200 protein-coding genes and 1 tRNA gene (2 of these 201 only partly in view) are annotated in these 230,686 nt (G+C 48.7%); 110 read left to right on the top strand and 91 right to left on the bottom strand.

Going from position 1 to position 230,686, the window contains the following annotated elements:
* On the bottom strand, positions 1-406 hold the 5' portion of the coding sequence (locus WBJ53_RS17145) for an AAA family ATPase (RefSeq protein WP_338868290.1). 1,085 nt of this gene lie to the left of the window's left edge; only the first 406 of its 1,491 coding nucleotides appear in the window; the start codon lies at positions 404-406; its stop codon lies beyond the left edge, outside the window.
* Between the two features lie 163 nt (positions 407-569).
* Here WBJ53_RS17145 and WBJ53_RS17140 point away from each other — a divergent pair, with 163 nt between their 5' ends.
* The 4 genes from WBJ53_RS17140 to coaD all read left to right on the top strand — a co-directional run bounded on the left by WBJ53_RS17140 (position 570) and on the right by coaD (position 3,155).
* Positions 570-1,004 (top strand): CBS domain-containing protein, encoded by a 435-nt coding sequence (locus WBJ53_RS17140; RefSeq protein ID WP_338868288.1) that lies wholly within the window; start codon positions 570-572, stop codon positions 1,002-1,004.
* A gap of 126 nt (positions 1,005-1,130) precedes the next feature.
* A complete protein-coding gene (locus tag WBJ53_RS17135) occupies positions 1,131-1,616 on the top strand; it encodes an NUDIX hydrolase (protein ID WP_338868286.1) in 486 nt (161 codons plus the stop codon).
* A 123-nt stretch (positions 1,617-1,739) separates the two neighbouring features.
* Positions 1,740-2,618: a DUF3822 family protein gene (locus WBJ53_RS17130; RefSeq protein ID WP_338868284.1), complete on the top strand. Its 879-nt coding sequence runs from the start codon at positions 1,740-1,742 to the stop codon at positions 2,616-2,618.
* A gap of 66 nt (positions 2,619-2,684) precedes the next feature.
* The gene (gene coaD / locus WBJ53_RS17125) at positions 2,685-3,155 is read left to right on the top strand and encodes a pantetheine-phosphate adenylyltransferase (protein ID WP_338868282.1); all 471 of its coding nucleotides are present in this window, start codon (positions 2,685-2,687) and stop codon (positions 3,153-3,155) included.
* Positions 3,156-3,213: 58 nt separating this feature from the next.
* On the opposite strand, the gene WBJ53_RS17120 is transcribed toward coaD, so the two are convergent.
* Positions 3,214-3,927, bottom strand: a complete 714-nt coding sequence (locus WBJ53_RS17120; protein ID WP_338868280.1) for an NUDIX hydrolase — start codon at positions 3,925-3,927, stop codon at positions 3,214-3,216.
* Between the two features lie 117 nt (positions 3,928-4,044).
* Between WBJ53_RS17120 and WBJ53_RS17115 the strand changes: the two genes are divergently transcribed.
* Positions 4,045-5,334, top strand: coding sequence for a hemolysin family protein (locus tag WBJ53_RS17115; protein WP_338868278.1), 1,290 nt, complete (start codon positions 4,045-4,047; stop codon positions 5,332-5,334).
* A 63-nt stretch (positions 5,335-5,397) separates the two neighbouring features.
* On the top strand, positions 5,398-5,730 hold the full coding sequence (locus tag WBJ53_RS17110; RefSeq protein WP_338868276.1) for a hypothetical protein: 333 nt from the start codon (positions 5,398-5,400) through the stop codon (positions 5,728-5,730).
* Positions 5,731-5,805: 75 nt separating this feature from the next.
* Here the strand turns inward: WBJ53_RS17110 and WBJ53_RS17105 are convergent, their stop codons facing one another.
* Positions 5,806-7,581 carry an ABC transporter ATP-binding protein gene (locus WBJ53_RS17105; protein ID WP_338868274.1) on the bottom strand — a complete coding sequence of 592 codons (1,776 nt, stop codon included), beginning with the start codon at positions 7,579-7,581 and terminating at the stop codon, positions 5,806-5,808.
* 223 nt (positions 7,582-7,804) lie between these two features.
* Here WBJ53_RS17105 and WBJ53_RS17100 point away from each other — a divergent pair, with 223 nt between their 5' ends.
* Positions 7,805-9,055: a DUF2264 domain-containing protein gene (locus WBJ53_RS17100; RefSeq protein WP_338868272.1), complete on the top strand. Its 1,251-nt coding sequence runs from the start codon at positions 7,805-7,807 to the stop codon at positions 9,053-9,055.
* Between the two features lie 76 nt (positions 9,056-9,131).
* Here the strand turns inward: WBJ53_RS17100 and metG are convergent, their stop codons facing one another.
* Entirely contained in the window at positions 9,132-11,183 is a 2,052-nt protein-coding gene (metG, locus tag WBJ53_RS17095; RefSeq protein ID WP_338868270.1) for a methionine--tRNA ligase, read from the bottom strand.
* A 225-nt stretch (positions 11,184-11,408) separates the two neighbouring features.
* On the opposite strand from metG, the gene WBJ53_RS17090 reads away from it, so the two are divergent.
* The 4 genes from WBJ53_RS17090 (at position 11,409) to WBJ53_RS17075 (ending at position 16,281) form a co-directional block, all read left to right on the top strand.
* A complete protein-coding gene (locus tag WBJ53_RS17090) occupies positions 11,409-12,437 on the top strand; it encodes an SDR family NAD(P)-dependent oxidoreductase (RefSeq protein ID WP_338868268.1) in 1,029 nt (342 codons plus the stop codon).
* A 159-nt stretch (positions 12,438-12,596) separates the two neighbouring features.
* A complete protein-coding gene (locus WBJ53_RS17085) occupies positions 12,597-13,997 on the top strand; it encodes a tetratricopeptide repeat protein (protein ID WP_338868266.1) in 1,401 nt (466 codons plus the stop codon).
* Positions 13,998-14,191: 194 nt separating this feature from the next.
* Positions 14,192-14,932 (top strand): hypothetical protein, encoded by a 741-nt coding sequence (locus WBJ53_RS17080; protein WP_338868264.1) that lies wholly within the window; start codon positions 14,192-14,194, stop codon positions 14,930-14,932.
* Positions 14,933-15,108: 176 nt separating this feature from the next.
* Entirely contained in the window at positions 15,109-16,281 is a 1,173-nt protein-coding gene (locus WBJ53_RS17075; RefSeq protein WP_338868262.1) for a BamA/TamA family outer membrane protein, read from the top strand.
* 8 nt (positions 16,282-16,289) lie between these two features.
* On the opposite strand, the gene WBJ53_RS17070 is transcribed toward WBJ53_RS17075, so the two are convergent.
* Positions 16,290-17,168 (bottom strand): mechanosensitive ion channel family protein, encoded by an 879-nt coding sequence (locus WBJ53_RS17070; RefSeq protein ID WP_338868261.1) that lies wholly within the window; start codon positions 17,166-17,168, stop codon positions 16,290-16,292.
* A 114-nt stretch (positions 17,169-17,282) separates the two neighbouring features.
* On the opposite strand from WBJ53_RS17070, the gene WBJ53_RS17065 reads away from it, so the two are divergent.
* Positions 17,283-18,461, top strand: coding sequence for a cysteine desulfurase family protein (locus tag WBJ53_RS17065; RefSeq protein WP_338868260.1), 1,179 nt, complete (start codon positions 17,283-17,285; stop codon positions 18,459-18,461).
* 226 nt (positions 18,462-18,687) lie between these two features.
* Here the strand turns inward: WBJ53_RS17065 and WBJ53_RS17060 are convergent, their stop codons facing one another.
* Complete coding sequence (locus WBJ53_RS17060) at positions 18,688-19,281, bottom strand: NAD(P)H-dependent oxidoreductase (RefSeq protein WP_338868258.1); 594 nt, start codon at positions 19,279-19,281, stop codon at positions 18,688-18,690.
* 200 nt (positions 19,282-19,481) lie between these two features.
* On the opposite strand from WBJ53_RS17060, the gene WBJ53_RS17055 reads away from it, so the two are divergent.
* Positions 19,482-19,796: a hypothetical protein gene (locus tag WBJ53_RS17055; RefSeq protein WP_338868256.1), complete on the top strand. Its 315-nt coding sequence runs from the start codon at positions 19,482-19,484 to the stop codon at positions 19,794-19,796.
* Positions 19,797-19,805: 9 nt separating this feature from the next.
* Here the strand turns inward: WBJ53_RS17055 and WBJ53_RS17050 are convergent, their stop codons facing one another.
* Both WBJ53_RS17050 and WBJ53_RS17045 read right to left on the bottom strand, forming a co-directional pair.
* A complete protein-coding gene (locus WBJ53_RS17050) occupies positions 19,806-20,414 on the bottom strand; it encodes a redoxin domain-containing protein (protein WP_338868254.1) in 609 nt (202 codons plus the stop codon).
* 71 nt (positions 20,415-20,485) lie between these two features.
* The gene (locus WBJ53_RS17045) at positions 20,486-21,025 is read right to left on the bottom strand and encodes a sigma-70 family RNA polymerase sigma factor (RefSeq protein ID WP_338868252.1); all 540 of its coding nucleotides are present in this window, start codon (positions 21,023-21,025) and stop codon (positions 20,486-20,488) included.
* Here WBJ53_RS17045 and WBJ53_RS17040 point away from each other — a divergent pair.
* Complete coding sequence (locus WBJ53_RS17040) at positions 21,024-21,197, top strand: hypothetical protein (RefSeq protein WP_338868250.1); 174 nt, start codon at positions 21,024-21,026, stop codon at positions 21,195-21,197. The two genes, WBJ53_RS17045 and WBJ53_RS17040, sit on opposite strands and share 2 nt — an antisense overlap.
* On the opposite strand, the gene WBJ53_RS17035 is transcribed toward WBJ53_RS17040, so the two are convergent.
* The 3 genes from WBJ53_RS17035 to WBJ53_RS17025 form a co-directional block, all read right to left on the bottom strand.
* Positions 21,194-22,321 (bottom strand): aminotransferase class V-fold PLP-dependent enzyme, encoded by a 1,128-nt coding sequence (locus WBJ53_RS17035; protein ID WP_338877199.1) that lies wholly within the window; start codon positions 22,319-22,321, stop codon positions 21,194-21,196. The genes WBJ53_RS17040 and WBJ53_RS17035 overlap by 4 nt on opposite strands.
* A gap of 141 nt (positions 22,322-22,462) precedes the next feature.
* Complete coding sequence (locus tag WBJ53_RS17030; protein WP_338868248.1) at positions 22,463-25,096, bottom strand: ABC transporter permease; 2,634 nt, start codon at positions 25,094-25,096, stop codon at positions 22,463-22,465.
* Entirely contained in the window at positions 25,093-25,428 is a 336-nt protein-coding gene (locus WBJ53_RS17025) for a helix-turn-helix transcriptional regulator (protein ID WP_338868246.1), read from the bottom strand. The genes WBJ53_RS17030 and WBJ53_RS17025 overlap by 4 nt, the downstream gene beginning before the upstream one ends.
* A gap of 194 nt (positions 25,429-25,622) precedes the next feature.
* Between WBJ53_RS17025 and WBJ53_RS17020 the strand changes: the two genes are divergently transcribed.
* Together WBJ53_RS17020 and WBJ53_RS17015 are read left to right on the top strand one after the other, a co-directional pair.
* On the top strand, positions 25,623-26,462 hold the full coding sequence (locus tag WBJ53_RS17020) for a crotonase/enoyl-CoA hydratase family protein (RefSeq protein ID WP_338877198.1): 840 nt from the start codon (positions 25,623-25,625) through the stop codon (positions 26,460-26,462).
* Between the two features lie 69 nt (positions 26,463-26,531).
* The gene (locus tag WBJ53_RS17015; protein WP_338868244.1) at positions 26,532-27,425 is read left to right on the top strand and encodes an SDR family oxidoreductase; all 894 of its coding nucleotides are present in this window, start codon (positions 26,532-26,534) and stop codon (positions 27,423-27,425) included.
* 26 nt (positions 27,426-27,451) lie between these two features.
* Here the strand turns inward: WBJ53_RS17015 and WBJ53_RS17010 are convergent, their stop codons facing one another.
* The 4 genes from WBJ53_RS17010 to WBJ53_RS16995 all read right to left on the bottom strand — a co-directional run bounded on the left by WBJ53_RS17010 (position 27,452) and on the right by WBJ53_RS16995 (position 31,828).
* The gene (locus WBJ53_RS17010; RefSeq protein WP_338868242.1) at positions 27,452-27,952 is read right to left on the bottom strand and encodes a GNAT family N-acetyltransferase; all 501 of its coding nucleotides are present in this window, start codon (positions 27,950-27,952) and stop codon (positions 27,452-27,454) included.
* Positions 27,953-28,044: 92 nt separating this feature from the next.
* Positions 28,045-28,404: a cupin domain-containing protein gene (locus WBJ53_RS17005; protein ID WP_338868240.1), complete on the bottom strand. Its 360-nt coding sequence runs from the start codon at positions 28,402-28,404 to the stop codon at positions 28,045-28,047.
* 47 nt (positions 28,405-28,451) lie between these two features.
* Positions 28,452-30,347, bottom strand: coding sequence for a TlpA disulfide reductase family protein (locus WBJ53_RS17000; RefSeq protein WP_338868238.1), 1,896 nt, complete (start codon positions 30,345-30,347; stop codon positions 28,452-28,454).
* A 17-nt stretch (positions 30,348-30,364) separates the two neighbouring features.
* On the bottom strand, positions 30,365-31,828 hold the full coding sequence (locus WBJ53_RS16995; RefSeq protein WP_338868236.1) for a sodium:solute symporter: 1,464 nt from the start codon (positions 31,826-31,828) through the stop codon (positions 30,365-30,367).
* A 113-nt stretch (positions 31,829-31,941) separates the two neighbouring features.
* On the opposite strand from WBJ53_RS16995, the gene WBJ53_RS16990 reads away from it, so the two are divergent.
* From WBJ53_RS16990 to WBJ53_RS16975, 4 genes are all read left to right on the top strand, one after another.
* Positions 31,942-32,232, top strand: a complete 291-nt coding sequence (locus WBJ53_RS16990) for an ATP-dependent Clp protease adaptor ClpS (protein ID WP_338868234.1) — start codon at positions 31,942-31,944, stop codon at positions 32,230-32,232.
* Positions 32,233-32,315: 83 nt separating this feature from the next.
* The gene (gene recR, locus WBJ53_RS16985) at positions 32,316-32,927 is read left to right on the top strand and encodes a recombination mediator RecR (RefSeq protein WP_338868232.1); all 612 of its coding nucleotides are present in this window, start codon (positions 32,316-32,318) and stop codon (positions 32,925-32,927) included.
* 109 nt (positions 32,928-33,036) lie between these two features.
* Positions 33,037-33,474, top strand: a complete 438-nt coding sequence (locus WBJ53_RS16980) for a hypothetical protein (RefSeq protein WP_338868230.1) — start codon at positions 33,037-33,039, stop codon at positions 33,472-33,474.
* Positions 33,475-33,597: 123 nt separating this feature from the next.
* The gene (locus WBJ53_RS16975; RefSeq protein WP_338868228.1) at positions 33,598-34,302 is read left to right on the top strand and encodes a superoxide dismutase; all 705 of its coding nucleotides are present in this window, start codon (positions 33,598-33,600) and stop codon (positions 34,300-34,302) included.
* Positions 34,303-34,378: 76 nt separating this feature from the next.
* Here WBJ53_RS16975 and WBJ53_RS16970 read toward each other — a convergent pair whose 3' ends face one another.
* Positions 34,379-35,950 carry an ATP-binding protein gene (locus WBJ53_RS16970; RefSeq protein WP_338868226.1) on the bottom strand — a complete coding sequence of 524 codons (1,572 nt, stop codon included), beginning with the start codon at positions 35,948-35,950 and terminating at the stop codon, positions 34,379-34,381.
* A gap of 205 nt (positions 35,951-36,155) precedes the next feature.
* Here WBJ53_RS16970 and WBJ53_RS16965 point away from each other — a divergent pair, with 205 nt between their 5' ends.
* From WBJ53_RS16965 to WBJ53_RS16955, 3 genes are all read left to right on the top strand, one after another.
* Positions 36,156-37,115, top strand: a complete 960-nt coding sequence (locus tag WBJ53_RS16965) for a 2-oxoglutarate and iron-dependent oxygenase domain-containing protein (protein ID WP_338868224.1) — start codon at positions 36,156-36,158, stop codon at positions 37,113-37,115.
* 154 nt (positions 37,116-37,269) lie between these two features.
* Positions 37,270-38,472 (top strand): chromate efflux transporter, encoded by a 1,203-nt coding sequence (gene chrA, locus WBJ53_RS16960; protein WP_338877197.1) that lies wholly within the window; start codon positions 37,270-37,272, stop codon positions 38,470-38,472.
* A 182-nt stretch (positions 38,473-38,654) separates the two neighbouring features.
* Entirely contained in the window at positions 38,655-39,311 is a 657-nt protein-coding gene (locus tag WBJ53_RS16955) for a GDSL-type esterase/lipase family protein (RefSeq protein WP_338868222.1), read from the top strand.
* 24 nt (positions 39,312-39,335) lie between these two features.
* Here WBJ53_RS16955 and WBJ53_RS16950 read toward each other — a convergent pair whose 3' ends face one another.
* The gene (locus WBJ53_RS16950; protein WP_338868220.1) at positions 39,336-39,632 is read right to left on the bottom strand and encodes a hypothetical protein; all 297 of its coding nucleotides are present in this window, start codon (positions 39,630-39,632) and stop codon (positions 39,336-39,338) included.
* A gap of 379 nt (positions 39,633-40,011) precedes the next feature.
* Here WBJ53_RS16950 and WBJ53_RS16945 point away from each other — a divergent pair.
* From WBJ53_RS16945 to WBJ53_RS16915, 7 genes are all read left to right on the top strand, one after another.
* Positions 40,012-40,098: transfer RNA gene (locus WBJ53_RS16945), tRNA-Ser, on the top strand.
* A gap of 288 nt (positions 40,099-40,386) precedes the next feature.
* A complete protein-coding gene (locus WBJ53_RS16940; RefSeq protein ID WP_338868218.1) occupies positions 40,387-40,806 on the top strand; it encodes a DUF1080 domain-containing protein in 420 nt (139 codons plus the stop codon).
* Positions 40,803-42,515, top strand: a complete 1,713-nt coding sequence (locus tag WBJ53_RS16935) for a hypothetical protein (protein ID WP_338868216.1) — start codon at positions 40,803-40,805, stop codon at positions 42,513-42,515. The genes WBJ53_RS16940 and WBJ53_RS16935 overlap by 4 nt, the downstream gene beginning before the upstream one ends.
* Before the next feature lie 315 nt (positions 42,516-42,830).
* On the top strand, positions 42,831-44,420 hold the full coding sequence (locus WBJ53_RS16930; RefSeq protein ID WP_338868214.1) for an arylsulfatase: 1,590 nt from the start codon (positions 42,831-42,833) through the stop codon (positions 44,418-44,420).
* Between the two features lie 4 nt (positions 44,421-44,424).
* Entirely contained in the window at positions 44,425-44,718 is a 294-nt protein-coding gene (locus WBJ53_RS16925; protein ID WP_338868212.1) for an NPCBM/NEW2 domain-containing protein, read from the top strand.
* A complete protein-coding gene (locus WBJ53_RS16920) occupies positions 44,693-44,791 on the top strand; it encodes a hypothetical protein (protein WP_338868210.1) in 99 nt (32 codons plus the stop codon). Before WBJ53_RS16925 ends, WBJ53_RS16920 begins: the two co-directional genes overlap by 26 nt.
* 14 nt (positions 44,792-44,805) lie before the next feature.
* The gene (locus tag WBJ53_RS16915) at positions 44,806-47,055 is read left to right on the top strand and encodes a c-type cytochrome (RefSeq protein ID WP_338868208.1); all 2,250 of its coding nucleotides are present in this window, start codon (positions 44,806-44,808) and stop codon (positions 47,053-47,055) included.
* Positions 47,056-47,229: 174 nt separating this feature from the next.
* Here WBJ53_RS16915 and WBJ53_RS16910 read toward each other — a convergent pair whose 3' ends face one another.
* Positions 47,230-48,723 (bottom strand): hypothetical protein, encoded by a 1,494-nt coding sequence (locus WBJ53_RS16910; protein ID WP_338868206.1) that lies wholly within the window; start codon positions 48,721-48,723, stop codon positions 47,230-47,232.
* Positions 48,724-49,136: 413 nt separating this feature from the next.
* On the opposite strand from WBJ53_RS16910, the gene WBJ53_RS16905 reads away from it, so the two are divergent.
* The 5 genes from WBJ53_RS16905 (at position 49,137) to WBJ53_RS16885 (ending at position 54,237) form a co-directional block, all read left to right on the top strand.
* On the top strand, positions 49,137-49,382 hold the full coding sequence (locus WBJ53_RS16905; protein WP_338868204.1) for a hypothetical protein: 246 nt from the start codon (positions 49,137-49,139) through the stop codon (positions 49,380-49,382).
* A 14-nt stretch (positions 49,383-49,396) separates the two neighbouring features.
* Entirely contained in the window at positions 49,397-49,645 is a 249-nt protein-coding gene (locus tag WBJ53_RS16900) for a hypothetical protein (protein WP_338868202.1), read from the top strand.
* A 449-nt stretch (positions 49,646-50,094) separates the two neighbouring features.
* Positions 50,095-51,414 (top strand): Gfo/Idh/MocA family oxidoreductase, encoded by a 1,320-nt coding sequence (locus WBJ53_RS16895; RefSeq protein WP_338868199.1) that lies wholly within the window; start codon positions 50,095-50,097, stop codon positions 51,412-51,414.
* A gap of 123 nt (positions 51,415-51,537) precedes the next feature.
* Positions 51,538-53,076, top strand: coding sequence for an arylsulfatase (locus WBJ53_RS16890; protein ID WP_338868197.1), 1,539 nt, complete (start codon positions 51,538-51,540; stop codon positions 53,074-53,076).
* A gap of 189 nt (positions 53,077-53,265) precedes the next feature.
* Positions 53,266-54,237, top strand: a complete 972-nt coding sequence (locus WBJ53_RS16885; RefSeq protein WP_338868195.1) for a DUF4886 domain-containing protein — start codon at positions 53,266-53,268, stop codon at positions 54,235-54,237.
* Positions 54,238-54,322: 85 nt separating this feature from the next.
* On the opposite strand, the gene WBJ53_RS16880 is transcribed toward WBJ53_RS16885, so the two are convergent.
* A complete protein-coding gene (locus WBJ53_RS16880) occupies positions 54,323-55,255 on the bottom strand; it encodes an RraA family protein (RefSeq protein WP_338868193.1) in 933 nt (310 codons plus the stop codon).
* 71 nt (positions 55,256-55,326) lie between these two features.
* Complete coding sequence (locus WBJ53_RS16875) at positions 55,327-56,259, bottom strand: RraA family protein (protein WP_338868191.1); 933 nt, start codon at positions 56,257-56,259, stop codon at positions 55,327-55,329.
* Between the two features lie 246 nt (positions 56,260-56,505).
* Here WBJ53_RS16875 and WBJ53_RS16870 point away from each other — a divergent pair, with 246 nt between their 5' ends.
* Positions 56,506-57,930, top strand: a complete 1,425-nt coding sequence (locus tag WBJ53_RS16870) for a mandelate racemase/muconate lactonizing enzyme family protein (RefSeq protein ID WP_338868189.1) — start codon at positions 56,506-56,508, stop codon at positions 57,928-57,930.
* A gap of 67 nt (positions 57,931-57,997) precedes the next feature.
* On the opposite strand, the gene WBJ53_RS16865 is transcribed toward WBJ53_RS16870, so the two are convergent.
* Positions 57,998-58,909 (bottom strand): TIGR01777 family oxidoreductase, encoded by a 912-nt coding sequence (locus tag WBJ53_RS16865; protein ID WP_338868187.1) that lies wholly within the window; start codon positions 58,907-58,909, stop codon positions 57,998-58,000.
* Between the two features lie 263 nt (positions 58,910-59,172).
* Here WBJ53_RS16865 and WBJ53_RS16860 point away from each other — a divergent pair, with 263 nt between their 5' ends.
* Together WBJ53_RS16860 and WBJ53_RS16855 are read left to right on the top strand one after the other, a co-directional pair.
* The gene (locus WBJ53_RS16860; RefSeq protein ID WP_338868185.1) at positions 59,173-61,470 is read left to right on the top strand and encodes an ATP-binding protein; all 2,298 of its coding nucleotides are present in this window, start codon (positions 59,173-59,175) and stop codon (positions 61,468-61,470) included.
* Positions 61,471-61,550: 80 nt separating this feature from the next.
* On the top strand, positions 61,551-62,168 hold the full coding sequence (locus WBJ53_RS16855; RefSeq protein ID WP_338868183.1) for a response regulator transcription factor: 618 nt from the start codon (positions 61,551-61,553) through the stop codon (positions 62,166-62,168).
* Between the two features lie 29 nt (positions 62,169-62,197).
* On the opposite strand, the gene WBJ53_RS16850 is transcribed toward WBJ53_RS16855, so the two are convergent.
* The 5 genes from WBJ53_RS16850 to WBJ53_RS16830 all read right to left on the bottom strand — a co-directional run bounded on the left by WBJ53_RS16850 (position 62,198) and on the right by WBJ53_RS16830 (position 66,785).
* Positions 62,198-62,752, bottom strand: coding sequence for a hypothetical protein (locus WBJ53_RS16850; RefSeq protein WP_338868181.1), 555 nt, complete (start codon positions 62,750-62,752; stop codon positions 62,198-62,200).
* Between the two features lie 72 nt (positions 62,753-62,824).
* The gene (gene rimK / locus WBJ53_RS16845) at positions 62,825-63,733 is read right to left on the bottom strand and encodes a 30S ribosomal protein S6--L-glutamate ligase (protein ID WP_338868179.1); all 909 of its coding nucleotides are present in this window, start codon (positions 63,731-63,733) and stop codon (positions 62,825-62,827) included.
* A gap of 66 nt (positions 63,734-63,799) precedes the next feature.
* Entirely contained in the window at positions 63,800-64,300 is a 501-nt protein-coding gene (locus WBJ53_RS16840) for a RimK/LysX family protein (protein WP_338868177.1), read from the bottom strand.
* Positions 64,301-64,385: 85 nt separating this feature from the next.
* Positions 64,386-65,513 (bottom strand): DNA polymerase III subunit delta, encoded by a 1,128-nt coding sequence (locus WBJ53_RS16835; RefSeq protein WP_338868175.1) that lies wholly within the window; start codon positions 65,511-65,513, stop codon positions 64,386-64,388.
* Between the two features lie 45 nt (positions 65,514-65,558).
* Positions 65,559-66,785, bottom strand: a complete 1,227-nt coding sequence (locus tag WBJ53_RS16830; protein WP_338868173.1) for a putative sugar nucleotidyl transferase — start codon at positions 66,783-66,785, stop codon at positions 65,559-65,561.
* A gap of 141 nt (positions 66,786-66,926) precedes the next feature.
* On the opposite strand from WBJ53_RS16830, the gene WBJ53_RS16825 reads away from it, so the two are divergent.
* On the top strand, positions 66,927-68,012 hold the full coding sequence (locus WBJ53_RS16825) for a hypothetical protein (RefSeq protein WP_338868171.1): 1,086 nt from the start codon (positions 66,927-66,929) through the stop codon (positions 68,010-68,012).
* Between the two features lie 47 nt (positions 68,013-68,059).
* On the opposite strand, the gene WBJ53_RS16820 is transcribed toward WBJ53_RS16825, so the two are convergent.
* Positions 68,060-68,980: a ChaN family lipoprotein gene (locus WBJ53_RS16820; RefSeq protein ID WP_338868169.1), complete on the bottom strand. Its 921-nt coding sequence runs from the start codon at positions 68,978-68,980 to the stop codon at positions 68,060-68,062.
* Positions 68,981-69,293: 313 nt separating this feature from the next.
* Between WBJ53_RS16820 and WBJ53_RS16815 the strand changes: the two genes are divergently transcribed.
* The 8 genes from WBJ53_RS16815 (at position 69,294) to WBJ53_RS16780 (ending at position 76,827) form a co-directional block, all read left to right on the top strand.
* On the top strand, positions 69,294-70,691 hold the full coding sequence (locus WBJ53_RS16815; RefSeq protein WP_338868167.1) for an ATP-binding protein: 1,398 nt from the start codon (positions 69,294-69,296) through the stop codon (positions 70,689-70,691).
* A 99-nt stretch (positions 70,692-70,790) separates the two neighbouring features.
* Positions 70,791-72,452, top strand: coding sequence for an FAD-dependent oxidoreductase (locus WBJ53_RS16810; protein ID WP_338868165.1), 1,662 nt, complete (start codon positions 70,791-70,793; stop codon positions 72,450-72,452).
* 77 nt (positions 72,453-72,529) lie between these two features.
* Positions 72,530-72,802, top strand: coding sequence for a UBP-type zinc finger domain-containing protein (locus WBJ53_RS16805; protein ID WP_338868163.1), 273 nt, complete (start codon positions 72,530-72,532; stop codon positions 72,800-72,802).
* 89 nt (positions 72,803-72,891) lie between these two features.
* Entirely contained in the window at positions 72,892-74,058 is a 1,167-nt protein-coding gene (gene egtB, locus WBJ53_RS16800) for an ergothioneine biosynthesis protein EgtB (protein WP_338868161.1), read from the top strand.
* An 80-nt stretch (positions 74,059-74,138) separates the two neighbouring features.
* Complete coding sequence (gene egtD, locus WBJ53_RS16795) at positions 74,139-75,104, top strand: L-histidine N(alpha)-methyltransferase (protein WP_338868159.1); 966 nt, start codon at positions 74,139-74,141, stop codon at positions 75,102-75,104.
* 191 nt (positions 75,105-75,295) lie between these two features.
* On the top strand, positions 75,296-75,916 hold the full coding sequence (locus WBJ53_RS16790) for a sigma-70 family RNA polymerase sigma factor (protein WP_338868157.1): 621 nt from the start codon (positions 75,296-75,298) through the stop codon (positions 75,914-75,916).
* Positions 75,917-76,032: 116 nt separating this feature from the next.
* On the top strand, positions 76,033-76,377 hold the full coding sequence (locus WBJ53_RS16785) for a hypothetical protein (RefSeq protein ID WP_338868155.1): 345 nt from the start codon (positions 76,033-76,035) through the stop codon (positions 76,375-76,377).
* Between the two features lie 24 nt (positions 76,378-76,401).
* Positions 76,402-76,827: a hypothetical protein gene (locus WBJ53_RS16780; protein ID WP_338868153.1), complete on the top strand. Its 426-nt coding sequence runs from the start codon at positions 76,402-76,404 to the stop codon at positions 76,825-76,827.
* Positions 76,828-76,907: 80 nt separating this feature from the next.
* On the opposite strand, the gene WBJ53_RS16775 is transcribed toward WBJ53_RS16780, so the two are convergent.
* Positions 76,908-78,440, bottom strand: coding sequence for a SusD/RagB family nutrient-binding outer membrane lipoprotein (locus WBJ53_RS16775; RefSeq protein ID WP_338868151.1), 1,533 nt, complete (start codon positions 78,438-78,440; stop codon positions 76,908-76,910).
* Between the two features lie 97 nt (positions 78,441-78,537).
* On the bottom strand, positions 78,538-81,762 hold the full coding sequence (locus tag WBJ53_RS16770; RefSeq protein ID WP_338868149.1) for a SusC/RagA family TonB-linked outer membrane protein: 3,225 nt from the start codon (positions 81,760-81,762) through the stop codon (positions 78,538-78,540).
* Between the two features lie 284 nt (positions 81,763-82,046).
* Here WBJ53_RS16770 and WBJ53_RS16765 point away from each other — a divergent pair, with 284 nt between their 5' ends.
* Entirely contained in the window at positions 82,047-82,490 is a 444-nt protein-coding gene (locus WBJ53_RS16765) for a TonB family protein (RefSeq protein WP_338868147.1), read from the top strand.
* Between the two features lie 68 nt (positions 82,491-82,558).
* Here the strand turns inward: WBJ53_RS16765 and WBJ53_RS16760 are convergent, their stop codons facing one another.
* Positions 82,559-84,559, bottom strand: a complete 2,001-nt coding sequence (locus tag WBJ53_RS16760; RefSeq protein WP_338868146.1) for a c-type cytochrome — start codon at positions 84,557-84,559, stop codon at positions 82,559-82,561.
* A 70-nt stretch (positions 84,560-84,629) separates the two neighbouring features.
* On the bottom strand, positions 84,630-86,531 hold the full coding sequence (locus tag WBJ53_RS16755) for a family 16 glycoside hydrolase (RefSeq protein ID WP_338868144.1): 1,902 nt from the start codon (positions 86,529-86,531) through the stop codon (positions 84,630-84,632).
* A 119-nt stretch (positions 86,532-86,650) separates the two neighbouring features.
* Between WBJ53_RS16755 and WBJ53_RS16750 the strand changes: the two genes are divergently transcribed.
* The 8 genes from WBJ53_RS16750 to WBJ53_RS16715 all read left to right on the top strand — a co-directional run bounded on the left by WBJ53_RS16750 (position 86,651) and on the right by WBJ53_RS16715 (position 92,966).
* The gene (locus WBJ53_RS16750) at positions 86,651-87,457 is read left to right on the top strand and encodes a DUF1080 domain-containing protein (RefSeq protein ID WP_338868142.1); all 807 of its coding nucleotides are present in this window, start codon (positions 86,651-86,653) and stop codon (positions 87,455-87,457) included.
* Positions 87,458-87,971: 514 nt separating this feature from the next.
* A complete protein-coding gene (locus WBJ53_RS16745; RefSeq protein WP_338868141.1) occupies positions 87,972-88,511 on the top strand; it encodes a hypothetical protein in 540 nt (179 codons plus the stop codon).
* A gap of 147 nt (positions 88,512-88,658) precedes the next feature.
* A complete protein-coding gene (locus WBJ53_RS16740; RefSeq protein ID WP_338868140.1) occupies positions 88,659-88,847 on the top strand; it encodes a hypothetical protein in 189 nt (62 codons plus the stop codon).
* A gap of 206 nt (positions 88,848-89,053) precedes the next feature.
* Positions 89,054-89,830 (top strand): MerR family transcriptional regulator, encoded by a 777-nt coding sequence (locus WBJ53_RS16735; protein WP_338868138.1) that lies wholly within the window; start codon positions 89,054-89,056, stop codon positions 89,828-89,830.
* Positions 89,831-90,040: 210 nt separating this feature from the next.
* Complete coding sequence (locus WBJ53_RS16730; protein WP_338868136.1) at positions 90,041-90,910, top strand: helix-turn-helix transcriptional regulator; 870 nt, start codon at positions 90,041-90,043, stop codon at positions 90,908-90,910.
* Positions 90,911-91,146: 236 nt separating this feature from the next.
* Positions 91,147-91,434, top strand: a complete 288-nt coding sequence (locus tag WBJ53_RS16725) for a DUF983 domain-containing protein (RefSeq protein WP_338868134.1) — start codon at positions 91,147-91,149, stop codon at positions 91,432-91,434.
* Between the two features lie 585 nt (positions 91,435-92,019).
* A complete protein-coding gene (locus tag WBJ53_RS16720) occupies positions 92,020-92,217 on the top strand; it encodes a hypothetical protein (RefSeq protein WP_338868132.1) in 198 nt (65 codons plus the stop codon).
* Between the two features lie 461 nt (positions 92,218-92,678).
* The gene (locus WBJ53_RS16715) at positions 92,679-92,966 is read left to right on the top strand and encodes a hypothetical protein (protein WP_338868130.1); all 288 of its coding nucleotides are present in this window, start codon (positions 92,679-92,681) and stop codon (positions 92,964-92,966) included.
* Here WBJ53_RS16715 and WBJ53_RS16710 read toward each other — a convergent pair.
* Positions 92,942-95,743 (bottom strand): M14 metallopeptidase family protein, encoded by a 2,802-nt coding sequence (locus WBJ53_RS16710; RefSeq protein ID WP_338868128.1) that lies wholly within the window; start codon positions 95,741-95,743, stop codon positions 92,942-92,944. The genes WBJ53_RS16715 and WBJ53_RS16710 overlap by 25 nt on opposite strands.
* Before the next feature lie 463 nt (positions 95,744-96,206).
* Between WBJ53_RS16710 and WBJ53_RS16705 the strand changes: the two genes are divergently transcribed.
* From WBJ53_RS16705 to WBJ53_RS16650, 12 genes are all read left to right on the top strand, one after another.
* Positions 96,207-97,865: a TldD/PmbA family protein gene (locus WBJ53_RS16705; RefSeq protein WP_338868126.1), complete on the top strand. Its 1,659-nt coding sequence runs from the start codon at positions 96,207-96,209 to the stop codon at positions 97,863-97,865.
* A gap of 62 nt (positions 97,866-97,927) precedes the next feature.
* Complete coding sequence (locus WBJ53_RS16700) at positions 97,928-99,289, top strand: TldD/PmbA family protein (protein ID WP_338868124.1); 1,362 nt, start codon at positions 97,928-97,930, stop codon at positions 99,287-99,289.
* Between the two features lie 384 nt (positions 99,290-99,673).
* On the top strand, positions 99,674-101,314 hold the full coding sequence (locus WBJ53_RS16695) for a TldD/PmbA family protein (protein WP_338868122.1): 1,641 nt from the start codon (positions 99,674-99,676) through the stop codon (positions 101,312-101,314).
* Positions 101,315-101,409: 95 nt separating this feature from the next.
* Complete coding sequence (locus WBJ53_RS16690) at positions 101,410-102,753, top strand: TldD/PmbA family protein (RefSeq protein WP_338868120.1); 1,344 nt, start codon at positions 101,410-101,412, stop codon at positions 102,751-102,753.
* A gap of 105 nt (positions 102,754-102,858) precedes the next feature.
* Positions 102,859-103,545 (top strand): Uma2 family endonuclease, encoded by a 687-nt coding sequence (locus tag WBJ53_RS16685; RefSeq protein ID WP_338868118.1) that lies wholly within the window; start codon positions 102,859-102,861, stop codon positions 103,543-103,545.
* Positions 103,546-103,584: 39 nt separating this feature from the next.
* On the top strand, positions 103,585-104,202 hold the full coding sequence (locus WBJ53_RS16680; protein ID WP_338868116.1) for a DUF4159 domain-containing protein: 618 nt from the start codon (positions 103,585-103,587) through the stop codon (positions 104,200-104,202).
* Positions 104,203-104,312: 110 nt separating this feature from the next.
* On the top strand, positions 104,313-105,296 hold the full coding sequence (locus WBJ53_RS16675) for a MoxR family ATPase (RefSeq protein WP_338868114.1): 984 nt from the start codon (positions 104,313-104,315) through the stop codon (positions 105,294-105,296).
* 4 nt (positions 105,297-105,300) lie between these two features.
* Positions 105,301-106,161 carry a DUF58 domain-containing protein gene (locus WBJ53_RS16670; RefSeq protein ID WP_338868112.1) on the top strand — a complete coding sequence of 287 codons (861 nt, stop codon included), beginning with the start codon at positions 105,301-105,303 and terminating at the stop codon, positions 106,159-106,161.
* 88 nt (positions 106,162-106,249) lie between these two features.
* Positions 106,250-107,440 carry a BatA domain-containing protein gene (locus WBJ53_RS16665; RefSeq protein WP_338868111.1) on the top strand — a complete coding sequence of 397 codons (1,191 nt, stop codon included), beginning with the start codon at positions 106,250-106,252 and terminating at the stop codon, positions 107,438-107,440.
* On the top strand, positions 107,437-109,677 hold the full coding sequence (locus WBJ53_RS16660; RefSeq protein ID WP_338868110.1) for a hypothetical protein: 2,241 nt from the start codon (positions 107,437-107,439) through the stop codon (positions 109,675-109,677). Before WBJ53_RS16665 ends, WBJ53_RS16660 begins: the two co-directional genes overlap by 4 nt.
* Positions 109,674-111,305: a hypothetical protein gene (locus tag WBJ53_RS16655; RefSeq protein ID WP_338868109.1), complete on the top strand. Its 1,632-nt coding sequence runs from the start codon at positions 109,674-109,676 to the stop codon at positions 111,303-111,305. The genes WBJ53_RS16660 and WBJ53_RS16655 overlap by 4 nt, the downstream gene beginning before the upstream one ends.
* A gap of 91 nt (positions 111,306-111,396) precedes the next feature.
* Positions 111,397-111,633 carry a 4a-hydroxytetrahydrobiopterin dehydratase gene (locus tag WBJ53_RS16650; RefSeq protein WP_338868108.1) on the top strand — a complete coding sequence of 79 codons (237 nt, stop codon included), beginning with the start codon at positions 111,397-111,399 and terminating at the stop codon, positions 111,631-111,633.
* A gap of 41 nt (positions 111,634-111,674) precedes the next feature.
* Here the strand turns inward: WBJ53_RS16650 and WBJ53_RS16645 are convergent, their stop codons facing one another.
* From WBJ53_RS16645 to WBJ53_RS16590, 12 genes are all read right to left on the bottom strand, one after another.
* Complete coding sequence (locus tag WBJ53_RS16645) at positions 111,675-111,950, bottom strand: hypothetical protein (protein ID WP_338868106.1); 276 nt, start codon at positions 111,948-111,950, stop codon at positions 111,675-111,677.
* A gap of 78 nt (positions 111,951-112,028) precedes the next feature.
* Entirely contained in the window at positions 112,029-113,075 is a 1,047-nt protein-coding gene (locus WBJ53_RS16640; protein WP_338868104.1) for a glycoside hydrolase family 43 protein, read from the bottom strand.
* 132 nt (positions 113,076-113,207) lie between these two features.
* The gene (locus WBJ53_RS16635; RefSeq protein ID WP_338868102.1) at positions 113,208-114,731 is read right to left on the bottom strand and encodes a RagB/SusD family nutrient uptake outer membrane protein; all 1,524 of its coding nucleotides are present in this window, start codon (positions 114,729-114,731) and stop codon (positions 113,208-113,210) included.
* Positions 114,732-114,818: 87 nt separating this feature from the next.
* Positions 114,819-118,313, bottom strand: coding sequence for a SusC/RagA family TonB-linked outer membrane protein (locus WBJ53_RS16630; protein ID WP_338868100.1), 3,495 nt, complete (start codon positions 118,311-118,313; stop codon positions 114,819-114,821).
* An 80-nt stretch (positions 118,314-118,393) separates the two neighbouring features.
* On the bottom strand, positions 118,394-119,464 hold the full coding sequence (locus tag WBJ53_RS16625) for a FecR domain-containing protein (RefSeq protein WP_338868098.1): 1,071 nt from the start codon (positions 119,462-119,464) through the stop codon (positions 118,394-118,396).
* Positions 119,465-119,548: 84 nt separating this feature from the next.
* Positions 119,549-120,142: a sigma-70 family RNA polymerase sigma factor gene (locus WBJ53_RS16620; protein WP_338868096.1), complete on the bottom strand. Its 594-nt coding sequence runs from the start codon at positions 120,140-120,142 to the stop codon at positions 119,549-119,551.
* A 162-nt stretch (positions 120,143-120,304) separates the two neighbouring features.
* Positions 120,305-120,913: a tetratricopeptide repeat protein gene (locus tag WBJ53_RS16615; protein ID WP_338868094.1), complete on the bottom strand. Its 609-nt coding sequence runs from the start codon at positions 120,911-120,913 to the stop codon at positions 120,305-120,307.
* A gap of 26 nt (positions 120,914-120,939) precedes the next feature.
* Positions 120,940-122,166: a hypothetical protein gene (locus WBJ53_RS16610; RefSeq protein ID WP_338868092.1), complete on the bottom strand. Its 1,227-nt coding sequence runs from the start codon at positions 122,164-122,166 to the stop codon at positions 120,940-120,942.
* Positions 122,163-124,373, bottom strand: coding sequence for an urea transporter (locus WBJ53_RS16605; RefSeq protein WP_338868090.1), 2,211 nt, complete (start codon positions 124,371-124,373; stop codon positions 122,163-122,165). The genes WBJ53_RS16610 and WBJ53_RS16605 overlap by 4 nt, the downstream gene beginning before the upstream one ends.
* Positions 124,374-124,510: 137 nt before the next feature.
* Positions 124,511-125,878, bottom strand: coding sequence for a diaminopimelate decarboxylase (locus WBJ53_RS16600; RefSeq protein ID WP_338868088.1), 1,368 nt, complete (start codon positions 125,876-125,878; stop codon positions 124,511-124,513).
* A 34-nt stretch (positions 125,879-125,912) separates the two neighbouring features.
* Positions 125,913-126,995, bottom strand: coding sequence for an ATP-grasp domain-containing protein (locus WBJ53_RS16595; protein WP_338868086.1), 1,083 nt, complete (start codon positions 126,993-126,995; stop codon positions 125,913-125,915).
* 4 nt (positions 126,996-126,999) lie between these two features.
* Positions 127,000-127,242, bottom strand: coding sequence for a PqqD family protein (locus WBJ53_RS16590; protein WP_338868084.1), 243 nt, complete (start codon positions 127,240-127,242; stop codon positions 127,000-127,002).
* Between the two features lie 136 nt (positions 127,243-127,378).
* On the opposite strand from WBJ53_RS16590, the gene WBJ53_RS16585 reads away from it, so the two are divergent.
* Positions 127,379-128,113 (top strand): LytTR family transcriptional regulator DNA-binding domain-containing protein, encoded by a 735-nt coding sequence (locus WBJ53_RS16585; protein WP_338868082.1) that lies wholly within the window; start codon positions 127,379-127,381, stop codon positions 128,111-128,113.
* 86 nt (positions 128,114-128,199) lie between these two features.
* Here the strand turns inward: WBJ53_RS16585 and WBJ53_RS16580 are convergent, their stop codons facing one another.
* From WBJ53_RS16580 to WBJ53_RS16550, 7 genes are all read right to left on the bottom strand, one after another.
* Positions 128,200-129,216, bottom strand: coding sequence for a methyltransferase (locus tag WBJ53_RS16580; protein WP_338868080.1), 1,017 nt, complete (start codon positions 129,214-129,216; stop codon positions 128,200-128,202).
* 51 nt (positions 129,217-129,267) lie between these two features.
* Positions 129,268-130,137, bottom strand: coding sequence for a nuclear transport factor 2 family protein (locus tag WBJ53_RS16575; RefSeq protein ID WP_338868078.1), 870 nt, complete (start codon positions 130,135-130,137; stop codon positions 129,268-129,270).
* A gap of 59 nt (positions 130,138-130,196) precedes the next feature.
* Complete coding sequence (locus WBJ53_RS16570) at positions 130,197-131,534, bottom strand: FAD-dependent monooxygenase (protein ID WP_338868076.1); 1,338 nt, start codon at positions 131,532-131,534, stop codon at positions 130,197-130,199.
* 20 nt (positions 131,535-131,554) lie between these two features.
* Complete coding sequence (locus WBJ53_RS16565; protein ID WP_338868074.1) at positions 131,555-131,977, bottom strand: nuclear transport factor 2 family protein; 423 nt, start codon at positions 131,975-131,977, stop codon at positions 131,555-131,557.
* 370 nt (positions 131,978-132,347) lie between these two features.
* Positions 132,348-133,337, bottom strand: coding sequence for a c-type cytochrome (locus tag WBJ53_RS16560; protein ID WP_338868072.1), 990 nt, complete (start codon positions 133,335-133,337; stop codon positions 132,348-132,350).
* 371 nt (positions 133,338-133,708) lie between these two features.
* Entirely contained in the window at positions 133,709-135,739 is a 2,031-nt protein-coding gene (locus WBJ53_RS16555) for a beta-L-arabinofuranosidase domain-containing protein (RefSeq protein ID WP_338868070.1), read from the bottom strand.
* Positions 135,740-135,770: 31 nt separating this feature from the next.
* Positions 135,771-136,838 carry a cellulase family glycosylhydrolase gene (locus WBJ53_RS16550; protein WP_338868068.1) on the bottom strand — a complete coding sequence of 356 codons (1,068 nt, stop codon included), beginning with the start codon at positions 136,836-136,838 and terminating at the stop codon, positions 135,771-135,773.
* 103 nt (positions 136,839-136,941) lie between these two features.
* On the opposite strand from WBJ53_RS16550, the gene rsmI reads away from it, so the two are divergent.
* Together rsmI and WBJ53_RS16540 are read left to right on the top strand one after the other, a co-directional pair.
* Positions 136,942-137,667: a 16S rRNA (cytidine(1402)-2'-O)-methyltransferase gene (gene rsmI / locus WBJ53_RS16545; protein WP_338868066.1), complete on the top strand. Its 726-nt coding sequence runs from the start codon at positions 136,942-136,944 to the stop codon at positions 137,665-137,667.
* Positions 137,645-138,913 carry a DUF4105 domain-containing protein gene (locus tag WBJ53_RS16540; RefSeq protein ID WP_338868064.1) on the top strand — a complete coding sequence of 423 codons (1,269 nt, stop codon included), beginning with the start codon at positions 137,645-137,647 and terminating at the stop codon, positions 138,911-138,913. The genes rsmI and WBJ53_RS16540 overlap by 23 nt, the downstream gene beginning before the upstream one ends.
* 46 nt (positions 138,914-138,959) lie before the next feature.
* Here WBJ53_RS16540 and WBJ53_RS16535 read toward each other — a convergent pair whose 3' ends face one another.
* The 4 genes from WBJ53_RS16535 to WBJ53_RS16520 are packed head-to-tail and all read right to left on the bottom strand — an operon-like array spanning position 138,960 to position 142,833.
* Complete coding sequence (locus WBJ53_RS16535) at positions 138,960-140,549, bottom strand: FAD-dependent monooxygenase (RefSeq protein WP_338868062.1); 1,590 nt, start codon at positions 140,547-140,549, stop codon at positions 138,960-138,962.
* A gap of 33 nt (positions 140,550-140,582) precedes the next feature.
* A complete protein-coding gene (locus tag WBJ53_RS16530; RefSeq protein ID WP_338868060.1) occupies positions 140,583-141,410 on the bottom strand; it encodes an ABC transporter permease in 828 nt (275 codons plus the stop codon).
* Positions 141,329-142,168 (bottom strand): TolC family protein, encoded by an 840-nt coding sequence (locus WBJ53_RS16525; RefSeq protein WP_338868058.1) that lies wholly within the window; start codon positions 142,166-142,168, stop codon positions 141,329-141,331. The genes WBJ53_RS16530 and WBJ53_RS16525 overlap by 82 nt, the downstream gene beginning before the upstream one ends.
* Positions 142,169-142,209: 41 nt before the next feature.
* Positions 142,210-142,833, bottom strand: coding sequence for a TetR/AcrR family transcriptional regulator (locus tag WBJ53_RS16520; protein ID WP_338868056.1), 624 nt, complete (start codon positions 142,831-142,833; stop codon positions 142,210-142,212).
* 190 nt (positions 142,834-143,023) lie between these two features.
* Here WBJ53_RS16520 and WBJ53_RS16515 point away from each other — a divergent pair, with 190 nt between their 5' ends.
* The 5 genes from WBJ53_RS16515 to WBJ53_RS16495 all read left to right on the top strand — a co-directional run bounded on the left by WBJ53_RS16515 (position 143,024) and on the right by WBJ53_RS16495 (position 149,367).
* Positions 143,024-144,319 carry an acetylxylan esterase gene (locus WBJ53_RS16515; protein WP_338868053.1) on the top strand — a complete coding sequence of 432 codons (1,296 nt, stop codon included), beginning with the start codon at positions 143,024-143,026 and terminating at the stop codon, positions 144,317-144,319.
* 104 nt (positions 144,320-144,423) lie between these two features.
* On the top strand, positions 144,424-145,356 hold the full coding sequence (locus tag WBJ53_RS16510) for a D-2-hydroxyacid dehydrogenase (RefSeq protein WP_338868051.1): 933 nt from the start codon (positions 144,424-144,426) through the stop codon (positions 145,354-145,356).
* A 157-nt stretch (positions 145,357-145,513) separates the two neighbouring features.
* Complete coding sequence (locus WBJ53_RS16505; protein ID WP_338868049.1) at positions 145,514-148,240, top strand: DNA gyrase/topoisomerase IV subunit A; 2,727 nt, start codon at positions 145,514-145,516, stop codon at positions 148,238-148,240.
* A gap of 55 nt (positions 148,241-148,295) precedes the next feature.
* The gene (locus tag WBJ53_RS16500) at positions 148,296-148,661 is read left to right on the top strand and encodes a VOC family protein (RefSeq protein ID WP_338868047.1); all 366 of its coding nucleotides are present in this window, start codon (positions 148,296-148,298) and stop codon (positions 148,659-148,661) included.
* Between the two features lies 1 nt (position 148,662).
* Complete coding sequence (locus tag WBJ53_RS16495; RefSeq protein ID WP_338868046.1) at positions 148,663-149,367, top strand: ElyC/SanA/YdcF family protein; 705 nt, start codon at positions 148,663-148,665, stop codon at positions 149,365-149,367.
* A 6-nt stretch (positions 149,368-149,373) separates the two neighbouring features.
* Here the strand turns inward: WBJ53_RS16495 and WBJ53_RS16490 are convergent, their stop codons facing one another.
* The 5 genes from WBJ53_RS16490 to msrA form a co-directional block, all read right to left on the bottom strand.
* A complete protein-coding gene (locus WBJ53_RS16490) occupies positions 149,374-150,519 on the bottom strand; it encodes an acyltransferase (RefSeq protein ID WP_338868044.1) in 1,146 nt (381 codons plus the stop codon).
* A 271-nt stretch (positions 150,520-150,790) separates the two neighbouring features.
* Positions 150,791-151,846 (bottom strand): hypothetical protein, encoded by a 1,056-nt coding sequence (locus WBJ53_RS16485; RefSeq protein ID WP_338868043.1) that lies wholly within the window; start codon positions 151,844-151,846, stop codon positions 150,791-150,793.
* 147 nt (positions 151,847-151,993) lie between these two features.
* Positions 151,994-153,007 carry a hypothetical protein gene (locus tag WBJ53_RS16480; RefSeq protein ID WP_338877196.1) on the bottom strand — a complete coding sequence of 338 codons (1,014 nt, stop codon included), beginning with the start codon at positions 153,005-153,007 and terminating at the stop codon, positions 151,994-151,996.
* A gap of 104 nt (positions 153,008-153,111) precedes the next feature.
* Positions 153,112-153,813 carry a hypothetical protein gene (locus tag WBJ53_RS16475; protein ID WP_338868041.1) on the bottom strand — a complete coding sequence of 234 codons (702 nt, stop codon included), beginning with the start codon at positions 153,811-153,813 and terminating at the stop codon, positions 153,112-153,114.
* Between the two features lie 216 nt (positions 153,814-154,029).
* On the bottom strand, positions 154,030-154,704 hold the full coding sequence (gene msrA / locus WBJ53_RS16470; RefSeq protein WP_338868040.1) for a peptide-methionine (S)-S-oxide reductase MsrA: 675 nt from the start codon (positions 154,702-154,704) through the stop codon (positions 154,030-154,032).
* A 164-nt stretch (positions 154,705-154,868) separates the two neighbouring features.
* Between msrA and WBJ53_RS16465 the strand changes: the two genes are divergently transcribed.
* The 4 genes from WBJ53_RS16465 (at position 154,869) to WBJ53_RS16450 (ending at position 159,878) form a co-directional block, all read left to right on the top strand.
* Positions 154,869-155,465, top strand: a complete 597-nt coding sequence (locus WBJ53_RS16465) for a tRNA-(ms[2]io[6]A)-hydroxylase (RefSeq protein ID WP_338868038.1) — start codon at positions 154,869-154,871, stop codon at positions 155,463-155,465.
* A 53-nt stretch (positions 155,466-155,518) separates the two neighbouring features.
* Positions 155,519-155,827 (top strand): hypothetical protein, encoded by a 309-nt coding sequence (locus WBJ53_RS16460; RefSeq protein WP_338868037.1) that lies wholly within the window; start codon positions 155,519-155,521, stop codon positions 155,825-155,827.
* Positions 155,828-155,858: 31 nt separating this feature from the next.
* Entirely contained in the window at positions 155,859-156,698 is an 840-nt protein-coding gene (locus WBJ53_RS16455; RefSeq protein WP_338868035.1) for a zeta toxin family protein, read from the top strand.
* A 72-nt stretch (positions 156,699-156,770) separates the two neighbouring features.
* Positions 156,771-159,878 carry a PD-(D/E)XK nuclease family protein gene (locus tag WBJ53_RS16450; RefSeq protein WP_338868034.1) on the top strand — a complete coding sequence of 1,036 codons (3,108 nt, stop codon included), beginning with the start codon at positions 156,771-156,773 and terminating at the stop codon, positions 159,876-159,878.
* An 86-nt stretch (positions 159,879-159,964) separates the two neighbouring features.
* Here WBJ53_RS16450 and WBJ53_RS16445 read toward each other — a convergent pair whose 3' ends face one another.
* Complete coding sequence (locus WBJ53_RS16445; protein WP_338868032.1) at positions 159,965-161,704, bottom strand: alpha-amylase family protein; 1,740 nt, start codon at positions 161,702-161,704, stop codon at positions 159,965-159,967.
* 176 nt (positions 161,705-161,880) lie between these two features.
* Between WBJ53_RS16445 and WBJ53_RS16440 the strand changes: the two genes are divergently transcribed.
* Both WBJ53_RS16440 and WBJ53_RS16435 read left to right on the top strand, forming a co-directional pair.
* Positions 161,881-162,585 (top strand): YetF domain-containing protein, encoded by a 705-nt coding sequence (locus tag WBJ53_RS16440; protein WP_338868031.1) that lies wholly within the window; start codon positions 161,881-161,883, stop codon positions 162,583-162,585.
* Positions 162,578-163,288 (top strand): YetF domain-containing protein, encoded by a 711-nt coding sequence (locus WBJ53_RS16435; RefSeq protein WP_338868029.1) that lies wholly within the window; start codon positions 162,578-162,580, stop codon positions 163,286-163,288. The genes WBJ53_RS16440 and WBJ53_RS16435 overlap by 8 nt, the downstream gene beginning before the upstream one ends.
* 110 nt (positions 163,289-163,398) lie before the next feature.
* On the opposite strand, the gene treZ is transcribed toward WBJ53_RS16435, so the two are convergent.
* From treZ to WBJ53_RS16420, 3 genes are all read right to left on the bottom strand, one after another.
* Positions 163,399-165,252: a malto-oligosyltrehalose trehalohydrolase gene (gene treZ / locus WBJ53_RS16430; protein ID WP_338868028.1), complete on the bottom strand. Its 1,854-nt coding sequence runs from the start codon at positions 165,250-165,252 to the stop codon at positions 163,399-163,401.
* A gap of 17 nt (positions 165,253-165,269) precedes the next feature.
* Entirely contained in the window at positions 165,270-166,877 is a 1,608-nt protein-coding gene (locus WBJ53_RS16425) for an alpha-amylase family glycosyl hydrolase (protein WP_338868025.1), read from the bottom strand.
* A gap of 347 nt (positions 166,878-167,224) precedes the next feature.
* Positions 167,225-167,797 (bottom strand): cupin, encoded by a 573-nt coding sequence (locus tag WBJ53_RS16420; protein WP_338868024.1) that lies wholly within the window; start codon positions 167,795-167,797, stop codon positions 167,225-167,227.
* Positions 167,798-168,316: 519 nt separating this feature from the next.
* On the opposite strand from WBJ53_RS16420, the gene WBJ53_RS16415 reads away from it, so the two are divergent.
* Together WBJ53_RS16415 and WBJ53_RS16410 are read left to right on the top strand one after the other, a co-directional pair.
* Positions 168,317-168,673, top strand: a complete 357-nt coding sequence (locus WBJ53_RS16415; protein WP_338868022.1) for a helix-turn-helix domain-containing protein — start codon at positions 168,317-168,319, stop codon at positions 168,671-168,673.
* Between the two features lie 163 nt (positions 168,674-168,836).
* Positions 168,837-169,631: an NIPSNAP family protein gene (locus WBJ53_RS16410; RefSeq protein WP_338868020.1), complete on the top strand. Its 795-nt coding sequence runs from the start codon at positions 168,837-168,839 to the stop codon at positions 169,629-169,631.
* 51 nt (positions 169,632-169,682) lie between these two features.
* On the opposite strand, the gene WBJ53_RS16405 is transcribed toward WBJ53_RS16410, so the two are convergent.
* From WBJ53_RS16405 to WBJ53_RS16380, 6 genes are all read right to left on the bottom strand, one after another.
* The gene (locus WBJ53_RS16405; protein WP_338868018.1) at positions 169,683-170,558 is read right to left on the bottom strand and encodes an alpha/beta hydrolase; all 876 of its coding nucleotides are present in this window, start codon (positions 170,556-170,558) and stop codon (positions 169,683-169,685) included.
* Positions 170,559-170,596: 38 nt separating this feature from the next.
* Complete coding sequence (locus tag WBJ53_RS16400) at positions 170,597-171,433, bottom strand: TIM barrel protein (RefSeq protein ID WP_338868016.1); 837 nt, start codon at positions 171,431-171,433, stop codon at positions 170,597-170,599.
* Between the two features lie 67 nt (positions 171,434-171,500).
* Positions 171,501-173,048 carry a biopolymer transporter TolR gene (locus tag WBJ53_RS16395; protein ID WP_338868014.1) on the bottom strand — a complete coding sequence of 516 codons (1,548 nt, stop codon included), beginning with the start codon at positions 173,046-173,048 and terminating at the stop codon, positions 171,501-171,503.
* A gap of 19 nt (positions 173,049-173,067) precedes the next feature.
* Entirely contained in the window at positions 173,068-173,910 is an 843-nt protein-coding gene (locus tag WBJ53_RS16390; protein ID WP_338868012.1) for a DUF1080 domain-containing protein, read from the bottom strand.
* 237 nt (positions 173,911-174,147) lie between these two features.
* Positions 174,148-176,664, bottom strand: coding sequence for an ABC transporter permease (locus WBJ53_RS16385; protein ID WP_338868010.1), 2,517 nt, complete (start codon positions 176,662-176,664; stop codon positions 174,148-174,150).
* Positions 176,665-176,909: 245 nt separating this feature from the next.
* A complete protein-coding gene (locus WBJ53_RS16380) occupies positions 176,910-177,857 on the bottom strand; it encodes a 1-phosphofructokinase family hexose kinase (protein ID WP_338868008.1) in 948 nt (315 codons plus the stop codon).
* 234 nt (positions 177,858-178,091) lie between these two features.
* Here WBJ53_RS16380 and WBJ53_RS16375 point away from each other — a divergent pair, with 234 nt between their 5' ends.
* The 5 genes from WBJ53_RS16375 to WBJ53_RS16355 all read left to right on the top strand — a co-directional run bounded on the left by WBJ53_RS16375 (position 178,092) and on the right by WBJ53_RS16355 (position 185,332).
* Complete coding sequence (locus WBJ53_RS16375) at positions 178,092-179,375, top strand: MFS transporter (protein WP_338868007.1); 1,284 nt, start codon at positions 178,092-178,094, stop codon at positions 179,373-179,375.
* Positions 179,376-179,810: 435 nt separating this feature from the next.
* Positions 179,811-181,124: a hypothetical protein gene (locus tag WBJ53_RS16370; RefSeq protein ID WP_338868006.1), complete on the top strand. Its 1,314-nt coding sequence runs from the start codon at positions 179,811-179,813 to the stop codon at positions 181,122-181,124.
* Between the two features lie 3 nt (positions 181,125-181,127).
* Positions 181,128-182,201, top strand: a complete 1,074-nt coding sequence (locus WBJ53_RS16365; RefSeq protein WP_338868004.1) for a DUF4249 domain-containing protein — start codon at positions 181,128-181,130, stop codon at positions 182,199-182,201.
* 23 nt (positions 182,202-182,224) lie between these two features.
* Positions 182,225-184,597 carry a TonB-dependent receptor gene (locus WBJ53_RS16360; protein ID WP_338868002.1) on the top strand — a complete coding sequence of 791 codons (2,373 nt, stop codon included), beginning with the start codon at positions 182,225-182,227 and terminating at the stop codon, positions 184,595-184,597.
* A gap of 69 nt (positions 184,598-184,666) precedes the next feature.
* Entirely contained in the window at positions 184,667-185,332 is a 666-nt protein-coding gene (locus WBJ53_RS16355; protein ID WP_338868000.1) for a Uma2 family endonuclease, read from the top strand.
* Between the two features lie 55 nt (positions 185,333-185,387).
* On the opposite strand, the gene WBJ53_RS16350 is transcribed toward WBJ53_RS16355, so the two are convergent.
* The 5 genes from WBJ53_RS16350 to WBJ53_RS16330 form a co-directional block, all read right to left on the bottom strand.
* On the bottom strand, positions 185,388-186,131 hold the full coding sequence (locus WBJ53_RS16350) for an SIMPL domain-containing protein (RefSeq protein WP_338867998.1): 744 nt from the start codon (positions 186,129-186,131) through the stop codon (positions 185,388-185,390).
* A gap of 11 nt (positions 186,132-186,142) precedes the next feature.
* Complete coding sequence (locus tag WBJ53_RS16345) at positions 186,143-187,150, bottom strand: cation diffusion facilitator family transporter (protein ID WP_338867997.1); 1,008 nt, start codon at positions 187,148-187,150, stop codon at positions 186,143-186,145.
* Between the two features lie 51 nt (positions 187,151-187,201).
* A complete protein-coding gene (locus WBJ53_RS16340) occupies positions 187,202-189,022 on the bottom strand; it encodes a PDZ domain-containing protein (RefSeq protein ID WP_338867996.1) in 1,821 nt (606 codons plus the stop codon).
* A gap of 41 nt (positions 189,023-189,063) precedes the next feature.
* Positions 189,064-192,342 carry a two-component regulator propeller domain-containing protein gene (locus WBJ53_RS16335; RefSeq protein ID WP_338867994.1) on the bottom strand — a complete coding sequence of 1,093 codons (3,279 nt, stop codon included), beginning with the start codon at positions 192,340-192,342 and terminating at the stop codon, positions 189,064-189,066.
* Positions 192,343-192,596: 254 nt separating this feature from the next.
* Complete coding sequence (locus tag WBJ53_RS16330; protein ID WP_338867992.1) at positions 192,597-194,156, bottom strand: M20/M25/M40 family metallo-hydrolase; 1,560 nt, start codon at positions 194,154-194,156, stop codon at positions 192,597-192,599.
* Positions 194,157-194,406: 250 nt separating this feature from the next.
* Between WBJ53_RS16330 and WBJ53_RS16325 the strand changes: the two genes are divergently transcribed.
* Together WBJ53_RS16325 and WBJ53_RS16320 are read left to right on the top strand one after the other, a co-directional pair.
* Positions 194,407-194,955, top strand: a complete 549-nt coding sequence (locus WBJ53_RS16325; RefSeq protein WP_338867990.1) for an NUDIX hydrolase — start codon at positions 194,407-194,409, stop codon at positions 194,953-194,955.
* Between the two features lie 148 nt (positions 194,956-195,103).
* Complete coding sequence (locus tag WBJ53_RS16320; RefSeq protein ID WP_338867987.1) at positions 195,104-195,739, top strand: LysE family transporter; 636 nt, start codon at positions 195,104-195,106, stop codon at positions 195,737-195,739.
* A gap of 68 nt (positions 195,740-195,807) precedes the next feature.
* Here the strand turns inward: WBJ53_RS16320 and WBJ53_RS16315 are convergent, their stop codons facing one another.
* Together WBJ53_RS16315 and surE are read right to left on the bottom strand one after the other, a co-directional pair.
* Positions 195,808-197,349: a GH3 auxin-responsive promoter family protein gene (locus WBJ53_RS16315; RefSeq protein WP_338867985.1), complete on the bottom strand. Its 1,542-nt coding sequence runs from the start codon at positions 197,347-197,349 to the stop codon at positions 195,808-195,810.
* A 6-nt stretch (positions 197,350-197,355) separates the two neighbouring features.
* The gene (surE, locus tag WBJ53_RS16310) at positions 197,356-198,132 is read right to left on the bottom strand and encodes a 5'/3'-nucleotidase SurE (protein ID WP_338867983.1); all 777 of its coding nucleotides are present in this window, start codon (positions 198,130-198,132) and stop codon (positions 197,356-197,358) included.
* A gap of 105 nt (positions 198,133-198,237) precedes the next feature.
* Here surE and WBJ53_RS16305 point away from each other — a divergent pair, with 105 nt between their 5' ends.
* Positions 198,238-198,777, top strand: a complete 540-nt coding sequence (locus tag WBJ53_RS16305) for a GNAT family N-acetyltransferase (RefSeq protein ID WP_338867981.1) — start codon at positions 198,238-198,240, stop codon at positions 198,775-198,777.
* Positions 198,774-199,703: a glycosyltransferase family 2 protein gene (locus tag WBJ53_RS16300; RefSeq protein ID WP_338867979.1), complete on the top strand. Its 930-nt coding sequence runs from the start codon at positions 198,774-198,776 to the stop codon at positions 199,701-199,703. The genes WBJ53_RS16305 and WBJ53_RS16300 overlap by 4 nt, the downstream gene beginning before the upstream one ends.
* Positions 199,704-199,790: 87 nt before the next feature.
* On the opposite strand, the gene WBJ53_RS16295 is transcribed toward WBJ53_RS16300, so the two are convergent.
* A complete protein-coding gene (locus tag WBJ53_RS16295; protein ID WP_338867978.1) occupies positions 199,791-200,765 on the bottom strand; it encodes a rhodanese-related sulfurtransferase in 975 nt (324 codons plus the stop codon).
* A gap of 140 nt (positions 200,766-200,905) precedes the next feature.
* Here WBJ53_RS16295 and WBJ53_RS16290 point away from each other — a divergent pair, with 140 nt between their 5' ends.
* Positions 200,906-201,538, top strand: a complete 633-nt coding sequence (locus tag WBJ53_RS16290) for a deoxynucleoside kinase (RefSeq protein ID WP_338867977.1) — start codon at positions 200,906-200,908, stop codon at positions 201,536-201,538.
* 208 nt (positions 201,539-201,746) lie between these two features.
* On the opposite strand, the gene WBJ53_RS16285 is transcribed toward WBJ53_RS16290, so the two are convergent.
* Positions 201,747-204,122 carry a TonB-dependent receptor gene (locus WBJ53_RS16285; protein WP_338867975.1) on the bottom strand — a complete coding sequence of 792 codons (2,376 nt, stop codon included), beginning with the start codon at positions 204,120-204,122 and terminating at the stop codon, positions 201,747-201,749.
* Positions 204,123-204,514: 392 nt separating this feature from the next.
* Between WBJ53_RS16285 and WBJ53_RS16280 the strand changes: the two genes are divergently transcribed.
* Positions 204,515-204,850: a hypothetical protein gene (locus tag WBJ53_RS16280; RefSeq protein WP_338877195.1), complete on the top strand. Its 336-nt coding sequence runs from the start codon at positions 204,515-204,517 to the stop codon at positions 204,848-204,850.
* Between the two features lie 29 nt (positions 204,851-204,879).
* Here the strand turns inward: WBJ53_RS16280 and WBJ53_RS16275 are convergent, their stop codons facing one another.
* From WBJ53_RS16275 to WBJ53_RS16265, 3 genes are all read right to left on the bottom strand, one after another.
* Positions 204,880-205,974 carry an SO2930 family diheme c-type cytochrome gene (locus WBJ53_RS16275; RefSeq protein ID WP_338867973.1) on the bottom strand — a complete coding sequence of 365 codons (1,095 nt, stop codon included), beginning with the start codon at positions 205,972-205,974 and terminating at the stop codon, positions 204,880-204,882.
* Positions 205,975-206,054: 80 nt separating this feature from the next.
* Entirely contained in the window at positions 206,055-207,335 is a 1,281-nt protein-coding gene (locus tag WBJ53_RS16270; RefSeq protein ID WP_338867971.1) for a parallel beta-helix domain-containing protein, read from the bottom strand.
* Between the two features lie 466 nt (positions 207,336-207,801).
* The gene (locus WBJ53_RS16265) at positions 207,802-208,377 is read right to left on the bottom strand and encodes a Crp/Fnr family transcriptional regulator (RefSeq protein WP_338867970.1); all 576 of its coding nucleotides are present in this window, start codon (positions 208,375-208,377) and stop codon (positions 207,802-207,804) included.
* Between the two features lie 628 nt (positions 208,378-209,005).
* Between WBJ53_RS16265 and WBJ53_RS16260 the strand changes: the two genes are divergently transcribed.
* The 4 genes from WBJ53_RS16260 to WBJ53_RS16245 all read left to right on the top strand — a co-directional run bounded on the left by WBJ53_RS16260 (position 209,006) and on the right by WBJ53_RS16245 (position 211,415).
* Complete coding sequence (locus WBJ53_RS16260) at positions 209,006-209,602, top strand: hypothetical protein (RefSeq protein ID WP_338867968.1); 597 nt, start codon at positions 209,006-209,008, stop codon at positions 209,600-209,602.
* Between the two features lie 59 nt (positions 209,603-209,661).
* Complete coding sequence (locus WBJ53_RS16255; protein WP_338867966.1) at positions 209,662-209,958, top strand: hypothetical protein; 297 nt, start codon at positions 209,662-209,664, stop codon at positions 209,956-209,958.
* A 207-nt stretch (positions 209,959-210,165) separates the two neighbouring features.
* On the top strand, positions 210,166-210,783 hold the full coding sequence (locus tag WBJ53_RS16250; protein WP_338867964.1) for a hypothetical protein: 618 nt from the start codon (positions 210,166-210,168) through the stop codon (positions 210,781-210,783).
* Between the two features lie 38 nt (positions 210,784-210,821).
* The gene (locus WBJ53_RS16245; protein WP_338867962.1) at positions 210,822-211,415 is read left to right on the top strand and encodes an IS5 family transposase; all 594 of its coding nucleotides are present in this window, start codon (positions 210,822-210,824) and stop codon (positions 211,413-211,415) included.
* 693 nt (positions 211,416-212,108) lie between these two features.
* On the opposite strand, the gene WBJ53_RS16240 is transcribed toward WBJ53_RS16245, so the two are convergent.
* Positions 212,109-213,230, bottom strand: coding sequence for an IS110 family transposase (locus tag WBJ53_RS16240; RefSeq protein WP_338867960.1), 1,122 nt, complete (start codon positions 213,228-213,230; stop codon positions 212,109-212,111).
* Positions 213,231-213,780: 550 nt separating this feature from the next.
* Between WBJ53_RS16240 and WBJ53_RS16235 the strand changes: the two genes are divergently transcribed.
* The 10 genes from WBJ53_RS16235 (at position 213,781) to WBJ53_RS16190 (ending at position 223,571) form a co-directional block, all read left to right on the top strand.
* On the top strand, positions 213,781-214,059 hold the full coding sequence (locus WBJ53_RS16235; RefSeq protein ID WP_338867958.1) for a type II toxin-antitoxin system RelE/ParE family toxin: 279 nt from the start codon (positions 213,781-213,783) through the stop codon (positions 214,057-214,059).
* 2 nt (positions 214,060-214,061) lie between these two features.
* Positions 214,062-214,370, top strand: coding sequence for a HigA family addiction module antitoxin (locus WBJ53_RS16230; protein ID WP_338867956.1), 309 nt, complete (start codon positions 214,062-214,064; stop codon positions 214,368-214,370).
* Positions 214,371-214,773: 403 nt separating this feature from the next.
* On the top strand, positions 214,774-215,034 hold the full coding sequence (locus tag WBJ53_RS16225) for a hypothetical protein (RefSeq protein ID WP_338867954.1): 261 nt from the start codon (positions 214,774-214,776) through the stop codon (positions 215,032-215,034).
* 96 nt (positions 215,035-215,130) lie between these two features.
* The gene (locus tag WBJ53_RS16220; protein ID WP_338867952.1) at positions 215,131-215,838 is read left to right on the top strand and encodes an RNA polymerase sigma-70 factor; all 708 of its coding nucleotides are present in this window, start codon (positions 215,131-215,133) and stop codon (positions 215,836-215,838) included.
* A 3-nt stretch (positions 215,839-215,841) separates the two neighbouring features.
* Positions 215,842-216,927, top strand: a complete 1,086-nt coding sequence (locus WBJ53_RS16215; RefSeq protein WP_338867950.1) for a FecR domain-containing protein — start codon at positions 215,842-215,844, stop codon at positions 216,925-216,927.
* 163 nt (positions 216,928-217,090) lie between these two features.
* A complete protein-coding gene (locus tag WBJ53_RS16210) occupies positions 217,091-219,004 on the top strand; it encodes an STN and carboxypeptidase regulatory-like domain-containing protein (RefSeq protein ID WP_338867948.1) in 1,914 nt (637 codons plus the stop codon).
* Positions 219,005-219,251: 247 nt separating this feature from the next.
* Positions 219,252-219,968, top strand: coding sequence for a head GIN domain-containing protein (locus WBJ53_RS16205; RefSeq protein WP_338867946.1), 717 nt, complete (start codon positions 219,252-219,254; stop codon positions 219,966-219,968).
* 182 nt (positions 219,969-220,150) lie between these two features.
* On the top strand, positions 220,151-221,197 hold the full coding sequence (locus WBJ53_RS16200; RefSeq protein ID WP_338867944.1) for a histidine kinase: 1,047 nt from the start codon (positions 220,151-220,153) through the stop codon (positions 221,195-221,197).
* Positions 221,178-222,017, top strand: a complete 840-nt coding sequence (locus tag WBJ53_RS16195) for a LytTR family DNA-binding domain-containing protein (RefSeq protein ID WP_338867943.1) — start codon at positions 221,178-221,180, stop codon at positions 222,015-222,017. Before WBJ53_RS16200 ends, WBJ53_RS16195 begins: the two co-directional genes overlap by 20 nt.
* A 102-nt stretch (positions 222,018-222,119) precedes the next feature.
* Positions 222,120-223,571 carry a S41 family peptidase gene (locus tag WBJ53_RS16190; protein WP_338867941.1) on the top strand — a complete coding sequence of 484 codons (1,452 nt, stop codon included), beginning with the start codon at positions 222,120-222,122 and terminating at the stop codon, positions 223,569-223,571.
* Here the strand turns inward: WBJ53_RS16190 and WBJ53_RS16185 are convergent.
* The 4 genes from WBJ53_RS16185 to WBJ53_RS16170 all read right to left on the bottom strand — a co-directional run bounded on the left by WBJ53_RS16185 (position 223,564) and on the right by WBJ53_RS16170 (position 227,038).
* Entirely contained in the window at positions 223,564-223,965 is a 402-nt protein-coding gene (locus tag WBJ53_RS16185; protein ID WP_338867939.1) for a hypothetical protein, read from the bottom strand. The genes WBJ53_RS16190 and WBJ53_RS16185 overlap by 8 nt on opposite strands.
* A gap of 131 nt (positions 223,966-224,096) precedes the next feature.
* Positions 224,097-224,732: a phosphoribosyltransferase gene (locus WBJ53_RS16180; RefSeq protein WP_338867937.1), complete on the bottom strand. Its 636-nt coding sequence runs from the start codon at positions 224,730-224,732 to the stop codon at positions 224,097-224,099.
* A gap of 24 nt (positions 224,733-224,756) precedes the next feature.
* Positions 224,757-225,980, bottom strand: coding sequence for a sialidase family protein (locus WBJ53_RS16175; protein WP_338867935.1), 1,224 nt, complete (start codon positions 225,978-225,980; stop codon positions 224,757-224,759).
* Positions 225,981-226,162: 182 nt separating this feature from the next.
* A complete protein-coding gene (locus tag WBJ53_RS16170; RefSeq protein ID WP_338867933.1) occupies positions 226,163-227,038 on the bottom strand; it encodes a PE-PGRS family protein in 876 nt (291 codons plus the stop codon).
* A gap of 320 nt (positions 227,039-227,358) precedes the next feature.
* Between WBJ53_RS16170 and WBJ53_RS16165 the strand changes: the two genes are divergently transcribed.
* A complete protein-coding gene (locus tag WBJ53_RS16165; protein WP_338867931.1) occupies positions 227,359-228,045 on the top strand; it encodes a CAP domain-containing protein in 687 nt (228 codons plus the stop codon).
* A gap of 49 nt (positions 228,046-228,094) precedes the next feature.
* Here WBJ53_RS16165 and WBJ53_RS16160 read toward each other — a convergent pair whose 3' ends face one another.
* The 4 genes from WBJ53_RS16160 to WBJ53_RS16145 all read right to left on the bottom strand — a co-directional run.
* Complete coding sequence (locus WBJ53_RS16160) at positions 228,095-228,610, bottom strand: hypothetical protein (RefSeq protein ID WP_338867929.1); 516 nt, start codon at positions 228,608-228,610, stop codon at positions 228,095-228,097.
* Between the two features lie 241 nt (positions 228,611-228,851).
* Positions 228,852-229,226 (bottom strand): SMR family transporter, encoded by a 375-nt coding sequence (locus WBJ53_RS16155; RefSeq protein ID WP_338867927.1) that lies wholly within the window; start codon positions 229,224-229,226, stop codon positions 228,852-228,854.
* Positions 229,227-229,228: 2 nt separating this feature from the next.
* A complete protein-coding gene (locus WBJ53_RS16150) occupies positions 229,229-230,140 on the bottom strand; it encodes a sterol desaturase family protein (RefSeq protein ID WP_338867925.1) in 912 nt (303 codons plus the stop codon).
* A gap of 98 nt (positions 230,141-230,238) precedes the next feature.
* On the bottom strand, positions 230,239-230,686 hold the end of the coding sequence (locus WBJ53_RS16145) for an N-acetylneuraminate synthase family protein (protein WP_338867923.1). The gene runs 458 nt beyond the window's last position; only the last 448 of its 906 coding nucleotides appear in the window; its start codon lies beyond the right edge, outside the window — the gene reads right to left on this strand; the stop codon is at positions 230,239-230,241.

The following is a 230,686-nucleotide window of genomic DNA, read 5'->3' as shown; positions in this document are numbered from 1 at the left end:
TCATGGAGGCTTCATCGACAATAAAGAGGGTATCTTCGTGGTAATTTTTCTGTCGTTGGAAAGCCAGCAGGCTCGACCCCGGCTCGGCTACCTGACGATAAATTTTACGGTGAATGGTTTGCGCTGGTTTTTTGGCGTAGTTGGCCATTACTTTGGCTGCCCGGCCCGTAGGAGCCAGCAGTACCGATTTATACCCAAATCGGGGAAGAACTTTAATGAGAGTGCCAACAAGAGTAGTTTTTCCTGTACCGGCATACCCTCTGAGCAAAAAACAGTCGCGATAGTGTTCAACTTCTTCCTGAACGATGAATTTACCAATCTGCTCAAAAAATTGCTGTTGCCCAAGTGTAGGTTTGTAGGGGAAGCGTTTGGCGAGTAATTGGGCCGCCGTTTGGGTTTCATTCATGCTTCTAAGATACAAAAAAAGCCGCAAAAGTGAATGTTGTGTAAACGGTTGATTTAGGCTGAAAAAAAATATTTTCTACTATTTTTTATTTCTTTATCCATACTTTCTTTCCTGCTTCTCGCTTTTTTTTTAACTTCACAGCTGCACTAACTCCTTCACCCACATGAAAATACGTCAAATTCTTCAAGGAAAAGCGATTAATGCGCTCTATTCTGTCAACTCGGACGAAACAGTACTGGGAGCGCTCCGACTCATGGCCGATAAGAATATCGGAGCAGTATTGGTTGTGGATGATGGGAAACTATCGGGTATATTTTCGGAGCGCGACTATGCCCGCAAAATCATCCTGAAAGATCGTCATTCAAACGATACGCGGGTTGCCGATGTAATGACTGCCCATGTGATTACGATCGAACCTGAGCAAAGCCTGGATGAGTGTATGAAAATTATGTCGGAACGCCACATTCGGCACCTGCCGGTAATGGACAATGGTGTTCTGACCGGCATTATTTCAATTAACGACGTTGTAACGGCCATTATTCGGGATCAGAAAACCCGAATCGACTCCCTGGAAAGTTACATTACGGGAACGTATTGATGGTAGTATGAGGAGATAGACACGAGAATACTGGCCTTTTATTCCTGCTGCTATCTCCTCATTTCTAATACTTAAAAATTCCCTACCTTTGCCTCCCTCAATGGCTATTCCTACGCTCTCAGAACAGTGAATCCGCTTCATAACGAGGTACTGACAAAATTTGGAAATCAGTTGCGGGTTCGCGTGTGTGGACTCTGTCGGCAGCAAGATCAGTTGCTGATGGTTCGGCATCGGGGGCTAAGCGAAACCAATACGTTCTGGAGCCCGCCTGGCGGAGGTGTCCGGTTTGGAGAAACATCGGCGCAGGCATTAATACGGGAATTTTCTGAAGAAACTGGCTTGGTTATTGATGTTGGAGAGCTGTTATTTGTAAATGAGTTTATTGCCCCTCCTTTACATGCTGTAGAATTGTTTTTTCGGGTGACAATAACCGGGGGGAAACAGCAGTTGGGAACAGACCCTGAGCTGGAGGCTGATAACCAGCTTATTGACGAAATGAAGTTTATGAGTTTTGAGGAAATTAAACACTATTTGCCCCAGGAGGTTCATTCTATATTTCAACAATGCCAATCACTCAATGATTTGTTTCGATTACGGGGGTATTTGAACTGATCTGTTTTAAGTTATTTTGTTAGCATTAATCTTTGCTTATTCGATTAAATGTTAATAGTATCGAAATCTGTTTTACTTAATAGTGCTCAATCATAAGTTGCCTCTGAACCCGTGCAAATAACTGTGACCCTCTCGCCAACCGTAACCATTCGCTCCAATTCATTTGATCTGGCTAAAACAGACAAATCTGTGTTATGCCTCGAAGTGGGGCGCGATCGGTTCCGGTTCATGGTTCAGGATGCACGCCGACGGGGAAGTTATCTGGAAGACTATACATTTCCATCGTTGCTTACGGAACGACCGCTTACCGAGGTCTTACCCGATGTATTCCGGAATCATCCGGTACTTTCGGCCGGAAACTGGCAGGAAATTCGAATAGGGGTTAATTCTCCGTCGTTTACGCTTGTGCCACAGCCGCTTTTTCGGAAAGAGTATGCCAGTAGTTATCTGGCGCTCATGCGGGGTACGGCCTTACCTGCTCACGAGTTTGCGCAGTCTTATATGCATGATGGCGAAGGATTTCTGTCGATCTTTAACCTCGAGCATCCATTGGTCGACTATTTTTCGGGAGCTTATCCATTGCAGCCCTCCCTATTTGTGCATCAGACAGCCTCACTGATTCAGGCTACTGCCGATCTGGACCGGCATATGCTGACTACGCATAATATCTGGTTATACTTTGAGGACGAATTTGTGTCAATTCTGTACCGTAAAGAACACCAACTGCGATACTGCAATCGGTTTGGATACAAAAATGTTCAGGATCTGGCCTACTATGTATTGTATGTTCTGGACGAACTAGAGCTCGATCCGGGGCAAATTGCGGCTTTTCTTTATGGCGAAATTACCCCCTTTGCCGAGTCATATACCGAATTGAGCCGCTTTCTACCTAATCTGTCATTTGGTCATACGCCTTCAGGGCTGAAACTGGCCAATGAATTCGACGACCTGCCCGAACACCGATATTTGAGCCTTTACGGACTTTCTTTACTAAGTGAGTAACGAGTAAGCAACTGAGTGTATAACTTTACCCTGCCAATCCGTTCACTCAATCGTTTGCCATTACTTATGAAGCGAATTGCTTTGTTTCCCGGTTCGTTCGATCCGTTCACCAAAGGTCACGAGGATATTGTATTACGAGGCCTTCGTTTGTTCGACGAAATCGTTATTGGCGTTGGGCGTAATGCCCGTAAGGAACGTTATTTTCCGCTGGAGCAGATGATTCATCTGATTGAACTGGCCTTTCGCGACTACCCCGACGTGCGGGTAATCCATTACGACGATCTGACGGCGAATGTTGCCCGAAATGAAGGGGCCCGTTTTCTGTTAAGAGGCTTACGAAACACAACCGATTTTGAGTACGAGAATGGTATCTCGCAGGTAAACCGCCATATCTACGATGAGATCGAGACGGTTTTCCTGATTACATCGCCCCATCTGGCCCCGATCAGTTCGAGTATCATTCGGGAACTGCACCGCTATGGCCAGCAGGTAGATGACTATTTACCCTACAAACTCGTTGCCCAACCTGTTCGTTAGTAGGCATAATGAGTGATCGGAATAGTGTTGATCTAATTACTCAATATAAACACCCCTGCTACTTATCAATGGATTGATTCGCTATTTCACTGACAGAGTCGACTACATAACGAATTGAGCTAAACGAGTTGGCCAGATTGAGTTTGATCTGACGCTGATCAAACCAGCCAATTTTTTCAATATCTTCTTCTTCCTGCGGAGCCATTCGACTATCGTCGAGGGCATTCATCCGATACCATTTGGTACGTTTCAGAATGCGACTACCATTCAGGGCATAGGTATGCCAGGTAGTACACACACGCTCGTTCACACTAACCCGAACACCGGTTTCCTCTTCAACCTCCCGAGCTGCCGCCTGCCGCGATGATTCGCCATCGTCGAGTTTCCCTTTAGGAAGATCCCAGACACCCCGGCGGAATATCATCAGCATTTTATTGCCTTTAAAAACGACTCCTCCGGCTGCTTTAATAATTTTAAACGGCTTTTTTATCGCCGTTTCGCAGGCATCCTTATCGAGACAACCCAGCGTAATGGAGAGTAGGTGCGAAGCCTTCGTTTTCTGAAGCAACAGCAAGATTTTATCGATGGTGGCAGGTGTTGTGTTCAGAATCAGAAGATGGCCCTGGAGGGCATCTTCTTTCAATATACCTAAACGAGCATCAAGGATTCGGTCAAAATCGGTGAAGGCTTGCTGGTGCAACGAACTAGTTAGGTGCGAAGCCGCTTTGGGGCCAACGAGCCGGATTGGGTGGTCGTTTATGAAAACAATCATCGGGATGTTTGCGATTCGGGGTGTAAAAATAGCAAAAACCAGCGGTCTGACGTATCATTAAACCACCAGAAACAATTTCCGTTTACTATTTTTGCGACGAGCCAACCATATCCCTTCGTGGAACTTCTTATTATTTTATTCCTGACGATTCTGAATGGAGTATTTTCCATGTCAGAAATTGCCCTTGTTTCATCCCGAAAATCCAAGCTGGAAACTGCGGCCAAAAACGGCGATCGGCGGGCGCAGGTAGCCCTCGACCTATCTAATGCGCCCAATCGTTTTTTATCGACCGTTCAGATTGGTATTACCCTGATTGGTATTTTGTTGGGTATTTTCTCCGGCGATAAACTGACCACTGATGTTCAGAACTATATTGTTCAGGTTGAGTTTGTGGCGCCTTATGCACATTCGATAGCTGTTGTACTGGTTCTGTTACTGCTGACCTATCTGTCGCTGGTGTTGGGCGAGCTGGTTCCCAAGCGAATAGGGCTCTCTAATCCGGAGGGTATTGCCAAAACGATGGCAGCACCGATGATATTTTTGTCGAAGGTTACATCGCCTTTTATTTCGCTGCTTACTTTCTCAAGCGACCTGCTGCTGAAAATTCTTAATATAAAACCCAACGAAAGTGCCGTAACTGAAGAGGAAATTAAAAGCCTGATTCAGGAAGGAACCACGGGCGGAGCTATCGAAGAAATTGAGCAGGAGATTGTGCAGAACGTTTTTCAACTGGGCGATCGCCGGATTACATCCCTAATGACCAACCGCCAGGAAATCGTTTACCTCGATCTGGACGATGATGTGGAAGAGAACAAAGCGAAAATTCTGGAATATAAGCACTCCGTGTTCCCGCTCTGTAAAGATGGTGTCGATGATGTTGTTGGACTGATTTATACCAAAGATTTTCTGGGAAAGGATCTGGATACGGAACTGGAGCGGTTGATGGAAATTAAACGCGATGCCTTATTTATTCCCGAAAATAACCGAGCCTATCAGGTGCTGGAGCGTTTCCGGGAGCGTCGGCAGTATGTCGGCATTATAGTCGATGAATACGGAGGCATACTGGGTATCGTTACCCTGAACGACATTCTGGATGTGCTGGTGGGTGATATTAACGACGATACGTATCCAGATTACGAGATTCGTGAGCGTGAAGACGGAAGTTATCTGATCGATGCTCAGATCCCATTTGAAGATTTTCTCTCGTTTTTTGAGATTACCATGACGGCCCAGGCCAAACGAGACCTGACAGGTTTTGATACTCTGGGTGGTTTTGCGCTGCATATTCTGAAAGATATACCCCAAACAGGCGAGTCTTTTGTCTGGCAGCGCTATCAGTTTGAAATTATTGATATGGATAAAAGCCGTATCGATAAGATTCTTGTCAGGAAACTGGAAGGAGAATAATCAGATTTAAAAACAGCAAGGCTCGTTTCCGGGTTATAGATGAGAACAAAGTCATCAATAGCCATGAGACAGTTGATCCCGGATTCTATTGATTCTGCCGGCCAAAGGTCAAGTCCGCAGCCCGTCGACACGGTGCCCTCGGTTATGGACAATGACCCCAATGCCGACGAAGAAATTATTGATCAGCAAGCGGGTGAACAATATCCTAAACCCGTTGAGCAGGCTGGCTCCGGGAAAATAACACCCGATGACCTGGCCGATTCAATTGCCTATGCAATTGATGGAAGCGGGCCTGGACCCATGAACGAAACCCCGAACGTAGCGCCCCATAAAGTAATTACCGAAGGAATAACGGGCGCTGGCCCTGAAGAGGAAGAGAAAAATTTGGGTTCTTAACTCCTGATAATAGTACAACTAAATAGCTCATCATGTCGACATGATGAGCTATTTAGTTGTACTGAATTACGAAGGCTATACCACCTCTTTATATTGCATCCGGTATAGATTGGCGTAGAAACCTTCCTGCTGAAGCAATGCTTCATGGTTGCCCTGTTCTACAATTTGGCCTTTGTCGACCACAATAATTTTATCGGCTTTCTGGATAGTCGACAGGCGGTGGGCAATCACAATGGCAGTGCGACCTTTCATCAGCTTTCCAATGGCGTTCTGAATCATCTCTTCCGTTTCGGTATCGACCGAGGAGGTAGCTTCGTCGAGAACAATAATTTTGGGGTCCTGAACCATGGCCCGCACAAAGGAAATAAGTTGTCGTTGCCCAACCGAAAGTGTTGAGCCCCGTTCCATAACATTGTATTCGTAGCCGCCCGGTAGTCGTTCAATAAAATCATGAACACCAACCAGTTTGGCAGCCTCTATCATTTTTTCCCGACTAATTCCCTTATCGCCCAGTGTGATGTTATTTTCAATGGTATCCGAGAATAGAAATACGTCCTGCAAAACAACCCCTATATTTCGGCGGAGGTGCCCTAATTCATAATCGTGAACGTCGATACCATCGATTTTGATATCGCCTTTATTAATGTCGTAGAATCGACTGAGCAGGTTGATAATCGACGATTTTCCGGCACCCGTTGCGCCCACAAAGGCAATGGTTTCGCCCGCATTTACGTGAAACGAAATGTCGCGAAGAACCCAGTCTTCGTTATTATAGGCAAACCAGACATTCTCAAATTCTACTTCGCCTTTGATTGTTGCCGGAGCATATGTGCCATTGTTGAGTGTAAACTCATCGCTATCCAGCAATTTAATGATCCGATCGGTACTAACAATCCCCATTTGGAGGGTATTGAATCGGTCGGCCAGCATTCGGATGGGCCGGAAAAAAAGATTGATAAACATGACGAAAGCCGTCACGGTCCCGAATGTTACATCTGAATGAATGATTTGCGTACCACCATACCAGACTACTAACCCTACTGCTACGGCTGAAATGATATCGGCCACAGGGTAATAAACCGAATAGTACCAGATCGATCGGATGTTGGCAGCGCGATGTTCGGCATTGATTGCCCGGAATTTTTCGGCTTCAATATTTTCACTGCCGAAAATCTGAACAATGTTCATGCCTGTTATGTGTTCCTGCACAAAGGAATTTAGGTTAGCAACGGCCGTGCGAACTTCGTTAAACGATTTTTTTATCTTTTCTTTGAAGACATACGTGCTAAACAACATCAGAGGAATGGTCGACAAACTGATGGCCGCCAGCCGCCAGTCCGTGTAAAACATAACGCCAATTACCAGCACGAGTTGCAGAATGTCGCCTGCAATGGCGGCCATGCCTTCGCTGAAGACATCTGCCAGGGTTTCGACGTCTGAGATTGACCGCGTTACGAGCCGCCCAATGGGGGTATTGTCAAAGAATTTTAACCGGAGGTGAAGAATTTTACGGTACAACTGCACCCGAATATCGCGAATGATATATTGCCCAAGCCAACCCGACAGATAGGTATTGGAGAACTGCACTATGGCCTGAGCGACCAGTACGCCAATCATTACCATCAACATAACGGTCAATTGCTGGTAATTTCCGGCAGAAATGACATTGTCGATGGTATAGCGGATCAGCAGTGGCGTAAGTGGAGCCAGACAAGCCGACAGCATAATAACGCCAACAAGCAGATAGAAACGGGATTGGTATGGCTTTACGAAAGAGTATAGCCGCCGGAGAATGGCCCAGTCGAAAATTCGGCCGACCGACGAATCGGCGCTTTTCTGTTGTTCGTTCACGGAAAGAAAAAATGGCGATTTTTAGAAGGTAACAGCGTTTTAGGCTCGAACGTTTCAGTCGAAACCAGATTCTCTCGTCAGCGAAAAAAGCCGGAAAGAGTAAAAACAAGTGCTGGCTGCTTTATCAGGAAAATGGCAATAAAGGGGCGTTTATGGCTAACAACGAGTGTCAGAATAGAAACATTTAACGATAAAAAGCTGCCTGTCAGCAAAAAATATGAACATGAATCGGCGAACTTTCGCCCGGATGGCAGCCGTTTTACCCGCCAGTCTGCACATTAGCGAACGAGTTTCAGATCAATCGGTAGGAGCGGGTGGATACGGAATAAATAATGACGATCGGGCATACTGGCTTCAAACGTTAGTGAAAGTGGCCGAACCCGTGGTGCTTGCCCTGTCGGAAAATCGCTTGAAAGCAACTATGCCCGTTGAGTCGGCACCAGGGCAGGAAGCAGGCCGTAAGGTCGTGTCGCATCTGGAAGCAATTGGGCGGACGGTAGCCGGGCTGGCTCCCTGGCTTCAGCTAGACATTGATGATTCGCCGGAAGGGAGAATCCGGCAGCGGCTTTTCGACCTTACCTGGAAAGCAATTGCCAACGGGGTTGATCCGAAGTCGCCCGATTATCTGAATTTTACAAAAGGCGGGCAACCTCTGGTTGATGCCGCTTTTCTGGCGCACGGGCTCCTTCGGGCACCAAAGTTATGGAGTGCATTGAGTGCTGATGAACAGTCAAATCTGGTGCAGGCATTGCAGGCGAGTCGAGTAATAAAACCTGGCTATAATAACTGGCTGTTGTTTAGTGCCATGGTAGAAGCGGCCTTATTGAAATTTACGGGTTGGGGCGATGAACTGCGAATGGATTATGCAATTCGTCAGCATCTGGCCTGGTATAAAGGCGACGGCGTTTATGGCGACGGCCCCGATTTCCACTGGGATTACTACAACAGTTATGTGATTCAGCCAATGCTGCTCGATGTAGTCAAAACATTGACTGATGCCGGAAAAGCTGAGAAAGGGCTCTATGATAGCCTGCTCGCTCGTGCTCAGCGGTATGCCATTGTTCAGGAGCGATTGATTGGCCCCGATGGATCATTCGCTGCGTTTGGGCGTTCGCTGGCCTATCGGTGTGGGGCTTTCCAGTTGTTGTCGCAGGTTGTCTTACAAAAAAACTTACCAGAAGAGTTGTCGGCTGCTCAGGTTCGGTCGGCGCTGACAGCCGTAATTCGCCGGACGATGGATGCACCCGGCACGTTTGATGCGAAAGGCTGGCTACAGATTGGTTTGTGTGGCCATCAGCCATCCATCGGCGAAACCTATATTTCTACGGGCAGTCTATACTTATGCTCTGTAGCGTTTCTAGCGTTGGGACTACCCGCGTCGGACCCGTTCTGGACTGACCCGGCTACCGACTGGACGTCGAAAAAAATATGGTCGGGACAGGACGTCAAGACCGATCATGCCATTAAGGGATAAGTAAATGCGGGGCATTGGATAGTTTTGCTTATTTGACATCTACTATCCAATGTCCCGCATCCAGCATCTGGGTTACTTATGAAACTGTTCCGCCGTTCCAGACCGAATCGGGCGGAGCAATAAGGGCTAACTTACCGTCGCGGTCTTCGGCCATCAGAATCATTCCCTGCGATTCCAGACCCATCATTTTCCGGGGAGCCAGGTTGGCCAGAAACGTTACCTGTTTGCCAATGACGTCTTCGGGCGAAAAATGTTTGGCAATACCGCTCAGGATTTGCCGTCCTCCCAAGCCATCGTCGACTTTCAGTTTCAGGAGTTTATCGCTTTTCGGTACGCGTTCGGCTTCGGTGATGGTACCAATCCGAATATCCATTTTGGCAAAATCGTCGTAGGTGATTTCCGGACGAAGAGCGGGTACGGTTTTTGTTTCTAGTTCGTTCATGCGCTTGGCATTCAGTAACTTCTGAATTTGTTTGTTGATTTCGTCATCTTCAATTTTCGCGAATAACAGTTCGCCTTTACCCAATTCGTGCCCTTCGGTTAGGAGGTCGGCCCGACCAGCATTTGTCCAGTTGAAATGCTGGGTTATATTGAGCTGGCTGCGGAGTTTGTCGGTCGTGAACGGTAGAAATGGTTCGCAGACGATACTCAGATTCGCCGAAATCTGGAGCGCAATATTCAGAATCGTATTGGTTCGCAGGGCATCGGTTTTAACAACTTTCCAGGGCTCGGTTTCGGCCAGGTATTTATTTCCCAGTCGGGCCAGATCCATCAGATGCCCTAGTGCTTCCCGGAATTTATACTGTTCAATGGCCTGGCCAATACGATCAGGGAAAAGCGCCAGTTCGTTCAGCGTTTGCTGATCATAGTCCGTTAATCCGCAAACAGGAGGTACTTTGCCCTCGCAGAATTTCTGCGTCAGCACAATAGCCCGGTTCACGAAATTGCCGAAGACGGCAACCAGCTCGTTGTTGTTTCGAGCCTGAAAATCTTTCCAGGTAAACTCACTGTCTTTGGTTTCGGGTGCATTGGCTGCCAGCACATAGCGCAGCACATCCTGTTTGCCGGGCAGTTCGTCCAGATACTCATGCAGCCAAACAGCCCAATTTCGCGAGGTGCTAATTTTGTCGCCTTCGAGGTTCATAAACTCGTTGGCTGGCACATTGTCGGCCAGAATGAAACTGCCTTCGGCCATCAGCATGGCAGGAAAAATAATACAGTGGAAAACGATATTATCCTTACCAATAAAATGCACCAGTTTGGTTTGATTGTTGCGCCAGTAAAGCTCCCAGTCGCGACCTTGCTGGGCAGCCCATTCTTTGGTCATCGAAATGTAGCCAATAGGCGCGTCGAACCACACATAGAGTACTTTGCCATCGGCATCGGGCAGTGGTACTTTAATGCCCCAGTCGAGATCGCGGGTCATGGCGCGGGGGCGCAAACCTTCTTTCAGCCACGACTGACATTGCCCAAAGACATTGGTTTTCCACTCGGTATGGCTGTTAACATACTCCTCAATTTTGGGTTGCATCCGGTCGAGTGGCAGAAACCAGTTTTTTGTCGATCGCATAACTGGCTTCGAACCTGACAGGGTCGAGTGGGGTTCAATAAGTTCGGTAGGGCTGAGGGCCGTTCCGCAACGTTCGCACTGGTCACCATAGGCATTTGGGTTTCCGCAAACCGGGCAGGTACCTACAATATACCGATCGGCCAGAAACTGCCCGGCCACTTCGTCGTAGTATTGTTCGGTAACTTCTTCGTCGAAATCGCCATTGTCGTAGAGTTTTTTGAAAAACTCCTGCGACGTGTCGTGATGGACCTGATTCGAGGTGCGAGAATAGATATCGAACGAAATACCAAAGTCGCTGAACGCCTGTTTGATCTGGACGTAATACTTATCGACAACCTGCTGGGGCGTAATGCCTTCTTTTTTAGCTTTGATTGTAATAGGTACGCCATGTTCGTCGGTGCCGCTGATGAAGGCAACATCCCGTCCCGTAGAGCGGAGGTAGCGTACATAAATATCGGCAGGCAGGTAACAACCGGCCAGGTGTCCGATATGAATCGGTCCGTTGGCGTAAATCAGGGCCGCCGTAACGGTATAGCGTTGTGGGTTTTCGAGGGACATAAGCTAGTAATCGGTTTGCGGTATTCGGTTTACGGTAGCCGACGCATGAGTGCGAACACGTCGGCCACCGTAAACCGAATACCGCAAACCTTATTTGTGGGCAAAATTAGCAATTCAGGCCCGAACGTTGTTATGTTTACGCAACGAGTTAACGTCGGGTACTATGGAGAACAAAACACCGGATACGAATAATTTCCTAAACTGGCTCGAAATCAGAAACTTCAATTGACCTCATCACTACCTAACACAGTTTTTATTACGGGAGCCACCGGTTTTGTTGGCTCATACATTGCCCGGCGCTATCTGGCCGATGGCTATTCGGTGTCGGCATTGAAGCGAGCCGGAAGTAACTACGGAATGCTTACCGACGTGGCCGACAAGATTACCTGGTATGAAGGCGATGTGCTGGACATTCCATCGCTCGAAACAGCTATCCAGACCGAACAAAGGACTGGCGAAATCGACGTTGTTCATGCCGCGGCAATGGTGTCGTTTATACCGAAAGATCGGGATCTAATGGAGCACGTTAACGTGGAAGGCACAGCCAATGTCGTTAATGTATGCCTCAACATGGGCGTCCGAAAACTGGGTTATGTAAGCTCAGTAGCTGCCATTGGCCGCCCTGTACCGAAAGGAGGGAAGACGAATAAGACTATTGTTGTGAATGAAAACCAGAAATGGGAAGAATCACCTAATAACTCGACCTATGCAAAGTCTAAATACCGGGCCGAACTGGAAGTATGGCGGGCAATAGCCGAAGGGTTGAATGCCGTACTGGTGAACCCTGGATTTGTACTTGGTACCGGTGACTGGAGCCGAAGCAGTCTGCAACTAATTAAATACGTAAACGACGAACGGCGCTTTTACCCAGTAGGGCAGATTAATTACGTTGATGTGCTCGATGTGGCCGATGCGTTGATTGAACTCATGCAATCGTCTATCAGCGCCGAGCGCTTTATCCTGAGTGGGGGCACCATTCCCTACCGTTCCTTGTTAGAACAGATAGCAGTGGTCCTGAACAAACGTCCGCCCACAATGCGCGTATTGCCTATCTTAACTCGCCTGCTTTGGCCATTAGAAGCTGTTCGGGCCTGGGTTTTAGGGAAGCAGCCGCTCATTACGCGGGAAACCGCCCGTTCGTCAAGTCAGTCGTATGGCTACGATGGGCGCAGGATTGAGCAGGCACTTGGGTTTGAGTATAGGTCCCTAAACGAGACGTTGAAACGCATTGCCAGCGTACTGACCGACAAATAAACATCGCCTAATGCCTGGGTTAAGGCAGTAAAAAGCGCTTTGTAAATTTTCGGTTCGGGGGTTGGAGTTTCGCTTTTTTGGATTTATATTACACTGCCAAAGGATAAATCGCGCCGATGGCGCGGCCCCTATCCGCCCTCACATTTTTAAGGCATTAGCATGGAGCAAGAGTTCGAAGAACGAGAAGGCGATATCAAAGAAAACATCCGGCGTTTTGAGCAGATGCTGGACCAGAAGCAAAGCCAGTTTTTCGACCTGGACGTCTATGAACAGATGGTTGAACACTACCTCAACCATGGCGATTTAGATAAGGCGTTTAAAGCCGCTGAGGCTGGTCTGGAAAACTTCCCGTATGCACTGGAGCTTATGCTCGACAAAGCCCAGATTCTCGCTAACTTCCAACGATTTGACGAATCGCTGGATTTGCTGGAACGGGCTTCGCTGTTTAATCCCGGAGATCTTGATGTGCCATTTATGCAGGGATCGGTTCTAAATATGGCCGGTCGCTACGAAGAATCAATTCAGGTGCTGGAAGAACTGCTCGACCGCGCCGAAGACAAAGACGATATTCTGTTTCAGCTTGGACAGAGTTATCAGAACTGGGGCAAGTATGACGAAGCCATTACCCAGTATAAAAAGTCTATAGCGCTCAATATCAACAACGAGAACGCGCTCTATGAACTGGCGTTTTGTCTGGACGTTACGGGTGAGCTGGAAAACAGCCTGACCTACTATCAGCAACTGATCGATAAAGACCCCTATTCGTATAATGCCTGGTACAATATTGGTATTGCCTATAGTAAACTGGGACGCTATGCCGAAGCCGCCGAAGCGTATGATTACGCCGTAATTATTAAGGAAGATTTTTCGTCGGCCCATTTCAATCTGGGTAATACCTATATGAATCTGGGACTGTTTGAGAAAGCTGAAATCTGCTATCGGGAAACACTAAAATACGAAGAAGCAACCGCCGATACATATTGCCATCTGGGCGCCAGCCTGGAAAAACAGGATCGGCTTACCGATGCTGTGAAGGAATACCGCGAGGCCATCAAGCTCGATACTATGTGGGATGAGGCCTGGTTTGGCATCGGTGTTTGCCTAAGTGAATCGGGCAAATGGTACGAAGCCCTTCCATTTTTGCAGAAAGCGGTGAAACTGAATGATCAGAACGGTGAGTATTATCTGGCACTGGCCGAAACAGAATATAAAATTGGCAATGTGCTTTCAAGCATTGAAGCGTTTGAGAAAGCTGCAGAAGTTGATTCTGAAAACCCGGACGTATACCTGACCTGGTCGCTGGTTCCATTTGATCAGGGCGATTTTTTGAAGGCCAACGAAATTATTCAGGCTGGAATCGACGATATGCCGAAAGAGGCTGATTTGTACTACCGGTCTGCTGTGTATCTGATTCATGCAGGCTATTATCGGGAGTCGCTGTTACAACTCGAAGCGGCTTTGTCGCTCGATTACGACGCCCATGTACAATTGTTTGAATTCTTCCCCGAATTGGAAAAACAGAAGGCACTCTATAAAATCATTCAACAATACAAAAAGTAGTCCTCTGTTACTTTATTTCAGAGCCACTCCACGGAAACGGGAGTGGCTTTTTTGTAGCATGTAACCCAACTCCTGTCATAAAAAGTTATCTGACAGGAAAAGGGAAGAGCCGCTTTTTATGGCTCGAATTTTGATTGATGCTCGAAAACCCCGCTGCGAATGTCGATAAACGGAGCAATGGACCAAACCAAGTTATGATACCTTATCAAAGAGCTATTTTTACGGCTTTCATGGTTATAGTAGCCCTGCAGATGCATTGTCTGGCGCAGGTAGGCGTTCAAAAAGTGGCAGTTCGGCAAAATCGACGGACAAAGGAAAACGCTCCTGCCATTATCGACCAGACTACCGGAAAGCGTATAACGATGGCGCAGTATAACCAGCTCATAAACGAAAATCCATACGCTTACCACCTTGTTCCGGACTATGACGAATTCGGGCAGCCATCTTCCTATACCCTGCGCGTCAGTACGGATGAAGAACGGGAAACGCATCAGTTTCGGGATCGAGACCCAGCCAGGCAGCCTAAAGCGGGGCAACTCATTGCCCCATTTCGAATGGCAGGGATCAATGGAAAAACATACCGATCTGCTGATCTAGTTGGTCAGTTAACCATCCTGAGTTTCTGGATTAGTCTGGACAAACCTTTCTGGACAGAAAAGCAGGCCAACGACTTAGCGGATGCATTACAGGCGTATCATTCCGATAAGCCGCCAGTGGTACTGGGTGTGTTAAACAGCGAACCACCGAAGGTAAATCTGGATGGGCTTTTGCCGTTTGTTGCAATTCCGAATGCCTATGGGTTTCATAGTAAATACCACATTACGAGTATTCCGACCTTTATTGTTATTGATTCGGCAGGTCGTGTGATGGCCACCATACAAGGGGCGAACAGTTTCGGTAGGCTAAAATCGGTTCTCGCAACAGCATCACAATAAGAAGTTATGAAGCGAACGAGCCACAAATTGGTTACTTATGGCTAATTTAGCCAACTAATTACGATCAACTGTTGCCCATTCTTCGTATGCCTAAGCCGAATTTCGGCCTTTTCAGAGCGCAAAGACTTTTTTTCGGTCTGATTGTCCTTCAATTATTGAGTATAGTGTTGCCTTCAATGGCTCAAACAGATTCGGTAGCAGAAGTTTCACCTGTGATTCGACAGGCAGAAAACTATGTTCCCGATTCGCTGGCCGATATTTGGGACGTTTATTACCGATTTGTAAATAAAAAAGGTCATCGACCAACCGAGCGTGTACAGGCTGGATTTCATCCGTCGGTATTTCCTGAACTGGCCTATGCGTTGCAAACGGGATTTGCGGTGGGCTTAAATGCCAATGTCTCGTTCACAAGCCCCGATCCGGCTCAGAATATCTCGGTTATTATCACTACGCCCCAATACACGCAATATCATCAGGTAATTATACCCGTTGTGGCGAATTTATGGACAAAAGGGAATCGGTATAATATTCTGACCGACTGGCGCTATTATAATTACTCTGCCGATAATTTTGGTTTGGGAGGCTATTCGCCCGCCCAGGCCGACGACCGCCTTTCGTATGCCTATCTGCGGTTATACCAGACCGTGATGCGGCAAGTTATCCCAAATTTATCGGTCGGGCTGGGCTATGCACTCGATTATCATTGGCGGATTCGGGATGAGAACAACACCCCGCAGTTGAATGACGATTTTGCGCATTATAATGCAACAACCCAAACCGTATCGTCGGGGCCAACGTTTAGCGTACAATACACCACCCGGCGCAATCCAAACAACCCGCAGAAAGGGTTTTTCGGAAGCATAACTGTTCGTCCCAGTCTACGGGCGTTAGGTAGCAGTCAGAACTGGCAATCGGTTCTGGCCGATTTTCGGACTTATATTCCATTTCCCCGAAACTCCCGAAATATTCTGGCCTTCTGGAATATGAACTGGCTAAGTCTGGGCGGCCAGGTGCCTTATCTGGATCTGCCAAGTACAGGCTGGGATACGCATTCCAATATGGGCCGTGGCTATACGCAAGGGCGTTTTCGCGGACGAAATCTGATTTATCTGGAAACTGAATACCGGGTACCATTGCTTAATAATGGGTTACTTGGGGGCGTAGTATTTGCCAACGTACAGGCGCTGAGCGATTGGCCAACGAATACATTCGACAGGCTTCTTCCCGCTGGTGGGCTGGGTCTTCGCATCAAAGTGAACAAACACTCGAATTTGAACTTTGCCTTCGACTATGCGGTCGGTATCGACGGCTCGCGGGGGGTGTTTTTAAACCTGGGTGAAGTATTCTGAATCTGGTGTCAGGAGGCTGGATTCTCGGTATGTAAGTCAATTAGTTTTTGCTTTAAATCGAATGTTTGCCACGCAAAAACAGTCAGAATCCTGTGCTCGTCAAAGGCTTTCTTGATAGCTATAATCGCTTCACTAAGCGCAACAGGCGGACTGCCTCCGGCCGATTTGATCCAGAACCAAAGTACAAACTGGATGTTGGCATCGCCAAAATTCCGGTAATGTAATTCAATTGGCTGATCTTGTAACACAAAAGGTAGCCCCCGTACGGCCTCAATGGCGATCTGCTGAGCTTTGGATAAATCATCGATATAGGAAATACCCGCTGTCACTTCAATGCGTCGGTGACCGATTCGCGAATAATTAATGATTGGTTTCTGGAACACATCTTTGCTGGGCAATTCAACCGTTTGGCCTTTTCCATTATCAATCACAATAGACCGTAGTTTTATGTCGAGCACTTTACCCGTAAATCCGTTGGTTTCGACAATGTCGCCAACCTGCACCGGACGGGCAAAGGCAATCATAGCGCCCGAAATAAAGTTGGTAGTAAGGTCCTGAAAGGCAAAACCAATTGCCAGGGCGAGTACACCGGCACCGGCCAGCAACGACGTAACGGTTTTATCGAGACCCAATACGCTCAACGCTACAAACATCCCAACGGCCATTGTAAACACGCGCATGACAGCCCCCGTTAAATTGATCAGCGAGATATTAGTGCTGAAACGGTTCAGGCCCCGGATAACCCAACGGCTTAGCCAGCGCGAGAGTAATGTGAAAAGAACGAGTACGAGAACCGCTACAGCTACCTTTGGAATATATCGGATTGCATTACGAATCCAGAGCGAGAGTTCGGCATAAATAAGTTCGGGGGCTTGTGAAAAATCCATTGTTTGTGTAGTTATGGTAATAAGAGAACGACCAAGTTTCGGTTTGTGTTTCATCGGTATCGGGCTTCACTGTACCTTTGCAGGATTAAGATTTGCCTATACGATCGACAAACAATGACACCTACCGCTGCCGTATACCTTGATAATGCCGCTACTACCCGGCTCGATCCTGAAGTGCTGGACGCCATGTTACCGCTTATGACTGAGCAATTTGGTAATCCGTCGTCCATTCATAGTCATGGCCGAACCGTTCGGACCGCCCTTGAAAAAGCACGCAAGACCGTTGCTGGTTTATTGAATACATCGCCTGCCGAAATTTTTTTTACATCGGGTGGCACCGAAGCCGATAACACCGCCATTCGGGGAAGTATCGAAACCTATGCGTTGAAACATGCGATTACCTCACCCCTGGAACACCATGCGGTGTTGCATACTCTCGAATACCTGGCCAAACAGGGAACCATTCAACTGAGTCTGGTCAACATCGACTCGAAAGGCCATATCGACCTCGATCATCTTGAATCATTGCTAAAGAAAAACCAGACAGATGGCGCTGAGCGGTCGCTGGTTTCGCTGATGCATGGCAACAATGAGATCGGCAATTTGCTCGATCTGAATCGGGCCGGTGAAATCTGCCGCGCTTATAAAGCGGTCTTTCATTCCGATACGGTCCAGACTATGGGGCATTTTCGCCATAATTTACAGCAACTCCCCGTCGATTTTATCGTTGGGGCCGGACATAAATTTCACGGGCCTAAAGGTGTCGGGTTTCTGTATGTCAATGCTGAGCATGTGAAAATTCACCCGTTCATTCACGGAGGAGCCCAGGAACGGAATATGCGGGGAGGAACCGAGAATGTTTACGGAATTGTCGGATTGGCTAAAGCACTTGAAATTGCTTATCGCGATATGGCAGCGCATAAGCAGCATATTCTGTCACTGAAGCGCCGGATGGTTGAACAACTCCTGGAAAAAATGCCTGATGTGCGCTTCAATGGCGATTCGGCCGATCTGGAAAACAGTTTGTATACGGTGCTGAATGTGAGCCTGCCTGCATCCGACATCAACGATATGTTGTTGTTCAGCCTGGATATTGCCCGGATTTCGGCATCGGGCGGTTCGGCCTGTTCGAGTGGTTCAAACGTGGGGTCGCACGTGCTGGCAGCCCTGCCCAACCTCGACCCTGAGCGGGGCTATGTCCGGTTCTCGTTTGGTAAGTACAACACGCAGGAAGAAATTGACTACGCCGTTGATACGCTGGTAGGATTGTATCAGAAAGAACTGGCGAATTGATTTTCTGTTATTGAGGCTGTTTAAACGTTCTGGAATAATCGCCAAATGCGTTCTTTTTACCGAAGAGAACGCAACGATTATACCCAAAGCCCGCTAAGCAGAGGTGCTCTGTGTTCTCTGCGGTAAAAAGGCAAAGGGTTAAACAGGGTCATTAAAAAAACAGTCATTTATCATTGGTACTTTTTATCATTCCCCAATGAAAAATGACTGTTTTACACAAACCGGCTTATACTGCCGGTTCAGTCACGATCCACCGTTGTGCCACACTGAGTGTATAGTGTAGAAAAGCACGGGCCGTTCGTTCGTAGACTTCGTGTCCGATAAACTGGCCGGTTTCATCCAGATTCTTATCCGTTTCGTGCGATTCATAGAGTTTCGGCGACACAATAGAATAGCTATTTGTGAAGCTAATAGTCTTGTTAACAACCGTTGTCATATCCAGCGCTGGCTGACGCCCCCCCCGCCCGTTCGAAATGCCAACCATAGTAAACACCTTATTATTGAACAGGTGTTTGAACGAGGGAACGCCCAATTGATGAATGGTATTGGTTGCCTGTGGTGGTGCCGCCCAGTTGTATTCGGGCATGGCAAACAACACCAGATCCGCAGGCTCCCAGGCGTTAATTAATTCCTGCTGGAACGAGGTAAGCTCTTCGTGCTTCACCGACCCCTGACCTACAAATGGAATGTCGTAGTGCTCGAAGCTTACGACTGTAACATCGTGCTGACCATCTTCGGCCAGTAGGTGTTTTATATAAGTGACGAAGCGCAAAGAATTGCTGTTTTTACGCGACGAGGTAGAAATTAAAGCGATTTTCATTGATTAGGTTGCTTCTTCTGTTTGAGAAACCAAGGCTTTTGGGGTTTAGTTTCGTTGTGATTTTCTTCGGGTTTGCAACCTATGTAGTTGAGAATGGGTCTTTTGGTAATACTGCCATGTGTCAATCCTCATTAACTATTAGCTGCTGGTTCGTTACTTCAGGCAGTCTCATTTTAATGACTAATTGCTAAACCAAGACCATGAAACAATCTATACTTTTCCTGTTCCTGATTTCAGGATATGCCTACGCACAAAGGCCTGTAACGATAAGTCGTCGCGATTCGATTCCTGCCGATGTGCCGATGGACCGAATGCCAAACTCGCGTCCGGGAAACTCATTTTACCGTGACTCCCGCGATCCCCAAAATGTTGTACGGGCAACGCTTGATAACATGCCCGTATCGGTACCGGACACGTTAGCGTATTATACCATGAAAGTGCATGGCCAGCAAGGTCCGAAACGGCGGCCACCACGCTATTGGAAATCTGTGCCGCTCACCCCTCCCAGGCACTAGATTGATTGATCAGTTCAAAAACTGCTCAATACTTTCCATTGGGAGCTCATCGCCCAAATACTGGCCATAGTAAGCGGTTGCAATGTTGCCTTGTTCGTCGATGAGAAATTCCGCGCTGATGCGATCTTTATGCCCGTCCATCGTTACCTTACGCGTATATAAAGAATTGCCTTTTAGCGCCTTACCTACCGCGCCTTTTACTATTCCTTTTATTGTTTTTCCCACCGACCGTTCAACTTGATAAAGTTTGTAGAGACTTTCGTCGGGATTGGGTACCAAACGGGAATAGTACGATTGGCCATCTATATAGTCTTTCATAACTGTAGCCGACGACTCATAGATTGTAATGACTGCTAAGCCTTTAACTTTAAATTCGGACGAGCGGGCTTCCAACTGATGAAAGCGAAGATTACAGACAGGACAACCAGCAAATCGGGCAAAAACGAGTAACACTTTTTGGCCCTGATAATGAGCTAACGAAATTGGTTGACCGTATACATCAGGCACCGAAAAAGAAGGCGCCTGTTGTTTGGGCACTAATGGCTGCTGGTTTTTTTCGGATTGGGCTAGTGCTGCTGTGGCAAGAACACTCGTTGAGGCCAGTGAAACAAGATCCATAATCATGGTATTAACAGGTTTTATTTCCTGTTAATACCCGTTAAGTAGTATCAATCACCTCGACTATGACCTTATGAATACACAGTGGCTACTTTTCGAATCTGCTGGACACATTTATATTTCTGATTATCAGCCGTATGCTTATTCTTCCAGCCCATACGGAGCATTAGCTGGGCTATGGGCTGATTTTCGTAGAATAATGCTTTCAGGAGCAGACGACACATAGGGCTTACTTTCGATAGCCAGTTTGTGAGAAGACCTTCCCGCGAATCGTTCGGGAGGGTATCCGTTAGCGATTCGAATGGTGAAAAATCATCGATCAGATCTGGTTGTTGCTGGCGTAAACGCTTCAGCCAAAGGTTGCGGGCAATGGAAAATAGATACGTTTTGAGCGACGAGCGAAGCTGAAAACCGGGCTGTTTTACATTTTCTACCAACGCCAGCAGTGTTTCCTGGAAAAGGTCTTCAGCATCGGCCCGGTTTCCATTATTTTTCTGGACATAACGGGCGATGGACGGGTATATGTACCGGTACAGAAATTCGTAGGCGACCCGTTCGCGCAATTGAATGTTTACTAATAAAGTTGAGTCATCGGGGTGTCTGTTTTTCATGAGCATTCCTGCTAACTATGGCTATGAGAAATTAGTTAAAGCGATCGCCTTGCTCAAGCCCAAAGGTCTGGCTAAAAACTCCGTCGCTGGCGAAAGTCCTAGCATTAATACCCATTTTGCGCCGGATATCACCTATGCCTATATAGAAATTTGCTGTCTGTTGAAAAATTAGCCGATAGCATCCAGCGCCTGAGCCAGATCGGCAATGAGGTCTTCGGCATGTTCCAGACCAATCGAAATACGTACTAGATTTTGGGGTGTTGTTGTGTTGGGGCCTTCTACACTAGCGCGATGCTCGATCAGGCTTTCTACACCCCCCAGACTGGTGGCTCGGGTTATCAACTTCAGTTTTCCGATAAACTGAAGTGCTTCCTGGGCTCCGCCTTTTACCTGAACCGACAGCATCGCACCGGGCGCGTTCATTTGCTGGTGAATAATTGCGCGGTCGGGGTGATTGGCTAGTCCAGGATAATGCACTTTTTCAACTGCATAATGCCCATCCAGAAATTCAGCCACAGCTTGTGCGGTAACAGTTTGTGCTCGTATGCGTACACCAAGCGTTTTAATGCCCCGACTTATCAGCCAGCAATCAAACGGCGATGGAACAGCCCCCGACAAACTTTGCAGGTTGCGAATGCGCTGCGTAAACTCATCATCGCGTCTGAAAATCAATGCACCACCCAATACGTCGCTATGACCGCTGAGGTATTTGGTCGTTGAGTGCATTACTACATCGCAATTGAAATCGAATGGGCGCTGAAGAGCAGGAGTAGCCCAGGTATTGTCGCAAACGCAGATAGCGCCCGCGTCGTGGGCCATACTGCTGATGGTGAGCAGATCCGTAATTGCCAGCATTGGATTGGAGGGCGTTTCGCACCAGACTACGCGGGTATTTTCGTGGATCGACTGCTGCACAGCTGCCAGATCGCTCATATCGACCCGCGTATAGGTAAGCCCCCAGGGATGAAAAACCTGTTCGAGCAGCGCAGGTGTACCATAATAGGCATCAGCAGCCAACACCACATGATCGCCCGGACGCAGGGCCTGAAAGAGAGTCATGGTTGCTGCCTGTCCCGATCCAAAGGCCATACCAACGGTGCCCCCTTCCAGAGCGGCCAGGGCTTTTTCCAGGGCTTCCCGCGTTGGGTTATTGGGTCGTGTATAGATGTATTGACTGGGCAGTTCATTGGCCTCGTCGCGGGCAAAAGTTGTAGACAGGTAGAGCGGGGAGACAACAGCGCCGGTAATAGGGTCGGATTGATGGGTAGCGCGGAGGGCCAGGGTATCGAAATGGATCATAGTTGTATGGAGTAGGGTTGCTTACGCATATAGCATCAACCATTTATCCATCACAATCATTCCGGGTGGGTAGTCATTGGTCAGTTGTCAGTAGTTAGTTGCCATTCGTAATTTAACTAATAACAACTGACCAATCTCTCATTCACTCTTCAGTACATTCGCCGGATTGATGCGGGCTGCTTTCAGGGTTTGCGAGCCGATCAGTAGCATGGCAATAAGCGCAACAAGCAGACTGCCAATCAGCAAGTCGCTAAGGCCAATGGGCTGGTGGTAAGCAAAATTTGTGAGCACTACGTTGTCGAAAAACAAGTAGGTGATCGGTAACGCAGCTAAAGCCGACACCGCCAGTAACCCCAATAAGCCTTTGCTTAAGGTGAATACTAAATTTTCTTCGCTGGCTCCCAGAACTTTACGAATACTAATTTCCTTCAGTTTCGTTTCGGTCGTGAACACAACCATACCGAACAGACCCAACGAGGCAATACAAATAGCCAGAAAAGCAATGAAACCAATCACTTTCAGCATTACCGAAAACTGACGGTAGGCTTCCTCAATCTGATCGTCGTAGAATTTGGCTTCCATCGGGTGAACCTTGTCGATTTTATTCCAGACCTTTTCTATCTGTGCCATCGTTACAGGCAAATCGGTCGAGCTAATTTTAATATTCAGATAGCCACCCGGATCGGCCGAGTACCGAAACATAACGGGTTTGATTTGGCTCTGGATCGTTTCGTAATGAAAATCTTTCAGTACGCCGACAATAGCCAGCTTTTTACCATCGACGGTAATGATTTCGCCCAGCGCTTTCTGTGGGTTTCGGTGGGCAATGTTGAAGCGCTTCAGCACCTGCTCATTCACAATAATTTCGCTTTCCTCGCCATGCTTTGGTCGTAGACTGAAGTTTTTTCCGGCCAGTAGCTTGTGTTTATGAATGGGTAAATAATGCTCGTCTACCATGTTGAGCCACACCAGCGCCGAGTCCTGCGGGTTTTTGTATTTTATGGTTGTACCACCTACGCTCCCTAAACTGGTGACCATTTGCGATTTGGCTACTTCACTGACAGTGGGTATACTGGCGAGTTCTTTGGCCAACACATCGCCCTTATTACCCAGAAGCTTAATATTTAAAATGTTTTCGGTACTGAAACCTAAATCGAAGGTAAGAAAACTGCGGTACTGCGAGTAGCCAATGATGGTAGTCGTGATGAAGATCAGAGAAATCGTATACTGCACAACAATCAGTACCTTACGCATCGTCACGCGCCGGAACACTCTCAGAACGGATACGTCTTTAATGACCTGGATTGGATTGATACGGGCGAAGAAGATGGCGGGTAAGAACCCCGCAACCAGTCCGACCACAATGGCCAGTGTTACGAAATAAAGAACAACCCGGAACGATAAATTGAGCGAAACCAGGTTACTGACAAATTGATCGAGACCCAGAAACTGTGTGCGCAGGAACAGAAACAATCCGAACGAGAATACCAGTGCAAGCAGCGCAATAAGGACAGATTCGGTCATGAACTGGCCTAGTACGTGCATTTTTAGGGCACCAATTACCTTCCGAATACCCACTTCGCGGGAACGCCGAAGGGAACGGGCAATGGACAGATTTGTGTAGTTGAAACAGGCCGATAGCATAATCACAAAAGCCAGACCGACCAGTATCCAGACAACCAGAGGAATCATGGTAGGGCCGATGGCATTTTGGAGCCTACGACCTAGAGCAATTTCATCGAACGGCTGAAGTGATACCGTAAAACTCTTATGTTTAAATGCAGCATTTTCCTGCTTATTCAGTGTGGCGAGTGTAGTTTGCACAGGGGTAATATCTCCCTGTTTGGGTAGGGAGATATAGACGTAATTTTGCCAGATGTTATCCCATCCGTAAAAATTAGGGTCATTGCGGGCCAGATGAATGTCGGCGGTGGCAAACGATACCAGTGCTTCGAACCGCAGGTGCGACAAATGAGGAACGTCTTTGGCAAGGCCCGTTACTGTATAGTCAAGGGTGTCGATATGGACTGTTTTGCCCAATGGATCGACATCGCCGAATAGCTTTTTGGCCATTTTTTCAGTCAATACCAGTGAATAGGGATCTTTCAGCGCTGTTGCCGAATCGCCTTCCAGGAGCGGAAACGTAAAGACGTTGAAGAAAGACGCATCTGCCCATAACGCATCGAAAGGAATGGTTTTTTCGCCAACCGTGGCATTGCCGCCAAACCCGTTTCGAAGAATTGTGACATCTTCGACGCCCGCAACGGTTTTCCGAATGATCTGACCCACTTTTATCGATGTCGATGCCAGATCCACTTGAGGCTGTTCGGGTGTTTGAAATGTGCTAATAACCCGGTAAATGCGGTCTTTTTTCTTCTGAAAGTTATCAAAAGAGAGCAGGTCGTTGATAAACGAAATAACCAGCAGCCCAACCGACATACTCACTGCCAGACCGAAGATGTTGATGAACGAAAACAGTTTGTTGCGGACGAGGCTCCGCCGGGAGGTTTTGAGGTAGCTGCCAAGCATAATCCAGTGAATGAAAAGATTGATAAAGTCGGGTTTACGGATGGTGTAGAGCCTGAAAAACTTCAATACATCGAGCGCGTAGATGAGTCGTGCGCGGTGAGCACCTTTGCTCATTAGGTTTCGTTCGAAGTATTCGTTCAGGTCGCCCTGAAGGTCTTCGAGCAGGTCGGGGCGGCAGTACCAGCTCAGCAGGCGTTTTGCCCACATCGGCGGCTCTAACGGTTTGTTGTCTGTCGTTTTCATATAGAGCCTCCAAGGTTAAAACCAGGAATAACGCGCCAGAGCGATTCGCGTACTTCTTTGGCTTTCAATAAGCCAACTTTACCAGCATGTGTTACTTCGTAGAAGCGTTTGCGTTTGCCCCCACGGGCACTGGTGGCTTCGCCAAGGCTGCTTTTTACAAGCCCTTTTTCTTCCAGTCGATTCAAAACGGCATGAACAACCCCCAGCTTGGCGGCCCGTCCAGTGTGTTTTTCCAGTTCATCGCAGATGGCAACGCTATAGGCATCGTTGACCAGTGCCGCAATAGTTAAGAGTACCAGTTCCTCAAATTCACCCAGATTTGTCCCTTTCATCGACGCTGACAATCGTGTATAGTTCAATTAACTCCCTAAATGTATGTAAAATAAATTAGTTAATTCAGTATTTGTATGTAATATATATTTTTTGATGCTCTTAAATCCCTTAGGTTGATGGATGGGAGTAGAAGTTGCATTGCAGCCAGAAATTATATTACCTTTACAAAAACTGTATGCATGCATACTATTTTATGAGCCCTACCTATCAATCGTTATCATTAGTTGCAGCCGACGGTGTTATGACCGTTACGTTGCTTGGGCCCGGCAAAGGCAATGCGATGGGCCCTGAGTTTTGGGAGGAATTGCCCAGGGCGATGGAGGCAATTAATCAGATGCCCGATATTCGATGTGTGCTGTTTCGGGGCAGTGGCGACCATTTTAGCTACGGTCTGAACATTCCGCAGATGATGCCCCGGCTGGCCAGTATGACAACCGGAACCGTGGTTGCTCACCAGCGAGTCGATCTGATGGCACAGATTCGGCAGATGCAGTCTGGTTTTCTGAAAATGCACGAATCGCCAAAGCCTGTTATTGCCGCTATTCATGGCTGGTGTATTGGGGGCGCACTCAACATGATTGCGGCTGCTGATATTCGCCTGTGTTCGCGCGAGGCAAAATTTAGTTTGCGGGAGGCTAAGCTTGCCATCACACCCGATGTGGGCGGATTGCAGTTTCTGCCACTGATTGTTGGGCAGGGAATCACGCGTGAAATGGCCTTTACGGGCGCAGACTATGATGCAGCTTTTGCCGAACGCACGGGGCTGGTCAATCACGTATACGACACCCCCGATCAATTGTTTGAAGCTGCTCAGGCGCTGGCTCATCAGATTGCCAGCAATCCGGCAACCGCCGTTCAGGGGGCTAAACGTGTACTGAACTATAGCCTGAATAAATCCATTGAAGATGGCTTGCAGTACGTAGCCGTCTGGAACTCATCTCAGCTACAATCCGACGATTTTGGTGAGGCCATTCAGGCATCGCTGGAAAAGCGTCAGGCCGAGTTCAATAAAAAAGCAAATCGAGGTTATTAAAAAGATTGAATGATTGACTTACCGTCCGCAAGCCAATCATTCAACAATTCAGTCATTCAATCATTACCCATGAACACCACAGGAATGCTCCGGGATGGAGCCATGCAGGGAAAAACGATTATTGTAACCGGCGGAGGAACAGGACTTGGTAAATCCATTAGCCGCTATTTAGTGGAGTTGGGAGCAAACGTTACAATCTGTAGCCGTCGGCAGGCAGTTATTGATGAAACGGCTCAGGAACTAATGAACGAAACTGGCGGACAGGTGCTGGCAGTGCCGTGCGATGTTCGGAATCCGGCCGAAATTGAAAACGTAATCAGTCAGACAATTGAGCGGTTTGGCAAAGTCGACGGGCTTCTGAATAATTCGGCGGGTAACTTCATCAGTCCAACCGAACGGTTGTCGTATAAGGCGTTCGATACCATTGTCGACATTGTGTTGCGGGGCACGTATTATTTTACGCTGGCCATCGGTAAATACTGGATAGAGAACAAAATCCCCGGCGTTGTGCTAAATATTTCCACGACCTATGCTACCACCGGATCGGGCTATGTTGTTCCATCGGCTGTAGCTAAAGGCGGAGCACTTATCATGACGAAATCATTGGCCGCCGAGTGGGGGAAATACGGTATCCGTCTCAATGCCATTGCTCCCGGTCCATTCCCGACCAAAGGTGCCTGGGATCGGTTATTTCCAGAACCTATGGCTAAACTCATCGACCCAACCAGTCGAATTCCCTTGAAACGGGTAGGAGAGCATGGCGAACTGGCCAATCTGGCGGCTTACTTATTGTCCGATTATTCGGCCTACATTACCGGCGAAACCATAACAATCGATGGGGGCGAAGTGCTGGCTGCCGGAGAGTTTAATCACCTCGAACAGGTAACGACGGAACAGTGGGATATGATTGAGCAAAGTATTAAGCAGGCCAACCGGGCCAGTAAAAAAGAAGGACAGGGATAAGACATACGTAGCCGCAGAGGAGTCGTTTATAGCTGTTTTTCGTAAGCCAGAAACCGTAGACCTGGCCGAAAGCTGAGGGTGATTTCTCCGGCAAACTGATAGCCCATTTTAGGGAATAATTTCTGCGTGACCTGGTTTTCGGAATTGGTATCGATCCGCAGAAACTGAACCCCGCGATCCCGCGCAAGTTGTTCGGCCTGAGTTAATAAAGCAGCCGCAATTCCCCGGCCCTGAAAAGATGGATCGACGGCCAACCGGTGGGTAACAACAGCCCGCTGATTCAGATCGAAGCCAACCTGAGCATATTCGGGCTCCTGGTCTTCGGTCATTGCCGCTACACCCGCCAGGTGCCCGTCGATGTCGGCAACCCACAGTTGTGCTTTGGCAATATCCTGACTAAACACCGTTTCATTCGGATACTGAGTATCCCACTGAAAATTTCCGGATTGGTGCATCAAGGGGACCACCCGTTTCACAAGGTTTAGCAGTGCGGGCAAATCGGTAATGGTAGCGAGACGGATGGTCATCGATGAATATGAATTAATCGTGGATATAGTAGCAACGTTAGCTGGATTTTATGACGCTTCAACACCAGGGGAGCTTCCTGAGTCCGGGAGAGTTATCCGACAACAATCCGGTCGCCATGACTTTTAGGGGTTGATGTTACGATAAATAGTACATCGGCTGCCGAGTCGTTGCGCATCTGGTGAGCTACCCGTGGTGGAATCTCGATGCCTTCATGGGTTTTCAGGACGACTTTCTCATTTCCAATCTCCATTGTTGCTTCTCCGGAAAGCACGAAGAAAAACTGCCGTGCTTGCTGGTGATAATGTTTTATTTCTGATGTGCCAGGGAGCATTCGCTCCTGAATGATACTCAGAGAATCGGATTTAATTAAATGCCAGCCATCGCACTGATTGCCCCAGTTGTAGTGTTCGGCGTTCTGGGCGCTGATTATGATTGGTCGTTCATCTGCCATAATGAATGCTTAAGAACGGGTGGGGTACAGATCCTGGTAGCACATACTTATTTCTCTTCCTTCAGCATTTCTACAACGAGTGTTAGCTCATTAACAGTAGCTTCCGGGTTGCCCGAATAGCCAATCTGACGATAGCGTACACGCCCTTTAGGATCGATCACCACTTTTGTTGGAATTCCGAGCACCTTGTAGGCTTTTGACACACGTTGACTACCATCTACCGGAACCGTGAAATTATATGAGTGCTTGTTCATGAACGAATGAACACGTTGAATAGGGCCACCTTCGCGGGTATTGACGAAGAGGAATTTGACGTTAGGGTCGTTCTGGAAACGCGTCTGAGCCTGTTGCATGGCCGGAAAAGAAGCAATGCAGGGGCCACACCAGGTAGCCCAGAAGTCGAGCACAACGACTTTGCCGCGAAGCGAAGCCGACGAAATGGTATGACCATTCAAATCCGTCATGGAGAAGGTGGGTGCCGGTTCGTTGATCAGGATTTGCGCCAGCTCATCGCGCTGGTCGGCTCGTAGATCAGCTTCCAGATCGGCCAGGTAAGCATCGGCTTTCGCTGGCGTATTGCCAGGTAATTTAGCATACCAGTCATGAAAAACGGTTTTTAGCCGGGTTGTTGCCCGGCCAGTCTGAATAGCCGATTCAGTTACAGGCTGTGCATCGGTGGCGTGGTTGGCCGCAATGGCGCACAGGAAATAGCGTTCGTTGGTGCGTGGATCGCTATTTTCGATGTCGTCGGGCAGAATAACGTCCTGATAAACGGTATAAGCTTCGGCATATCTGCCCTGTTGTTCGAGCGACCGTGCAAGGGTGTTCATCAACTGGCGTTGCCGATGCTGTTTTTCGATCTCCCAGTTGCCCGTTACGTTAGCTGGTTTGGGCTGGGTCTTTAAAATAGTCATCGCCCGTTTTGTCAATTGTTCGGCTTCGGGCAGCGACCGGCGTTCGTCGGCCAGTTGAAACGCAATGGTATTGAGCATCAGTACATCCGTATGCGTAGTGGGCTGTTGCTCAACAAAACGTACCAGTTCCTGAATATCGTTATTTTTGAAATAGCCATCGGTCATCATAACCGTTAGCGCTGGGAGATAAGATGAGTTCGGGAACTCTTTTTGGTATGCCTGATAGGCCAATTTTTTACGTCCCCAGTTCGATTCATTGCGGATAGCCGTTGCCCGATCTTTCTGGACCAGCGATCCGGTTGGTTCGAGCGTTTTCATGCGTTCGCGCAGGGCATTGGCTTTCGGAAAATCGCCTATGCTTTCGTAGAGCCGCGCACCTGCCATCAGCTCTTCGGCCGTAGGCGAGGGCTGAAAAGCCAGATACGTTTCAATACCCGATTTTACTTTTGGCCCATAGCCAGGCTTTTTTTGCTTGATCTGGGCTGCCAGGTAATCGGACCAGTACATGGGATACAACGACGGATTTTGCTGAAGCTCCTGATTGTATAGTAAAACCACGTAGTTGGGGTCGGGTCGACTGCCCAGTTCGTAAAGAAACTGACTGCGGGTGAACACCGAAGCCTGTCCGGCAATGGCATGTGGAACGGTTTGTCCATCGGCATCGTAAACCGGAATAATGTACAGCGTTCCTTTATTCAGATCGGTGTGGGTTGGCTGTTTGCTGTTTCGGAAAGCCAGCATGGTACCCATCACATTCTTGGTTGGAATATAAATCTGGCCAACAAACGCGTTTCCCTGCCGAACGACCGTAGCTGTGGTTGGGCGACTGAGGTGCATGGTGGTTGGCGTGCCGTAATGCACATAACGCCCTTCAACGGTGCTGTCGGTTGCGAGTGGCGTGCCCTGCGGTGTATAGGTGAACGAAACGGTTTGTCCGACCTGAGGTTTTTCGGGCAAAAAGCGAAATTGGGCTTCTGTTGAAAAATGAATACCCGTTAATAAAAGAAGGAGAGCCAGGAGCAATTTCATAACGTAATTCACTAGAGTTAAACGGCTACTGGTTCCGTTTTCTTTATGGGTTTGGAAACGGCCCACAAACCCAGGAACGTAATGAATCCATTGAGCAGTAGCCGTTCAAATCCAAATTTATAGCCGCCAAACCAGTCTGCCGAGTTTTCGTTAACGATGTAGGTCAGGATAGGCGAAGCTACACAAATAAACGGTACGAACCAGTCGACAACGGGTCGTTTATTGAAGATGCCGAAAGCAAACAAACCCAGCAGAGGGCCGTAGGTGTACCCGGCAATATCGAATACGGCCGTAATGACCTCCTTGCTATTGAGTTTCTGGAAAATAATAATTACCACATAAAACAGCAGCGAAAAACCAATGTGTACAATCTGTTTAATACGCGAACGCTCGGCTTCGGGCCGTTTCTCTACATTCATAAAATCGACACAGAAAGCAGTGGTTAACGCTGTTAAGGCCGAGTCGGCGCTGGCATAGGTAGCCGCCGTGATGCCCAGCAAAAAAGTGATGCCAACCACCAGTCCCAAACGATTCAGAGCAAGCGTAGGATAGAGATCGTCGGTGCGGTCGGGAATTGTGATGCCTTCTTTTTGAGCAAACTGATAAAGCAGAACGCCCAGGCTCAGGAACAGTAAGTTCACAATCACCATTGTGAAGGTAAACCAGAACATATTTTTCTGCGCTTCGCCGATGTTTTTGCAGGTCAGGTTTTTTTGCATCAGGTCCTGATCCAGCCCAGTCATCACAATCGCGATAAAAGCACCCGAAATAAACTGCTTGTAAAAATTTTTCGGATCGTTGCCGTCCCAATAAAAAATCTGCGACATCGGACTGCTTTTCACGGTTTGTACCATGTCGCCAAACGAGAGCCCAAGTTCTTTTGAGATCAGGATAATGGTAAGAATGACGGCCGTGACCAGAAATACCGTCTGAAGCGTATCGGTAACGATAATTGTTTTAACACCCCCTTTAAAGGTATAAATCCAGATCAGTGCAATCGTAATCAGGACTGATACTTCGAAAGGAACACCCAGCGAACCGAATAAGGCAATCTGGAGTACTTCGGCAGCCACATAAAGCCGAACGGCCGAGCCCACTGTTCTGGACAGTAAAAAAAAAGCGGAACCGGCCTTGTACGACCAGAACCCGAATCGTTTTTCCAGATAGCCATATATCGAAATCAGATTCAGCCGATAATAAAGAGGCATCAGCACTGTACCGATAACAATATAGCCGATAATATACCCCAGAACGACCTGGAAATAGGAAAAGCCAATTTTGCCGACAGCGCCAGGAACCGAGATAAAGGTGACCCCCGACAGCGAGGTGCCAATCATTCCGAACGCCACTAACCACCATGGAGACTGCCGGTTAGCAGTAAAAAACATGTTAGTGTCGGCTCCTCGGGCGGTGTAGAATGAAACGGCAATCAACATCCCGAAATAAGCAATCAGGATCACTAACGCAAGGGTGGTATTCATGCTGAGATAGGCAACTTTTTAGGCTAAAACGAGGTTCTTTTAAAGCAGTATGATGGCTTTTAAAAGAGGTCTTTTTCTCGTAAATTTGCTAAATAAATATCATTTTCGCTCCCATGCAACCTTTTGAAGAAACCGATTGGTCCACTTCGGTAGATGTGCTCGATGAAGTCATTGAAACCGACGTTCATAACCTCGTAGTCTTCAATGACGATGTGAATACATTCGATCATGTCATCGATACCCTGATCGACGTGTGTCACCATACCCCCGAACAGGCCGAGCAATGCACGTTGCTGATCCATTACAAAGGAAAATGCACCGTTAAGAATGGCTCGTGGGAAGAACTGGTGCCTATGCGGAATGAAATCTGCCGCCGGGGTATTTCGGCTGAAGTCCTGAATTAATTAAGAATGATGAGTGAAGAATGAAGAATAATTACTGGTATCCATTATTCTGCACTCTTTACTCTTAACTCATCACTAACCTCTTGGAGTATCCATCCAAATTAATAGAAGACGCGGTTAACGAAGTGTCGAAACTGCCGGGGATTGGGAAGAAAACGGCCCTCCGGTTGGTTTTACACCTACTTAAACGCGATGAAGAACAAACCGAAGCGCTGGCCCAGAGTTTGACAGCCATGCGTACGCAGGTCAAACACTGCCGGAAGTGCCATAACCTGTCGGATCATGATCTGTGCACGATTTGTGCCAGCATGAAGCGCGATCAGTCGCTGATCTGCGTTGTAGAAGACACCCGCGATGTGCTTGCTATCGAAAATACGGCACAGTATAAAGGATTGTATCACGTATTGGGCGGCATTATTTCGCCCGTTGAAGGAATAGGGCCCAGCGATCTGCAAATCGATTCGCTGATCGAGCGGCTGAATGGTGCCGAAGGCGAACAGGTAAAAGAGATTATTCTGGCAATCAGCCCAACGATGGAAGGCGACACGACCGCGTTTTATCTGCAAAAGAAACTCCGTCCGTTTAAGTTGAAAATTTCCACTATTGCGCGTGGCGTTCCAATTGGCGGAGACCTCGAATATGCCGATGAGGTTACACTTGGGCGAAGTATTTTGAGCCGTATCGCATACGATTAATAGAAAAAGCACCGATAATTGGTGCTTTTTTCGTTGTTGGGTTAACCTTATCATTTATCTGTTGGTTTTTGGCATACTCGGCCTTATTCATCAAACACGTGGTAGAGTTATGGTGCTGGAGAATCCTCAGAAACGATTGATCATCAGTATATTGGATTATCAGGAATCAGGAGCCCGCAACGAAGATGAACGAAATGTTCTGTTGACAAGTATCGAGCTTAGTCACGATGGCAGATCATCGATCGCTACGGTTCCCATCATTTCGACTTACGAGCTATCGGCGCTGGCCGACTGGTTTGAAGCTGTAGCTAACTACACAAAACCCAAACCGGTTGTGTTGCAGGAACCCTGTCTGTTTTTTGATTGCGAACAATCGACAGATCGGGCATTTCAGGTTCTGGTTCGGATGGAGGCCGAAGCCTCGCCAAGCTGGACAGCCTATCGGGCCGAACCGTTTTCTATCGAGTTCTGGTTGTCGCATGAGCAAATGATTGGCGCTGCCCAATCGCTCCGACGGCTGCACGAGAAATTTCCGACGCAGTCCTGAAAACCATATTTTCCCCGAAATATTTCGTTCTTTGCTATTATAAGCTTAGGTTCGCTGAACATCCGCCATGGTTGCGGGTTTTATCTGCAAAACGTTATTAGTTTTCTACAAACCAACATTCGCATGAATCGCTCCGAGTTTTTGAAATTGGCCTTTAGCGCTTCGGCTGGTTTAGTTACCTTCCGTTCATTTGGATTTGCTGCCGCGCAGGCCGAAGGCCCCTTCAAATTACCGCCATTGCCTTACGATACGGGTGCGCTTGAACCCTATATCGACAAAATGACCATGGAAATTCACCATGGGAAGCACCATAAAGCTTATGTTGACAATCTGAATAAAGCCGTAGCCGGAACGGCTATGGCAAAGTATAACGACAGCTCGTTAACGGATTTGATCAAGAGCATTAATGCCAGTACACCGGCTGCAATTCGCAACAATGCAGGAGGGCATTGGAACCATACATTCTTCTGGAATATTCTGGGGCCAAAAGCAGGAGGAGCTCCTAAAGGCGCACTGGCCGATGCCATCAACAAGAAATTTGGTTCGTTCGATGCCTTTAAGGCCGATTTTGCAAAAGCGGCTGGCGGTCGGTTCGGTTCGGGCTGGGCCTGGCTTATTAAAAATGGTAACGATCTTGAAATTATTTCGACACCCAATCAGGATAATCCGCTGATGGCACTGGCCGAGAAAAAAGGCACACCGATTATGGGGCTCGATGTATGGGAACATGCCTACTACCTGAAATACCAAAACCGGCGTGCTGAATACGTAGCTGCTGCCTGGAATGTATTCGACTGGGATAAAATCGGTAAGAATTTCGCAGGGTAAACTCGGTTTACGGTTTATGGTTTACCGTTGCGCTGCATTAATAAGCGGAGCATCGATAACCATAAACCATAAACGATTATCTCACCTCCTGCGCGGGTACGTGTAAGGGCAGGTAAACATAAAACGTAGTACCGTAGCCGAGCTTACTTTCTACAGTAATTGTTCCGCCATGATTTTCGGCTACTCGCTTGCAGGTTGCTAACCCAATGCCCGAGCCCGCAAACTGCTGTCGGCCGTGTAGACGAGTAAACAGGCCAAAGATCGTTTTGAAATGCTCAGGTGCTATTCCAATTCCATTGTCCTGCACTGCAATCACCGCATATTCCTGAAAAGGATCGAGATTAGGGAAGTCGGGCACCTCAATTCCCCGAATAAGCCGTCCCGTTATACTCACTTCCGGTCGTTGATTGGGCCGGGTAAATTTCATTGCATTCGTCAACAAATTCTGGAACAACTGGCGTAGCTGAGTCTTGTCGCCCGGCACCGCAGGCAGGTTCAACCCAGTCTTAATAACGGCTCCCCGTTCCTGAATAACGATTTCGAGGTCGTTCTGAATCTCATTCAAGAGCCCTTCAACAGTAACCAGATCCTGTTTCTGATGCTCAGACAATCCTTTGGGAGTTGTAATGCGAGCGTAGGACAACAGGCTCTTAATCAGTTCGTTCATGCGGTCGGCGGCCGATTGCATACGCTGAACGATGTCCTGGCCTGCGTTATCTAGCTGAGGGGCATACCGTTCATTGAGCAGATCGCCAAACGATTTAATTTTTCGAAGGGGTTCCTGCAAATCATGGCTGGCCACATACGCAAATTGTTCGAGGCTATGATTCGACTGCTTGAGGTCGTTATTCATCCGTTGCAGCGTCTGCTGCTGACGAAACTGCTCCGAAATATCGCGAAAGACGCAGATGCCCATTGCAATGTCGCCCCGTTCGTTGCGGACCGGCCCTGCGTAAACCTCACATCGCCAGCCACCCCAATGATCACTGAACGAATGATGCTCGCCCATGAGCGCCGTACTGACATAGCGTTTCCAGTCATTTTGATACTCTGGTAAAATGGTATCGGCAATCCGTTTCCCAACAATGTCATCGGCTTTCCGGCTCTTGAAAAGGCCCGGTAGCTCGCCGTTGGCAAAAAGAATTTTTTGAAAATAATTTACGACCACAACGCTCATTCCCGGAACGCTCGACGATAGCGTATTAAAGAGCATCGACTCACCGATTAATGTCTGGGATGCTTTCTTTAATTCGGTGATGTCGGTAAAGGATACTACTGCGCAACTACCATCGCCCATTGGCTCGATACATAAATCAAACCAGTGTTCCTGCTGCGTACGGCTGATTTGGGCAAAAAACTCCCTATGTTGTGGCGTATTCGAATCAATAACATCGACAATATCGTCCCAGAAGGAATTGGAATTTTGGGTAGGGAAAAGATCGGTAGCTGTTTGTCCAAGCACGTCGTTGCGATTGAACCCCAGCAGGTGCTCGGCCCGACTATTTATCAGCCGTATGTTAAACGATTCTATGTCTCCGTCGTTATTACGTACAGATTCATAGACAATTATGCCAGTGGCCGATTTGTCCAATGCCTTTTGCCAAAGCGAGCTAGTCATTTGTACAGGGTCGGCGATATTAACTTTCATAACGTTTTCATAACGATAAACGACATCTGTCCAGAAGCGGTAAGACAGAAGTAGAAAATACCAAATACAAATTAACGGCCAGTTTAACGAAGCTGCCCGAAAATTTATTGTATAGCCCTCATCTGACGGGCCTCAGCGGTTGGTATGATGATGCTCATGGATAGATTTGGTAAACTTTTGTATTTTTGGCGAAACAGTTTTTAGTATGTCATCACAAGAATTATATGACGAAATTCCGTCGCTGGATTTAGCTGATTTTACGGCGGGCGATCCTGAGCGTAAGGCTCGTTTTGTGCAGGATCTGGGCCGGGCGTTCAATCAGATTGGCTTTGTGGCTATTCGAAATCATGGACTTACCGATGAGCTAACCCAAAAGCTTTATCATGCGACAAAGCAATTTTTCTCGGCTCCCGACGAGGTGAAGCGGAAATACGAACGGCCCGATCTGAACGGACAGCGAGGATACATCGCAAAAGGAAAAGAAACGGCCAAAGGGTTTAAGGTGGCCGACCTGAAAGAGTTTTATCATATTGGGCAACCCGAGCCCGTGAGCAATATGCCTGCTAACGTATTGCCCGACGAATATCCGGAGTTTAGTGAAGCTACACTGAAAACCTATCAGACGCTCGAAAATACGGGAAAACAACTGCTTCGGGCCATTGCACTTTATCTGGAATTGCCCGAAACCTATTTCGATGATAAGGTGAAAAATGGCGATAGTATTCTGCGGGCCCTGCATTATTTTCCGCTTGACCCCAACACCACTCCGGAAGGAGCGGTACGTGCAGCAGCACACGGCGATATTAACCTCATTACCTTGCTGATGGGCGCATCGGCCGATGGGCTGGAAGTGCTTCGTCGCGATGGCAAGTGGATCGCCATTACGGCTTTGCCCGACCAGATTGTCGTTAATGTGGGGGATATGCTCGACCGGCTCACCAACCATAAGCTCAAATCGACCATACATCAGGTCGTGAATCCACCCCGCGAAAAAATGAATCAGTCTCGGTATTCGATTCCGTTTTTTATGCACCCACGGGGCGATATGGACCTGACTAGCCTGGCGAGCTGTATCGATTTGGAGCATCCTAAGTTATATACGGATATGACAGCGGGCGAATTTCTGAATGAACGATTAATTGAACTGGGCCTCAAAAAAGCCTGACGGTTTCCAGTAAAGTTGACTTTGTTTTGCCGGATATGTAGGTATCCGCAAGTATGCCAGGAATTACACATTGCCCGGTTGCATAGCGGCCAGTATACCCAAAAGCGGCCGGGCAATGAATACCTGGATCGTCTCTGTCCTGTTTTCGGTTATTATGTTGCCACATTTGACTCCTGTTCAGCCCGTTCGACGAATCCGCTATATCATCTTTCTGAAAGATGTGCTGATTTTGGCGCTAACGACCTTTGGTGGGCCGCAGGTGCATCTGGCAATGTTTTATGAACGATTTGTGCAGAAACGACGGTATTTGACCGAAGCCGAACTGATGGAGTTAAACGCGCTTTGTCAGATATTGCCAGGACCTACTTCTACCCAGACAATTACTGCGCTGGGGTTTAAAATTGGTGGCCCTAATCTGGCTTACCTCACCCTGCTAATCTGGATATTGCCAGCGGTAAGTATTATGACCATCGTTGGGATTGGAATGTACTATCTCGAACGGCATAATCTCTCATTACGGTTTAGTCGATTTATTCAGCCAATGGCCGTTGGGTTTCTGATCGTGGCTGGCTATCGTATTGGTCAGAAGGTGATTAAGGATAAGATCAGCCTGGCTCTGGCCATAACCAGTGCGCTGTTTGCCTATATATTTCGTTCGCCAGTGATGACTCCCATTGTAATCGTTACGGGGGGGCTGATTACGGCGCTGACTTATGAAAAGCAGGAACGAATGGAAAAAAAGCCCTTGAAAATTCAATGGGCTAATTTTTTTCTATGGATTGGTGTACTGATTGGTGCGGCAGGTTTGGGAGCCATCACGCAGTTGTTGCCAGTTCGGTTGTTCGAAAATTTTTACCGCAATGGCAGTCTGGTATTTGGTGGGGGGCAAGTGTTGACCCCGATGCTCTACAACGAGTTTGTTGCCTTCAAGCATTACCTGACCCGCGAGGAGTTTCTCTCCGGTTTGGGTTTAGTGCAGGCATTGCCGGGGCCTGTGTTTGCCTTTTCATCGTACATTGGTGCGTTATCGATGCGGAATGAAGGGCTGAGTGGTCAATTGTTGGGTGGATGCGTATCAACTGCCGGAATTTTTCTGCCAGGTACATTCCTTATCTTCTTTGTTTACCGATTCTGGGAGCAACTTAAACGCTATCGGGTGGTACGGGCATCGCTCGATGGAGTTAATGCGGCCAGCACGGGTTTAACGGCAGCCGCTGCTATTGTACTCTTTCAGCCAATGGGGCCTCATTGGACCTCGGTTGCAGTTGTCCTGATCACAATAGGAATATTATTGTATACCCGAATCCCGCCATTTATTATTGTGCTGGGTGGTTTATTGGCTGGCATTATATTGTAAATCCGTATGGATGGGCAACTATGCTGCTATGGGAGCGTCCGGTAAATTCAGACGGATAAATTAGCTAAAGGCCTCTTTCTGTACTAACCCATATAGCGATTCCCGATTCGTCCGACCGTATCTTTGCCCGGCTGTATGGGCACAGTATAGACTCAGTTTGAGTTTGTTGGAAAAGCAAAAGAATGAACGTTCGACGCATAGGTTACCTCACAATTCTTATTTTCGTCTTGCTCAGTGGATGCGGAGCCGATACATTATTTCCGCAGAGTAAACGAATTGCCTGTATTGGAACCAGTATTACGGAAGGATATTCGCTTCCGGTTGAGCAAACATATCCATATCAGTTGCAAACCCTAATCGGGTCGCCCGATAAAGTACTGAATTATGGCGTTGGCGGAACTACGGTATTGAAAAGCGGAGATAGCCCCTACTGGAATGCTCAAAAATATCAGTATGCGCTCGACTGGAAGCCAACAATTGTGATTATTGAATTTGGCACAAATGATTCTAAACAACAGAACTGGCAGCACAAAAGCGACTTTAAAGCCGATTACCTGGCCATGATTCGATCGTTCCAGAATTTATCCAGCTCACCCAGAGTTTATGTTTGTATTCCACCACCCGCCTTTAGTCAGAATTTTGACGTAGATCCCGATGTGGTCAAAAATGAGATCGTGCCACTGGTGAATGAAATCGCAAACGAAACAAACGTAACGATCATAGATCTGTATACGCTGATGCTACCCCATAGTACTCAGTTCATTGATGGCATTCATCCAACGGCTGAAGGGGCAGCTACGATAGCTAAAGAAGTGTACAAAGTCATTACAACAGAATAACTCCCTACACTTCTCTAGAGTCCATTATTGATTCTCAACAAAATCGACAAGTTGTGAAATAACGGCCTGTTGGTCGGGTTTGCTTAATTCCGAAAGCGAAGCAAGCTTTGTTTTAACTTCCTGCCATTGTGGCGCTGATAGCAAAATAGCCTCGGCCAGAAAATCAACTGAATCGCCCAGGTCAATTTGCTCAACGGGCAGCGGCTCCAGAAGTGTTTTGGCAAATTCGGCCCGGAGCCGATCCTTGGCATATGGAACGGGGTCCAGATTCGCATTTTTTAGAATCTGTTTTGAATAATTTTTTGTTTTCCTCCACCACATAATACGTTGCGAATTTAAATAGCACTACTGCGTTTTGTTGTACGATTTTTTTCTAAACCGATCTGACACTGCTTTCTGGATATAAGGAACGAACATCGTAGTCAGTTCAAAATGAATTATTTCGCTAGCTGAGGCAGACAGGTTTAGAGCTGCAAGTTATGGTTCTCAATTAAATTATGTTGGTAAAAGTGGGTCCCAATAGCCAGCAAGAGGCTTCTTTAGTCTGCTTATCAGACAAAAACATTTCTGTCTTAATCGGAAGGCAGGGCTGATTGTTTACCAAAAATCACTACTTTTGTGGCCTGTTCGACCAGAAAGGGGAATAAGGATTGATTCTTTATGCTTCTTTTGAGAATTGAATTGCCTGGAGTAGACACACAGAGAGGTGTCCGAGTGGTTGAAGGAGCACGCCTGGAAAGTGTGTATGCGGGCAACCGTATCGAGGGTTCGAATCCCTTCCTCTCTGCAACGAATTGAAATTCTAGCCTTGGTGCCCGATATGAATCCCATGTCGGGCTTTTTTTATGCCCTTTTTTCGGGATCAAGGGATCCGTTTCAAAAATTGTGGAGGGCTTTGGATTTGTCTAGGTTTGTGTGGTTTCACCAAGTCTAGCTCGCTCTGGAAAGTTACCTACCGCTGATCAAATTATTTATACCTGACTGCTTGCTGGAGCATTTTGACTTAACCGCAGTCGATGAGCGTGATCCGTGGTCATCGGGCTTTCGTTCCTATTAAACACCGACGTTGACCACTATGCGCGGCTCAACATCGGTCGAACGGCCCGGTACTGGCTTAGGTCCCGAATTTCAGATTCTGGACGATAACCTACATCCCGATGCCAGCGAAGGCGTCAACGGAAACCGAACTACCGCTTCGCTCTACGACCTGATCACAGCCGAAAATCTTTCGGAAGGTGACGCCCACAGGCGGATGAGACCACCTGGGCAATGGAACAGGTTACAGATTGTTGTTCAGGGTGGTCATGTCGAGCATTGGCTCAATAACCCCAAAATGATGGAGTATGATCGGCATTCGCAGATCTTTCATAATCTGGTTGCCAAAAGTAAATACAACACCTACACCAATTTTGCACAGGCTCCGGCTGGCCATATCCTGCTTCAGGACCACGGCAATGAGGTGCATTTTCGGAGTATCAAGATTAGAGCGTTATGAACCGAAGAAATTTTATGGCCGGTAGTGCTGTTTCGCTTGGCCTGTTGCCGATGCTGGGATTTAAAGGCTTCTGCCTCGGGGCTACAATTGTGGCTCCTGCTAAACCTGCCTGGCTCCTCAACTGGATTACCATCAATGACCAGCAACTGGCGAATTACAAACCGCTGAAGGTTACCGACCCGGCAAACCAGTTTGTGGGTGGGTATATGAATGACTACGAAATGCCCAATCCACATACCACCTGCGGCTTTCTGATGAGAGCCAGTATGTTGTATGTTACTCCCGAATCGGCTCATTATCAGGCGAAAGAGTTACTATCGGAAATCGAAGCTGCCGCCCGTGCAATGCTGAAAATGCAGCACAACGATGGAACCATCGATTTGCTGGATACCAACTTTCATTCGACGCCCGACACGGCCTTTGTGCTGGAGAATATGGTGCCTGCCTACAAGTTTCTGAAGCAATTGAAGGGCACGACGTCCGCGCTTGAGCCCATCAGTCAATTTCTGAAAAAAGCGGGAGAAGCACTTATTGTGGGTGGGATTCACACACCCAATCATCGCTGGGTGGTATCGGCAGCCCTGACCAAACTCAACGAACTCTTTCCTGACCCGCGCTATATCGACCGTATTGACCAGTGGCTGGCCGAGCACATCGATCTCGACCCCGATGGACAGTTCAACGAAAAAAGTACAAATACCTACTCGCCCATTGTCGACCGGTCGTTGATTATCATGGCACGTGGTCTGAACAAACCCGAATTATTGGAACCCGTCCGCCGAAACCTGATGATGACGCTTTATTACGTCCATCCCAACGGCGAAGTCGTTACCGAAGCCTCGAATCGGCAGGACAAAGGCACGATCGGCAGTATGTCGCGCTATTATTACTGTTATCGATACATGGCCCTTCGCGACAACAACGGCGAAATGGCTGCCATGTGCCGACGCATCGAAGAGAGCAGCCCAAAGGAACAGTTGGCCGGATACCTCGACTATTTTCTGGAAGACCCAACCCTATGGAAAGAGCTACCCGCCAGCAAACCCATGCCTGTCAGCTATGCCAAAGCGTTTCCGTATTCGGGCGTAGTACGCATCCGGCGTGGCAACTGGGATAGTACATTAGTGTCGAACAATGCAACCTGGCTCACTTTTCATAAGGGCAATGCCGTATTACAAAGTATGCGAGTGGCGGCTTCGTTCTTCGGTAAAGGGCAATTCCAGACCGAAAAAATTGAACAGGAAGGTAATGCCTGGGTTATGCGTCGGACGTTAGAGGGGCCGTACTTTCAACCGCATTCTGCCGATAAAATTGCTCCTGATGGCGATTGGAATAAAATGCCCAGAGAGGGTCGGCAGCAAAGCGAAGTACAAAAACTCGACACCGTTGTGAAAGTAACGGAGGTCAAAAACGGTCTGGCAATTGACATCAGCCTTAGCGGTACTGAAGGGGTTCCGGTTGCCGTAGAGCTTATTTTTCGACCTGGCGGTACGCTATCGGGTGTTGAGAAGTACGCAAAAAAAGACAATGCTTATCTGCTTTCGGGCGATTTGGGCACATATGCTGTTGGAACCGATAGCATTCAGTTTGGGCCAGGAAAAGCTGAACATAAAGGCATTCAGTTACGCGGGGCTTTGCCAGCGATGGATGCTCCGACGGTTTACCTGACGGGTTATACGCCCTTTAATCACCTTATTCACCTGGGCTAGTTTGGTATGAAAACGAATAGTTTTCTGGCGGTTGCTATGTTATTCGTTGCTGCCAACGGCTTTGGTCTGTGCAACCATTACCGGATAATAGACTATGAGACTACAACCGACGTTGACACGGGTAATGCTGCCAGTATTCAAAAAAACTGTTTGATAACGTATCGGCTGTGGAAGGGGAGTTCCTTAGCTACGGCATTAACCCATCATTGGGCCGGGGATTAAGCAGGAAATGGGCTCAATGAGGAGCCATCTTCCACTTGAAACCCGAGGGAATCATTACTCGTAGTAGACATTGTTCTTATATTCAGAACCAGCATGAAACAGTTCACAGCCATGGGCCTGCTTGCCAGCACTGTACTAGTTGGCAGTTTTCTTTCACTTCGAAATCCTGATGCGGCTCCTCAACGGCCTAACATAGTCTTTATTCTGGCCGATGATATGGGTTTTTCTGATATTGGTTGCTATGGTAGTGAGATCAATACGCCTACTATCGATCAGTTGGCAGCTAATGGCATCAAGTTGCGTAGTTTTTACAACAATGCCCGCTGCTGCCCCACCCGTGCTTCATTGCTGACAGGGCAATACCCACATACGGTTGGCATGGGACAGATGGTAACGATGCCCAGTGCAGCCATTCGGCCGGGCAGTTATCAGGGGTTTCTCGACGATCGTTATCCTACTATTGCCGAACGCCTGAAGCAGGCTGGCTATAGGACATATATGGTAGGAAAATGGCATGTTGGCGAACGACCCCAGCATTGGCCCCGAAAGCGCGGCTTCGATCATTATTTTGGCTTAATATCCGGGGCATCAAGTTATTACGAGATCATTCCGGCCGAAAATGGGAAGCGGGTTATTGTTGAAGACGACAGTGAGTTTACTCCGCCCGCCGAAGGTTTCTATATGACTGATGCCTTTACCGATCATGCGGTCCAGTATCTGAATGATCAACAGCAAAAACAGACCAGCAACCCCTTTTTTCTATACGTAGCCTATACGGCTCCTCATTTTCCGCTTCATGCTTACGAATCGGACATTGCCAAATACGAAAAGCTGTATTCTCAGGGCTGGGATGTGACCCGGGCTAACCGCTACCAGAAAATGAAAAAGCTGGGGTTTGTCGACAACCGTTACCCACTTACACCACGTCCCGCTACTATTCCTGCCTGGAATACCACTACCGACAAAGCCCGGTGGGTGCGAAAAATGGCCGTCTATGCCGCTATGATCGACCGAATGGACCAGAATATTGGCCGACTCATCAAAACCCTGAAAGCCAACGGCCAGCATGAGAATACGCTGATTGTATTTCTGTCGGACAATGGCAGTTCCAACGAAAACGTGGAAGGGCGAAAACTGAATGATCCGGGTAAAAAAATAGGCGAACGGGGTTCTTATGTTACCTACGACACGCCCTGGGCTAACGTCTCCAATACGCCCTTTCGGAAATATAAGCGCTTTATACATGAAGGCGGCCTGATTACTCCATGCATCCTGCAATGGCCGCGCGGCATTCGGCCACAAACCGGCTTTGTTGATGAGATTGGGCATGTCATGGATTTAGTACCTACCGCTCTCGAATTAGCCGGGCAAAGCCTTGCCGGGCAACCCAGCAAGGCTTTGCCCGGAAAAAGTTTATCGTACCTCTGGGGTACAAACCGGGCCATTTCCCGTACCTACTGTTGGGAACATGAAGGTAATAAAGCCATTCGGAAAGCCGACTGGAAGCTGGAGAAAGATACTGAAGATGCCGACTGGGAGCTGTACGACCTGAAAACCGACCCCTGCGAAATGAACAATCTGGCTCAAAAACAACCCCAGCGTGTGGCCAGTCTACGAGCCGAATATGATGCCTGGGCTCAAGGAGTAGGGGTTCAGGAACGCCTTGCCGGAAAATCGGAATAATGCGATGGTACGCTTGATACCTATAACGTTTTTATGGATGTATGGCTTAGTCAATATCTTACAAGCCCAGTCGACCCGTACGGTATGGCTCAATGAACTGGCCATCAAATCGTTCTCGGAGGGTATTCTGGCGATGTTGGGCAAGACCAACGCGGCTGGCAATTTCATGCACATCAACGGTACGTATTTCAGCCACGGTGTGGGTGTTACCGCGACGAGTAACATTAAACTTTACAAAAATTGGAATAAAGGGCATCTATCGTCTTCGGAATGTGTGGAGACAAAAAGACCTTGGTAATTTTACCGGAACATTTAAGACCACTATTCGACACCACAGTGTTGTGTTGATACGAATGGTTCCAGGAAACTAAACTCAGCAAGAAGCATGGCCACAAAAAGACCAGTCAAATTAGCAGTTATTGTATTAGTAGTGGTTTCGGCCGTCATGGCAGGATTCCGAATTACCTCGTTTAATGAGCCTCGCTTTTCGCTTGCCGATTATAGAATAGAAGAGGGCTTTAACCTGAGCCTGATCGCTTCCGAGCCATTTCTGAAAGCCCCCGTAACTCTGGACTTCGACAATAAGGGCCGAATGTGGGTAGTCGAAATGGTTGGCTATATGCCTAATCTCGAAGGCATCGGTGAGGAAGAACCCAATGGGAGAATCTCGATTCTGGAAGATCTGAACAAAGATGGTGTGGTCGATCATGCCAAAGTTTTTCTGGATGGCCTCGTTCTGCCCAGAGCAGTGGCGCATGTATATGGTGGCTTATTGTACGTTGATGGCCCCAAACTCTGGTTTGTCGAGATAAAAAATGATAAGCCCGGCAAAAAAACGCTGGTCGATCCGGTCTATGCCGAAGGGGGTAATGTAGAACATTCGTCCAATGGCCTGATGATGAACATCGACAACTGGATTTATAACGCTAATTATCATTTCAGGTATCGGCTCAAAAATGGTAAATGGCTGAAAGAACCCACTTCGGACCGGGGCCAGTGGGGCATAACAAAAGACAATTTTGGCCGACTGTATTATAACAACAATTCTGTCAACATACAGGGTGATTTTGTGCTGCCAAACACCATAATCAGAAACAAATATTTTAGGCCATCCATTGCCGAACATCAACGATTAGCCAGTAATCGAGTGTATCCTATCCACCAAACTTCTGTCAATCGGGGCTATCAACCGGGCGTTCTGGACGAAAAAGGCTATTTAAAAGACGTTACGGCCGCGTGTGGCCCTTTGGTTTATCGAGGTGGCGCTTTCCCCGAAGCCTACAATCTAAACGCGTTTGTCTGCGTTCCCGAGGCCAACCTGATCAAACGAAATGTCCTGGATTTTAAAACACTGCAAACAACTGGCCACCAGGCTGTTGAGGGTGAAGAGTTTATCGCATCGACCGACGAAGGGTTCCGTCCGGTAAATCTGTTTACCGGCCCAGATGGGGCTATGTATGTGGTTGATATGCACCGGGGGATCATTCAGCACAAGGCCTATATTTCGCAATACCTAACCGAACAGCTTGCTATTAAAAAACTGGATACGCTCCAGAATGCCGGACGCATTCTGAAAGTGACCAGCAGTACCGTAAAAACAAACCCGGTTCCCGATCTGTCAAAAACAACCAGCAGCCAGTTGATTGCCTTGCTGAGCCATCCGAATGGCTGGTTACGAGATCGTTCGCAACAATTGCTGATTCAGAAGAAAGACCTCTCGGTGGTAAATCAATTGCTTGCTTTAGCCAAAAGCAGGAATGAATTTCTGACGGCGGTTCATGCGCTCTACGTACTCGAAGGCCTTAATGTGCTAACCTTTGACAACCTCAGTGGCATCATCGCCCAATCGAAACAACCCGAAACCATTGCCCATGCGGTAGGGCTTCTGGAGCGGTTTGCTACCAAAGAACGAGTAGCCAAAATGAAGGTAATCAGTAACGGTTTGCTGGCACAGAACAATGAAACGATCGATTTTTATCTGGCGGCTTCATTGAATGGCTGGCTTAACCTGTCAGACGCTACTTTTTTCCCCATCCTCTCGCAAATTGAGAAAAAATACGCGACACAGCGCATTATGCAGGAGGCAATTACCAGCGCGCTCGCCGGTAAAGAAGAACAGTATCTGGCAGCCATGAACCCTACCGATTTGTTGAAGAACAATTTATCTCTGACCATTGGCAAGCGGCAGAAGAAAGAAATGAATTCCATTTATGTAGCCGAAACTAATGTTGTTGATAACCGAACCAAAGGGCTAAAACTGTTCCGAAGTATTTGCGCTACTTGTCATGGGGCCGACGGAAAGGGTATTCAGGACCTGGCACCTCCACTCAAAGGGTCCGAATACATTGACGGTTCCATGAAACGACTGGCTGCCATTATTCTGCACGGGGTAAGCGGGCCCATTCATGTTGATGGGAAATTGTATCAGCTCAACAATGAAATGCCCGCGCTAATCAATAACAAGGATATCAGCGACCAGGACATTACCGACATCATTCTTTTTACGCAGAATGCCTTTGCGAAACAGGGGAAAGGAATTTCGGCCAATGACGTAAAAAAAATGCGTGCTAAAAAACCGGAAGGCACCGGCGTTTTCACCGAAAAACAATTGCTGGAGACAGACTTTGAGAAGTAAGCATAGCCCGCGAGCGATAACCCACGTTTATCCGCGATTGCATCGGGGATGCGCGAAGTCCACGTCTGTGACGTGAAAGAAAATAACCGAGTTAACTTCCTGCGATTGCGTCGCAACCGCGGCCTTCATTCATCCGCGATGCAATCGCAGACGAGCATCAACGTGGATGGGCGGTTAATTTCCGCCCTCTCCGCGGGATGCATTGCCATGCAGCATCTTCCGCAGGAATTTTCGGGATTGAGCATTCGTCTCACTGGTTGCTGCTGGTGGCGAATCGGCCCGGCCCAGGACACTTGTGGGCTGTGACAACTTTTCGGGTACGTACCAGAATGGAATACTGACTAGTTCCTCGGGCTCCTGGTGCTTTGGTCGGTTAATGCCGATACGAAGCAGGTTGTACCCGATGCGCAGATTGCCCGGCACCAGCACCGTTTGCCAGCCTTTCTGCTCCAAAGGCCCGGCCTGTGTAAAGAAAAGCCCCGGTTGCGCCATCACCGAATCATTGACCGTAATCTGCACCAGTTTATTGACCTGCTGACTGCTCCAGACAGCATATTGTTGCCGTCTGGCTGGCCTGCTAAGCGAATCTGGCCATTCGGGTTCCTTCGCCATCTTTGTCAGCAGCGTATCGAGTGCCTTCGGATACGCAATAAACAGCTTGAGATAGGGTTCCCGAATAATATCGGCCTGAATCGAAGCCGCGTCGACATAACTATCTGCCGGGCGCTGGTTATCGTAGTTAGCGGGGTTGATATACAGGCTATCCACGCGGGCAGTAAAGAGATGCCGTCTGTTGAGAAAAGAAGTGCGATTCTGGCCTTGCAATTGATCGTGAGTAAACTCAATCATAAATATCACCATAAACAACCCATAAAAAACCAGGTAGGTACGGGTCAGCTTCTTCCGGGGAATATTGCTGAGAAATGTGTTCGTGATATACGACATTGGCCGGTAAACGCCCATATACACGTTCTGAAAGATTTTGGTAAGCCGGTAATGCAGGAGGCTGGCTTTGGGATTGTCCCGGAATCGTTCGAGGGATAAAATGGGAAGCAATAACGAACCGCCGAAGAAAAAGACATTAATGACAGTATTCAGGATCAGCCAGACCGGACCGGGAACATTGGGCTGGATAAACACATACAGGCCAAGGGCCAGTATGTACATGATTGCCACCGTAAACATGATAATGGCTACCTGGAAGGCCAGCGCAAACAGTACATTGCTCCGTTTGTCGAGCCAGAGAATATACCGGTCAATCGGACCAAGTTCTTCGGCCAGGCGTTTTTGTGTGTAGCCCGTCGACATCGGCAGGCGGTCGTACTGAATACCGGCCGGAAACACGGCCTGCAGGCCGACCAGCCCTATCCAAAATGCCCGCATGATGAAGTTGGCCAGAAAGGCAGCAAATAGTACATAAGTGGCCGCCTTGAACATGCTGTAGGCCATAGCAGGTATGCGCCCGACAAAATCTTCTCTACCGCTCAAAAAGTTGTATTGTATGTACGAAAAGGCGGAGTCGAGCGCATCGGGCCACTGAAGTATGGCAAACATGGCAACCCCTGAAATGGCTAATTCAAGGTTCCAGCTTTGATTGGTGAGTTCACGTAATTTGGTCTGCTCGTCGGGGGTAAGTGATGAAGGTGAAGGTGACGTTTCGTCGGTCATAATTCAACTTAAGTGGCTTGCTCAATCATCGGAAAAGAGTCGGTAATGTGCATCGTTGTGATAGACTGAATCTTGCCAGAATGCCTTTATACGACTCTTTCGCAGGTCCAAGATAGTGCCTTTTAGGCGTTTCTTCCAACTTACGAATGTAGACTTACGCGATCTTGTATGCATATCGAACGATGAAAACCATCGCCTTACTCTTCCTCCTAACCAGTTGCGCAAGTCTTTTGCTGGCTTAACAGCCAGAAACGATTTGTAGCCAAAAATGTACATACGAAATCCGGTCGCCTTACTAGAAAGGGCTGGTTGAGAACTTTCTGGCCGATGAAATTCCGGCTCGCAAACCCGTAACTGATGTCCTGACCAATACCACAAGCCTTCGAACTAAAACCTGGCTGGCCGAAGCGCTTTTGTTTCGCAACAAACCCGGCGATAAGGAGAAAACCACCGAAATTCTGATCTGGATTCTGAAAAATCAGCATCAGGACCCAAACGCGAAGATTTACGGCATCTGGAAAACGTCCATCGCCGAAGATAAGGTTGACCAGAACAGGCGGGAGTTCATCGACTGTGACCTTAGTGTTATTTGCAAAATAATCAGCTACCTGTTACCCCAAAGCATTATTGGTCTGATGCACGCGGCAAAGGGGCCTTAAAGCGCGTAAGAGCCATGATCAACTGGATGATGGGTGGAGTCTGGGGCATCTGGCGGGTCTGGAGCCAGATAAAAACCGGCACCATCCGTTGGGAAACCGCCGATGGCGACATTGGCTGGCTGCTCATTCCGGGCAATGGTAACACGAATGTAAATGTCAGCACAACTACTATGAGCGTCTACCGCGCCAATTTCAAAGCCTATATTCGCCCAACGCAACAACAGCATCTTTTTTCGATATATCCTGGATACTCTCATCCGTGAAACTGCGTATCCAACCTTCACTGAAACAAATCGTAACAAAACAGGTGGAGCCACTGCTCATGGAAAAAGATTGGCTATTGCACAAACTCACCCGACTATTATAAAAATAGTGTATGAATTACCGGTAGACTGGGACAAGGCAACGCCTTTACTAGACATAACACCTACCCATTTCTAATACCCGATGCTAACCGTAGCGTTCTCATTCGATGTGTTTTGAGGAAGTTCGGGTTGGGGCCGCTGAGTCAATAAAATAGAATGAAGTGTGGATGGTTCGCCATCCATTTGCATGCTAACGGAGGCCGGAAAGGTAGGCTGTTTTGGGCTGGGAAACCCGGTGGGAAACAAATCGGAAATTTCGTCTTTTCGGACAGAAATGAACCGGCCAGTAAACAAATCAGTGAACAGAAGTGAACCCTGGTAAAACCAACTAATCAATCGTGCATACAATGATAGAGAAACAATCTCTTTCCCGTCGGGGCTTTATCGGTAAGGCAGCTACTGCGGCTGCTGGCTTTATGATTGTTCCCCGTTTTGTTCTTGGCGGCAAACGTCCTGATGGCACCAGATACCTTGCTCCAAGCGATATTATTTCATTAGGCTTTATTGGTACCGGAAAGCAGGGCCGTGGCCTGACCAGTTCGTTTTTGAGCACAAATGAAGCCCGTATTATTGCCATTAGTGAGGTTTATAAAGCTAAAGCGCAACTGACACTCGATCGTATTAAAGCCCACTATGAAAAAAATCCGGAGTCGGGCAAGTACGCCGATATTCCGGTCTATAACGATTTTCGGGAGCTACTGAACCGGAAGGATATCGATGCCGTTGTCATTGCTACCCCCGACCACTGGCATGCCGCCGTAGCCGTTCGGGCTGCCGAAGCGGGTAAGGATATTTACTGCGAAAAACCCCTTTCGCTTACGGTTAAAGAAGGTCGGGCAATGGTCAATGCGACCCGCAAATATAACCGTGTTTTCCAGACCGGTAGTATGCAACGGTCGTGGCCCGAATTTCGGCAAACGGCTGAGCTGGTTCGCAACGGCTACATTGGTCAGGTCAAAAGTATTAAGGTTAACGTTGGGCCACCCCCGAAGCCCTACGACCTCCCTGCCGAAACCATTCCGGAAGGACTCGACTGGCCATTGTGGCTAGGTCCTAACCAACCGGTTGTGTTCAACGCCGAGCTGGCACCGCCAACTTCGAAAGATGTGTTTCCAAACTGGCGGAATTACCGGGAGTTTGGCGGGGGTATGGTAACGGACTGGGGCGCTCACATGTTCGACATTGTGCAGTGGGCACTGGATATGGACAATAGTGGCCCTGTTGAGGTAATCGCTCCCGATGGTAGGGAATACCCCTTCCTGACCTACAAATACGACAATGGCATTGTGATGACCCACGAAAAATGGGACTGGAACAATGCCATTCTGTTCACTGGCACTGAGGGCGAAATTCGGGTTCAGCGCCGAAAAATTGAAACAACACCTGCCTCACTGGCAACAAAGGTCATTGGCGATACCGAGAAGCATGTATACAAAAGCGAAAACCACTACAAGGATTTTCTGGATGCCATGCGGAAACGCAGCAAGCCGGTTTGCGACGTCGAAATAGGCCATCGAACCGCTACTGTCTGCAACATTGGTAATATCGCGTATCGCTTAAATCGTTCGCTGCAATGGAATCCGAAAAAAGAGCAGTTTAAAAACGACGCCGAAGCGAATGCACTACTCGGTCGCCAGATGAATAGCGATTGGGGTATTCGCCTGTAATTCTTATTGAGTATACGACTTTCGGCAAAGGCCGTGCCAGCGTACGACGCACCGTGGCACGGCCTTTGCCGAACAGGGTTCTGGTTTCAATGTCTGTAGTATTGCTTCTTTAACCAGTATTCAATGGACAGATTAACTAAATTGGGTGGCGCGGTTGCTGTGTTTATTGGCCTCATAACTGGCATTGGCTTTATTTCTAAACCCGAACAGGCACAGCGGCCCAATATCCTTTATATTCTGGCCGACGATTTGGGATATGGTGATGTTTCGGTATATAACCCCGGCGGACAAATTTCAACGCCAGCTATCGACAAACTAGCTGCTGAAGGGATGCGTTTTACAGACGCTCATTCGCCATCATCGGTTTGCACGCCTACACGGTATGCGCTGCTCACCGGGCGGTATCCCTGGCGAAGTCGCCTACCTGTTGGTGTGTTGCGTGGGTATAGCCGTACATTAATTGAACGAGACCGTCCAACGGTGGCATCGTTATTAAAACAGAATGGCTATCGAACGGCCGTTATTGGCAAATGGCACCTTGGGTTGGACTGGGTTCTGAAGAGAGGAAACGAGCAGTTGCTGGCAACTGAAAACTATGGCATTAAAACGGAGATGGATACCGCTTTGATCGACTTCTCGAAAAACCCGGCACAAGGGCCTGCTACGGCTGGTTTCGACTATTCATACATCCTGCCCGCATCGCTCGATATGCCGCCTTATTGCTACCTCGAAAACCAAAAACTGACCCAGCAGCCTACTGCCTATACCAAAGGCAATAAGTTGGAGTCGGGCTATACGGGGCCGTTCTGGCGCGAGGGAAAAATGGCTCCTTCGTTCGATTTTTATGACGTATTGCCAACATTTATACAAAAAGCCAACGCCTTTTTAAAACAGCAAAAGGCCGATAAGCCTTTTTTTCTGTATCTGCCCCTTGCTGCTCCGCATACCCCCTGGGTACCCAAAAAAGAATATACAGGAAAATCGAAGGCGGGTGAATATGGCGATTTTGTGCAACAGGTCGACGCTGCTGTTGGCGAAGTACTCCGAACACTTGAGTCATCGGGTCTGGCCGATAATACCGTCGTTATGTTTGCAAGTGACAACGGCCCCTACTGGCGCGAAAACTTCGTTAAACAGTTTAACCACAAAGCGGCCGGAGGCTTTCGGGGGATGAAAGGCGACGCTTTTGAGGGAGGCCATCGCATTCCGCTGATTGTTCGCTGGCCTGGTAAAGTGAAAGCGGGAAGTGTCAGTAACGCAACAACTACGCTGGCTAATCTGATGGCTACCTGTAAGGATATTCTGGGTAGCCCAAACGGTATCTATACTCCGGAAGATAGCTATAGTATTTTGCCCGTATTGCTGGGGGAAACAGAACAGGTAGCCAATCAGCCTGCCGTTGTACACAGTTCGTCGATTGGTTTTTATGCTATCCGAAAAGGAGACTGGAAACTGATCGAAGGGCTTGGGTCGGGCGGCTTCACCGAACCCAAAGAGCTTAAACCTCAGGTAGGCGACCCCATTGGGCAATTGTATAATCTGGCCACAGATCCTGCCGAAAGCCAAAATTTGTATGTACAGAATCCCGAAAAAGTGAACGAACTAACCCGCTTATTGACCGCCATAAAACAAAGTAAAACCAGACTGACCAGGGATCATTAATTCTGGCATATCCACGGTTATTTCTGACGAAAGATGTTTCTCGGGCCTGGCACCGGCAAACTATTGGCCGGGAGAAAACTCAGTACCTTAGTCTGGATATAGCCTCTACCCTCTAAATTCAACGTATCATTTTTAATCGCCTGTGCAGTTTATGCCTGCCTTCAGGTTCTTTTTTTCAGCGTAGCCCCTATGATTTATCTCCGTCGCGTAAGCCTACGAATTATCTTTTCTCTTTGGTTTGTTTGCGGATACTTACCCGCTTTTACACAACCCGCTTCGTCCAATACCGCTAGTCAGAAACCTGCCTTACGACTATTTATGATTGGAAATAGTTTCTCGCAAAACGCGTCGAAATACCTGCCCCAGTTGAGTCGGGAGGGTGGGCATGAACTCCAGATTGGCCGGGCAGAAATTGGCGGCAGTTCATTACAACGGCATTGGGAGCATGTAGAAGCCGCAGAACAAAACCCTGACGACCCCAAAGGGAAACCTTACGGTGGAAAATCACTGAAAATGCTTTTGTCGGAAGGGGAGTGGGATATCATTACTATTCAACAGGTGTCCATTCTGTCGGGCGATGTAGAAACCTACCGGCCCTATGCCCGCAAGCTGTATGACTATGTGAAAAAACTTCAGCCGAAAGCCCAGGTGGTGTTGCATCAGACGTGGGCCTACCGCTCAGACTCAAACGATTTTAGCCGAATTGCAGCGGGTGATTCGGCGAAAAATGCCCGCCAGATGTGGGAGAAGTCGAGAGCTGCCTATCACACGATCGCTAATGAGCTTCAAATTCCTATAATTCCGGACGGAGATGCCTTCTGGCGAATAAATTCAAGTTCGCGCTGGGGTTATCATAAAGACAATCATGTTGATTTTAGTCATCTAAAGCCTCCTTCGTTGCCAGATCAAACACACTCATTGCATGTAGGGTACAGATGGAACAATGATAAATTGGCCTTTGACTCTCATCATGCCAATGATGCAGGCTGTTATCTTGGCGGATTGGTCTGGTATAGCTTTCTGTTTGGCGAATCACCCCAGAAACTAACCTTCCGGCCAGAAGATGTTAATGATGCGTTTGCCCGACAACTGCGCAAAACAGCCTGGAAAACGGTTAAAAAAGAGCAAAAGACAGCCGCCTATCATTGGGTTGCACCCTAACTGAATTCTGGCCGATTGGGCCACAAATAAAAGCGCAACCATCTGATTTTCTGAATGGTTGCGCTTTTGCTTGTGGGGTGCGGGCTTACCAGGTTCGTTTGCTCATAACTTTATCTAATTCAGCTCTTGTCATGGTGCCTAATTCGGGATGCTGGCCAAGCCATTTCAGAAACTCGGCTTTAAGGTCGTCGGTCCACTGGCTGTCGATCTGGCCGGTTGTATAGCGACCTGATTTCACCATTTCGAACCCAAACTGATCTTTGCGGGCAACAAACTCACAGGTCGTGATCACCTGTTCGGCCATATGGGCTGGTACGAAAAGAACACCTTCGCGCTGGGCTATTACCAGATCGCCGGGCAGCACCATGGCACCACCAATACGAATTGGCGTGTTTAGGCCCATCAGCACCATCTCTTCGAGAAAGGAAGGGTGAAAATCGCGGACAAAAGCGTTGAATCCCTGTAAGTTTTGCAGTTCCTGAAGATCGCGGGCGGCTCCGTTAAATACTACACCATTACGGGTTTTGCTGAAAATGGCGTTGCCCAGGGTTGCTCCCATCAGTGTACCTCCATTGATTTTGCCATAAGCATCGGCTACATAAACATCGCCTTTGGTGAGGGTTTCTATTGGCCAGGCATTCGTATTGCCCTTGCGCCCCTGTTTGCTGATTCCCCGATCCTTAATATGTTTTTCTACATCGGGCCGGCTGGGCATAAACATGGCCGTTACTGCCCGCCCAACCACCGGAACATCGTCTTTAATCAGCTTCCAGTTGCCTTCAAACTGGTTGGTATAGCCTTCGTTTTTCAACACCGTCCAGGCATCATCAATTCCAATTTTTTTAGCTCGTTCCAGTAAGTTATCCGGTACTTTCGGCCGTCCATCGGCAAATCGTTCGCCTTTCCATTCCGAAGTTAAAAACAGCAACTCCTCTTTAGGAATGGTTTGGGCAAACAAAAAGCCAGTGCTGAAACAACAAACAATAAGAACCAGTAAGCAGCGAATAGGAAATTTCATCAGGGAATTCGGTTTCAGAAAGACAAAAGCCAAAAATAAGCGAATTTATGGTACGCCCACAGGTGGCCGAATTAATGACCTTTGGCCAGATACGCTTCGATATCCTTTGAGGTGATCGCGAGTTTTTTAGGATATTTAGCAATCCAGGCTCTGAATTCATCCTTGATTTTGTCGGACCAGTCGCCATGAATTTCGCCGGATGGGTATTTGCTCTGCTGAAGGAGTACACGCTCAAATTCGTCGCGCAGGGCTGTCATTTCAGAAGCCGAAACCAACCCTTCGACCAGGTGAGCCGGAATGAAAACGACACCATATTCATTGGCAAACACAACATCGCCGGGCAATACCGTTACCTCGCCAATACGGATGGGGGCATTGATTGAGGTAGGGGTCATATCTTTAATATACGACGGATCGTGACCTTTTACCCAGGCATTGAACCCTTTTGTGTCTTTCAACTCCTGCATATCCCGAACCGATCCGTAGAAGATGACTCCTTTGCCCGTTTTGCCATAAATGGCGTTGCCCAGACTGGAGCCAATCAGGGTGCCATCTTTAATCTTGCCGTAGCCATCGGCTACATAAATATCGCCTTTGGTCAATATATCAATGGGCCAGATATTGATTCCCCCTTTCTGCGACCGTCCTTCGGCTTTTCCCTGCGCCCGCACCAGACTGTCCAGATCGGGTCGGGTCGGCATAAACTGTGCGGTTACTACACGTCCGGTCATGGTTTCGCCGGGTTTTAGTATGATCCAGTTTTTTTCGACCTGATTTCGATAGCCTTTATTGCCCAGATAACCCCAGATTTGCTCCAATGTGCAATTCTGTAAGCGTTCCAGCACAATATCGGGTACTTTCGGTCGCCCGTCCGCGAACCGTTCGCCTTTCCAGTTTGCAGTCAGAGCGGTTACGTATTCGGGAGTCGAACCGATGCGCTGGGCAAAGGCTGACGAAACACCGAAAAGGCTAATGGCTAACGCAAGTAAGCTCTTCTTAATCATTTGTTGTGTTGTTAATGTGGTTATGGGAATAGGAACAACCAATTTTCAGGGTATGTCGGAGATGTTCAGCCCGTTTACTGCTCGAATTGGTGCGATAGGGGAGAAATCGGAACAGCCCGGCTATACCATCAAAACTGTGATTTTTACTTTTGGATAATTTGTACAAAAAGACGATTGAATAAGTAAAATACTGGCATTAGGGCATTTTATAGTTGATTATTCGAAAACCCAGAGAATACCTTAACCATGAAGAACCTTTTATCTAAATTATCGCCACCCGAGAATTCCTCTGATCGTCGTAATTTCCTGCGCAAAGCGGGGCTGGGCGGGCTTTCTCTTGGTATGCTTTTCGATAAGCATCCAGACCAGGAACTGGAATTTATTACCCAGAAAGTGAGCCGGGACTCGAAGCCTTCTGAGCTGAAAATAACAGACATGCGTGTGGCAATTCTGACGGGTGTGCCCTTTTCCAGTCCTATTATTCGGATCGACACCAATCAGGGAATTGTTGGTTGGGGCGAAGTTCGTGATGGTGCCAGTGCCAATTATGCACTCATGCTGAAAAGTCGGCTGTTAGGCAAAAACCCCTGCAACGTTGAGCAGCTATTTAAGCAGATTAAACAGTTTGGCGGGCACAGCCGGGCCGCTGGTGGTGTTTGTGGCGTTGAAATGGCACTTTGGGATCTGGCCGGTAAAGCCTATAATGTTCCTGCCTACCAGTTGCTGGGTGGCAAATACCGCGATTTTATCCGGCTCTATGCCGATACGCCCGAAGCCGACAACTACGAAGATTTTGCCAAGAACATGCAAAAACGTCGGGATCAGGGCTACACCTTCCTGAAAATGGATTTTGGTATTGGTATGCTGGCCGATCAGCCTGGTATGCTTGTCAACGCAAACAACTGGAGTGTGAAGCAACAATGGAACGATCGGGAATCGGGAAAGTTGGGTAATTACGCTAATACCAAGCATCCGTTTACACGAATTCAGGTGACGAAGAAAGGGCTTGACCGGCTGGCCGAGCACGTCGGAAAAGTACGGGAAATTGTGGGGTACGATACGCCACTGGCTGCCGATCACTTTGGCCATTTCGACGTCAATACGGCTATCCAGATCGGTAAAGCAATGGAGCCATTCCGGCTGGCCTGGCTGGAAGATCTGGTGCCCTGGTTCTATACCGATCAGTGGAAACAAATTTCGGATGCAATCGACACACCTACACTGACGGGCGAAGATATTTATCTGAAAGAAGGGTTTATGAAGCTGATCGATGCCAAAGCTATCGATATGATTCACCCCGATCTGGCGACCTCCGGCGGTTTGCTGGAAACCAAAAAAATCGGTGATTATGCCGAAGAGAATGGAATACCAATGGCCATGCACTTTGCGGGCTCACCCATTTCCATGATGGCGAATGTTCACTGTGCGGCTGCAACCGAAAACTTTGTAGCGCTGGAACATCATGGGGTAGACGTTGCCGGTTGGGAGGATCTGGTAACGGGCATCAAACCAATTGTTGAAAAAGGCTTTGTTCGTGTTCCCGAAAAGCCAGGCTTAGGTGTAGAGCTTAATGAAGAAGCAGCTAAAAAACACCTCAAAAAAGGCGGAACCTGGTTTGCTCCCACCGACATGTGGAACACCCGCGACTCTGCCGATCGCGAATGGAGCTAGCGGGGGAAAAAATTGAATGATTGAATTGTTGAATGCTGGTTTTTTGTATCATTCAACAATTCAACATTCATCGTAAAAGATTTTCGAGGGCGGTTGTCAGGTCGCTGTAGTTGTAGTGAAAACGGGTTTCATCGGCTATACGCTTATTAAGTACATAATTACCGCCGATAACGGTTATGGCCAGTTCGCCAAACATCATTCTGATTATAAACGCCGGAATGTTGGGCAACAGCATCGGACGATGCAAGATCTTGGCTATGGCTCTGGTTAGGGTTTCGTTGGTAACAGGAGTGGGGGCCACTGCATTATAAACTCCCTGCCACGATTCGTCGATGAGTGCCTGACAGTACATTCGACACAGGTCGTCGATATGAATCCAGGAAATATATTGCTGTCCTGACCCAATGGGGGCTCCGGCTCCCAATCGGACAGGTTGTGCCAGTTTAGGCAAGGCACCTCCATCCATCGTTAGCACTACCCCTGTCCGAAGCTTAACGGTTCGTATACCGAGTGCAGCAACTTTATCTTCAGATCGTTCCCAGGCTCGCACAACCTGCGCCAAAAAATCAGAGCCACCCTCACTGGTTTCGTTCAGGGGCCTGTCGCCCGTATCGCCACCATAGTACCCAATCGCCGACGAAGCAACAAACGACTTAATTTTATGTGGGTTGTGGGCTAATGCCTGGGCCAATAATTCGGTAGAGTGGGTACGGCTGTTGAGAATGATCTCTTTACGGCTATCGCTCCATCGTTCGTCGGCAATACCGGCACCCGCGAGGTGGATGATATGATCGGCCGTTTGAATGGCTTTGGGGTCAATATGGCCTTTCTTTATGTCCCACTGATATACGGTTACACCGGGAATGGGGTTCGTTTCGCGGCTAAGTAAGGTTACCCGAAAACCCTGTTGCAAAAGTAATTGGGTTAGCCGACGGCCAATAGTGCCGGTGCCTCCCGTAATTAGAATAGTTTGACTCATTGGTGGGAGAATGGAGTTTTACACCCTATAACCTGTTGTGCTGCGGGGAGGTTTTGGATTTTTGCTTACGGAGTAAGTAACTACCTGTGACTCTGTTGTGTATAACTGAACTATTTTATAGATAGCTACCCCAACCTTCGGTCTAAATGCTCAATACCGATAAATAATTCCGTTTTGTGGAGACCGTTTCCGCTCTACTTTTGTGATTCTTCATAAATGCGTCAGTGCCTGTAGATTATGTATGGATCTGTATCGACTAAACGATGAAAGGCTGGCTGTTGATTGGGATAGGAGTATGTTGGCTGCTCGGTGTCGGCGCCTGGGCGCGTACCTATACAGATGCAGAAGCGAAGGTGGCCTGGGCACAACTTCAGCGCCAATCACTGACTGAAACAACATTTCGTGAAACCTGCGATCTGATTCAGGACGTAGGACAAACGAATTTACCATTGGCTTATGAGTGGCTGGAAAAATACCAGCGCCGAGTTCAGAAAACAGGAAATCGGCGCTGGATGCATGTGTTGCTGATTAATTGGGGAAAAGGCTACGAATCGCTGAATCATTATGATGAGGCCGAACCAATATTCAGGCGGGCTCGTCTGAATGCAAAAACAATACCACTACTCTATTGCCAGGCGCTTACCTACACGGTTCAGCTTTATTTTGATTGGGGTAAACCCGATTCGTTGTCTCATTATCTGGAGCTGGGCGAACAGGTTGCGCGGAGCGTTAATGACCGGGAAACACTATCGTTATTACGAACCTTTCGGGGGGCTTCTCGTAGTCGGGAGGGGCAACAGGAAGCGATGTGTGCCGATTTTAATGAAGGAATACGGTTAGCAGCGGGCCTTTCAAATAAAAACGCTTTGTTTATGGCTCGACATAGTCGGGCTTCTTATTGCCTGACAGATCTGCAACAACAGGTAATGGCCTTTGATAGTCTCCTGACTTTAGCTACGGACAGTACACTGGCTCACAGTCCTCGTTTTTACCAACGAACAACGGTCTATTTTAGGAGTCCCCGCCCAACTGTGTTGTTTAAACTGGCTCAGTTGAATATGCTGCTGACAGACTACGATAATGCGGGTAAGTTTGCCGATATGGTTTATGATGCATTGGTTCGTCCAAATCCTAAAGCACCGATGGTTCCTTACTTCAATGCAGAGATGGCAATTGTTAGGCTGTATCAGGGAAACAGCAAACAGGCACGTGCTTTTCTTGACTCTAGTCGGCGGCAGTTTGGCGGAACTGAAGGTAAGATTCCGTATTTGAGCTATTTTCTGGCAGCAGGGCTGTTGGCTGAACAGGATGGACAATTAGCGAAAGCGGCCGATTACTATAAACAATCATTGACAAAGGGAACAACAGCCGCTTCGTTTTCCCGGATTCCTCCCGAACTTTTTTATGTTGGTGTTTTGGTTCGAATGGGTCAGTATGAAAAAGCCCAGACTATGCTTAACGCGTTAGCAACGGCTGCAACGACCAATCGTTATTCGGCAATTGGTTTATATTACTACCAGTCTTTAGCCAGTTTGAATAAAGCTCAGGGAAATTATGGTCAGTATGGAAATGCCCTGGACACATATTATGCCATTCGGGATTCGCTGACTAGCTTAAACCAATATCGTGCTGTACAGCAGATCCTGGCTCGTGTCCGGATCAGCGATAAAGAACAGCAGATTCAACGATTAAATAATGAAAAAGAGACCCGTGAGAAACAACTGCAACGGGAGCGATTATTTTATGGCGTCATTATTGGGTTGGCCTTGCTGATTATTGGACTACTGACATTATACGTACGTAATCGTCAGGTACGGGCTCGCCAGCGTGAAGCCCTGCATCAAAGCAAACTCGAACAGCTTGAGCAGCAACGGCAGATTGAACTGATGCAACGGGTAATGGAAGCCGAAGAAAACGAACGTCGATCGATTGCCGATCAGCTTCATAATGAGGTAAACCCATTGCTGGCGGTTGCTACCCTCAACGTATCGTCGGCGCTGGAATCGGTAAGCCCTGAAATGTCGGTTGTGCCAAAATTGAATAAGGCGCAATACATGCTGGAGTCGGTGAGCAGTACTGTGCGCGGCATAAGCCATCGACTGACTCCTTTGCTTATTGAGCAGCTTGGTTTTCGAATGGCTATTGACGATCTGGCCATAAGCGTCAATATGTCTGATAAAGTAAGGCTTACTACTATTGTGGTTGGGTTTGAAAAAGCCCTACCACTACCATTTCTGAGCGATCTTTACCGGATTGTTCAGGAATTAGTGCAAAACATACTTCGGCACGCTCAGGCCACCGAAGCTACGGTTGAAATTATTGAGCACGATCGTCATGTAACAATTATGGTTGATGATAATGGCCTGGGAATCGGAGCCGACGCTGCGAACGATGGACACGGTTTACAAATGATACGGGCTAAAGTAGCTTTGCGAAATGGGCAACTGGACGTTCAGCGTAAAGCAGAAGGTGGCACGCTGGTTGTGATCGATAACCTTGAGATGCCTGAAGCTATGGATTCGGGTAGTTTTCCGGAAAACCAAAGCCAGTCAATTAGTTAACAGTAACTATTTCAGGCAACGGGCCTGTACCGGAACTTTGTTTGGCAAGCGTTGACGACCCTGCGTTTGGAACAGACCCTATGAGACTTCTACTCGCCGATGATCACCCCCTGTTGCTCGACGGACTGCGTAATGTGCTGTCCGACCTGCCCGATGTGGAGCTGCTGCCGTCCGTGAATAATGGGCATCAGTTGCTTGATGTGTTGTATCGGCACCCGGTCGATATGGTATTGCTGGATCTGAATATGCCTAAAACCGACGGTCTGACAGCGCTCAAACAAATTCGTCGTGATTTTCCATCGGTAAAAGTTATTGTTTTTACGAGCTACAACCAGCCGCAGCATATGCGAGAGGTACAGGCATTGGGCGCAATGGGGTATCTGCTGAAAACAACCGATGCTCCTACACTCAAAGCGGCTGTTCGGCAGGTGTGGGAAGGGAAGCCCTGGTTTTCGTATTTACCAACTTCTTCGGCAGCTTCGCCAATCGATACGTTCATGCAAAAACATCAGTTAACGAAGCGCGAGATCGAAATTATTCAGCAGATTGTTGGCGGACGAACAACCCGGCAAATTGCCGATTTGCTGTGTGTGAGTGAGTTTACGGTCAATGCGCATCGTCGGAACATTGCCCGCAAACTCGGCATCGATACGCCCGTTGGCCTGGCTAATTTTGCTCGTGAACAGGGCCTGATATAGCTAAAAATCTACTAGAAAAAATTGTGATGTCAAACCTCCCACTCCTTCGGCAGTCCCAACTGGCGGGCATAATGGGCTGGTGCTGCATAATGTACCCAGGTAAGAAGTTTATTGATATCGTCGGCAAACTCGATGTGATAATCCGGGTCGAGCTTTTCCACTTTTTTCAGTACCTGCTCTGTTCGTTTGGCGATGTATTCGGCTGCTTTGTCGGTGCGGGAATTGTATTTCTGAAGTAAATGGGCGTTGTGCTCATAAAAGGTATTGAGCATATACAGCATCAGTTCAACTTCGCCATATTTGTCTTTTGTAACCTTTAGATGGCGGCTGATGTAGCCACTTACCGTACGCATATCCATCATGACCCAGCCCGCCGAGTCCTGATGAAGCTTTGCCGTTCGGCTAATAAACTGACGGATTATATCCCGCCGATCGTCGAGCGTGGCACTGTGTTCAACGAGTTCAAACTGGAGCCGCTCGGTCAGGACAGTGTCTTTAGCGATCAGCCGCAGGAGTAACTTATCTTTCTCCACACCCGGCATACGGATAATGGCTTTCTTTAAATCGGGGTCAAGAGCTGGCACGAATGACGAATTATAAATGATGAATGCAGTTTCCTGCAGCTAAATTAATTCATCATTTATAATTCATCATTGTCAAACCCCCACCATATCGCCTTCGTCGGCGCGGATTTTTTCTTCGATATAGGTAATGATTTCTGCGGCAACATCAACGCCAGTGGCTTTTTCGATGCCTTCCAGCCCTGGCGACGAGTTTACTTCCAAAACCAGCGGCCCCCGGTCGGAGGGGAGCATATCGACACCGGCTACTTTCAGCCCAAGGGCGCGGGCTGCTTCGATGGCTGTTTGCTCTTCATCGGGAGTGAGCTGTATGGCAACGGCATTGCCCCCCCGGTGAATATTAGACCGGAATTCGCCCTCCAGCCCCTGCCGTTTCATGGCGCCCACCACTCGGCCTCCCACCACCAGTGCCCGTATGTCGGAGCCTTTGGCTTCGGCAACGAACTCCTGCACTAACACATGTTTCTTCAACCCATAGAATGCTTCGATCGTTGATTTGGCCGCTTTAGTAGTTTCGGCCAGCACAACACCAATGCCCTGTGTGCCTTCGAGCAGTTTTATTACTACCGGCGGACCGCCAACGAGTTCGATGAGTTGGGTAACGTTGCCGTTTTTCGGATGGTTGGCAAAAACGGTTTTAGGCAAGCCAACCCCGGCTTTGGAAAGAACCTGCAAACTGCGGAGTTTATTTCGGGAGCGGCTTATGGCCTGCGACTTGGCAGTTGTAAAGACCTTCATCATCTCAAATTGTCGGACAATGGCACAACCGTAATCCGTTACGGATGCGCCAATTCGGGGTACAATCGCATCGAATGGATCGAGTTCGTGCCCTTCGTAGAGAACCGAGGGCTTGCCCCCTTCAATCATGACCTGACAGTTCAGATGGTTAACCACAACACCCTCATGGCCACGCTCGCAGGCGGCTTCAAGAAGTCGTTGGGTCGAATATAGATTCGGATTAGCCGATAAAATGGCAATACGCATGGGAACGTAGTCTTTTGGGTTGGTTTTTTTGCTGAGTTGATTAGGTGCTGAAAACCTGCTGGTTTCTTAGCGAGCGGCAACCGTTTCGGCAACTGGCCGACGACTGTTGAGTTTAGCTTGATAGGAGAGATTTTTCTGCGCGACGTCGACAACGAAACGGTTGCGAAGTAGTTTGCGGCCAATTAGAACCGGGTTTTTAAGGTTTTCGCGGTCTGCAAGCGTAAATTCTGTTCGGATAATTCGCCCAAACAATATGATTCGGGTCTTGATAACGTATCGTTTTTCAGCTACACCAAATGAATTGCGGATCATTCGCTGGCTGAATTCATCAGTATAAAACCGGCGGGTCGACTCATCGGTTTTGCCTAACAGCCAGAAGCTTAATTTAGTTTTCGATCCTGACTTTACCAAACGCACATCTTTGCAATGCAAAGACGATGTATAGGCTCCTGTATCAACTTTTACCTGCACGTCGGTGAGCGCCAAATCCGGAAAATCGACAAGGTCAGTCATGCCAATTGTCTGTAAGGGCCTGGGCGTCTTTGGTTTCGACGGGCGGGGTTTCATAAGGGGTGGGGTTATAGTTTTTAGGGCACTGTATTAGGAGGAACAGGCAAATTGGCAGCGCATCCATAAACCATAAACCATATGCCTACGACCGTATTAACCGACTAAAGGTGAGTGATATGTCCAGCATAATCATTTTGGCGCGGGCATTTCGTTCGAGATGATAAGCCGCTTCATTTAAGTCGTTTACAATCCGCTCAATATGGGTACTAGTCAGAACTTTAGAGAAATTTTTTACGAACGCCATTTCATCATCGGGCAAACGGAGGAGCGCACCAGCCCCTTGTTGCCACAGAAACAAATCGCGGTATAATCGGATACTGTATTCAAGTAATCCTTTTTGCTTGTCTTTGCTGAAACCATCAAACTGGTCGGCCTGTTTTACCAGGGAGATTAAATCTTGCCGATAGCAGGTACGCATCCATTCGGCAAACCAGTTGTGGCGATCTGTTTCGGCTCCTTGTCCGGTTTCGCTACGGTTCAGTTGCAGCGCTACCGATAGGTTACCATCAGCCAGATAGGCAATGCGCCGGGCCGTTGTTTCATCCAGATTACTGTATTGCCGCAGGTGAGTGGCCACTTCTTCGTCGGTGAAAGCCCGAACGGCTATGCGCTGCGTACGCGACAGAATCGTAATCAGCAGTTTATCGGACTGATTGGTCACCAGCAGAAACAGCGTTTGAGCTGGTGGTTCTTCCAGTACTTTTAGCAGCGCATTGGCAGAGGTCACGTTCATGAGCTCCGGTAGCCAGATGAGCATGATCTTATAAGCTCCTTCATACGATTTAAGCGAGAGCTTCTGCAAAATACTGCGCGCTTCTTCGGCCGAGATATTTCCCTGTTTATTGTCGGCACCAACTGTTTCCAGCCATTCCGACAGTGTGCGATATGGCTGATCGATCAGAAATTTACGCCAGTCGGCAAGGTAGGCTTCCGACGTTTTCCCTTTGGCCATATTGGCCACCGGAAAAACCATGTGCAGATCGGGATGAACGAGTTTCTGAATTTTTATGCACGAAGCGCATCGGCCACAGGCATCCTGTTCCTGTTTGTCTTCGCAGTTGACATACTGAGCCAGTGCCAGTGCCAGTGCCAGATTCGCACTGCCCACTCCGCCGTCGAAGAGCAAGGCATGAGCCAGGTGGTTGGTTTGAACCGCCTGGAGCAATAACTGCTTGGTTTCTGTATGGCCAACGATTTCGTTAAAGAGCATAACTGGAGAAACAGACGCTAAGAACAAATAGCTAGGGTTGGGGCACTACAAGTCATTTAGTGAACTAAACGGATGATTGTCGGGGGTGGGTCTTCGTTCAATATTGAAAATTTCCCGCAAAATTGCTTCCTCCTGGTCATTCAGATCCATATCGCGCCGTTTGAGTGCTTCCGAAGCTACATACAGGGCTTTGTCGAGTCGGTAGGTAGCAAACCCATCGATTGCTCCTCCCCACGAAAACGATGGGATGAATTTGGGCTGGAAACCGCTGCCAAATACGTTGACACTGACACCGACGACCGTTCCGGTGTTGAACATGGTGCTGATGCCGGCTTTGGTGAAGTCGCCCATCATCAGCCCGCAGAAAATCCGACCCGTATCCTGGAGTTTACCGGCAGCATAGGAGTAGAGCCTAACGTTGCTATAGTCGTTTTTTAGATTCGAGTTGTTGACGTTGGCACCCAGATTACACCATTCGCCGATGACCGAATTTCCCAGAAAACCGTCGTGTGCTTTGTTGCTATAACCAAAAAAAACGGAGTTGCCAACTTCGCCACCAACTTTGCAGTAGGGCCCAATTGTGGTGTTGCTCCGCATCTTGCCTCCCCAATTTACGGTCGATCCTTCGCCGAGAGAAAACGGGCCAATCACTACCGATCCTTCACTGATAGTAGCATTTCGGCCAATGTAAATAGGGCCACCTTCTGCGTTTAAGACAGAAGCCCGAATGGTAGCGCCGTCTTCAACAAAGATATTTTCGGAGGCATAACAGCGGGTAAATGGATCTGTAATAGGTGCCGACTGCCGCCCGGCCGTAAGGCGGGCAAAATCAGAACGGATCTGATCACCATTTTCCACGAAAATAGACCACAGGTTACTGATGATGGTCAGTGGCTGGGCGAAAGTATAGAACGTGTAGGCATCATTAACCGCCGGTGAACGGTCGAGTGGCTGATCTGTTCTGACGGCTAAAACCAGGCCATCAGCCGTAATGAGTCCTTCGTCAATTGCCAGGCTGGCAATCGAATGCTGCAAGGCGTCGGTTGGGCACACGGCACCATTGACGTAGAGGTTATCGTCGCCCGCGTTTTGCGGAAATTTGATCTGTAAATAAGACTCTGTTAAAAACGATGGAACCAGGCTTAACGCGGCTGCCCATTTTTGGGCAAGCGTTTGAATGCCAATGCGAATTCCGGCCACAGGACGCGTAAACGTAAAGGGTAGAAGCGCTGGCCTAATTGCCGGGTCGTCGAATAAAATCAGATTGGGCATGCGTTTAGAGCAATTGCGGGCGCAAATATTCAACCTTAATTTGAAAAAGAGAACGACTGGTCGTTGGCTTTTCCGTTAAATCTGCTTCAAATGATGAGTAATGGCTCTAGTGAAGCAGGAAACAGTACATTTGTTGATCGTATGACAGCACTGAATTTAGATGATATTATTCTGCGGATTGCCAGTTTGCAGGAAGAAACGGGGCTTTTTCCTTCGTTTCGCAGCAACCCGCTTATTTTTTATCGTCGCGCGGATACCAATGTTTTTTTTACGGCCATTACTGTTTTTACCCTGCAATCGTTGCGACATGAGGTGTCGCCGGTAAGTCGGCAACGAATCGACCAGATCACAGAGCGGGCCAGAGCGGCTTATTCGCTGTTTCGGAACAAAGACGGTTTGGATACCTATAACTTCTGGCCAACCCGGCCTTCCCGCCATTTCCCGAATGGCTATATCTTTCGTCATTTCGAACATTTTCGGATTCCCGATGACATCGACGATACGGCAATGGTTTATCTGACAACCAATCCATCGGCCGACGTTCTCCTCTGGCTAAAAACGAAACTGGCCCAACATGCCAACGGCAGTCAGCGGCAGCGCATTCGAAACACGTTTCCAGCCTATCGACACCTGACGGCCTATTCGACCTGGTTTGGTAAACATATGGGTGTCGATTTCGATGCCTGTGCGCTGAGCAACATCCTCTACTGCATCTTTACCTACAATTTGCCCCATAATCAGCACGATACCGATTCCCTCTTTTATCTGCGATCAATTGTTGAATCCGGACAGTATAGACGTGAACCTTTTCGGTGTGCACCTCATTATGCCCGTCCATCGCTGATTGTTTATCACCTGGCCCGGCTGATGAGTCGGTTTCAAATCGAAGCCTTAGAGCCGATAAAAGCCATATTGCTCGCAGATGCCCGCGACTTGATTGCAACGATTTCTAACCGGGTTGAGCAGATTCTGCTGGCTACCGCCCTGGGTTGGTTAGGAGCGCCAATGCCAGCAATCGACATTGACAACATTGAACAGGATTTTAGCACGTTCCACTTTTTCATTGCAGGCTTATTAACGGCCTACGAACACCCTGTTCTTCGCCAATTTGCCGATAAACCGCTCGTTCATATGCGCTGGCAATGCGAAGCTCACTGCTGGGCGCTGGTAGCAGAATACGGTCAGTTACTGAAGAGTGAAGAATGTAGAGTGAAAAGTGAAGAATAGCTTCGCATCTGTCAAAACTATTCTTTACTCTTTACTCTTCCATACTTTTAATAAGTCTTGGTCATATCGCTGGGAATGGCCAGAACAAAGTCGGCCAGATTCTGATTGTCGGCCGATGGATGATCGGGGTCAGGGATTTCGACCGACGAGATCGTTAGAATCGTGAGCGGCCGGGATGGATTGCCGGGTTGCTGCTGACGCAAATACCAGACGATACCCTCGAAGTTTTTTGAATGATAGTCGCCGTTGAAATGCAATAGAGTTTGCCCAGGGTTTAGGTTCTGGCGAATAAAATAAGCCATAGTGGCATCTTTAATGGCCTGTGCCCTGGCAAAGTTGGCGGCACTATCGTTGTTACTGCCATGCGGATTGTTCTGCGCGGATTTACTGTCGTGGCCGCTTCCCGATCCCATCATGTCGAGCATTGCTTTATAGCCGGGCAGAGTCAGGTCAACGACCAGTGGGAGCGGGGCAATCTGGCGTTTGGCTTCGGAGGGTAGCGTATCGAGAGCCGTCAATCCGTTTCGGGCAACGAGGCTGGCATATCGACGCGGAATATTGGTGGCGATAAATGGTATTTTATGCTCGCGGGCAAAATTGGCAATCGGTTTGTAATCTGTATCGAAATTGGGCCATAGCCGGGCCTGTGCTGCCAGTTCTTTATCGGTAGTTCGACCGTCAATAAAATTGGTCAGAGCCGTTTGGTTGTCGGTTTCAAACATTTCGGCCCCCAGCACCAGCGATCCTTTTTTAGCTGCTTCCAGATCTTTAGTTAATTGTAGCTCAAGCCAGTGACAGATTGGATTGTTATGAAGTTCGCCAAAGAGAACAACATCGGCTTCTGCGGCATCGTGGAGCAGTTTTGCATAGGTAGTGGCTTTAAGTTTGGACCCATATAGCCGGTAGGCAGGCTTGTCGGGGCGAAAAGCAAAGGCAAACAGGCAGAGCAGAAGCAGAGCGAAACGCATAACGAAGGAAAAGACGTGTATTAAAGTAAATACCTAAAAGTAAAGCCCAAACAGTTAAGGTAAAGGATTATTCGATTTATTTGTTCGTTTTAGGAGATAATCAATGGATGGCGAAAGCTAAATATCGTGTAATTTTATAGCTCGCCTACCGTATACAAGCTTCTGAGAACTTCGTGTAACTAATTGACCAAACATTTGGTTACGCCTGCGTATAACCATTAACTGGGTTATTGGTCACGGGGCATTAGTCATGCATAGGCTATGATCCCAATGACTGATGACCCCTGACCAGCAACGTTACCTGCCCTTATACATGACTCTTTTTGAAACGTTACGTGATTTTTCCCTTTTCGATTCTGTTCCCGACGAACAGCTACAATGGTTAATCGATAAGGCAGATGAGAAGACTTATCCAGACGAATATACCATCTATAGCCAGGGCGATACCGTCGACCACATGATTGTACTGATTGACGGGCGTATCCGAATCGATAGTGTTACGAAAGGGAAAGAAGGCGAGGAGCTAATTTATGACCCGTGTTCGGTGCTGGGTTTGCTGCCCTACTCCCGTATGAAAACAACGCCGGGGCGAATTGTGTCCATAAAGCCTTCCCGTGTTTTGCTGCTTCACCGCGATTATTTGCGGGAGTTATCGCAAAGCCAGTATGAGCTAACGGCTGTTTGCGTGCAACGGATGATTACGCGCATCAAAGATTTTACGGTACTCAGCCAGCAAACCGAGAAAATGGCGTCGTTAGGGCGCCTTTCGGCTGGTTTGGCCCATGAGCTGAATAATCCGGTAGCGGCTGTTGTTCGCTCGGCCGATACGTTGAAATCGCATTTGCGGGCAACTCCCGAAGCCTTCAAAACGGTTATGAACCTCCATCTGAACGATGAACAGGTCGATACGGTAGGTGCCGTATTTTTTAGAAAAATTGATGTGCCTCAACCAGCGTTGTCGTTGCTGGAGCGTAGCAGCCGGGAAGATGAACTAACCGATTGGCTCGATGATCATGGCATTGACGATAGCATGGACCTGGCGGGCCCGTTAGTTGAGTTTAACGTTATGGTCGATGAGCTGGACTGGTTGCTGGAAAAGATCGGCGATGAAAATCTGGGGGGCGTTGTTAACTGGATTGTAAATAATCTGGTAACCGAAAAGCTGGTTCGGGAGATCAGCGAGGCATCCAAACGGATTTCGACACTGATCAATTCGATCAAAAACTACACTCATATGGACCGTGGGGCTGGCAAAGAGCAGATTCATCTGGCCGAAGGCATCCGCAGTACCTTAACCCTGCTGGAACACAAAGTAAAAAGTAAACACATTGCCATCTCCCTCAACCTGGCCGACGATCTGCCAACGGTTTGTGGCTGGCCGGGTGAGCTGAATCAGGTATGGACCAACCTCATCGACAATGCCATCGATGCACTGCCCGATGGTGGAAAACTGCAGATTTCGAGTGAACCCGACCGGCGATCTGATGGAACCGAGTTCGTACTGACAAAGGTGGTTGATAATGGATCGGGTATTCCGGCCGACATTCGCGATAAAATATTTGAACCCTTTTTTACGACCAAAGAAATCGGGAAGGGCACTGGACTCGGGCTCGATATTGTGCAGGGAATTGTGAAGCACCATAACGGTTCTATAAAAGTGCAGTCCGAACCGGGCCACACCGAATTCAGCATTTGCCTTCCCGTTCAATAAATTTAATGAGTGAATTAGCGATTGAGTGAATTGTAAAAGCGATGACTCATTTGCTGATTCACTCAATTACTCAATCGCTAATTCGCACAATATAAACCTATGCGCCTTCCTATTATTTTTTCCGTTGACGACGATCAGCAGGTATTGCAGGCTATTCAGTATGACCTGCGAAAACAATACCGGAAACAATACCGGATTTTATCGACCAGTTCGGCACACGAAGCCCTCGATTCGTTAACCGAATTGAAAAAAAAAGGCGAAGAAATTGCCCTGTTTCTGTCGGATCAGCGAATGCCCGAAATGACCGGGGTGGAGTTTCTGGCCCAGGCCCGCAAGGTGTTTCCTAATGCCAAAAGGGCGTTGTTAACAGCCTATTCGGATATTGATGCGGCAGTACGGGCCATCAATGAAGTGCAACTGGACTACTACATTGCCAAACCCTGGGACCCGCCGGAAGAAAAACTGTATCCGGTGCTTGATGATCTGCTTGGCGATTGGATGTCTGATTATCGACCCGCTTTTGAAGGACTAAAATTGGTGGGATATCAATTTTCGCCTGAGTCGCATAAACTGAAGGATTTTATGGCGGGTAACCTGTTTCCCTACCAGTGGCTCGACATTGAAAGCGACCCGCAGGCTCAGGAACTGCTCAACCTGCACGGAGTAGACCGTAGCAATTTGCCCGTTATTGTGCTCGAAGATGGCTCGGTACTGACCCAGCCAACAATTGCAACATTGGGCGAAAAACTGGGCTTACAACCCAAAGCGTCACAAAGTTTATATGATCTGGCCATTGTTGGTGCCGGACCGGCTGGTTTGGCGGCTGCGGTATATGGCGGATCGGAAGGGCTCCGAACCATTCTGATCGATAAGCGGGCTCCTGGCGGACAGGCTGGCACCAGTTCACGGATCGAAAATTACCTCGGTTTCCCGAATGGATTGAGTGGTGCCGATCTGACTCGGCGGGCCATCAGTCAGGCACAACGGTTTGGTGTTGAGTTTCTGGCTCCCCAGGAGGTGGTAGCCATCAAATCGCAGGGGCAGTACAAACACATTGCCATGTCGGATGGGAGCGAAGTAGTAACGCGGTCCATTCTGTTAAGTACGGGCGTGTCGTATCATAAACTGGAAAACCCTAGTCTCGACAAATTCACCGGTGCGGGTGTTTACTATGGCGCAGCCACTACCGAAGCCTATGCCTTTAAAGATCAGCCTGTTTATATTGTTGGTGGTGGAAACTCTGCAGGGCAGGGAGCCATGTACCTCTCGCGAATGGCTTCGGAGGTATACATTTGCGTTCGTCGGCCCGATTTAGTCGAAACCATGTCGCAATACCTGATCGATCAAATTGACCGGACGCCAAATATTACCGTATTGGGCTGTACCGAAGTGGTTGAAGCACTGGGCAATGAGCGAATGGAATGTCTCACGCTCGAAGATATGAATACCAGAGAGCGCCGGACAGTGAAAGCGGCTGGTCTGTTTATTTTTATCGGTACCAAACCCCTCACCGACTGGATTTCAATGAATATTATCAAGGATTCCAAAGGCTTTATCGCTACCGGACGCGACCTGACCAAGTTTACCGATTTTAAGGAGGTATGGAAGCATGACCGGGAACCCTATCTGCTCGAAACCTGTAGCCCCGGCATTTTTGCGGCTGGCGATGTGCGGTCGGGGGCTATGAACCGGGTCGCATCGGCCGTGGGCGAAGGTGCCATGGCTGTTAGCTTCGTTCATAAATACCTGGCCGAAAACTAATTTGTTGGTCAATAGTCATTTGGACAGGAACAATCACCAATGACTATTGGCCAATAACAAATTTTCAACCTGTTTACATGGAACAACAACCAATTTGTGAGCATCTGAATGCGCTTACCGAAGTGCTTACTCCACAGGAATATGTCTGTGAGGAGTGTATAAAAACGGGTAGTATCTGGGTTCACCTGCGCACTTGCCAAACCTGCGGTAAAACCCATTGCTGCGATTCGTCGCCCAATAAACATGCCACCAAACATTTTCATCGGACCGGACATCCCGTAGTGGCCTCGGGCGAACCGGGCGAACGGTGGCTGTGGTGCTATGCCGACGAACAAATTGTGGGATATTGAACAAGGAAACCCGTATTTGGTTTATAAATAAAGCAACCATCCCCCGATTGTTGTGACTAAAAGCCGTAAACCAAATACTGTAAACCTGAATGATTGCAGAACAGACACTTACTGAACAATACCTACGTGTCCGCACTCACTCCGAAGCAATTTGCCGGGGATTGGAAACCGAAGATTACGTAGTTCAACCGATTGTCGATAGTAGCCCTCCAAAGTGGCACCTGGGGCATACGACCTGGTTCTGGGAAACATTTATACTGGTGCCAAACCTCCCCGGCTACCGCATCTTTCACGATGATTTTAGCTTTGTTTTTAACAGCTATTACGAATCGGTAGGCAAGCGCGTTTTGCGCACTGACCGGGGCAATCTGAGCCGACCGACCGTGGCGGCCATTTACGCATATCGCGCTTATGTCGACGAGCAAATGGGCCGTTTTCTGGATACGTCCGACATTTCTTCCGAGCTATTGGCGTTGATACAACTGGGGCTGAATCACGAGCAGCAGCATCAGGAACTGCTCATTACCGACATCAAATATATTTTAGGGCACAATCCCTTGTTTCCGGCTATTGAAATACCTCTTCACGTACATGAGCATATAGCAGGGCGGGAAAACATCCGTATCAACGAAGGGGTATATCCCATCGGATATGCCGGAACCGGATTCTGCTTCGATAATGAGCTAAACCCACACAACGTCTATCTGAACGATACCCTGTTGGCAGGCAACCTGGTAACCAATGGCGACTATATGGCGTTTATAGATGCGGGCGGTTATCGGCAGTTCAGGCACTGGCTGTCCGATGGCTGGGCGTGGGTGAAGGCGAACCAGATTCAGGCTCCACTCTACTGGCATCAGATCGATGGACAGTGGTGGCACTACACCTTTGATGGTCTCCAGCCTGTTGCGGCCGACGAACCGGTTTGCCACATCAGCCACTACGAAGCCGATGCCTATGCCCGCTGGAGAGGGCAGCGCCTGCCCACCGAGTTTGAGTGGGAAGCTGCGGCCAGCCAGTGTAACTGGGGGCAACGGTGGGAATGGACCAATTCGGCTTACCTGCCTTATCCGGGTTTTATAACCGCCGAAGGGGCCGTTGGCGAATACAATGGCAAATTCATGAGCGGTCAGATGGTGCTGCGGGGCGCGTCGGTTGCTACGCCCGACGGGCATTCGCGCCTAACGTATCGCAATTTTTTTCAACCTGACAAACGATGGCAATTTACGGGAATACGACTAGCGATGAGTGTGTAGTGCAAAGGGCAGAGGGATTAGGGCGTGGGGCTGAGGGCCTGGGAGATAAGCCCGCGAAATTACCCCCAACCCCCAGCTCGATGCTCCACGTTTCGAGCCCGTCGCCCCTGGCGCAGGAAGTGCAGGCTGGACTGGCAAAAATGCCCAAACGATTATCGTCGCGTTTTTTTTATGATGCCGAAGGAAGCCGGATTTTCCAGGAGATAATGCACTCGCCGGAGTATTATCTGACTCGGTCGGAATTCGAAATCCTGGAGACCTATAAGGCCAATTTACTGCGAATGTTTACTCAGTCGGAGCATCGCTCTTTCGACCTGGTTGAACTGGGAGCGGGCGATGGCCTGAAAACCAAAATTCTGCTGGGCTTCTTTGTCGATCAACGGGTTGACTTTGCCTATGCCCCGATCGATATTTCGGCCGATGCGCTCGACGGCCTGATTGCCGATGTATCGGAGCAATGGCCTCACTTGCAGCTAAAACCACAACACGACGACTATTTTAATTCGCTTCAGCAGTTATCGGCCAATGCCAAGAGCCGCCGGATTGTGCTGTTTCTGGGTTCGAACATCGGTAATTTTACTCCCGACGAAGCCCTCGATTTTTACCGGCAACTTCACGATCGACTCTTGCCCGGCGATCTGGTGCTGACAGGGTTTGATTTGCAGAAACACCCGGCCGTCATTCATGCGGCTTATAATGATCAGCAAGGATTAACCAAAGCATTTAACCTGAACCTGCTCCGACGAATCAATCGGGAGCTGGATGCTAATTTCAATCTGGATGCTTTTGATCATTACGAAACCTACAGTCCCGAAACGGGCGAAGCTCGTTCGTATCTGGTTAGTCAAAAACAGCAGGTAGTCAGCATTGGGGCCTTAGACCTGATTGTGTCGTTTCAGGAGGGAGAAATTATTCATACCGAAATTTCCCGCAAATTTACCCGGTCACAAATAGAACAATTAGCTACCCAGGCTGGCTTTACCCTCAACGGCTGGTTCATGGACTCTAAAGGGTATTTTGCCGACGTTGTATTTACCCGAAACTAAGAAATGTAGTCATTTGGCATTGACTAATTAGCCATTGGACTAAAGGCTAATGACAAATAAGCCAATGCCAAATGACTAATCGCCATTCGTCTAGTAGCTTCTCCGTTCATCCCTTATCCGGGCGTTTTTGCACTTCTCATAAAATATTTTCTTTCTAATTCCGACTACCTTTCTGTAAAGGAAATTAGAAAGTGATTACCATACCCGGAAATACGCTGGCTATCGACGCTACATCATCCACCGAAAAGCCCACTGCCAATCAACTTGGCGAGACGGTTCGTAAAGAACGGGGCCGGTTGCTGGCGTTTATCCGTCGTCGGTTGCCCGACCCCGACGAGGCCGAAGATGTGTTGCAGGATGTGTTTGTTGAACTGACAGAGGCCTACCGTCTGGCAAAACCGATCGAGCGGGTGGCGTCGTGGCTGTTTTCGGTAGCGCGCAATAAAATCAGCGACTGGTACCGCAAAAGTCAGCCAACTGGAGCACGAACCATTTCCATCAATTCGCCGAATGGAGACGATGACGACGATGCGCCCATCCTGGGCGAATGGCTGGCCGTAGCCGACGATTCGGGGCCGGAAAGCGAGTTTTTTCGTGAATCGTTTATGGATGCCCTAACCGATGCCCTTGCCGAACTCCCTGCCGATCAGCGCGATGTATTTGTACAGCATGAACTGGAAGGGCGGAGCTTTAAAGAAATGGCCGACGAATGGGGCGTGTCGGTCAATACGTTACTGTCGCGCAAGCGATACGCGGTTCTACACCTGCGTGAGCGGCTTCAGGATTTTTACGACGAGCTATTAAATGATTAAATTGTTGAATGATTGAATTGGTAAGGTAGAGTTCATGTGTTTTAAATCGCAACGGCGGGCCGTCATTCAACCGCACGGCGGACCGTCATTCAATCATTCCCAAACTCCTGTTAACCATGATGATTTTAAAAATAATTGGCTTTGCCATCGTTGGGATTGGCTTATTTTTGTTAGCTACTTATGTAGTAATGCGGCTCTGGAACTGGCTGATTCCAGCGCTCTTCAACGGTCCTCGTCTGCGGTTTGTGCAGGCATTAGGTGTGTTTTTGCTAGCGCGGCTGCTAGTTGGTTTTGGTGGCTTTGGCCCCCGTGGATACGGCCCCCGTGGATACGGCCATTTTAATCACTACGGCTATGGTAGGCCATATTGGCACGACCATCAAAACCGCGTCGATAAAGACCATCAGCAACACGGTCGGTTAAGACCTGCTCCGCAGGATTCTGATGCCGATCGGCAATAAGTAACTAGTTTAGATTAACCGACAATGAAACGATTCAGGTTTCGCCACGGAATACGCTTCCTTGGCTTCGCAATACTCTTCCTTAGCCTGGTTGGCTGGATAGTGATGGCCCTTTGGAATGCCCTCTTACCGTCAATTCTGGGGGTATCGGCAATCAGTTGGGTCCAGGCACTGGGCTTATTATTGCTGAGCCGTATTCTGTTTGGCGGATTTGGTGGCCGTGGGTTTGGCTCCCGTGGATTTGGTGGCCAGCGATATGGCTCCGGAAGTCGTGGACGATTTGGTTCGGCTCGTTATGAGTGGAAGCAGAAAATGGCCGAACGCTGGTCGCAGATGACGCCCGAGCAGCGGCAACAGATGCGGCAGCAATGGCGCGACCGTTGCCGCCAGTGGGGGCGGGGGCGACGAGATGAGCCCAAAGCTGACGATGCTGATAAATCGGAATACTAATCAACCGCTAGGTGAAATAGTAGAAACGGGTCATTCATTATTAAGGAATTTACCAATGACGAATGACCCGTTTCTAATCACTACTGTTTATCCCACCACACGCGGGTGTCCAGATTATCGGGCCCCTGCCGGGAGATAGCTTCATTGACTTTGGTTTGATTCACCGAAATTTCGGAATCGGGATAACTGAGTCGGTTTATAAAATTACCTTTTATCTCTTTACCCGGATACGGGTTTGGTGTGAGGGTAGGGTAGCCGCTTCGGCGGAAATTGGCGAAGGCTTCGGGGCCATTGAGGAACGAAGCTACCCAATACTGGGTGTTGATTAGTTCGAGGCCGCGAGCCGGGTCATACGGGTTTTTCTGCAAATAAGCGGCAATATTGGCATCCGAAACCAGCGATGTTGCATCATAATCGCCCAGTTGCTTCATGTGGGCCGTTACACCAGCATTATAAAAATCTGCCGCATTGCCGGTTGTCCAGCCGCGTTGGGCCGCTTCGGCCAGCAGGAGCTGGGTTTGGGCATATGTTACCAGAAAACAGGGTGCCGTGAAAGCGCCCATGCGGGTCCGGTCCAGTTGCGAATAATCGTAAAAACTGGCCAGCCCATCCGTCGTCGCCCGTGCCGGAATGGTACCGTTATCGTATCCCAGCGGCATACCGATCTGAACCGACGGGTCGCGGTTGGCTTTGGCGGCTGTTTGCTCCGGCCCACTTTTTGCACCAACGTACCGAACCGCAATCGATGCCAGCCGAGGGTCGGAGGTTGATTTGAGGTAATCGACAAACGTTTTGGTCAGATAAAAATTAGCCGCTTCGGTTGAGTTGAGCGTTGTGCCCACCGGATTCTGGTAATTGGCGTTGTTCCGAACAGCGGAGTTATCGGCGTTTGATTGCATCACACCCCCCGCCACCGCTTTCTGAACCGTCGATTGGGCCAGCGTTGGATTGACTTTCGAGAGCCGCATACCAGCCCTCAGCATTACCGAATAGCCCAGGCGTTTCCACTTCGTAATGTCGCCACCGAACATGATTTCGCCCGCTTCGGTCGGTTTGCTGGCGTCCAGAGCGGCCGTTGCTTCCGAAAGTTCTTTCAAAATATCGGTATAGATGCTTTCCTGCGTGTCATACTTAGGGCTGACATTGCCCGAAAGGTAACCCAACCCGGCTTCAGAATAGGGAATATCGCCATACGAATCGGTTAAGGTCATCGATGCCAGCGCTTTCCAGATGCGGGCCATGTTGTAGAGATTACTCCGGTTGGCATCGGTTTTCGTTTTGGCAATAATATCGACCAGATACCGGATATTATCGCGGAAGTACCGCTGCCAGAGTTGTGCGTTTGCACCCGACGACCCCCTGTTGTCGATATTAAAATTGCCCCCGGATATAATTCCTGAGTTGGGAGAAAACATTTGCTGAACGATTGGCTCTTCAAAAATCAGCATACTTCCCGGAAACGAAGTATTGACAATCGCATTGTTAAATGTAAAAACAGGGTTTAAGGCAGTAGCCGCCGTTGGGTTGGTGTTGAGGTCATCAAAGCCCTTGTCGCAACTGCTCGCGCCAGCCAGTAAGGCAATCAGAGTTATATAGATGCTTGTCTTTTTCATGGTCAAAACTTTTGGAGTTTATGGGTTTTAGTTCTTGTTTACGGTTGCTCCGCTTGTCTGCTTATATCGTTGTCAGGCAGCGCAACCAAAAACATGTCTAAAACCGAACATTCAGGTTGAAGCCAATACTGCGGGTGGTGGGCAAACCTGTCGACTCGAGTCCAACCAGATTGTCGGAGCTGAAACCGAACTGTTCAGGATCAATGTTGGGTACCCACTTTTTCAGGATAGCAACGTTGTTGGCTACGGCACTCAGGCGAATCCCCTTGATAAAGAGTGATTTGGGTAGGAATCTGGTGAAGTCGTAACCCAGGCTGATCTGACGGAGTTTCCAGAAACCTGCATCGTAGATAACCTGCTCGCCCAGACTCTTCGACCGGCCAACGGAGTAATAGTCCTGCACAAAAGCACGAACAGCGTTGGTTTCACCTTTGTCGTTGACACCTACTCCCACCATTTTGTTATCGGGATCACCGCGCCCGACCAGCGTTTCTTTATGCAGTCCATGTCGGTATACGTTCAGGTTTGTTCCCGAAATCATTTTGCCGCCCAACTTGAAATCGATAAGAACCGACAGATTGACGCCTTTGTAATTGAACGTGTTGGTAATGCCACCAATGTATTTAGGAAGGGCAGACCCTAGCGAAATTGGCGTTGCCGTACGGTTGGGAATACCATCACTACCATGGATAATACGTCCCTGGGCATCTCGTGCATAGCCATAGGTATACAATTGACCCAATTCCTGACCAACCACCTGCCGGAGTTCACCGACGTAGATACCGGTGCCAACCACAATCTGTTCGGCTCGTCCATCTTTATTATAGTCTTTTTCAGGAGTGCCGTCGTCGTCGGTCAGCAGCCGCAACAGTTTGGTTTTGTTATACGAACCGTTTAGGGTAACATCCCAGGAGAAATCTTTTGTTCGAATCGGGGCCAGGTTCAGCAATACTTCAATACCCCGGTTACGGCTTTGTCCGCTGTTGATCAGAGAACTTGTGTAGCCCGAGGCATCAGAAACCTGCACCGACACAATCTGATCGCTGGTCACCTTGTTATAATAAGCCAGATCTAACCCAACGCGGTTGTTAAACAGTTTCAACTCCAGCCCCAATTCGGTTTCGGCTACCCGGCTGGGGCGTAGCGTATTGCTGGGAACGGTGCTGGAGGTAATGTTGCCTACGGGTTGCCCCTGGCCAGCCGGATTGGGGAACAGGTTGGCTCCAACGGAATAGAACAGGTTGTTAGAGTAGGGCGCTACGTCGCCATCGCTACCAACCTGCGCATAGGCCGCTCGCAGTTTACCGAAGTTGAGCCATTCGGGTAGGTTGTTGAACGCTTGCGAGAACACAAAGCTGCCGGTTATGGACGGATATAGAATGCTTCGATTGGCCGCTGCCAGTGTCGAGAACCAGTCGTTACGAACGGTTCCGTTCAGGAATAAAACATCCTTATACGATAGCTCTGCAGCGCCATATAGCGAATTGACCCGACGCTCGCTCAAACCATAGGTTGGATCTTTTACCCGGCCATTCTGCGGAACATACAGTCCCCGAACAATGAAATCGGTAACCTGCACAGAGTTCAGATCGCTTCGGCGGTAGAGCTGGTTGCCCCCCAGTGTAAGGTCGACCCCAATGGCACCGAATTTACGATTAGCCCCGATCAGGAAGTCGGTGTTGATTTCCCGGAACCGACGAACTTCCTGCACATAAGCTCCATTGACAAAACCCGCCGGAGCGGCTGCCAGCGATGCCTGGCCAGTAGGGAAGTTATAGTCCTGATCGCGCGACCAGTAGTCCTGACCAGCCCGTACCTGAAAATAAAGCCAGTCGGTGAAGTTATACCGGGCGGCAACGTTACCAAACAGGCGGTCGCGCCGGATGTTTTCGAACTTGTAATTTAGCGTAAAGTACGGATTGGTGCGGTTCATGAACCGGGAATACACAAACTCATTACCCGTTGCCGGATTGATCTGATTGGCCTCCAGTACATCGAGCGGCATCGAATTCGCCAGGGTGTAAATAACCGTTGGTGTACTGTTGTCCTGTTGGGCAATCTGGGGCGGGTTTTTGTTGTACTCATTCGAGTAGTTCATTGTGCCCGTTACGGTCAGCTTGGACGATAGGTTATAGCTAAAACCCAGATTGATCGTTTTCCGATTAAACGTGTTATTAGGCGTGATGCCTTTATTGTCGGTGTTCGACACGGAGAGGTTGAACCCGCCCTTTTCGGTGCCCGACGAGACAGAAATCGAATTGGTCCAGGTTGAGCCATTCCGATAGAATTTGTTGATGCGGTTGCGAACTGGCTCGTATGGTACCGTAACGCCACCGAACAATACCTGCGTCATGCCGGGCTGAAATTTTTCGCCAAAGCTCCATACGCCCGATGTGGGGTTAGCCGACGTTGGCCGAACACCATATTCGCCCTGCCCGTATTCGTACTGAAAGTCCGTATAATCGAGTGGGTGGTCGGTGGTGAAGTTTGTATTATAGGTAACGCCAATGCCCTGGCCGGTGCCACGGGTTTTTGTCGTAATCAGAATAGCACCATCTTTAGCGCGTGAACCATACAGGGCCGCGGCCGTACCTCCTTTCAGCACCGTCATCCCTTCGATATCGTCGGGATTGATCGACGACAAGCCATCGCCACCGTCGGAGTAGTTGCGGTCGCGGTTGCTAATGGAGTTGTCGCTACCGGCGTTGCCGTTGTTCTGGCCAAAGTTGGTATTATCGATCGGAACACCGTTAACAACAATCAGCGGGCTGTTTTGCCCCGAAAACGATGATTGACCCCGAATCCTGATTTTACTGGTGCCAGCAGCTCCCGTGCCCAAGCTCGAAATATTGACCCCGGCGATCTTGCCCTGTAGCGCATTCATAAAGTTGACCGTTCGGTTCGTAGCCACCTGTTCGGGCGATACGGTAGCGGTAGCATAGCCGAGCCGTTTGGCTTCTTTTTTGATACCCAGTGCCGTCACCACCACCTCGTTTAGGTTCTGTTCGGTTTCCTGAAGGGTAACCGTTAGCTGCGTTTGGTTCCCCACAGCAACATCGCGACCCGTGAACCCAATAGCACTGAACACTAGGGTTGAATTGGGCGGTACAGTCAACGAAAAATTCCCGTCGGCGTCAGTTGTCGTTCCCTGTTGGGAGTTCTTGATCAAAATGTTTACACCCGGAATTGCCTGCTGATCCTTGCCGGAAATAACCCGACCCGTAACCCGGCGCTCCTGCGCCCAGGTTGCCTGATTAAGAAGGCATAGCGCCCACAGCAAAATGCCAAGAGCAAAGCCTCTTTTTTGTAGATTTTTTTTCATTGAGGGTAGGAATTGATAGACGGTTATTTGTTTAAATAAGGCAAATAAATCTTGATTAGTTGCTAAAGTGTCTAAAGTACACTTAATCTTGCATCTACTATTGGAAATGAGTATTTATCCTTATTTTTTTATGGCCTTTTAGGGAGCGGTCGGGTTTATTTGTAATCTGATATATAAATATGATCTATGGTAGAGTGTTTTTTATGTAAATTTCTGTAAATCAGGTAGTATAAAATAAGCTTGTATAATCTTTAATAGTCTTGAACTGCAACTGTTCGTTTGCTATGAAAACAATGATTTTCTGCTTCCTGCTGTCGTTGGGTACAGCAATTACTTTGTTGGGACAAAATACTCCAGCGGACTTAAAAAGTGAGGCCGACTTCATGACGGCTTTGATGAAAATGGCTCGTTATCCTAGGTCGGCACAACAGGCCGGAAAAGTAGCGAAAGTGTATGTTAATTTCAGCGTTGAAACAAATGGCCACATCGGCAATGTCAATGTCCTGAATGAAAACGCTGTTGATCCGGCGTTTTCGGTTGCTGTTAAGCAATTGATGAGTAAACTGCCCGATCAAAAACCGGCTTATGCCGGAGCGTATGTGCTTCCAATCATATTTGAGCTGGAGGGACAGAATGGAAAAACAGAGCAGCCTAAGGAAGGTCAACCACTAGACGTGCCGTCGGGTCAGACGCTGTTAAATGAATTAGTGGTGGTTGCTTATAAATAGAGAGCGGTATAGAACAAAAAAACGCCCGACCTGGCCAGGTCGGGCGTTTTTATATGATGAAAAGAGCATTAAGGCTTAGGTTCGCCGGTAGCGGTACTTTTCGTCGAACTACCCAGCGAATTAATCCAGGCGGCTATTTTCAGCGCGTCGGCTTTGGGAACCTGGGCCATTGGTGGCATTTCGGTGGCATAATCCGGCCAGTTTTTAGGCTTGGGATTATAGATCAGCTCAACTATCTGATCGTTGGTGTAGTTGCGCCTGGCAACATCGGCAAAGGCCGGGCCAACCTGCCGCTTATCCGTCTGATGGCAGGCTACGCATGTATGGCGTGTCAACAGCCCTCTGACTTCCTCATACGTTGGGGCTTTAGCCATCGTAACGGCCTGCCCTTCTATGATTTTTGCCTTGCCGCCTGTGGTTCCTTTTTTGGCAGGAGCGGCTTTTTTCTCAGCAGCCGGTGGTGTAGCAGGGGCCGGAGCGACTGCCGAATTTTTAGTGCTAACCTCGCTTAATGACAGTTTCTGCCCATCAGGAATGTTGTTGAGCGTATAGTAAGCAATCGGATGAACCAGCGAATACGATCCTTCCTGACCCCGAACGCCTTCGAGCGTCAACTGATGAATGTAGTATTTCCGCAGATTATCCACGATGATTCGGGCTTTTAGCCCATCGGTCGATACTTTAACGCCTTTGATTGGCAGCGCTTCCTTATTGACTGTTGGGCTACCATATACCGAGTGATATTTATACAAAAAGCTTTCGACCCGGTACGATGCCAGATCTTCGGCCGATTTACGATCGACAGGTTTCGTGAATTCAACCTCAAAGCCATCGGGCATAGCCTTTACGGTACGCATTTCAAACGGAATCGCACCATTCCAGGCTAGTCGTTGTAGCCCTTCGTTGGCTTCGCCGGCCGAGCCCCAGCCCCGGTTGGTTTCGCCAACAAACAGGGAGCCATCTTTGCCCCAGGCCATCCGTAACACGCCCGAGCGGAAGCCATTCCGAAACTCAATGGCACCACCCTGGTATTCGCCGTTTACTTTTTCCATGAATACCCTTGAGATTTTGCTCATGCCCTGATCGCCCACCAGCAACTGACCAGCAAATGGACCAAATGCACCTTCTGGAATTTCTACGATTTCGGAATTGGAAATGCCCAGAATACCATGCGGCAACCAAACGGCCGGTGTCTGAAAATCGGCGTTCGGGAACTGATCTTTCATGGTATAGAGTAATGTTGGGGTTTCGTTGGCAATATTTTCGGGTTTTATGGCCCGGCCATTTTCGTCCCGACGACGGCGTTCATCGATTTTGGCATTAAACTGCTCCGCGGTGAGTTTAACGGGCGAGTTTGGCATACTACTCCAGCGCAAACCAGCCGGATGCCCCACAAACGCTCCTTTTTTGACATGCACAATACCGCCCGATCCCATCCAGTCGCCCTGGTTATCGGCATAAAACAATTCACCATCGTAAATACCCAGGCCGCATGGCGAGCGCATACCGGTTGCCCAGGGCTGCATGGTGCCATTTTCGGTGATATTCATGGTCCAGCCGCGCCAGGGCACCCGGCTTTCGCCCCGCCACCATTCTTCATCACCAAAGGCCACATTACCGGTCACGAAAAACGAACCATCAGGGGCAATTTTTGGACCAAAGCTGTATTCATGATAGTGTCCCGACAAAGGCCATGCGTAAATCGTTTCGAACAAATCAGCCTTCCCGTCTTTGTTGGTATCGACCAGTTTGGTTAGTTCGCCACGCTGAGCGCAATAGAGTGCACCATCTTTATAAGCAAGCCCCAGAATCTCGTGCAAACCAGAGGCAAACTTGCGGAAAAACGGTTTACGACTGGTTGGATTTTCAACAATCCAGATGTCGCCCCGGCGGGTAGCTACCCCCAGGCTCCCATTGGGCAATGTTGTAAGGCCACCCACTTCGAGCAAGGTGCCCTCGGGAGCCGTTACTTTCAGAATTTTGAAGAAGTCTTCCTCTTTTGGTGACTCCTGCGCCAGAGAAGCTGTCAGACTGGCTGCTGCCAGGAGGGTTACAAATAGTTTTTTCATAAGGCAAGGCCATGTATTCGAGCGTAGATGTTTAGTTGGTAGATGCATCTACTGAATACCATAAAACCAATTAAAACAGGATCGAATAGGTCAGTTTTCCCTTAACAGGCACAAGTAATTCTTTCTGGTCTCCCGCATCACGAATAATGGGTTTAGCACCGCCAGCATCGTCGATTCGGACGTATTCCTGTCCATCGACCATATACATCCCGTTTTCCAGGGAGCTAATGGCATTACCGCTGGCAATTCGGGCATATAGGTTACTGGCTGGATTCGTTACAGTTACTTCGCGTTTGATACCCTGACCAGCTTCCAGCACCCGAATCTGGTCTTCTACGGGGCTGCCAAAGCTCTGGTAGCGAAATGTTGGGCGGTCGCTGCCATCCAGCATATATCCTTTCGGACGATATTCTGAACCTGTTGTGTCGGTTGGCCAGTTGCCCTGCGGAGACGCTAGCTTAGCCAGAAACAGCACAGGCGTACCCAGGCGCTGCACCATACCCATCGGGCGGGAAGAACCATCGCCCCGGTCGTGCCACATCGGCGTAGCATCCAGAAACTGGCCACGCCATACCTGTACCAGAGCGCCTTTATCGAGATCGTATGTATAATGGATCTGTTCGGGACTGCCGACCGAAATGGCATGTGTAACGCGCACCCGCTTGCCCTGCGTGTTTTTATCGCCGGGCAGGTCCATAAAGCTCCGCAGAATGGTATTGGTCGATGCATCGACCAGAATCGGATCGACATCGTCGACATTGATGCCCGTAGGATCGCTGATCAGAAACTCACGGATACCGGGTCCGGCAACGGTAAGAGAAAGAGCTGGCTGGAACCAGCCTACATGTTTGGAATAAAACAATTCGAGTGGAAGGTTGCCTTTAGGCAGCGTAATTTTTCCTTTGCTGCTACGGTCGGTAGGGGCAATAACCGACTGATTGTTGATTTTGAGCATTCCGCTACCACCCGGAACTCCTAAATTGAACGTGTACTCGCCAGGTTCGTTGACTTGCAGGGTACCCGTATAGCGAATCAGAAATTCGTTGGAGATACGGCTGACCATAGCAGTTAACAAAGGGCTGGTGCCTTCCGATTCGGGTGCTATTTTATCATATTCCGGCTCTTTTTCGTATTTGCCTTTGTAAATGGTATACTTGAGGCTGACCAGCTCGGGCCGGGGTTTATCGTAAGAAGTATAGCGAATATTTCGGAACGCTACGGGGCCATGATCGCCCTGGAGCATGAGTGGGCCCATCGCTTTTTCGTCGTCGAAACCAGCCGCGCGGGTTGGACCCGTAAGTTCGACATCTTCATGAATAACAACCCCGTTCAGCTCAACCCGTAGCATTCGGGCATTGGCGGTTTTTTGACCGTTGGCATTGAAGCGGGGAGCCTGAAACGAGATTTTCAGATGTTGCCACAGACCCGGTGCCCGACTGGCATTCTGACGGGCCGGGTGACCGTCGTAGCCGTTCTGACCTTCGGGGCGTTTCGAATCCCAGCGTTCGTAGATAGAGCCATTGTCGACAACACGAGGACTGTGGAGGTCCCAGCCCGTATTATCCCAGCTATCGAACAACTGGATTTCATAACGACCCTGTAGAAATAGGCCCGAGTTCGATTTTGGGGCAATCATATAGTCGAGTTCAAGATCGAGATCGCCGTGCTGGAAAGTTGTGAAGAGATTGTACTTCGAGGGATTTTTGGGATCTTCGGGCATTTTGGCGAGCGGCACATTGGCCAGCACACCAGTTCCTTTTTCGGTAGTAATTGCGTTAGGTTTGCCAAGTTCGGCGCGGACATTACCAACAATTTGCCAGTTGGGAGTGGCTGATTGAAACGCGCTCAGATCATTGAGTAAAACAGGAGTACCAGGGGCAGGGGCGGGTTGGGCTATTGAGAACCCAGCGCCAACGATCCAGCCGATGCCCAACAGCCAGCGAAAGCGTGCTGTAATAGTTGGTTTTGACATGTAGGATTTGAAATTTTGGACCCGAAATTTACCATTTTTTCACCACAAACGGATGAGATTCGGCATTTACCCTATCTTTGGGGGTTTACTTGCCAATTCATTAACCCGTTTACATTTCCATGAAAAATGCTCCGTTATCGCTCGCGTTCTGCGTTGGTATCGTTGGCTTAGCCCTAACCTATTCGGCCACAGCTCAAAACCAAACCCCCAAGAAAACCCCGGAATCGACAGAAATCTGGGAACCCGTTCCGCCGGTTATCACTCCAGGAACCAATTCGGCTGCTACCAGTGGCACCACAGCGCCATCTGATGCGGTTATCTTATTCGATGGCAAAAACACCGACGAGTGGGTGGCCATTAAAGGATATTCGCCTGCCGACTGGGAAAAAACCAACGAAGGACCGCTGAAATGGCCGGTTCAGGATGGTGTGATGTATTCTACGAAAGGCTTCTCAGCCCGCTCGAAAAAAGAGTTTACCGATTTTCAGCTTCACCTTGAGTTTAAAACGCCCGAAAAAGTAGAAGGCAATGGCCAGGGCCGGGGTAACAGTGGCGTGTTTTTACAGGGTCGCTATGAGTTGCAGGTGCTGGATAACTACAACAACCCCACCTACGTGAATGGCATGGTTGGTTCGATTTACAAACAGGCTATTCCGTTGGTTAACCCAAGTCGTAAACCCGGCGAATGGCAAACCTACGATGTCGTTTATCAGGCTCCCCGTTTCGATAAAAACGGTATGATGATCGACTATGCGTATGTAACGGTATTCCTCAACGGTGTGCTGGTTCAGAACCATGCCGCCATCCGGGGCACAACCGAATACATTGGATATCCGAAAGTGCAGGCACACGGTGCCGGCCCAATTCTGCTGCAGGACCACGGCAATCCGGTAGGTTTTCGCAACATCTGGGTTCGTGATCTGTAAGAACTCATTGGCCTGAAGTCTTTCAGGTATTCTTGCTAAAGTACAAATAGAGCTGTTTATTGGCGCTCTGTTTGTACTTTTAGTGTTTTATGGGGAGTCGACATGCTGCTTTTCTGGCAGGAGCGGCTTCAAATCTGAAAATAAGGAGGAGAGAAAAACGGCGATAAAGACTATATGCCTGCCCAAAAGAAACCATCCAAAGCTCCCTACGACCCCATTAAAATTATTGCCTGGCTACTCGTCCTGATCATTACCCTGCTTTATACCCTGGCAATCGTCAACTGGCTCTTTTAGCAGAAAAGCTCTTATGGCCTGCCGTTGCTTATAAATCCAGAAAAACACAGCCCATATAACAGAATATTTATGCCCGTTAACGTACTGCTGTACTTTTTGGCATAGAATATGTTTAGAAACCTAATGATTTATATCATTAAGGTGGATAAACAATCAATAGAATTAACATCCGGAGAATCTCTTTTGAATCGGCCAGTCAATTTTTGATAGACAAATAATTATGCAGAGAGACGTTTTGAGCCTACAGCTAATGCCTGGTGTATGCCCGGAAAGACTTACGGATAGCTCACACTTCACTAGAAAACTGGTTACTGCGTTGCTGATGCTCTCAGCGGTGCTGGTTGGTTTTGCGAGTCAGGCCCAGTCTGATCCCGTAACGCCGGGCGAAGCGAATAGTGCGATGGTGAGCCCTACACGCCTTAAGGCCGGATACCAGACACCTATTAAAGGCTGGGTTATTCATGAAGGCGATACGCTGCTGGTAGGCAAAGCCAGTGGGCCCGCTCAACGGTTTGCCTTCATTTATGAAATTCCGACCGAATCAACGACCGAATATGTCAATGGTCAGGCTTTTTATAAGTATATGGGAACAACAAATGGCGGAAAACAGGCTGTAGTTGGAAGTTTGTCGCAAAGTGGTCAGCGACGATACATTTTTAAGATGTGTGCGGCCCTGGCGCTGGGCGGAACAACATACTGCGCTGATCTGGACAATGCAATTATCTCGGGTGAAATTTTGCCACCGGCGCAATACCGATAAAAAATGATTGTAATGATTCTCCCTTTCGTTTGCTTTATAAAAAGAAAATCGACGCTGGCAGTTGATTATTGGGGGAAGTCAGGCACGATTTATACCCTGTCGTTGTTGGAATCATTGTGTATATTGTACATAAAGGATTTCAGTAGTATGCCAGCTCAACGAAAATTTCCTATCCGTATTCTGGTTGATGGAAAACCAGTACAGGTGCGGTCCATAGGCGGTGATTTTTTCTGCTCAAAACGATTTATCTATCAGGCGGCCTATGATCCATCTGGCCATTTAGTCGGTCGATTTATACGACACCTCCCGCAGGTCGATCAACCCATCTCTTCATGAATAGCAGGCAGCTTATTCAACGACAAAGCCCGGTAAGCGATATACCGGGCTTTGTCGTTAATTACTTTAACAACAAGGTGCAGATACTGTTGAAATCAGGTAACAGCCCTTGCATAAACGTTTCAGAAAAAAAGTGAAAATTTTTCTTGACTCTCCCCTTACGTCATAGTGTAGCTTTGCTTCGTCAATCAAACGTAGCAAATTCAATGAACTTGTATTCAGTTCATAAGCTTGCCAAACTGGCTGGAATCAGTGTGCGCACACTGCATTATTATGACCGGTTGGGGCTCCTCAAGCCATCTGTTCGTACCGAGGCCAGGTACCGATTATATGGCGACCAGGAATTGATCCGATTGCAGCAAATCCTGTTTTATAAGGAACTGGATTTTTCACTGGATGAAATCCGTCGGATTCTGGAGGCTCCCGATTTCGATGTTCTTCAGGCAATGCAACACCATAAACGGGCTCTGGAAGCCCGGCGGGATCGACTTGCTGCGCTGTTAACTACGATTGACAAAACCATGTCTAAATTGAAAGGAGAAAAAACTATGTTGACAGACGAAGAATTGTATGAAGGTTTTCCGAACGGCAAAGCCGAAGCCTATCGACGTGAGGCCGTAGAGAATTATGGTGCTGAGGTCGTAGATGAAAGTGAGCACAGGCTGCGCCAGTTGAGTAAAGCTGATTTTGGACAGCTCAAAGCCGCCCAGCAGGACATTACCCGACAACTGCTTTCGTTGATGAATTTGCCACCTGAGTCGGAGCAGGTTCAGACGGAAATTGTTCGCCATTTTGCCAATATTCAGGCTTTTTGGGGGCCGTCGGTAGGTAAAGGAAACCAACTCGGAGCTTACAAAGGGTTAGCACAACTATACGTAACCGACCTGCGATATACCAGCCAGAATGGTCAGGAAAATCTCGAATTTGCCTCCTTTATGAGTAAGGCAATGATATATTTTGTCGAAACACAGTTGAAAAGATAGGTAAGCCGGAATTCTTTCGGCTGGTATCTTCTTGCTGATTATAAACCGCAGGAGCGCCATGAATATACTTGTATCTTTGGCTCCTGCGGTTTCGAAACGACTACTTTTCTATAGTAAGGTTTTATTTATCAGGTAGTTGATTTATTGAAGCCGTGTGTAGCATACGCTATCGAAGACTCGGTAGTTTTGGTCGAAAAATAATTTCCTGAAATGGCTGCTCCTGTTCCCATATTTAAACTTGAATCATTTCCTCGCCATGAGCCCTATACGCTTTTTTATATGGCCCGGCTGGAAAAACTTGTTGAAGAAGTAAAAGGAATCGACGATCCACACGCGCACACGTTTTATTTGCTCATGTGGATTTTTCAGGGAAGTGGCACCCACACAATTGACTTTAAAACCTATACTGTAGAAGCCAACCAGTTGTATTTTCTGACACCTGGCCAGATTCATAGCTGGCAATTATCATCCGATATTCGTGGCTATAACCTGTTTTTTGATGCTAATTTTTTTCTGAGCCGGTTTGGAAACCGGTTTTATCAATATCCATTCTACCATTCAAATCAGCAACAACCCCTGGTGTCGGGAGCAGATCGGCAGGAGTTGTTTAGCAGTGTTTTCAAACAGGCCTATTTAGAGTATGAACAGCAGCAACCAAACCGGGCGGAGGTCTTTTTGTCGTTTCTACACATAATTCTCGAAACGGCTAACCGACTCTATCATCAGCAATGGCCGGGTGTCGATACGCAGCTTTATGATCGGATTCGGCAATATGAAGAATTACTGGAGCGTCAGTTTCTGACAGTTAGGGAAGTGAGCCGTTATGCCGAACAGATGAATCTTACGCCAAATTATCTTAATCACATTTGTAAGAAGATTGTTGGCAAAACCGCAAGTCAGCTTTTGCACGAACGTTTGGTTGTTGAAGCAAAGCGTCTGCTAACGCACACAGCGCAATCGGTGAAAGAAGTAGCTTATTACCTGGGCTTTGACGACCCCTCTTACTTCGTTCGATTTTTCCGGAAACAGACAACGCAAACGCCCGCCGAGTTTCGGCAGAGTCTGTTCGTAAATCGTTGATTTGTACCATACAATGGTTTGTATGTCTTTGCGGTTGAGTTAGGCCTGGTATACCTTTGTGACAGCCATACCGATTAACGGTTATACCTTAATAAGTGACTGTTAATCAGTAGTAAAATTATGAAATTATGTCAGCTAACAGTCGGTTCCATAGTATTGTTTTTAATAAATGCCCTCAGTGCGGACAGGGCGATTTTTTCGTTACAAACAGTGCGTTTAGTCGTCATTTTGACCGTATGCATGATCATTGTCCAGCCTGTGGGCAAAATTTCATGCCCGAGCCTGGTTTCTATTGGGCGTCTATGTTTGTCAGCTATGCTTTTTTTACAATCTGGATATTGATAACCTTTTTCCTGGTTGTGGTTTGGCTGGGCGTAGATCTGGATTATTACCTGATTGGATTAGTCCCTAGCCTGTTTCTACTAACTCCTTATTTTTTTCGGATGGCACGCAGAACCTGGCTTTCGATTTTTGTTAGTCCCAAGCCACAGCAGCCTTCTGTACTACAGCAAAAAATAAAGTAACATTCGTTGGTAGACCCATTTAACTCATAAAAAAAGAGTAGCTAAAGTGGCTGCTCTTTTTTTATGAGAACGACCTGCCGACAGGGGGTAGCCAACTCTTGAAAACCGACCATTGATGGCATGAATCGGCCTTTCATAAAAAATAATGGTATTTCCCCGCTAATAAATATTCCTTTGTCTACCAGAAGAAAATTGGTGTACTGGGCCAGAATGAATGAACAAATCTTCGTAGTAGAAGTGGCTGATGCGCAAAATGAGCGGTGCTCTTTTCCGATTATTGCGAATAGGTAATACTGAAGTTTGTAAGCGATTATACTTTTTCTGGTTATGATGAATGCTGATTCAGTGCTAACGAATGCATAAAGCAAGTCTGCTCTTTCAGGTAGTACGGTTCACAGATTTATCTACTCTCATCAATAAGCTTACCTTTTTTGGGGTCTCGAATTACTAAAGCAATCAATAGGTCTAAAGAAAGTGACCCTTGGTATATCCAAATTTTGGTTATTTATTGAATGGTAATTTTGGTGGCAAAATACTACGATATGTTTTTCAAAAGTAGTATTTTATACTGAGTAATTATTAATCATGAATTATATTTTACTTGTACTGGGAGTTTTTGGTCAGTTATTCATGATGGTTACTTATGCGCTTAGCGCTATGGACAAGAAAATAAAGGCTGGCGAGCGAATACAATACATCTTATTCGCATCGGTTTGCTGTGCTATGGTTGTCGCACTTATGATTGGCTTACTAAAATTTAACCTGCTTACAGGCAAAAAGTGAAATAAAATTTATGATACTCGCAGAGAAGAACAGGCATGGCAGGACTAAACTTTACCTGCGATTCTGCTTCTGAAAATGAATGTCGGTTTTTGAGGTAATTTATTTATAATTGACAAAATCAGTAGATTTACCTATATTTGTAGGCTAACTTATAAGGCGCCTGATTCTCGGATTTATTGCGGACCATTCAATTGGTTTTAGCACCTGGCTAATTCTGCTTATTTTTATATAATATTCTGATTGTTAGTTAGTTGTATTTTGTTTGTTATACTTTCTGCATAATAGTGCTTAGACGCGTGCATAGTGTAAATCCGTTTTGTGTAGTTACATTAGTTGCTCCAACTCCAATCTCACCTGATCGATCCCCTTTGTTATTATTGCTTAGACAATTAGGTTTTATGTGTCTGATTAAGGCATGGATGATTATGAACTGAACGGAACGCCTTGCCCAAACTGTGGGTATGAGGAAACCCGTTGGCGCTATTGTTCGAATTTTTGTAATGACGGTTACCTGGATGAATTCGGTGATACATCGGAGCCGAATCGGTGGCTCATTGCCACACCATGTCCGCAGTGTCGGGGAACCAGTATTGAAGTGTGGTGCCCCTGTTGTGGAGCCAATGTCTCCGGCCTGCGAGTTCCTGAAGATTATCTATATGAAAAAGCCTGACCAGAGCGATCAGGCTTTTTTATTAATTCCCTTTAGCCGGGAAATAGGTTCCTATTATTGGCTTACGGAAGCGCCATAAAGCTGATTGAAGAGGAGCTTAAACGTTCCCTGCGCTTGTGCCCGGAAGGTGATTTCGGGGCCGAAGGCAAGTAATTTTCCCGCGCCTACCGGTGCCATAAAAGCAGCTACGCCGTCGCGGAGGTAGGATTGTCCCCAGGCCCAGCCGCTGCGCAGGGGCTTGTCGGTTGCAAACCAGGCCAACGGTTTAACCGTTCCTTTCGCAATTGCATCGGGAGCAATTTTAAAGACCGGACTGGCATCAAAATATACATCCGTTTGAGTGGGCATACCCCAGGTAGCCTGCTGAGTCGAATCGAGGGTTACACGCAAAACACTGCCCGGAATGTAATATTTTTCGTTTGGTAGTGGACGCTCCTGACCTGAACTCGTCATTTCGACCAGCGCGCTTTTCACGGGAAGGCCCAGGTGATAGGCCAGATTTGTGCTGCTGCCAATGGTGACAACACTACCGCCCGCTTCCATAAACTTCTTCAACTGAGGAATTGATTTGTCGGGAGTAATTTTGCCGACCCACATACGATATTCGGCGGGTAGTTCTTCGGCTTTCGGTTCGCGACCCTGAAAATAATTGAATTCACCATCGCCACGGCCATTGCCGGTACTGGGCGCTGGTATGGCACGGGTTACGAAAACAATAACGTCGTATTGCTTCCGCAAATCGCCCGCGTCAATATCCTGCGCATAAATCAGCTTCATGGGGAAATGGTATTGCTCCATCAGCCAGCGTACCCAACCCGACGGCATTGAACCGCCGTAGGTATCCCAGAGCGCAATACGTTGGGGGGCTACCTTAACCAGCGATGTTGGCCGTTTCGCGATGCTTTTAATGTCAAGACCCAGATCTTTGGCCGATTTATCTAACGCAGTCTTGGCTTTGGCCGATGCGGGAACGAAAAACGCACCCGATTCGATAGCCGAATTGCCTGAAACTCCTACGGGCATCCGATAGACATCGACACCGGAACTGAGCAGGTCATTGACAGCAATGAATGAATTATTGGCTTTGGCACTCAGTACATAACCAGCACCCGATGCCGCATCGATATGACCTTTGGGCGACTGAAGTTCACCTAACGGTAATTTCTTGAATGGGCCATCGAAAGCATCCAGAACGCGGTCAAATTGCACATTCATCTGGTAGGCTAATGTCCAGCCAGCCGCATCGTATGGGCGTACCGGAGGGCCGCCCGGATACTGGAAATCGTTGGGGTGATCCTGTGGTTCAAACATATCCAGAATGTGGGGCCGGAACGACTGATCGGTTTTAACGATATAAGAACCTGCCGGATATTTTTTGCCTGCTACCGTGAAATCGCTCGTAGCTTCCTGAATCTGAATACCCGTTTTAACAAGCGCATTGATGAAGCGAACGGTTGTCCCTAAATCCGATTGATTCGCCGTAATGATATAACCACGTGGGTCGCGTTCGGCGGGGGCTTTCATGATTGAGTCGTAGTATTTTACCGGCAAACCGCCCCCACGAGGCAGTAATCCGTATTGGTCGGGGGTTGCGGTGGATGAAGAACCACTTTTTTTCTGATCGGCCTGATAGGCGCGGGTAATTTCATCGACGCGTTTGGGCGAGAGTGTCCAGTAATCCTGACTACCCCGGTCGATGGAGTTTTTGCCCATCCGATAGATGTTATACAGCAACTCGTCGCGCTGGCGGGCCGCATAATCCAGAACCGAATAGTTTAACGATAGCGAGTAATCGATCGATTGTTTGAAATGCCATTTCTGAGGAGTTACGGGAAACGGTGTATTTCCGTTTGGGATCAGCCGTTGCGGTACCAGCGGAATATCTTCTGGAGTTGGCCCACCAATGATTTCGGTCAGCAAACCAATCATATTATGGAAGTGGGTTGTTGTACGAAGACCACCATTATACCAAGTCGAAAAAACGGACCCTCCCAGGCGGGTAAAACCAGGCTTGTTCTCCGAATTTAACCGATTCACCATAGCAGCACCCAACGCATCGATCCCCGTAATCATGAGTGGGTCGAACACGTAGTTGAACGGATCGCGGTAGGGCGGACCCGCCAGCACCGATCCGGCCGGACCGCGCTGGTGGTGATTGTACATGATTTGCGGAATCCACTCAATAAACAACTGGCGCCCCATATTCTGCGTCTCTTTCATATTCATGATGAAAAAGTCGCGGTTATTGTCATGACCAACGTATTTCTGATACAGGCGGGGGAGGTGGTCCAGAGCCCGTTTTTCGGCTTTCGGTTCACGCATATACCAGTTACTGACAATCTCCTGCCCATCGGGGTTGGCGTGGGTCAGCAGAATAACCACATTGTCGAGTATCCGCAATGTTTCGGGATCTTTACGACTTACGAGTTCCCAGGCTGTTTCGATGAGCTGGTGCGTACCAACGGTTTCCGTTGCGTGCAAACCACCGTCGATCCAGACAATGGCTTTTCCTTCGGCAGCCAGTGCGCGTGCCTGTTCTTCCGAAAGACCTTCAGCACGGGCTAACTTTTGAGAAATCTCTTTGTACCGATCCAGTTTTTTAATGTTTTCTGGCGACGACACAATTAGCATATACTGATGCCGTCCTTCTTCGGTCATACCAATATCGACCAGTTTGGTGCGATCCGAGGTTGCCAGTTTTTTAAAATAGGCTTCGGTTTGCGTGTACGTAGCAAGTTGGTAATCGTCGCCGATATTGAAACCAAAATGCTCTTTGGGTGATGGAAGTGTCTGCGACCATCCGCTGGTTTGAACCACAAGCAGAAGAATAGCCGCTAATCGGAAAACTTTGAACATGATAAATTGAGTTAGTTTAGGGTAATGCGTTGATGGAGATTACTGATGTTTGGTCGGATTCAATAAGAGCGTAATTATCTCCGGAACTGGGTTATATTACGTCGTATATATTCTCCCGAAAGTCCAAGAATCAGTAGTTTTTGCAAAATCCCCTATAAACTTAAGTAAGAAAGCCGCAGATATTTCATTAAAAGAGCGATAAGATGCAGAAAAAAAAATAGTGGATAGCCTCTTGCATTTACACTACTTTTTTCAGGGTATAGTAAATATGGGTAGAAATAATGCAATTTTGTTATTATGTGTACTTGTTCCAATGAATATTTGGTAAAGCGCTTGCCACTCATCATAAAAGTTTTGTTATCTGTTGTTATGCAAGCCATTTTTAACCATATTCGCGTTTCTCATAAGCGATAATTTTGACCTTATAAGACTTAATAACTAAGTAAAATACTTAATTCATCACATGAAGAGAAGAGATTTCATCCACTTGTCCGGGATGGGAATGGGGGCCTTTCTAACGGCCGGCATTCCGGCATCCGGCATTCCAGTTCTGGGAAGCTCGGTTGCTCCCGAACACCTCCTGGAGCCCGGTGTGGATGTTGCCACCAAAAAACGCTTCGCCGACATTGCGCTCAATGCGGCAAAAAGCAAAGGAGCCTCGTATACCGATGTGCGCATTGGCCGATACCTGCAGCAGTATACGTTCACGCGTGAGAAAAGAGTTCAGAACGTTGTTAACGCCGAATCCTATGGCATCGGTATTCGCGTCATTGCGAATGGCACCTGGGGGTTCGCTGCCACCAGCAACGTTACGCCCGATTCCATTGCCCGTTGTGCCGAAACAGCCGTTGCCATTGCCAAAGCCAATTCCAAATTCCAGACAGAGCCGGTTGTGCTGGCACCGCAGAAAGGCGTTGGCGAAGTGAGCTGGAAAACGCCCATTACTAAAAATGCGTTCGAAGTACCCATTCAGCAGAAAATCGACCTGCTGATGAATGTGAATAACGAGGCCATGAAAAACGGAGCGGCCTTTGTTACGTCAAATCTCTTTTTCGTCAACGAACAAAAATATTTTGCCTCCACCGATGGGTCCTATATCGATCAGGATGTTCATCGTGTCTGGCCAACGTTTACCGTAACGGCTGTCGATAAAGCGGCAGGGAAGTTTAAAACCCGTGATGCCATCAGCGCGCCAATGGGCATGGGCTATGAATACCTCGATGGGCTGGCATCCGAAAAAATCGCGGGCCCGAATGGCCTGATCGGCTACCGAAACTCCTACGATATGATCGAAGATGCCATTCTGGCGTCGAAACAGGCTAAAGAAAAACTAACGGCCAAATCAGTGCAACCGGGCAAATATGATCTGGTTCTTGATCCAAACCACCTGGGTCTAACCATTCATGAATCGGTTGGCCACCCCACCGAACTCGACCGCGTACTGGGCTACGAAGCCAATTATGCCGGTACCTCGTTTGCTACGCTCGATAAGTGGAAAACCAAGAGCTTTAATTACGGTAGTAAACTGGTCAATATCGTTGCCGATAAAACCCAGCCTAATTCATTGGGAAAAGTGGGTTACGACGACGAAGGGGTTCCCTGTAAAGAATGGGATCTGATTAAAGACGGTATTCTGGTCAACTACCAGGCCATTCGCGATCAGGCGGCTATTCTGGGCGAAAATGAATCCAATGGCTGCTGCTATGCCGATAACTGGAATTCGGTTCAGTTTCAGCGGATGCCTAACGTATCGCTGAAATATGGAAGCGAAAAACGCTCAGTGCAGGATATGATCAAGGGTGTCGACAAAGGCATTTATATTATTGGCCGGGGCTCATACTCGATTGACCAGCAGCGGTATAACTTCCAGTTTGGCGGTCAGTTGTTCTATGAAATCAAGAATGGTGAAATTGCCGGTATGCTCAACGACGTTGCCTATCAGTCGAACACGCAGGAATTCTGGAATTCGTGCGCCCAGCTTTGCGATAAGGACGACTACCGAATGTTTGGTTCGTTCTTCGACGGTAAAGGGCAACCCTCGCAGGTGAGTGCCGTATCGCACGGGTGCCCTACCACGCGCTTCAACAACGTAAACGTAATTAACACAGGTCGTAATATTTAAAAAACGCCGGTTTCTCCGGCACCATCATCAGCATAGTAACCTGAAACTGAAAACTAATCAATATGGCAATTTTGACCCGAGACGAGGCAAAAAAAATTGTGGATAAGGTTCTTTCCTTTTCCAAAGCCGATGAGATGAGTGTTAATCTTAGTGGCAGCCGGGTGGGTAATATCCGGTATGCCCGTAACACCGTATCGACCAGTGGAGAAACGGATAATCTTGAACTGGCCATAACATCCGTATTTGGCAAACGGGTTGGCTCGGCAACCATCAACGAGTTTGACGATCAATCGCTGGAAAAAACCGTTCGGCGGGCCGAAGAAATTGCTCGGCTGGCACCCGAAAACCCGGAGTATATGCCTATGCTGGGGCCACAGACCTATCTGGATACGCCCAGCTACATTGAAAAAACGGCAAAAATAAATCCCGATTTCCGGGCTCAGGCGGCATTCGACAGCATCGACCCCTGCGCGAAAAAAAATCTGACTGCGGCTGGTTATCTGGAAGATACGACTGGTTTTAGCGCCATTGCCACCAGCAAAGGGCTGTTTGGTTATAACCGGGCTACATCGGTCGAATTCTCGATTACTACACGCACATCGGACGGAACGGGTTCTGGCTATGTTTCGCGTGATTACAACGACGTTAGCAAGTTAAATACCAGATCGTCGACCGAAATAGCCATGCAAAAAGCACTGGCGTCGACGAATGCCCGTGCCCTGGAGCCAGGTAAATATACCGTCATTCTGGAGCCAACAGCCGCTGGCGATTTGTTGCGGTTCAATATGGATGCTCGGATGGCCGATGAAGGACGGAGTTTCTTGTCGAAAAAAGGGGGAGGCACCCGACTGGGTGAAAAACTCTTCGACGAACGGGTTACAATCTATTCCGATCCCATGAATCCTGATGCCCCTGGTTCGCCCTTTGTTGGTGGGGGTGGTGGTCGAGGTGGTGGCGGTGGTGGCTTTGGCGGTGGAGCCGGAGTCGATGGACGCCCAACCGAAAAAATAATCTGGGTCGAAAACGGTATCGTTAAAAATATGAGCTACTCGCGATACTGGGCCGATAAGAAGGGAGTAAAAGCTACACCCCCTTCATTCGGTATCGTTATCCAGGGGGGCAATCAATCGCTGGCCGATCTGATTAAAAGTACGGATAAAGGTATTCTGGTCACTCGCTTCTGGTATATCCGGATGGTTGATCCGCAAACGCTGGTCCAGACGGGCCTCACCCGCGACGGAACGTTCTACATCGAAAACGGTCAGATCAAGTTTCCGGTGAAAAATTTCCGCTTCAACGAAAGTCCGGTTATTATGCTCAACAACGTTGAAGCAATGGGAACACCAATGCGGGTCAATAACAGCATGATTCCACCAATGAAAATCCGGGACTTTACGTTTACCAGTCTTTCCGATGCGGTTTAGGATCGGGTAATTCCTTATTTAGTTTAGAGCCATCGTCTGGGAAGGCGGTGGCTCTTTTTATACGCTTACCAATTTTTTCGGCGCAGACCGACAGAGTGACCAATGTTATTTAAAAATGCATTTGTATCCTGAATATAAAAAATAGTTCAGCCCCTGAATTCGGCCCGAAAAAACAAGGCATTTGTGATAAATGGAGATAATGTACTATTTTGTTTTAAACGAATAAATTGTTAGTTTTTGTTAATAATTCTGTAACAAAGATTGGTATAAAGATGGATTTCTGCCAATAAATTCTAAATTTTAGGGCTTGATTCCATTTGCCTTTAATCGGTAGAATTTTTTTAGTTTACCCTACATTTCATTTAACTATAGGAGGACCAAATCTTGAATCGTCGGGATTTTATTCAATTAACAGGATTAGGAGCAGGTGCCCTTATGCTCCCTTCCCTTTCAGGCTTTGGCCGGTCGGTTAGTTCTGAAGCGTTGTTAGAACCGGGCCTGGACGTATCCGTTAAGAAACGGCTGGCCGATGCGGCTCTCAATGCGGCCAAATCCAAAGGAGCTACCTATGCCGATGTACGCATCGGCCGCTACCTGCGGCAGTTTGTAATCACCCGCGAAGACAAAGTGCAGAACATTGTCAATACGGAGTCGTTCGGGGTGGGCGTGCGCGTCATTGCCGATGGCTGCTGGGGATTTGCGGCTGTTGTCGATGCCAAAAATGAAGGCGACATGGCGAAGGCGGCCGAAACGGCTGTGGCCATTGCCAAAGCGAATGCCAAAATTCAGAAAGAACCCGTACAACTGGCACCCCAGAAAGGTTTTGGCGAAGTAAGCTGGAAAGCGCCGATCAAGAAAAACGGCTTTGAAGTGCCCATTAAAGAAAAAGTAGATCTGTTGATGTCCGTGAATGGAGCAGCAATGGCCAACGGTGCCAATTTTGTTAACTCCGTTCTGTTCATGGTAAACGAGCAGAAATATTTTGCCTCCACCGACGGATCTTATATCGATCAGGACATTCACCGTATCTGGCCAACGTTTACCGTAACGGCCATTGACCGGCAAACCGGGCTGTTCCAGACCCGGAATTCATTAAGCGCCCCGGTTGGTATGAGTTACGACTACCTGCAAACCAATCCGAGCGATAAAATAACCGGTGTGACCACCCGCTACAACCAGGGCTACGACATGCTCGAAGATGTGACGGCTGCTGCCAAACAGGCCAAACAGAAACTATCGGCCAAATCGGTCGAAGCAGGTAAGTACGATCTGATTCTGGACCCCTCGCACACCTGGCTTACCATTCACGAATCGGTTGGGCACCCCCTGGAACTCGACCGCGTATTGGGCTACGAAGCCAACTTTGCCGGTACTTCGTTTGCTACGCTCGATAAGTGGCAGTCGAAGAAGTTCAACTACGGTAGTCCGCAGGTGAATTTCTTTGCCGACAAGATTCAGCCGGGATCGCTGGGCGCAGTTGGCTGGGACGACGAAGGCGTTAAAACCAAGAAGTGGGATTTGGTGAAAGATGGTATTCTGGTCAACTATCAGGCTATTCGGGATCAGGTTCACATCATTGGCGAGAATGAATCGCAGGGCTGCTGCTATGCCGATAGCTGGGGTTCGGTTCAGTTCCAGCGGATGGCGAACGTGTCGCTGGCACCGGGCAAAGAGCAGGTATCGGTCGATGAACTAATCAAGGATGTCAAGAAAGGCATTTACATCATTGGCGATGGGTCGTTCTCCATCGATCAGCAGCGGTATAACTTCCAGTTTGGCGGTCAGTTGTTCTACGAAATCAAAGATGGCCAGATAGGGGGCATGCTGCGGGATGTGGCTTACCAGTCCAACACCCAGGAGTTCTGGAATTCGTGCGTGAAAATTTGCGATGATCGCGATTATCGAATGGGTGGTTCGTTCTTCGATGGTAAAGGGCAGCCCTCTCAATCCAGTGCCGTATCGCATGGTAGCTCCACGGCGCGCTTCAATAGCGTCAATGTGATAAACACGGCCCGGAAAATCTAATTTAGTTACGGTCGGGGAAACAATGTGGTGTTGAGTTTTTTAGCTTTGTAACTAATGTAACTACTTGATGCCACAAACCCGAAATTTAAAAACATATGGCCGTTATTTTGTCCGAATCAGAGGCAAAAGCTCTGATGCAGAAAGTATTAAGTTATTCGAAGGCAGACGAATGTGAAGTGAATCTTCTGGGCGAAGAGCGCGGCAACATTCGGTATGCCCGCAATGCCGTATCGACCAGCGGTTCGGTTATCAATAAAAATCTGGTAGTTCAGTCGGCCTATGGTAAAAAAGTGGGCGTTGCCACTATCGACGAATTCGACGATGCCTCGCTGGAAAAAGTGGTTCGGCGTTCGGAAGAACTAGCGCAACTGGCTCCCGAAAACCCGGAGCACGTGGGCGTTCTGGGGCCGCAGCAGTACCTGAAAAGTAATGGTTTTTTTGACTCGACAGCCAGAATTACCCCGGCCGATCGAGCCAATGCCGTGGCAAAGAGCCTGCAATTAACCGCAGGAAGCGGGACCAAAATTCAGGGGGCGGGCTTTTTAGAGGACTATCGGGGCTACTCGGCCATGATGAACTCCAAAGGGCTATTTGCCTATTATCCCAGCACGAACGTGAATTTCTCGCTCACCGTCCGCACCGACGATGGTAAAGGATCGGGCTATGTGGCACGTGGATACAGCGACTTTTCGAAACTGGATACACTGGCTTCTACCAAAACGGCCATTCAGAAATGTCTGGGATCAGTAGAAGCCCGTGCGCTGGAACCGGGCAAATACACCGTCATTCTGGAACCAACGGCAGGGGCCGTATTGATGGAAAACATCTATTTCAATATGGACGCCCGCTCGGCCGACGAAGGACGCTCTTATTTCAGCAAATCGGGTGGTAAGTCGCGCCTTGGCGACAAGATTGTCGATGAACGGGTAACAATTTATTCGGACCCGACCAATGCCGAACTGCCCGCATCGCCCTGGTCGGGCGATGGGCGCCCGCAGGAAAAAGTGATGTGGATTGAGAAAGGGGTTGTTAAAAACCTGAGCTATTCACGTTTCTGGGCGCAGAAAATGGGTAAAAAAGCTGTTCCTGGCCCAACCAACGTGATTATGATGGGGGGCAATGCGTCGCTCGAAGAAATGATCCGAACAACGCAGCGGGGGATTCTGGTAACAAAACTTTGGTACATCCGGGAAGTTGATCCGCAAACGATTCTGCTAACGGGCCTTACCCGCGACGGAACGTTCTACATCGAAAACGGAAAGATCAAACACCCGGTCAAGAACTTTCGCTTCAACGAAAGTCCGATCATTATGCTCAATAACCTCGAGTCGCTCGGCGTTCCTGAACGAGTGGTTAGTACCGAGTCGGACCAGAACTACCTGATTCCGCCCATGAAAATTCGGGAGTTTACGTTTACCAGTCTGTCTGATGCCGTATAAATTGGGGTGACTTTTTTCGACAGGATTTACAGGATGAACAGGATTTTCCCAATACTATCGTGTTTATCCTGTAAATCCTGTCGAAAGAAACTAGCTTGTTCGATTATGTTGGAAAACCGCGTTGCTGATCTTCTGGAAGCTCCTGATGCCAAATTGGTGATCGAACGGGCGCAGGCAATCCTGGCCGATGAAGCCGTCCGTTGTCGGTCGTTTCGGGAATGGCTCCGGGACGATGTCAAGGCCGAATTTATCAATGGCGAAGTCATCATGCACTCGCCCGTGAAGCGTCGGCATCTGGATGCGACGCAAAACCTGCTGACATTACTTCGGGTGTATGTTCATTTACACGATTTGGGTGCAGTTGATTCCGAAAAGGCGCTTGTGGGGCTTACCCGAAATGATTATGAGCCGGATATTTGCTATTGGAACCACGAAACGGCCAGTTCGTTTGAAGATGACCAGATGGAGCATCCCGCTCCCGATTTAATTGCGGAGGTGCTTTCGGAAACTACGACCGGCCGCGACCGAGCCACCTCCGTTGGGGACATCAAATTTGAAGACTACGCTGCTCATGGCGTTCGCGAATACTGGATCATCGACCCCGTTCGAAAATCGGTAGAGCAATATAGCCTCGATGAAGCAACGATGGCGTTTGCTTCGGTAGCCACGCTCTATATCGATGACACACTGGCGGCATTGACCGTTACAGGCTTTCAGATTCCGGTTCGGGCCATTTTCGACAAGCAATGCACTATGGAAACACTCAAAGAACTGATGGCCCGCACTGCCTAACACGGTTAATGGCTTTAAACACTTCTCAACGAATCTCTTTTGAAACCGTTTATTTTCACTCGAATTCAATATACCTCCGGCGACTGGGACACCGATCAGCGAATGCCTTCCAATTTGCTGCATTCATTGGTTGAATACACAACAATTCCGGTCGATCAGAAAGAACGGGTAGTTCAACTGAGCAGCCCGGATATTTTTAAAAGCCCGTTCTGCTACCTGAGTGGCCACAAACTGGTTGAGTTTTCGACGCAGGAACGAGAGCATTTCAAACGCTATGTTCAGAATGGCGGATTCGTTTTTGTCGACGATTGCAATCATGATATCGATGCGTTGTTTGCCCGTTCATTTGAACAGGAAATGGCCCGAACCTTCGGCCCAAAGGCATTGCAGAAGATCCCGAATACCCACCCAATCTACACCTGTTTCTTTAAATTTGAAGAAGGACCACCCACAACATCCTTTGAACTGAATGGCTGGGGCGACGATCTGGTACATGATTATCTGAAGGCCATTACCATAAACGGTCGAATCGGTGTTCTGTATAGCAACAAAGATTATGGTTGTGAGTGGGATTACGACTTTCGAAACAAGCGGTTTCTGGCCGAAGACAATACCAAATTCGGCGTCAATATTATCACATACGCCTTAACAGCCTGATTGACAATGATGAGTTATGAGTGATCTGGATGTAAAACTTCACTACAATGCATTCATCATTCATCATTCATCATTATAAAAGCCTCTCTTATACAACCTGATATACAGTTTTGGAATCAACAGACTTAACTCACTACAAAGCGCTGGTGGCTCGATTGCCCCAGCTACGAAACGAAATTGGCAAAATCATCATTGGGCAGCAGGAAGTGATCAGCGAAGTGCTGATTTCGCTGCTGGCGGGTGGTCACTGTCTGCTGGAAGGGGTGCCCGGCCTTGCCAAGACACTGATGGTGAAGACCATGTCGGATGCACTGGCCATGCGGTTTAAACGAATCCAGTTTACTCCTGACCTGATGCCGGGCGACATTGTTGGAACGGAAATTCTGGAAGAAGACCACGAAACTGGTAAGAAATTCTTCCAGTTCAACAAAGGGCCGATCTTCGCCAATGTGGTGCTGGCCGACGAAATTAACCGGACACCGCCCAAAACCCAGGCGGCTATGCTGGAGGCCATGCAGGAATATAAGGTCACGTATGGTGGTACTGATTATGCATTGCCCCGGCCGTTTCTGATCATTGCTACCCAGAATCCTATCGAACAGGCGGGTACGTACCCACTTCCCGAAGCCCAGCTCGACCGTTTTCTGCTCTACATTAAGCTGAGCTATCCATCGGAGAATGAAGAATTAACCGTATTGAAAAGCACAACGGGTACCGGGCGGCCAACGTTGCAAACCATTCTTTCTGACGACGATATTCTGGAACTCCAGAATCTGACCCGGCAGGTGCATATCAGCGACGAGTTGATTTCCTACATTAACCGGCTTGTGCGGGCAACACGCCCGCAGGATACGCCATCGGCTTTTGTGAAGCAGTGGTGCGAGTGGGGGGCCGGGCCACGGGCTGGTCAGGCACTGGTCCTGTGTTCAAAGGCACGTGCAGTGCTTAATGGGCGGTTTTCGGTGATTCCAGACGATATTCAAATGCTGGCGTATCCGGTTCTTCGCCATCGCGTTGCGCTGAACTTCCGCGCCGATGCCGAAGGTATTACCACCGACCGGGTTATTAAAGAATTGCTGGCCAGTATAAAGTAGGTTTATGCTTGCTACAGATCTTATCCGACTGAATAATCTGCAACTGGCCAGTAAACTCGTCAGCGACGAACTGATGCTGGGCATTCAGGCTAGCCGTCGGTCGGGTGTGGGTACAGAATTTGAACAGTATCGACACTACGAACCGGGCGACGATCCGAAACGCATCGACTGGAAGTTATTTGCCCGGAGTGGTCATCATCTGGTTCGGGAATCGGCTACGGAGAGTAATCAGCAAATCCGGCTTTTGCTCGATTTGTCGGGTTCCATGAACTACGAAGAAGCCGGAGTGAGCCGGTTGAACTACGCCCGGATTCTGCTGGCTTCACTGGCGTATCTGGCCTATCGGCAAAACGATTTGTTAAGCCTTTATGGATTGCAGAACGGCGATGTAGAGACACTGGTACCGGCCGGTAAACAGGCATTTCTGAAGATTTTAGGGACGCTGGAAACGGTTCAGGCATCGGGAGCGTGGGTGATTAAACAACCGTCGTTCCCAGAGTTTAGCCGAAAGCAAAGCGAACTACTAATCATTGCGTCTGACTTTTTGCAGGTCAACGATGAGTGGCTGAAACTAATCCAGAGTGTGGCGGGGCCGCGTCGGGAGATTGTTATTTTTCAGATCCTGGGCGACAACGAAATCGATTTCAATCTGAACGGTTTCTATCTGTTTCGCGATCTGGAAACGGGGCGGGAAATTGAGCTTCAGGCCGATGCCGTTCGGGATACCGTACGGCAGGCTGCTTTGGATTACCTGAAAACGCTGGAAGAAACCTTGCAGATTCCGCACGTTCGGCTCATTCGGGTTCGGTTAAGCGATCCAATGGCCCGAGTATTAAGTGCGTTTCTGACTGGAAAGAAATTATAGTAAGGGTATTGGACGGTAGCTATTGGACATTGGACTCCTGGCAGAACCAATATCCAGCACCTATGTCTAACATCCGGCATCGAACAATATGGCATTCTTACAACCGTATTTGCTGTGGGGAGCATTGGCCGTGATTATTCCGGTCGTGATTCACTTCTGGCATCAGAAAAAAGGCAAACTACTGGCCTGGGCGGCAACACAATGGCTAGTTGAAAAAAATCAGCAGCAACAGCGAGGACTAAAACTCGATAATGTGTTGCTGCTTGTTTTGCGATGCCTGTTGCTGATTGTGCTGGTCGTATTACTGAGCCAACTGGTTCTGAATAATGGAGATAACAAGATAGAGGCTCAGACTATTCACCTGGTGCAGCCCAATGCGCTGGTAACAACCAATTTCCGGTTTGAACTGGAAGAAGCCGAAAAACGGGGCGATAAACTGTATTGGATCAACGAACGGGCAGAACCTGTACAAACCCCAGACCAGCTTCCCGAAACGAAACTCTTTACGCCGTTGGTGCTTCAGGCCGTTATCGACAAACTTCGTCAGGGCAATGCCGAGATGCATCTGTATCTGCTGAATAATGAAGCCCTGGCCGACGTACCGGCCATTTATGTGCCTGCTACATACCGTTTGCATCTGTTAGCCGATTCGAGTCGTAAGCCACAATCGTATCTGGTAACCCGCAATAATCAGAAGCTGTTCGTGAATCAAGAGGGTCGGTTAACAAATACTACTACGCTGGCCCCAACGGTGCAGTACACACCGGCGTCGGTTCATTCGGGTGCCTTGAAGGTATTGCTCGATTACCGCAACAAAACAGAGCAGCATACCGTAGCTGCAGCATTGGATGCACTGGAAGATGTGTATGGACTAAATCTGTCAGTTGATCGGGAACCCGCTTCGGCAACAGCATACGATTGGGTTCTTACCGACCATACAATTGCCCGTCCTATGCCCCAAACGCTCTACATAATTTCGGGGAAGATGGGATATCCGACCGTTTCCAATGTCGTATACAGCGAGCACGCCTTTACACCACAGACCAATGAGCGGGTGGCTGCCGGGCAGTTGCCAGAATGGCTGGGTGAGCAATTGATTCGGTATTATGGCCTGCAATCTCAGGCATTGCCACTTAGCGAACACGAAGTAAAAAAGTTGTTTGTAGTGGCGAACCGACTCGATCAAAAACCGCAAACACTGGTTCATAACGCTTTATTACTGCTTTTTATCGTTTTGCTGATTGTTGAACGGTGGATTGCATTAACCCGAAACGCATGATGAATCCCAAACAAATTCTAACGTCGGTGAGCAATCAGCTATACGCCAATGCGCTGTTGCGGTGCGTATTGCTGGCAGCATCGGCCTTTATCCTTGTCGCTACGTTTGCGAGTTCACTGCTGTTGTCGGCACTGGCGGGGCTGCTAGCGTTGCTGGCGGGTATATTCCTGGAAAAGCTTTACGAGAGCAAAAAGCCTCACGCCATTCGACTAATTCACCAGACCGTTGGCGATGCCGAATACAGTCTGCCGCTGTTGGATAAGCCCCAATTGAATGTGGCCGAACAGCTTCAACTGGAACGTTTGAGCGAACGCATACGGGATGCCCGGATTCCGACGGTGATTTTCTCGCAACTCTGGATCTATGCACTGGTGTTGCTGGTTGCTCTTGGCGTTCATTTTGGCTATCCGATGATGCAGCATTCGGCCGTTGGCATACCCCAAGGGGAGCGCGAAGACGCCAGCGTGGCTGTTGATACCGAAAAACCGGTTGCGCCATCGTTTCGGTCTGCCCAGCTACAGATACAGCCCCCAGCCTACACAAACCTGCCAGAGCGAAAATCGGCCGATTTGAATGCATCGGCAATCAATGGATCGGTTTTGAACTGGCGATTAACCTTTAGCCATAACCGAAAACTGTCGGTTCGGCTGGTGAATAATCGGGGAGTAGAGGTGCCGTTTAAGTCGGATGGCCCTGCTTTTGTTTATCAGGATCGGTTGATCAATTCGGGATTGTATGCCATAAAAGCGTATTGGTCGGGCTATGGTGGCCACGATTCGCTGGTCTATCAGTCCGATTTTTACCGGCTGGAATCGCTGCCTGATCTGGCACCGAAAATTGTTCCCGAATCGAAAGAACTCTATAAATTTCACTTCCTGAAAGACCCCAAAACCATTGCTCTGTCGGCTACCATTTCCGATGATTTCAGCGTGTCGAATGCGTTTATTGTAGCGACCGTAGCGCGGGGTTCGGGCGAAAATGTGAAGTTTCGTGAGGTGAAAATGCCGCTCGACAAGGCGAATTTCAAAGAAGCCAAACTGACCAGACAAATCGACCTTAAGGCACTGAATTTTGCGCCGGGCGACGAGCTGTACTACTACTGGGCCGCTTTCGATAACCGCCGACCGGAGCCTAATTTTACAAAGTCAGACACGTATTTTCTGGTTTATAAGGATACGACACGGATGGAAGAAGGCGAACTGGCAACGATGGCTGTCAATATCATGCCCGATTATTTCAGGAGCCAACGCCAAATCATTATCGATACCGAAAAACTAATCGCTAAACGAAAGGCGGTTAGTGAAAAAACCTTTAAAAGTACATCGAACGAAATCGGTTTCGATCAGAAAGCCCTTCGGCTGCGTTACGGCCAATTTCTTGGCGAAGAGTTTGAAAAGTCGATTGGTGGTAGTGGCGAACCACCCATTCCAACCAACAGTGATGGGGCCGTGGTAGCCGGAATGGCCACGATTCAGGCCTATATGCACAAACACGATGAGGGCGAAGGCGAGCATACGCCCGTTGCACCACACGAGACCCATTCGGCCGACGATGGCCATAACCACGGCGGTGGCGGTGGAAACGACGAGGGCAAAGATCCGCTGGCCGCGCTGATGGAGCAGTATGTTCACTCGCACGATGATGGAGAAGCCAATACGTTTCATGAACAGTCGACGCGGGCATTGCTGAAAATGTCGCTGGAGCAGATGTGGCAATCTGAGTTGCATCTGCGCTTGTTTGAGCCCGAAAAAGCACTGCCATACGAGAAAAAAGCGCTGGAATACCTGAAAATGTCGCAGCAGAAAGCGCGGTCGTTTGTGAAGAAAACCGGGTTCGATCCGCCACCGATCAAAGAGAAAGAACTACGGCTAACCGGCGAACTGAAAAACGTGAATGCCACTACGAGTCAACAGCGTGTTTACGACCAAACCCGGATTGAAGCATTGGTCAGCGAAGTATTGGGGTATCTGTCGCTGGAAAAGCTCAGTGCTGGTCAACGACGCACCGTTCAGGAATTGGGCAGTGCCCTGACCGATCGGGTTATGAACAGCGGCCTGGCCAACTGGTCGGTCCTGGCGAGCTTACAAAAACTGGCTGCGGGTAAATGGCTCGCAGATTCGGAGAAAAAACAACTAAAGACAAAGCTGTATGATCTGGCCGGAACTGCTGAGCAGACTACCCGTTCATACACCAGTGAACGAAAACTTGAACGGTCGTTCTGGCGGCATTTGCAATGATTTCTTTTGATTTTGATCGATCTGGACTACTGGGCTGGCTAATTATAGTTAGCGCTCTGGCGTTGCTTAGTATACAAGCCTGGCTTGTTTTTCGTAACGATTCCCTGACTCCGCAACGAAAAACGATTCGTTTTCTGCTGAATCTGTTGCTTTGGCTGGTCGTAGTCGGCTATGGGGTAGAGCCAAACTGGACCGTTACGGCCAATACCACTCATGCGCTGTTGGTTAGCGATGATGTACCGACCGACTATCGCCAGAAAGTCAGCGATAGCCTGCATATTCGGGAGGTGGTAACAGCCCGTACGTTCAAAAGCAACCGATTCGATTCGGTAACGGTGCTGGGACAGGACTTTTCGCCCGAGTTGCTGAGCCGACTAAGTCGGCAAACGGTTCGGTGGTTACCCTATTATGCACCCGATCAGATTCAGACAATTAGCTGGAAAGGCATTGTGCAAAAAGGCGAGATGCAACAGGTGACGGGCACACTTGAGTCGTCGCGTAAACAACGGATTAAGCTGACTTACGGTGGCCGAACGCTCGACAGTCTTGATTTGCCCGTTGGGTTAACCTCATTTACATTGCAGTTTCCTGCCTTTACGGTTGGCCGTACGGAAACCGAACTGGTGCTGGACCGTACACTGCTGGATACCATACGTTTTTTTGCGCAGCCGCTGAAACCACTCACGTTTCAGTTTATTCTGGATACGCCCGATTTTGAAAGCCGCACGCTTGCCGACTGGCTGGGGAAAAATGGCCATTCGGTTCAGGTAACGACTACACTGTCGAAAGATGTCAGCAACCGGCTGACGATAAACAAAGCATCGGCAAAGCCCGATGTGATCGTTACGGACCCGTCAAATGCGGCAAATGTGGCCGTAAAACGGGCCGTTGCCGACGGGAAGGCCGTACTTTTTATCAACCTGACAAATCCAGATGCCGATTGCCGTCTGATTAATCAGGCATTAGGAAGTCGGTGGCAGGTGCGTAAAATTTCGAACGAATCGCTGGTGCCAGTAGGTACGGGTTTACAGGCATTGCCTTACGTTTTTACGGCAAATGTGGCCCAAACCAACATTCCCGGTTATCCGGCAGCCGTTCAGCAAACGTCCGGCAAAGTTGGTGTTAGCCTGCTGAATGAAACATTTCCGCTCAAATTAAGCGGTGATAGTCTTGCCTATAATCGAATCTGGAATGCAATGCTGGCTCAACTCCGACCGGCCTCCCTAAACAGTAGCTATCTGGAAGCGCCAGTACTGAAAGGCTTGCGGGAAGCGATTTACGTGAACAATCCATCGATGCGTAAAACAATGATACAGATCGGCAATGACACGGTTAAGATTGCCTATTCGCCCATAAATCCATTGTCGGCGGAGGGTAAATGGCTAGTTGACGATTCCGGTTGGTTATCTGTTCAGGATTCATTGGCCATCTATTCCGAATCGACCGGATTTCCGACTGTAGCAAAAAGCCGGTTAGTACAGCAGTACATGCTGGCTCATCATACTGACCAAAGCAATCGGCCCGTGGCTGAACGCGTAACAACCATTACACTCCCCAATTGGGTCTGGCTTACCCTTTTCCTGTTCTGCCTGACCGCCCTCTGGCTCGAACCAAAACTTGGAGGGTAAGTTTAGGGTTTATAGTTTATAGTTGCTCCGCCTGTTAGCTTGCTTTAATGCGAAGTAGCCGTAAGTTATAAACCGTAAACCGACAAACATTATGTGGCAGGAACAGGATAATCAACTCACACGCGAGTTTACGTTCGCGGATTTTTCGGAAGCCTTCGCGTTTATGACGCGGGTGGCGCTGCTGGCCGAGAAAATGGATCATCATCCGTGGTGGTCGAATGTCTATAACAAGGTGACAATCAAACTGTCGACCCACGATGCGGGTAATGTAGTGACCGGAAAAGACCGGAAACTAGCCGAGGCCATCGGCCAATTGATTGCGGGCTAAACGACTACGTAAGTGCAGAACGGCAAACTGAACTGCTTATTTTAAGGATAATAGCCCCAAACTTCCCTGCTGACTACCAGCGGTTTGGAAACCACAATAGGGATCACAAATTCCTCTAATAACTTACGACCCGCTAAATGCTCTGTCGGTAATTGGCTGGTTGTCCAGTGTGCGCCCGTATGCTCCTTTGAATTGGTGAAGGTAAAACTAACCGGTAAAACATACGTGCCACTAAAACTCGGGTTCAGAGCGGGCATCTTTTCCAGCCCGTTTCGGACAGCTTCAACGAAGCCCATATCTATATTGGTGGGACTCAAAATGACAATGTTCTTTAGTTGGCCTTGCTGATTAATCTCGAAGCCTGCATAAACCCGGGCATAAATGCCTTGTGTCCATTACTCGCCACTGGGGCGTTTGAGCCAGTCGGTTAACGAAGCAGGTGTGCCAAAATCGGGGGAGCCATCGGCTTTCCAGCCGAACGGTTGCATCCGTAGAGACCGCTTGTCGCCACAACCCTGCCCCGATGCAGGGTTGGCATGATACACCAGCCAGTTCTGGTTGCCATCGGGCGTTGTGAAAAAACTATTATGGCCAACGCTAAAGGTGCCGTCGCCTGCTTTGGGGCCAAAAACCGGGTTTTGCGATTTGGTCCAGGAGGCTGAATTGAGTAAGTCGCTGTTAGTGGCCGCCGAGAGTTGGCCAAGTGCGTAAAGGTCGGTGCCGCAAAAACTGGCCGAATAAATCAGAAAAACCTTATTGTTGTGGACCAGGAACTCCGGTCCCTCGTTGACCCCAAATCCGTTCTTTTCCCAGGCCAGTTCGGGCGTCGATAAACGAACGCGTGGTCCTTCGGGCGTATACGGATTCGTCAGCTTGCAGATATAAATATTCTGCTGACCGCCCAGATCCGTTTCCCAGCCCGACCACGCAAAATAGAGCTGACCGTTAAGCTGGAGTGCGGTGCCATCGATTGCCCATTTGTTGTCGGGAAGAGTAAGCTGGCCTTTGTCGATCCAGGTACCCTGCGTTGGGTCGGCGGCTTCGTTTTCGAGTACAAACATCCGATGGGTGGCATCGACGCCATTATTGTCGGCTGCGTAGTAGATATACCACTTATTGTTCAGATATACCAGTTCGGGAGCCCAGATGTCGCGGGAGTTAGGACCGGTTGCGGGGGGCGTCCAGACGGTAACGGCCCTGGCCTGACTGAGCCGACTCATGGCGGTTGTTTTATAAATGCGCAGGCTATTGCCCGTTGTGTGCATTACGTAGTAAACCCCATCTTTATAGGTAACCCAGGGATCGGGGGCGGGGGATAGAAGCGGATTCTGGAACTTTCCAGTCGTATCGACCGACGTAACCGGGGGCGTTGGATCTGGTTTTTCCGGCGATTGACAGCCATACAGGACGATAAGAAGAAGAAACAGCGTAGTTTTCATCATTGAGTGAAAATGAGAACAGATGCCCAAAGATTGCTCTCTGAGGGGTATATCTTTTTTGAACCGCGAGAACACAAAGGCGCAAGATGTGCCTGGCACTTTGCACCTTCGCGTCCTCGCGGTTCAAGTAAACGATCAATAATTCGGGTTCTGAACCAAATTCGGGTTTAGATCCCGATCGAGTTGCGGGATGGGCAGTAGCTCACTTTTGCCTTTAACAAAGGTCGAAAAAGCCGCATCCCGACTTGCCAGTTGCGGTCCCAGATCGCCCCAGCGGGCCAGATCGTTCCAGCGGATGCCTTCGCCCGACAGTTCGGTAATCCGCTCATGTTTCAACTGATTCAGAAACTGATCCTGCGACAAACCGGGTTTCACTACCGACAGTTTTTCCAGACCTGCCCGCTGCCGAACCTGATCGACGTAGGGGTAAGCCTGCGCCGTTTTGCCGGTTGCGTTGAGGGCTTCGGCATACATAAGCAACACATCGGCATAGCGGATGTAGCGCCAGTTGTTGGGCGAACGGTAGCCTTCTTCGTTTTTGGTGGCGTCGTTCTGAAACTTACGGAACCATACGCGCTTGTTGTCTTTGCCATAGCGCTGGGTGAAGGTTTGCCCGTAGATCATCGTAAAGTCGGGGCCGCGCACATCGGTCGAGTCGAACAGGAAAGAAGCTTCCAGGCGCGGGTCGCGGTTTCCGGTTGTCGTTTTCTCGTAGAACTCGCGGGTTGGCCAGCGCTGGGCTTCACCATCCGACCAGCCTATACCGCTTGGTCCGAAAAACTGGGCTAACGACGTGCCGTAGTTCTGGTTGGGCGTTTCGGTGTCGTCGTCGGTATACTCCGAAGGATTCGTTTGAAATTGCCACTCAAATATCGATTCCTTATTGTTCTCGGTTGTCGACAGGAAATTATCGCGGTAGTTGGGCATCAGCGCATAGATGCTTTTTCCGTCGCCTTCAACGAGCCATTGCAGCGGAGTCAGCGCTTCGGTGTATTTGCGTTGCTGCATCTGAGCGCGGGCCAGTAGGGCATAGGCCGCCCCTTTGGTTGCCCGGCCCAGGTCGGCTGAGCCGTATGACGCAGGTAGCAGTGAAGTGGCCTCGGTCAGGTCTTTTTCGATTTGCGCCCATACCTCGGCTATTGTTGCCGAGTTGGGTTTATCGCCCACGACCGGTGTTTTCAGTAACAGCGGAACATTTCCCCACAACGTAACCAGGTGGTAGTAATACATCGCCCTTAGGAATTTGGCTTCGCCCAGAAAACGATTCCTGAGCGTAGCATCCATCTGGATGTTCGGCACATTGTCGATTACCTGATTCGCCCGGTTTATGCCGATGTAATTATCGTTCCAGACGGCATAAGCGTTGCCATAATTGTAGTCGGTAACCAGAAACTGATCCATATTATTGACAATATCCGTTGCCGGGCTCTGGCTGCGGCCTTCGTCGGAGTGGATAATGTAATAGAAGGGCATCCAGCGCGAAATGCCGCCCCGGTGCATGGTACTATAGACGGCATTAACACCCGCCAGAGCATCGTCGGCTGTTTTCCAGAACGACTGAGTGGTTACCTGATTCGGGTTGACGATGTCGAGGCTTCGGTTGCAGCCCGTCAGAAACGTGATGGCGGCAACGGTTAGCGAAATAACTATTTTTTTCATGATTAATGGCTCAGAAAGAATGAGTTGGATTGCTGGTCGGTCATTCGTTAGTAGTCATTGGCTGGCTATAACTATGGAAACGTACGTTTAAAAATCGCAGTTGACACCCACCGAAATGACCCGTGGCGAAGGCCAGTGTCCATTGTCGACACCGCGCTCCTGAATATTGGCACCCGTAACATCGGGATCAAGACCACTGTATTTGGTTATGGTAAACAAGTTCTGACCGCTGATAAACACACGGGCATTGCGCACGTTCAGGCGGTTGAGGAGCACACTTGGGAGCGAGTAGCCCAACTCGATATTACGCATCCGCACATAGGAGGCATTTTCCAGCCAGCGATCCGTATAAGCAAAATTGTTGGACACAATACCCTGATCGCCCGCTTCGAGACTGATGCGTGGGTCGCTGGTGTTCGTATTGCTGGACGACCAGGGACTGACATCCCGCCGGAAATTGGTGAGCTGGTAGGTATCCAGACTGCGCCGTACATCGTTATACACCGTATAACCAAACACGCCGGTTAACTGAACATTCAGGCTAAACTGGCCATAGGACGCGTTAAATTGCGCACCCGCCTGCACTTTCGGCCAGGGCGACGACACAAACTGCCGGTCGTCGTTTTGCGTAATCTGGCCATCGCCATTGGTGTCGACATACTTAATATCGCCGGGTTTGGCATAGGGTTGAATGGGCGTGCCATTGGGGCCCTTGTAGTTGTTGATTTCTTCCTGACTCTGGAAAATTCCCGCCGTTTTCAGCACATACCACTGACCAACGGGCAGGCCAACCTGCGAGCGTGTGTTGCCACTCTGGATGTAGTTGATATTCTGCCCCTGATTGCCAACGTTTTCGACCCGGTTTTTAATGGTAGTGAAGTTGCCCGATACATCCCATTTCAACGCATGTTCTTTATTTCGATAGGTGGCCGAGAATTCGACACCCCGGTTGCGGATAGAGGCAGTGTTGACATAGGGATTGCCACGCAGATTACCCAGATAGCCCGGTACGGTCAGGTTCAGAATGGCATCGTTCGATAACGAGTTATAAACGTTGATTTCGGTGCTGATGCGGTTGTTCAGGAAACTGGCCGATACGCCGTAGTTCTGCTGAATCCGTTCTTCCCAGCGCAAATCGGGGTTTGCCAACTGTGCCTGGTAAGCGCCTACATTGGGGGTTTGATCGACACCGAAGATAGCTCTGGGGTTGCTGTTGATAAAAGCGGTGTACGGGAACGACCCAAGCGTCGGCACAACAATGCCCAATTTTCCGTAGGAAGCATTCAGTTTCAGATCCGTAATCCAGTTTACGTGGAAGAACGACTCTTTGCTGATGCGCCAGGCACCCGCCACCGATGGGAAGAAGCCCGTACGATAGTTACTCCCAAACCGCGAATCCTGATCGACCCGGCCCGTAAGCGTGAGCAGATATTTGTCGTTATAAGCGTAGTTGATCCGGCCAATATACCCCAGAATCCGGTAGTCGTCGGGCGTGCTGCCGGCCGAATTCGAGATACCCGTGGCGGCATTGATCGTAGTGAAATACTGTCCACCCGCGTAGCCGAGATTGGTTCGCGACCCCGACGTAATATCCCGGCGGGTTGTTTGCTGGCTAATCCCCAACACTCCATTGACGCTATGCGCCCCCAACGTTTTGTTGAAGTTCAGCGTATGTTCGAACAGCAGGCTCAGGTAGCGGGACCGATCTTCGCTAACCGAACTGGGCACGGGCGAAGCACTATACTGATAGGTACCCAACTTCCGCAGGTTCTGTGTGTAATCGAAACTCACTTCCAGACCGGCGTTGGCGCGGTAGGTTAACCAGTCGGTTAGCTTGATGTCGAGATAAGCATTGCCAACCATTTTGGCAAAATTGCTCTTGTTACTGGCCAGATCGCGAACGGCTACCGGGTTGTAGTAGTACGTGACGGCATCGGGGTTAGTGCCGATACCGTAGCCGCCCGGATTGCTGGCATTTACATAGCGGGGGTCCTGTACCGGAATAACGGGCAGCATACCGGCCATGTCATAGATCGGGTTACCCGCCGGAAAATTCTGCACATTAGAGTTCGTCAGTACCGCATTTTCGCCGAACGTAAACCGGCCGATCTGACTACGGGTGTTTATGCGCAGGCTGGCCCGGTCGAAGCTGCTGCCAGTGACGTAGCCCGTGTTGTTAAAATAGCTGCCCGAAATCAGATAGGTTCCGGTTTTTGTTCCGCCCGATAGCGTTAGGTTATAGTCCTGAAGATTGCCCGTTCGCAACACCTGATCCTGCCAGTCGGTATTGATAGTGGGATTGAAGGTACCCGTAGCAACGCTGGCTGGTGGGGTTTGGCCCGCGTTCTGATACTGTTGCCGTTGAAGGGCCGCAAAACCGGAGGCATCCGTAAGGTTCCAGCGTTTGTAAACCTGCTGGATGCCATATTTTCCTGAAAACGAAACCTTTATCGGTCCTTCCTTACCCTGTTTGGTTGTAATGATAACGACGCCATTGGCGGCCCGCGAACCATAAATAGCGGCTGCCGACGCATCTTTCAGAATCTGGATCGACTCGATATCATCGGTATTGACCGTAGGGTTAGCGTCGGCAATCATGCCGTCGATGATATACAATGGATCGGTATTCAGGAAACTGGCTACCCCCCGAATCTGAATGGATGCCTGTTGCCCCGGTACGCCCGAATTGCGGACCGTTACACCCGGCGACAGCCCCTGAATCGACTCGGCGAGCGAATTGGCCGTTACCTTGCTGGATTGGGTTACGCTGACGACATCGTTGGCCCCGGTTAGGTCGCGTTTGCGAACGGTCTGATACCCAATCACCACTACTTCGTCGAGCGTACGGTCGTCGGGAGTCAGCTTAACCGTAATTGTGTTGTCTGTGCCGAGCGGAACCTCCTGATTTTTGTAGCCAACACTCGATACCACCAGCGTAGTAGCCGCATCGCTCACCGTCAGCGTAAAATTACCGTTGGCGTCGGTTGTTGTGCCGTTGTTTGTTCCTTTTTCCAGAATGCTGGCTCCCGGTAAACCCGCGTTCGTTTCGTCGGTGATCTGCCCCGTTATGCGCCGGACTACGGTGGGTTCGCTGTAGGTTACCGGGCGGGTTTCGTCGGGCGCTACCGGAGGGTTTATGGGTGTCGGTTCTTTACGGGGCGCAGGCTGAATGACGTACAGATTCTCCTTTATTTTCTGATACCGTAATCCCTGTTCGGCCAGTAGTTGAGTCAGTATCTGATCCAGCGTGCTGCCGTCGGGCTCGGTTTCGGTCAGGCGGCCCGATAGGAGCGACTCGTCGTAGGCAAAATTGACTTTATACCGTTTTTCGAGGTCGTTCAATACTTTTTTCAGCGTTCGGGCGCGGCCGGGCCGAACGTCGGGTACACTATGCTCAGGACGACTTTGGGCCCGACTCAACAGCTGGGCGGCCGTAACCGTTGGTAAGCTAAATGCCGCCGTTCCTGCCATCCAGAGCGAAAGGGGTATAAACATTTTTTTCATCTGAATAGAAAGCCCCCAACCCCCGAAGGGGGCGTTTAGAAACAGTGTATTCATGCCTTGGGGTGCTTGTGCGAGCATGAACGTTTCGTACCAGGAATAGTTAGATGATGTCAATGGGTTTGTTTACGGAAAAAATTGCTGATGAATCCGATCAGGAATTAGTGCCGACGCAGGTAGATGTTGTTTTCGTTGCGGGTAACCTCTAAATCGAACGTAGCGGCCAGCGTCGCCAGCAGTGTTTCCAGGTCCTGACTGGTCAGGTTACCCGTAAAGCGTCGCTCGGCCAGATCGTTATCTTCAAAAACAAGCGTAACGCCCCAGGTATCGTTGAGCTGCTGGGCAATGTCGCGCAGGGGCGTATTGTCGAAGGCAAACTCCTGTCGGGTCCAGGCAGTATAGCGTTGTGGTTTCTCCGGCTTAACAGTAACCTGTTCGATGCCGGTCTGAGCAACGGCCAGTTCGCCGGGTTTCATCAGAATAACCGGTGCTTTCTTGTTGTCGGGCTGGGAGAGCTGAATTTTTCCTTCCGATAAAACGACCACCGTATTGCCGCGACGGGTGTTGACGTTGAACTGGGTGCCAAGCACCGAAATGTCGAGATTGGGCGTATGCGTAATGAACTTCAGACGGCCCGATGCGGTCTGTTGCTTCGTTACCTTGAAGAAGGCTTCACCGTCGAGCCATACTTCCCGGTCGGCATCGTTGTCCCAGTTGGGTCGGTAGCTAAGGGTCGAATTGGCGTTCAGTTGCACGCGCGACCCGTCGGGTAGGGTTACGGTTTGTGTTTCGCCGTAGCGGGTGTGGATTTGCTGGCGGTACCAGTTTGTGCGGTAAAACCAGCCGCCGATGGCCAGTATCAGCACGCCCGCCAGCGATGCGGCAACCTGCCAGCGACGGAACGGGTGTCCGACCAACCGTCTGATAATGGGCTCTTTAGCCGACGATTGCTCATCGTGGGTTTGCCGGTAATTGTCGTAAGCCAGGTCCAGAACCTGCCAGATTCGTTCCTGACTGGCAGTGGTCAGATCGTCGTAGCGAACGCGCAGGTGGAGTAGAATGGCACTGGCCTCGTCGATGGCCGCCTGTTGCTCAGGGTGATTGAGCATAAACGTATGCCAGAACGACATCGTTGGTTCGTCGGGTTGCAGAATCCATCGGCGAAAGGATTCATCGAGAACGAAATCCTGAACAGAAAACTGACTGAAATCGGGTAAATCGGGCGCATTCATACGAGAAATTGCTGGCGGATGATATACGGTAAAGACGTATATCGGCCAGATTATCCCTCGCAGATCGTGATTTTTTTCTAACTATTATCGGATGAGTGATAGAATCAGGATTACCACATGCGGAGCCATCCGTTTTTGAAGTGACGCAATGGCTTTATAGACAATTTTATAAACGGAGCTTTGTTCGATACCCATCACCCCGGCAATTTCTTCATAACTGAGGTTATCGAAATACTTCAGAAAAAGGGCCTCTTTCTGCCGGGCTGGCAGGCTGTTTAGCTCATGAAGCAAAAGTGTCGACTGCTCCTGCGAAATCTGGGCGTCGAGCCAGGTCGGTTCGTAATAAAATTCAATCCTGAAATCAATCGCATCGAGCTCGTGGTCGAAGCGTTGCTCCCGATTGAGCCGCCGAACGATTTCCCGGCGCAGGGCCCGCATGAGATAAAACTTGATCGAATCGGTGCGGCCGAGCCGTTCGCGGGTTTCCAGAATGGCCAGAAAAAGATCCTGCAGGCAGTCTTCAGTCAGTTCCCGATTCTGGGCAATCTTATAGCCATAGTTATAGAGCGTTCGGGCATATTTATCATACAAATAGGCATACGCGGTCTTACTACCGCTCAGGAAGTCGTCCCAAAGCGCAGCATCTGTCGTGTACGAATAACCCGATGAACTCTCCAACTTACATACGATTTGTTCGGTTAAAGGTATAATATTACGCAGGATAGTACCAATTGTTCGAAAGAAAAGGTGTTTTTATGGTTTACGGTCTACGGTTTACGGTTGCACTGCCAATTAGCATAATTCCTTCTTAAGCAGAGCAACCATAAACCATAAGCAATCTTACTTCAACGCGGCCAGCCCTTTGGTAGCCGACGAATCGGTAGGCGTATTCAGAAGGGCTCGGTTGAAGAACGTTCGGGCCTCGTTGGTCTGACCAAGCATATACTTGGTCCAGCCGAGCATGAGCAGGCTGTCATGATCGAAGGGATAGAGTTTCAGCACTTTCTGGAAAAAAGCTTCTGCCGTTTTGTAATCTTTCTGATAATAATGCATTAGCCCCATCCGGTAGTTGGTGACAGAATTATTTGGGTCGAGACGCAGAATGGTCTGGTATTGTTCTGTAACCTTATTCCAATGGTTGAGCGTTGACGCGGGAAGCGCGTACCCTAATCGGGCTTCAATGGAGGTTGGTCGCTGAGCAATGGCCTTCTCATAATAATCGAGGGATTCGGTCAACTGCCCTGCCAGATAGTGTAGCCAGCCTAGCCGTAAATTTACTTCATAGGAGTCGTCGCTCGCTTTCTTCAGGGTAGAAATGGCTTTTTTGTATTCTTTTTTGCTTTCCTGTACATAGCTTTCTTTGAAGGCTGTTAACGGTTGAGCATAGCCAATCGATACCGAAATTGTAGTAAACAGAAAAGCGAAAGCAAGTTGGCGCATGGTTTTCATAAGCTTTAAAATAGGTTGTGAATGAATTAGAATGAAAGAGTTAAACCACCCGAAAAGGTGATGTAATGGTAATTTTGGCTGAGTATCAACGAACGTTTACGTTCATACTGACTCAGCAAAAACAAGGAAGCCCAACGGCTGGCACCCACATTGATCTGTAGGGTGGTTTTGTCGAAAGTGGGGTCGGGAACGTTATTGAAAATGCCCGTATTCGATTCCAGAAAATTGGTTGTGTTGTAGTAGCCATAGCCTGCCCGCAGGCTGAAACGGGGAGAGGGTGTAAAAAAAGCATTGAGGTTCCAGATCGTATGCCAGCCGGTGGTTTGACCGGTTTGCTGCTGCCATTCGTAACTTCCCGAAACCCGCACCCGATTCAGCGTATATTCACCCCCAAATCCGAGTTGCCATTGTTTGTCGGCACCGCTGCCCGTTGGATTTGCTCCAACCGATTCGGTTGTGCTGATGGAATTAGTTACCCGCGAGTAGGTGATCAGGGGAGACACTTTCCAGCCCAGGCCGCTGCGGGTGAGGTTAAGATGAAAAGCTGTCCCTTTCTGGCGCAGGTCGGTTATAGTTGTGCCGGAGCCTTTTACGCTGAATACCGTCAGACTCGGCGATAAAAGCCAGCCCGCGTCGAGCAGCAGGTCGGAGCGAAGCTGATATTGCCACTGATTCAGATGGAGATCATTGCCGTAGGTTTGGGTTAGTTGGGTCAGCGAATGATAGATCTGCACCGCCGGATTGAGCCGTTGACCGAGCCCCAGCGTCGTGAACCATGCATTGCCCACTTCGGCTGGAATGGAACTGGTCTTAATGCCTGTTTCCAGACTGACCGACGTAAGCAACTGTCGATACCGAATGCCCAATTGCCGACGAACTACATCCGGAAACAAATAGCCCTGACTGATGGCTTCGGCTGGCTGACCACCTAACAGAAGGCTGTAGTAGAGATAGGTCAGCGTAGTTGAATCGCTCGGGTAAAAAGCCTGGGCGGCATACAGATGTTCGGCGCTCTGTTTAAACCGGCCCCGCTCGAAACTGGCAATGCCAGCCCGTTGCCGCAACGCCAGATAGTCGATGTTATGGTTGAGGGCTAAGCGACTTATTTTTAAAACCTCCGACCAGTTGCGTTGGCTAAAGGAGAGCTGTAAGCTACCTTCCACGCTCATGTAGTCGGGGGTTGTCTGGGCAAGAGTTTTCCCGCTGCCACACAAAACGATGGCCACTGTCAGTTGTAATAGGGTCTCTTTCATACCAGTTCTTCGGTTAATGCAAGACTTGACTCATGGCAGACCGGCTGTTCTGAATTATCCAGAACTTGCCGGATATTGATGATCCGATGCGCATGCCAAACCGTAAACTGGCTGATGGTTTGGTGTTCAAGGCGTATCTCAAACCGATATAAGGTTTGTGATCGATCCAATACTTCTCGGTTTACCGACGACTGCAGGAACATGACCGTAGGCCGAATTGGATTGTCCATAAAATCGTAGTTCAGTTGATAGCGGTAGCGTCGATAAATAAAAAAGGGAGCCGCAAAATCCTGTAGAAATCGGCCAGGGCCCCGGTCTAGCTGATGCAGCGGAACCAGATCCGTAATGGACGTATTGCGGTAAAAACCCAGCATAACTTTATAGGCTGCCAGATAAAAGTAGTGCAGTAGTGTATGACGGGGCCCTATATACGCCGAGCAGTAGAACATTGTACCGTCGTTTACGAAATAGACGGTTGAGGCAGTTGCTGCACAGTGCAGATATGGTTCGTTAAGGCTGGTTGTGCCAACAGACCATTCTTCTTCGATTCGCTGCTGGTCAATTTCGGCCTCGAAGCGTATAAGCTGTCCTGGCATGAACCCGAAGGCATCGCGCAGCAGAGCGGAGGTTTTGATGTTGGTAATTGTTTCGTTTTCCTGCGGAACATCATAGCAGTTCAATGCTACTTCCTGCTCGTTTTTAAGCAGGTAATAGGCAATCGGATACTGGATCGTTGGGGCTTCTACTTCTGGCGTAGCCTGTAGCTGAAAATGGATGTGTGGTTCCGGCGAACGTCCTGAATTGCCCAGCGCACCCACCACATCGCCTTTACGAACATAATCGCCTACCCGAACCGTAAACATATCTTTTTTCAGATGAGCGATCTTCGAATACAGATAGTCGGTATGCTTAATGACGATCACATTACCCCAGTTTTCCTTAATGTTCATGTTGCCAATAGGATTATCCTCAATACCGTCGACAATGCCGACCACATAGCCAGCGGCTGGTGCTACTACAGGCATACCGTAACCATAATAATCATCGGCCGTATGGCCACTACTTCGGAAACTTTTTTGGGTGGCATCACGAATCACAAAATCCCAGGCAAATCGGTAGGCATCTTTATGCGTATACTGACCGTTATATCCCTGATAAACAACCCATTCGCCAAAAAACGGGAGCCCAATCTGAACGTATGTTGACTTGCCGAACCGCTGCTGATAATTGCTGAACGAGTACAGGTTTTTTTCGGGTGAATGCTGCTGATGAACCACTTCCATCAATCCACGTGGTTCCTGCCTCATGCGCATCACATACAGTGTTAGCGGCACGATCATTACAAACGGCAGCGATAGAATGGGTAAATTGAGGCCTTCGAACAGCGTCAGTTCTGCTGTTGCCAGCAAAATCATTACTGCTATGGCGAGCAAAGCTAAGCCGTAGGTTCGCCAGTTTGGGATGTAAAAAAAGCCCCCCAGTGCCATTGCTGTCAGAATGAAGTTAAACCCGATATAGTGATGGCTGATCTGGATTGGGTTTCCTCCCAGTGCAATAAACAGAAGATAGCCCACGCCAAAGCCCAGTAGAGAGAGGGTAAGCTGAATGCGCGAGGCCCACAAAAGACCAGTTACGGCCAGCAAACCAGCTATCAGATTACTTTGAAACAAAATACTGCCCAGCGAAGTCAGGTAATGATATAGCCAAACGGGAAACCAGGCAGGAGCTTCAATATTGTACCAGTGTGTGAGTTGCACCCGAGAAAGACTATTGACCTTGATGGCCGGAAAGTTGTCCAGCGACAGGGCAACGGCCCAGTAAACGATTAGAAAAGCAAAGCTTAACGAAGGCAGATTGAGCCGTCTCATTAACTGGAATGAACCTGCCGATAGAAAAACAGTAGAAAGACAGGCCAGGCCAAACAGGCAAAAAAAACGTTCACTTACTGGCAGCATCGAGGCTAATCCCAGCGAAACCAGAATGCTGTTGTAGCCGATTACGCCCTGTTGTACCAGACTTGGACTCATGCCGAAACCCAGGGCAATCGCATTGCAAACCACAACACCCAGCAGACCCCAGATACCCGTTTGTGGGTCTACCATAGAGGCTGCCAGCAGTAGCATACCCGTGATTTTGTTTTGTGTGAAAAACAATTGGGCATAGCTGTTTAAGCCACCAACGACGATGGTTTTAATTAGTTCTTTCATTCGAGTGTGAGAAATGCCCCGTTGTCTATAGCAGGTCATTGGATGCTTACCAATTATCATTGATATAAGCCTATGCCGTATACCAATGTCTGATGACAACTAACTATGTAAAAGGCGGGGACGTGAATGGGTACTGCCTATAGGTCGAACGATTGCAGATGGACTGGAGTGGTTTCCAGAGCCGTCAGGTATTCAATGTTTTCGCTTTTCCGAATGAGATGGGGCTGGCAGTCCGTGTCAATAAGCACAATGTTAGGGCGGAGGGCAATAAATTGCATCCACTGGGTCATGTTGTATGCGCCTACCCGATGCACCACCACCTGATCGCCTTTGTTTAGGGGTGGGAGCTTCACGCTTTCGCGAATAACATCGATATTCATACAGAGGGGACCATACAGAACGGCATCTTCGGCATACTGGCTGCATTCCTGAGCGGGCGAAATGGCATGTTCGTACCAGAAGGAAGTAAACAGCAAATTGACCCCAAAATCCATAATCGTAGCCCGTCGACCGTCTGACAGTCGTTTGTTTGCCAGCACCGACCCCAGCAAATAACCCGCATCATCAATCAGTGCCCGACCCGTTTCGAGGATCAGTAACGGTAGCTCCTCAGACCGAAACCCCGCTTTAATCAGTGTTGTGCAGATCTGTTCGGCATAATCATGAAAAGAGGGTGTAATATCCGTACCGTTCAGGTAAGCACCTTTCAGGGTGTTTTTGGAGGCAAAACCACCCCCCATGTCGAGGTACTGAATATCGAGACCAAACTGCCGTTTAATGGTTAGGGCGAGATCTGCCATTTTAGAGGCAGCAATGGCGTAGGCATTGGTCGAGAGCATAAAGGTTCCAATGTGGCAGTGAAGGCCAACCAGATCCATTTTGTCGGTCTGAATAATTTTGGTGATAGCATCCCAGGCCTGGCCACTTTCGTAATTGAAACCGAAGCGATCCCACATGGGTTGCACACCCGTATCCATATTGACGCGGATAGCTACTTTAGGTCGTTTACCGAGTTTCTGACTAACTTCCATCAGACCATATAGTTCGTCGAAATGGTCGATATGAATAGGGGAGTTGTTCAGAACCGCAACCCGATGATCGTCGCTGGTTTTGTCGGGGCCGTTGAAAATAATTTTGTCGCCCGGTACTCCATTGGCCAGTGCTTTTTCGTATTCGAACCGCGATACAACTTCGGCCCATGAGCCTTCCTGATGAAAAATGCTACAGACGGCATTCATGTAATTGGTTTTATACGACCAGGCAAACTGCACATTCGGATAGCGGTTGGCAAAGGCGTTATAGGCTTCCTGATAGGTTTGCCGGATCGTACGTTCTGAAATAACAAACAACGGAGATCCATACTTATGAATCAGATCACTTACGGCTATACCGTCGATATGAGTATGGGGAACAAAACCGGTTTGTGCGCCAAATTTATTGGTAATGCCCGTGTTGAGCTGCTTAATGACCGGGCGTTCATACTTTACTTTTTGCAAAACTGTCATGATGAAAATGTGTTTAGAGACTTACTACCTGATGTTACGCCAGAACTGATAGCTCGGCTGGGTACTGGATGCTTTCGCCTGTAGTGGCTATTTGCTGAAAACGGCTCATGTCGCAGATCATATCCCACGAATACCGGACAAACATTTTACCGACATCGTAGTGGTCAAGGGGAGCAATTGTTTCGCCCAGTGCGAGCTGTACCAGCATTTCGGGGTGGTTTTGCCCGCAGGCGGTTGCCAGATATACCCAGGCCGGAAATCGTGGATTGATCTCAATCAGATAGACCTCGCCAGTGCTATCGTCTTTCATCAGTTCAAGCTCCAGACCGCCACCCCAGCGCGTTTGGGTAACAATTTGTCGAGCCATACCCAGCAATTGCTCATCGTCAATTGAAACCCCAGCCCAGCCTTTGCCATTGTCCGTAATGTAGGTTTTGCGCATCGCAACGGCTCCCATGAGTTGGCCATTTCCATCGCCCAGAGCCGTTACGTTGAACTCCTGACCTTTAATGAATTGCTGCAGAATAACAGGCATTCCCCACTTGGCTGCCAGTTTATAAAAATAGCTATGGGCCTGTTCGGCGTTCATGGCGATATAGGCTTCATAAAATTTGCCTTTAACCACTACCGGAAAACTGAATTCGTGGAGCGACTGCGATAGTTCGCCAATGTTGAAGACGGTTATACTTTTCGGAACACGAATGCCGAATTGCTGACCAAATTCAACCAGTTTCCCTTTGAGCCGGGCGTCGAACTGCCCGTGTGTGGGCAGAAGCATTCGAATACCCATACTGCTGAGGAGATCGCTGATCTTAATAAAACTATACAGCTCAGCATCGAAATTGGGGATGAGCACATCCAGATTTTCCTGTTCGTGGATGTATGCCAGCCTTGCCAGTAGTGTTTCGTGCCCCAGCGAAGGATAAGGGAGCGTATACACCGCATCCACCATATCGTCCATATAAATGCCCGGCTCCAGGTTTTCGTAGGCAAGCCCAACAATCCGAATAGCGAAGTGTTCACTTTGGCGCAGGCTACGGATAACCGGCATGCCAGGACCCGGATTGTCAGCATTGTTGAGGCCTGTAATGGCAACGGTGATTTGTGTCTTTTGCATTCGATCAGGCGTCTAATAGGTTATGTTGCTTCAGCATTTTAAGGAAATCGTAAAGATCTTTCTCGCAGGTTGCCTCCCCAATGTCGTAGTGGTTAAGCAACTGGGTCTTGATTTCGGTGTCCGACTGGCCATTTCGCAACCAGTCGAGAATCTGAGTGCCAGTTGGGTTAGTCGAGAAGGAGTCGCCCCGCGACGCGTTGAAAACAAAGCCATTTTCACTGATGGCTACACTCTTTTTTAGCTTCATGGCAGAATTAATTGTAAGATTTCAGGTTATGTTTGTGTTTGGCCGGATAGACGCCTGTTCTCTCAATGTCCTGCGGACGATTCAGTCAATGGATAGAATTATTCAATAAACTGCCTGGAAATTTCAGTAAACGAACATGATTACCGATTCGACGGACTCGCTTAGTTGCCTTATTTATGAAGCTATAACCGGCGGAAGTCAACCGCTGCGTCAACAGTTGCAGACACTACTCGCAGGGCAGCTTGTACGGGTTGTGGACGAGATAAAGCAGGTAGAAGCCAAACTTCGGGAAGACGATTTTAGTCTGCTATTTTTAGTCGTAGAGCAGCTCGATGTAGATGCCTTCCGGTTTCTGAATCAACTGGATTATTGCCCACCGGTGCTGGTTGTTAGTGCCGATCGAACAGTGGCGGCCGATGCTTATGCCATAAAAGCCGCTGGATTTATTCCGGCGGCAACGGAAACCGAATTCATGATCCGGCAAGTCAGGGAGGTATTGTCGCAAAACCGCGCTGGCAACCCGGCGGTAGCTATGGCAACAGCGCGGTCTCTGCCTTTCTTTTTTGTAAAATCCGACTATAAAGTTATTCGGCTGAATTTCGACGATATTCTGTTTGTAGAAGGGTTGGGGGAGTACCTTCGGATTTATACAGAAGCTAATAAATACATTGTTCTACAGTCGTTTACGCGGCTTATGGACGTACTCCCTCCGCATCAGTTTCTGCGTATTCATCGATCGTATATGATCAATCTGTATAAAATCAATTTCGTGCAGAACAACGTTGTTTCCATCGGGAATCACCAGCTTCCAATTAGCAAAAGTCAGAAAAAAGCGTTTCTGGAACTGGTCGAACAGGTAGGCTTGTTGTGACGAATCGGGTGCTCAAACGCCCAACAGCGTTGCCGAGCCAGAAACTGACTTCGCCGACGCTGTTGGGCGCTGACCCTACTGGTAGTTTAGTTTTTACTGCACTCTATGATCTGGAGTGGCGAGGGGGTTGGAATGATTTGCCGGATATGGAATCCAGCCTTTGTCAGTAACTGACCATACTGATCGGCATCGCGTTCCATACCGCCGGTCATAACCAGCATGTTAATATCGAGGAGCTTGCCAAAGTTGGGTTCATTGCTGTTCGGAATAACACTTTCAATCAGTAGTAGCCGGGCATGATCGGGCATTGCCTGGTAGCAGTTTTTGAGGATGTTTACTGCCTGTTCGTCGTTCCAGTCATGAATAATGAATTTCAACAGGTAGGCATCCCCATCGGTTGGAATGCGGTCGAAAAAATCGCCAGGCAATATGCGGCAACGGTCAGATAACCCCTGTTCCTGAATGTAGGTTGTGGCATGGTCAACTACATGGGGTAGGTCGAACACGACTCCTTTCGTCGCCGGATTATCCCGAAGAATTCCGCAGAGTAAGGTGCCTCCCGCGCCACCCACATCAACAACTGTATCGAATTGTGAGAAATCGTAACTGTGGGTAATGGCCGGGTTGAAACTGTTCGACAGATTCGACATAGCCATTATGAATCGCTGGCCATCGTTGGGGTGATCTTTGTAGTAGTCCCACACATTTTGCCCCGAAAGAGCCTGAAACGCAACCGTTCCGGTTTGAATACTATACGCAAGATTTCCCCAGCCCTGATAGTGTTCCTGGCCTAATTCTGCAATAGCAAAGTCGCGGTGCGAGCCAGGGCTATCGGTCATAAGTGTTTTTCCTAAGCCAGTGATAGTAAACGTTTTGTTCTGATTGCCAACAAATAGTCCTATACTGGTTGCTGCCCGCAGTAAACGATAAATGGATGGCCCATGCGTATTTGTCTGTAACGCTACGGTTTCTGCTGTTTGCGGCCCTTCTCTGAAAACATCGGCAATGCCCAATCGGGCAATGACATAAATAATCTGTGAGCTCCAGAAGCCAGCTATAAGGTGGAGCATCTGAACGGGGGGCGGAAGTTCCAGTGTTTCCATAATTGCTTATTGGTTAAAAGGTTTAAGGGAACTAGGTTAGATACCAGAGGCTTATTTGGTTGCCATAGTAATAGGCTTTGGCGCGTCGGTCAGGCCTTTAAGCCAGACAATCTTGCCGTTTATGACCTTAACCTGATGGACGATAGTAGCTTTCGACATCTTACCCGTTTTATTGTCTTTGTATTCGCCATTAATAAAAACTACCACATCATCGCCATCCGCCAGGTAACGGTAAGGCTCAAACCGAGTGAACGTAATGCTTTTCGTTAAAGTCTTAAAGAAATTGACTACCTCGGCTGGTCCTTTGTAGATCATGCCATTCGGAAGAAATACCCGATCCGTAATGTCAAAAACAATATCGGGTGAGCAGCCCGCCAGGATACCGGCGATGTCGCCTTTGCCGAACAGGTAATAGGCTTCCATTACCACCGCCGTGTTCGGATTCGTCAGGGAATGATAACCTAGCTGATCGAATGGGGCATTGGGATTCATAGCCCAGTGAGCCGCTATTTTACCTTGCTGATTAAACTCCAGTACATCAACATCGCGCCACTCGATGGTTTTGCCCGTTGGCGGAATCATATTGAACAGTTTCTCCTTCTGGGTGCCCTTAAAGGTATTTTGCACATACACTCTGTTGCCATCAACGGCTATACCATCAACGGTTAATGTATAGCCCTGAAAGGCCTTGAAAAAACCCTTTAGTCCGGTTGCAATAGCCATTTTTCCGTTAACGGGCATTGCTCCCTGACCATAGTCGACTGCATCGTCGGCAATGTAGGTCAGAAAGGTATCGAAGTCATATTTTGCGAGGGCCTGATAAGCTTCGTGGGTTGATCGCTTGTTCTGCTCCGGTGTTTGTGCTATAGCACTTTCTGCCAGCACTCCCGCCAGCAGGATAATTGAAATCAGCTTTTTCATTGGTTTGAGTTTCTGCTTTATTGGTGTTGAGAATCGATGATCAGACAACGGATTACCGTTTAATTAGCGGTCATTACCCGCCAGAAAATGCGCGGATGAAATAACGACGTGGGTGGTTTGAGCAGACTCATCACGCGTAAGAAGGCCGCGCATACCACTTCGTCGTGTAGGGTAGCGCGTTGTACGCGGGATATATACTTGTTGATCAAATCGACACCGGCTGGTTTAGGGCCAATCGTTTCGCTGTACCTGAAATCTTCGCCTACTGCGAGTTGCCAGGGAGTGTCAATAATGTGGGCGACGCGCTGAAAAAATGTTTTGGCCAATTTCTGTTCGTCGACAGGGTCGGCCAGCAACTTGTCCAGCGCAAGGGCCTGCATGCAGGCCGATGTCATACCCTGACCATAGGTAGGGTTGAAACTGGAAATGGCGTCGCCCAGAACCAGATAGCCTACCGGAAAACGATTCAACGATTCGTAATGGCGACGCAGGCTTGCCGGAAACCGATAGGCATAGGGTTCGGTCAGTGGCTCGTTGTTGCTGATAATGTCAAACAATTCGGGCATAGGCAAACTACGTACGAAGTTCGTAAAGCCTGCTTCATCGATTGGTGCACTGTCGCCGTGCCAGCCGCCAACGGATATGACCCAGCGATTGCCTTCAACGGGAAAAGCGCCCCCAAAGCGTTTTTCAGTAGGTGCATTAGGAGTATACAAAAACCAGCAGTTCGTCCGGGAATCGTTGGGGTCTCGTTTGTAGATACGGGTAGCATACCCCACTTTTACAGTTACTTCGCTGGTCTTTGGGGCTTCATAGCCTAATTCGTGGAGCCACTGCGGACTATGCGATCCTCGCCCGGTAGCATCAACAACCAGATCGGCGGTTATTGTTTTTTCCAGACCCGTTGCCGTTTGACGAATAACCACCCCCGTTATACGTTGGCCGTTGTCGGTAGTTGTCAGATGCTGAACCGTACTTGTGTCAATCAATTCAACAGTGGGGAGGGCCAGCACGCGCTCGCGGATGAGGTGTTCCAGCAGAGGGCGGCTCATGGTTACGGCGGGTAGGTGCATATCGAACCGGCGACGGTAACCGCCGTGGGTATACCAGATCATGTTTTCGGCAAAATCGGCGACGTTGGCTCCCGCGTCAATCAAGGCTTGCCGCAGATCAGGGAAATAGGTAAGCATGATCTGAAAGCCTCCCGGTAAGAGCCCGTGCAAATGGCGGGTTTGCGGTTGTCCATGCCGCGATTCGGGTTGACGATTGACCGGGTCGCGTTCAATGAGAGTAACTTTCTGAAAATGGCTACTCAACGCTCGGGCGGTCATGAGGCCACCCAGGCTGGCTCCAAGTACCAGCGCATGGTTACGTTTTGATGTGTTTGTTCCATTCATAGCCGTTAAGGGTTAGACGTTTATTGCTTGGTAAGCATTGTAGGGAGCGGCTGGAATGCATTGACAAAACAGGCTGTATCGTAATATGACCGCCCACTTATTAGTGCTCCATCCTGAAAATGCCAGATCATTACCCAATCATTTTCTGCGTGTTTTCCGGTGGCGTTTACCCGTATGTTGTGTTTCCCGGTGGCCACAACGGTGTTGCCTCCGGCAACGTATTCATCGACCTGCCACAGCGTTGTTTCGGTACTTAAGCCTAACTGCTGAAAGAAAGTTAAAAGGCCAGGGCGACCGATATGGGTACCCCCGTAAGGCACGATGGCTGGATTGCAGGGATCGGTCCAGGTAAACTGTTCTGAAACAGTTTCCAGAATAAAGGGTACATTCCCCTGGCCAAAGGCAGCATAAATGGCTTCAATGATTTGTTGATTCGTTTTCATGCCTGAACGGATTTAAGATGAAATTTGAGCAAATAGAACCCGGTCGGGGATTTGCTTCCCCTGGCGAATTGGATACGCTCCGGCAATCAAAATGTAGTTGATCTTCAGGTGTATATAACCTGCTCTGTTAGGCCTGACCCTGTCTGTACAGGTTCGTTTTCGTCAATACCTACACGGGGTTTGGCTAAATGGATTTCTAGTTCTGCTTTTTATGCCCTTGTTGACGAATAAATCAGGGGGGCGGGTAAAAAAAGGCTTAGGGGGATGAGACAGCCGTAAAAAAAAACCGATAGCTTACTGGCTTTTAACGCTCAATAAGCTATCGGTTGGAGAGTATAGCAGCAGTGGGGCAAACAGGGTAAGCCGGTGTTTAACGGATGGCTACCTCGGGCTTAAATTTCTCGGCGACTTTGTTCTGAACGGGTTGTAGCGACATGAGGTAGGTGTAAATAGCGCTGAGGTCCTGGTCTTTCATCCCTCCATACATTGTCCAGGGCATAATTGTCTGAAATTCATTCGGGCCAACTTTATGTGCTGTATAACTGCTATCGGCATAGGATTTGAATCGGGCAATAAAGGCTTCTTTGGTCCAGTTGCCAATGCCTGTCTCTTTGTCGGGGGTGATGTTCGACGAATAAAGCGTTCCTGAGGCCAGTTTGAAATCGCGCCCGCCAGAAAAGGCTTTTTCTGGAATAATCTGCCCTTGTTTTACCTGGGTATGACATTCAATACATCCGGCAATTGTTACCAGATATTTGCCGGTTGCCAACTCATCATTCGGATCTGGCTTAGGCATCGGTTCTGCTTTTTTCGGGATGGTATTGATAATGAAGTTGAAGGGGAAATCGGCTTTCGATTCGGCGGGTTTATTCTCAACGGGGGGCAGCGTTCGCAGGTAGGCAATGATACTCTGAACGTCATCGTCGTTCATTTTACCGTAATAAGGATAGGGCATAACCGGGAAAAAGGCGTGTCCATCGCGGCTAACTCCCGTTGTAATGGCGCGGTATATTTCACCATCGGTCCAGTTGCCTATCCCAAAGGGGGTAATATTTTTGGCTGTGAACGAACCAGGGAAGCCCTGACTCTGATTGAAAAGTTCACCTCCTTTGCCATGTGATCCGGGCACAATTGGGCCCGAAAACAGACTGTAGTCGCGGGCACTGTGGCAGTCGATACATACCGTAACATGATTGGCAAGGTACTTTCCGCGTTCAATTCGTTCCGGTGTTCTGGCTACCTGAAGTGTTGGCGCATCGCCAACATTGGGCAATGCAAATTTAACGTAGGTTAGTAAACCCACCAGGCCTACTAATAGAATGCCAACAACGATACCAATCCATTTAAAAATCGTTTTCATGGATAGTCTGATTAAAGATTGATGGAATAGGGTTTTAGAAAAAAGAACTTGTCTTTGGACATTTCATTAGAATCAGCAACAAGTCAGGGACTATTATAATGAATTTAGAAGCTAATCGTTGAGGCTGTTACTAAACGGTAGTGATTTTTCCTGCATAGCATAGCTGAGTTTCAATAAATCATAGTCAACCGCGTCCCGACCTGGTTTATTTTATTCCAGTATTACTTGAGGTGGTATTATGTAATAAACTATAAGCCAGTAGATTAAATATTTAGTTGGCGTTATGTGTATTATCACGTATTAGGTAGGTGAAGCAAAGGTCTCGCCTGCGATTGGCTATTGCTCAGGCGAGACCAGTAATCGACGCACATTCATGGTACCACTGGAAAAGCGACCACCCGTAGTTTAGTACAACCATAGGGAATGAGTGTGATTGTTTCGGGTTTATTGTCAACTTCTCCCTGATAAACACCTTCGCGAGTGGTTACAGGCTGTCGGGCAACACCCTCTACAAGTTTCCAGTTTGGAATCTGTTTGCCCGTCGTTTTTAGTTCGATAGGCGCATTGGCTTCGTTCCAGACAAACGTTTCCGAAACGGGTTTCTGGCTCACCATTATGTTTTTGGCTGGATCTTCGATTACAGCTTTGGGAATACCGTAGTTCCAGGGTGTTTTAGGCTGGTATTCATAGTATTTTCCTTCTTCCCTGATTTCTTTTTCGGTAATCTCAGATTCGACTTTCAGGGCATATACCAGTGGCCCCCGTTCGAGAGCGCGGGAGTTTTTGGCCCAGTTACTGGTTGTTACTTCCATCGGCAAGTGAAGTGTTACCTTATCGCCATTTTTCCAGGTTCGATTCAGACGGATAATTTGCCCTCCTTTGTCCGAACGAATTTTCTGGCCATTGATCAATACGGTGGCTGCTTTACACCAGCCCGGTATCCGCAGATCGAACGGAAACGAGGTGGTTTTGTCGAGTTGGATTGTAAACTTAATCTGTTCATCGAATGGGTAGTTGGTGGCTTCCTGAATCGTCACAGTTGTGCCATTGCCAACCACCGACTTAACAGTGTTAGGTGCGTATTCCAGGGCAGCAAGGCCCTTTCCTGAATCAGTAGCATACCAGAGATGTGTTGCAAATTTAGTCCACCCCTGGTGCATATTTGCCGTACAGCAGGTATACCCCGCATAGGGCCCGAACACGTTGTTCATACCACGTCCGAAGGGTAACGAAAAGTCAAAAACCCCACGCGATACCTGTACCTGATTGGCAATCTGAAAATATTGTCGGGAGTGATAATCGTCGGTGGTTTGGGTAGGCAGGGCATTGAACGTGATTCGTTCCAGTGCGTCCATATAAGCCGGATCGCCCGAAATGCCAATGATTTCTTCCAGCGAAAACATAGTTTCTACAACAGCGCAGAGTTCAACGCCCTGGGTTGGTTCGTTGCCGTGCAGATCTTCATCGCCCGAAAACATGCCGTGTGGTAAACCATGTAGCGACATCAGGTCGCTAAAACCGGTTTTCACGGCAGTCAGGTATTTCTTATCATTTTTACCCCGATAATACTCCGCTGGCATTTTTAACCCCATTCCAACATTCACCGCATGACGGTCCATCCATTTCTGGCCAGTCTGGTTCACGGCAGCGCCAATAGCCCAGTTTCTACCACCCAGCAGATCGGTCCAGTTGGTCGTTTGCTTATACAACTTGTCGGCCAGGTCGAGCAGAAATGGATCACCCGTCTGGTTGTAGAGCCAATAAACCGACATCATGTTGTCGCCCCCGCGCGATTCGGCCCATTCACTCCATTTGTTGAGTGGACAGTTTTTCAGGTTTTCGTACTGGTATTTGAAATAGTTTGTCATAAACGGAATCACCCGCTTGTCGCCCGTTGCGGCATAGTATTGCTGGATCACTTTAAGCATCACCATACGCGGCCACCAGTCGGCTCCGTCGGCGCAGGATTCAAGCGGTCGACCAGCCAGTTCTTTTTGGGTGAGTGGCCCAAAAAAACCATTTGACCGCTGATGGTCGAGATTCCAGTCGATATATTTCTGTACTTTTTCTTTCAGGTTTTTATCATCGAGCAGATATGCCAGCGGAACAGCTCCGTCGAGCCAGTAGGGTGTTTCTTCCCAGCCATCGCCCTTGCCACCCAACCAGCCGTTATCATTTTTAATTTTGGGGTAATAGTCATCCAGATGCCCGGTTGGTCCATCGCGCATGATTGTGAGTTGGTGACGAAGCCAGCCATCGGGTCTGATTGCACCCAGCGGCAGCTCATAATAAGGCTGCGGAGCCAGAGGAGCCCGGTTCGTGTTTCGATTGGCTGGTTGGCTGTATGCGTTGAGGCCGATTAATGTTATGGATGCGGTCAGTGTCAGAAAAAGACGGTTCATGAGAAAGAGTGAAAGAATGGGGCGAAGCATTTTACTCGTTCGCTAGTTTTTTAATAATCGCCGTTTCCTTTGGATCGAATACCGACCCGTCGGGCCGGAAAATATCATGAAACCAGACCCTGGGTTCTTCACCACTAGGCATGGGAGCGTCCCAGGCATAAATCGTGTTGGTTTTCCCTTTCACCAGGCCCCAGTTAATGGCACCTACGTTGTATTGTTTGAATACCGGCAAACAGGTTTCGAAGGTGCTGTTGCGCGTACGGGCCATGTATTCCGTACAGATCAGTGGGCGGCCGAGCTTTCTCAGTTCCAGAATCTGCGCTTCCAGTTTTGGCGCTTCGGCATAGTTATGAAACGTAATGATGTCCGACTGGCTGAGCATCAGCTCATTCGATAAGGGATGGTCGTTCCACCAGCCTGCTGTAATGGGTTGCGAGGGTCGAACCGATTGCGCCCAGGCAAATGTTTTCGTTAACAGAGGCATAACCGCATCGTTGTAGCCGTTGTTGGATGGTTCGTTGAACAGATCCCAGACCAGCACCCGATTGTCTTTACCGAAAGCGGTAAGAACACCTTTGGTATACTGTTCCAGTCCACTCCAGGTTCTGGAGTCGAACATTCGTTTGGTGCCGGGACCACGCACCCAGCCAGAATTATGTTTTCCCGGAATTGGAGCGGGTTGTGTACCCAGTTTAGGATCATCATTCCAGCAGGAGTCGAAGAGCACAAACATGATTTTGATATGGTGCTTATCGGCAATTTGCAGAAACTGATCAATTCGTTTTCTGAAGCCCTCGGCATCCTGCTCCCAGACCAGATTATGCAGAAATACCCGCATGATGTTCATGCCGATACGCTCGGCATAGCCTAATTCGCGGTCGATTGTTGCCGGATCGAATGTTTCGGCCTGCCACATTTCGAGTTGATTGATGGCCGTGCTGGGAATGAAATTGGCACCGACCAGAAAAGGCTGTTTTTTATACCAGTCGTTGGCCTGCCGGGCTGTCCAGCGCTGAGCCAGCGCGATCTGAACAGACAGGCTTGCCAGCAAGAACAGGGAACAGAAACGGACGAACGCACGAACGCGGACTGTTTTCATGGATTAGAATAAGGTTTGTCTGCTATACAAAGACAAATTTGCCGTAATCTATCCTTTTGGGAAGTTTTTGTAATTGACCCGCTGTTGGCTGTTACTTTGCAGTATGAAACTGTACCTCGTGCCGACACCCATCGGCAACCTCGACGACATCACCCTGCGCGCCATTAAAGTGTTGCAAAGCGTCGATGCGATTCTGGCCGAAGATACCCGTACGTCGGGTGTGCTGCTTCGGCACCTGACCATCAGCAAACCGCTCCATAGCTACCATATTTTCAACGAGCATCAAACCGTTCAGCGATTGGTTAACCAGCTCAAGGAGGGTAAAACCCTGGCCTTAGTGTCTGATGCGGGAACGCCCGGAATCTCGGACCCCGGTTTTTTGCTGGTTCGCGAATGTATCAAAAATGAAATTCCAGTAGAGTGTTTGCCGGGGCCTACGGCTTTTGTGCCAGCCCTTGTTAATTCGGGGCTACCCAACGATCGATTTACCTTCGAGGGGTTTTTGCCGCACAAAAAAGGGCGTCAGACCCGGCTTTCTGAACTGGCTGGCGAAGAGCGAACGATGGTTTTCTACGAATCGCCCCACCGATTACTGAAAACACTGCAACAGTTTGCCGATCTCTTCGGATCGGATCGGCCCGCCAGCGTTTCGCGCGAGTTAACAAAGATGTTTGAAGAAACACAGCGCGGTTCGTTGTCCGAACTAATTGCGTATTTTGCCCAAAAAACGATAAAAGGTGAGATTGTTATTTGCGTTCAGGGCCGCAAAGGCGGAAAAGGAAAAGATGCGGGGAAGGCTTTTGAAAATGAAGACGACGATGACGAGTAAGGCAGGGGGCTTAGGGCAGGGGGCCTGGGGATGGCTCTGGTTGCAGGTATGTGGTCTGATTCTGTTAGCAAACAATTCGTTTGCTCAATATACGCCACCCATTCCTCAATTATCGCCCGCGTCGCAGGTTAGTTTGATCACCTATGGCCCTGGCGACGACGATATATCATCTGCATTCGGGCATACCGAAATTCGTATTGTTGACCCCGCAATCGGTCTCGATCGCGATTATAGTTACGGCGGATTCGACTACAGGGCCGACTATTTTATCCTTAAATTTTTGCGGGGAACACTGCCCTACTTTTTGTCGGTTCACAATTTGTATCAGGTAATGTACTATTACCAGCAGACAAACCGTAGCATACGGGAACAAAAGTTAGCCCTTTCGCTCAATCAACGGCAACAACTGTTTACGGCGCTGGAAAAGAATTATCTGCCCCAAAACCGTGAGTACCGATATAAATTCTATTACGATAACTGCGCAACCCGGCCCCGCGATATGATTGTTGAAGCCTGTAGCGATAGTCTTTTCATTCCATCGCGTTCGCGCATGACCGGTAAGTCGTACCGGGATTGGATGAATGACTATTTAAATGAGCGGCCCTGGTATCAATTGGGGATGAATCTGGCCATTGGCTGGCCGGCTAATGAGCCGACGGATGGCTGGCGGGCTATGTATCTGCCCAATCAGGTACATGATCAATTTGCTAAAGCTACTATAAAGCTGGCCAATGGGCAGGTTGTGCCTTTTGTACAGGGTGAGCAAACCTTATTTGCCGCCCAGAATGTTTTTCGTCAGCAGGTTCCTATCTTTCTCGATCCTGATGTTGTATTTACTATCCTGGGGGTATTAATTGCCATTTTTACCATCCGACGATACAAAATAGCTGGTAAGGTGGATCGTTGGCTGGATCGGTTATTGTTTGGTGTCGCCGGGTTTCTGGGATGGTTTTTACTCATTCTGTGGATGATACGGGATGATGGCGTTACGGGTTGGAACCCTACCTTATTGTATCTCATGCCACTCCACTTGCCGCTCATCTATTGGGCAACAGGCAGGAATGCAACCGCCCGCCGACGGACGATCTATTTCGCAACGACAGCCCTACTGATTATTTTAGGGATCTTTCTGTCGAATATTCCGGGGGGATTCGACGTGATATTTCCGCTAACGCTGCTCATTCGTTGCGTGGCCAATATTCAGATTGTCCGGAAAGGGTATCAGCTCCCGGCGCGGGTGGCCTGAATGGATGGCCACCGAGAAAAAATACGACCTGATTTTGATCGATTGCTTAGCGATTGCTCTGGATTTTCATCGTTTCGATCAGGTAGTTGAAAATTCGCTCCGACGATAACTCGGTTGTAATGAGCCCAATGTAGTTGTCTGGGCGCAGCAGCACCAAAAAGGGTTTTTGGGTATCGAAAATGGCAACTACCGACGGATAGAGCGGAATGATGTTAATGTCAATTAATGTGGCATATCGGGAAAGAATAGCCTCCTGAAGCTCCTTAAATGGGTTCTGGCCATCAGAGAAGATAAGTAGGTGAAATAGGGGAGCCTTTAATTTTTCATAAAGACTGGTTCCTTCTATCCGAAAATATGGCATTCGGTCTCCCGCTTTTATAGCCAGCCGATTGGCGGTTTGATTGTCACTCAGTGAATTTTCCCGGTAATTGATGGCAATCATGGAAATCGTTGGGAAAATGAATTCGCGGGTTACGTCAAAACGGGTAGCCAGACCCGCCAGCTCGGGGAAAATAGAATCTCTGAAAAACCGGGTATACCAATTGTCGGCTGTAGCAATTTCAAAGAACTGGTCCGTAGTTTTCAGCAGATGTTGGGCGTTGGCCAGTCGTTCTTCGTTGTAGGTTTCAAGGAGAGCGGGCGCTGCCTGTCCAGTTACTACAAAGGCTAGTTTCCAGGCCAGATTATAGGCGTCCTGAATACCGGTATTCATACCCTGTCCGCCCGCAGGCGTGTGAATGTGTGCTGCGTCGCCCGCCAGAAAACAACGCCCTGCCGAAAAACGCTCCGCACGACGCGTATGTACTTTGTAGGTCGAAAACCAGCGTACGTTACTGATTTCCAGTGGGCGCTTCACCAGTGTTTTAACCTTTGTTTCAATTTCGTTATAGGGAATGTCTGTGTCTGGTTTTTCGTCGTATTCCGGAAGGTTTCCAATGAGCCGCCAGTGGCGATGACCTGCCATCGGAAACAGTAACACAAACGCGTGTTCGCCAAACGTAGCAAAAAAACTAGCCTGTTCATCTGCGTGGTGGCTTAGCCCGAAATCCATATCGACATCGGCCACATAGAATAAGCGCGGATCAGTTGAGCCTTCAAAGCCAAGACCGGCCAGGTGTCGGGTGAGACTACCAGCGCCATCGCATCCAACAACATAGCGGGCGCTAATGGTTATGGGTTCTCCATTTTTGCTCTCCAATTCGGCTAATACGCGGTCGGGCTCTTGCGTCAGTTGTTGAAGTTCGGTTTGCCAGCGAACCTCTTTTTCGTTTTGTTGCAGATAATCATATAATAGGTGTTCGGTTTTACATTGCTCGAAGACCAGTATGAATGGAAAAGGGCTGAGCTGGCCACCAATATCCGAAAAGTCGAGCTGAGCACTTACTTCCCCTTTATGTAGAAATGTGCCTTTTTGAACCGGAGCACCGTCGTAAACGGCTTTTTGGGCTAGGCCCAACTGATCGAAAATTTCCAGCGTACGGGCGTGAACCACCATCGCTTTCGACAATTCAGTGACGGACTCTTTGCCATCGACAAGTATAAAATCGATACCAAACCGAATCAGTTGGGCGGCAAGCGATAGACCGGTTGGCCCAGCGCCTATAATCAGTACATCAGTTTGAAGGAATGTTTTCATAAGGTTGAGTTTTAGATTGACCAATGGTCAGTTCTAGGCTGTTTTCCGATAGCGCCAGGATGCCAGGCCAATGAGCGCCAGGGCCATCAGCAGGAGGGCGATAAACTGCGGCTGCATATCGCGGAGTGTACTGCCTTTCAGCATAATGTTGCGCCCCGCTTCAATAATATAACGCAATGGATTGAAGATGTTCACATACTGTGCCCATTGAGGCATATTATCGGTAGAGGAAAATAGCCCACTCAGCAGAATAAACAGAACCAGGCAGAAAAATACGGCAAACATGGCCTGTTGCTGCGTTTCCGACATGGTTGAAATCAACAGCCCTAGCCCAACACTCAGCAGCAAAAACAAAAAAGCAAAGCCGTACATAAGTACTATGCTGCCTTCAATAGGAATCTTGAACAGGAGTTTTCCGACCAGCAACCCTGCCGTAAACTGAATCATTCCAATAATGACGAAAGGTGTAAGTTTGCCCAGAATAAATTCATGCTTTTTAATAGGAGTTACATTCAGTTGTTCCTGCGTGCCGATTTCTTTTTCGCGCACAATATTGAGGGCGGCAATCATTCCGCCCACCAGCAGCAGTAATTCAAACAGAATCCCCGGCACCATGAAGGTTTTGTATTCGAGACGGGGATTATACCAATACTGATTTTCAATGTCCAGTAAAGGCCGATCGTTAGCCTGAACGGCCATGGTTTCGGTTCGGATTTCGTCGTTGAAATCGCGGATAATGGTCTGCGCATAGCCCGACGCAATGCCCGCCTTAGAGCCATCTATGGCATTGACCAGTAGTTGCAGCGAAGCCGAATTGGTAGTGCCAAGGTCGCGTTCGAAATGGGGTGGAATAACAAGCACCAGATCGACCCGGCCAGCAAGCAGTTCGCTATAAGCCGATTTGAAAGCTGGCAGATAACCCTGAAAATGGCCAGATCGGTCAGGATATGAAGGGCATCCCGTAGCCCTCGTCGTGTTGCATTCAGTTCGGCCAGTCGTTGTTCTGAACGCAGTGCTTCCGCTTTCAGAACATCGAGGTTCATAGGCGATGCGGTGCCAAACCGTACACTCGCCGAGAGCTTATCAATCCGATTGCGCAGATCGGTCAGCATGGTCTGAGTCAGACGAAGGTTTTCGTCGGTGAGTAATGCATTCAGAAAAAAAGCATTAACCTGGTCGTTTAGCCGGTTTAATTCCACCTCAACCTGTTGCTGAGCAGTGGCCGTGCTGGCCCGTTGCACGTCGGATTGCAGGCGGGTCAGGCCGCCATCGTAGAGTGCATAGCTCACATCGGCGGTGAGTTTATACTGATCCTTACTGAGCGTTGGTATCGACAGATTCGGAAGCTCAATGGGTAGTTTAGTTACTTCCGATTGCCAGGTTGCCTGCCCGTTTACCGAGAGTTGCGGGAGCCTTCGGTTCGTGTACAGGCTCGCCACGGCCACATCGCCCGTTTGCTGCAAGAGGGCCTGCTGCCTGAGTAATGGATAGCTCGTTCGGGCTGCTTCATAGCATTGCCTGAGTGTTACTTCCGGCAATGCTATGCCAGCTGGCTGTGCAAACAGGGGAAATCCCCAAATGATCCATATTCCGGTTAGATAATGTTTTATTACTGACAAACGATTGTTTTAAACATCTGTTTGATTGGTGGGTAAAAAAATTAAACCTGACGTAAATAGGTCATGATCATTTCGGGAACAATCTGTTTACGCGATTCCATAAACTGCCGAAAGCCAGCATCATCGAGGGTGCCGACATACGAGAGAATAGGTTTGGCCATAACCGGAAAAACAATACTGCTCAGCATCGTAATGATTACCTGTAGTGGATGAATGGGCCTGATGTTGCCTTTTTCGGCTTCCTGAATCAGTTGCTTTCGGAACAGCGAATTTTCGATCAGTCCTTTGATATTCATTTCCCTGAAAAAAGCGGCACCATTTTTTCGTTGCTCAGAGAGTATGAAGTTCGGAATCAGTGGATTGTCCATAATAAAATCGGTATATCGGTCAACTGCTTTCCAGATTTTCACTTCCAGGGGTGTTTCTTCGTTGAGCAGAATGGCCATTCGGCCCAGAAATTCCCGGAAGGTTTCGAGGTAGATGCTTTTGAACAACTCATCTTTGCTCCGGAAATAATAATTGACCATTGCCAGGTTTACACCCGCTTCGTCGGCAATCTGACGAATTGTTGCCCCTTCAAACCCTTTTTCTAGGAAGACCCGCCGGGCTGCTTCCTTAATCTTCGTTTCAGCATCTAATGCTGCCTCTCCCGCACCTTCGTTCATGCAACAAAGGTAACAAAAAAGAAATTTATTAAACAAATGTTTAGTTTTCTTTTCTCTAATGGAAAGGTCCGTAGGGGGGCTGGCCAATTGCTGACGGCAGAAAAGCCTCTAGTCAGGATTTTTAAGGGTAAGTTCCTGCCCAGACAGCCTTTATATTACACACGAATCCTCCATTTTCTTACTCTGTTCCATGAAACGACTACTCCTGATTCTTTGCCTCTTCCGATTTGTAGATCTGGCAGCCCAGCCTTCCGAACGTTTTGTTAAAATCCTGGTAACCCCCGATCATGCCGATTGGCTCTATAAACCTGGCGAACCCGTAAAGTTCATGATATCGGTATATCGGAACAATGTGTTGCTCAAAGGGGCCAAACTGCATTATGAAATTGGGCCCGAGAAAATGGAACCCACAAAAAAAGAAACCACGACCCTGAAAGACGGAACGCTGGCGGTGGATGGTGGTACCATGAAAACGGCTGGTTTTCTGCGTTGCATTGCTACGGCCGACGTTGACGGGAAAGAGTATCGGGGCCTGACAACAGCGGGGTTTGCTCCGGACCAAATCAAGCCAACGGTCGAAAACCCGGCCGATTTTCAGGCTTTCTGGGACAAAGCCAAAGCCGATCTGGCCAAAATACCCATCGATGCCCGCATGACGCTGCTACCTGAGCGTTGTACCGAACTAACGAATGTGTACCAGTTGAATCTGCAAAACATCAATGGCTCGCGGTTTTACGGCATCTTGTGCATTCCTAAAAAAGAAGGGAAATATCCGGCTATTCTGCGTGTGCCGGGGGCCGGAGTTCGGCCATACAATGGTATGATTGCCGAGGCCGATAAAGGGTTCATTACCCTTGAGGTCGGTATCCATGGCATTCCCGTAACGATGGAACCTGTTGTATACGATAACCTGGCGCGGGGCGCGCTCAATGGCTATCCAATGGCAAATCTCGACGATCGGGATCGGTACTACTACAAACGGGTTTATCTGGGGTGCGTTCGGGCTGTCGATTTTCTGGTTGGTATGCCCCAGTTTGACGGGCAGAATCTGGGCGTAACGGGTGGAAGCCAGGGCGGAGCCCTATCGATCATTACGACTGGACTCGATTCGCGCATCAAATGGTTAGCGGCCTATTATCCGGCGTTGAGCGATGTGACGGGCTATTTGCACGGACGCGCGGGCGGCTGGCCACATATGTTTACTGGTGATAATCTGGCCTATAACAATAAGCCTGATCGAATCAAAACAACCGGTTACTACGATGTCGTTAATTTTGCCCGGCTTGTGAAGGTGCCAGGGCGCTATTCGTGGGGGTATAATGACGAAGTTTGTCCGCCTACGTCGATGTATGCAGCCTACAATGTTATTCCTGGCCCTAAAGAATTGGATACAGCTTATCTCGATACAGGCCACTGGACATATCCCGAGCAAACCGAAAAAATGATGAACTGGTTGATGACTCAGTTGAAAGGAGGAGGGAAATAAGTGTTATTTTGCTTTCTGGCAGAATTTTCGGGTTAGGCTTGAAAACCTAGTCCGAAAATTCTGCCAGAAAGCAACTAAAACAACCTGAATTTCGTACCTTTTTTATGCAGCTATTTGTCAATTCCGCTCTCGACGATTCCCTTAAATTATTACTTATCCAGCAGCTCCCGGTCGATATAACGGTGGTTTTTCGGCGTGATCTGCCAACCGATGAGCAGCAGCAGGCTTTTATGGCGGCTGATCTCGTTTTGGGAAATCCTCCAGCGGCCTGGTTTTCGGAACCAGTGCCAAAGCTGAAGTTCTGGCAGCTCGATTCGGCCGGGTTTGATGGCTACCGGAATGCACAGATCAATGCCCGCATCGCAAATATGGGCGATTATTTTGCCTGGCCCTGTGCCGAAACGATGATGGCCGGTATTCTGGCGTTCTATCGGCGAATTCCTGAACTGGTAACCTTGCAGAACCGGTCCGAATGGATTGGAGCCCCTATTCGTTCTCGAACCGGGTTGCTACGGAACAAAACGGTTGTCATTCTGGGGACTGGCACAATAGGGCAGGCCATGCGCCAGATGCTGACGGGTTTTCATTGCGCCATAACGATGCTGGCCCGTACCGACCCGAAAGCCGATCTGCATTCAGCAGAAGAGCTCAGGGCCGTGTTGCCACAAACCGATATTGTAATCAACTGTTTGCCCGGAACAGCACGCGGGTTTTATTCGGCTGAGCTGCTGGCTGCTATGAAGCCCGACAGTATCTATGCCAACGTTGGCCGGGGGAGCACCACCGATGAGCAGGCATTGATCGAGGCTTTGCAGGCTGGCCGGATAGGGGGCGCTGTACTCGACGTGACCGAAACCGAACCATTGCCCGCCGATAACCCGTTATGGACGCTGCCAAACGTCATATTGACCCAGCATACGGGTGGTGGACAGCCCAACGAAGATACCGGAAAAGTGACACTGTTTCTGGAAAACCTGATGCGTTTCCGAACGGGCGAAGCCCTGGCAAATGAGGTCGAATTAGGACGGGGCTATTAGAAAAAAGAAGTCGTGAGAATTAGCATTTTTTATCGCTTTTTGGCCCCTAAAGGCTGATTTTTAAACTTTTTTTTGTATATTTAAGGAGTCGAACCCTGGTTTGTTGGTTCGGCTGTTCCCACCTAATTATCCACGGAAATAGTACCTATACCAATTCATGATGAACGAAGAAAATCAGGAACCATTAGACGACGATCAAGCACCGCCAAAGGCCGACCACCTGGCCGACGAGGCCGAACCGACCGACGCTATGGGGCCGGATGGACAACCTACTGATACCAAAAGCGATGTCCTGCACGACCAGACGGTTGTTTCGGGGCTCTATGAAAATTATTTTCTCGATTATGCCTCGTATGTGATTCTGGAGCGGGCCGTTCCGGCCGTTGAAGATGGGTTAAAACCCGTTCAGCGACGAATTTTGCACGCGCTCAAAGAAATGGACGACGGCCGCTTCAACAAGGTAGCGAACGTTATTGGGCAAACGATGCAGTTTCACCCACATGGCGACGCATCAATTGGGGAAGCGCTGGTTAACATCGGTCAGAAAGAATTATTGTTCGATACGCAGGGAAGCTGGGGCGATGTTCGTACGGGCGATGGAGCCGCGGCACCCCGGTATATCGAAGTTCGGCTGTCTAAATTTGCCCTCGATGCCATCTATAATGATAAAACAACGGAATGGCAACTATCGTATGACGGGCGTAAACGGGAACCCGTAACGCTACCCGTCAAATTTCCGCTGTTGCTGGCTCAGGGCGTCGAAGGAATTGCCGTTGGGCTGTCGACCAAAATTCTGCCCCACAACTTTAATGAACTGATTGAAGCCTCGATTCAGATACTGAAAGATAAGCCTGTTTCGCTTTTTCCTGATTTTCAGACGGGTGGCCTAATCGACGTTAGTAACTACAACGATGGGTTGCGGGGTGGCAAAGTGCGGGTACGGGCTCATATCGAAGAAATTGATAAGAAAACGCTGGCCATTCGCGATGTTCCTTATGGCGTTACAACCTCGCAGCTGATCGATTCCATCGTAAAAGCAGCCGAACTGGGTAAAATCCGGATCAAAGCGCCCAGCCGAAATGTAGCTGCCGTGGTCGATAATACGGCCAAAGACGTCGAAATTCTGGTGCATCTTCAACCCGGAGTATCGCCCGATGTGACAATTGATGCGCTCTATGCCTTTACGGATTGCGAGGTTTCTATTTCGCCCAATGCCTGTGTGATCATTGGCGATAAACCGCATTTTGTTAGCGTTACCGATATCCTGCGGGTCAACACACATCAGACCGTTCACCTGCTGCAACGCGAACTGGAAATCCGACGGGGCGAACTGATGGAGCGACTACTCTATAGTTCGCTGGAGAAGATTTTCATCGAAAACCGGATTTACCGTAAAATCGAGGAGTGCGAAACCTTCGAGGCCGTTCTGATAACGATCGATAAGGCACTCAAGCCATTTAAAAAACAGTTCTATCGCGAAATAACGGAGGATGATATAATTCGGCTAACCGAAATCAAAATCAAGCGAATTTCGAAGTACGACGGTTTTAAGGCCGAAGAGCTGATGCGAAAGCTGGAACAGGACCTGGCCGAAACGGAAGACAATCTGGCAAACATTACCCGTTACGCCATTGCCTACTACAAAGAGCTGCAAAAGAAATACGGCAAAGGGCGTGAGCGCAAAACCGAAATTCGGGCGTTTAACACCATTGCGGCCAATGTAGTTGCCGCTGCCAACCAGAAACTGTATGTCGATCGCGAAGGTGGCTTTATTGGCTATGGACTGAAAAAAGACGAGTATGTCAGCGACTGTTCTGACATTGACGACATCATCGTGTTCCGGCGCGATGGCAAATGTCTGGTCACGAAAGTTCAGGATAAAATATTTGTCGGCAAAGATCTGTTGTACGTTTCTGTTTTCAAGAAAAACGACGAACGGAAAATTTACAATCTGATCTATCTGGATGGCAAGTCGGGAATTTCGATGGTGAAACGGTTTCCGGTCACGGGGGTTACCCGCGATCGCGAGTATGACCTGACCATGGGCAATCCTAAGTCGAAAATTACGTATTTCAGTGCAAACGATAATGGCGAAGCCGAAGTCGTAACAATTAACCTGACGGCTCAGTCTTCGGCAAAAATCAAGCAATTCGATTTCGACTTTGCTACTGTAAGCATCAAAAACCGGGGCGCTCAGGGTAATATTCTGACGAAATATCCGGTTCGTAAAATTACCCAGAAAACCGGTGGTGTATCCACACTGGGTGGGGTCGACATTTGGTACGACGATCACCTTGGTCGCCTGAACCGCGACGAACGGGGGCGGCTATTGGGTAATTTTGATGCAAAAGATAGCATTCTGGTTGTTTATAAAGACGGGCAGTATGAGCTGACGAACTTTGATTTAACCAACCGCTATGAGCCGAACGACGTGGTGGTGCTGGAGAAGTTCGATCCGGAAGTGGTTTTGTCGGCCATATATTACGAAGCCAATCAGAAAGCATGGTATGTGAAACGATTTAAGGTTGAGACCACATCGCTCGATAAAAAGTTTAGTTTCATCGGTGATGGGAAAGGATCGAAAAGCCTGGCCGTAACGGCCGACCGTTACCCACGTATCGAGATCATACACCAGGTAAAAGACCGGGGCCCTGTTGAAAAAATGGTGCTGGAGCCAGAAGGGTTTATTGAAGTTCGGGGTTGGAAAGCGCTGGGCAATAAGTTGCCGTTTGCAAAAGTCAAAGAAGTAAAACTTTTGCCGCCCAAAGTGGTTCCTGTGCCTACCGGAGGTGGCATTGGCAAGCCCGAAAAAGCAGCCATTGCCGCAACTGATACAACGGAATCTGAAGAAAAAGAATCTGTTCAGTTAGGCTTATTTTCATAGAAAAAAAACCTTACAGAACCTGCCAACGTATGTTCTGTAAGGTTTTTCTGACCCGATGGAAGAAAAACCATTTTTAGGCTTACGTACCGTAATCTATGCGGCACCCAGGCTCGAAGAAACCAAAGAGTGGTATGCAAAAGCGCTGGCCATTGCGCCTTATTTTGATGAGCCATTTTACGTGGGCTTCAATGTTGGCGGCTATGAACTGGGGCTGATTCCTGATGCGCCCATTGTAGAAGGTAGTACGATAACCTATTGGGGTGTTGCCAATATTGCTGAAGTAAAAGAAAGATTGCTTAATTTAGGTGCAACACTACATACAGATATTGACGATGTAGGCGACGGCATTAAAACCGCAGCCCTGAAAGATCCATTTGGTAATGTTGTTGGATTAATTGAAAATCCGCATTTTAAGCAATGAAATGAATACGACGTTAACCACCGATTATAGTGACGACATGCCCCATGAAGCAGTAAGCGTTCGGGTGGTCAAATGGACCATTAAAACGACAATTGCACTTTCGTTTGTGGGGGCTATGATTGTGCTCATTAGTAATTGGTGGGTCGTCTATAACACGCAGGACCAAATCTATTTCGACATCAACGAACTCCCAGCCAACGATGTTGGGTTAGTGCTCGGTACGAGTAAGTTTGTGCGCTCGGGCAAGGAAAACCTGTTTTTCCGGTACCGCATGGAAGCTACGGCCCGGCTCTGGAAAGAAGGGAAAGTGAAGTACCTGATTCTGAGTGGCAATAATGACTCTGAGTATTACAATGAACCCGTCGATATGCAGCGGGCTTTAGTAAAGCTGGGCGTTCCGGCTTCGGTTATGACCCTCGATTATGCTGGCTACCGTACATTCGATTCGGTCGTTCGCTGCAAAGACGTTTTCAATCAGGAAAAAATCACGATCATCTCTCAAAACTTCCATAATGCCCGTGCGCTCTACATTGGCAATCATGAAGGAATGGAAGCCATTGCATTTGCCGCACAGGATGTTCCCGACGGTTATTCTCTTCGTACACTCGTCCGTGAGTATCTGGCCCGCCCATACGCGCTGCTCGATGTATATGTACTTCGGCCCCAACCCGAAAAAGGCAATTGGGAGCGAAAACCCAGTCGCTAAGCTTGCCTACCGTTCAGCGTATAGAACTCGTCTTTTTAGCTGATCCAACTGAGGCATAACCTGCCGTTGGGCCCAGGTTTCGATGGCCTGTCTGCGATCCAGAATTGGCTTTTCAATCAGGCGGTAAGACAGATAAGCTACTCCAGCCACCACAATAAAATTCTGCGGAAATTTGGTTGCCCAACCATCGAGCTGGTAGGTCAGAAACAATTGCTGCCAGATGTAGATGGAATAAGACATCATACCCAGCCTAACCAGCCATCGGTTATTTAAGAACGTGGCTACAACTGAAGATACATGAACGCTCCACAGCAGCAGGATTAAAATGAGTGCGTTGTCGAGGCTCATGCCAATGGTCATTCCATACGAGCCTTTGTACATGATGGCGAGTTTGGGCGAGATAAAAAAGAGCATCACAACGCATAAGCCGACGAAAACCGGGTTTTTTAGCAGCCACTGAGTTAATCGATGCTGTAGAAGCTTTGTTTCGAGCAGTGCGCCCAGGCAGCCCATCAGAATGGCATCTCCTCCGGTATGAAGCATCATTCGAAGCTGCAAATGCATACCAGGATAAACAACATAGTATGCAGCCCGGAGCAGTGGCATACCTATAATCAGAACCAGACAAATTTTACTAACGGTGCTGCGACTGTAGCGGCTCATAATAAACGGCCAAAGCAGATAAAACTGCTCTTCCATCGATAACGACCAGCAATGACCAAAAAACCAGTAGCCCTTATCGGTTGGAATAATCGGGTAGTTGAAAAAGTCCTGATAGTTCCACAGATATAAACCGGCAAACAGGGGCGGGTAGTAACTACTGAGGATATCGGGAATGAAAAACCACTTCAAAATCAGGACGACCGCTATGTAGCAGTAAAAGACCGGGAATATGCGTAGAAACCGACGCAGATAAAACTTCCTGATATGGATATACCCTGTTCTATCCGCTTCCGCCAATAAAAGCCGGGTGATGAGGTAACCACTGATTACGAAGAAAATTTTTACGCCCAGTGCTCCGTTTGAAGCACCGACATAAATCGGGCTATTGCTAATAAAACCGGGCATGGTATAGCTGCCGTGCGCCAGCAATACCATCGAAATCGATAACGCCCGAAGCCCGTCTAAACTGATGATTCTAGACGTTTTCAAGGTATGTTGTCTTTAGAATGGTCGTGGATATTATAAGACTCCAAAGAAATAAAGAGTGTTCTTAATATGATAGTTTATTTATTAATCGTTATCTAAGTTTTCTATTCGGCTAGATTGGTCTTGGTTTTTGCCGAATCGGCGTCACTAAAGCAAAAAATGGCATTAGTATGCAAAGGGCTACGGATATTGAAGTCTAGAATATAACGAAGGGCCTGCGGCAACTGCCGCAGGCCCTTCGTTATATTCTAGAAAATGAATTCCCCTACAAGAATTATTTCGATAAATTCAGCAGGAAGCCGATGGTGAAGTTAGCGTCCCAGTCGAAAACGAACTGATCGCATCCGGTGGCATCTGCTACCGCTTTATAAATGTTTAAACCCGCTTTTGATTTGGCATTGTCGAGTTTGTAGGCCGATGGCGCATCGAGAACGGTATACCGTTCTTTTCCATTCCGAACAGCTTTGGCCAGTTCGAACGGAACCCCGCCAATGATGAAACAGGTTTTGCGGTGATCTTCCGGAATCTGCTTGGCTTTTGCTTTGACTTCAGACGTAACGGTTTCGTCGCTGGTTCCGTTCTGGTAATATTTAGCTCCATAGGTTTCCAGCGATTTGGTCGAACTACCATCTTTCCACGAAATCTTCGTATTTCCCGAACCAATGTCTACAACAAATGAATTGCTGTAATAATCGGCCGGTAATACCGAGCGTAAGCCCAGCGACCCTTCCTGTTCGGGCGTTACCGTATTGACAAAGTAATTCAGTGATTTCAGTGCTTTGATGATCTTCTGAGTACCTTCTGCCTTTACGGCACCCGAACTGACGACAAAGTGAATGTCGCGGCTACCGACTCCATAATCGAGCATTTTGCCAATATAACTTTTCAGCCCCGACCGGATGTCTTCGTCCGATGCCATGTTTTCAATTACCAGGCTATTGCCGAACTCTGCTTTTTCGAGCTTCCAGTTCTTCTGTTCATCGATTCGAACAATAAACGAATTGAAACCACTGGCTCCCAGCTCTACAACACCCTTCAACTTTCCGCCGTTTGGAGCAGGCGGAGTATAAGTGAACGACCGGCGAGACTCCGTGGTGGTTGCTTCATCAGAAGCGCCCGACGATGAACTGTTGTCGGAAGCTGATGTTTCCTGCGTTAAAGCAGACGATTCCTGGTCGTCTGTTTTGGGCATCGATGCCGATTCTTCAGACTGTTTGGGAGCTAGCTTGCGGAGGGCCTCATTACCACCAAAATAACGGAACCCAAAGTAAAGGCCAGCCAGAATCAGGGCTGTGATGAGTAGCCGACCGGCTACGGTTAGACGTTGCATGGAAGTAGGAATAATTGAATTGTTGAATGATAGAGTTATTGAATGATTGACTGGATGAGTGATTGACTTGTTGACGTATGGTCTGCTGTGGCAGTTAAATGATTTATGTAGCGAAGTTCAATCATTCAACAAGTCAATCATTCAAGCTTAATCAAGCAGGTTTTTGTATCCGGCGTCTTTTTGCGGAGCGGGCCCCAGGTTTATTGGTTGGGCAGGGGCATCTAACTGTACCATCTTAAATTCCCCTTTGTTATAGGCTTCCAGCAACGCCTGCCCTTTGTCGGACAAGAGGCCGTTTTGAATATCAACTCCATTAATAAAATCCATCGACAGGTCCATGGCCCGTTTCATTTCCCCAAGTTTCTGACTCATATCGTCCTGTATGTATTCCATCGACTGGTCGAAATAAAACTTCTTATCAGGATCGCCTTTGAAGATGCTGACAGCCGTTTTAAGGGCGTTGGAGCTTTCTTTTACGATCTTATATTCGGTTTCTTTCAGGCGAACTTTAATTTCAGTTTCCTTGATAATATAGTCGGCGCTCTGATTTACCTTCTCCATAAAAGCCAGTACCTGCTTTATGTTGCGCTGAAGGGGCAGCAGCTTTTCATTCATTTCCTGTAAGCCAGCTCCTTCAATGGTTGCCAGTTGAGCCGTTTCGCGCATACCGGGCTTATCGCTCATCGAATTGGCTTTATTGGCTTCGGCAAACTTTTGTTTGATGGACTCGTTGTTTTCGTTGATCCGTTTGTTGAGCTTAACAAGCTGCCCGGCCAGCGTATCGATTTGTCCCTGCATTTTCTGCCGTTTATCTTTCAGATCATCGATATAGATCTTCATGATGGCAATTGGATTCAACTGGATAACGGTACCCGTTATGCTTCGCATCATCGACTTGAACAGGAAGAAAACAGCCGTGCGTACATCTTTGCTAGTGAACAGGAAAATCAGAACGCCCAGCGCACCCAGCAGTAGCGACAATTCCAGAATATTCGATGTGGCCCGGATCAGAAATTCCAGGATGTCGTTCAGGTGGAACAGACCGAAACCCGCAATCGCAGCCAGTACGATCGTGCCAAATATACCTTCGGGGCGGCTCCAGAACGAGCGTTTGTCTTTATCCGTACCGCCACCAAGTTGTGAAAAATCAGGAGTAGCCATGTTATGTGTTCGGTTTATGGTTTTCGGTTTATGATTTACGGTTGCTTCGCCTGGTTGCACACATTTCATTGAGGCAGCGCAACCGTAAACCATAAACCGGGTATCTATTTCAGGTATTGGGAAATTTTGTTGATGTCGCCTTTGATTTGCTCCGAAAAGTGGGCAAATGTTACATCATAGCTCTGGCGATTCTGCGTAATTTTCGTGCTTTGTTCGGCAATGTCGCCCCCAATTGCACTCAGCCGATCGTTGTTGGTACTTATTTTCTGCTGAATCTCTACCAATTGTCTGGCCAGCGCTTCGTTTTCGGTCTGTAACCGTTTCTGCTCATTCTGCAAACCGCCAACCCGTTCGGCCAGTGCTGCTTCAACACTTTTTGTAAAGGCCTCCCGGTCTGTGTTCAACGCTGCAATATACTGATTTGCCGTTTTGGTCAGAGTCGAAATATCGGTTGAGCCACCAAGTGCTTTAAAACTCGCCCAGGCTGCCTGAAACTGCTTGTCCTCGGGCAGTCCCAGATTAGAAAGGCTACGCAGGGTTTCGCGAAACTCGAAATAATCGGGACCGGGCGGATTGTTCTGGGCAAGCACATTGGCCAGGTGCTCTGCGAATTTCGGGTCAATCTCGCCCGTTTGAACAGCAGGGGCCGGTTGCGGCTGCGGTTGACCAGGGGTTGGAGCACTGGCAACCGGACGAGGTTGGGTGGGTGCTGCGGTTGGCGGTGTGCCTGTTGCAACGTTGGGGCCTTCTTCCTTAATGAAGAAATTCAGGATTTTCTGACCAAGCGATTTGTCGGGTTCTGGCATAGTTGGTATGTCATGACGGGGACACCCCGAGGTGAAATACTGAACAATGTTACGAGGTTCGTCGCAATCCCGCAATATCAGATTAGGCCGAACGGTTCCGGGGCCTGACAAAATGTCCTGGGACAGGCCGAACGTAATGCCGGTTTTCAGTTGCTCCGCTCATTTAGCGCACCAACTGGCGAAGCACCGAAAACGGAAAACCGTAAACCAACTACCCTAGTTTTCTCCCAACCAGCCTTCCATCCGGTTGCGGAATTTAGTTACCTTGGGTTTGGAAACAAGCTGAATATAGAGGCTATACGGATGAAGTTTGTAATAGTTCTGATGATATCGTTCAGCGGGATAGAAAGCCGGGAACGGAACTACCTGCGTTACGATGGGCGCTTTATGCTTTGCCGATTCGCGTCTAATGGCGGCTTCAATGTCCGCTTTTTCGGCCGGGGTCCGGTAGAAGACCACAGACCGATAGTGCCTGCCGATGTCGGGCCCCTGTCGGTTGAGTTCGGTGGCGTCGTGTCCGGCAAAGAAGGCATCCAGCAATACGGCATAGGGAATAATTTTTGGATTATAATAAACCTGTACCGACTCAGCATGGCCAGTCTGATCGGTTCCAACCTGTTCGTAGGTCGGAAAGTCGAGGTCGCCACCGGCATAGCCCGAAACCACGGCCCGTACGCCTTTCAGCGACTTCATTTCGGCTTCAACGGCCCAGAAACATCCCCCGCCAAAGGTTGCCACAGCTTCGCCCGGCTGTAGCGATGGCATAGTAGCCAGCCGGGTATCAATAGGATTCGTTGCTTCAGACGATGCGGTGGTAGGCGACTGTTGACAACTGTTGAGGGGTTGAGTACCTAAAAACAGGCCCGAAATCAGGATCAGTTTCTGTGTCATTTGCAAAAACGGCGTTCAATAACACAACAACAGATTAATTTTATGGATTCCCTCTGGTTCTTGGCAACCTTAAATTCGGGCCTGGGCCGCCACGAAAATGCCGGAATGCATTCGCCATCCGTTTGGAAGCGTTACCTTTGTTGCCGACGATTTTCTCAGTTTGTATGACGCTCACAACCCTTGGCCTCGAATTGCCGACTGATCCGCGTTGGGTCAACATTGCCGAAATGAATATCGGCGACATTCTGATCGATCACGCCTATTGTGAACAGAAAGCTGCGTCTTCCTGTATTTCGCTCATTGTTCAATATTCGGACAAGGAAGAACTGGTAGAAGTGCTGACTCCGGTTGTTGCCGAAGAATGGGGGCATTTTCAACGGGTGTTGAAAGAGCTGCGAAAGCGGAATATCCCGCTTGGCCGCCAGCGGAAAGATGAGTATGTGAATCAGCTGCGTAGTCGGCTGCGTCGGTCCATTGGCGATCCGAAAGAACAGCTAATGGACAACCTATTGATGAATGCGCTTATAGAAGCACGTAGTTGCGAACGCTTTAAGCTGCTATCGGAACATATTGCCGACGAAAGTCTCCAGAAATTCTACCGCGAGTTGATGATTTCAGAAGCTGGACATTACCGCAACTTTATTGAACTGGCTGAAACCTACCTGCCCGCTGACCGCGTACGGGAACGATGGAAAGAATTTCTGGCCGTTGAAGCTGATATTATGGCGAATCTGGAAGTTCGGGGCGACCGAATGCACTGAACGTTGCCAAATCTTTTGCTTATATTAGGTTGTTGTTAAAAGAAACGGACAAAATGGAGATGCAACTTTTTCCCTGGATCAGGGACGATATAGCAGTCGAAATTATCGGTAAGATGATTGCTGAACAAACGGAGCAGCTGTATGATTTGCTCAGAGAATTTGATTGGGCAGGATTTGAGCGTGATGATCCAGAAGTATTGAGCCATCCAAAGTATCAGGAAATAATGAAAAATATAAGGCAGTTTAAATCTGAAATAGATGATATATATACGGGCATACGACTGGAAGCATTATATAAAAAAATAGAGACTGTATATGTACCTTATCTAAATTATAAAAGTGGTGATTTGATCGTTAAATGAAGTATGCGTCATTTAATTATTGGCTCTAGAAATGCTACTAGATTTATACACAGAAGAAGAACTCTTTATTGCTAAGGACCTAATCCTTACTCTAAATATTGGAGCCTATGATCAGTATCAATCTGAAACGCCTAGAGGGATTTTATTGGGAGGACAGCCTGCTTCAGGTAAAACAGCGTTGATGCGTAACATAAGGCAGGAATTTAATGAAGTTAAATTTATTGTTATCAATGGCGATGAATATCGTCAGTTTCATCCAAGAGCCAAAAAAATTAGTGAAACATTTGGGCAGGATGCTCCTAAATACACCCAGGCTTTTTCAAACGCATTAGTTGAACATCTGAAAGCTGAGTGCCTGCGGTCACGTTGTAATTTTATTATCGAAGGAACAATGCGTTCCTTCGATGTTATCCAAAAAACAGCACAACAAATAAAGCAGGCGGGTTTTTATTGCGAAGCTCACGTATTAGCTATTCATCGAAACGATAGCTGGCTGGGCATATTCCAGCGATTTGAAGGAGATAAACAAAGAACAGGAATCGGGCGTTTTTCTCCTGTCGAAGTTCATGATGAAGCTTACAGGCAGATTCCGGTTAATCTTAATCGAGCCCAAAAAGAAGGCCTTTTTGATCGGATTGCAATTTATACCCGGCTACTTACTGATGGTTTGACGCTTACCGTAAATTGGCTCGCTCATTATAAACCAGAAATTGATTTTATATCTGAATTTAATCGATTACGAGTCCCTTTGTTGCATAACGATTTTTATCGACAACAGTGGCTTGCTATCAAATTGTTAGCCGAAAAACGGGGCGAGACCAATGCGGGTTATCTCCGGTTAATTGACGAATTTATGGCGCTGTACAGCTAATCTTGAACACGAAGAAGCTAATAGTCTGTTCGCAATACGTTAATTTTGACTACTAATTACTGAATAGAACTATTGACTTTTCTTCAACAAACGGCTCAACGAATTTTCGACACGCATGGCCCTAGCCTCAGCGATGTCTGGGTGATTTTGCCAACCCGCCGGGCCGTCTCTGTTTTTCTGGATGAACTGGCCAAACAGTCCGACCGGCCATTTCTGGCTCCGCATACTCTGGCCGTCGACGATTTTATTACGCATGCCGCGGGCGTGCAATTAATTGATACGGTTAGTTTACTGTTTGAACTTTACGAAGTATTCCGGGAAATTGACCCGCAGGTTGAGTTTGAGCAATTTATTGGCTGGGCTTCGGTATTGCTGGCCGACTTCGACCGAATCGACCAGTATCTGGTTAGTCCACACGAGTTGTTTAGTTACCTGACCGCAGCCAAAGCCCTCGAACGCTGGCAGGTCGATGCTCCATCGTCGGCAAAACCCATTGTCGAAACGCCTGGCACCAAACGTTATTTTAAACTTTTCGAAAACCTCAACACGGCCTATCACGCACTACACACCCGCCTGGCCGAGCAGGGGCTGGCCTATCGGGGCATGGCCTATCGGTTACTGGCACAAAATGTTGAAACCTTAATTCGCGATAATCTGGCTTATGAACGCATCTACTTTGTTGGATTCAATGCGCTCAGCCGGGCCGAAGAACATATTATCCGGGTATTAGTGGATGCCCAAAAAGCCGAAATGATCTGGGATGTTGATCAATACTACATCCGGGATCGGGAGCAGGAGTCGGGCGAATTTTTGCGACGCTACCTGAACGATGGCTGGCTATTTTCGAAACAGAACCGTGAGGATTTGAATCAGTTATCCAATCATCTGCTCGGTAGCGAAAAAAATATTCGGGTCATCGGTGTGCCCAACGCCAGTATGCAGGCAAAAGTGGCAGGCAAGCTGTATGCGGATTGGGGGGCTGAGGGCCTGGGGCTTGGGGCTTGGGGCAGGGAGCGGGGTGTTTCACGCGGAGGGCTGGTTAAGGATGAAGGCGATTCTGATACCTCCGCACAGAATCCCCCACCATCCCCGCACGAAGTACCCCGCACGGAGTACCCCGCACGAAGTACCACCGCCATCGTACTGGCCGACGAAACGCTGTTGATGCCAGTGCTATACGCCCTCGACGAAAGCGTAACCGACCTGAACGTGACAATGGGGCTTTCATTACGAAGTTCATTGCTGTTTACACTGGTCGATACGTTATTTGAAATGCAACGGACCGTTCATGAATTTCGGGCGAAAGACGGGCGCCATCTGCGGATTCCAAAGTATCACCATCGGCATGTTGTGAAAGTATTGAATCACCCGTTTGTGAGGCAGTATGAACGGATCAAAGCACTGCAATGGCCCGGAGAAACACTGGAATCGGGCGAGGTTATGCCGCCAGAGCCGTTGTTTCAGTGGATAGCCAAAGTGATTGTCAAAGATCAGCGGGTATACCTGACCGAGTCAGAACTGAACGAACTGGGGCAGAACGATCCGCTGGTTCAGGTATTGTTTGCCCGTTGGCCGAATGAGGAGCCCCTGAAAGCTATTCAGACACTATACGATCTGATCGACCTCCTCCGGGATGTATATCGTGCCAGTCAGGATGCCGTTGAAATAGAATACCTGTATCTGTTTTTTACATTAGTCAAACAACTGGAGGCTACCCTGGAGCGACAGGCCGAAACGGCCATTGAAGCAACACCGGTTACGGTGAAGAGCTTTCGGCAGTTTCTCTACGAACTGATTCGACAAACCAGTATTCCGTTTACGAGCGAAGGTAAAAGTCAGCTTCAGATTATGGGTATGCTCGAAACGCGGGCACTGGATTTCGACCGGGTTATTATTCTGTCGGTCAATGAAGGCAGTCTGCCCCAGTCGCGCAAACTGAACTCATTGATACCGTTCGATATCGCATCGGAACTGCATTTGCCAACCTATCGGGAGCAGGAGGCCGTTATGGCATACCACTTCTATCGATTGCTACAGCGGGCGAGCGATATAACCCTGCTCTATACCACATCGACCGATGCGTATGGCAACAGTAAAGGCGAACCCAGCCGTTTTATCCGGCAAATAGAACATGAACTGGTTCCTCGCTCCAATGGGCTGATTCGGATTAGCTATCCGACGGTTCGGTTTGGCCGTTCGGGCATGAGCCAGGTAGCTGATCTGACCGATCTGCGCGTTCCTAAAACAGAAAGCATTCGCACCGAACTGATTCAGTTGCTGACAACAAAGGGTTTATATCCGTCATATCTGAACCAGTTTATCAGTTGCTCGATGCGCTTTTATTTCAGCCGGATTGTTAAAATAGCGGAAGAAGAAGAAATCGAGGAGAAAATGGGCGTGGCTGAGTTCGGAAGCTGGCTGCATAAGGTGATGGAGCGGCTCGATCTGGACTACCGGCTTAAAAATCTGCCGGTTGATGAGGACATTGTAAAGAAACTGCTGGAGGATGAGTTTACTGCGTCCATGAAAGGGCGCGTGATCGAATCGGGAATGAATCTGCTGCTATACGATCTGGCCCGTAAACTGATGCTCGATTTCCACCGTCAGCAAAATGCACTGGCTGGGCTGACGGTTATTGGTACGGAGCAAACGCTCGAAACCTATCTGCTGGTTCCGCTCGATAATGGGGAGTCGATACGGGTGCGTATTGCCGGTAAAATTGACCGAATCGAACGGTTAGATGATCGAATTCGCATTGTCGATTACAAAACCGGTCGGGTCGAACTGCCCGATAAAGCACCGAAAGATCTGGCCGAAAAACTGCTGAACGATGGTCGGGAAGATAAAATGCGGCAGCTGTGGCTCTATCGCTATCTGGCCCTGAAAAATATCAGCGAACATGGTGGGCTGCCGCGCGATCGCGCCAAACGGAACATTTATCCAACCGCTAATCTGCCCGTTGAAGCTGGGTTTTATTCGTTTCGGGATCTGAAAGGTGGGTTTAAGTCGAACCCCGTCACCTTTGGTGCCGACGATAGCCCTCAGCAATACATTCGGGATTCTGAAGAAATACTCCAGTTGTTAATTCGTCGACTGCTGGACACCAACGAGCCATTCCGCAAAACCGATCAGATCGAGATGTGTCAATACTGCGATTTTAAAGGCATTTGTGGGCGTTAGGTATTTCGAGGGCCGACGATTCGGGAGGGGTGGGGATAGAAAGGGTAGTTTATAACGTTATCAACCAGTACAGCTAGGTAATCAGGCTATTTTGCCAGTCGGTACCAGGTATAGCCGTAGCCCGGAAGCTGTAAGTGCTGTGATGCTGGTGACTGCACCATTAAGTTCGTTTTAGTCAGAAGATTTATGAGCTTGCTGCCAGCTTTGTAGCCAGTATTTAACTGACAATTTTGCGGTTGTGGGCTGAAGTTATGAATCATCAACAACGATCGGCCTTGCCAGTCGTAGCGAATGGCCAGCACATGCGGTGAGCCCGTATCGAGCAATTTCCAGTTGCCCCAGCCAATTTCAGGGCATTCTTTCCGAAGCTGGGCAAACCGACGGATAAGGTTCAGGAGCGATGTTGAATCGGTTTGTTGAGTGGCCACATTTACGGTTGTGTAGGCATAGGGCCCCTGACTGATAACCGGCCGAACCGGATTGGAATTGGTGGTGAAACCGCCGTTGCGAGCATTGGACCACTGCATGGGCGTTCGGATCGATAACCGCTCTTTTAACCGCAGATCGTCGCCCATGCCAATTTCTTCGCCGTAGCGGATCACGGGCATTCCCGGTAACGAAAACAACAGGCTGTAGGCCAGGTCGATTAACTGCCGGTTGCCAAGCATAGGAGCCAACCGTCGACGAATTCCCCGGTCGTATAGCTGCATGGTGGTGTCGGGGCCAAACCGGTCATATACTTTCTGGCGTTCATCGTCGCTCAGGCGCCCGAGATCAATTTCGTCGTGGTTGCGCAGAAAATGAGCCCATTGCGCCGTGGGTGGAATGGTGCGGGTATCCTGCAGGGCTTTCTGCAGGAGTTTGGTTTCGGAAGTAGCCAGGGCGTAGAATAAGTGCTGATTGACAAAGAAATTAAACATCGTCTGCATATTCTGCCCATCTTTCCCAAAATAAGGCTCCTGTTCCTTTGGATCAACATTAGCTTCTCCCAGCAAAATGGCATCACGCTTATGCCACTGAATATACTGGTGGAGTTGATTGATAATGTCGAACTGATGGGCAGGTTTTTCGGGGTCGAAATCGGGATTGGCAATTTCGATCAGAAAAGGAACTGCATCGACACGAAACCCGTCGATACCCTTGTTGAGCCAATGTCGGATAATTTTGCGCATTTCCTGCAAAACGGCTGGGTTTTGCATATTCAGGTCGGGCTGAAATTTATAGAACCGATGATAGAAATACTGGCCTGCCACCGAGTCGTAGCTCCAGACTTCTTTCTGCACACCCGGAAAAACCATGCCTTTATCCCATTTTTTGGGTCGTTCGTTCGACCAGACGTACCAGGATCGATAAGGGGAGTTTTTGTGTTGCCGGGCCTGCCGAAACCATGGATGCTGATTAGAGGTATGGTTGGTAACCAGATCCATCATAACCCGAATGTTGTGCTGTTTGGCCTGTTCTATAAACTTGGCAAAGTCCCGGTCGGTGCCTAACCGGGGATCGATACCGTAAAAATCCGATATATCATACCCATCATCCTGGTTGGGCGTTGGCTGAAAAGGAGCCAGCCAGATGGTGGAAACACCAAGTTGCTTGAGGTAGCCGAGCTGCTGAGTAAGGCCATTAAAATCCCCAATGCCATCGTTGTCTGAATCGTTGAATACTTCAACATCAACACTGTAAAGCAGACTGTTTTTATACCATAGCTCTTCGATGAATTCGGTTGGGAGAGGAGCTGAGGGTGTTTTTTCTGACTTTTCGTCTGGGGTGTTGTTCTGGCAGGCAAGAAGGAAACAAACGAATAGAACCAGGCAAAGCTTTTTCATGAACGGAGGTTGAACGTACAGTATTGATCAACTCATTAGTCCCCTGCTCTGTTGGCAGGATTGTGTTTAATTGACTATCTGGTATATATTTTATATGTACTAAATGAAAGGTATAATAAAAGCAAGATTTTACAGCCCGGATCAATCAAATCGACTCAACGAAAAGTTAGATGCTCATGAAAAAGGAAGACATACAATTCGATGATTGGCAGCGCCTGTTAATCGGTAATGCTCCGGCTGAATTTCTGATTGAAGTTTTTATTCGGACTGTGCTGATTTATCTGGCCCTATTGATTGTGATGCGTTTTTTGGGAAAGCGGATGAACGGGCAGCTTACTAATCTGGAACTGGCTGTAATGCTGACGATGGGCGCTATTATTTCGCCTGCCATGCAACTTCCCGACCGGGGGTTACTGTCGGGGGGGCTGGCGCTTCTGTGTGCTTTAACCTTCCTGCGGGGTACTAATCTGCTGGGTTTTAAAAGTCATAAGGCCGAAGAATTGATTCAGGGAACAGCTACCGTGTTGGTGAAAGATGGTATTATTCAGTTAGATAAAATGGCCGAAAATCGATTGTCGCACCAGCAGGTTTATGCCGCTTTGCGGAGTGGTAATGTATATAACCTTGGGATGGTAAAACGACTTTATCTGGAAGCGTACGGAATGTTTAGCATTTATCCCTTCGACAGGCCCAGGCCAGGCTTATCGGTCTTGCCACCATCGGACCAGGAAATGTATACGATGAAGCAGCAGGCAGTGGAATCCATAATTGTTTGCTGCAATTGTGGATTCACCACTGAGGCTCAAGCCGCGGTTGAACCATGCTCCGTTTGTCATGCCCATATGTGGGTAAAAGCAACCATCGACGTCGAAAATGAATAAGGAAGACATTCATTTGACCGATTGGCTGCGGATACTGATTGGCGAAGTTCCCGGTAGTTTTTACGTTGAAATTCTGATTCGGGCCGCTGCCGTTTACCTCATCCTGGTGGTATCGATGCGGTTGATGGGTCGGCGGATGGCTTCGAAACTGAGCCGGAATGAGATGTCGGCTATGATTTCGCTGGCGGCTGCCATTGGTGTACCTATACTGGACCCCAGTCGTGGTTTGTTGCCTGCCTGTATTATTGCGGTGGTCGTTGTGTTTACGCAGCGGCTGGTGTCGTACTGGGCCGCCAAAAATTCGCGATTCGAAGGGATTTCGCAGGATATAAGCACAACTCTGGTCGAAAATTCTGTTATGCTACTGTTCAATATGAAGCAGTCGCGAATCACACGGGAGCTACTGTTTGCGCAATTACGGTCGCATGGTATTTTGCATCTGGGGCAAGTGAAACGACTGTATATGGAGGCAAATGGTGCCTTTACGCTGATCAAAGACTCGATGCCTAAACCCGGTCTGTTGATTCTTCCTGACTGGGATACCGAATTCATTCAGCAACAAAATAAAGTAGATGACCAACTGGTCTGTTATTACTGCGGAAACCCACTGGCAAATACCACCTTTGAGGAAGAAAACTGTAGTAACTGTGGCCACCACGAATGGGGACCTGGCTATAAGGACTACAAGCCTACTACAACATGAAAGCTGATAAATTTTATTATCCACAGAGGCACAACGCTGTCAATAAAACGTGGGTGTCTCTGTGGATAATAAAGCAGTTGACGCTACTGTATCAATAAAATGAATGCGTTCTAGCCAATGATTAACCGGCCGGAATAGACCGCAACACTGTCGGGATAGATTGTAACCGAAGCACCGGGTGCTAGCTGGTCGGGGAGGGGTTGCTTCGCGTTTGTATCTGACTCCAGCCAGGCCGGGTCTTTCGAATCGAGTAATTTATCCCACGATTGGGTCCATTTGGGAAACGTATAGGTAAGATCATGGTCCGAAAAATTAAACAAGCAGAAAACATGCTCCAGCCCATCGGGCGTTTGCCGGTGTAGCACAAAGCCATCGTCGTCGATAATCGTAAACCGAACATCATTTTTGTTGAAAGTTCGAAGGGCTGCTGTCGTTTGGCGCAACAGAATCAGCGCCTGATGCCATCTTAGCATAATATGATGTTTACCCTGGGTGCGCTGATTCCACTTGATCTTCGATTTCGTAAATGTTGTATCCTCAAAAGGATCAGGAATATTGGCATGATCAATAAAATCACCAAATTCTTTTTTACGTCCTTCTCTGACAGCTTCGACCAGCTCTTTATCGGAATGGCTGACAAAATAGAAAAAGGGCGACTCATCGGCATATTCTTCACCCATAAACAACATCGGTATGTATGGGGCTAGTAGCATGGCCGCTGCGGCTACTTTCTGGCGCTCGAAACCAACCAGCAACGACAACCGTTCCCGGCCCGACTGGTTTCCTACCTGATCATGATTGAGGTTGAAAACAACGAACCGGTCGCCCGAAATGCCTGCCGATGAGGCTCCGAACCTGCGTTTTCGGAAAGCCACATAGTCGCCACTCGATACAAACCCATCGGTATAAGCCCGGGCCAACTGCTCGATTCGATTGAAATCGGCGTATTTGTCTTTTCCGGCCTTGTTAACCAGCACATGAAGCGCATGATGAAAATCGTCGAGCCATTGAGCACGAAAACCATAGCCACCCAACTCCGGCGGTTTCACAACGCGTGGGCTGTTGAGGTCCGATTCGGCAACCAGATATAACGACCGGCCGAGTTGCTCTTCCAGGTACGTAACCTTACTGTAGATTAACTCCCAAATGGAAACCGCTCCCATGTCGATCACTTCATGGATTGCGTCGAACCGCAATCCATCAATATGGTACTGTTCAAACCAGAACAATGTGTTGTTGGCGATAAACTCGCGAACTCCATCGGCCCAGTCGCGGTCAAAATTCAGGGCGTTTCCCCAGGGAGTATGGTACTTTTCGGTGAAATAAGGCCCGAACTGACTGTAATAATTTCCTTCGGGGCCCATATGGTTATAAACCACGTCCAGAAAAACTGCAATGCCGTGGGTATGACAGGCGTCGACCAGTTTTTTTAAGCCCGCTGGCCCGCCATATGACTCCTGAACGGAGTAGAGATAAACACCATCGTAGCCCCAGTTACGCTGCCCCGGAAACTGGCAGATGGGGAGTAATTGCAGGGCATTGATGCCAAGCTGTGCCAACTCGCTCAGTCGGGGAATGATGGCTTCAAATGTGCCTTCCGACGTAAATGTCCCTACATGAAGCTGATAGAAGATCAGATCGCGGAAGGGAAGCCCGCGCCAGTGTTGATCGTGCCACATATAAGCCGTATGATCGACAACCTCCGAAGGGCCATGCACGCCTTCGGGTTGCAAATCAGACGCCGGATCTGGGTAATCCTGGCCATTTTCGAGGGTGTAATAGTAGCGGGTGCCTGGATATACATTATCGACCTCTATCCGAAAGTATCCCAATTCAACGGCTTTCATGGCCAGTTTTCGTTCGTTGGGATGAACAATATGCAGGGTAATGTTTTTTTTCTCGGGAGCCCAGACCGTAAAAATGCAATGACCCGTACCCATGTAAGTTGCTCCAGTTGTTTTCATTCGCTGCGGATTAAAAGCTACTCTAGTTGCACAATAATGCCTTCGTCGCCACCCAGACTGATGCTATCATTTACGAAGGAACCTTCCCATTCGAGCGGAGTTGCCAGCACTACCTTGCCCCTCAGCGAACTGTCTTTCGCTTTGAAATAACCGGGCCGGTGGCTCAGGTTTAACAGGATCAGGAAACGCGGATGGCCTTCCAACTGGCGGATATAAGCGATGAGCTGCGTGTCGGCATACACCGGCAGGTAGTCGCCTACCATCAGAGAGGGTTGCTGCTGCCGAAATTTAATGAGCCTCCTGTAGAACGAGAGAATGGAATAGGGATCTGTTAGTTGCAACTGCACATTGTCGCGACTGAAATTACGAGCCAGCCGCAGCCAGGGTTTTCCGCTCGAAAAGCCTGCATTGAGGGTATTATCCCACTGCATGGGTGTGCGGGCGGGGTCCCGGCTAAGGTTTTTGTCGGGCATGTTCAGTCCCTGAGGGTCCTGGACTTCATCAACAGGAATGGGAACGTCTCTCATGCCAATTTCATCGCCGTAGTAAATCGTTGGCGTGCCGCGAAGTGTTAAAAGCAATAGTGCCGCAATACGGGCCTGTTCTTTCCCAACCCGGCTGGTAATTCGGGGTTGATCGTGGTTACTGAGCACCCAGTTAGGCCAGCCCTGGGGCGGCAGCAAACCTTCATACTGGTCAATTGCCGAGGCAATCTGCCGGGCATCCCAGGGCAACAGCAACAACTGAAAATTGAACGGTAAATGGGCCCCTTTTCCGTCGATCCCGTAGTAGGCAACCAGTTGATGAATGGGTAAATAGATCTCGCCAATCAATAATCGATTGGTGTATGAATCGAGCACCTGCCGCATTTTCAGTACAATTTCATGCACTTCGGGCTGATCGGTGGAGTAGACCGGTAGCAGTTGCTCATAGGTAGCCATGTGCGGCTGATAGTCGGGATTGGGTGGATTATCGCGCAGGTTCTCATCCTTGATCATGTGCCACATCACATCGACCCGGAACCCGTCAACGCCTTTGTCGAGCCAGAAACGCATCACATTAAGCATGGCTTCCTGCACTTGAGGGTTGCGCCAGTTCAGGTCGGGTTGTTCTTTCAGAAACGCGTGATAATAATACTGCTGGGTTGGTTCGTCCCATTCCCAGGCTGTTCCACCGAACACACTGAGCCAGTTATTGGGTTCTCCGCCGTCGGGAAGGCGGTCGTGCCAGATATACCAGTCCCGTTTCGGATTATCGCGCGACGATCGGGACTCCAGAAACCAGGGATGCTGATCGGAGGTGTGATTGGGCACCAGATCCAGAATAAGTTTCATGCCCCGGTCATGAACGGCCGTAATTAATGCATCGAAATCCTGTAGTGAGCCAAAAAGGGGGTGTATGCCCTGGTAGTCAGAAATGTCGTACCCGAAATCGGCCATTGGAGAGGGATAAATGGGCGAAAGCCAGACCGCACTCACCCCAAGCTGCTGTAGATAATCGAGTCGGTGTAAAATGCCCTGTAAATCGCCGATGCCATCGCCGTTGCTATCCTGAAACGATCGGGGATAAATTTGATAAATAACCTCTTTCTGCCACCAAAGATACTGTTGTTGGTTGTCTGCCATGATTTGTTGGGTTTCCTTCGTGTGTAGATCTGGCAACTTGTAAAGCCTGAAGGGAGTAGTCTTACGATCTCAATTCAGATACAAATTGCTGGCTGATTGGTAGATCAACTTATAAAACGGCCAGCAACAAGCTTGGTTTGGGGTCGACGCTTAAAATAATGGTATGGTCCTGACATAGCTGGGCAAAATAGTTATGTCAGGACATAGGAACGGATTGCCGAAAATGGGAGATTAACTGACGACTGGGAGTGCCCGTTTGTGGGTCAGGTTGATAGACAATACCTGAAATGGTTACTGTATCGATCAATAGAAAAGGAGACGATAGCAGTGGGCGGGGACCATTAGTCTCAGGCTAACCAGATTGTTGGCAACCCGACGTTTGTCCCAAGAAGCGGATCGGTGGAGGGAATAGGCAATGCAGCTATGTTTTTATCGACTTGAGGGCGCTCTCCCGGTTGCCCGCGGTTTAAATCCCAGTCACGACCTTCGGGGTAGGCTCCAACGACACCCAGATTGATGCTTTCCAGCTTTTTATGCCCAACTCCGGCCGGAATAATCAGGATGTCGCCCGCCTGAACGGACACTTTTTCTCCCTTCTCACCACCCAACTGAAGTAGTGCCGAGCCTGAGTAGATACCCAGCACTTCGTGGGAGGTGCTATGATAATGATGAAAGGGATAAATGCCGTTTCGCCAGGAGTTTGTCCAGTTGTTATTGGCAAATTTCGTTTCCAGCCACCTGGCTCCTTCATTGTTGCGGGCCGCAAAGGCGTTGCTGTAGCGGAGCAGTGGAAATTTGCTGTTCGGAATTATGCCATCGTCTTTGAAATAGAACAGGTCTGGTTTCATGGATTGAACGATTGGTAGGGCAGCCTTCACGGTCAATAAGCCCAATACCGAAAGAAATGTTTTTCGCTCCATATCGTAAAGCAACCTGAAATGTTTATATAAGCTTTTGGTTTTCAATTAGATAGTCGATGGTCAGGGGTGCTTACTTTATTTGTTCCCGCTCAGTTAGTTGGGTCTAGCTCGTGGGTTAGGCGATCGGGATTGAAATGGCCTTCGTTGTTTCCAGAATAGAGCGTGCTTTGTTGGGCCAGTGAAGTTGATAGAGGCCAACACAACCAGTGTCAGGGCTTTTGGGCTAGCTTACCTCATACGGCGCTTCGATGGCTTTTACTGCTTTCTGTTTTTCGGTACCGTACTACATTCCGCCACCAGCCGCCCGGGCACCAACGGTAATTCTGAAATGATGAGATTAGAATTACCGGATTTCTGATAGTATATAGATTAATTTAAAACGTAAGCTGTATCTTTAGGATACAAAAGCCCCCGTTTACTGACCATACATACAGTGGCCAGCACAAAGAAACGCCCCAATTCTGTGTGGGTCAATATCTTTAGTTTTTGTGAGTTACTCCTAAATAAATTAGTACAACTATGAGGAAATTAAGCTCCACGAATTATGTTAATCAGACATTTCTCGAAGAAAAATGTACACTTAACGAGCTTATTCACCTATTGAGCAAACGCTGGCTGACCGAGGTGCTGTTTAGCATAGAAGAAGGTAATAATCGGTTTTCGAGTTTGAAAGAAGATTTAAAACTGATCAGCGATAATATTCTGGCCGATCGCTTACGCCTGCTCGAACAGCATAAACTAATTGTTCGGAATGATAATTTTCGGGAAGTTCCGGCCCGCGTCGAATATGCGCTGACGACTACAGGGGAGAAACTTAGTGAAATGCTGGACGTTATGTGTAAGTTCTCGGAGAATGAAATGGAGTTTCCGGCATAAGGCTTCTGGTTCATGGCCTATGCTCAACGGTACTGAAAGAGCTCGTGCTGCCAGCCGGTTCTAACTAAGAAAATTGTGAGTAAAGCCATGAAAAATTGGCTTCAGTTGTAATGGATGGAGTTTCTAGTTTTGTAGGACGAATAAAATTAGAAATGTCGAATTGATGAAGCGTGTATCAAAAATTGCCCTGGTTTGCCTGCTGTGTTTTGTTCAGGTATCTTTTCTGTTGGCTTCTGCCCCTACCGCCAGTCGTGAGTTTTATGAACTGAAAGTATATCATTTAAAATCCGACGCTCAGGAAGCAACGGTCGATAATTTTCTGGAAAAAGCCTATTTGCCTGCCCTGCACCGGGCCGGGATAGCAAAAGTGGGCGTATTTAAACCCCGCTCAGATGCTAATTCAACAACCGAAAAACTGATTTACGTATTCATCCCTTTTCGGTCGAGCGACGATTTTTTCAAGCTGGAGCAGAAACTGGCCAGTGACAAAACCTACCAGAACGATGGCAAAGAGTATCTGGATGCTGTTTATACCAATCCACCTTTCGAACGTATCGAAACTATTCTGCTGAATGCGTTTGAAAAAGCACCGCATTATACGTTGCCGGAATTAACATCGCCCAAAAAGGACCGTGTTTATGAATTGCGCAGTTACGAAAGCCACACGGAGAAGATTTCGAAGAACAAAATAGACATGTTCAACAAAGGCGATGAAGTAGGCTTATTTAAGCGGCTGGGTTTCAATGCTGTTTTTTATGCTGAAGTAGTTGCTGGTAGCCGGATGCCTAATCTGATGTATCTCACCACCTTCGATAATAAAACCTCGCGCGATCAGCACTGGGATGCCTTTGGTAAAGACGATTACTGGAAAAAACTGTCGGCTATGCCGCAGTATCAGAAGAACGTATCGCGCAACGATATGCGCTTCCTGTATCCAACCGACTATTCGGATATTTGAGAAAGGCTCAATAAGGTCAACCTGAAAGAGAATCCCTAACTGGTCTACCAGTTAGGGATTCTTTTTTAGTAAATTCGTATCGCTTAGCCAGTCGGCCATGCGTTGTGGCCAGGTGTTGATGGATTTAAGCTTCGAGCGGTCGCCCATGTTGAAACCGTGTTTTCCCTGCGTATAGATATGCACTTCGACGGGCACTTTGGCCGCGCGATATTGCTGAAGCAGCGTAACAACTGGTCCTGAACAGCAGGCGTCATCGTTGGCAGCCAGCATGAAAGCGGGCGGAGCATCGGCCGGAACCGTTTCCGGTACGGTCAACGGGCCGGGGTATATCAGCATCAGAAAATCAGGCTTGCCGTTTAGCCGGTCAATTGGGTCGGGGGCGTCGGCCAGGCCTTTGCCGGGCGAAAAAGCGACCATGCCAACCACTTCGCCACCTGCCGAAAAACCCAGCATACCCACCCGATTGGAATCGATACCAAATTCTTTTGCCTTACTTCTGACAAGGCGCATGGCCCGGTAGGCATCCTGGCGGGGATGCTTATCGAGCGAATAGGGTGAGTTTTCTTCTCGGGCCAGTCGATATTTCAACACAAACGCGGCAATACCAAGGCTATTCAGAAACTCGGCGGGCTGGCGCCCCTCGGCATTAAAAACCAGTTCGCGGTGACCGCCCCCCGGACAAATGACCACCGCTGCGCCCGTCGCTTTCTCTTTAGGGGGCAGATAGACTGTTAGCGTCGGGTTGTTGATATGACGAACCCAATATTCTTTAGCCTGTTCGGGTTCATTGCGCCGATCTTCAAAACCAGGGGCGCCGTTTGGCCAAAGCGAGATAATTTCTGGTGTATGTTGTGCGAAAGCCGTTGGTATATAGCCAATTAACTGAGCAAGGGCAATCAGATGGCAAACTAGCAGGTGTTTTCTCATGAGCAGGCTACGGCGTTAACGCCAACGGCTAACAAGGGTCAGAAAGTAAGTTTGGCCAGGTAATCGAAGTCATATTTGGCGCTTTCGAGAGCCGTTTTCGGGTATTCTTCCTGTTCGACAAAGAAGTATTTTACACCTGCCTTGTTCATGTTCTGGAGCATCTGCTTCACGTTGATCTGGCCTTTTCCGAACTCGGTGCTTTCTTTTTTAGTCTTGTCCATGTCTTTGAGGTGCCAGAGCGGAAAACGGCCCGGATATTTTTTGAAATAGGCCAGCGGGTCGTTGCCTGTCAGGATAGCCCACCCCAAATCCATCTCCATTTTAACCAGATTTGGGTCCGTACGGTCCAGCAGAATGTCGTACAAAGGTTTGCCATTTACTTTGTCGAATTCATACTCGTGGTTGTGGTAGCCGAATACCAGCTTTGCTTTCTTGCAGGCTTCGGCGGCTTTGTTGAACGTATCGGCACAACGCTGATAGTTAGAAACCGTTTGCCCTTCTGAGGGGAGCGACGAACAGACCAGGTATGACTGACCGGCTTCGGCGGCCATGTCGATAGAACGCTCCCAGTCTTTGTCGATATGGACGTGTCCACTCCGAACGGTCATACCCAGGTCATGGGCAATTTTTTTGATTTCTTTGGGTTGTAAACCATAAAAATTACCTTTGGCACTTCGGGCCGATTCGAGTTCCCTGTAGCCAATCTGAGCCAGTTTTTTCAGCGTTCCGGCAGCATCTTCCAGCATTTCTTTCCGAACCGTATACAACTGAATCCCCACATCGTTCACTTTTTCAGCGTTTGCCAGATTCGGCGTTAACAGAGTTCCTGCCGCCAGCGAACCTGCAGTTTTCAAAAAGGTACGTCTTGTTTGCATAATTTAAAAATAGAGAAAATAGTCATTTGACTTTGGCGCCATTTGCTAATTCTATGGACAAATTACGCTATTTCGGACTAATATCGGCAGGGCTGATGACGCTTACATCCGAATTGCTGACAAACGCAATTCGTTTGCTATCGGGCGACCACGAGGGTGTGTTGATTGAGCCTTGTCCGCCGTATAAATAGGCAATTACTTTAGGCTGACCACCCGTAGCAGGCATCAGCCGGAGGTAAACATGCTTATAGGGAGGATGATCGCCGGGGGCTACTTCATCTTTGAGGAACGACAAAAACACAATCCATTTTCCATCGGGCGAAATATGGGCGAACCAGTCATGAAATTCGCCACTGGTGACGGCTTCCTGCTGGCTGCCATCGGGTTTCATTCGCCAGATTTGCATGGTGCCTGTCCGGTTCGAATTAAAATAGATGTACTTGCCATCGGGCGAATATTCGGGGCCATCGTCGAGGCCTTTGGTGTCGGTCAGGCGAATTTCGGGGCCGCCCGTTGCCGGTATCTTATACACATCGAATTCGTTATTTCGTGATCCGCAGAATACCAGATCGTTGCCATCGGGCGACCAACCGTGCAGATACGATGGGCCTTTGGGGGTAATTTGCTTTGGCGTTCCACCCGATGCGGGTACCGTATAAATGATCGATCCGCCAAGGTCGCGGACACCGCTGCTGAGGCCAAGAGTTTTACCATCAAAAGCCAGGACATGGTCGTTGTTGTTATTTTTTACATCGCCCGTATTGAGCACACTCGTTTTTCGACTGGCCAGATTAAATGTGTACATCAGGCCTTCACTGTTATAGATCAGCGTTTTGTTGTCGCGGGTCCAGTTAGGGGCCTGAATGGAATTGGGGGCCGTAAAAATAACCTCGCGTTTGCCACTGGCGATATCCAGTAACTCAAGGCGGCTCCCCAGCTTCATTTGACCGGTGGGGGCATTGGCTGCAACGGGTACCGTGATTCGAACATCCTGGAAAACAGCTTGTTCAACCACATCTTTATTATGGGCACTCACAAACAAGCCAACATACACCTCATTGCCTAAATCAATGTCTGTAATCTCCCGCACCTGAAAGGGTTCGCCAAAGTTGGCGGCTCGTAGCGTGAAGGTGTTACCATGCCGTTCGAGCTGGATGATGTCTGCCCCTGAAAGGCTCGAACGATTTTCTTCGGTTATGGCTCCGGCACTCCGGCGATACTGTAACGAGGTCAGCCCGTCGCCATGAATGGCTACACTCACCTGGGGCGATTGGGCATCCAGGCTGGTGCGGGCCATCCAGCCTATTTTGCGGTGCGGGTCAGTGCCTTTGCCGAGCAGGTGTCCGCGAGTGTAAAGAATGAAATCGCCTTTCATCCGTTTCCAGACGAAATGAAATTCGTCGTTTGTGCCCCAGATGTTGGTGCCTGATCCTTGTATGCTATATTCCTGACGAACAGGGTTATACGTGCAGGAGCCTGCATGAAGTACATGGCCAACATCTGACTGGCCATCAAATACGCCAATGGCTTTCTGTTGTGCCCAAACCGACTGACTTAGCGCCGTCAGGACCGCAATATGAGCGAACAGGCACCGGATGTTGTAGTACATATCCATAGTACGTTAAGGGGAGTTGTTAGTTGCCAGAGAGGAGCCCGGCCGGTAACTGATCAATGGAACGAACCTGAATGTTTCGATAAAAGATTTCGGCCCCTTCTGATTGTAATTGAATTTTTCCTTTTGTGAGGGGTTCCGGCTGGCCGTTTACCAGACGACGGGCGTGGGCAACCATCAGGTTTACCGTGCCATTCATGACGTGCAGGCAGGTGTCGCCCACGCAATACAACTCAACAACATTCCATTGTCCCGATGGTTTTTCAGTATCAGGGTATTTAAGGCATGACCGGCCGATGGGCGTTTTGTCCTGAAATGTAAGAAGCGGACTTCCGGGACGGTAGACGTATTTTCCGTTGTCGTTTTTAACAGCCGGAATGTCGGCCAGTACATTCATAACGCCCCAGTAGTCGCCACAATCACCTTCCTGAATCTGAAATTCGAAGGATTCCATCCAGAGCATTGGCGTACCATGCGCACCTACGCTATGATACAACAGGCCACTATCGCGAGGTTGGCCGAGTTTGGGAGGCCATTGTTTGGTGCCCCATTTGAATTCCAGACGAAGATGATAGTTTTCAAAATCGGCGAGGGTATTGATACCGCCAAAAGTTTCACCTGAAATGCGGAGGGCCGGTTTTCCATCGATCGATACGACCGAAAACACGTGGTTGGGGTCGTTGTTTAGTCCAAGCGGTGCGACTTTATTGCCTGGGTTATCCTTCGAATATGGGCGGTCGAGATACGTTTCCCAACCGGTCAAATCTTTCCCATTAAATAAAGAGTGCCATTTTTTACCGGTTTGTGCCTGAAGCGACGATGCGGCAAGAAGACTGAAGCCAAGGAAAAGAAGCAGCAATTTCATAGGAAGGGGCGTTAACTCAGCCAGCACATAACAGCCTGAGGTAATGTCGACAGCGGTTTTGCGATTACCGTCGGTTACCTACGGTAATGTTGCGAAACTAAACAACTTCTTTAAGGAATGTTTCGGTCAACTTTTTATACGATTACTCACAATTTTCTAAGTTCGTTTTTCCCACGTGCCCATAGGCGCTGCAACGGCCCACCCGGAATCTGCCGATGACTGAGCGTTCAATAACGCCTATTCACTCTTGAGGACCTTTACCGGATTGCTTTTCGCTGCCTTCATCGTTTGCGACCCAATCATAAGGAAGGCAATCAACAATACGGCCAGCAGCCCCACAAACAACTCAGCAACCTGCACGGGTGTGTGATACGGAAACCGGGTAAGCACAACGTTTTCGAAGAAAAGGTAGGTTACGGGCAGCGCGATGAGTGCTGAAATCGACAACTGTAGGAGAAAACCGCGGCTCAATAAGTAAACAAGGTTGCCTGGGCTTGCCCCCATCACTTTGCGGATGCTGATTTCCTTCAGCCTGGTTTCAGTTGTATAGGCCACCATACCGAACAAGCCCATCGATGCAATCGAAATGGCCAGGAAAGAAAGGAAGCCAATAATCTTGATCATGGCAGAAAATTCACTGTAGGCTTCTTCTATGGCTTCCTCATAGAACTTAGCCTGAAAGGGATGAACACGATCAATCTTCTTCCAGGCCGACTCAATGCTGGCCATCGTGGACAGCATGTCTTTGCTTTGTAGTTTGGCATTGATGATTGCCCTGTCATCGGGCGTCCAGAACATGAAGGCGACCGGCTCGATGAGGTTGTCGACCTTGCCATAATGAAAGTCTTTCATTACGCCAACAATGGTCATTTTACGGTCATGTACTTTGAAATTACTGAAAGTGATCTCCTGCCCAATTGCTTTCTCGGGGTGGTTGGCAGCGATGTTAAATCGTTTTAAGAACTGTTGATTAACAATCACTTCCGTGGCTGCTTCGGCTGTAGTGGGTCGTGCCATAAAATTGCCCCCGGCAATGAGCTTGTATTCATGTACTGCCAAATAGTTTTCGTCGACGTTGTTCGTCATGACCAGCGCAGAGTCGCGCGAATCGTTGTATTTCATAAAGCCACCCCAGGCATTTCCCACACTGGTGATGATTAACGACCGCGATAGGGCCGTTACGTCGGGCATCTCGCTCAGTTCCTTCAGCAGCGCATCAGGTTTGTTGCCCTGCATATTGATGTTGAGGATGTTTTCGGTGTTGAATCCCAGGTCGAAGGCGAGAATGTTTTTATACTGCACATAACCAATGGCGGTTGTGGTTATGAAGATCAGCGTGAGCGTATACTGAATCACTACCAGGGAGCGTCGGAGTGTTGCGTAGTTGAATACATTCCCCAACCGATACGTCGATGATACGGCCGGTCTGCCAGCGTGGTTCCGGGCGAATACATTCCTGAGGGCATTGATTGCGCTGACTTTCGAAAAGAATAGGGCAGGCATCAGTCCGGCAATAACCCCCACCGTGACAGAAAAGGCAATGAAAGTTAGAACCATAGCTGGCGTAAGCTCTAGCTTTACTGTGCGTTGCATCTCTGGAGCCAGGTTGATCAGTTGTGGCCGCAGTACCAGAAACAGGAGAAAAGAAAGAAAAAGGGCTGCCAGAGAAATCATGATTGCCTCTATCAGAAACTGTTGCCATATCTGGCTTTTTCCGGCACCGATTGCTTTGCGAAGACCTACTTCCTTAAAACGGCGCATGGCGCGTGCCATCGACAGGTTGGTGTAGTTGAAACACGCAGACAGTATAACAATAAGTGCAAGCCCACCGAGTATCCAAAGCACAACCGGCGGCATGTGAGGGCCCACCGAGCCCGGCCCGCCTTCAGAACGCCGGAGATTCTCTCCAACTACAATTTTATATAAAGGAAGTAGTTCAAGCTGAATCTGCGTGTTTTCTTCGGTGCGGTTTTCTTCCCTGGCCAGGGCATCGAGCTGCAACTGAATTGAAGCCAGGTTGGCATTCTCCGGCAACAGGAGATACACGTAGTTCGACGACATGCTGCTCCATTTGTCGAAAGTAGTATTGTTTCTGTTAAGTTGCTCGGCTGTCGACAGCGATACCAATGCTTCGAAGTTGATGTGCGAAAAGAAAGGAACGTCCTTCATAACACCGGTTACCTGATAATCGAGCGTATCGAACTTGATCACCTTGCCCAACGCATCCGCACTGCCGAATAGCTTTTTTGCTGCCGTTTCCGTAAGAACGATCGAGTAAGGATCTTTCAGGGCCGTTTCGGGGTTGCCTTCCAGCATCGGGAATGTAAAGATCCTGAAGAATGACGGTTCTGTCCAGAATCCCTTGATGGGGAGAACGTTGTCGCCAACCTTCGCGTCCTGCGAGAAGTCGTTGCGTAGAATAGCTACTTCCCCACCTGCGTTTTGGCCAATGCCCGTTACTTTCTGTCGGATAAGCTTGCCGGCCGTTATGGAAGTGGTAGCAAACTTGCCGATGGGCCGCGTTCGGCCGGGCCGCGTTCGGCTTTTTTCTTGATTGGCAGTCAATACGCTGGTGATGCGATAGATCCGCTCCCCATTTTGGTGGAATCTGTCGTACGAACACAGGTCGAACACGAACGCGATTAGTAGTAAGCCAACGGACATACTGATGGCAAGGCCAACAATATTGATAGCTGAGAACAGTTTGTTGCGCAATAAGTTGCGTCTCGATGTTTTGATGTAGCTGCCGATCATGATCCGATTTTGGTCTATGTGCCGTATTCTGAAGAACTTGAAAGCATTGCTGCGATAGCGCTACTTCCCGCAATGCTTCCCGATGATGGGGCATACCGCTCGACGTGTTCACTTCGAATACATGAGTAACCTGTTGCAAGTATACCCGACAAGTATAGACACAATGAAAAAATGGGGTGAAATCGGCTAAAAATGGGACGAAAGACGGATACTATTTCCGCGCGTCCGATGAGTCGGTATGCATGTCACCATTCATTAACACTGCCCGACTGTTGGTTGATCCAGGCCAGTAATTCGTCGGCTTCCTGTTTCTGGAAAAGATGCGTGCCGGAGTTCTGCGTTGCCGCAGTGCCACAGGCCACTCCCAACCGAGCCGCTTCGCTCAGACTTTTGCCCTGACCGAGCGCATAAACCATGCCGCCAACCAGGCTGTCGCCGGCACCAACCGTACTGATTGTCTTCACAATAGGAGCGGGGATGTATTCGTGCAGGTCGTTGGTAACGAGCAACGCTCCGCGTGGACCTAGTGATACCACCACCACTTCACACCACCGGGCCTGAATCAGCTCCCGTGCTGCCAGAGATACCTGTTTGCCTTCGAGCCGTTCTTTCCCGACCAGGCGGGCCAGTTCGCCCAGATTCGGCTTTGTCAGAAAGACTCCACACTGAAGGGCTGATTGTAGTGGTTTGCCGCTGGTATCGATAATAACCTTTATGCCCTGTGCTTTGGCCTGTCGGGTAATAAGGCCATAAAAATCGGTGGGCAGGCCGGGAGGCAAACTCCCGCTGATGACCAGATAATCGGTGGAGGCCGGGAGTTTGCTCAGGGCGGTCAGGCAGCTTTCGGCTTCCATAGGTGTGATTTCGGGACCTGGTGTGCCAAACCGGAACTGAAGGTTGGTTGAAGTCTCGGTGACGACAAAGCTCTCGCGGGTCATGCCGTCGATGTGGATGAGTTGATAGGAAAGGGCTTCGGTATCGACCAGCTTTTGTAGAGTAAGGCCGTTGGGGCCTCCTGCCGTAAACAGTGCCAGCGAATGACCACCCAGCCGGTGTATGGCTTTTGAAACGTTGATACCGCCACCGCCCGCATCGTATTGTGGCTGGGCACAGTGTAATTTGTGAGTAGGAACCAGTCGATCAACGTTGGTGCTGACGTCTACGGCTGGATTGAGAGTAAGCGTTACGATCATGATAGTCGTGGGCGAATGGGGTTCTGTAGAATGCAGTAGTCTACTAGACGGCAAAAATGAGAAATAGTCAAAACGAATTTCCTGACTGGCGTTAGATTGGGGTCTGATTTTCGACAATTCCGACCTGCCTATCGTTACTTGTTCAGTAGAGAAACCCGAACGCCCGCCTTTGTTCGGTAGCCGACCTGATACACACTTAAAAACGCAGGTGGTTCAAAAGTCGAGAGCCAATTTATGGAAAACGAACTTGCAAAGTCCCGTTGGTACCGCTTATTACCCATTGCTTTTATAACCTACAGCCTTGCCTATCTTGACCGGGCCAATTTCGGGTTTGGTGCTGCCAGTGGCATGGGCGACGATCTGCAAATCAATCCGGCCATGTCGTCGCTGCTAAGTTCCCTTTTTTTTCTGGGTTATTTTTTCTTTCAGGTGCCGGGTGCCATTTATGCCCAAAAGCGGAGTGCCAAACGACTGGTGTTCTGGTCGCTGATTTTGTGGGGCGGACTGGCCATGGCAACGGGCATCATCAGTAATATAAATGCTCTCATTGTAATTCGGTTTCTGCTGGGTGTGGTCGAGAGTGCCGTTATGCCAGCTATGCTATTGTTTTTAAGCCGTTGGTTTACCAAAGCCGAACGGTCGCAGGCCAATACCTATCTGATTCTTGGCAATCCGGTCACCATTCTCTGGATGTCGGTACTATCGGGTTATTTGATTCAGGCGGTGGGTTGGCGATGGATGTTTATTCTGGAAGGCCTGCCCGCTATTGTCTGGGCTTATTTCTGGTGGCGGCTGGTCGACGATAAACCGCAGGATGCCCACTGGTTAACGCCCGATGAGAAACAGGCGTTGACCCGGCAACTGGAGCGCGAACAACAGGGAATCAGGCCAGTAAGAAACTACGGCGAAGCTTTTCGGTCGAAGGTAGTACTGCTGCTTAGTTTTCAGTATGCGCTGTGGAGTATTGGCGTATACGGCTTTGTGATGTGGCTACCTTCCATTCTGAAAGCTGCGCCCGATATGGATATTGTTAAAACGGGATGGCTATCGGCAGTGCCCTATGTGCTGGCGATTATCGGGATGGTTAGTGTGTCGTATTATTCGGATAAATCTCAGCAACGGAAAATTTTTGTATGGCCCTTTCTGGTTGTAGGTGCGTTGGCGTTTTATGGGTCATACCTGGTAGGCCCGTCTAGTTTCTGGTTGTCGTTTATCCTGCTGATTGTTGCCGGAGGGGCCATGTATGCTCCCTATGGCCCTTTTTTTGCAATTATCCCCGAAGTGTTACCGCAGAATGTAGCCGGAGGAGCCATGGCCCTGATCAACAGCTTCGGTGCGCTGGGTTCCTTTATTGGCGCCTACATTGTCGGGTATTTAAATGGGAGTACGGGCGGCTTCGGTGCGTCCTATCTGTTCATGGCAGCTTCCCTGTTGCTATCGGCCATTTTAACACTACTCGCTTTAAAAAAGACAACTCCTGCTGCCGTTGTGGAGCCAGGAAAAGTAAAGGCGTCTTAAAAAAACAGGTGATTTGTGAAAAAAACGTGTGTGAGAGATACATGCAATCGGTTAGAGGGCCTATCAAGCGAGATGGCTATGGATTGAATTGATAAAGCTACAAAAGAAAAAACGGCCCCAATTCTCTGGAAAGGGCCGTTTTTTGCTGGTATTTGAATACAACCTGAATTGAAAAAAGCAATGTTTTTGCTAATCTTCCGAATCAGCTAATGGGTCAAAATTGGTAAATAAAAAGATTTAATACAACTTTTTTGGTAAAAAAAGATTCGTTTCTTCTTTTTATTTAGCGAACAGACTTTTATCGGCTGCGATTGGATAAAACAGCTCATTCTTTGGCGGCAAAGAATCCGAACCTGACTGATCTGCAACGGCGGAGAGCATTTAGAATTGCAGTTATCGTGATGTTAGGTGTAAATTCCCCGAAATTTTGGATACATGAGTTGCTTATATGGGGTAACATATCTTTTTAGAGTATGGATTTTAGCTCTTCTGCTCATTGGAGCCAGCGTATTAAGTTGCAGTAAATCGAATGATATACCTTTCATTGTTCCGGACGAATCAACGATTATTCCGCCAACGCTGGTGAGCGTGCAGCCGACCGCATCGAATCGGGCCGAAATTATTATTAAGGCAGGTATTGAGTTTAATCCGCCCGATTGGCAACTCACTATGCTCGATACTACGGGGAAACCTGTTTTGATAAATGCCCGTTCGGTTAGCCAACTGGACTTATTCAATCTGATGCCCTATGAGGCCACTGGGTTGGTGGCCGGGCAGACCTATCGACTGCGATTCGCTTCTAAAAATGCCGGGGGCGATTCTATCTACGCCCAGCGTTCGTACCATCATCGACCCGATCAATCGTACTGGCTCCGGCTTCCGCACGCTCCGCTAGACGGAGGTGATTTTGCCGGAAGTGCATTAAGTACCGATAATATCCCCGATTCTGATAATGGACAGCTATCGCTTTGGCAGTTGAAACGGGACAATACGGTTCAGTCCTTAACTTATTTCGTTACATCGAAGAGCTGGTATCCCTTTACCCTTTCTTATTATTCTGGTCGACATGGCATTGTTCGGTTTAAATTACAGGCCGTTGAAGGGGTTGTTTACCAGATGTCTGGTTTGGGGTTTGTAATCAGTGAATTAGCACCCGGCCAGCGTCAGTATCTGAAAGATATGGTTACTCCTGATTTTGCCGGGCCCGATGGTGAAGTGCGCTGGTTTGCCATTCTCGACCGGGCCTATCAGCTCGTGGAGGGTGGGCCTTCGCAGATGTGGGTTCGGATGGGAACCTGGGATCAATACCGCGCGCCCGATCTGCCCGAGCCAACCGGCACACTGGCTACCTTTCGGATTGGAACAACGGGCTATGTAGTGAATCAACGACCAAATCAGGTAGCGCATTTGTGGGCTTTTGATACGAAAACGGAGCAGTGGACCCGAAAGGCTAATTTTCCGGGAGCTATCCGTAGCCGGGGTATTGGCTTTCAACTTAATGACAATGGGTATTTTGGCCTAGGAATAACCCCTGCGGAAGAAACGCTGCGGGACGTATGGCAGTATGACCCTGCCAGTGACCACTGGCACTATCTGACCGATTATCCGGGTGCGGCCAGTACCTATTTGGTAGTTAGTCAAGTACCAGGACATACCTATCTGGGTTGGGGATATGAACATCAGGCAACGGCTGCGGGTGGCATTCGGCTGATTGGCTGTACTGATTTTTGGGAATTTAAAGGCAATTGACCAATGCGACCAGTACTACGGGTAATTAAGCTGCATTGGTTAAGTTACGGCCTGTTGTTGCTGATATGGGGTTGTATCGACGAAGTTGGTTTGCCCATCCGTCAGATCGAACGACGGCTGGTGGTTGAGGGGCTTGTAACCAATGGTCCGTTTCCCTGGGTGCGGCTTACCTATACGGGGCCGTACAATTCAGCCAATCCAGCCCCGCCCGAACTGGTTATCAGCGACGCGCTCGTGGTTATCAGCGATGATCGGGGTAATAAAGTACGGTTGGTGCCCGACCCATTTGCGCCAGCTTATTATGGTGTAAATGATAGTAGCTTCATTGGTCAGGTTGGTCGTCTATATACATTGGCGGTGACGTTGCCAGACGGCAGTCGCTATGAATCGAAACCCGAATTATTGACACCAGTTCCAGCCCTTGATTTGCTACAGGCGCGGTTTCGAAAAGGGTTTAGCGAATTGGGACAGCCTGATTGGTATGATATTTTGGTCGATACGCAGGACCCGTCTATGCTTGGCAATTACTATCGGTGGTCGTCGATGGCGTATATTCCGCGCTGGACTAAATTTGATCCGAAGCATCCACCACTAACCCCGTTTGGCTATGATCGGTGTGCCTGTTCGTGTTGGGTTCCAATAATTGGACCACCCACCGATGTGCTCTCCGATGCGCTCATCAATGGCAACCGAATCAGTAATCGGGTTGTGTTTAGTGTACCGATTTATGCTGTGGGCCCATACTATGTACAGGTAAGACAATATTCAATAACGCGGGCGGCTTATCAGTACTGGAATCTCTATGAGCAGCAGCGAACGCGAACGGGTTCTTTGTTCGATCCGCAACCAGCCTCTATCGAGGGAAATGTGCGGGCCGTGTCCGATACGACAAAACTGGCGCTTGGTTTCTTTGGTGCTTCGGCGGTTAGCCAGCAGCGGCTCACAATACCAGGCGATACTATCAACTACGACAAGTTTCTGATCAGTGGAAAGCAGTTTATACCGCCTACTGGTGATTGTTTTACTAATTTCCCGCAACCAATTCTATCGCCACCGCAGGGATGGCCGCCCCGGTAATTGATGAATGATGAATGATGAATATGCGTCAAGTCTACCTTCGCCCTGTGCTTGTCTGTCTGCTGTTGCTGATGGTCTGTCCAAATTTGCTGGGCCAGGTTCGGTTTCGAATTTACGGTCGGGTGAACGATGGGGTAACCGGAAAACCCATCGGGAACGTGTCGATATACGATAAAAAGCAGGGAGCCGGAACCACAACCGATAGCACGGGAGCCTTCAGTATGCAGGTATTGCCCGGTCCGTATAACCTGACCTTTTCGGCAGTTGGGTATTACTCGCGGAGCCGCTTTCTGGAAATTAGCCAAAGCAATGTACGGATGGAGGTGGCCCTCAACCCCGATACACGCCAACTGGACGAAGTGAACGTAACGGGACGGGCACCTGATGCTAATGTATCGGCTACGCAGATGAGCGTGGTGCGGCTCGACATGAAAAACCTGCGCAACATTCCGGTCGTATTTGGCGAAGTCGATATTCTGAAAGCGTTGACACTACAGCCCGGTGTCAGTACAGTAGGAGAGGGAGCAGGCGGGTTCAATGTGCGCGGAGGTCGGACCGATCAGAATCTGGTTCTGCTGGATGGGGCTCCGTTGTTCAATACGAGCCATATGCTGGGTTTGTTGAGTAATCTCAATGCCGATGCCATTCAGGATGTGACACTCTATAAAGGCGGAATTCCGGCCGCATACGGTGGCCGTTTATCGTCGTTGTTGCTGATGAATACCAAAGCGGGCGAAACCGAGCGAATTACGGTAAATGGAGGAATCGGTTTATTGACCAGCCGGTTGCTGGTACAGGGGCCAGCGACCCAAAATAAAAAGCTGACATTTCTGGCAGGTGGTCGGATCGCCTATCCATCGTTCATTTTGGGACTATTTCCGGCACCAACCAATAAAGACCGCGCGTTTTTCTACGACCTGAACGGCCGACTGACCTACCGAATCAATGAAAACAGCCAGTTGTCGGCTACGGTCTATCGGAGTTATGATACCTTCAAATTTCCGCAGGATACGCTCTACACAACTCAATCGACGCTGTTTACTGCTCGCTGGAGCCAGCGATTGAACCCGCACCTTTCCTTTAATCTGAATAGTACCCAGAGTGATTATCGTTTTTTTCTGGATGGACTCACTTCGACCAATACCTATCGGTATCAGTCTGGTATTCGGCAACGCGACGCCCGCTTCGATTGGCTTTGGGCACCTGCTGCTGCCCACCGAATTGAGTTTGGTGGCTCATTAACTGGCTATCGGCTGCTTCCGGGAGCCATCAGCCCAACGGGTAACAACTCAAACATTATCAGCATAACCTTACCCTCCGAGCAGGCCCGCGAGTGGGCGGGCTACGTGTCGGAAGAGTGGACGCCTACGCGGGTGCTGTCGGTGCAGGCCGGGATTCGGTATGCGCAGTTTACCAATGTAGGGCCCGGTGTCGCCTATGCTTATGCTGAAGGACAGCCCCGCACGCGCGAGAGCATTACCGATACCCTGCATTTTGGTAGCGGCCAGCCACTGGCACAATACGCCGGGTGGGAACCCCGGCTGAGTCTACGTTTAACGCTTACGCCCTATAGCTCACTGAAGTTCAGCTATAACCGAACCCGCCAATATCTACACCTGATATCCAATACAACCGCTATTTCGCCGGTCGATTTCTGGAAAGTTAGCGATGCCCTGGTGCCTCCACAAGTGGCCGATCAATTTGCCGTTGGCTACTTCCATAACTTTACTGACAACACCTACGAAACCTCGGTTGAGGTATATCATAAAACCCTGCAAAATCTGGTCGAATACCGCAACGGAGCCACGTTGTTGCTCAATCAGACTCTCGATGCTGATCTGCTACGGGCCCAGGGACGAGCTTATGGCGTGGAAGTGAGCATTCAGAAAACACGCGGAGTATTGACAGGTCTGGTAGCGTATACCTATTCGCGGACACTGGCGCGGGTGCCGAGTCCATACGCCAGCGTACAAATCAATGGCGGTGACTGGTATCCATCAACCTTCGACCGGCCGCATAACCTGACCATTGCAACGCAGTGGAAATGGGGCCGGGGCTGGACGTTTGGGACCAATTTTGTGTATACCAGCGGTCGGCCAACTACCTATCCCGACGGAACGTATCGACTCAATGGCACTAAAGTGCTGGACTATTCGCAGCGCAACGCCGATCGGATTCCCGACTACCATCGGTTGGATGTGTCATTCACCAAAGACGGTCGCCGGACACCGGGGCAGCGTCGATACAGTAACTGGTCGTTTTCCTTTTACAATATGTATGCTCATAAAAACCCTTATTCCATTTATTTTCAGCGGATAAATACCACTACCAAAAGCTATCAGCTATCGGTTTTCGGCACCATCATTCCGTCGATCAGCTGGAATTTTAACTGGTAACGGCCGGTTAAGTGAAGAATACAACCTTTGCCAATAAATCGTTATCTTTGATCAAAGCCCATCAACGTCATGTCCGAACTATTGCTGCAAATTTTAGACACCCCTCAGGCTCCACTTATCCTGCAAAAAGTGCAGGCTATTCTGGACGAAGAACGCCAGAAGCGTCATGCTTTTTATGAATGGCTGGACGAAGATAAAAAAGCCGAATTCATCAACGGGGAAGTTGTGGTGCATTCGCCAGCCCTGGACCGTCATAACTCGGCGATGTTATTATTGGCAACGCTGCTGAACGTTTATGTTAACGACCGTCAGTTAGGATATGTCCGGGCCGAGAAAGCGTTGGTCGAATTAACCCGCAACAGCTATGAACCCGACATCTGCTATTTCGGGGCAGACAAGGCGGCCCAGATTGTGCCGGATCAACTCTATTACCCCGCCCCTGATTTTGTGGTAGAAGTGTTATCGAAGAGCACCGAAAAAATTGACCGGGAAACCAAATTTGCCGATTATGCCGCCCACGGTGTAGCCGAATACTGGATCATCGACCCCCTGCGCCGAACGGTTGAACAATACGAGATCGACGCCGATACACTGGAATATGCCTTAATGGGCTCGTTTGGCGTAAAAGAGACGATCAATAGTTTTTCCATTTCAGGCTTTTCGATTCCGGTCCGGGCCATTTTCGATGAGTCGGTCAATATTCTTACTTTGCGGACGTTGCTGAAATCCAACTGAGCCCGCGGCAGGTCGTACTGGGGTCGATAAAAACGCCATATGGTACCCAACTCGCCTAGTTCAGTTCAAATACGACCTTGACAACAGCCGTATAGCGAAACGTTTGAGGAACGATGGCTGCCTGACGCATGGGGTCCATTGTGTATACCGTATTCAGATAGGGATTATTGTTAAGCATAAACCCAATGGGTTCTGTTTCCTCAATATCGCCAATCCGTACCATCCGTTTAATGGATCGGGAGAATGACTTCGCGAGCCGATCCGCTTTTTCTTTCGCATTCGCAACAGCCAGTTCGGTTAACCTAAGTTCGATGTCTTTGGGGTTGCTCACGGAAAACGTAGAACTTAAATCGGTGAAGCCATCCGCTGCCAGCCGCTGCTGAACCTGGCCATACCGGGTTAAATCGCTGAAGTGGATCGCTATACGCTGATAACTTTTAAGCTTTTCACTGGATTGCCCCATGCCCGGACCCATCGAATAGTCCCGTTCTTTACGAACCTGCACCTGATAAATCTGAATGTCTTTGCTGGGTACTTTTAGTTGCGTTAAGATACCAATCAACTGTTCCCGGGCGGCTTTATTCTGTTCATAAACTAAAGTGATGTCTTTGTCGTCGCTATGGGTGAGGGTAATGGTAAGAACAGCTTCATCGGCCGGGACTTCTTCCGTAACTTTTCCGGTTACCGTCAAATGATTTTCTGTTGATTGAGCTAACCCCAGCCTGGGTTGTGCTAAAACGGCCATAAGCGTAAACAGCAGGCAGGTACTATTGAGAGCGTAGCGAAGAACGTTGATCATGAGAAGAGTAATTATAGGCTCGATGGTTCCAACGGTACAAAATGCTTCTGATTCAGCGGTAGATTTTCAGATGTCCAGGCTACGTCATTCATAAAGGCCGATGCCCGTACGGCGCAGTTTGACACCCGGCAATAGTGGCAACATTCTTTTTCGCATGGATCGGCATGAACAAAAATCTCGACTTCGGCCGGGAAACCTTCTTTAAGAATATCTTCAAAGTGATGAACTTCGTCGTGAACTTTGTTTAGTTCCCAATAATGCGGCAGTGTCAGGTGGCAATCAATATGCAGATCGGCACCATATTTCTGGACCCTAAGGTTATGCACATCAATCCAGTTTTTGTCTTTATGGTTGTTTAGCAAGGCTACCACGCGGGCCAGGGTAGGCGTATCGGTCTCATCCATCAGCCGGGCTACCGACTGCCGGATAAGCTGAAAGCCGTTGTAAATAATCACAAGCGACAGTAGCATCGACAGCGCGCTATCGATCCAGTGTTTGCCGGTTAAGGCTACCAATGCTACTCCTGCCATCACTACAATACTACTGATGGTGTCGGTAAGCAGATGCCGCCCGTCGGCAATGAGCGCCAGCGAGTCGGTCTGTCGCCCCGCCCGAACGAGCATCCAGCCAACAAACGCATTGGCAAGGGCAGTTATACCAATCAGGCCAAAACCCAGATCGAGGTTGGAGAGAACTTTGGGTTCGAAAAAGCTGAGGATCGCCTGCCAGACAATGACCAGACCTGCCGACAGGATCATGGCCCCTTCGAACCCCGATGACAGAAACTCAACTTTGCCGTGACCATAGGGGTGGTTCTGGTCGCGGGGCTGGCCAGCCAGGTAAATACTATAGAACGCAAATCCGCTGGCAATCACGTTAACGATAGATTCAACTGCGTCGGACAGAATGGCTGTTGAATAGGTTACAAAATAGGCCGTGAACTTCACAATCAGCAGGACAATACTCAGTCCTAATGAGATGCCCATCCATCGGTATTTGGTTTGTTGACTTACACTCATAACGCCTGTCCGGTGCAATTAAAACGGCAAAGGTAACAATTCTGGAGGGGATTATTTAACGGCTTTAGCCTTCAGCCAGTTGTCGCGAAACGATTGCATCTCTGGCGTAAGCGATAGGCCCGCTTTTTCGTACAGTTGAACTGAAATGGCTGGATTTTCAATTAAGGCAATGGGGGCCGTGCGCGATTCGCCCCGATGCATGTAGGTTACCCGAATTGTATCGCCGGGTTTATGCTGACCCAGAATTGACTGCATATCAGAAATTTTTAGTACGGACTGCCCATCAATAGCCGTTATGATGTCGTCGACATCCAGCCCTGCCTGGTAAATGGGCGTTTCGCGAACGGTATTGGTCATTATCTGCAACCCGTTGTCGGACTCCGAATAGCGAACATTGCCCAGCCAGGCATGCCCTTCCTGCGCTTTTTTGATCGTTAATCCTGCCTTCGTAAGTAGTGAGGCATAATCGATAGGCTGGTGACCGTAAATGTATTTACTAAAAAAAGAACGGGCAAAATCGGGCGACGTAAGGCCTGCCAGTACCGTTTGCAAACCATCAACAGTATAGGGTTGCTCGGGTTTACCAAACCGTTTCCAGAGGGCCTGCATATAGGTGTCCAGCGACAGATTGCGCTGCCGTAGCTCCAGGTCCAATGCCAGCGCAACCGCAGCGCCGTAGGTATAATACGATGTAAACATATTTACGTAATTCGCGCGGTCGACAGATACACCGGCATCGACAAAAACAGCGTGGCAACTGGCATCGATGGGGGAGTAGTAGGTGCCACCGGGAGTGAGTTGTTTGCCCGAAACAATACTGGTAAGTGTGTTGGTATACATGTCGACAGGCGTGAAACCAGCCCGCACCAGCAGCAATTCGCCATAATATTGAGTAAATCCCTCGGCAAACCAAAGCTCATAGCTCATGTTGCTTTTTTCGAAATTGAAGGGTTCCAGCGTTTTAGGGCGAATACGCTCCACATTCCAGCAATGGAAAAACTCGTGGGCAAACACGCCCAGCACACGCTCGGGCCCCGTGAAAGCAATGGGAACGGCAATCATGGTTGAGTTGCGGTGTTCCATACCGTCGCCACGAACATAGGGGTTCAGACTGGCCAGAAACGTATAGTTGCCATAGTCATACGCCGGAAATTCGCCATAAACGGCTTTGGCCTGATCGACGATCCGGGCAATTTTTTGGGCAAAGCCATCGGCCGTCGAGTCGGCAACGGCCGCTTCCAGAGCCACCCGAAAGGTAATGGGCTGTCCATCGGTATTGGTTCGTTTCCATTCCTTTACGTTAAGCTGGCCGATTTTCACCGGTGAATCCATGAAGTATTGCAAACCGGGCGCCGTAAAGGTGTAGCGGTCGGCAGCAGGAACAAGCTGGGTAGCCACAACCCCTATGTTTTCAGACGGCAGGTTGAATTTTACTTCGATGGGGCGCTGATCGAATCCCTTGATCCACATGAATGTAGCGGGCATATTCAGGTGGATACTCTTCGGATCGATGCCCATATAGGTACCATCGGGGTAGTTGCCGTAGATCGTGTAGGAGACCTTAACCGTACCTTTATGGTTGGGAACGGTATAAACATCTCCATCGGTCCGGTTGATGACTAACGGTTGGTTCTGTTCATCAACGGCCTTTACATCATAAACATTTTTTCCGAACTCGTGCGTCGCATATCGGCCGGGCGACGAGCGACTCATTCGGAATACGGCAGGCTGCTTTGGCAACTGCGACACGGTGAGGGTGATTTGTGCTTCGTGATGAATGGCGTTTGGGAACGACATTTCATACCGAATGGGCTGGGCCAGGCATAGGCGAATCAGTAAACAGGCAAAAACTGTGAAGAATGGAGTTTTCATAGGGCAAAAGTAAAGCCACAGGCTATTATTGGCACACTGCCTTATGAGATTCTTGACGATGGCTTATTGATTTGGTTTTTTGGATTAGCTGGCTGACTGGGTAATAGCTCTTTGGCAAAATGATTGTTTCCTTTTAGCAGAACAATGAAGAAGCGGGTATAGCCAGGTTTGCCGTGCTTAGCCTCCCAACTCTCAACCGTCAGCACTCCATGATGCAGTTCGGTAATTGTTTTAGCGAGCGCGAGTCCTATACCATAGCCCGTATTTTGTGAATCAAAGTCGTATACCTGAAAATAGTTGGTGAAAAGTTTTTTGACGTTTTCTTCCGAAATCCCTTTTCCATTGTCTGAAATGCTAATCTTAACAATGTTAAGTTCTTCCTGAATATGAACTGTTATTTCTCCACCATCCTGAATAAATTTAAACGCGTTTGAGAGTAAATTATAAATCACTTTTGCAAATTGGTCGGGATCGAACCAGAGAAGAACGGAGTCTTTATTGCTTGTAAACGTAAGCGAAATATTTCTTTTTTCGGATTCATAGTTGAATGAAAGTAATATGCTCTTAACAAAACTCACCAATTCATTTTCTTCAATGAATAAGGGGAGTTTTTGGGCTTCGGCTTTTCTGAAATCCAGTAGCTCAGTGACCAGATTTAACAAGTTACTCGAGCTATTTTTGGCATAGGTTAGCTGAGTCTGAACCTCCTTGTCTTCTTTTTTACTGAACAGGAGCAGATCGATTGGGCCAATGATTAAGGTTAAATGTGTGCGGATTTCGTGGGAGATGTTTGTGAAGAAGTCTAGCTTAGCCTGATGCAGTTCCTGCTCGCGCCGAATTGTAGCCCGGAGCCAGAACGAGCGTAAAATAAAATAGAGTAAGGCACAAACCGAAAGGAAATAGATACAACTGGCCCACCAGGTTTTCCAGAGAGGTGGCAGAATAGTTATAGCGATCTGCGCTGGTTTTTTACTCCATACACCATCATTATTAGCTCCTTTTACCATCAGCGTATAATGGCCGGCAGGTAAATTGTTAAACGTAACGGAAGGCGTTTTCAGGTAATGCCATTCGTTATCTATACCCTCCATTTTGTAAGCAAACTGGTTCTTTTCCGATTTTAAATAATTTAATACCGCAAAGGTGATAGTAAAAAAGTTCTGCTGATAAGTAAATGTCAACTGCCTGGTAAGACTTATTTCAGTAGTCAATAAATTAGTACTATCGCCAATCTGAACGGGTTTATTAGCTACTTCGAGTGAGGTAAAGGCCACATTTGGTGGCTGATTGTTGATACGAATGGCCATTGGGTCGAAATAAATCAGCCCATTATTGGTGCCAAAATATAGCTTGCCATCATGCCCGCAGAACGATGCGCCGGGTTCGAATTCACTGCCAATAATACCATCCGAAGAGGTATATAGGAGGCTTTTTTTTCTGGCAGGGTCATACCGAATAAGCCCATGTGGACTGGTTAGCCACAATATGCCCAATCGATCACTTTCGCAGGAAGTTATTGAGATTTCTGGGAAGCCGTCTTTGGCCGAATAGTTAACAAATTTATATTGATGTTCGTCAAATCGTTTCAACCCATCTCTTCGGGTGGCAGCCCAAATTCTACCCAGGCGATCCTGGTGTATTGCGGTTATATACTGGCTGGGAGTACGGGAGGTCTTGGTGAAAGGGAGCCAGATTAGCTTGTTTGTTGCAGAACTAAGCAGATATGAGCCTCCTCGTTTTCCGATCCAGATATTATTCCACTGATCCTCCTGAATGGTGAAACCCACCAGAGAATCTAACTGGTTCTGCACCGGATCGTTGAACGTATATGGCTGTAAATGGCCTTGCCGGTTGTTGAAAACAGAAACCCCATCGCTGGTTAAGACCCAGAGCCGTTGTTGGCTATCCTCCAGTATAGCATAGACATTATCAGATTTAATAGAGGAGGAATCCTTCGGGTCATGGTGATACGAAACCCATTCCCGATGGTCGGGATCCAGTCGGCTAATACCTCCCCGACGCATGCCTGCCCATGTGTAGCCTGCTTTGTCGACAAAAATAGCTTTTGTCTGGAGCGACGGCAGCTTTCCCGGACCCGCACCGTAATGGGTTAAAGCCCCAGTCCGGCGATCCAGATAATCTAAACCACCTCCATCTGAACCGACCCACAAATTGTGTTTTTTGTCTTCTGTGATTTGGTTTATATTCTTGATTCCCAGTGTTTTAGATGTAATAAGCTTAAAGGGGGTGTTATCTGGATGAAGAATATTGATACCGTTGTAGTAGGTTCCGAGCCATATAGACCCCTGTTGGTCCTGAAAAATACAAAAGATATTATTGTCGCCTAAGCTATTGGGATTGTCTACATCATTCTGGTAACGGGTAATTTGTAGAGACTTTGTTTCCAGATTCACTAATCCTTCGGGAGTTCCAATCCGCAGTGTACCGTTTCGGTCGGTGAACATGCAGAAAATTTCATCATGCGATGAGCCCGACAAACCAAAAATTGCCTGGCGGAAATGAGTAAACGATTCATCGGCAAGGTTGAGCCGGTCCAGCTCACCATGTTTAGTACCGATCCATAACGTCTGCTGCGAATCGATAGCCAGAGCCGTAACTGTATTTTCCCGAAGACTATTGGGCGTGCCTGACTTGTTGCGGAATAGTTTAGAATGAACAGTATGTTGATCGAATGTCATCCGAACAAGCCCGTCATCGGTCCCCAGCCAGAGGTTGCCTACCTGGTCTTCGCATATGCTGTTGATGGTGTTGGTATGCCCCGGAAACGTATACTGTTTGAACTGATTGGTTTTCGGATCGATAAGTTGATTGAGTCCCGCCTGAGTGCCAATCCAGATTCGTCCCCGCCGATCCTGGAACATACAGATAATGAAATTGTTACTTATAGTTTGCTTATTGGCCGGATTATGAAATATCGACTGAAACGAATCCGTCTTTGGGTTGTATTTGTTGAGCCCTTGGTGGGTGCCTACCCAGAGCGTGTGGTTTTTATCGAACAAGGTGCAGGATACCCATTCGGAAGAAAGGCTGGCAGAGTTTGTGGAGGTATGCTGATAAATCCGGAAGTTATGCGAATCATACCGGTTCAGGCCTTCTGGTGTGCCTATCCAGATAAATCCGCGATCATCCTGACTAATAGATAGTACTGTGTTTTGGGATAGACCATCTCTACTGTCCAGATGCTGAAATACAGGTGTCTGTCCAGAGCATAGATGGGAAGATGTGACACAAAAAAGCAGAATACTCCAGGTGAGTACAGAAATGGGTAAAAAGCGGGAAGTCGCAAATGATATGCTCATCCTCTGATTCTGTTGCCAAAAGGCTAAATTGTGGAAATACGAGTTACGCGAGGTAATTTATATATATCTTTTTAAATACTAAAAGGTTGTTGTACTTATATTTTGGTGTTAAGAAACGCTAAACTTTGAAAAGGATAAATTTTATAGTGTACTTATTTTTATTTTAGGTTTATTTGCTGTCCTCTGGTTTACAGCCGTGCCACAGTTTGCTATCAAAGCTATCAGAGCACGGCTGTAAAAAGCACCAGTATAGTTTACCGCGATGCCTGGGTAGCCGGTGCTTTGCGAGGCAGTTTCTGGTCGCGCATGGCTGCGTTATACACAAAGCTGGCCACTACAGTAGCCGCCTGTTTCAGATCGTCGGGTTGCAGATGGTCGTAAGTGTCCATGTTGGTATGGTGCGTCCGGGTGCTGTATTCGATGGGGTCCTGAATAAACTGGAAACCCGGCAGACCAACGCGGTCGAACGAAAGGTGATCAGTGCCACCCGTATTTCTGGGCGTTACAGTTGTTGCACCCAGGTCGTGGAATGGGGTTAGCCATTGAGTGAAAATTGGCCCAACTTCGTCGTTCCCCTGTACATACACGCCCCGAATTTTACCGGTGCCATTATCGACGTTGAAATAAGCGGCAATATTGTTGCCTTCGGGGCTAAGTTTATTCGTAGCCTTATCGACCAGATGGTTGGCAACGTAGTTTTTAGAGCCATGCAAGCCCTGTTCTTCTCCGCTCCAGAGAGCGATCCGGATAGTACGGCGCGATTTGACACCAATTGTTTTTAAAATTCGCACAGCTTCCATCATGACCGAACTGCCTGCTGCATTGTCGGTGGCACCGGTGGCTGCATGCCAGGAGTCGAAATGGGCACCCAGCATCACCACTTCGTCTTTTAGCGTTGGGTCGGTTCCCGGAATTTCGGCCAGCACGTTATAGCCTTTGGTGTCGTCGGTATAAAATTTCGTTTTAACCTCTAATTCCAGTTTTACGGGCACCCCCGCTTTCATAAGTCGGCAGAGCGTCAGGTAGTCTTCTGCCGCAATCGACAGGTCGGCCAGATCGTCGGGGGTAGCACCCAGGGCAGCATTGGCATAGTCGCCACTAACAAAGAGAGTTCCATCAACACTGTTCTGGGTAGTATTCAGCATACCCAGCGCACCTTCCTGTTTGGCCAGTTTCCGCATCTTCTGGTTAAAGGCATTCTGGGTGCGCATAGCCAGAATACGGCTACGGTAGGTCGTGTCGTTGCCAGCTCGTGGGCTGGCAGCTTCATTGGCCATTTTCGCTAATGCTTCATCCGTAAAGCGCGTGGCATCGGCCTTATAGGTGGGCGAAATGGTATAGTTCTGTTCCAGCAGAATAACCTTGTTTTTTAGCTTACTCCGGTAACTTTCCAGAGCCGTAGTATCGTTGGCGCTGATGTAGAGAATATCGGCAGCCTGTAGTTTATTCGTACTGCCACTCCAGGCTCTGGGAACAGCAATGATCGTTTTGTAGTAGGGAGCGGTCATGGCCAGGTAGCAATGCTCAACACCCCAGCCTTTGCCCCACTCGCCCCAGGCTTCCAGACGGGCATTCTGTAAACCCCAGCCGGCAAGTTTCCCTTTTGCCCAGTTGGCAGCCTTCATAAAGCCGGGGCCTTGTAAGCGAGGGCCATTGACATCGGTCAGATAAAAGGCCGTTTCCATAACCTGGGAGTGCTCAAGGCCTTCCTCCCGAATTTTCTGGATGGTGGTCATGTCCAGCTTTTCGGTCTGTCCATAACCCAGTAACGTACTGCCCAGGAGCAGACTGGTTAAGAAGAGTTTGTTGTGCATGTAATTAAATTGATTGGGTAGTAACCCGAAGATAACCAATTTAAGGCAGGAGGTTAAAAACGGATAGCGTATTTTGCTTTTTTGCTTTATTGTTCCTTGAAATAGTTTTATTTTCCTGAATGACGGTAACCCGATAGCTGCTAAAAAATAGTTGGCTGGCAACATGCCATTCGTGCGTGAAATGCAATTGGGGGGCAATGTGTGAGCGAAAGATGGTAACTTAGCAGCTTTTTGAACGTTTAATGTCTGGATGAATACAACTGAAAACCCCTGGCAGACGCTGAATTCGTCGGTCAAATATGAAAACCCCTGGCTATCGATCCGGCATGAAGATGTGATAACTCCCGCTGGTACACCTGGCATTTATGGTGTTGTAAGTTTTAAAAATAAAGCTGTTGGCGTTATCCCAATCGATGGTGAAGGCAATACCTATCTGGTTGGTCAGTATCGGTACCCATTGAACGAATATTCCTGGGAGATTCCGGAGGGTGGTTCACCCATTGGGACCGACCCGCTCGAATCGGCCAGGCGTGAACTGCAGGAGGAAACGGGGCTTATCGCGCAGAAATGGACAAAAATTGCCCGAATCCATACGTCTAATTCGGCTACCGACGAAGAGGGGTTTCTGTACATAGCGGAAGAATTAACCCAGGGCGACCATGCACCTGAAGAAACCGAAGACCTGCGTATCTGGAAGTTACCGTTATCAGAAGCGGTTAATATGGTTATGACTAGTCAGATTACCGACTCGCTGAGTGTCAGCGGTTTATTAATTGTAGCCCGCTTACGAGGAATCTAAAACAAGTTTATAGGTACAGTGTTCGGTATTCGGTTTATAGTTTAGGGTTTATTGTTGTTTCGCCCATCAGCATACAACCTGTTTATGCAAAGCAACGGTAAACCATAAACCGAATACCGAACACTGTACACCGAAAATCAAATTGTCTGTGTTTTTACCTATTCTTTTTGGTTTCCTGGTCGGGGTAGCTCTTTGCCTGACCTTTGGAACAGTATTTTTTGCGCTCATTCAGAACAGTGTCGACAATGGATTCCGGTCGGGATTCAAGATTGTGCTGGGCGTTATTACCGGCGATACCTTGTTTGTAGCAGCGGCTTTACTGGGAACTTCCTTTATACCGAAAATAAAGGGATTCGAGACCGGAATGGCTGCCGTTGGCGTTGTCTTTCTGGTCGTTATGGGGCTGGTCAATATTCTGAAAGGAACACCCCGGCTTGCCTATCCCAAAACCCGCTTTGGTAATTTTATCTACTATTTTACAACCGGTTTTTTCCTGAATGCCCTGAATCCGGTCAATTTCGTTTCGTGGGTAGCCATTGTAGCCTACATTCGGGCACATCTGCACTATGGCGAAGGCCAGCAGTATGCGTTCATGACGGCCAGCCTCGTTGGGGTATTCGTCACCGAAAATGCGCTGGCTTATTACGCCAACCGGCTCAAACGATTTTTCACCCCTCGTGTCGTGCTGATTTTCAATCGCGTAACCGGGGTTGTCTTCCTCATCGGTGCGGCAAACATCACCTACAGCCGTTTGCTGGGACCGATTTCTAAATGGATTGAATGATTGAATGATTGAATTGTTGAATGATTGAATTTTTTACAATTCAACAATTCAACAATTCAACCATTCAATCATTTCTCCAAAAACGCTTCCCAGTCGGCGATGAGGTTCTTTTTCAGGACGCGGGGAAATTTATGCTGACCGCCCATTTTTCCTTTCGAGTCCATCCAGTTGTAGAATGTTTTAGCGGGTAGGACGGTTACGGTGATTTCTTTCAGGGCGTGTTTCCGTTCAACGGCATAATCGTCGTTGAGTTCCTTGAGTTTAGCATCGAGCCGGTTGCGAAAATCGATGGCATCGACCTGGTCGTCGGTACCAATATACCAGTGATGGGCAAAGAGCGTATCGTGTGTGACGCCTGCCACCGTAAATTCGCGAATTGAAACGCCCAGATCCTGCGAAACCAGATCGATGGCTTTATTCATGTTGTCGACCGACAAATGTTCGCCACACAGGCTAAGGAAGTGTTTGGTGCGGCCGGTAATTACAATTTCGGATCGTTTTTTACTGACAAACCGGATTGTATCACCAATCAGATACCGCCAGGCACCCGAACAGGTCGAGATCAGGAGGGCATATTCTTTGCCCTCCTCAATTTCGTCGATCATTAGGGTTTGTGGGTTGGCAACCAACTCCCCATCGGCCGAAAAATTGCGTTCATTGAACGGGATAAATTCGAAGAAGAGACCGTTGTTGAGCACCAGTTGCATCCCTTCGGCATTGGGGTGCGATTGGTAGGCAATAAAACCTTCGGAGGCCAGATAGGTTTCGATATAGGTGATGGGGTGAGCCAGGAGCTTTTCAAATCCTTTTCGGTACGGTTCGAACGAGACACCCCCGTGGCAAAAAACCATCAGATTGGGCCACACATCATGAATGGTTTTCACGTCATAGCGGGCAATAATTTTCTCCATCAGCAACTGAATCCAGGCCGGAACGCCCACTACATAGCCAATATCCCAACTGCCAGCCTGTTCCGTAATTTCATCCAGTTTCAGCGCCCAGTCGCGTTCCTGGGCGATTTCTTTACCCGGTTTATAAAACCGCTGAAACCAGAACGGAATCTGACTGGCCGTAATACCGCTCAAATCGCCTTCATAATGACCTTCCCGCGCATTCAGATGGGTGCTGCCACCCAGCATCAGATACCCTTTTTCGTAGAGTGTCGAAGGTAGATTCTGATATAAGCCAAGCGTCAGAATCTGGCGGATGCTGGTGCGCTGAATGGCTTTCGACATCGACTTCGTAACGGGAATGTATTTCGAGGCTGCTTCTGAGGTCCCCGAGCTAAGGGCAAAATATTTCACCCGACCCGGCCAGGTTATGTCTCGCCCACCCTCCAGCGACCGTTTCCACCAGTTGTCGAACATGGAATTGTAGTCGTGAATGGGGACTTGCTGTTTAAATTTTTCGTAAAACTCACGAGGGGTACCAAATTCGACAGCACTCAGCAGGTCGTCGAAATGGTACGTTGTGCCGAACTCCGTAAACCGGGCTTTACTGATGAGTTTCCGGAAGGCTTTACGCTGTTGCTTCAGCGCGTTACCTTTTCGTAGCCGGACGGCATTCGTAAGCCGAATCCCGTTTTTGAGCATACTACCAAGTAGTGCCATAATAGTTTACAGTTTCCAGTTTCTTAATTCGTCCAGCATACTATACGAAGTGAGATCGTAATGACACGGCACGACAGACGTATAGTTTTGAGCCAGCGCATATTCATCGGTATCTTCGGCATGGGTGTCGAAATTTACAAAATCGCCTGCAAGCCAGAAATAACGCCGTCCGTGTGGATCGCGCCGTTCATCGAATACTTCCTGCCATTTGGCATTGGCCTGTCGGCAGATACGAATGCCTTTCAGGGCTTCGGCCGTTCGGGCGGGGAAGTTAACATTCAGGGCTGTTCCGCGTTGCAGGCCACGGTCGAGCACCGTTCGGGCAATGGCCAGTATGTGCTCATGCGTATGCGAGAAATCGGGCTGACGCGTGAAATCGCCCAGCGAGAAACCAATGGCTGGAATACCTTCGATAGCCGCTTCGATGGCCGCCGACATGGTACCCGAGTATAAAATACTGATGGATGAATTACTGCCATGATTGATGCCGCTGACAACCAGATCGGGTGACCGATCTTTCAGAATATGATGTTTCGCCAGTTTCACACAGTCGGCGGGAGTTCCTGAACATTCGTAGGCAGGCGTATCGCCGAAAATATCGGAAGGGTACAGTCGGATAGGATTGGCAATGGTGATGGCGTGTCCCATGCCCGACTGTGGGCTGTTGGGGGCAACGACTATCACCGAGCCTAGTTGTTTCATTAACTCAACGAGGGTTCGAATGCCGTGCGATGTGATACCGTCGTCGTTTGTTACCAGAATTAAAGGCTTTTGTTCGCTCATAAATAAAGTGGACCGCCAACGCGGTGATTGATCAATAGGAGCGGTGGCCGTCAACTAGCCGTCAACTACTATCTTTGTTGCAAAACTACGTAAATACGCAAGAACGTGCCGCTTAAACTTCGTACTGCTACCCCCGACGACATCCCGACGATTATCCGTTTGCAGGAGCAAATCTGGGAACCAACCTACCGTAGTATTCTTTCCGAGGATCAGATTGAATATATGTTTTTAACGATGTATTCGCCGGAAGCGCTTCTGGAACAGATGACTACGATGGGGCATACCTTTGTATTACTCGAAACTCAGGAAAGTACGGACAATCCTGTGCTGTGGGGATTTGCTGCTTTTGCTCCCTACAAGCCGGAAAATAAGTCGTTCAAGCTGCATAAGATTTATGTACTGCCTGCCACACAGGGGAGCGGCTATGGAAAAATGCTGATTAATGAAGTAGAAAAGCGGTGCCGGGATCTGGGTGCCCAGGAACTGCTGCTGAATGTGAATCGCTACAACAAAGCGCGCCAGTTTTACGAAAAGCAGGGGTTTCGGGTGTTGCGTCAGGAAGATATTGCCATTGGACCTTACTGGATGAACGACTACATTATGAGTAAGCCCCTAATGCCCGTCGGTAAGCCTGTTTCTGAATGAAAACCGATGCCCTGATTTCGGTGGTGGTGCCGCTCTATAATGAGGCCGGTAATATACGCCCATTGCTGGAGCGATTTCGGGATTCGCTCACCGAACTGAACTACGAATTGATTCTAGTCGATGATGGGTCGATGGACAATACGGTGAGTATGATTCGGCAGTTTGCCGATCACCGGACAAGACTGCTTATTCTGGCCCGTAACTACGGTCAGACTACGGCCCTGGCCGCAGGAATCGAGGCCGCACAGGGCGAATTTGTTGTTACCCTCGACGGTGACTTACAGAACGATCCGGCCGATATTCCGCTCATGCTGAATCTGGCGCAAATCGGCGACTGGGATGTTGTGGCTGGAAACCGGGCGAATCGACAGGATGGTTTACTGCTTCGCAAAATTCCCAGCCGGGTAGCCAACGCCTTGATTCGACGGCTTACGGGGGTTCGCTTGCGGGATTACGGCTGTACGCTGAAAGTATTTCGACGCGAGGTAGCTCAGAAGTTGGGCCTGTATGGCGAACTGCACCGTTTTATTCCCGTGCTGGCCGCCATGCAGGGAGCACGTATGACCCAGATGGATGTACGGCATCATCCGCGTGTGCATGGGGTGTCGAAATACGGTCTTGGACGAATCGGGCCAGTGCTGAACGATTTGTTGCTGGTGTTGTTCCTGCAACGCTATTTTCGGCGGCCGATGCGGCTGTTTGGCCCACTGGCAGCACTTTCATTACTGGCTGGTCTGAGTGTCGGACTATACCTGCTGGTTCAGAAGCTAAACAACGCCCACCTGAATTATAGCCTCTGGCTGATTCTGCTGGCCGTTCTTCTGCTCGGCGGCTTTCAACTGCTGGCATTCGGATTGATTGGTGAGATGCAGATGCGCACCTATTTCGAAGCCAGCCGTAAACCTGCCTACCGGATTCGGGAGTGAGGGTATGCGGTATTCACTTTTCGGTTTACGGTTGCTTCGCACAAGAAGGATGTATGCTGACAGACGGAGCCACCGTAAACCCTAAACTCACTTTATCTCCACCGTCAACGGTTGGCCCTGACGGCTTTTGAAACCCTGAAGGGGCGAATAACTTAGTGTTTCTTTGCCATAGTAGCCGGTGCCGTCGTAAGGGCGGAGTTCAGGATCTTCTTTGCAGGCGTCGGAGCAGGTTCCCTGATGGTCGAGTCCGCAGGCTTCGCAGAGGGTGAAGTGGTTGTTGCAGGCCGGACTGGCACAGTTGACCATACGGCTGGTTGGGGTACCACAGCGGTGACAGGTCGATATAACGGACGGGTTGACATGATTGACCGGTACCGTAACCCGATTGTCGAACACATAGCATTCGCCGTCGAAATCTTCGCCACCCGCTTCCATGCCATATTTGATGATGCCACCGTGGAGCTGGTACACATTGTCGAAGCCCTGTGCTATTAAGTAAGCGGAGGCTTTTTCGCATTTAATTCCACCCGTGCAATATGTAATGATTTTCTTATCCGAGCCTTTGAGGTGTTCAATTTCATGGATATGCTCCGGCAATTCGCGAAGATTTTCCATATCGAACGTAATGGCTCCTTTGAATTTTCCGACCGAGTGTTCGTAGTTGGAACGCATATCGACCAGCACCACATTGGGGTCGTTTTTCAGTCTTTTAAAATCGTCAGGTTCCAGATGGATACCTGTTTGCCGAAGTGGATCGACGGGCAAATCGGAATGGACAATCTCTTTTTTTACCCGAACGTGCAGTTTCTGAAACGTATGCTCGTCCGATTCGTCGATCTTAAACTCGATACCAGCAAAGCGAGGGTCGTTGCGGAGCGTATCCATGTAGGCGTCGCAATCGGCCGCCAGCCCCGAAACGGTTCCATTCAATCCTTCGGGGGCAACAATGACCCGGCCCAGTAAATTCAGTTCCAAACAAAGCAAATGATGCTCCTCACGGTATTGTTCTGGGTTTTCGATGGGTGAATAAATATAGTAGAGAAGAACGCGGTACGGTTTCATGGTAAACAGCCAAAGAGTGAATGTATGAAAGAGCCGACAGTCTGCAGGGCAGATCAGGCGCTTATCGATGTCTCTTTTCAACTACAAAATTAAACTCAAATCGTCAAAGTTCGTTATAGAAGCAGATTTTCCCTTTTTTTATGCACATCGCAATCACCGGAAATATTGGGGCTGGCAAGACAACACTAGCCGGGATGCTGGCCAGTCACTATGGCTGGGAAGTTCTATACGAAGCGGTCGAGGGGAACCCGTATCTGGCCGATTTCTACGGCGATATGCACCGATGGGCCTTTAACCTGCAAATTTTTTTTCTGAATAGCCGTTTCGCCCAGATGCGTCGGGTGCTTACGGCTGCCGAAGAGGGACAAACCACAGTGGTACAGGATCGGACTATTTATGAAGATGCTGCCATTTTTGCCCGAAACCTGCACCAGCTTGGTACCTTAAGCGATCGCGATTATCACACGTACCGGAGTGTCTTCGAAAATATGATGAGTTTGGTTCGCCCACCCGATCTGATGATCTATCTGCGGGCTGATCTGGATAAACTCCGGCGGCAGATCGAAAAGCGGGGCCGTTCGTTCGAGCAATCGATCAGCGATGATTATCTGGGTCGGCTCAATCAACTCTATGAAGAATTTGTGACTTCATATCGAATTGGCGAACTGTTGATTGTGGATGTCAACCAACTGGACTACGCTCAGCAGTCCGACGATTTTGCTCAGATCGTCGGACTGATCGATCAACGACTGGCATTGCTATCGTCACCGTAGTTGATTTTTACCAAATAAGCGAGCCACTTATTTTCCTGTGCAGGGCTTTTTCATAACAACGCCGTAGGCATGTCATCGTAGTAGCTATTCTTCTACACCGCTACTAAGATGTCGACCCTATGGGCTTTTCTATTGATAACATAGACTTTGATTTTCTGCTAGTTAGACTACGCTCAACGATGGGCTATTTCCAACCGACTACGACCTTTTAGAACACAACACGATAGCTCAATACGGGGATCATGCCCGTGCCATAAAATGTTTTTACGGTACCACTGAGCGGATCGAATGTTTGGCCATAGACATTTTGTCGGTTTATAGCATTTTGTAGATCGAGCGAGAGCGTACGGGTCGAATGGAGTTTATTTCGCTTCCAGCTCAGTCGGATGTCGGGGCGGAAATAATCGGGAAGCTGGGTCGTAAACGACTGACTATCGATGTATTCGGTTTGGTCCAGTTGCCGGGATTTTTCGACATCGATAGGCGTATCGCGATAGCCACCATAGTAGCTCAGCTTGAGGTTAAGGCCAAACACATTCGAGCCCGCCGTCCATTCTTTCCCGATCAGCAGGCTCTGGGCATACCGTCCGTTCCAGCGCGTGTTGCGCCAGATGCCATCCGAACCCCGGTATTCTGAATTATAAAGCGACGACGACAGCAGGAAATAAAGTCCCCGATGCAGAAACTGTTCCAGGGTTAGTTCCAGCCCATAATTACGCCCATTACCTGAGTTGACCAGATCGCGGTCGGCAAACCCACTGAAATTGTTGATGACCGAAAAGGCATCCCGCTGGTTGGCACTAACCGGCACATCGAACAGCCATTGGTAGTACGTTTCAACTTTCAGACGCAGCGGAGCCCCATCGGCGCGGGTGTTGAGCCGGCGGTCGTAGGCCAGCACATAGTGGTGCGAGCGCGTGAAGCCCAGTTTCTGGTTAGTCTGACTCGGCGTTTCGCCCGACGCGCTGATCGGCAACACAAAATAAGTCGCCGGATTCTGAAGCTGGCTGTGCAGCCCATACCCAAAACTCAGCGACTGATTGGGCCGAAATGCCCAGCGAACAGAACCGCGCGGTTCGAGCGACGAACTACCATTGAGCGCAAGGCGGAGGTAGTGCAGGCCCGCGTTGAACGTCAGTTGCTCCGAAGCCCGGTAATTCCATTGCCCAAAAGCCTGTAGCGTATTCGTCTGATCACTTAGCTGAATGCGCGTCACAACCTGCTGCTGCTCCGCTTCCCACGTCCGTTGCGACAGATCATACAGCAACTGACTACCAATCACCCCTGCCCGGATGGTGTGTTGCGGATTGAGTTTATAGGTTAGCGTCGATGACAGAATGCGTTTCTGGGTCACGTAGCTTTCGTTGGCGCGCTCCGTGGCCCGGTAGTTGTCCGAAGGTTCGAGCCGTTCCTCGCGCAGCCGATTCCCGAAACCCGATGCCAGCAAAACTGTTTTAAGCACTGCTTTCCGGCTAAACGGAATCGTGTGGGTCAGGCCAGCGGCTCCCGTATTCGACCGAAAATCTTCGTTGTAGCGTTCGTAGTCGTATTCCCACTTTGTTGAGTCGGCGGGGGCTTTGTTTTTACTGCTGCTCAGACCACCAAAGCCGAAAAGGGTGAACGTTCCCGCTTTTTTAGTGGGCAGATAGACATTGAACGACAAATCCTGAAATACCTGCTCGCCCACGCCGACACTTACGCCCAGTTTAGACAACAAACCGAGGGTCGAATAGCGGTAATTAATCAAAAATGAGCCATTATAGCCTTTGGCAATGGGCCCTTCGGCGGCCACATCCAGGCCCAGTACACCAGCCTGGATGGTGTATTCGCGTTTGGTATTGTTGCCCCGACGCAGTCGCAGATCGAAAACGCCCGATAGCGCATTGCCGTACTCGGCCGGAAAAGCCCCGGTCAGAAAGTCGGAATTGGCCAGTAACTGCGCACTCAGAATCGAAATGCCACCGCCGGTGGTGCCCAGATTGGCGAAATGATTGGGGTTCGGGATTTCAACGCCTTCCATGCGCCAGAGCAGACCATTGGGTGCGTTACCCCGGATAACGATATAGTTGTTGCCATCGTCGGCACCTACAACACCCGCATAGGCCGTCGCCATTCGGGCGGGGTCGTTGACGGCGGCCGCAAACTTCTGCGTTTCTTCGACGGAAAACGTACGGGCCGACACTGCCGCCATTTCGTTCAGTGGTTTGTCTTTCTCGATGGTCGGCTTTACGTTGATTTCCGATAGCTGATTCACGGTTTCTTCGAGCGACACGTTCAGGACCAGTTCTTTTCCGGCATCGACAGCAATATTCTGTAGCAGCACATTCTTATAACCTACCGCACTGACCTGAAGCGTTTGCCGCCCAACCGGCACCTGACTGAGCCGAAACTGGCCCGCTGCGTCGGTGCTGGTGCCTTTGAGCGGGGTGCTGTTTACGACAACAACGGTAGCACCGGGAAGGGGAGCCTGTAAACTCTGGTCGACAACAACACCCCGAATGGTTTGGGTAAATCCCTGACCCAAAAGCGACAGGGGAGACAGGGCTAAAAAGACAACAAGAAGATTTCGAAATAGAGTAAACATCTGTTTGGAGAGTATGATGGTTTGCTCTCCCGACAGTTAGTTTGCCCGATACCCCTATAGTGGTGGGCGGTTTTCTGTTTACGGTATTCGGTGAAGGCGCTGTGATTAACAAGTGAAGTACGTTTCGCGGAAGTACTTTCAGGAACCAAATACCGTGTAGTAAATATGGATTATATAAAGGTGACTTTATTTGTTGTTTGATTGCTTTTTCAAGTAGACACTATTATTCTTGCCTGTTCACCATAACCATTACTGTTCTATATGATTCGTTTTTTTTCTTTGCGCTTACGCTCACTGTAACTGGATGTGCTACCATTCTGCACGGCTCTAAACAACAAATTGGTATATCCAGCACACCTACTGGCGCTTCCATTTCTGTCAATGGGCAAAACATGGGTATAACGCCTATGGTTGTGAAATTACTACGCAAAGACACCCAGGCCATCAAAGTGGAAATGGAAGGCTATAATCCCTATGAAATTGTTCTGACGCGGAAAGTAGATGGCTGGATTGCTGGTAATATTATCTTTGGAGGCCTAATTGGACTCATTGTCGATGCTGCCGATGGGGCTATGTACAAGCTTTCGCCTGAACAGGTTAGAGCCGAACTAAGAAGTAATACGGCCTCACTACAGAAAGGCGCGAACGACTCCATTTTAATTGGGATTACCCTTACTCCAAAAGCTGACTGGGAAAAAATAGGCTACCTTGAAAAAGTAAAGCCGTAAGGTTCTGAGCCTGGCTCAACGAGCCAGGCTTACTTCTTCAAACTGTTGATCCACGACTCAATCAGGGCTACACCTTCGGTGTGGATGCTGACACGGCCAAGCTCAGGCATCATAATGCCGGGATGAACCGAATTCATGCGGTAGGTCATGATAGACGCTTTTCCCTGACCGGGATCGATGTCGAATTTGAACGTTCCGGCTCCGATACCGGCGGCTACGGGCGACTTCAAGACACCCCAGTGAAACGGGTCTTTCTGTTCATAATTCAGGTATAGACCCGATGTAGAGGCAGGCCCTTTCGGATTGTGGCAGTGGCCGCAGTTCACATCCAGATACGAACGGGCGCGGGCGTCGAGCGATGCCTGTGCGTCGTTCATACTGACCAGCGGGGTAATGCGGGCAATGGTTTCGGATGTTGCGTTCAGGTAGCCCAGCTTCGTCCATCGGGTTAGCTGGTTCTCCGTATGACCATCCGCATAGGTAATCGAATGGTTAAGCTGCTTTACTTTCGGGCCAATCGGTACGAAGGCATCCTGCTGGTTATGGCAGCTTTTACACTGATTCTTGTTGGGCATCGCGTAGTTAATGGCGTGACGCTGCCCGTGTTCATCGTTCCAGCTAACCGGAATCGTTTCGCCCGTTATTTTATAATCGGCCTCGGTCTGGTCGTCGTTCCAGCGGTAGGGGTAGGCTTTCCAGCTTCCGTTGTCTTTCACTAACAGGCGCGTTTCGAGAATCCGTTTTTCTCCCGTCGGTTTTGTGAAGTCGGCGGGGTAGTAGAAGTTCTTGATCAGGATGGTTTTGTCCGGGAAGTTCAGCGGATCGTCGGGCTGGTCGGCGTCGACCGTAGCCGAGCTGCCTTCAGGCATCCAGACAAACCGCTTCTTGAACGCATAATCGGTAAACAGCGTGGCAACGGGCTCATAAGCCAGCACCTTTTCATTCGGCTGCATCTGACTCAGATTGCCGGTAAAAAAGCCATACTCCGAAAGTTTTTTGAGCGGAAGTGCCGAGAAGTCGATCTGCGAGGGGTGAACCGTTGCCCGATTCTTCACAAAACAGGCATGAAACACAACCGCCACAAACACCAGCACCGCCACAAACAACCCGTTTCTTTTCAACATAATGTAATTGAGTGAATCATTGATTTTGCCGTGTAAATCTGTTTAATCCGTGTCATCTGTGTTCTAAAAAAACGGCGCTATCACATCACCGGGGGCGATGTTTGTACGGCGACCTGGCACGTATTGAACGTATTGAGATCGTTGAACACGTCGATGTCGGTGACCTTGCCACTGGCGGGTATCAGCAGGCGCGAAAACCGCAGGTCTTTCTGCTTTTCGCCGATGCAGATATTCATCGGGTTTTTGGTAACGTCTTTCCCTTTGGTATCGTCGATAATGCCATCATAGACAATATCCTGCGATTTCAGGCACTTGGCCGCGATCAGTTTACCCAGGTCTTTCGTCAGGTCGGGGACGCCGAATTTATGCTCGAAAGTGTTATCATGAACGGATATGTTGGTCGTGAAGGGCGACCAGCCGGGATGGTTCGGGATGGGCAGTTCGGTGATGTGATAGCTGGCAATGGCAATCGAGATCGTTTTCTGGTCGATGAGTTTGTTGTTGAAAATTTCGACCTCGTTGCCCGCCAGTATAATAATACCGCTACCGGGTGGCACCATCGTAATGGCGTTCCCGTTCTGACCGGCGCTGGCTACCGCAAAATTGTCGTGGTTATTATTGCGGATGGTGTTGTTATACACCTTCGTCCGCGAGCCAAACGGCTTCGGCAGGCCGGGCAGGTTGAACACCAGAATGCCGCCCGTGTTGTTTTCGGTCAGGTTGTTGTAGACTTCGGCGTTGTCGGAATTCTCGATTTCGATACCGGCCACGTTCTCAAACACGACATTGTCGCGAACGATAATGTTTTCGGATTGCCCTACGTAGATGCCCGCATCGCGCGAGTGCGACACTTCGCATTTTTCGACCAATACGTTTTTGCACTGAACTGGATAGATGCCATAGGTTCCGCTTTTGCTCAAATCCTGATGGGTCCAGGTCGTATTAACCGCCCGAAACGTCAGACCTTCGCAGTGCTGGGTTTTAATACAGTCGCCGGGAGCGTCCATCACCGTGAAATCCTGCAACACAATGCCGTTTCCGGCTATTTTCATGCCTTCGCCCCCGGTAGTGATGTTCCTGAACGACAGCACGGATTTGTACATACCGGCTCCTTTGATGGTCACTTTATTGACCTTGTCCAGAATCAACTGGGTGTTTAGCTCAAAATAGCCTTCGGGAATCTGGATGGTTTGCCCTTCCTGCGCGTCGATAAACTGTTCGACCAGCTTTTCGATTTGTTCGGGCGATGCTTTGGGCAGGGTGGCTACATCTAATTTGCTTTGCTGCGAGGTCGACGAGTTACAGGAACTCAGCCAGACACCGAGCAGCAGGGCACTGATGCCAGAAATCAGCAATTTCATACAGGATGGCGGTTTTAGGATTATCCTGCAATATGGTAGGATTTTTTGGGCGAAGCGCTTGACAAAGATCAAATTATTGTCTGGAACCGCATACGGCTGTTCGTTTTGTCTATCCGAGAAACAGCAGGGTAAGTTCCAATCCCGTAGGGATGATAGTATTGTAGAAAAGGGGAAGTGACCCATATAGAGCCCTGAAAGGCCGGGCGGCCGGTGCCGTGACATAATGCCGCCCTTTCAGGGCTCTATATGGCTTCTTACGGCCTTTTTTGCTATAATCCTGACACGCCTTCGGCGTTGAAAAACAGAACTTAACAACCCTGCTCTGAAGAGGGCTTTATTCACTCGCAAACGAAGCCGTCGTCAGCGCGTAGTCAATACTACGCTCAACAGCGTAGGCTTGCTCTATACGAATAGTACTCCTTCGGAGTTGAATCGTAGCCGTGAGGGCAGGGAAAGCGGACAGGAGCTACCGTTTGGCGCGAATCCGGCTGAGGGTTTCCTGGCTGATGCCGAGGTACGACGCAATCATGGAAAGAGGCACCGTCTGTAGAATCTGCGGTCGGCGGGCCAGCAGATTCTCGTAGCGGACCTGCGCACTTTGCGTCTGAAGGCTCTGAATGTAGTTGTCGCTGTTGATGAGGTATTGCTCGGTGAGCAGGCGACCCAGCCGTTCGATGGCGTGGAACTGATCGAAGAGGGCGTATAAATCGGTGCGGTTAATCTGAAGCACTTCGGTGTCGTCCAGCGCCTGAATGCCCGTATGACCGGCTTGCTGCGCAATAAAGCTGGGCAACGCCACAACAACATCGTAGGGAAAGCCGAACCAAAGGGCCACTTCCTGCTCGCGGTCGTCGATGTAGTACTCGCGCACACAACCGGTATAAATAAACGAAATGTATTCATGCACCTGATTGGGCCACACGATATGCTCTTTGCGGCCAATGCGCTTATAGTGCAGCATCGCGCTCAAGGCTGCTTTGGCTTCGGCCGGTAGCGGCACAAAGCCTTCCAGATAGTTGATGATGCAATCAACGGGACGCATTACGATGGGTAATAAAGAATCTAAGGTATAGCAACCCGTAAAGCGAAACGCTTATGTCTTTCTACTACGGTGACGGGAGACGGTTTTCTGTTTACAGTATTTGGCATAGGGGCTGCTTTTGGGAGAATAAATGTAAGTTTTAGAGGTTACGTTAGCACTTTGCGCCGTGTAATAAATTCAGAGCATGGATTGGTAGCTTAATGGATAGTTGAGTTGCTTAAATGAGTTGAGGTGAGTATTCTTGCTTTGTGGTTGGGGGAGAAAAATGGGTGTGCTTACTATCAATAGGTTAATTGTTAGGGTATTGGTTTAAGGGGACTTGCGTATGATAGTATGTTGGGTGGAACGTAACAGCTAATAACGTATTGGTGGGCTTCGTGTGACAAGTTACCCGTCCCGCGACAGGGCGGTTTATGTTTGTTGGTCCGGTTTCGGTTAACATGAGAAACGCCCCCTTTGCGGCAGTCAAAAGTGAGTTTGCAACGTGGCATGGGACACAATAAACACCCCGTTAGGCAACGGTTTAGAATATTATAGCGATAAAAATGTAAATTGTGTATTTTTTATTGAAAGTGTTGTAATTGTCGAATTGCTGGCAAGTAATGCGCCGTTTTAAAAATTTATCGTCTTGAACGAGAAGCAAAACAATTGGAAGAAAAGACTTAGCTCCGTTATATATGGGCTACTTTATCCAGCTTTTTTAGGTAATATGGTTTACGACCTTATTCTGAGTAAGCGCTCATTATCAACAGACGACTTTATCTTTCCTGACTTTTATACTTGTCTTATTATTGCTATATTTTCTGTTGTTGATTACATGCACTTGAATGGTGACATGAACGATAATGTACCTGTTGACCGAAGGTCAGTTGCTTATATTCTTGTTGACGCAATAATGCCTTTTGTTTTTTTTTGTGCTTTTGTGAGTATAAAAGAGGAACGCTACAATGTAGGCGTATCTTCTATCGCCATCATTCCACTTTTATTGCTTTTGTACAAATGGCGAAACAAGCCAAGTCGGAAGTTTTTTGTTTTTTATTCATTTGGGTCTTTAACTATTGGGGCAATCCTAATTTTAGTAGAGACTTCGCTTGCCAAGCAAGGCTTACTATTATTTGTTGGCGTCAGTATGCTTATCTACTTCATTTATATAGCTTGTATTTACCCAAAAAAGCCGTTAGAATTTGACAAACACTTTATTAAGGAAGAGGAAAAAGACTATTGACACGCCTGCTGCTAATCCAGTCATTTTCGATCAGGGATGCTTTCTAAAACCAAAACACTATGCCTTATAATCCAAAAGATGTTGTTTATCCAAAAAACCGTATCAAAAAAGTAATTCGAGTTCTTCACGATGGAACACAAAGTACACCAGACGGTTTTTCTATTGCTGAGATAGAGCTTCAGAATGGAGAAAAAGTTTTCGGGTTGCGCCATAATTACAATTACTGGAATGAGGACAATCCCGACATCGGTTATCCCACTGTAAGGCCAGGAAATCCAACGTGGTTTATTTTACCTGATGTGAACGCCTTGCAACAGGTAATTAATACAGTATTTCCTTCTCCGCCAGTCGTGTAATGTACATCGCCTGCTGCCAACATGAGGTTTGCTGCAAGTGTGGCTTTCGGGCGACAGAGCGAATGCTCCAATTATGCAGGTTTGAGCTTTTACTTTCAGGAAACGCCCAGTTTTGTAAATTTTAAAATAAAACATCTCATTTGACAAAGGGATTCGTGAGTTGGATATTTTAGCTCATAAATGATAAATGACTAAGCAGAGCCAATAATGAATAAAGAAATTAGCGACGTTTACAATTGGTTTAATGGCAATCCTACTTTCAATATAGTAACCTTGCTACTGGCTATAATTGGAATAATCTTGAGTTTTTATTTCTATTTTAAAAGTAAGAAGAACAAAGTCCCAATCTACATTGCAAGAAGCGTCAACTTGGTCCGCGAAAGTATAAAAAAGATTGAAACTGTTGAAATAATGTACGCTGGAAGTAAAATTGAAAATTTATCTTTAACAAAGATTGCACTTTGGAACGATGGCAGAGATACAATATCTTTTAATGATGTTGCCCACGCCGACCCTATTAAAATTTGTATAGATGAAGAGTACGATATACTTGATGCGGAGATTTTGTTTCAAAAAAATCCCGCAAACGATTTTAGTGTCAAAATAGATAGTAATAGGAAGGCTATTTTAATCAATTTTGATTTTTTTGATTTTGAAGAGGGAATTGTCATTCAATTAGCTCATACAGGAAACTCAAGTGACGACGTAAGACTGACTGGTACTATAAAATCGGTAAAAAAAATATTACGTAAAAGTTTGCTGAATTCTATCTTTCCTAATCTTTCAAACTTTCTAAGAACGTGTTGGGGAATTGAGAAAGGCTGAGAGTCGTGTCACCTTTGTAGCGACCAAGCAACAAGGATGTGACTAAACAGTTCAGTGTTCTGACCGACTCTCAATGGGCCGCAATTTCGCCCTTTCTTAACCTGAAACGCAAACGACAGCATGATTTACGGCAAATTATTAATGCCATTCTTTGGTTGTTGCGCTCGGGTGCTCAATGGAGGAATCTAGCTGGCCCTTGGCCCCATTGGCAGGCGGTTTATTACTATTTTGATCAGTGGAAATCTGATGGAACCTTTGAGAAAATTAATTTGGCTCTCAATAAGATGGACCGTCAACGAGTTGGCAAAGAAGCATACCCATCGCTACTATGCATTGATTCACAGAGCGTTAAGCTGAGTCCAATGATCTGTGAGTACCGAGGATTAGACGTCTATAAGCGAGTGAATGGCCGCAAACGTCAGTTGGTTGTTGACACTCAAGGTCGTCTATGGGTAGCCCAAGTTCATTCAGCTGGGGATAGTGATGGATCGGCAGCAGTCCCGCTGATTAAAGATATACTTTGGACAGCCGGTGAGCGACTAGAAAAGGTGTTGGGTGATCAAGCTTACAACGGAATCTTTGCCCAAGCCTTAGGTGAGTGGAGCATTGAACGCTCCGGCGTCCCGGTTTGAAAAAGCTTCGCGGCCTGAATCCGCCCGCGGGTTTGTGCCAGTAGCCAAGCGCTGGGTCGTCGAACGGAGTATCGCCTGGACCAATTTCTTTCGACGGATCGTCAAAGATTATGAGTACACGCTATCTTCTTCGGTCAGTTGGTTGTACTTGGCTAACATTCAGATTATGCTACAGCGAATCGAACTAGGCAACCAAACATAATTCCCCAACACGTTCTAAGAAGTAGTGGAGAATCCAAAATAAAGAGAAGGACAATATTAAATACAATAGGTTTAGTCAGTACTATCTTAGGAGTATTTATACTTGGATTTCCATTCGTACTTCCAAAGTGGTCTTCAGAATTAACCGTCCCACCCTCAAAGGAGCGTACCTTCTTTATTAAAAACATTCCTATTTTATTAACAGGATGTTTGTACATATGGACAGGAGTAAGATTTTTAAGACGACGCATCCCAAGAGGCTTTGACATCTTCGATGAAGAATTTTGAAAGAAAAATTTGAATATGCGTTGTGGTTCGCTCTTGGTGGGCGTGGCTCGTGCGACAGGATGCAAGCCTCAGAGGTCAGGTAATCAGCCCAACAAGGGAAAGGATGTAAAGATCGTAGGTTTGTGTGTTCAGGTGAGTAGCTTCTTCATCCATCAGCCCTTTCGTGGTACTGTCTTAAAAAACAAGAAAAGTGGTATAATTATTTCAAGATTCGACCAACTTGCCTATATTTACCTCCTCAAGCACGTCCACCCGTGGCCGATGCAGCGTAGCCTCCTCTGTTGGGGCTACTTTTTTTTGCCCCTCGTTTACGTAATCCAGAAGATACTTTTCATCTTTTTTCCATAAAGCATAGATTAACGTCAGCAGTTTTCTTTGCACGGCCACATAGCCTTTCATTTTCACTTTGGTTCGCTTAAAGACCCGTTCATACAAGCCTACAAACGGCTTCTGTTCATAGCGAACCACCATGAGCGAAGCCATGTGTAAACCCCGGCGAATCCGAGCGTTCCCCCGTTTACTGATCCGGGTTTTGCCTACCCGCTTACCACTTTGATTCGCTACTACATCATAGCCTGCATAGCTTACTAATTGACGCTGGTTTTCGAACAAATCAAATTCGTTAGTCTCAGTAATCAGGTTGGCCACGGTCAGTAAACCGACCCCCTTGATAGCGCAAATCTGCTCGACTTTACGCTTCCATTCGGGGTTGTCATTGACGGCTTTTGCAATCAACTTCTCACATTCAGTGATCTGTTTGTCCAACTCATCAAGGAGTTTATTCATCTGCTTACTAACTTCTTTTGATTGGTACATACCCAGTTCCAAACACATTAGCTGATTGCCAATCTGTGTTTTAAGATCCTGCAAATCAATTTGTTGGCGAGTTAACTGACGCAACTTGTACATGGCTTCGCTAATGGGGTGCCAAGCGTCTAAACTTTGTTGGCAGGCCATCATAGCTAGTGCCTGAGCGTCGACCCCGTCGGTTTTGGTTTTGATGCCCAGGGCCATCAAATAGTGTTTGGCTTTCTGGGGTAACACCACAATCACATGCGCTCCGCGCTGGTGAAGCGAGAGGGCTAACTGCTCATAATACACCCCGGTGGCTTCCATCAAGTAATGAACGGGCAGGCTCTTTTCCTTGCCATGATGCTCACACCAGCGGTGGAAGTCGGTCAGCCCTGTGGCTGTATTGTTGAAGGCGTGGGTGGCCTTAATCTTGATCCGCTGGGTTGAATCAATGGTACTGATACAGGCATGAAATTTATCTTTACCCATGTCGATACCAACCCCATACTTGACGACTTTGACTACCGAGTCCATCGGCTTGATTTTTAGGGTGAAACGTTTGTTTTAGCCATTCACTTTCCTGATTTTGCATATAATTCTTGATCGTAGTGAAACTACGTCATTGGGTACTGTTCAAGCTGTGGAAAGGGTGGTGAGTAGGGCCAAGCCACACAATCTATGTCGTCCCAGAAGAACGCATTTGCGTTGGGTTCAAGCTTTTTCTACTCACCAATGGCGTTACCGAAGTTGCACTTTTTTCAGGTACAAAACCTAAAAGCGAAGATATAGGCGTTGGGTGTCGCATAAAAGCAAGTGCTTCAAATTCCCGCTTTCGAGCGACAGGCCGCACGGCTCGCAAGGGCAGTTTCGTTCTTTCATTTTTGGTGTCGGTCGACAGGGCGTACTTAGGGACAGGGACAATTCGGTCAGCGGGGCGGGTTTCGAGCGACAGTTTGAAAGCCTCGGTTAAGCGGCTTTAGGTTTCCATTTTGGGGTCTCGGTTGACACGAGAAACACCGAATTGATAAGACGCTGTTTTCTTTTTGATTTGTAATGTGTAATATTACACGTTACAAAGCGAACCATGATTGTTAACTTCAAACACAAAGAGCTTCAACAGTATTATGAAGCGGGCAATGGTTCCAAATTACCAGCTCAATACCTGCGCAAGATTAACCGTCTCTTTGACCAGTTGGATGCCGTAACCTCTGTCAGCGATATTCAGCAGATGGGCTCTGGCATCCATAAACTTACGGGCGATTTGGATGACTTCTGGGCCATTACTGTGACACCCAACCACCGGATTATCTTTCGCTTTGAAGCCGGTGATGTGTACGATGTTGACTATGTAGATTACCACTGATTATGACACGCAACCTACCCCCAGTGCATCCCGGCGAGATTTTGCGGGAGGACTACATCAAAGAGCGCAACCTGACCATTACGGAGGTGGCTAAAGGTCTGGGCGTTGCTCGGGCTAACCTTTCTGCTATTGTCAACGAGCGGGCTGGTATCAGTCCCGAGTTGGCGGTGAAATTGTCGGAAGCGTTTGGCAACACGGCCCAATTCTGGGTCAACTTACAAAAGAACTACGAGTTGTGGCATGCTGAACGCAAAGTTAACCGTTCAGCCATTCGCCATTTCAATCAGGCGAGTGGTTTACAAGCTGCATAATATTCCGCTCCGCATGGGGGTAGTTGCCGGGTGACAGGCAGCGGGCCTCCGAAGGCCAAGCCGGGCAGCCCAACCACCACCGTGTTCTGGCGAACAAACCCCCGGCAAATGCAATGTTTTTGCCTGTTGATTATCAGTACGTTAAAAACATTGCATACATCAAACAGGTGTGTAAAGGTGAAAGTTGCGGTCGTTCAGGCAGGTAGTTCGCCCACCATCAACATTCAGGGGGGAGGATGGATACAACAGCCGATAACATAGGGGTGGGGGCTCAAGTGACAAGGGACACGTCCCGTGACAGGGTGATTTTGGCTCGTCAGTCGGCTTCGGTCGACACGATAACCACCCCGGTAAAGACACTATGAATTGAATTACAAAATAAGCCCTGATTTCCGCGCCCTGTATGGCTATAAAGTTCAACAAGTCCACACTAACAAGAGAACAATTTATTGAGGTCCTGTTAGATAAAGAGATTACAAAAACAGAAGATTTAGCTGTCTTTCAGGCTATCTACTCTTTTGAAGGACATAAGGCTTACGCCAGCCAAGCCGCCAGACTATTAGGAAAGAAAGGTAAAACACCGCATAGCTCAATTAACCTTCAAATCGGTAGGTTCGCCAAACGAATAAATACGACTCCTCCAACCATAAACCCCCAACCATAAACCGTAAACCAACCACCGAAAATTTTTTCTCCTGTTGCGTAGGGGGTAACCGATAACTAGGTGTCTTAGGGCTGACCAGGCGTTTTTGTAGCGAAAATGATAGCTTTGCCCCATCCGATCATCCATACCCCCAAGTCAGTGCAACCAACTGAAGAGGACGTTTTAGTGGCCATCCGGCAGGGCAACGAACGGGTGTTTGAGGCTGTATTCCGGCAGTTTTATGCGCCCCTGTGCCGATATGCCCGGCAGTTTCTGCCCGATGCCGACGATGCCGAAGAAGAAGTACAGGCCATGTTTTTGTCGTTCTGGGAAAAACGCGACGGCCTGCTGATTACCATCTCCCTCAAATCTTATCTGTTCCGGGCCGTGCATAACCGCTGCCTGAACCGAATCAAGCATTTTGCCATTCGGGAAGAGCACCGGCAACATACGCTCTATACCGGCGAAACCACCGCAGAATCGCCGGTGCAGGCCATTCTAGGCGACGAGCTGGCCGAGCGGTTGCAACGCGCCATTCAGAAACTGCCCGAACAGTGTCGGCTGGTGTTTACCCTGAGCCGGTTCGACGAACTGAAGTATCAGGAAATAGCCGATCAGTTGGGCATTTCGATAAAAACCGTTGAAAATCAGATTGGTAAAGCCCTCCGTATGCTGCGGGCCGAATTGAGCGATTATCTGCCGGTGGCGTTGCTGGTGCTGTTTGGTGCCAAAAGCATGCTCGATCAGGCACTTTGGGGACTCGATGCCGATTGGCTGCTGGCGCTGGTTGTTTCTCAGTATACTTTATTCCTTGTTCATTCGTAAGACATGGCAGACCAACAACCCATCAACGACGCTTTGCTGGCCAAATTTCTGGCGGGCGAAACCGACCCCGGCGAGTCGGCGCGGGTGCAGCAGTGGCTGGCCAGTCAGGATTCGGCACCCAACGAACCTACGCAGGATGACTTTGCGGCTTTCGAGCGCATCTGGCAAACGGCCACGCCCGTCGATTCGAAACCCATCGATACCGATGCGGCCTGGAAATCGGTCCGGCAGAAAATGAACAACCGCCCGGCCGACGCAAAAGAATCCGACCCGATCATAAAACCGCTGCCGATTCAGCCGCAGGAGGTCAGGCCGATGCCAGAAACTGAATCGTCGGTCAGCAAACCCTTGTGGAGCCGGACCATCTGGCGAGTCGCTGCTGTTCTGGTGGTGGCTTTAGGCGTTGGCTGGTCGGCGTTTCAGTACCTGAATCAGCCCAAAGCCGCCGAGCCATTACTAACGGTTCGAACGACCAATCTGCCCGTTGAACGAATTTTGCCCGACGGAACGAAGGTGTTGCTGAATCGGAATTCGACCCTGCAATACCCGGCCCATTTTGACACCGATACCCGAGACGTAGCGCTGACGGGCGAAGCTTTTTTTGACGTAGTACCTGATCCTGAGCATCCGTTTCGGATTCAGGCGCGGCAAACAACCGTGCAGGTGCTGGGCACATCGTTCAATGTGCGGGCCTATGATGCCGATGTGAGCGTAGCCGTTCGGACCGGTAAGGTGCGATTTGCCAGTAAGCGAAAAGCGGTGCTACTGACCAGAAATCAACAGGCTACGTTCGAGGCCAAAGGCGATACCATCCGGCGGTCGCTGCAACTGTCGCCGAACGTATTTGCCTATAAAACCAGGCAGCTTGTTTTCGAGAATGAGCCGTTGCGTGATGTGGTGCAAACGCTCAATCAGGTATATAATGCCGATGTGCGACTGGCCAATGGCAATCTGGGCAATTGCCGCCTGACCACCCGATTCACCAACGAACCCCTGAACGCGGTAGTCTCCATCACCGCCGAAACCCTCGGCCTCCACGTCCGCTACGTCGGCAAGCAGGTGATTCTGGAGGGAAGGGGCTGCGAGTAGGAGGGGTTGCGGTTTATGGTTTATGGTTGCTCTGCCTATTAGCGAACATCTTACTATAGCGGAGCAACTATACACCCTATAGCGGAGCAACTATACACCGTAAACCATAAACCGAATAGGGGTATACGCCCGCTCAACTGTCCTGGTTGAAAATTACCGTACAATGACACTGCTTCGTTACTTTCTTTTTTTCTCATGCCTGCTCGCTTCAGGTTCGGTGGTAGGGCAATCGACGCCACCGCTGGAACGACTTATTTCGGTCGATATTCGGAATCAGCACCTGGAAGAGGCCCTACGGCAGATCAGTAAAGCCGGACAATTTGAGTTTTCGTACAATCCGAGCCAGCTCGATAAAAATGCGGTTGTTTCGGTTCGGCTGACCAATGTGCCGGTGCGTCAGGTGCTCATGCAGGTGTTTTCGACCACGATGACGTTTAAATCGCGGGGAAACCATGTTATTCTGGTGCGTGCCGAGCAGACCGATTCGGAGCCTAAGAGCCTGCTGCTGGATGGCTATATTCTGGACGAACAAACCGGCGAACGCATTGCACAGGCCAGTATTTTCGAAAAAACAACGCTGGCTTCTACGGTTAGCAACCCATTTGGCTATTACCGTATCAAACTCCCTACTGATTTACCTGCCATTCGGCTCGATGTGCGGAAACAGATGTATCTGGGCGAAACCGTGCTGGTACGCGGGAAATTTACGCATTCGGTAAACGTTCGGTTGCGGCCGATGCCCCAGCCAATTTCCGTTGAAACGTTATCGATTCGTCGGTCAGAAGATACGACTCAAACTGTTGCGCCACTAGCGTCGGTACCGGTAACCATGCCCGTCGTGGTGGCCGATTCAACTCCACCAGCGGGGCCGTCGCTACTCGAACGTGGGCGGTTGGGCATGATCAACCTATTCGTTTCGGCCCAGCAGGCAGTCCACGATATAAACCTCAATCGGGATACGCTCTACCGCGACTGGCAGGTTTCGTTTCTGCCGTATATCGGCACCAACCACCGGCTGAGTGGCCGCATTATCAACCGCTATTCGGTGAACGTGCTGGCGGGTTACTCGTTTGGCGTTCAGGCGTTTGAAGTGGGTGGTTTACTGAACCTTGTTGGGGGCGATGTTCGCGGGTTTCAGGTGGCTGGCTGGGGCAACGTTGTGGGCCGGGAGGTAACTGGTGCGCAGCTTGCCGGATGGTTCAACGTGGTTGGAGGCAATGTTCATGGCGTTCAGACGGGTGGACTATTTAACATCGATCTCAAGCCGATGCAGGGTGTTCAGTTGGGGGGGCTGTTTAACGCCAATCTAAACGAAATGCGGGGCTTCCAGGTAGGCGGCTTGTTCAACGCGACGCTGGGCGAACAACCGGCGACGGTACAGTTAGGTGGCCTGATGAATATTGCCGGGCGGTCAATACATGGGGTGCAGGTAGCCGGATTGATCAACGTAGCCGGAGGGGATGTGCGGGGGTGGCAGATCAGTGGTATTCTGAACCGGGCCCGACGCATTACCGGAGGGCATCAGATCGGCCTGATCAATATTGCCGATTCGGCCGGAAATGTGCCCATCGGTTTGTTGAGTCACGTGCAGAAAGGCGGCTACCGACGCTTCGAAGTGGGAAGCGATGAAGTGAATTTACTCAATCTGTCGTACCGGACGGGCGTCAAGCGGTTTTATAATATCCTCTCGGCGGGGCACAGTTTTGATCGGGAAAACAGCCCTCGCTTAAGCGTTGGCTACGGACTGGGAACCGGTTTTAGCCTGAGTCGAGCCACGATGATCAATCTGGAAGGCAGTACCTATCATCTGTTCTACTTTCAGAACTACAATTTTCAGAATTATAATTCAGGCTGGAATCAGCAGTTTCGGTTGAGCGCCCTGCTCGAAACCCGTTTCAGCAAACACCTGTCGCTGGCGTTTGGTCCGTCGATCAACTGGTATATGAGCGAAGACGAGACGACTAAACCCTTGACCCAGCCTGCTATTTCTCTCTACAACAATCGCTACTCGCGCTACGGCACCATGACCTACTGGAGCTGGGTCGGTTTTCAGGCCGGGCTACGCTTTGGAAATTAGTCATTGGTGATTTGTCACTTACTCACGTTCGTCAGCGATGCAATCGCTGACGAGCAATGCTAACCACTCAGCCCAGTCGGGTTTTCGGCGGGTCTGGGGGAGGATTGTTCCGGTTTGTCTGAAAAAAGTTGTTGGGGCGTAGGGGGAACGCTTAAGTTGGCTGTCATTAGGTCGGAGCGGGCAGTTGTATGAGTCTTTCTCAGCTACTGCGTCTACCGCTCATACTTGAACAATAATTTGTAAGAACATGAAACGGTTTTCTTTTTTTCAGTTAATCTGTACTGTATTTCTGGTTTTTATAGTAAGTGCCTGTGGCTGGCGTCGCGAAGATATTGGTCCCTATCAGGGCGATCAGCAAACGTTTGGGCTGGCTAATTTCGACCGGCTCGATATGGGTAGCGCCTTCACGATAACGGTTCAGCCGGGTACTGATTTTCGGGTTGTGGCCGAGGGCGACCGCCGGAATCTCGACGATCTGGATGTGTATACCCGCAATGGAACGTTATATGCCCGCTACCGTAATTCGCGCAATCGGCAGTACGAAACAGCATTTACCATTACCATGCCCACGATCCGTGGTGTTGCCTTTTCAGGGGCCAGCCAGTCGTCGATTGCTGGTTTTGACAAACTAAACGAACTGGATATTGAACTGTCGGGCGCGTCGAAAGGTCAGTTTCAGGTACAGGCCGACCGCGTCAAGCTGTTGTTGACGGGAGCATCGAATCTGCAATTGGGAGGAGTGGGTCGATCACTTGTGGCTGAATTGTCAGGGGCGTCGATTCTTCAGGGCTTTGGTTATGCCGTAAACGAGGCCGATCTAAATCTGTCGGGGGCCAGCAAAGCGCATGTAAGCGTATCCAATTCACTGGATATCGATGCCAGCGGAGCCAGTTATGTGCGCTATCGGGGAAATCCCTCGATTCACCAGCGGTTAAGTGGAGCCAGCACGGTTGAAACCGATTAGCTATGCGCCCATATTTTTTTACCGAAACCTCGGCCCGGCGCAAAGAGCACAGAGTTGACGTTTCGGTAAAACAAATTTTAAATCGGCTCTGCCCGTAATAGCTACAGTCTGGTATCTTTTTCCGACACTTCGGTCTCGGATTACTGGCCGTTTAGGAGCGTTGGTGATATATTTACCGATGCATGGAAAACCTAAACGATCGGTGGCTGCGTCTGGCTGGCGTTCCGCTCATTGCCATTGTTTCGAATTTTATCTTCTACCAACCCGACAACGATGCCCGGCACATTAGTCGTTGGGTTGCGTTGGTAATGAGTTTGCTGGAGTGTGTACTGATCTGGGAAGTGGCACGGCTGGGCATTATCCGGGCGCGTCGGCATTTTCCCAAACTAAGTCAGACAACCCAGCGAATTCTGGAACAGATGGCCTGGTTTACGCTGACTACACTGGTTCAGCGGCTGGCCTTCATGTACTTCTACGACGTTACTACCTTTTGGGGATACCCCATGTCGGCGCGGGCATATTGGCTCAGTGTGCTGATTCCTTTTCTGTTTACGGTGCCATTGGCAACCATTTATGAAGCCCGCTATCTCTACCGGCAGTGGTGGACTACCTATTACGAAGCCGAACAGCTTAAAAAACAGGCGCTTCAAAGTCAGCTCGATTCGCTCAAAGCGCAAATCAATCCGCATTTTCTCTTTAATAGCCTAAGTACCCTGTCGTCGCTGGTGACCGAAAACCCAAAACAGGCCGAGCGATTTATTGAAGAACTGGCATTGGTGTACCGCTATGTGCTCCAGACCAACGAGCAGCCACTGACCTCCCTCGATAGTGAGCTTCAGTTCATTCGGGCCTATTTTCACCTGCTACAAATGCGGTTTGGGCGTAGTGTCGAACTCGATATTGCGGTCGATAGTCGTTATTATTCGTTTCTGATTGCCCCGCTAACGCTTCAGTTGCTGGTCGAAAATGCGGTTAAGCATAATGCAGCCCTGCCTAATCGACCTTTACTGATTCGGGTTTTTATCGAAACGAACCATCGACTTTGTGTATGGAATTCGGTTCGGAAAAAGCTGAATGTAGTTCCCTCGAACCGAACCGGGCTTGCCAATATTACCGCCAAATATCAGTTAATGGGGCAGCCAGCTGTTTTGATTGAGCAGACCGACGAATCTTTTCAGGTGATGATTCCGCTAATTCAGGAAACCCGCTATGACCATTCTCATCATTGAAGACGAAGAACTAACAGCCCGTAAGCTCCAGCGACTACTCCTCGATGTGGAACCAGCGGCCACCATTGTTGGAACAACGGTGAGCGTCGACGAGTCGGTCGACTGGCTTCGGACGAATCCGCAGCCCGATCTGATCTTTATGGATATTGAACTGGCCGATGGGCAGAGCTTCGATATTTTCGGGCGGGTATCGGTAAAAAGCCCCGTTATTTTTACAACGGCCTACGACGAATATGCCATCAAAGCCTTTCGGGTCAACAGTATCGATTATCTATTGAAACCCATCAAGGAAGAAGATCTGCGGCAGGCACTGGCGAAACTACAAGCCATGCGGCAGACGCTGGCAGGGCCCGGTCAGAAGGAAAGAGTCTTGCCCGACACCCTGCAACAATCGCTGCTGAGTTTACTTCAACAATGGCGCGAAGTCTCTCCCGTTGATTTACCTGCACCCGTGGCAACAATGCAATCGCCTTCGCCATTCTATCGCGACCGGTTCATGATCAAACAGGGGCAGCGCTTGTTTTCGGTTGGCATTGATGAAGTTGCCTATTTCGTGACCCGCAACAAAATGTCGTTCCTGAAAACGCGCGACAGTTCGGAATGGCTGCTCGACTATACGCTTGACGAACTGGCGCAAATGCTCGATCCACGGCGATTTTTTCGTCTGAACCGGCAGATTATCGCAGAGCTCGGGGCGGTCGATAAGGTGCATTTGTATTTCAATGGAAAACTTAAGGTAAATCTTCGGCCTGCTTTTGAGGAGGAAGTTATCGTTAGCCGCGAAAAAGCGGGCGAGTTTAAGCAATGGTTAGGTGAATGAAATTAACAGTTCAGTCTTAAATTCAGACTGTTCGGTGTTTGGGCAATTGGTGCGGGATGAGGTTATGGCCAGTTTTGTGTTGTTACGACAACGCTATACCTAATGAAAAAAACAGTTTATGCAGCTCTGCTGGGGGCATTTCTGAATGGCCCACTTGTGGCGCAAACGCTCTCGCCCGAACAACTACAAACCGATTTTGCCCGCTTGCGCACGGCACTCAACGAAGTGCATCCCGAGATGTATCGGTATACGCCGAAACCCGTTTTCGATTCGTTGTTCACGGCAACGGCGGCCCGCCTGAACCAACCAATGACGCAGCAGGAGTTTTATGTGACAATGGTGCCCCTGCTGGTTGCTCTGCACGATGGCCACATCAAATGGATTGTTTCGGGCCGCGACGAACATTACCCGTTTTCGACCGAAAAACTGTTTCCGCTGAAACTATATTTTCAGCACGATAAAGCCTGGGTACAGGGCAATTATGGCGGTGGAAAAGTACCCGAAGGGGCAGAAGTTCTAACCATCAACGGACAACCCATAGCGGCTATTATTCGAACGCTTTTGCCTAATATGACCTTTGCCGATGGCAACCGGACTGGGGGTAAATACGGCGATCTTAACCACTTTTTTTCAGGCTATTACGCCACCTTTATCGAAACGCCGGATGCTTTTGAGGTTGTGTATCGGGTTGGTAATGAAACGCAGAAGGCAACCCTAAAGCCAGTTTCAGAACAGGCCATCAAAACCTACGTCGACGGACATAAGCCAGCACTACAATCGCCGTTTCGGCTCACGTATGCCGATGCGCAGACGGCCGTGATGACCATCGACCGTTTCTGGGCCGAAAAAAAGGACCCCGATTACAAAATGTTTCTGAAAACATCGTTCCGGGAAATAAAGCAGAAGGGTATTCAACAACTGATTCTCGATCTGCGCAATAATGAAGGGGGCGAAGAGTCGTGGGGGGTATTGCTGGCCCGCTACCTGTCCGACAAGCCCTTCCGTTACTACGACCATATTAGTGTTCGGCAAAAAAAGAAATTTTCATTTCCTGCCTGGACCTCACCGCTTTATATGAAAATGCGCTGGCTGGTGGTTAAGAAACAGGGCGATGGGTATGTGTTTACCAAACATCGCGGACTAAAACTACAGAAGCCGGAAAAGGACGCCTTCAACGGAAAATTGTATGTGCTGATCAATGGAGGAAGTTTTTCGGTTACGTCCGAACTGGCCGCACACCTGCACGCGTATCGGAATGAGCGCGCCCGTGATGTGCTCTTTATTGGGCAGGAGACGGGCGGAGGCTATAAAGTGAACAGTAGTGGTATTTTTACCATCACACAGCTCCCAAATTCGAAAATCGATCTGGGCATCGGTATGTTTGGTTTTAACATGGCCAATGTGTCGGCCTATCCGTATACCGACCGTGGAATTATTCCTGATCATAGCCTTGAGCCTACGATTAATGACATCCTGCATCAACGAGACCCGGTCATGATCTACACACTGGGGTTGATTCGAACTCCCGGCAGTACGCTGGGCGACGCTAAATGACCGGGACAAAGGATCTGATTTTGTCAACCAGGGTTTTCAATTCGGTCTGCCCAACGGGCTTTGTCACGTAGTCGGAAATATTCAGCGTCTTGTATCGTTGTTTTTGCGCTTCCCAGTAATCTTCAACCATAATAATTATTGGGATTTCGATGAAAGAAGAACTCGTTTTAAACTGCTTCACCCATTCAAATTCTGTTCCCGATGGCGCAATTCCATTGAGAATGATCAATGAAGGAGGGGTTTCCTGCGTTTGTAAAGCCGATTCAAATTGAAGGAAGTTTTTAAACCATACTAAGTCAATACCGGTAGCCCAGGTATTGATACCCTGTGCTAGTATCAGAAAATCGTCCTGGTCTTCATCGAGTAATGCAACCCACCTGGTGTTAACGTTCATGGACTGGCAAGGATATATGGCATTTCTTCATATAAGTAATTTTCGGCCTAAATGTTTGCAGAAAGCTATTTTTTTGAAGAGAGACCGATGCGGCAGACCGTTCTGGGGTATGTGTGCAGCCGTGTTGGTTGTTAGCTGAACCTGCCGAGCAGTTGCCTGACTTCTTCATCGGTTGTTTGCGAGAAATCGTCGTACCACATACCCACTCCATAGAATGGCGAAGGCGTAGTTATACAAACAACCTGGTCGGCAATCTGCCGGAATTCGTCGCTGGCCTGTTGGTCTGCTACGGGAACCGCAACAATGAGCTGCTTCGGGTTCTGTTGCCTTAAGGCAGTGATGGCGGCCCGCATGCTGGCACCAGTTGCTAAGCCATCGTCGACGAGAATAATGGTTTTGTCGACGAGTTGATGGGGTGGTTTTTCATTTCGGTAAAGGCGCTCCCGGCGTTGCAGCTCCTGGCTTTCGCGCCTGACAACCTGGGCAAGTGTTTCGGCTGAAATGGCATACGATTGGATTATGTCGTTGTTCAATACCTGCACACCACCGGAGGCTATAGCACCCATCGCGAGTTCGGGCTGATGAGGAAGTCCTAATTTACGAACCAGAAAAACGTCGAGGGGAAGGTGGAGTTGCCGGGCAATTTCGTACGCGACGGGGACTCCACCTCTGGGTAAGGCCAGTATGAGCGTGTTAGCCTGCTTGGTATAAGGCTTCAGCAGTTCGGCCAAAAGCTGTCCCGCTTCGGTTCGATCTCGGAAACGCATTAGATACTTGATGTTTGTTGAAAATTAGTTCAGTACACCAAAGTCGGTAATGCCTTTCAGCAGGGGTTGCCATTGGGCCGGGGTCTTGTAATGACGAAAATTTTTGACCCGATGAAAGGTGAGGAAATTGGAATTATGCTGATTATCGGCTCCGCCCAGGCCATCCTCAAAGGCCGTTCGGGAAGCAATGACAATATCTTTACCATCGAATTGCCAGTCCAGATACTGAAACCCGTGTTTTTCGATATCGGGGTTAAACAATACAATACCCTGAATGGTCCAGTTTGTCAGATCGGGCGACGAAAGCAGCACCTGCGCATTGCGGGCGCGTTCGCGTCGGTACGATCGGTATTGGGGAAGGGCGTAGTTGGTAAAGGTATAATACCGGTTCGTTTTAGGATCGAAACGGATATTGAATTTTTTACACGCCCCCGGCAGCCGGATAAATGTTACCGTTGTTGAATCGGCCGTTTGGCCATCGTCGCTTACCCGATACATTGCCGCCTGGTCGTCTTCCAGGTTATTGACCCGAAGGATGTTCCAGATTTCGCCCTGGGGGTTCATGACCACATTCCCCTCCAGCCAGGCATTTCCGGGTTTCCAGGCAGTTTTGTTGTAAATCAGGCTTGGCGTAAATGTCCAGCTTTTGGAGTCGAGCAAATTGGCATCAACGGGGGCCGATGCCACAAAACTCTGAAAATTGCCCCAGCTCGTTACGGGAACGTTGCGCTCCATGCCTTTCCAGACCCGACCTTTGAAAACCTGAACCGGCACCGATGCGCAATGATAACCGTCGCCCGTATTTAGAATGCCTTCTTCTACCTGGCTCCAGCTATGACCACCATCCATAGAGCGCCGAATCGACATTCGTCCGTACTCTCTTGTTGTTCCCAATAAATATAAGGCTCCTTTGTTAATGAAGAGCGTGGCCCACCAGAGGCTATCGAGTTCGGCAATTTTTTGCCAGCTCTTTCCTTTATTGGCCGACTCAAATACATGCGTATGCTGGGGCGTTGGGCCTTTGCCGAAAATATCGTGCGAGGCAATGTATTTTCCATTGGGTAAAATAACGATGCTCGGTGAGCCGATGTAGTTACGGGTCGATTTGGGTAGATGGTCGATCACGACACCCGGCACATTGACAAAACCCTGCCCGATGCAGGGCATCATTGGCCAGCTAAGCAACAGGCCAATGCCCATAAACAGTCTGAAGGCGATAGCTGGCAGGACACAGGAGCGATTTTTCATAACGCGTATTGTTCTGGCTGATTCAGTAAGGGACGTACTTTAGATACAGATTTTTTGCTCAACATGGCTATCCCTTGCCCGATAAAGTCTGCGGCAACTGTTCCATACTGTCAGTAAATGGAGCTGCTGCCGGTTTGCCAACTACGCTGAATTAGTGAAACTGCCTGATGGGCGATTATCGATTATTGTTTGGCGAAGTAGTATAGATTAACCGATGAACTGGCCATGCTTTTCTGACTGAGTGTATAATACCCCCGGTTGGCCTGATCGAAGCAGATAGTTTCGCCTTTGGGCTCACTGGCTAAAGGTGCCATCCGAAAAACCGTATGTCGAAGTAGGTCGTCAAGGGTTTGATGGCCAGAGCGCTTCCAGTAAAAGGCCTGGGTGTAGTTGCGAACGACAACTTCCTGCCCATCAGTTGAAATGCTGGCTCCTGTAACATCCATGCCTATGGGAAGTTCGCCAAAGGCTTCGGCTACCGTAATGGTGTTGATGTCCTGTGGATAAGGAAGGCGATACAGTTTGACATTCGGATTTCGGTTTACAATAATAAAGATATCCTTCGTTTCGGGGTCAACAAGCATCGCTTTGGCCGTTTGGGCGCCATCGGGATAGGTGAAGTTAATCCGTTCGATTTGCGTTATTGAGGAGTTGACGGAGGCTGGTTCTGGCAGCCGATAAATCTGATAATAGTCGTTGGAGTAGGTCGAGTCGCCAATGTCGCCAATATAGAGATAAGTTGTTCCGGATTCGGGGCCGGGGCCAATGGCCAGATCTTCCCAGTCGCGATTCGGAAAACGGGGAATGGTTAGTTCTCCTTTTATCAGGCCGTTGTGGCCCAGCATGGTAAGTTTATTAGATGTCCCTTCTCCCTGAATAAGCCAGAAATTATTAGTCTGGCTACGGGAGTCAGCCATGCCCGTTACATAGTTGATTCGGTTTGTCTGTATTTGGGTAGTGTCGGGGATCGACGAAAACAGGGTTTTATCCGTATCAGGAATAGTAAGTTTACAGGATGCTGTAATCAGCAAACACAGAATAAGAGGAAATGCGCGCATAACGTTGACGTGAGTACTCCAGAATGGTCTGGAAAGCTCACAATAGGAAACAATTTACCAGCCAAAGTAAAAAGAAAACAAAAACAATACCATCAATGTGGAAACGGAACAATAGCGGATTCCGTATCAGAAAGACTAAAATGTGCAATTGACGGATAGTAAACCAGTAAACGTATAGTACGGTTATAGGAAAAATAGCATTAGATTTGTTATGTCTTTTATGCGTATAATTTTAGTTTTGCCAGTGCTCCCCTATCTTGTTTAACTGTATGTAGCGTAGCCGATTTTAATAAATAGGTATCAAATGACCGCAAAATTTTATGAGTTGGTGGGTCGTTTTTCAGCTTTATAACTGGATTGCAATACGTACTGAAACGCCTGACTATTTCCGGCTTACGGACCAGGCTTTTTTTGCGCAATCGATGAGCTATCAGCAAATGTCGCTGACTCATCCTGATACGCTGTTATTAGATGCCGCTTTGTTTCAGGCCACAAACGAAGCGCGTCGACAGGCAGGTTTGCCCGTTTTGCTGTATGACTTTTCGTTATACCGATCGGCAAGTTTGCATGCCGAGTCAATGATCGACAAACAGTTTTATGGCCATGAGAATTTCTATAGCCTGGCCGACCGAACCGCTTTTAACCGCATTCAGAAACAAACCCGGCGGTTCAACTGGACGGCCGAGAATATAGGCCAGTATCAGACAATTGATACGCCAGAGTGGTTCGGCGTCCGCCGGAACAAGCGAACGGGGCAGTATGAATACCTAAACAGCCAGACAAAGGAGTTATATCAGCCTTACACCTACGCGGCCTTTGCCCGATATGCTGTGCAACAGTGGCTGCATTCTCCGCATCACCGGGCCAACTTACTGAACCCAATGTTTACGCATGTGGGTTGCGCAGCCCGCCTGTCGCTGAATCCCTTTCTGGAACAACATGCCCCCTACAGTCGATTAGTGCAGAATTTTGCTGGAAATGCCACGCCCATTCAAGCCTCGAAATAATGTGCTGATGAATTTAGAATCCGATCTGCCCAAATGGGACTTCTGATACTTATCGTTCCAGACGCTGACGGAGAGCAATCATTACGTCCTGAAGAGTAGCATCAACATCCGAAAGCCACAGTTCCGCAAAGGGAGTATTGCTAAACTGCCCCTGGTTAAGCGGAATCCATTGCGTTTTATCGTAAACCTCAAGGTTCGTTACCCAGATTTTACTACTATCGGGCTGATTCACTACTGCCAGTTGAAAATTGATGGGAGGATAAATAATGCGTTCGCCCCGTCTATCATAAAAGCGTCGGCCTGCAATATTGCCAGAATAAATTAAGTCCGGTTTTTCCGGTGTGTGTAGAGCGGGGTGCAGATCCAGCAGCGTATAATGAGTAGCAATCCATTGTTGCGTTCGGGCATTGGCTTCTGCCGGAGATATGCTGAACCGATTGAACGTTTTAGTATACGAGACCTGCCCTTGTCTGATAGGTAAAATCGTTAATGATGCGTTGCTGACAGGAGTCGTTTTAGGGGTACAGCCAGCCAGACAAAGCAGAAACGCGAAAAGTTTTTTCATGTGACTAAACTTAATAGTAGTGTGTAGACGAGTTGAGTTTGAATTAGCCACATTACAGCGCAAAAAAGCCGCTCCAGAATATAGAACGGCTTTTTTGCGTATTAAACGGGTTAATTGAGTATGTACAATATAGCTAAACGTAGCTGATTGATGGGTACTTTTTTCAGGACTTTATTTTACGGATCAGTTAAAAGTGTATAATTGAACCGAGCGATGTTTTACTTGTATAAAAGTAAGGGTGTTAGCTGGCCGAATACAGTCGCAAACCAATAATACCAATACCAATCAATGTCAGAAAAAACAGCTCTGTAAATGACCAGTTTGTTTTAAACACAAAAACATCAACGGCTTTGATAAGAATCAGGGCCATGGCTGTCCAGACTGCGAAAGCAGTTGGCGTCGGAATTTGTTTGATAGCCTGCGAGAAAAAATAAATATTGGCTACGCCAAATACGATATACCCAACAAAAGGAAGCAGAATGGGTAAACCAACCGTTGGTAGGTAAAACGTGCTCCACCGCAGTCCTTTCAGGGCGTCGAAAGTCATGTACTTCAAAGAATAGGTCCAGGCGGTTTCGAAGGAGGCTGCCAGAAACAAAAAAAACCAGGCTTGCACAATCAGTCGATGTTTTCGGGTTGGAGATGAGTTGGCGTGGGTTGACGGTTGAATCGTTTCTTCAGAAAACGGAGCAGATTTGGCCGGAGCATGTAGTAACGATAAAACCATTTGTACTTCAGCAACTTCCGTTCCTCAAAACGCCTGACCGAAAATGCGTGCTGGAGAAAGTAGTCTTTTGGGTAATCATAGTAAAGTCCCCAGTTTTCGGGTTTGTTACCCGGCGCATGACCCGGATCGTAGACAGTGCCAAACAAATAATCAAAAAAGGAGAATTTGGTGCCGAAATTAGCATGGAAAACCTCCTGATAGTTGGCATGATGCCACAAATGCAGGTTAGGCGTGTTAAAGAGATACTTTAATGGACCCAGGTTGACGCGAATATTGGCATGAATAAACATGCCGAACATGGCATCGAGCAATGCCTTGATCGGGATAACGGCCGGGTCGGCTCCTAATAGGATAATTGGAGCAAATTCGATGGTCTGGTTAATGATAATTTCGAGTACATGCGACCGTGAACCCGCCAGAAAATCAACTTCCTTGTTCGAGTGATGGGCTTCGTGGGTTCGCCAGAACCACTTGTTGGCATGCTGGAAGCGATGAAACAGGTAGATGTACAGATCGTGGGTGAACAGAAAAAACAACACCTGAACCCACACCGGCCAATGGCGAACGAACTGCCAGTCGGACCAGTCGAACTGGGTTTGCAGCGGAGCAATGATGTAATCGAAAATCAGGATTTTAAGGAAGTAACTCTGGATGATGGTATACCAGACCAGATCGACCCAGAATCCCTCCCGGAACAGGGAAAGCCCTTTGCGGTAAGGGGCTACCCGTTCCCAGATCAGGATGATAACGATCCAGACCACCAGAATTATGGTGGTGGTTCGTAGTAATTCTGCCTGCGGCATAAGTCAAAAACTACGTTTGATGATGGATACGGCGTTATTGGTGTCGCCAAAGTATGTCTCGAACCGTATCGTTGAGTAATGGTTTAACCAGATGCAAATTAAACGGAATAGGCGGAGTTAATATTGACCCGCAGCCGTTTCATGGGGCCTAGTTCAGAATCATATACTTTCTTGACGCCGTCGCCCAGGGCCGTTTCAACATCCCGAATATCACGCACCAGGCGCTGCAAACCCTGTGGTTCAACCGATGCGGCATGGTCGGAACCCCACATGGCCCGGTCGAGGGTGAAATGGCGTTCGACAAAGGTGGCGCCGAGTGTAACAGCCGCAACAGTTGTAGCCAGACCTGTTTCGTGTCCCGAATAGCCAATTGGAATGTTCGGGTAAGCCGCCTGTAACGTTGGGACCATGCGCAGATTCAATTCTTCGGGTTTGCAGGGATAGGCCGACGTTGAATGCGCCACCAGCAAGGGATAATCAGCATCGAATTTTTCGACCAGAGTAATAGCTTCGTCAATTTCCGTCATGGTCGACATACCAGTTGAT

Source organism: Spirosoma sp. SC4-14 (assembly GCF_037201965.1).
In the GTDB taxonomy this organism is placed as follows: Bacteria; Bacteroidota; Bacteroidia; order Cytophagales; family Spirosomataceae; genus Spirosoma.
The sequence above is the reverse complement of the archived record's forward strand: the minus strand, read 5'-3'. Positions and strand labels throughout refer to the sequence as shown.

Bases quoted from the DNA above. Each gene is read 5' to 3' on its own strand.
- WBJ53_RS17045 (WP_338868252.1), bottom strand. From the start codon at position 21,025: ATGAAAAACAGACACCCCGATGACTCAACTTTATTAGTAAACATTCAA.
- WBJ53_RS16980 (WP_338868230.1), top strand. From the start codon at position 33,037: ATGGTGCTGGAGAATCCTCAGAAACGATTGATCATCAGTATATTGGAT.
- WBJ53_RS16425 (WP_338868025.1), bottom strand. From the start codon at position 166,877: ATGGCAGACAACCAACAACAGTATCTTTGGTGGCAGAAAGAGGTTATT.
- WBJ53_RS16970 (WP_338868226.1), bottom strand. From the start codon at position 35,950: ATGAAAGTTAATATCGCCGACCCTGTACAAATGACTAGCTCGCTTTGG.
- WBJ53_RS17100 (WP_338868272.1), top strand. From the start codon at position 7,805: ATGAATCGGCGAACTTTCGCCCGGATGGCAGCCGTTTTACCCGCCAGT.
- WBJ53_RS16775 (WP_338868151.1), bottom strand. From the start codon at position 78,440: ATGAAAAAGACAAGCATCTATATAACTCTGATTGCCTTACTGGCTGGC.
- WBJ53_RS16660 (WP_338868110.1), top strand. From the start codon at position 107,437: ATGATGAATCCCAAACAAATTCTAACGTCGGTGAGCAATCAGCTATAC.
- WBJ53_RS16330 (WP_338867992.1), bottom strand. From the start codon at position 194,156: ATGCACAACAAACTCTTCTTAACCAGTCTGCTCCTGGGCAGTACGTTA.
- WBJ53_RS16475 (WP_338868041.1), bottom strand. From the start codon at position 153,813: ATGCCAGAACCCGACAAATCGCTTGGTCAGAAAATCCTGAATTTCTTC.
- WBJ53_RS16355 (WP_338868000.1), top strand. From the start codon at position 184,667: ATGTCCGAACTATTGCTGCAAATTTTAGACACCCCTCAGGCTCCACTT.
- WBJ53_RS16370 (WP_338868006.1), top strand. From the start codon at position 179,811: ATGAGTTGCTTATATGGGGTAACATATCTTTTTAGAGTATGGATTTTA.
- egtB (WP_338868161.1), top strand. From the start codon at position 72,892: ATGATTGCAGAACAGACACTTACTGAACAATACCTACGTGTCCGCACT.
- WBJ53_RS16200 (WP_338867944.1), top strand. From the start codon at position 220,151: ATGGAAAACCTAAACGATCGGTGGCTGCGTCTGGCTGGCGTTCCGCTC.
- WBJ53_RS16315 (WP_338867985.1), bottom strand. From the start codon at position 197,349: ATGGCACTACTTGGTAGTATGCTCAAAAACGGGATTCGGCTTACGAAT.
- WBJ53_RS16170 (WP_338867933.1), bottom strand. From the start codon at position 227,038: ATGCGCGCATTTCCTCTTATTCTGTGTTTGCTGATTACAGCATCCTGT.
- WBJ53_RS17085 (WP_338868266.1), top strand. From the start codon at position 12,597: ATGGAGCAAGAGTTCGAAGAACGAGAAGGCGATATCAAAGAAAACATC.
- treZ (WP_338868028.1), bottom strand. From the start codon at position 165,252: ATGAAAACAACTGGAGCAACTTACATGGGTACGGGTCATTGCATTTTT.
- WBJ53_RS16655 (WP_338868109.1), top strand. From the start codon at position 109,674: ATGATTTCTTTTGATTTTGATCGATCTGGACTACTGGGCTGGCTAATT.
- WBJ53_RS16715 (WP_338868130.1), top strand. From the start codon at position 92,679: ATGAGGAAACCCGTTGGCGCTATTGTTCGAATTTTTGTAATGACGGTT.
- WBJ53_RS16250 (WP_338867964.1), top strand. From the start codon at position 210,166: ATGAATAAAGAAATTAGCGACGTTTACAATTGGTTTAATGGCAATCCT.
- WBJ53_RS16510 (WP_338868051.1), top strand. From the start codon at position 144,424: ATGCAGCTATTTGTCAATTCCGCTCTCGACGATTCCCTTAAATTATTA.
- WBJ53_RS16910 (WP_338868206.1), bottom strand. From the start codon at position 48,723: ATGACCGACGAAACGTCACCTTCACCTTCATCACTTACCCCCGACGAG.
- WBJ53_RS16600 (WP_338868088.1), bottom strand. From the start codon at position 125,878: ATGACAGTTTTGCAAAAAGTAAAGTATGAACGCCCGGTCATTAAGCAG.
- WBJ53_RS16705 (WP_338868126.1), top strand. From the start codon at position 96,207: ATGAAGAGAAGAGATTTCATCCACTTGTCCGGGATGGGAATGGGGGCC.
- WBJ53_RS16860 (WP_338868185.1), top strand. From the start codon at position 59,173: ATGAAAGGCTGGCTGTTGATTGGGATAGGAGTATGTTGGCTGCTCGGT.
- WBJ53_RS16690 (WP_338868120.1), top strand. From the start codon at position 101,410: ATGGCCGTTATTTTGTCCGAATCAGAGGCAAAAGCTCTGATGCAGAAA.
- WBJ53_RS16195 (WP_338867943.1), top strand. From the start codon at position 221,178: ATGACCATTCTCATCATTGAAGACGAAGAACTAACAGCCCGTAAGCTC.
- WBJ53_RS16880 (WP_338868193.1), bottom strand. From the start codon at position 55,255: ATGAAATTTCCTATTCGCTGCTTACTGGTTCTTATTGTTTGTTGTTTC.
- WBJ53_RS16820 (WP_338868169.1), bottom strand. From the start codon at position 68,980: ATGCGTTTCGCTCTGCTTCTGCTCTGCCTGTTTGCCTTTGCTTTTCGC.
- WBJ53_RS16590 (WP_338868084.1), bottom strand. From the start codon at position 127,242: ATGAAGCTAAAAAAGAGTGTAGCCATCAGTGAAAATGGCTTTGTTTTC.
- surE (WP_338867983.1), bottom strand. From the start codon at position 198,132: ATGAGCGAACAAAAGCCTTTAATTCTGGTAACAAACGACGACGGTATC.
- WBJ53_RS16815 (WP_338868167.1), top strand. From the start codon at position 69,294: ATGACTCTTTTTGAAACGTTACGTGATTTTTCCCTTTTCGATTCTGTT.
- WBJ53_RS16420 (WP_338868024.1), bottom strand. From the start codon at position 167,797: ATGGAGCGAAAAACATTTCTTTCGGTATTGGGCTTATTGACCGTGAAG.
- WBJ53_RS16500 (WP_338868047.1), top strand. From the start codon at position 148,296: ATGGAAGAAAAACCATTTTTAGGCTTACGTACCGTAATCTATGCGGCA.
- WBJ53_RS16825 (WP_338868171.1), top strand. From the start codon at position 66,927: ATGACAGCACTGAATTTAGATGATATTATTCTGCGGATTGCCAGTTTG.
- WBJ53_RS16940 (WP_338868218.1), top strand. From the start codon at position 40,387: ATGCGCGGCTCAACATCGGTCGAACGGCCCGGTACTGGCTTAGGTCCC.
- WBJ53_RS16995 (WP_338868236.1), bottom strand. From the start codon at position 31,828: ATGAATACCACCCTTGCGTTAGTGATCCTGATTGCTTATTTCGGGATG.
- WBJ53_RS16670 (WP_338868112.1), top strand. From the start codon at position 105,301: ATGCTTGCTACAGATCTTATCCGACTGAATAATCTGCAACTGGCCAGT.
- WBJ53_RS16265 (WP_338867970.1), bottom strand. From the start codon at position 208,377: ATGCGTCCCGTTGATTGCATCATCAACTATCTGGAAGGCTTTGTGCCG.
- WBJ53_RS16230 (WP_338867956.1), top strand. From the start codon at position 214,062: ATGACACGCAACCTACCCCCAGTGCATCCCGGCGAGATTTTGCGGGAG.
- WBJ53_RS16965 (WP_338868224.1), top strand. From the start codon at position 36,156: ATGTCATCACAAGAATTATATGACGAAATTCCGTCGCTGGATTTAGCT.
- WBJ53_RS17120 (WP_338868280.1), bottom strand. From the start codon at position 3,927: ATGATTGTTTTCATAAACGACCACCCAATCCGGCTCGTTGGCCCCAAA.
- WBJ53_RS16205 (WP_338867946.1), top strand. From the start codon at position 219,252: ATGAAACGGTTTTCTTTTTTTCAGTTAATCTGTACTGTATTTCTGGTT.
- WBJ53_RS16280 (WP_338877195.1), top strand. From the start codon at position 204,515: ATGGGTATAACGCCTATGGTTGTGAAATTACTACGCAAAGACACCCAG.
- WBJ53_RS16745 (WP_338868141.1), top strand. From the start codon at position 87,972: ATGCAGAGAGACGTTTTGAGCCTACAGCTAATGCCTGGTGTATGCCCG.
- WBJ53_RS17110 (WP_338868276.1), top strand. From the start codon at position 5,398: ATGAGACAGTTGATCCCGGATTCTATTGATTCTGCCGGCCAAAGGTCA.
- WBJ53_RS17050 (WP_338868254.1), bottom strand. From the start codon at position 20,414: ATGGATCTTGTTTCACTGGCCTCAACGAGTGTTCTTGCCACAGCAGCA.
- WBJ53_RS16735 (WP_338868138.1), top strand. From the start codon at position 89,054: ATGAACTTGTATTCAGTTCATAAGCTTGCCAAACTGGCTGGAATCAGT.
- WBJ53_RS16480 (WP_338877196.1), bottom strand. From the start codon at position 153,007: ATGGCTACTCCTGATTTTTCACAACTTGGTGGCGGTACGGATAAAGAC.
- WBJ53_RS16185 (WP_338867939.1), bottom strand. From the start codon at position 223,965: ATGAACGTTAACACCAGGTGGGTTGCATTACTCGATGAAGACCAGGAC.
- WBJ53_RS16710 (WP_338868128.1), bottom strand. From the start codon at position 95,743: ATGTTCAAAGTTTTCCGATTAGCGGCTATTCTTCTGCTTGTGGTTCAA.
- WBJ53_RS16150 (WP_338867925.1), bottom strand. From the start codon at position 230,140: ATGCCGCAGGCAGAATTACTACGAACCACCACCATAATTCTGGTGGTC.
- WBJ53_RS16805 (WP_338868163.1), top strand. From the start codon at position 72,530: ATGGAACAACAACCAATTTGTGAGCATCTGAATGCGCTTACCGAAGTG.
- WBJ53_RS16570 (WP_338868076.1), bottom strand. From the start codon at position 131,534: ATGAATGGAACAAACACATCAAAACGTAACCATGCGCTGGTACTTGGA.
- metG (WP_338868270.1), bottom strand. From the start codon at position 11,183: ATGTCCCTCGAAAACCCACAACGCTATACCGTTACGGCGGCCCTGATT.
- WBJ53_RS16855 (WP_338868183.1), top strand. From the start codon at position 61,551: ATGAGACTTCTACTCGCCGATGATCACCCCCTGTTGCTCGACGGACTG.
- WBJ53_RS16365 (WP_338868004.1), top strand. From the start codon at position 181,128: ATGCGACCAGTACTACGGGTAATTAAGCTGCATTGGTTAAGTTACGGC.
- WBJ53_RS16270 (WP_338867971.1), bottom strand. From the start codon at position 207,335: ATGAAATTGCTGATTTCTGGCATCAGTGCCCTGCTGCTCGGTGTCTGG.
- WBJ53_RS16375 (WP_338868007.1), top strand. From the start codon at position 178,092: ATGGAAAACGAACTTGCAAAGTCCCGTTGGTACCGCTTATTACCCATT.
- WBJ53_RS16755 (WP_338868144.1), bottom strand. From the start codon at position 86,531: ATGTCAAAACCAACTATTACAGCACGCTTTCGCTGGCTGTTGGGCATC.
- WBJ53_RS16445 (WP_338868032.1), bottom strand. From the start codon at position 161,704: ATGAAAAAGCTTTGCCTGGTTCTATTCGTTTGTTTCCTTCTTGCCTGC.
- WBJ53_RS16360 (WP_338868002.1), top strand. From the start codon at position 182,225: ATGCGTCAAGTCTACCTTCGCCCTGTGCTTGTCTGTCTGCTGTTGCTG.
- WBJ53_RS16160 (WP_338867929.1), bottom strand. From the start codon at position 228,610: ATGAAAAAACTTTTCGCGTTTCTGCTTTGTCTGGCTGGCTGTACCCCT.
- WBJ53_RS16785 (WP_338868155.1), top strand. From the start codon at position 76,033: ATGATGATTTTAAAAATAATTGGCTTTGCCATCGTTGGGATTGGCTTA.
- WBJ53_RS16595 (WP_338868086.1), bottom strand. From the start codon at position 126,995: ATGCAAAAGACACAAATCACCGTTGCCATTACAGGCCTCAACAATGCT.
- WBJ53_RS16165 (WP_338867931.1), top strand. From the start codon at position 227,359: ATGAGTTGGTGGGTCGTTTTTCAGCTTTATAACTGGATTGCAATACGT.
- WBJ53_RS16275 (WP_338867973.1), bottom strand. From the start codon at position 205,974: ATGTTGAAAAGAAACGGGTTGTTTGTGGCGGTGCTGGTGTTTGTGGCG.
- WBJ53_RS16780 (WP_338868153.1), top strand. From the start codon at position 76,402: ATGAAACGATTCAGGTTTCGCCACGGAATACGCTTCCTTGGCTTCGCA.
- WBJ53_RS16190 (WP_338867941.1), top strand. From the start codon at position 222,120: ATGAAAAAAACAGTTTATGCAGCTCTGCTGGGGGCATTTCTGAATGGC.
- WBJ53_RS16215 (WP_338867950.1), top strand. From the start codon at position 215,842: ATGGCAGACCAACAACCCATCAACGACGCTTTGCTGGCCAAATTTCTG.
- WBJ53_RS16725 (WP_338868134.1), top strand. From the start codon at position 91,147: ATGCATGATCATTGTCCAGCCTGTGGGCAAAATTTCATGCCCGAGCCT.
- WBJ53_RS17000 (WP_338868238.1), bottom strand. From the start codon at position 30,347: ATGAAATTGCTCCTGGCTCTCCTTCTTTTATTAACGGGTATTCATTTT.
- WBJ53_RS16900 (WP_338868202.1), top strand. From the start codon at position 49,397: ATGATCAACTGGATGATGGGTGGAGTCTGGGGCATCTGGCGGGTCTGG.
- WBJ53_RS16865 (WP_338868187.1), bottom strand. From the start codon at position 58,909: ATGAGTCAAACTATTCTAATTACGGGAGGCACCGGCACTATTGGCCGT.
- WBJ53_RS16885 (WP_338868195.1), top strand. From the start codon at position 53,266: ATGATTTATCTCCGTCGCGTAAGCCTACGAATTATCTTTTCTCTTTGG.
- WBJ53_RS17140 (WP_338868288.1), top strand. From the start codon at position 570: ATGAAAATACGTCAAATTCTTCAAGGAAAAGCGATTAATGCGCTCTAT.
- rsmI (WP_338868066.1), top strand. From the start codon at position 136,942: ATGAAACTGTACCTCGTGCCGACACCCATCGGCAACCTCGACGACATC.
- WBJ53_RS17025 (WP_338868246.1), bottom strand. From the start codon at position 25,428: ATGAAAGGGACAAATCTGGGTGAATTTGAGGAACTGGTACTCTTAACT.
- WBJ53_RS16720 (WP_338868132.1), top strand. From the start codon at position 92,020: ATGAATTATATTTTACTTGTACTGGGAGTTTTTGGTCAGTTATTCATG.
- WBJ53_RS16635 (WP_338868102.1), bottom strand. From the start codon at position 114,731: ATGAAAAAAATAGTTATTTCGCTAACCGTTGCCGCCATCACGTTTCTG.
- WBJ53_RS17010 (WP_338868242.1), bottom strand. From the start codon at position 27,952: ATGACCATCCGTCTCGCTACCATTACCGATTTGCCCGCACTGCTAAAC.
- WBJ53_RS16565 (WP_338868074.1), bottom strand. From the start codon at position 131,977: ATGAAAACGAATCAACAAATCATTGAAGCCATTTATGCTGCCTTTGGC.
- WBJ53_RS16240 (WP_338867960.1), bottom strand. From the start codon at position 213,230: ATGGACTCGGTAGTCAAAGTCGTCAAGTATGGGGTTGGTATCGACATG.
- coaD (WP_338868282.1), top strand. From the start codon at position 2,685: ATGAAGCGAATTGCTTTGTTTCCCGGTTCGTTCGATCCGTTCACCAAA.
- WBJ53_RS16630 (WP_338868100.1), bottom strand. From the start codon at position 118,313: ATGCTCGCACAAGCACCCCAAGGCATGAATACACTGTTTCTAAACGCC.
- WBJ53_RS17080 (WP_338868264.1), top strand. From the start codon at position 14,192: ATGATACCTTATCAAAGAGCTATTTTTACGGCTTTCATGGTTATAGTA.
- WBJ53_RS16810 (WP_338868165.1), top strand. From the start codon at position 70,791: ATGCGCCTTCCTATTATTTTTTCCGTTGACGACGATCAGCAGGTATTG.
- WBJ53_RS16555 (WP_338868070.1), bottom strand. From the start codon at position 135,739: ATGAACCGTCTTTTTCTGACACTGACCGCATCCATAACATTAATCGGC.
- WBJ53_RS16700 (WP_338868124.1), top strand. From the start codon at position 97,928: ATGGCAATTTTGACCCGAGACGAGGCAAAAAAAATTGTGGATAAGGTT.
- WBJ53_RS16540 (WP_338868064.1), top strand. From the start codon at position 137,645: ATGAAGACGACGATGACGAGTAAGGCAGGGGGCTTAGGGCAGGGGGCC.
- WBJ53_RS16975 (WP_338868228.1), top strand. From the start codon at position 33,598: ATGAATCGCTCCGAGTTTTTGAAATTGGCCTTTAGCGCTTCGGCTGGT.
- WBJ53_RS16835 (WP_338868175.1), bottom strand. From the start codon at position 65,513: ATGCTCTTTAACGAAATCGTTGGCCATACAGAAACCAAGCAGTTATTG.
- WBJ53_RS16765 (WP_338868147.1), top strand. From the start codon at position 82,047: ATGAAAACAATGATTTTCTGCTTCCTGCTGTCGTTGGGTACAGCAATT.
- WBJ53_RS16290 (WP_338867977.1), top strand. From the start codon at position 200,906: ATGCACATCGCAATCACCGGAAATATTGGGGCTGGCAAGACAACACTA.
- egtD (WP_338868159.1), top strand. From the start codon at position 74,139: ATGCTCCACGTTTCGAGCCCGTCGCCCCTGGCGCAGGAAGTGCAGGCT.
- WBJ53_RS17040 (WP_338868250.1), top strand. From the start codon at position 21,024: ATGAGCATTCCTGCTAACTATGGCTATGAGAAATTAGTTAAAGCGATC.
- WBJ53_RS16955 (WP_338868222.1), top strand. From the start codon at position 38,655: ATGAACGTTCGACGCATAGGTTACCTCACAATTCTTATTTTCGTCTTG.
- WBJ53_RS16175 (WP_338867935.1), bottom strand. From the start codon at position 225,980: ATGAAAAATCGCTCCTGTGTCCTGCCAGCTATCGCCTTCAGACTGTTT.
- WBJ53_RS17065 (WP_338868260.1), top strand. From the start codon at position 17,283: ATGACACCTACCGCTGCCGTATACCTTGATAATGCCGCTACTACCCGG.
- WBJ53_RS16935 (WP_338868216.1), top strand. From the start codon at position 40,803: ATGAACCGAAGAAATTTTATGGCCGGTAGTGCTGTTTCGCTTGGCCTG.
- WBJ53_RS16550 (WP_338868068.1), bottom strand. From the start codon at position 136,838: ATGAAAACAGTCCGCGTTCGTGCGTTCGTCCGTTTCTGTTCCCTGTTC.
- WBJ53_RS16640 (WP_338868104.1), bottom strand. From the start codon at position 113,075: ATGATGAAAACTACGCTGTTTCTTCTTCTTATCGTCCTGTATGGCTGT.
- WBJ53_RS16990 (WP_338868234.1), top strand. From the start codon at position 31,942: ATGCAACCTTTTGAAGAAACCGATTGGTCCACTTCGGTAGATGTGCTC.
- WBJ53_RS16535 (WP_338868062.1), bottom strand. From the start codon at position 140,549: ATGAAAACATTCCTTCAAACTGATGTACTGATTATAGGCGCTGGGCCA.
- WBJ53_RS16345 (WP_338867997.1), bottom strand. From the start codon at position 187,150: ATGAGTGTAAGTCAACAAACCAAATACCGATGGATGGGCATCTCATTA.
- WBJ53_RS16625 (WP_338868098.1), bottom strand. From the start codon at position 119,464: ATGAATGCGCCCGATTTACCCGATTTCAGTCAGTTTTCTGTTCAGGAT.
- WBJ53_RS16340 (WP_338867996.1), bottom strand. From the start codon at position 189,022: ATGAAAACTCCATTCTTCACAGTTTTTGCCTGTTTACTGATTCGCCTA.
- WBJ53_RS16650 (WP_338868108.1), top strand. From the start codon at position 111,397: ATGTGGCAGGAACAGGATAATCAACTCACACGCGAGTTTACGTTCGCG.
- WBJ53_RS16890 (WP_338868197.1), top strand. From the start codon at position 51,538: ATGGACAGATTAACTAAATTGGGTGGCGCGGTTGCTGTGTTTATTGGC.
- WBJ53_RS16930 (WP_338868214.1), top strand. From the start codon at position 42,831: ATGAAACAGTTCACAGCCATGGGCCTGCTTGCCAGCACTGTACTAGTT.
- WBJ53_RS17060 (WP_338868258.1), bottom strand. From the start codon at position 19,281: ATGAAAATCGCTTTAATTTCTACCTCGTCGCGTAAAAACAGCAATTCT.
- WBJ53_RS16515 (WP_338868053.1), top strand. From the start codon at position 143,024: ATGAAACGACTACTCCTGATTCTTTGCCTCTTCCGATTTGTAGATCTG.
- WBJ53_RS16685 (WP_338868118.1), top strand. From the start codon at position 102,859: ATGTTGGAAAACCGCGTTGCTGATCTTCTGGAAGCTCCTGATGCCAAA.
- WBJ53_RS16915 (WP_338868208.1), top strand. From the start codon at position 44,806: ATGGCCACAAAAAGACCAGTCAAATTAGCAGTTATTGTATTAGTAGTG.
- WBJ53_RS16295 (WP_338867978.1), bottom strand. From the start codon at position 200,765: ATGAAACCGTACCGCGTTCTTCTCTACTATATTTATTCACCCATCGAA.
- WBJ53_RS17005 (WP_338868240.1), bottom strand. From the start codon at position 28,404: ATGGCAGATGAACGACCAATCATAATCAGCGCCCAGAACGCCGAACAC.
- WBJ53_RS16560 (WP_338868072.1), bottom strand. From the start codon at position 133,337: ATGAAAACGATTTTTAAATGGATTGGTATCGTTGTTGGCATTCTATTA.
- WBJ53_RS16465 (WP_338868038.1), top strand. From the start codon at position 154,869: ATGACGCTCACAACCCTTGGCCTCGAATTGCCGACTGATCCGCGTTGG.
- WBJ53_RS16285 (WP_338867975.1), bottom strand. From the start codon at position 204,122: ATGTTTACTCTATTTCGAAATCTTCTTGTTGTCTTTTTAGCCCTGTCT.
- WBJ53_RS16350 (WP_338867998.1), bottom strand. From the start codon at position 186,131: ATGATCAACGTTCTTCGCTACGCTCTCAATAGTACCTGCCTGCTGTTT.
- WBJ53_RS16455 (WP_338868035.1), top strand. From the start codon at position 155,859: ATGCTACTAGATTTATACACAGAAGAAGAACTCTTTATTGCTAAGGAC.
- WBJ53_RS16770 (WP_338868149.1), bottom strand. From the start codon at position 81,762: ATGAAAAAAAATCTACAAAAAAGAGGCTTTGCTCTTGGCATTTTGCTG.
- WBJ53_RS16895 (WP_338868199.1), top strand. From the start codon at position 50,095: ATGATAGAGAAACAATCTCTTTCCCGTCGGGGCTTTATCGGTAAGGCA.
- WBJ53_RS16335 (WP_338867994.1), bottom strand. From the start codon at position 192,342: ATGAGCATATCATTTGCGACTTCCCGCTTTTTACCCATTTCTGTACTC.
- WBJ53_RS16760 (WP_338868146.1), bottom strand. From the start codon at position 84,559: ATGAAAAAACTATTTGTAACCCTCCTGGCAGCAGCCAGTCTGACAGCT.
- WBJ53_RS16840 (WP_338868177.1), bottom strand. From the start codon at position 64,300: ATGAAACCCCGCCCGTCGAAACCAAAGACGCCCAGGCCCTTACAGACA.
- WBJ53_RS16460 (WP_338868037.1), top strand. From the start codon at position 155,519: ATGGAGATGCAACTTTTTCCCTGGATCAGGGACGATATAGCAGTCGAA.
- WBJ53_RS16495 (WP_338868046.1), top strand. From the start codon at position 148,663: ATGAATACGACGTTAACCACCGATTATAGTGACGACATGCCCCATGAA.
- WBJ53_RS16875 (WP_338868191.1), bottom strand. From the start codon at position 56,259: ATGATTAAGAAGAGCTTACTTGCGTTAGCCATTAGCCTTTTCGGTGTT.
- msrA (WP_338868040.1), bottom strand. From the start codon at position 154,704: ATGACACAGAAACTGATCCTGATTTCGGGCCTGTTTTTAGGTACTCAA.
- WBJ53_RS16575 (WP_338868078.1), bottom strand. From the start codon at position 130,137: ATGAAAAAGCTGATTTCAATTATCCTGCTGGCGGGAGTGCTGGCAGAA.
- WBJ53_RS16870 (WP_338868189.1), top strand. From the start codon at position 56,506: ATGAAGAACCTTTTATCTAAATTATCGCCACCCGAGAATTCCTCTGAT.
- WBJ53_RS16485 (WP_338868043.1), bottom strand. From the start codon at position 151,846: ATGCAACGTCTAACCGTAGCCGGTCGGCTACTCATCACAGCCCTGATT.
- WBJ53_RS16385 (WP_338868010.1), bottom strand. From the start codon at position 176,664: ATGATCGGCAGCTACATCAAAACATCGAGACGCAACTTATTGCGCAAC.
- WBJ53_RS16255 (WP_338867966.1), top strand. From the start codon at position 209,662: ATGCCTTATAATCCAAAAGATGTTGTTTATCCAAAAAACCGTATCAAA.
- WBJ53_RS16950 (WP_338868220.1), bottom strand. From the start codon at position 39,632: ATGTGGTGGAGGAAAACAAAAAATTATTCAAAACAGATTCTAAAAAAT.
- WBJ53_RS16435 (WP_338868029.1), top strand. From the start codon at position 162,578: ATGAATAAGGAAGACATTCATTTGACCGATTGGCTGCGGATACTGATT.
- WBJ53_RS16610 (WP_338868092.1), bottom strand. From the start codon at position 122,166: ATGAAAGAGACCCTATTACAACTGACAGTGGCCATCGTTTTGTGTGGC.
- WBJ53_RS16235 (WP_338867958.1), top strand. From the start codon at position 213,781: ATGATTGTTAACTTCAAACACAAAGAGCTTCAACAGTATTATGAAGCG.
- WBJ53_RS16415 (WP_338868022.1), top strand. From the start codon at position 168,317: ATGAGGAAATTAAGCTCCACGAATTATGTTAATCAGACATTTCTCGAA.
- WBJ53_RS16400 (WP_338868016.1), bottom strand. From the start codon at position 171,433: ATGCAAACAAGACGTACCTTTTTGAAAACTGCAGGTTCGCTGGCGGCA.
- WBJ53_RS17020 (WP_338877198.1), top strand. From the start codon at position 25,623: ATGAGCCCTACCTATCAATCGTTATCATTAGTTGCAGCCGACGGTGTT.
- WBJ53_RS16405 (WP_338868018.1), bottom strand. From the start codon at position 170,558: ATGAGAAAACACCTGCTAGTTTGCCATCTGATTGCCCTTGCTCAGTTA.
- WBJ53_RS16585 (WP_338868082.1), top strand. From the start codon at position 127,379: ATGATTACCGATTCGACGGACTCGCTTAGTTGCCTTATTTATGAAGCT.
- chrA (WP_338877197.1), top strand. From the start codon at position 37,270: ATGTTGCCACATTTGACTCCTGTTCAGCCCGTTCGACGAATCCGCTAT.
- WBJ53_RS16440 (WP_338868031.1), top strand. From the start codon at position 161,881: ATGAAAAAGGAAGACATACAATTCGATGATTGGCAGCGCCTGTTAATC.
- WBJ53_RS16520 (WP_338868056.1), bottom strand. From the start codon at position 142,833: ATGAACGAAGGTGCGGGAGAGGCAGCATTAGATGCTGAAACGAAGATT.
- WBJ53_RS16830 (WP_338868173.1), bottom strand. From the start codon at position 66,785: ATGCCCAATCTGATTTTATTCGACGACCCGGCAATTAGGCCAGCGCTT.
- WBJ53_RS16395 (WP_338868014.1), bottom strand. From the start codon at position 173,048: ATGGATATGTACTACAACATCCGGTGCCTGTTCGCTCATATTGCGGTC.
- WBJ53_RS16220 (WP_338867952.1), top strand. From the start codon at position 215,131: ATGATAGCTTTGCCCCATCCGATCATCCATACCCCCAAGTCAGTGCAA.
- WBJ53_RS16740 (WP_338868140.1), top strand. From the start codon at position 88,659: ATGCCAGCTCAACGAAAATTTCCTATCCGTATTCTGGTTGATGGAAAA.
- WBJ53_RS17015 (WP_338868244.1), top strand. From the start codon at position 26,532: ATGAACACCACAGGAATGCTCCGGGATGGAGCCATGCAGGGAAAAACG.
- WBJ53_RS16580 (WP_338868080.1), bottom strand. From the start codon at position 129,216: ATGGAAACACTGGAACTTCCGCCCCCCGTTCAGATGCTCCACCTTATA.
- WBJ53_RS16505 (WP_338868049.1), top strand. From the start codon at position 145,514: ATGATGAACGAAGAAAATCAGGAACCATTAGACGACGATCAAGCACCG.
- WBJ53_RS16390 (WP_338868012.1), bottom strand. From the start codon at position 173,910: ATGAAATTGCTGCTTCTTTTCCTTGGCTTCAGTCTTCTTGCCGCATCG.
- WBJ53_RS16225 (WP_338867954.1), top strand. From the start codon at position 214,774: ATGGCTATAAAGTTCAACAAGTCCACACTAACAAGAGAACAATTTATT.
- WBJ53_RS16325 (WP_338867990.1), top strand. From the start codon at position 194,407: ATGAATACAACTGAAAACCCCTGGCAGACGCTGAATTCGTCGGTCAAA.
- WBJ53_RS16750 (WP_338868142.1), top strand. From the start codon at position 86,651: ATGAAAAATGCTCCGTTATCGCTCGCGTTCTGCGTTGGTATCGTTGGC.
- WBJ53_RS16730 (WP_338868136.1), top strand. From the start codon at position 90,041: ATGGCTGCTCCTGTTCCCATATTTAAACTTGAATCATTTCCTCGCCAT.
- rimK (WP_338868179.1), bottom strand. From the start codon at position 63,733: ATGCGTATTGCCATTTTATCGGCTAATCCGAATCTATATTCGACCCAA.
- WBJ53_RS16380 (WP_338868008.1), bottom strand. From the start codon at position 177,857: ATGATCGTAACGCTTACTCTCAATCCAGCCGTAGACGTCAGCACCAAC.
- WBJ53_RS16210 (WP_338867948.1), top strand. From the start codon at position 217,091: ATGACACTGCTTCGTTACTTTCTTTTTTTCTCATGCCTGCTCGCTTCA.
- WBJ53_RS16180 (WP_338867937.1), bottom strand. From the start codon at position 224,732: ATGCGTTTCCGAGATCGAACCGAAGCGGGACAGCTTTTGGCCGAACTG.
- WBJ53_RS16410 (WP_338868020.1), top strand. From the start codon at position 168,837: ATGAAGCGTGTATCAAAAATTGCCCTGGTTTGCCTGCTGTGTTTTGTT.
- WBJ53_RS17030 (WP_338868248.1), bottom strand. From the start codon at position 25,096: ATGAAAACGACAGACAACAAACCGTTAGAGCCGCCGATGTGGGCAAAA.
- WBJ53_RS16605 (WP_338868090.1), bottom strand. From the start codon at position 124,373: ATGAAAGAACTAATTAAAACCATCGTCGTTGGTGGCTTAAACAGCTAT.
- WBJ53_RS17075 (WP_338868262.1), top strand. From the start codon at position 15,109: ATGGCTCAAACAGATTCGGTAGCAGAAGTTTCACCTGTGATTCGACAG.
- WBJ53_RS17055 (WP_338868256.1), top strand. From the start codon at position 19,482: ATGAAACAATCTATACTTTTCCTGTTCCTGATTTCAGGATATGCCTAC.
- WBJ53_RS16925 (WP_338868212.1), top strand. From the start codon at position 44,425: ATGGTACGCTTGATACCTATAACGTTTTTATGGATGTATGGCTTAGTC.
- WBJ53_RS16615 (WP_338868094.1), bottom strand. From the start codon at position 120,913: ATGAAAACCATGCGCCAACTTGCTTTCGCTTTTCTGTTTACTACAATT.
- WBJ53_RS17070 (WP_338868261.1), bottom strand. From the start codon at position 17,168: ATGGATTTTTCACAAGCCCCCGAACTTATTTATGCCGAACTCTCGCTC.
- WBJ53_RS16300 (WP_338867979.1), top strand. From the start codon at position 198,774: ATGAAAACCGATGCCCTGATTTCGGTGGTGGTGCCGCTCTATAATGAG.
- WBJ53_RS16665 (WP_338868111.1), top strand. From the start codon at position 106,250: ATGGCATTCTTACAACCGTATTTGCTGTGGGGAGCATTGGCCGTGATT.